Raw genomic sequence first — 179,891 nt, 5'->3', positions numbered from 1 at the left:
CGGACACCTTCACCTACACGATGAGGGACACGGTTGGTGCCACGAGCACGGCCAACCTCGTGATCACCATCCAGGGCGGCAACGACGGCCCGGTGGCCGTCGCCGATACGGGCACGGCAGTTGAAGCTGGAACGGCCGCGGGAAGCAACGCCACGGGCAACGTGCTCACGAACGATACTGACGTGGATAGCGGCGACACCAAGACGGTGTCGGCGATCACGGGTGGCACGGTGGGCAGCGCCCTGGTGGGCACCTACGGCAGCGTCACGCTCAACGCCGACGGCACGTACACCTACGTCGTCAACAACGCCAATGCGGCGGTCAACGCACTGAGGACCAGCGCCAACACCCTGACGGACACCTTCACCTACACGATGAGGGACACGGTTGGTCGGACACCTTCACCTACACGATGAGGGACACGGTTGGTGCCACGAGCACGGCCAACCTCGTGATCACCATCCAGGGCGGCAACGACGGCCCGGTGGCCGCGGGCGCTGTTGCCGGCACGGTGACGGACACGGCGGCGAGCGATAGCTTCACCAGCCTGACGGGCAGCTTCAGCGCCACCGATGTGGACACGGGTGACAGCAAGACCTGGAGCGTGGGAGGCGGTACCGCTCAGGTCGGCACCTACGGCACGCTGACGCTCAACGCATCAACAGGCGGTTACACCTACGTGGTCAACGCGGCGGCAGTAAACGCCCTGCCGGCGGGCAGCACGCCGACGGACGTGTTTACGGCGACGGTGACGGACACGGCGGGGGCAACTTCGACACAGACCCTGACGGTGACGGTCAACGGCGCCAATGATCGCCCCATTGGTACGGTGAGTGGCGGAACGACGACCTTTACCGAAGGCAACAACGTCGTTTCTACCCCGGTCGTGATCGACAGTGGTATCACGGTCAGCGATGTGGACAATACCAACCTGACGGGTGCGACAGTCTCCATTGGAAGTGGCTTTGCCACCGGCCAGGATGTACTGGGCTTCACAACCATGGGAAGCATTACGGGCAGCTACAACGCGACAACCGGCGTGTTGACCCTCAGTGGTACCGCGACAGTTGCGCAATACGAGGCCGCCCTGCGCAGCGTGACTTACACCAATACCAGCGACACCCCGTCCACGACAGCCAGGACGATCAACTACGTTGTCAACGATGGGCAGGCGCTGAACAACCTGAGCACCGTAGCCAGCAAAATGGTCAGTGTCGTAGCAGTCAACGATGCGCCGATCAACACGGTGCCCGGAGGGCAGACCATGACCGAGGACGCCAGCAAGGTGTTCAGCACGGCCAACGGCAACGCCATCACGGTGTCCGACGTCGACAGCGGTACCCTGACGACGACCGTCAGCGTGACCAATGGGACATTGACGGCGCTTGCCTTTGCAGGAGCCACCATCACCAACAATGGCAGCGGCAGCGTGACCATCAGCGGAACAGCTGCGGCGATCAACGGGGCCCTGAATGGCCTGAGCTATACCAGCACAGCCGACTACCATGGCGCTGCGACCTTGACGGTGCTGACCAGCGACGGGACATTGACCGACAGCGATACGATTGCTCTCACGGTGACACCTGTGGTCGATATCACGGCGGATGCGGTGACAACGCTCGAAGACGCCGCGGTGACGATCAATGTACTGGGCAACGATACGTTCGAGAATGCCGGAAGAACCGTCACGGCCGTTAACGGGAGCGCGATCACTGACGGCGGTTCTTCTGTCGCGGTGACCAATGGCAGCGTAGCCCTGGTTGGTGGCCAATTGGTGTTCACGCCGACCGCCAACTTCAATGGTGTGGTACCGACGTTCACGTATACGGTGACATCCGGTGGGGCCACCGAGACTGCGAATGTGAATGTGACGGTCACACCGGTCAATGACGCCCCTACCATGACCGTTTCGGCGGTCAGTCCAAACTTCACAGAAGGCTCTGGCCTGACTCAGGCTGCGCCTGTTTCAGTGTTCAGTGGTGCGACGGTGAGTGCCGTAGAGGCCGGCCAGAACATCACCGGGTTGACCTTCACCGTCAGCGGCCTGGTCGATGGCGCCAATGAATCTATTGTTGTTGATGGACAGACCATCACTCTGGCAGCCAGCAGTTCGGGAACCACTGCCACCAACGGGCTGGGTTATATCGTCACTGTCAGTGGGGGCGTCGCGACAGTGGTGCTGGTGGGTGGCTCGATGTCAGCTGCGGCCGCGCAGACCCTGGTTAACGGCATTTCCTACCAGAACACCAATGCGAACGAGCCTACTGCCGGCAATCGCACGTTCACCCTGACCCAGATCAAGGACAGCGGTGGCACCACCGACGGTGGCGTGGATACCACAGCGTTGTCGGTTTCTTCCACGGTCAATGTGGTATCGCTCAACGATGCTCCCACCCTGACGGCGACGGCACGCAACCTGACGGTGACGGAGACAGCTACGGCGGGTGACCAGGCGCCGTCGGCCCTGGTATTTAGCGGCGCGACGGTGAGTACCGTTGAAAGCGGACAGAGCATCACCAGCCTGACCTTCACCGTCAGCGGCTTGCAGGACGGCGCCAGTGAAACCATCGTGGTTGATGGACGCACTATCAATTTGGGAGCTGATGTCGCAGGCTGGACAACGACAAACGGCCTGGTCTTTACCTCAACGGTGAGCGGTGGTACCGCGACGGTGACCTTGAGCGGCGCCTCACTGAGCGCGGCACAGGCGCAGACGCTGGTCAATGCCATCAGTTATCAAAATACGGCTGTCGATAATCCGACCGCCGGCGTGCGGACGTTCACCCTGACCCAGATTCGGGACAGTGGCGGCACCTTGAATGGCGGCGTGGATACCTCTGCGCCGGCTGTGGCATCGACGGTTACTGTTGTGGCCAACAATGATGCGCCGACCCTGGATCTGGATGCCAGCGCCGCAGGGACCGGGTACTCAACCACTTTCATTTATGCCGGAGGCGAAGCTGCAGTAAAAATTGTGGACTCAGATGTGCTCATCACTGACGTTGACAGCCAGAATATTGCCAGCGTAACGATCGATATCAGCACCAACTTCAATGACAGGGGAACAGATACCCTCGCATTCAATAACATCAATCCAGCCAAGTTCACCAGTACCTACGACACTGGTACGGGCACACTGGTCATCAGCACCATTGGCGGTCAGACAGCCACCTTGGCGGAATACCAGGCAGCACTGCGGGAGGTGACCTTCGACAACGTGGGCGCAAATCGAGCACGTACACGGAACATCAATATCACCGTTACAGATGCAGAAGGCAATACAAGCAACACCGCGGCGGCGTCCATTACCTTTTCAACAACGACCACCCCTGGCGTGTTTGCCGCTACGGCGACAGGCAATGAGGATGCAGCATCCATTCCCATCACGTTGAATGGCCGGGACGACACTTCGATCGTGCGTTTTCAGTTGAGCAGCCTTCCTGCCAATGGGACCTTGTACACCGACGCGACATTGACAACGCCAGCATTGATCACCACCGACTACACCGCTACGGGTGATAGCCTCACGCTGTATTTTGTGCCGAATGCCAACTACAACGGCAGCACGAGTTTCAACTTCAGAGCAGATGATGCTGCGACCGGGACCATGAGCAGCGCTGCGGCCGCTGCAACCATCACGATCACTCCGGTGAACGACGCGCCGGTACTGACCGACACCGTCCTCACCCTGGGTGCAGTCAATCAGAATGCAGCGGCTCCGACGGGCGCCGTGGGCAGCCTGGTTTCGACGTTGGTGGGTGGCGTGACCGATGTGGACGCGGGCGCGGTCGATGGCATCGCCATTACGGGCACCAACGCCACCAATGGCACCTGGTATTTCACGACCGACGGCGGTACAACCTGGCGAGTCATGGGCTCGGTGAGCGACACGAGTGCACTGTTGCTGGCCTCCAACGGCAACACGCGGGTGTATTTCCAGCCTGCGACGGGCTTTTCGGGCACGGTTGCCGATGGCCTCACCATCCGGGCCTGGGACACCACGTCCGGCGAAGCCGCCACCAAAGTGGATACCAGCAGCAACGGTGGAACCACCGCTTTTTCCAGCGCGACAGACACGGTGTCCATCAGCGCGATTGATATCAACGATGCACCGACCCTGACCGCGACGGCGGTGAGCCCGACTTTCACCGAAGGGGTCGGCGCTGTTCAGGCTGCAGCAGTGGCTGTGTTCGGCAGTGCGGCCGTCAGCACGATTGAAGCGGGGCAAAGCATCACGGGCCTGACATTCCAGATAACCGGTCTGGTCGATGGCGCCAGTGAATCGATTGTTGTTGACGGCAGAACCATCACGCTGGGCGCGGACAGCTCCGGCACCACCGTCACCAATGGCCTGGGCTATGCAGTGACGGTGACAGGCGGCACCGCTACAGTGGTGCTGACGGGCGGCACGCTGTCAACTGCTGCCACGCAGGCGCTGGTCAATGGCATCACCTACCAGAACACCAATGTCAGCGACCCGGGTGCTGGTGATCGGGTCTTCACGCTCACCCAGGTCACGGACAGCGGTGGAACGGCCAGCGGTGGCGTGGACACCTCGACACTGTCGATTTCATCGACGGTCACCGTGGTAGCTGTCAATGACGTTGCACCTACCCTGGATCTTGATGGCGGCACGGGAGGGACCGGCTATGTCACTTCCTACACCGAAAACGGTGCGGGCGTGCCGATCACTGCGGCCAGCCAGGTTCTGGCCGACGACAACACGAGCCTTTCGAGCGCTGTCATCACGCTGACCAACTGGCAGGCCGGTGACAGCCTCTCGATCGGTTCGATTGCGGCCGGAATCACCTACACCTTCTCCGGCCCGAACAACAACATCCTGACCCTGTCCGGATCGGCGCCTGTCGCCAGCTATGCCGCGGCCTTGCGGGCAATCACTTACGTCAATACATCGGAGAATCCGAGCACGACCCCTCGCAGCATCACGGTGTCGGTGAGTGACGGGACCTTCAGCAGCGCTGTGGCGACAACGACGGTGAATGTGGTTTCCGTCAACGATGCGCCGGTCCTTGACCTGGACGCCAGTGTCGCCGGCACCGGCTTCTCGACCTACTTCATCCGGAGCACAGGTCCCGCGCCCACACCGGTCAAGATCACCGATGCTGATGTCCTGGTTACCGATGTGGACAATGCCAACCTGACAGGCGCCACCATCACGTTGACCAACTGGCAGGCCGGTGATGTGCTTTCAACAGCCGGCATTCCCGGCGGTCTTGGCATCACTGCCGTCATCAGCGGCACGAACAGCAACATCGTGACCTTGTCCGGGGCGTCGAGCCTGGCGAACTACCAGACCGCACTCAATGCCATCACCTTTACCAACCCCAACACCGGCGCCAGCCTGACGGCACGCAACTTCACGGTCAGTGTGACGGATGGCGCATTGACAAGCAACGTTGCGAACACGACGATCAACATGGCGACCTCGGGCAATCCAATTGCGACCGTCGCCAGCGCGACGGGTAATGAGGACGCGGCCGGCGGGATCGCCGTGGCGCTGACTGCTGTCGACCCCAACGGGACGGTGGCCAGCTTCACGCTGAGCAGCACGCCCTCCAACGGTGTGTTGTATACCGACCCGGCGATGACGCTGGCGGTGTCGACCGGGGTGGCTTACGCCGCCAGTTCGGGAGGCTTGACGCTTTATTTCAAGCCGGCTGCCAACTGGGCTGGCAGCACCAACTTCAACTTCTTTGCGACCGACAATTCGAGCGCGACCAGCGCCAGCACCGTGGCCACCATCAATGTCACGGCGGTTGCCGATGCGCCCAACCTCAGTGTGGTCAACTCGTTCACGGAGGTATTCAACTCCACATGGGAATCGGTCGGGCCGCTCACGGGTTCCGCTGACGACACCAACAATGCAACGCATGCCCTGGGCACGGCGGCGATCGAAGGTTGGTCGTTGCTCACGGCATTGACCGGGGATACGGCGGGCGCTTCTGCCGGTCGCCAGGTGAACCAGTTCTACTTCAATGCCGATGGTGATGCGCTCACGACCTCTGGCGGCACGCCATACATCGCGAGTGGCATGCTGGGTAGCGCCGCCGGTGGTGACTCGCAAAAAGTGTTCTTGCATCTGGACAATGCTGCCAACGGTGCTTCTGCACTCGACCCGAACTACCAGACACTGGGCATCACGCGAACCATCAGCGTCACCGACACCGCGAATGTCTACCAGCTGAGCATGAACTACGCGCCGGATGCGGCGCCTGTGGCGGGCACCGGCTTCCAGGTGGTGCTGGACGCGGGGACGGCTGGTGAAGTGGTTTACACCTACGCCGCTGGCTCCGTCAACTCGGCACTCGAGTGGGAGGCCGTCCGCGCGGGATTCAACTTCTCGACAACCGGCAATCACACGATCACCATCCGTACCAATTCGGCCGAAAGTGGGGAGGGTGTGGGCGCCTACTTCGACGACATCCGCCTGGTGCAGGCCCAGGGCGCGATGCAGGACAATGCGACCAACCTGAACTCGGTGACAGGGACAACCACGCAGATATCACTGGCCGGCAAGATCACGACCAGCCTGGTGGATGCCGATGGCTCGGAAACCCTGTCGCTGCGCATTTCCAACATGCCGGGTGGTTCGCGCATCGTCTCAGGTGGCATCACCTACAACCCGGTCAGTGGTTCCGTCACTATTCCGACGGCAGCGCTTGCCGCCGCTTATCTGGTGTTCCCGGAAGACTATTCCGGGCGGGTTGATCTGGGTGTGACGGCAACGGGCACGGAAGGCTCCAACAGTGCCACGGCGAGTTCGTCGCAAACGCTGACCTTCCATATTTTCACAGGCGGCCTCTCGGCGAGCCCGCCGCCCTCATTGGCCGTGGTCAGCAACACAACGATTGTCGAGGGCGACTACGCAGTGTTCGACATCCGGCTTGGCGCGCAAACGGGCAACGATGTCACCGTGACCCTGACCACCGGAAATGGGACTGCCACCGCCGCTGACTACGGTCCTGGCCTGGAGTATTCCGTCAACGGCGGTACCTCCTGGACCGCGTATTCGGGCAGCCTGGTGATTGCTGCCGGCAAGACCAGTGTGCTCGTTCGAACGCCCACCACGGTCGATGAAAGTATTGAGAGCTCGGAAACCTTCACGCTGACAGCCAACCTGTCGACCGGTCCGATCTCCAACTCCGTTGCAGTGGGCACGGCGACCATTCTGGACCTGGACAGCGCGCCTATCCTGTCTGTCCGTCCTGTCGGCCAGTGGACCTTCGACGAAGCTTTTGGCGTGCCGGCGGTCAACGAACTCAGGAACATCAAGGGCACGCTGTCGGACGCCAACACCACGAATGGCAGCGATCTGCCGACCTGGGTCACCGGGCATGCCGGAACCTCGGGAACGGCGCTGCAGTTCGATGGCAAGGGAGCGTCTCTGGCTGTTGACCCGATCGAGTTGACACCCATCACCGGATCGGCCACGGTGTCCTTCTGGATCAAGACCACGCAGAACGCGACGACCGATGCGGCGCAATTTGGCGGAACGGATGTCGGCTGGAACCGCCCCAGCGTGATTGGTTCGGAGCAGAACGGCGCTGTCAACGACGCGCAGTGGGGTTGGATAGACAACAGTGGCCGTATCGGTCTGAACGTGGGGGATACAGCGGGCGCCAAGAGCACCACGGTCATCGCCAACGACGTCTGGCATTTTGTCGCCATGACCCGGAACTCCGCCACCGGGCAGACCCAGATATGGGTGGATGGTGTGTTGGAGAGTACCGTGACGGCCGGGGGTCTGGCGGGCACCATTACCAATGTCTTCGGGATCGGTTTCACCAACGGCGTCAATGGCGATTTCTCGCGGAATATCACCAACGACAAGTACCTGAACGCTGCCGTGGATGACTTGCGCATTTACAGCAGCGTGTTGAGTAACGAGCAGGTGCGTTCGGTCTGGCAGGTTGAGGCGGGTCATCACGACGTGGCGATTGCCAATGACGGCACCAGCTTCCAGCTTGACGTGACAGCGCGGGCATTCGATACGCTAACGGTCAATGGCTTGCTCACCGGCTGGACCATCAGTGACGGCGCCGGCCATAGCGCGACGGTCACGACCGGCACGACGCAGTCGATCGACATCTCGGCCTGGGATCTGTCAACCCGCCTGACGGTCAGCGGAGTGGGCACCACCCAGTCGGCATTGATTGGTGTCAGTGCGACGACCGGTGTGCACACGGTGGACCAGATGATCAGTCTTGTGTCTGCCACCAATGCGTATGAGGGCACGGCTGCGAACAACACGCCGACGCTGACGGCTTCTTCGGACTTCGTCTACGGCGGTGATGGAAATGACGCGCTCACCGGCGCTGCGGGTGACGATCGGCTGGTGGGCGGCACTGGTACAGACACGATCAGCGGTGGCGACGGACGCGATCTGATCATCGGAGGCCAGGGTGCCGATAACCTGACCGGTGGTCTGGGTGCAGACATCTTCCGCTGGGAGCTGAACGATGGCGGCACGGCAGGAGCACCCGTGACCGACACGATCACCGACTTCAATCTCAGCGCACGCTCGGCGGGAGGGGATGTTCTGGACCTGCGTGATCTTCTGGTCGGCGAAACCGCAGGAACCCTGCTCGGGCAGGACAATCTGGCGAACTTCCTGCACTTCGAAAAGTCGGGTGCTGACACGATCGTCCACATCAGCAGCACAGGCGGTTTCTCCAGCGATCCACACGCCGTGGGCGCGCCTTCGGCAGCCGTTCTGGGCGCCGTCGATCAGAGGATTGTGCTGTCCGGTGTCGACATGATTGGCGTGTACACCACCGACCAGCAAGTGATTCAGGACTTGCTGACCAGAGGAAAACTCAATACAGACTGACGCGTCCGGTCGCGGAAAAAAAGAAGCCGCCGGATCTTTTGGATCCGGCGGCTTCTTTTCAGAGCGGTGGTTCGGTGCTTGTCAGGTGGGTTCTTTGACAGCGGGACCGGATACTCCGTCGAAGCCCGCTTCTTCCAGGGCCGCCAGTTCCGCGCGGTCGATCACGCCGTCGGCATAGACCTGCATGCCCATCTTGTGGGCCGCGCTTGCCACGCTCTTGAGGAAAAGCTGGTTGGCCGCGCTGTGTTGCAGGCCCCGGACAAAGCTGGCGTCGACCTTCAGGAAGTCGAGCCCGAGGTCGTGCAACGCGTCGACCTGGCTGAAATGCCGGCCAAATTGGCCCAGTCCCGCCCGGCTGCCGGTTTTCCGGATGTCGGCGACGAATTCGCGAAAACTTTCGAGCTGCTGGACAGCCGCGGCTTCCGGCACCTCCAGCCACAGGCGGCGAGCCGCCTCCTGGTTGCCCCTGAGCAGGTCCAGCAATTGCGAGCGAAAGTCTTTTTCGCTGACAGAGCGTGGCGACAGGCTGACCGCCAAGCCGGCCAGGCCCGGCTCGTTGCTCAGTTTTCCAAGTGCCAGCCGGATGGCCGCCAGATCCATCAGCGGCATCAGTTGAAAAGCCTCGCCTACTTGCCGGAAATGCCGCCTGGGCTGCCAGGTTTGTGTGTTGCCCAGCATCAGTTCCGTGCTGCAGTCCCGGTAGACAAGATGGCCCTTCAGGTCAAGGACGGGGAAGGAAAGCTGCCGGACCTGGCCGTTGGCGAGGGCGTGCCTGATCAGGTCTGCCGTTTGATGGTCATCTTCGGTGGGAGTTTCAACGCCAGCCTCGCGGATGGTGTTGTCGCCTGTCGCCTCGGCCGCCACCATGGCACCCGAGACCTGGGCCATCAAACCCGCCATGTCCTGTCCGCGCTGCAACTTGCCCATGCCGATGTAGGCGGCAGGCCCACTTCCGGTCAGGGGAGCACTCGCCTTCACCAGCGCCTCCAGCAGTTTGCTGGCCACATCGTGGGCACCGGTCGGATCTGGCACCAGCAGCGCAAAATCGGATTCACCGATGCGTGCTGCCACGGCGTGGGCCTGTGTGGCGTGCTGGGCAAGCACCGCTGCGAAGGCTTTCAGGAGCTCATTGGCAGCCGGCGTCCCCAGGCGCTGGTGATGCCGGGAATAATTGGCCAGACGCACCAGCAGCAGCGTGCCGCCCGCCGTATCTTCGGTGTCGAGCGAGTCCAGCAACTGGGTCAGAAAAAAGGTCCGGTTGGCCAGGCCCGTGAGCGGGTCGTAATTGGCGCTGATGCGAAGAACCTCCAGGCGTTGCGCTTCTTCGGCAAACATGGTCTTGAGGCGAGTGACCGTGCTGTTCATTGCCAGGGCAAGTTGTCGGAGTTCTGGCACTTCCGGCACAGCAATCAGCACAAAGCGGCGTTCGCTGATGTCGTTGGCTTGCTTGATGACCCGCTGCAGCGGCTCGTGAAGGCGTCGCAGGATCATGGCTCCCAGGAAGCCGCCTAGCAGTCCTGACAGGCCGAGGGCGGCCACCAGTTGCACGACGCTTTTCCACAGCGCCAGGTAGGCGAAATGGCTGTTGCTGACAAGGGTCAGGGTGCCAACCTGGGTCCAGCCGCTGCTGATCTGCGCCTGTCCGGGTGTTGCGTTTAGCGGCAGCGCCTGGACAAACCAGGTTGGTACGGTACGTGCCGTGGCCGGTGCGACCCGCTCGACAATGGTTTTCCCAAGAGGGTCTACAACGCGTATCAGGGCATAGTGGCCGCTGTCGAACAGGGCTGAAACCGTCAGTTCCACCATGACCGCATCAGCACGCTGCTGGCTCAGTGCCAGTGCCAGCGCGGTGGCGTTGTCGGTGTTTTTGGCGCTGAGCTGCTCCGTCAGATAGCTTCGGGCGTTCAGCGTGGACGCCAGCAGGCCACCCAGCAGTGCCAGCAGCGTGCTGAGAATGATTGCGAGCCACATTTGGCGGTACATCGACATGGAAGATTCCCCTCGGAGCAGTTCGTTATAGCGGTTTCTAAGTGAATTCAATCAAAACCTTCGGCGCGCGCGCGTCTGAGCAATTCCTGCCACCGGGTCAGGTTGGCGGGGCCTCCGGCGCCTCGTGCGCCCGACGTCCCTTGCCAGAGTCCCTGGCTGTTGAAGCTGAATACCGGCTGCAGGTCCGGGCGACGCGAGGCCGGCAGCAAGTCATCAATCAGGTTGTCGAGAATCAGGGGTTCGGCCTCTGGGGACGGGTAATAGGCCAGCACCATATGGGCCTGGGTGATGCTGCTGTTGACGCCGCCCAGTCGGGCCTGCACATAGATCAGGCGCAATTTCTCGTCAGGAATGTTGAGCAGCAGCAGCGTGAAATACTTGGCAATGGCAAAGTCTTCGCAGTCGCCAGCGCCTTTGCCCAAGGTTTCCATCGGGGTGGCCCAATAGTCGCTTTGCCCCCAGATGGGCTGGTCATCCCCGAACCTGATCCGGCGGTTGTAAAAGTCGTTGACCCGTCTGAGCTGTGCGGGTGCCGTCTGGTCCGCGCTGCCTTGCAGGAGCTTTTGCCAATCCAGGAACGATTCGCGGGCGGCTGGGCCAAAGCGCTGGGTCAGGACGCTTTGCATACGGTCAAAATCAACCGCAGCAACCTTCATTGCCCCGAGAACGAGCAGCACGACAATCAGGGCGGCTTTGGGAAGGTGCTTCAAGTGTTTCGTTTTCGCCGCAGTGGTGAAATTCGCCCGGATATTAATTGCTCTTCGGAAAATCCTGCGTTAACATGAAAATATCTATATAAAACAGTAACTAACGGTGATTTGTTAACCTGATTTCGAATGATTTTCCATCGCTCAGGTTCATGGCCGAATCATTTCGCAGTCTGCACAGTGCGCGTCCCTTTGTAGCAAAGAGTAAGAAGATGCCAGAAAAGCAACCCAAAAGCTTTGCCATGCTGACCCCGGCGGCCATTGCCTGCACGTCGGTTTCTGTCAGTGTAACGGCGAAGCCATGGATCGCATGAACTTGCGAGCGTCCATGCTGGCCCCTCTTGTGGCCGGCACCTTTTCGCATGGCCAGCGCGTTGCTGTGCCCTGCCGCCTGAACAACACCCTGATCGCGCTGATGCTTGCCGGTGTTGGGTTCGGCGCCCTGCCGCTTGTGTTTCCGGCTCCGGCGTTTGCCCAGGCAACAGGCAAACCGCTGACGCTCAAGGAAGCCGCACAGAATGCGGTACTGAACAATCCTGAAGTTCTCGCGCGCTGGCACACCATCAAGGCTGCCGATGGCGAGCGTGATGCTGGCGCCGGAGCCTTGTTGCCCAAGGTCGATCTTGCAGCCGGCAGCGGCGCGGAGCGGCGTAGCACTCCGACCACGGTGGGCACCCGCTTCGACCGCAATTCGGCCTCCCTGACCATCACCCAGTTGCTTTACGACGGCTTTGCCACGCGCAACGACGTCAAGCGGCTTGACCATGCCCGTCTGGTTCGTCTGTTCGAGTTTTTCGATACGTCGGAGAGTGTGGCACTCGAAGCGGTGAAGGCCTATTACGATGTCTTGCGTTATCGGGAGCTTTTGCGCCTGGCCGAGGATAATTTTGTCCAGCACCGCTCGGTTTTTGACCAGACAGAGCGCCGTGTCAAGGCCAAAGTGGCGCGGGCCGTCGATCTGGAGCAGATCGCCGCGCGTCTGGCCATGGCCGAGTCCAACCTGCTGACCGAAACCTCCAACTTGCACGACACCACGGCGCGTTTCCAGCGCATTGTGGGCCTGATGCCAACGCGGGACATGCCCGTGCCTGCGCCGTTGATGCGGGATATTCCGGAGGATGCGTCCGGTGCCATACGCAGCGCGCAGCAGCGCAATGGTGCCTTGCGCGCATCGATCGAAAACGTGCGTGCTTCCAATGCCGCACTGGCTTCCCGCAGCGGCGCGTACCAGCCGCGTTTCGATCTGCGTTTGCGCCGCGAGCAGGGCGCCAACCTGAACGGTGTCTCGGGCAATACCGACGCCACCGTGGCTGAAGTCATCATGAGCTGGAACCTGTTCAACGGCTTCGGCGACCGGGCAAAGGAGCGCCAGTTTGCCGAGCAGCTCAATGTGGCCAAGGATTTGCGTGACAAGACCTGCCGCGACATCCGGCAGACGCTGCTGATCGCTTACAACGATCAGCGCAAGCTCAAGGAGCAGCTGGGCTATCTTGACCAGAACAAGGTGTCTGTCGAGAAAGCGCGCAATGCCTACCGCCAGCAATTTGACATCGGTCAGCGCACGCTGCTGGATTTGCTGGATACGGAAAACGAACTTTTCCAGGCCAAGCGTGCGGTGGCCAACGCCGAGCAGGACCTCAACATCGCTTACGCCAGAACGCAGGCAGGTCTGGGCACCTTGCTGCCAGCCCTTGAACTGTCCAAAATCGAGACCGGTGGTTTCCCCGGACTGGATCAATGGAACGACGGCGAAGACGCTTCGCAGCACTGCCCGGCCGAGCCTGTCAGCGTGTATGTGGTGGACAAGGGCGCCTTGATCCAGCGGGCCGCCGATCAGGTGAAGGAGACCGCACTGTTCAACGCGCGCGAGCGTGCGGTCCAGGAGGTTTTTGCACCGGCTGCGACGCCTTTGCCCCCTGCGGGCGGCCGTCTGGCGCCAGTCCCTGCACCGGTGGCGACACCGGTCAAACCGGCCACTCCGGTCGCGCCGCCCCCTGCACCCGTGGCACCGCCCGCTGATTCCGGGAGTAGCGAACTCCGGCGGACGCTGGAACAGCAGACCGCCCTGGCCAATGCACGCGAGCGTGCCGCGCAGCAGGCCTTGGCGCCTGCGCCGGCCGTCAGGCCCGCGATGCAGCCGAGACCACCCTCGGTAGTGCCCAAACCGGCGCCCGTTGCGGAGCCCGTGCCGTCCGCGATGCCAGAGGCCGGCAGCAGCAGCGAGATCAGCAATGCCGTGGAAGGCTGGCGCACGGCCTGGTCCAGGCGGGATGTGGATGCTTACCTTGGCTTTTATGCGCCCGGGTTTGTGCCATCCAACGAGGGTGGCCGGGACGCCTGGAAAGAAAAGCGCAAGGCGGTTTTGGGGCGCGCCGTTGATATTTCTGTGGAAGTGAGTGAACTGTCGGTCGCCACGCCCGACGCCACCCATGCAACGGCGACCTTCCGGCAGACCTACCGCTCGGCCAACTACCGTGACGTGGTGACCAAAACCCTGCAATGGGAGCGGGTGGGCGACCGCTGGCTGATTGTGCGCGAGAGCTCCGTGACGCCGGTGCAGGGCATCCAGTAATTCCCGGAGCCGCCCGCTGACGGGTGGCTTTTCAGCTGGGTGGATGCGCAGGCGCCGGTTGGGGCACGCGCAAAAAAGGTCTTATTCCGTTTCTAAATCATTCGTGAACGCGAAGGCGAAGCGACGACAGTACAAACGTACGGCTAGCGAAGCCGACAAAGTGCACGGATGATTTAGAAATGGAATTAGCCCAGATCGGTATCGGCTGCCACCCGGTCGAGCTCGTCGAACACCTTGTCAAAGTCTACCGGCTTGGTCCAGTAACCGGCAAATCCTGCCTGCTCGGCAAGAATCTTGTGCTCAGGCTGGGTGTCGGCCGAACACATGAAGGCCGGCGTTGCCCGCAGGCCCGGGATCTCCCGGATGCGCTTGAGCAGGTCAATCCCATGGGTGTCCGGCAGGCGGCCATCGAGCACCAGCACATCAGGCAGCCAGTTGCCGGCCACCTCAAAGCCCTGGGCACCGTTTTGGGCCATGCGGACCTCGACGTCTTCGCGTGTTCGCATCACGTCGTCGAACAGCATGAGGTTGTACATGTTGTCCTCCACATACAGCACCCGCATTTTTCGCTGCAGGCCCTGGCTGGCGGCCTTGGTCGTCTGCAGGGGTGCCGACAAGGTGTCCGCCGGTTCGACGCCTTTTGCAGAGGCGGGCTGTTCCCAGTACCCATCGGTGGCAACCTGGTCCAGTGCCCGACACAGGCGCGCAGACTGAAGCAGGGCGTTTTCCACCCGTTTGCGCTCGGTGACGTCCAGGCTCATTTCGATATAGGCGAGCGGTCGGCCCTGGGCATCGGACTCCAGATAAAGCAGGGCATGCACGTCCACCAAGCCACCATCGGGGCGGATGACGCGGTAGTCCAGCTCGATGGCCCCCGGGGTCTTGCGCAGCTGGTCGCGTGCCCGGACCAGCAGGTCCAGGTCGTCCGGATAAACCAGGCCCATCGCTGCTTCCAGCGTCATGGGGGTGCCCGCAGGCACGCCAAACAGCTGATAGGCGCGGGGGTTCCAGCTGAGCTGCTGGCTTTCCAGGTGGAAGACGGACTGGGCCACCCCGGTCATTTCCATCAGCTGCTGCTGCATCCTCCGCTGGGCTTCGGCCAGGCCGAATTCGGGCTCGGGCGTGATCTGCTTGAAACCGGATGTCTGATCAGCCATGAAATGCAAGCCTGGTGGGTGTGGGAAGGAGGGGGTTCACGTAGATCTCCAAAGACGTCGGCATCGATGCCGCCAGTTCGGCTCCATCTTATGCCAGAAAAGCCCTGGAACGCCGTCGCCAGGCCTGCCTCCTTGTCTGCTGTGGGAGGCAGGAGTCACCTGCTCAGTCTGGCAGGACGGCCGTCACTTCAATTTCGATGCGGGCGCGCTCTTCCACCAGGGCGGAGACTTCCACGCAGGTCATGGCCGGAAAGTTTTTGCCCATCACCTCGCGGTACACCGTACCCAGCTCCTTGAGCCGCGCGATGTATTCCACACGGTCCACCACGTACCAGGTCATGCGTGCCATGTGCTGGGGCCCCGCACCGCCGGCCTGCAGCACGGCCAGGATGTTTTGCAGGGCCTGGCGGGTCTGGGCGATGAAGTCATCGCTCTCGAACTGCTGCTGTGCATTCCAGCCGATCTGCCCGCCGACAAAAATCAGGGCCCCTCTGGCCATCACGCCATTGGCATACCCTCTGGGTGCCGCCCAGCCGTCCGGCTGCAATAGTTTCATCATGACTTGTCTTCCAGTGGGGTTTGCAGATAAGGCAGCATCGCTTCGCGCCATCCGTCAGGAATGCGCAAAGCCTTGCCGTTGGGGATTTCGGCGCAGACGACCACCGAGTCTGCACGCAATTTTAGGCCCTGGCCCGCTTCCTGATTGCGTAAACTGCTATGAATTTCATAGTGCATGCCGATGCTGGTGTGGCCCAGCCGGGTCAGGCTGAGCTCGATGTTGACCTCGTCGCCATAGCGGCACATGCCGAGAAACTCGGTCTTCATGTCCACAATGGGCACGCCCAGGCCGCCGGCAATCATCTCGTGCTCGGGAAAACCGATGTGGGCCAGAAAATCTTCCTGCGCCTCATGCAGCAGGTAAAAGTACTGCGGGTAAAAAACAATGCCGGCCGGGTCGCAGTGGTGAAAACGGATCAGCTTGTGGGTGGTGAATTTCATGTCTGTCTCAGGGCTGGCGCAGCTTGAAGCGCTGGAGTTTTCCGGTCTCCGTGCGCGGCAGGCTGCTCACGAATTCAATCCGGCGCGGGTATTTGAACGGCGCCAGCGTGGCTTTCACGTGGTCCTGCAGCAGCCGGGTCATGGCCTCGCCGGCTTCCTGGCCAGGCTTGAGCACGACAAAGGCCTTGACGACCATGCCGCGCTCCTCGTCGGGCTCGCCGATCACACCGCATTCGGCCACCGCCGGGTGTTTGAGCAGGGCGTCTTCCACTTCAGGGCCCCCGACGTTATAGCCCGAGGTGATGATCATGTCGTCGGCCCGCGACTGGAAGAAGAAGTAACCGTCGGCGTCCTGCAAAAAGGCGTCGCCCGGGTAATTCCAGCCTTCCTTCACATACTTGGCCTGGCGTTCGTCGTCGAGGTAGCGGCAGCCGGTGGGCCCGATGACGGCCAGCTTGCCGATGGTGCCGCGCGGCACTTCCCGGCCTTCATCATCCACCACCTTCGCGATGTAACCGGGCACCACCTTGCCGATGGCGCCGCGGCGCACGTCTGCCGCCGCGGTGGAGATGAAGATGTGGAACATTTCGGTGGCGCCTATGCCGTCGGTCATCTCGATGCCGGTCGCGTCCTTCCAGAGCTGGCGCGTGGCGTCGGGCAGGCCTTCACCCGCGCTGACGCAGATGCGCAGCGTCGGCACGCCGTGCTGCTTCGCAAAGGCGGCCATCTGGCGGTAGAAGGTGGGCGCGGTGTAGCAGAGGGTGGCGCCCACTTCGTTGATGAGCTTGACCATGGCTTCCGGGGTGTAGGGGATGCCGGGGTAATACACCGAGGCGCCCGCCCACATCGGGAAGACCAGCATGCCGCCCAGGCCGAAGGTGAAGGCCAGCGGCGGCGAGCCCATCACGATGTCGTCCGGCGTGGCCTGGAGCACATGGCGCGGCCAGGCCTCGCAGGCGGCGAGCACGTCGCGGTGCGTGTGCACGGCCGCTTTCGGCGTGCCGGTGGTGCCGGAGGTGAAGGCCATCATCGCGATGTCGTCGGCCGAGGTCCGGCAGGGCGCGAAGTTGCCGTCCTTGCCGGCTGCACGCACGGCGAGCGAGCCGGGCTCGTTCAGGTTGAAAGGGACGATGGTCGTGAGTGTCGGGTCCAGGTCGCGGGCGGCCTGCAGTTCGGCCAGTAGGCCGGCATCACACAGCGCCACCGTGGCTTGGGACTTGGCGATGATTTCACCGAGCTCCTTGGCGCGCAGCAGCGGCATGGTGGCCACGGCCACCAGCCCGGCCTTGACCACCCCCAGCCAGGCCAGCGCCATGCCGATGGTGTTGCCGCCGCGCAGCAGCACACGGTTGCCGGGCACCAGCTGTAGGTCTTCAGTCAGCACCTGGGCGATGCGCTTGACGCGTTCATGGGCATCGGCATAACTCAGGATGATCTTGTCGGAGCGCAGGAAAGGCCGGTCCGACAGGCCGCGCTTGTCAGCACGCTCGAACAGCACGTCCACCAGGTTGGCCTGCGCGGGAATCTGCAGCTCGGGCAAGTCGTAACGCATCTGCGGCCACTGGTCCGGCGGCGGCAGGCGATCGTGCACGAAGCGGTCGGTCTGGACGGAGGGGTGAGAGGGGGTGCTCATGATTGCAATACCGCCTTGCCAATGATCAGTTGCTGGACTTCGGTCGCACCTTCGTAGATGCGCAGCGAGCGGATGTCGCGGTACAGGCTTTCCACCTTGGTGCCGACCTTCACGCCCAGGCCGCCGTGCATCTGCAGCGCCATGTCGATCACGCGCTGGGCGTTTTCCGTCGCCGTCATCTTGGCCATGGCGGCCTCGGCGGTGATGCGTTTGCCGGCACCGCTGGCTTCGCTGTCATCGCGCAGCCAGGCGGCGCGGTAAGTGAGCAGGGCGGCGGCATCGATCAGGGCCGCCATCTCGCCGATCTTGGCCTGCGTCAGCTGGAAGTCTGCCAGGGTCTGGCCGAACATCTTGCGTTCGCGTGAAAAACGCACCGCCTCGAACAGCGCGCGGCGTGCCATGCCCAGCGCCGCGGCCGCCACCGAAGCGCGGAAGATGTCCAGCGTCTGCATCGCCAGCTTGAAGCCGCCGTTGAGGACGCCCAGTTGGGCCTCGCCGGGGAGCTTGCAATGGGCAAACTTCAGCGTCGCCAGCGGATGCGGTGCCATCACTGCGATGTGTTCGCTGCTGTCCAGGCCGGGGTTGCCGGCGTCCACGATGAAGGCGGTGATGCCGCGTGTGCCGGCTTCGCGGTCGGTCTTGGCGAAGGTCACGTAAAAGTCGGCGATGTCGCCATTGCTGATCCAGGTCTTGCTGCCGTTGAGGGCCCAGCCGCCGTCGGAAGCATCGGCGCTGGTGGTCATGGCGCCCGCGTCCGAGCCCGCGTCGGGTTCGCTCAGTGCAAAGGCCGCGATCTTGTCGCCACGCGCCACCGCGGTCAGGTAGGCCGCCTGCTGGGCCGGTGTGCCGGCCAGCGTGATGGCGCCGCTGCCCAGGCCCTGCATCGCAAACGCAAAGTCGGCCAGCGGGGAGTGAAAGGCCAGGGTTTCGCGCAGGATCACCAGCGCGCGCGAATCGAGCTTGTCCATCGCCCCGCCGGCGCTGGCGGGCACGCAGTAGCGCAGCCAGCCGGCGTCGCCGAGCAGGCGCACCCACTGCCTGCAGGCGCGCCTGTCGTCGCTTTCGTCCACCTGCTGCACCGGCGCCCAGGCCGCGAGTTGTTCGCCCAGTGCGCGGTGCGCATCGCCAAAAAAAGGCAGGGCCAGATGTCGGGTATCGGCTTTCACATCAGTCTCCCTGGAACACCGGTTTCTGTTTGCTGGAAAAGGCTTCGTAGGCGCGCGTGAAGTCTTTGGTCTGCATGCAGATCGCCTGCGCCTGGGCTTCGGCTTCAATCGCCTGGTCCAGGGTCATGGCCCATTCCTGGTGCAGCATGGTTTTGGTCATGCCGTGGGCAAAGGTCGGGCCGGCGGCCAGGTCGGCGGCCAGTGCCTGCGCCTTGCCCAGCAGCTCGGCTGGCTCGTGCAGGGCATTGAAAAAGCCCCACTGAAGGCCTTCTTGCGCTGTCATGGCGCGGCCGGTGAACAGCAGCTCGGATGCGCGGCCCTGGCCGATCATGCGCGGCAGCAGCGCGCAGGCGCCCATGTCGGCGCCGGCCAGGCCCACGCGCGTGAACAGGAAAGCGGTTTTGGCTTGTGCCGTGCCCAGGCGCATGTCGGCGGCCAGGGCCATCATGGCGCCTGCGCCGGCGCAGATGCCGTCGATCGCGGCGACGATGGGCTGCGGGCACAGGCGCATGGCCTTGACCAGGTCGCCGGTCATGCGGGTGAACTCCAGCAGCTCGGGCATGGCCATTTTGGTGAGCGGGCCGATGATTTCATGCACGTCGCCGCCCGAGCAGAAGTTGCCGCCGGCGCCGGTCAGCACGATGACCTTGACGTCGGTGGCGCTGTTCAGTGCGCGAAACAGGTCGCGCAGCTCGGCGTAGGAGTCGAAGGTCAGCGGGTTCTTGCGCTCCGGCCGGTTCAGGCTCAGGGTGGCCACACCGTTGTCGAAGGCATAGGCAAAGTGGCGTGCCTGGTAGCCGGCCAGCGCATTGAACTGCGCGTGCATGGGGTTGCTGGGGCCAATGTAGTGTTTCATGCGTTTTCCATTTCCTGGTTCAGATCGGTCTGGTGCTGTTTGACTTTGCCCAGCAGCTTGTGCAGGGTGTCGATTTCGCGCGGCGACAGGCCGCCAAAGGCCTGGACAATCCAGCCTTCATGCTGGCGCGCCATCTCGTCAAAGGTCTTGCGGCCGCGCGGGGTCAGGCGCACGCGGTAGGCGCGGCGGTCGCCTTCGACGTCCATGCGTTCGACCAGGCCTTCGGCCACCAGCTGGTCGGTGATGCCGGTGACGTTGCCGCCGGTGACCATCATGCGGCGCGACAGCTCGTTCATCTTCAGCCCGTCAGGGTTGCGCTCGAGCTGCGCCATCAGATCGAAGCGCGGCAGGGTGGTGTCGAACTGTTCGCGCAGTTGGCCGCGCACCTGCTTTTCAATCAACTGCGTGCAGGTCAGCATGCGCAGCCACAGGCGCAGCGCTTCCGGGTGTTCGCGGTGGCCTCGTGCTTCCATGTCCATGGCATCTCTCCTGATTGACTATTGATTTGATAGCTGCTGGCGCTTGCCAGACAAGGGCTCAGGCCTGTTTTTGCTTTGAAAGTTCACGGTACATCTGGTCCCGGCCGCTGAGGTAGGGTTTCGGCCAGCTCACCGCCCGGCTTTGCAGCTTGGCCGCTTCGTGCAGGGTCCAGGCCGGGTCGGCCAGGTGCGGGCGCGCAATTGCGCACAGGTCGGCGCGCCCGGCGGCGATGATGCTGTTGACGTGGTCCACTTCCGAAATTGCGCCGACGGCAATCGTCTGGATGCCGACCTCGTTGCGGATGCGGTCGGCAAACGGTGTCTGGTACATGCGGCCGTACACCGGCTTGGCGGCGCGGGTGGTCTGACCTGACGACACGTCGATGAAGTCGCAGCCGGCGGCCTTGAACAGGCGCGCGATGGCCACTGCGTCGTCGGCGGTGTTGCCGCCCGGCGCCCAGTCGTGGGCCGAGATGCGCACACTCATGGGCCGGTCCGCGGGCCAGACCGCACGCATGGCCGCAAACACTTCCAGCGGGTAGCGGCAACGGTTTTCAAGCGAACCGCCGTACTCGTCGCTGCGCTGGTTGGTCAGCGGCGTGATGAAACTCGACAGCAGGTAGCCGTGCGCGCAATGCAGCTCCAGCCAGTCGAAACCGGCCTGGTCCGCATAACGGGTGGACTGGACAAACTGCGCCTTGATGCGGTCCATGTCCTCGCGTGTCATCGCCTTCGGAACGGCATTGGTCGGTCCGTACGGGACCGCGCTGGCCGCCAGCAGCGGCCAGTTGCCCGCGGGTAGCGGCTCGTCGGGCGTTTCCCAACCGAGCTGCGTCGAGCCTTTGGGGCCGCTGTGGCCCAGCTGCATGCCCATGGCCACACCTTCGCCCGAGCGGTGCGCGAAATCGACAATGCGTTTCCAGGCCAGCATCTGCGCTTCGTTCCACAAGCCCGGGCAGCCCGGTGTGATGCGGCCCTCGGGGCAGGGTGTGGTCATTTCGGCAAACACCATGGCCGCGCCGCCCAGTGCGCGCGCGCCCAGGTGCACCAGATGGAAGTCCTGGGGCAGGCCGTCGACGGCGCTGTAGGTCGCCATGGGTGAAACCACGATGCGGTTTTTGAGTTTGAGCTCACGCACCTTCAGCGGCAACAGCATGGGCGGCGGCGCCGGCTTGTCGCCGCTTTTTGCCAGCCACTGCTCGTAACCCTGCAGCCAGGAGGCGTCGCGCACACGCAGGTTCTCGTGGCTGATGCGTTGCGAACGCGTGAGCAGCGAGTAAAAGAACTGTTCGGCGTCCAGGCCGCTGTAGCGGTCCACATTTTCAAACCACTCGGTCGAGTTGCGCGCCGCGTTCTGGATCTTCAGGACCTCGACCGAGCGGACGGCTTCATACGCCTGCAGCGCGTCGTCCGCGACCGGGTGTTGCGCAAAGCAGCGGCTCAACTCGATCGCGTCTTCCAGCGCCAGCTTGGTGCCGCTGCCTATCGAAAAGTGCGCGGTGTGTGCGGCGTCACCCATCAGCACGATAGGCACGTCCTTGCCCCCGATGTTTTCATGGTGCACCCAGCGTTCGCAGACCACACGCGGGAAGCGGATCCAGATCGCCGAGCCGCGCACGTGCGTCGCATTGTTCATCAGGGCGTTGCCGTCCAGGTACTTGGCGAACAGCTGTTCGCAGAAAGCGATGCCTTCTTCCTGGCTCATCTGGTCCAGGCCATGGGCCTTCCAGACGGCCTCGGGCGTCTCGACGATGAAGGTGGAGGTGTTGTCGTCGAACTTGTAGGCGTGCGCCGCGAACCAGCCGTGTTCGGTCTGCTCGAACGCAAAGGTGAAGGCGTCAAAGGTCTTGTGGGTGCCCAGCCAGACAAAACGGCAGGCGCGCAGGTCGATGTCGGGCTTGAAGGTGTCGGCGTAGCGGTTGCGGATGCGGCTGTTCAGGCCGTCGCTGGCAATCACCAGGTCGGCCTGGTACTTTTCCGTGATGGCCTGGTCATCCTGCACGTCGGTTTCGAACACCAGATCGACGCCGAGGGCTATGCAGCGGTCCTGCAGGATGTTGAGCAGGCGCTTGCGGCCTATGCCGCAAAAACCGTGGCCGCCCGAGCGCACCGAGCGGCCCTTGAAAAACACCTCGATGTCATCCCAGTGGTTGAAGGCGTCGCCAATCAGCTGCGCGCTGACGGGGTCGGCCACCTGCAGGTTGCCCAAGGTCTGGTCCGACAGCACCACGCCCCAGCCGAAAGTGTCAAACGGGCGGTTGCGTTCCACCACCGTGATCTGGTTGGCCGGATTCTGCACCTTCATCAGCACCGCAAAGTACAAACCGGCGGGCCCGCCGCCCAGGCAAAGAATGCGCATGGAAAGACCGTTCAAGTTGATTGATCGAGTCTTAATTGTTTAGGTTTAAACTATTTTCGTCAAGCAGTTTTCTATGGGAGTGCGTCATGGTTAACGCTGACCCGGCGGAGTCCGAACTGCAACGGCCGAGTCATCTCTTTTCAAGCAGGGGCCGCGGGTCCGGCTTTGCCGGCCCGCAGGCGCAGCGCCCCCTCGGGGGGGGGCAGAGAGCGACACGCAGTGCGCGAACGTGGGGGCTCTATTTCTAGGGGGACTGAAAGTCACCAGCCCGGTAAGTCAGCACCAGGGTGTCGCGGTAGCCGTCCCGCGCCGCACCGTCGAGTGGCAGGATGGGTGTGGTTTCATGGATCACCCGGGCGTCGTCCAGCAACAGCGTGGTCAGCGGCTCCTGCATGAGAAAACGCAGGCCGTGCGGACCGTTGGCGTCGAACACCCGGCTCTCGCCGCCTTTGACGCCGCGGCGTGCCACCAGCATCACCACCACAAAGTCAACGCCGTCGCGGTGCGCGCCCTCCGGCGTCGGGCGGCCCACACCGCCTGCGGTGTCTATGCGGAACTGGTGGGCCTCGATGTACCAGCGCGCCACCGGACGGACCTGGGCAAACAGCTGGCCCAGAGCGCACAGCAGGGTCGTCCAGGCCGGCGCGGCGGCGACGGCCGGCTCGACCGGTTCGAACCAGCGTTCAAAGCCGCCATGCAGGGCGTTGTAGTCGGTGGGCTGCCAGTGGGCGCGGTGCGGCGTCTGTTGCAACTGCCCACCCGGCAGCTCCTGGACAAAGCAGCTGTGCCGGCGCCGGCGGTAGTGGCCGCCATCCTTGAGATGGGCATCGGGCGGCAGCTTGTCCCAGGAGGCGGCCAGACCAGACCATTGCCCGGCCCAGCCAGGCGGCAGGGACAGGGTGACCGGCAGGTCGGCGGGTGACAGCAGGCTCAGGCCGTCCTGGCTCAGTCCCTGGGCGGCGGGCTTTTGAACAGTGGGGATAGTAAACATAGCCGTCTATTTTGCTTCACCGGGCCCGCGCATGAACGGGCAAGCTGCCTACAGGCGCCCGTCGAAGACGCGCTCATAATCATCCTTGTTCATGCAAAAAAAGGAGCTGCCATGCTGTACAAATTCAAATCCAAAGCGTCCGGTGACCTGATCATGCTGGAGGCCAACGGCCGGCGGGTGCTGGAAATCATCGGCAAGGAGGCCGGTCCCAAGGGCATCATCCTGCCCGAGCAGATGCCGGCAGCCATCGCGGCGCTGGAAGCCGCGATCGTCCTTGAGGAAACCCACGACGAGGAGGCGCCTGAGCCCGTGCCCGGCGAAGGCCTGGGGCTGCGCCAGCGCGCCGTGCCCTTCATCGAGATGCTGCAGCGCAACCACAAGGCCGGGCATGAGGTGGTCTGGGGAGTCTAGTAGAGCCCCCACGGTCGCTCACTGCGTGTAGCTCCCTGCCCCCCGAGGGGGCCGCTGCGCCTGCGGGCCGGCAAAGCAGGACCCGCGGCCCCTGCTTGAAAAGAAACCCGCTCGCGGCGCCCGTGAGCCCGCAGGTTCGTTAATCGACCTTCGCGCCGGAGGCCTTGACCACCAGGGCCCACTTGGTGATTTCGGCGTCGATCAGTTTGGCGAATTCCTGCGGAGTGTTGCCGCTCGGGATGGCGCCTTGGGCCAGCATTTTTTCCTTGATGGCGGGTGCGGCCAATGCCTTGGCTACTTCCTGCTGGATGCGGCTGACCACGTCGGGCGGCGTGCCGGCCGGTGCCAGCAGGCCAAACCAGCTGCTGGCCTCAAAACCCTTGAGCTTGCCGGCTTCCTCCACCGTGGGCAACTCGGGCATGGCCGTCGAGCGCTGGGCGCTGGTGACTGCAAAGGCCTTGAGCTTGCCGCCCTTGATCTGCGGCATGGCCGACGGCAGGTTGTCGAACATGACGTCCACGTTGCCGCCTATCAGGTCCAGCAGGGCCGGGCCGGAACCGCGGTAGGGGATATGCGTCATGAAAATCCCGGTTTGCGACTTGAACAGTTCGCCGGCCAGGTGAATCGAGGTGCCGTTACCACTGGACGCCATGCTGAACTGGCCGGGATGGGCCTTGGCATATTTGACAAAATCAGCCACGGAGTTGATGCCCAGTTTGGTGGCTTTTTCGGCGTTCATGACCATCACGTTGGGCACCCCGGCCACCAGCGTGATCGGGGCAAAGTCTTTTTGCGGGTCAAAAGGCATCTTGCTGTACAGCGACTTGTTGATGCCGTGGGTGCCCACCGTGCCCATCAGCAGGGTGTAGCCGTCGCCAGGTGATTTGGCCACGAGGTCGGCGCCCACATTGCCGCCGGCACCGGCCCGGTTGTCCACGATGAAAGGCTGGCCGAAAGCCTTGGTGAGCTCGGGCGCCACAGCGCGGGCCAGGATGTCGGTGGTGCCGCCGGGCGCAAACGGCACGACGATGCGTACCGGCTTGGTCGGCCAGGCGGTTTGCGCTGTCACCGGCAAAGCTATAAAAAAAGTAGCTGCCAGCGTAATGCTGGAAAGGGCCAGGCGGCGATTTGTCTTGAAGATGGGCATGGTGCGGGGTTCCTGTTGGAGTGTGTCAAAGCGATGGATCTATCTTGGCGTTTCGGGGTGGCCGCTTCAATCGGGGCAATCCCGGCCTGTAACAAAAAAGCCGCCTGGCTTGCACCCGGCGGCTTTTTCTTCAGGCGGTGCTGCGGAAATCAGTCGGCGAACTTGCCGGCCGCTTCGATCACCGGCTTGAGCTTGGCAATTTCCGAGGCCACAAAAGCTTTGTGGGCCGCAGGTTCCACGCGTTTGTCGGTCACGACGATCGCGCCCAGGCCTTCCTGCTTCTTGATGAAGTCGGCATCTTTCAACGCGGCCTGGAGTGTCTTGTTCAGCTGGGCCAGGACGGCCGGTGGCGTGCCTTTGGGCGCATACAGGCCGTGCCAGATGGTCAGGTCAAAGCCCTTGAGGCCCATGTCCTGCAGCGACGGGTAGTCCTTGAGCAGTTTGTGCTTGCTCAATGGCTTGGCCGTGGTCACCGCAAAAGCCTTGACGCGGCCGGCTTCAATCTGGCCGGTGGTGTTGGTGGTCTGGTCGCACATCAGGTCCACCTGGCCGCCGACCAGCGCATTCATCGCCGGGCCGGTGCCGCCGAACGGAATGGTGGTCATGGCTTCCTTGGCGTTGACCGCCGCTTGCCACATCAAACCGCACAGGTGCGAAGCCGAACCCAGGCCGGCATGCGCAATATTGAGCTTGCCGGAGTTGGCCTTGATGTAATTCTCGAAGTCACGGTAGGTGTTGGCCGGCAACTGGGGCTTGCCAATCAGCGTCATCGGCACTTCGTTCACCATGCCCAGATACTCGAAGTCTTCCAGTGGCTTGTATTGCAGCTTGCGGTACAGGGCTGGCGTGGCCGCCATGCCGATATGAAACAGCAGCAGGGTGTGGCCATCCGGATTGGCTTTGGCCACCTTGGTGGCGCCAATCGTGCCGCCGGCACCGTTGACGTTTTCCACGACGAAGTTGGAACCAGGCATGTTTTTGCGCATGGCTTCGGCCAGGTCGCGTGCCACGCGGTCGGTCGGGCCGCCCGCTGCAAACGGCACCACGATGGCAACCGGTTTGGAGCCGGGATAGGTCTGGGCATTGGCGAACAGCGCCGTTGCAGCAGCGGCGAGGACTAACAGGCGTTTCATAAAGTCTCCTTGGAAATGGACTTCTCCAGTGTAGGAGCCGGCAGGGCCCCGTCCATCGCGGGAACTACGTAAGGGCAAGTCCTCACGCTGCGCCGGCCCGCAGGCGCAGCGCCCTCTCGGGGGGGGGGGGCAGACAGCGGCACACAGTGCGCGAACGTGGGTGGTTTTTTTTATAGCTCCGGGCGTCCTCGATGACTTTGCCGTCGTTGGGCAGGCTGCCCGGCGCCATCAGCTCGACATCGCCGCGCAGCTTGGTCACATCGCGGATCGCCTCGCTGATCCGGCTTTCCAGTTCCTGCGGCATGGCGGCGGCTTCCACCTTGAGCGTCATGCTGTCGCTGGCCATCTCGCCGGTGACGACCAGGCGCGCCTTGAGCACCTCGGGAAAACGCCGGGTGATGTCGGCCACCTGGCCGGGGTGGACAAACATGCCCCGGATTTTCGTGGTCTGGTCGGCCCGGCCCATCCAGCCCTTGATCCGGGTGTTGGTTCGCCCGGTGGGACAGGCGCCAGGCAATATCGCCGAGAGGTCGCCCGTGCCAAAGCGGATCAGCGGGTAGTCGGGGTTCAGGGTGGTCACCACCAGTTCGCCGACCTCGCCCTCAGGCACGGGGTCGCCGGTGCCGGGACGGACAATTTCCACAATCACGCCTTCGTCCAGCACCAGGCCTTCGCGCGCGGAGGTTTCGTAGGCGATCAGCCCAAGGTCGGCGGTGGCGTAGCTCTGGTAGACCGCCAGGCCGTGCCCGGCAAACCAGTCGCGCAGACTGGGCGGAAGGGCCTCGCCGCCCGTCAGGCCCTTGCGGATGCTGGAGATGTCGCTGCCGGTCTCCAGCGCTTTTTCGACCAGGATGCGCAGGAAACTGGGCGTTCCCATGTAGGCCTCGGGCCGCAGTTCGGCGATCGCCTGAAGCTGCTGCTCGGTCTGTCCCACCCCAGCCGGAAAAACGCTGCAGCCGATCGCGTGCGCACCGGACTCCATGATGAAGGCACCCGGTGTCATGTGGTAGCTGAACGCGTTGTGGGCCAGGTCGCCGGCGCGAAAACCTGCGGCGAACAGGGCGCGGGCGGCGCGCCAGTAGTCGCGGGCGGTGCCTTCGGGCTCATAGATCGGGCCGGGGGATGAAAAAATGCGCGGCATCTTCGGGCCGCGCAGCAGCGTGGAAAAACCGCCAAACGCGTCGGTGCCGCGGGCTGCCTGCTGTCGCGCCAGCAGTTCGTGCTTGCGTGTGACCGGCAGCCGTGCCAGCGCCTGGCGCGACGTGACAGCCGTGGCTTCCAGCCCCGCCAGAATGGCGCTGAATGCCGGCGCCGTTTTTTGCGCATGCGCCACCTGCGTCGGGAGCGCCGCCATCAGCTGGGTCTCGCGGGTGGCCGGGTCCCGTGTTTCCAGCGCGTCGTAATACTCAGTCATAAGATCTCCGAGGGAGCGTTGGGCTCCCCTCTTTACCAGCAGGGGCCGCGGGACCGGCTTTGCCGGACCGCAGGCGCAGCGCCCCCGAGGGGCTGGAGCCTGCGGCTCCAAAGCTGCTTGAGCAGCTTTGGGCAGGCGACAGAGGCGAAGCGTCTCGCAAACCGCGGCCTGCAAGGCCTCGGGCGCTACACGCAGTGAGCAACCGTGGGGGCTTCATGCCAGCCAGCGCTTGCGGCGCTTGTAGCTCTTGACGTCCTTGAAGCTCTTGCGTTCGCCGCCGCCAACGCCCAGGTAAAACTCCTTGACGTCTTCGTTGTTCGCCAGGTCGCTGGCCTGGCCGTCCATCACGATACGGCCGCTTTCCATGATGTAGCCGTAGTCGGCGTATTTCAGGGCCATGTTGGTGTTTTGCTCGGCCAGCAGAAAGGTCACCTTTTCCTTCTGGTTGAGGTCTTTCACGATATTGAAGACCTCCTCGACGATCTGCGGCGCCAGGCCCATCGAGGGCTCGTCGAGCAGCACCATGGTGGGGCTGGCCATCAGCGCGCGGCCGATGGCGCACATCTGCTGCTCGCCGCCCGAGGTGTAGGCTGCCTGCGAGGTGCGCCGTGTTTTCAGGCGCGGAAAATAGTTGTAGACCTTCTCGAGGTTGGCCGCCACTTCGGCCTTGCTTTTGCGCGTGTAGGCGCCGGTCAGCAGGTTTTCCTCAATCGTCAGGTGGGCGAAGCAGTGCCGGCCCTCCATGACCTGCACCACACCGCGTTGCACCAGGTCGGCGGGAGACAGGTTCTCGATGCGTTCGCCGCGCAACTCGATCGAGCCCTTGGTGACCGCACCGCGTTCACCCTGCAGCAGGTTGGAGATGGCCCGCAGGGTCGTGGTCTTGCCGGCGCCATTTCCGCCCAGAATGGCCACGATGCGACCCTGCGGCACTTGCAGGGACACGCCCTTGAGCACCAGGATCACGTGGTTGTAAATGACCTCGATGCCATTGACGTTCAGGACGATGTCGCTGGCGATGTCAGGTTTTTCCATAAGAATGTTTCTGCTTGTTGCTGTTCAAACGGCAGCGCTGCAACAGGGGCTTGAAGCGCTGGCGTTTGGCGGCTCGCTGGAGCCGCGCCCCCTCCCGACGGGCGGGAGGGGTGTTTAGCTGAAGATCAGGACTGGCAGTCCGCCGGGGTGCGCGGCGTGAGTTTCTTCTCGGCGGCATACTTGGCGGCGGTGGCTTTGACCATCGGTTTGATGATCTGCTCATCGGCCTGCAACCAGTCAGACGTGAACTTCCAGGCCTTGCCGTCCCAGGTGTGGATACGGGCCCATGCCGCACCCATGTGGTCCATGCAAGAGGTGCTGATTGGCCGCATGACGCCGGCAAAACCGAGTGCGTCCAGCTTGGCCTGGGTCAGATTCAGGTTTTCCAGACCCCAGCGGACCTGCTCACCACTCATGACCTTGCCCTTGCCGAAACGCTCCTGGGCGGAGCGAATGCCCTCGAGGCCCAGCATGGCACTCATGGCACCACGCATGTAAAGCACCTGGCCGACTTCGTCTTTCGGACCCGTTCCCTGGCCCTTGGCATGCACCATGGACAGGATGTCCTTGACGACCTTGGAGTTGGGTTCCGCACCGTGCTGCATGGTCACCGCGTTGTAGCCCTTGGCGCCGTCGGCCACGTCCTTCACATCGGGTTCAGCGCCGGACCACCAGACGCCGTACATCTTCTCGCGCGGGTAGCCGGTGGCCTGGGCTTCCTTGATGGCGGTGGAGTTCATCACGCCCCAGCCCCACAGTGCCACATAGTCAGGGCGGGCCTGGCGGATCTGCAACCAGGTGGCTTTCTGCTCGACGCCGGGGTGCGTCACCGGCAGCAGCTGCAGGTCAAAACCATGCATCCTGGAGCGTTCCTGCAATAGGGGAATCGGCTCCTTGCCATAGGGGCTGTCGTGGTAGACCAGCGCTATTTTTTTGCCTTTTAGTTTGTCAAAGCCACCTTCCTTCTTGGCAATGGCCTGCAGGATGGCGTCGGCGGCAACCCAGTAGGTGCCGGCAATCGGGAAGTTCCACTTGAACACCGATCCGTCCGCGCTTTCGCTGCGGCCATAGCCGATGGTGACCACCGGGATTTTGTCAATGGGCGCTTTTTCCGTGATGGCAAAGGTGGCGCCGGTGGACAGCGGCTGCACCAGCGAGGCCCCCTTGCTCTTGAGCCGTTCATAACACTCCACGCTGCGAGCGGTGTCATAGCCGGTTTCACATTCTTCGAAAGTGATCTTCACGCCATTGAGACCGCCGCGCGCATTGACCAGCTTGATGTAGTCAACGTAGCCGTTGGCCCAGGGGGCACCGTTCGGACCGTAAGGGCCGGTGCGGTAGGACAGCACCGGAATGAACTGCTCCTTGGCCTGAGCGAATGCGCTGGTCGCCACGATGGACGATGCGCCGGTGGCAAGGACTGCCGCCGCCAATATCAAGTTGCGAACCTTCATTGTTGTCTCCTAGAAATTAAAAATACACCCGAAAAAAACTGGCACCCCAGTAAACGTTCAAACGGCACAAAATACATCGGTGCTTCCCAGTAATCCTTAACCCTGATGGAAGCTCAATGCGGGAACGGCCAGAGCCGCATCTTCTGTTTGCCGACCGACCAGAGTTTGGCCAGGCCGTGCGGCTCCACAATCAGGAACCAGACGATCAGGCCGCCGAAAATCATCAGTTCCGCATGTGACACGCCTGCGGTGGAAATCTCGATGCCGAACAGGCCGGCAAACACCGGCAGGAACTGGTTCAGCGCGATCGGCAGCACCACGATGAAGGCGGCGCCGAAGAAGCTGCCCATGATGGAGCCGAGGCCACCGATGATGACCATGAACAGCAGCCGGAAGGACTGATCGACGGAGAAGGCCGCCGGTTCCCAGGCACCGAGGTAAATAAAGGCCCACAGACCGCCGGCTACGCCGATGATGAAGGAGCTGACGGCGAAGGCGCTGAGCTTGGCGTACATGGGCCGGATGCCGATGACTGCGGCCGCCACATCCATGTCGCGGATCGCCATCCATTCGCGGCCAATGGCGCTGCGCACCAGGTTCTTGGCCAGCAGGGCCACGATGGCCAGCACACTCAGGCAAAGCAGGTAGCGGCTCACCGAACTCTCAATGGGTAAACCAAACACCTGCAGGTTGGAAACCGCCACTGACCCCGAAGGCGTGTCCAGGGTGAACCACTTGATGCGCAAAAACATCCAGTCGGAAAAAAATTGCGCGGCCAGTGTGGCCACCGCCAGGTACAGGCCCTTGACACGCAGGCTGGGCAGGCCGAACAGGATGCCGAAGAAGGTGGCACACAGGCCCCCCAGGATCAGTGCCGGAATCAGCGGCATGCCGGGGATGCGCACAAAGAAGTTGTAGGCACCGTAGGCGCCGACCGCCATGAAGGCGCCGGAGCCCAGCGAAATCTGACCGCAGTAGCCGACCAGGATGTTCACGCCGAGCGCGGCCAGCGACATGATCACGAATGGAATCAGGATGGCGCGAAACAGGTAGTCGCTGGCCATCATGGGGACGGCCACGAAAGCAATGGCCAGCAGCAGCGCGATGGCAATGCGGTCCTGCAGGATGGGGAAGATCTGCTGATCTGCCCGGTAGCTGGTTTTGAATTGGCCGTTTTCTCTGTAGAACATATTTCTCTTCTGTGCTTTTTAGCTACGACACGCTACGCTTAACTTTGCTGCGCAAAGTGAGTCTTCGCTGAAAGATCCTCGCTGCCCTTGCGGGCAGGGAATCAACAAGTTGATTCTTCGCGTATTTCATACGCGATCGATGATCTTTTCACCGAACAGGCCTTGGGGCCGGAACAGCAGGAAGCCGAGGGCCAGCACGTAGGCAAACCAGATCTCGATGCCACCGCCCACAAACGGGCCGAGGTAGACCTCGGAGAGTTTTTCGCCGACGCCGATGATCAGGCCGCCAATGATGGCGCCGGGCACCGAGGTCAGGCCGCCCAGGATCACCACGGGCAGGGCGCGCAAGGCCACGGTGGCCAGTGAAAACTGCACGCCGAGCTTGCTGCCCCAGATCATGCCGGCCACCAGCGCCACCACACCAGCGACACACCAGACGATGACCCAGATGCGGTTCAGTGGAATGCCAATGGACTGCGCCGCCTGGTGGTCGTCGGCCACGGCGCGCAGGGCCCGGCCAGTGGCGGTTTTCTGGAAAAAGAGGCTCAGCGCGGCGACCAGCACGGCGGCGATCAGCGCGGCGTACAGGTCTTCCTTGTTGATCAGGATGCCACCCGGGAAGACCGAGTCGAGCACGAAGACCGGGTCTTTCGGCATGCCGATGTCGATCTTGTAGATGTTGCTGCCGAAAATCGTCTGGCCCAGGCCTTCCATGAAGTAGGCAATGCCCAGGGTGGCCATCAGCAAGGTGGCGCCTTCCTGGTTGACCAGGTGCCGCAGCACCAGGCGCTCGATGAACCAGGCCACAGCGAACATGATGACGGCGGCAATCACGAAGGCGGCGATGTTGGCCACGATGGGGCTTTCGATGCCGGTCCAATCGGGGATCCATTGCGAGAAGCGGGCCATCGCCAGCGCGGCGAACAACACCATGGAACCTTGTGCGAAATTGAACACGCCGGAGGCTTTGAAGATCAGCACAAACCCCAGCGCGACCAGTGAATACAACATGCCGGCCATCAGGCCGCCAAGAAGTGTTTCCAGAAAGAATGCCATCAGATGCTCCAATTTCCAGCAGCGGCCGCAGAACCGGCTTCGCCGGGCCGCAGGCGGCGTCCCCTGCAAGGGGAGAGGCGGCTACGCGAAGGAAGTCCGCAACAGGGGTGTGCCAAGTTATTCATTTCAGTGACTCGTTCCGAGGTAAGCCTTGATCACGTCCGGGTTGTTGCGGACTTCGTCGGGGGTGCCGTCGCCGATCTTCTTGCCATAGTCGAGCACCACGACGCGGTCGGAGATGTCCATCACCACGCCCATGTCGTGTTCGATCAGGACCACGGTGGTGCCGAACTCGTCGTTGACGTCGAGCACGAAACGGCACATGTCCTGCTTTTCTTCCACGTTCATGCCGGCCATCGGTTCGTCGAGCAGCAGCACCTGCGGCTCCATCGCCAGGGCGCGGCCCAGGTCCACACGTTTTTGCAGGCCGTAGGGCAGCTGGCCAACGGGTGTCTTGCGGTAGGCCTGGATTTCCAGGAAGTCGATGATTTTTTCAACTGCTTCCCGGTGCCTGAACTCTTCCCGTTCCGCCGGTCCGATGCGCAACGCCTGCATCAACAGGTTGCTTTTGATCTTCAGGTTGCGCCCGGCCATGATGTTGTCGAGCACACTCATGCCCTTGAACAGCGCCAGGTTCTGGAAGGTGCGCGCCACACCCATGACCGCCACCTGATGGCTGTTCATGTGTTTGAAGGTCTGGCCACGGAAAGTGATGGAGCCCTGCTGCGGCGAATACACGCCGTTGATGCAGTTGAGCATGGAGCTTTTGCCAGCGCCGTTGGGGCCGATGATGGCGCGAATCTCGTGTTCCTTCACATTGAAGGAAATGTCCGCCAGCGCTTTCACACCGCCGAAGCTCAGGGAGATGTTGTGGACGTCGAGGATGACGTCGCCTATCTTTTTCATGCTGCAGCCTTCACTGGTGCAAAGGTTTGGGTGTCACTGATCTTGAGCGTGGCGCTGACACTGCCGCTGCGGCCGTCTTCAAACTTGACCACGGTTTCGATGAACTGCTCGGTTTTCCCGCTGTACAGCGCATCGACCAGGGGCTGGTACTTGTCGGCGATGAAGCCGCGGCGGACCTTGTTGGTACGGGTCAGTTCGCCGTCGTCGGCGTCGAGCTCCTTGTGCAGCACCAGGAAGCGGCTGATCTGCGAGCCCGCCAGCAGGACGTCGGCGCTCAGGTCGGCGTTGACCTTCTCGACACATTCCTTGATCAGCTGGTAGACCTCGGGCTTTTGCGCCAGGTCGGTGTAGCCGGCATAAGGCAGGTTGCGCCGCTCGGCCCAGTTGCCGACCGCGTCGAAGTCGATGTTGATCATGACGCAGACTTTTTCGCGGCCGTCGCCATAAGCCACAACTTCCTTGATGTGCGGAAAAAACTTCAGCTTGTTCTCGACATACTTGGGCGCAAACATGGCACCGTCGTTGGTGCCGCCCTGGATGCGGCCCACGTCTTTCACGCGGTCGATGATCTTGAGGTGGCCGCTGGCATCGAGAAAGCCCGCATCGCTGGTGTGGTACCAGCCGTCGGCCGTCAGCACCTCTGCCGTCGCCGCCGGGTTTTTGTAATACCCCTTGAGCAGGCCGGCGGACTTGACGAGGATTTCGCCGTTGTCGGCCACCCTGATTTCCACGCCCTTGATCGGTACGCCCACCGTGTCGGCGCGCGCCTGATTGTCCGGCTGAAGGCAGACAAACACGGCTGTTTCGGTCGAGCCGTAAAGCTGCTTGAGGTTGACCCCAATCGAGCGGTAAAAGGTGAACAGGTCCGGGCCTATGGCTTCGCCAGCGGTGTAGGCCACGCGCACGCGCGAAAAGCCCAGGTTGTTGCGCAGCGGGCCGTAAGCCATGACCTGGCCCAGCGCGTAGAGCAGCCGGTCGCCGGTGCCCACCGGCTGGCCATCCATCAAGGCCGGGCCAACACGTTTGGCCACACCCATGAAAAAGTGAAACATCTTGCGCTTGAGCAGGCCCGCGTCTTCCATGCGGATCATCACGCTGGTGAGCAGCCCTTCAAACACGCGCGGCGGCGCGAAGTAGTAGGTCGGGCCGACTTCCTTCAGGTCGATGGTGACGGTGCTCGCGTTTTCGGGGCAGTTCACCACATAACCACAGCACAGCCACTGGGCGTAGCTGAAAATGTTCTGGCCGATCCAGGCCGGCGGCAGGTAGGCCAGCACTTCCTCGCGGCTGGTCAGCTTGTCGAATTCGGCGCCGGCATCGGCGCGGTCGAGCAGGGTGTTGTGCGTGTGCACCACGCCCTTGGGGTTGCCGGTGGTGCCCGAGGTGAAGAACATGGCCGCCACCTCGTCAGGGTGCGCCTGTTCGACCTGGTCCCTGAAAAACGCCGGCTGGCTGGCGGCCAAAGCCTGGCCCGAAGTGATCAGCGCATCAAGGGCGACCAGGCCTGGCTCGCTGTAGTTGCGCAGTCCGCGCGGGTCGTCATAAATGATGTGGGCCAGCTGCGGGCACTGCTCGCGGATGTCCATGAGTTTGTCGACCTGCTCCTGGTCTTCGACCATCGCAAAGCGGACTTCCGCATTGTTGATGGGGAACACACATTCGGCGCCCACGGCGTCCTGGTAGAGGGGCACGGCAATGGCCCCCAGCGACTGCGCTGCCAGCATGGTGGCGTACAGCCGCGGGCGGTTCGCGCCAACCACAACCATGTGTTCGCCGCGCTGCAAGCCGGCCTTATGCAGGCCGCAGGCGATGTGTTCAACCAGCGCGGCCATGTCGGCCCAGCTGTGCGCCTGCCAGATGCCGTATTCCTTCTCGCGCATGGCAGGCGCCGTGGGACGCTCTGCGGCGTGTTTCAGCAGCAATCGGGGGAAGGTGGTCTGCATTCGGTACCTTGTCTCCAGTGTTCAGTGCGGCTTCCCGTTCAGGAGAAGAGAGAAGCGCTTGCGTGGAATGAATAGTAGGACTGCCTTTGACGTTACGGTGTCATTGCGACGACAATTTCCGGGTAAGTCCTAGTGGGGTGTCCCCGGGGTTTGGCCCTGTTATCGGATAAAGCGGCCATCGCGCGCAACCATGGTGAGTTCGACGAAGCGCGACGCGTTCGTCGCCGAATCGCTGAAGCTCACTTCGAAACCGCCCAGGTCGTAGCGTTTGAGGTTCCAGGTGCTGTCTATAAAGCCGCTGCGTGTCGGGTTGCGTCCCGCAAGCCGGAGCGCTTCGGCAAAAACCCGGGCATTGATATACCCCTCCAGCGCCAGATGCGACGGCGCCAGTGTCACGCCGGCAGCCTTCCAGGCCTGCTGGAATTCGCGAACGACGGGCACCACGGTGGCGTTCGGCAGGGGCACGACCTGGGAAATGGCGATGCCGGTCGCATCGTCGCCCATGGCCTTGAGGGTGGCGGCGGCGCCCATGATGGAGAGGGCATACAGCGGCAGCCCCTTGCGGTGCATGCGCATCGCCTTGACAAAGTCGATGGTGGGTTTGCCCGCCAGGCCGACCAGCACCGCCTCCGGGTTCGAGGTCGCGACCTTGGCCGCTGCTGCGCCGGCGTCCGAGGAATTGTTTTCCACAGTCACGATGGCCGTGGCATTGAGCTTGTGCCGGGTCATGGAGCGCTGGGTGGCGTCGAACACTTCCTTGCCGAAGGAGTTGTTCTGGTAGGCGATCGCGATGCGCTTGATGCCGATGGTCGCGAGGTGCTGCACCAGCTGCTCCGCTTCGTCCGCATAACTGGCGCGGATGTTGAACACATTGCGGGCATTTTTGGGGCGCACGGACAGGGCGCCGGAAAAGGGCGCAAAAAACGGGATGCCCGACTCCATCACCTGCGGCAGCATGGCCTCGATCATGGGTGTGCCCATGCAATTGAAGAGCGCGAAGTTGTTGCGGTCTTCAATGAATCCCTTCACATTGGCAAGCGAGCGCTTGACGTCGTAGCCGTCATCGACGGCGACGAGTTCGATGGGCCGGCCGTTCACCCCGCCTTTGGCATTGATGGCCGCAAAACACGCCTTGGCACCTTGGTGCATGGCCTGGCCCAGTTCGCCCAGCGGGCCGCTGAGTGCCGTGGACTGCGCAATTTTCAGGGGGCCGGTGTTGTCGGCGCGCAGGGGGGCATGAAAGGCCACGGGCAGTGCCGCGAGCGCGCCCAGCACGCTGCGGCGTGTCGGTTGGTCGGCCCGTGTGTCGCATGCAGCGGCATGCCCGGGATGGGGTGTGGAGACGGGAGTGGTGGTCATGGGGTCCTGGCTGGAGGTTGAGATTTGAGTGGCCAGATGCTAGGGGGTGGATTGACAATAAAATGTCTATCCAGCGACAATCCAAGGGTGTGCCCTCTCGGGAGTTTCCCGAGGGGGATTCCTTCACCTGACCTTTGTGATCCGTGTCTACTGACCTGACCCTCCACCAGCGCCGCAGGACGCCCACCCCTGAAGAGCAGCAAGGCATTCCCTGGCTGTGGCAACTGCTGCCGGATGAGCGCGCGCGTGCGGTGGCGCAGCTGCAGGTGGGTGACGCCGCACCGGGCGACTATGTCTGCCGTGTCGGCAAGCCGGTGACCTACTGGTTTGGCGTGGTCGAAGGCCTGCTCAAGATGAGCAGCGACAACGCCCAGGGCACCACCATGACGTTTGCCGGGTTGCCGCCAGGCGGCTGGTTCGGTGAGGGGACGGCGCTCAAACGCGAGCCCTACCGCTACAACATCCAGGCGCTGCGTAAAAGCGTGGTGGCCGGCCTGCCGGTGGATACTTTTCACTGGCTGCTGGACCACTCGATCGGCTTCAACCGCTTCGTGATGAACCAGCTCAACGAGCGCCTGGGGCAGTTCATCGCCGCGCGCGAGATCGACCGCATGGCCAACCCCGATCTGCGCGTGGCCCGCAGCCTGGCGGCGCTGTTCAACCCGGTGCTGTACCCGGGCGTCGGCGAAATCCTGCGCATCACCCAGCAGGAGATGGCCTACCTCGTGGGGCTGTCGCGCCAGCGTGTGAACGAGGCGCTGTCCAACCTGCAGGCTCAGGGCACGATCCGCATTGAATACGGCGGTTTGCGGGTGCTGGACCTGGAGGCGCTGCGCAGCAGCATTATTCAGTAAATAAGGGCTCCGGCCCTTGTCCTGATTGTGCAAATAGCTATCAAATGCATAGCAAATAGGCGCCTCGCCGCAAGCGGCGCTCACCGGCTGGTGGCGCCGGCCTGAGCGATACCACTCTAAAATGGGTCCTTCATGGCTGAACCCACTTCCCCCAAACCTCCTGTCTCCGGCGCGGCGATGCGCATTCCCAAGGCGGTGGCCGCCCCGGGCGCCCCGGCGCTGACGGTCCGTCTGAACAAACGCATGGCCGAACTCGGCCTGTGTTCACGCCGCGAGGCCGATGACTGGATTTCGCGCGGCTGGGTCCGGGTGGACGGCCAGCCGGCGGTCATGGGCCAGCCGGTGGCGGCCAATGCGCGCATCGACGTGGCGCGCGAAGCCGAGCAGTACCAGCGCCAGCAGGTCACCATCCTGATCAACAAGCCGGTCGGTTATGTCAGCGGCCAGGCCGAAGACGGGCACGAGCCTGCGGTGGTGCTGGTGCAGCCGCAAAACCGCTGGCGCGAGTGCAACAGCCGCATGCGCTGGGGCCATGAGCAATTGCGCGGTCTGGCGCCGGCGGGGCGGCTCGACATCGATTCGATCGGGCTGCTGGTGCTCACGCAGGACGGCCGCGTCGCGCGGCAGCTGATCGGCGAGGACTCCGAGATCGAAAAAGAATACCTGGTGCGCGTCAGCTACGGTGCCGAAACCGTCAACGTCCAGGCCGTGTTTCCGCCGGAAAAACTCGCCTTGTTGCGCCACGGCCTGAGCCTGGACGGTGAGCCCCTGAAGCCGGCGCGCGTCGAGTGGCAAAACCCGGAGCAACTGCGCTTCGTGCTCAAGGAAGGCAAGAAGCGCCAGATCCGCCGCATGTGCGAGCAGGTCGGGCTGTTTGTGACGGGCCTCAAACGGGTGCGCATTGGCATGGTCAACCTCGGCCATCTGCCGGTCGGCCAGTGGCGCTACCTGGCGCCGCACGAGCGGTTTTAATCCTGGATTGCTCCTGTTTCAGGAGCTGCTTGCTCCCGTCCCTCTTGGGCTAAAGCCCGTTTTCATTCATCAACTCACGCGGAAACGCTGCGGGTGGACGCCGCCACCGGCGACCGCGACAATGGCCGCATGACCACCCCATCGTCGCGCCGCCCCGGTCGGGCCCCCCTGGCTGACTGGCGCCGCCACCTGCACCTGTCCGACATCCGGGGTCTCGCCCAACTCGCCACCCAGGGCACGCTGGGCATCACCGAGCTGGTCGAGAAAGTGCAGGGCAATGTCTACAAGGTGGTCGCCGCACCGTTTGGCGCGGCCGGGCAGAAATTTGTGGACCGCACGGCGGGCGCCTCGGGTGTTCGCAAAAGCGGCATCACCGGCCTGGTTTACGGCAGCGTCAAGGGCGTGACGCGACTGGCCGGCGGCACCGTCGATGCCCTGTTGTCGCGCGTGGCGCCCAGGGCGGAGCCGCTAGCCTCGTCGCCGCAGCGCGAAGCCCTGCTGGCGGCGCTCAATGGCGTACTCGGCGACCAACTGCTGGACACCGCCAACCCGCTGGCCATCCGCATGAGCCTGCGCCATGACGGCCAGTCCCTGCCCCTGGACAAAGTCGCCCTGGCGCAGCACCTGCCGCGCGCGACAGGCAAGATCCTGCTGCTGGTGCACGGCCTGTGCATGAACGACCTGCAGTGGCGCGCTGACAGTCCGGCCGAGGCGCTGCCGGGCCACGGCCGGGACTACGGGGAGGGGCTGGCGCAGGAGCTTGGTTACACCCCGGTTTACCTGCACTACAACACCGGCCTGCACACCTCGGTCAATGGCGGGCAGTTCGCTGCCTTGCTCGAGCAGCTGTTGCAGGCCTGGCCGCAGGAGGTCGAGGCCCTGAGCTTGCTGACCCACAGCATGGGTGGCCTGGTGGCACGCGGTGCCTGCCACAGTGCGGTAGCCCAGGGCATGCACTGGCCCAGCCGGCTGCGGCACCTGGTTTTTCTGGGCACACCGCACCATGGCGCGCCGCTGGAGAAAGTCGGGAACTGGGTGGACACCGTGCTCGGCAGCAACCCGCTCACCCGGCCGTTTGCAAAAATCGGCCAGATCCGCAGCGCGGGCATCACCGACCTGCGGCACGGCAATGTGCTGCCGGCCGACTGGCAGGGCGCCGACCGGTTTGCCGGCGGTCTGGACACGCGGCAGCCTTTGCCGCTGCCGGCTGGCGTCGCCTGTTTTGCGGTGGCCGCCGCGCTGGGCGTGGTTCCGGCGGCTGCAACGGCCGGCCGCAAGCTCGATGATGGCCTCGGCGACGGCCTGGTATCCCTGTCCAGTGCGCTGGGCCAACATGCCGACGTCGCGCGCTGCCTGGCTTTCCCGGCGGACCGGCAATGGGTGGCGGCCGGGACCGGCCACATTGCCCTGATACACAGCCTGCCGGTCTACCAGCAGCTCAGGCGATGGCTGGGGTGAGCACTCAGGTCGCCAACCGCAGCCGCATCAGCATCAGCTCCTAATTCAAGGCTAATTCAGTCCGGCGAAGATACAGCCTCCACCACCACACCCCGCCCGCCATGGACACCTTTGCCGAACGTGTTGCCCGCGCCATCCTGCTTGCCGCGGGTGTGAGCGCCGTGTTTGTCCTGCTGGCCCTGCCGCCAGCGGACGGTGCGGCGCTGCCGCTGCTCTTGCACCACCAGTTCCTGATCGGCTTGCTGGCCGCCGCGCTGCTGGGCGCCGTGCTGGTGCGAGCCCTCCGGCCGGCCGTTGTAGCGGCGGGGTTGCTCAGCCAGGCTGGTTTTGTCGGCATTGCGCTGGCCACGCCGGGCTTCAGCGCAACCACCGCCTTCTACCTGAATGTCGCCGGCATGGCCGCCCTGCTGTGCGTGGGCGCGCTGTTGCTGCAGGCCGCCAGGCAGCAGGCGCGCTGGGAAGGCCTGTCGCCGCGGCACGGGGAGGCATGATGCGGGTCCTGCTGGTGGAAGACGACGACATGATTGGCCGCAGCCTGCAACAGGCGCTGGAGACCAACGGCTGGTCGGTGGACTGGGTGCGTGACGGTCTGCTGGCGCAAAGCGCGCTGGCCGACGGCGCTTATGCCTGCGTGCTGCTGGACCTGGGCCTGCCCAAGCGCGACGGTGTCGAGGTGTTGCGCCAGGCGCGTGCCCGCGGGGATGCCACGCCGGTGCTGGTTCTCACCGCGCGCGACGGCCTGGACGACCGCATCGCCGGACTGGACCTCGGGGCCGACGACTACCTCATCAAGCCCTACGAGTTTCGCGAGCTGCTGGCCCGCATGCGTGCGGTCATCCGGCGGCGCGACGGCAGCGCGCATTCGGTGATCGGCAACGCCGCGGTGCAGCTGGACCTGACCACGCGCGAGGTGCTGGTCAACGGCGAGCCCTCGGCGCTGTCGGCGCGCGAGTACGCGCTGCTTCACGCGCTGCTGGAAAGGCCGGGCGCCATCCTGTCGCGCGACCAGCTTGAAAACCGCATCTACGGCTGGGGAGAAGAAGTCATGAGCAATGCGGTAGACGTGCTGATCCACGGCATGCGCAAGAAACTGGGTGCCGATGTCATTCGCAACGTGCGTGGCCTGGGCTGGCGCATCACCAGCGCGCCGGCAGCGTCTCCCGCCTCCGGAGACTCGGCATGATGATCCACGTTTTTCCCTCGGGCCGGCTGTGTTCGCTGCGCCGCGCGCTGCTGCTGTGGCTGCTGCCGGTGTTTTTGCTGGTGGGGGCGGCGTCAGCCGGTTTCGCCTATTGGACCTACAACCGCATGGTGGCCACCTTCATGGACAGCCAGATGGAGCTGCTGGCTGAATCCATGGTGGCGCAGGAGCAGGACATGGTGTGGCCCGCGTTGACGGGTGAGCAGATCCACAAATGGGGCAGTTATGTGGTGCAGGTGTTCGACGCGGACGGCCGAGTCCGCTCCAACTCCTGGCCGGAATTGGCGCCCAGCCTGCAGCCGGCAGGCGGGTTTCATGACATCAAGGCAAACGGCGCACGCTGGCGCAGCTACACCACGCCGGTGAACGAGGCTTCGGGTTCACGCCGCGTGCGGGTGTTGCAAAGCGGCGAGTTTCGCCGCCACCTGGCCGCCGAACGGGCCGGTAGCGCGATTTTGCCGGTGATCATCTTGCTGCCGCTGTCGGCCTTTGTCCTCTGGTGCGTGGCCGCCATGATGTCGCGTGCCATCGGAGACATCGCACGCCAAGCCGCGGCGCAGGACGAAAACAGCATCGCCGAGCTGCCGCTGGACCGCGTGCCACAGGAAATTGCGCCATTGGTTGTTTCCTTCAACAGCCTTCTCACGCGGTTGCGCGATGCGTTTGCCACGCAGCGGCGTTTTGTACAGGACGCCGCGCACGAGCTGCGCACGCCCATCACGGCGGTGAGCCTGCAGCTGGAGAACCTGCGCGGCGATTTTCCGGCCGGTGCGCCGGCGCAGCGTTTTGCCCAGCTGGAAGCCGGCGTGCAGCGCGCCCAGCGGCTGGTTGACCAACTGCTCAGGCTGTCGCGCCAGCAGTCCGTGGGCGCGGAATCTCCGTCCATTCCGGTCAATGTGCACGAGGTGCTGCGCGAAAGCATCAACACGCTGATTGCACTGGCCGACCAGCGCAACATTGATCTCGGCCTGGAGGAATCCGGCTTGCCTTCGGAGGCCACCATGCTGACCTGCTCCAGCGGTGACCTGCGCAGCGTGGTTGACAACATGATAGAAAACGCCCTGCGTTATTCCCCGGAAGGCGGGGTGGTGGATGTGCGTGTCACGAAGAGCCAGGGGAAACTGGCCATCGAGGTGGCAGACACCGGCCCCGGCATTCCGCCGGAGCTGCTGGACCGCGTGTTCGACCGGTTCTATCGCGTGCCGGGAAGCGATGTGCGCGGCAGCGGGCTGGGCCTGTCCATTGCCCAGTCGGCCGCACAACGTTGCAGCATGCGCATCAGCCTGCGCAATCGGGACGACCGCAGTGGGCTGGTGGCGCGCGTCGAGACGGTTTGAGCACCTGCTCATTTCCAGCTAAGACTTCGCTCATGGTCGCCTAATTTGCCCCAAATACAGTGAGGTCACGGTTGAAGTTGGAGCCCGAAAGGGCCGGCACAACCGACAACCCGGTTCTCAACCACTCACTGAAAGGTCATCATCATGAACAAGTCTTACGCCCTCATCGCCATCGCTACCTTTGCTGCCATCGCTTCCACCGGTGTGCGCGCAGAAACGCCCGATCCGTCCTCCCAGTTTGCGCTGCAGACGGAAGGCAACCGCACCCGCGCCGAAGTCATGGCCGAAGCCAGCGCCAAAGTGAAAACCCACAGCCAGGAGCCCGCAGGTTCACGTGTGGCTGCCACCGTGCAGTCCGCCGTGCCCACCGCCATCGTGCGTGGTGAGGCTGCGCAGGCCCTGCGCCTGGGCAAGATCCGCAGCGGCGAGCTGACTGGCCTGGAAGGCTGAGCCGGCCATCAGTCGCGGGCCCCGGGGCGCATCCCGGACCCGCGATAATCAGGTCTTGAAATATGCGACGACGCCCCTAACTCCAGGGGCGTTTGTTTTATTCCCCCTGATTTTCAAGAACCCACAACATGAGCAAGCAAACCCTCTCCTTCCAGGCCGAAGTGGCCCAGCTGCTGAAACTGGTCACCCATTCGCTGTACTCCAACCCCGACATTTTTCTTCGTGAGCTGGTCTCCAACGCCTCGGACGCCTGCGACAAGCTGCGTTTCGAAGGCCTGAACAAGGCCGAGCTGTACGAGGACGCGCCGAATCTCGAAGTGCGTGTCAGCTTCGACAAGGCGGCCAAAACCCTGACCATCACCGACAACGGCATCGGCCTGTCGCAGATCGAAGCCGTGGAGCACCTGGGCACCATTGCCAAAAGCGGCACGCGCGACTTCATGGCCAAACTCTCGGGCGACCAGAAAAACGACGCGCAGCTGATCGGCCAGTTCGGCGTCGGTTTTTATTCGGGCTTCATCGTGGCCGACAAGATCACCGTCGAGAGTCGCCGCGCTGGCCTGCCGGCGGCCGAAGGCGTGCGCTGGACCAGCGCCGGCACCGGCGACTTTGAGGTCGAGACGATAGAGCGTGCAGAGCGCGGCACCAGCGTCATCCTGCACCTCAAGGACGACGCCAGCGAGTACCTCAACACCTGGAAACTTAAAAGCATCATCAGCAAGTACTCCGACCATATCTCCCTGCCCATCCTGATGCGGAAGGAAGAATGGAAGGAAGGCGAGAACGACCAGCCCGGCGAAATGGTGACCAGCGACGAGTGGGAAACCGTGAACCAGGCTGCGGCCCTGTGGACGCGCGCCAAGAAAGACATCACGCCCGAGCAGTACGACGAGTTCTACAAACAGATCAGCTACGACAGCCAGGCCCCGCTGGCCAGCACGCACAACCGCGTCGAAGGCGCGACCGAATACACGCAGCTGCTCTTCATCCCCGCCAAGGCGCCGATGGATTTGTTCAACCGCGACAAGGCCGCCGGCGTCAAGCTCTACGTCAAGCGCGTCTTCATCATGGACGACGCCCAGGCACTGCTGCCGACCTACCTGCGTTTTGTCAAAGGGGTGGTCGATTCGTCGGACCTGCCGCTCAACGTCTCGCGCGAGCTGCTGCAGGAAAGCCGCGCCGTCAAGGCCATCCGCGAAGGCTGCACCAAACGTGTGTTGTCCATGATCGAGGACCTGGCCACCAACGAGCCGGATAAGTTTGCAAGCTTTTACGCCGAGTTCGGCGCGGTGCTCAAGGAAGGCCTGGGCGAAGACTTCGCCAACCGCGAGCGCCTGGCCAAGCTGCTGCGTTTTGCCAGCTCCACCACCGACACCGTCAGTGTCGGTTTTGCCGACTACAAGGCGCGCATGAAGGAAGGCCAGGACGCGATCTACTACATCACGGCCGACACCCAGGCCGCCGGCAAGAACAGCCCGCAGCTCGAGATATTCCGCAAGAAGGGCATCGAGGTTCTGCTCATGACCGACCGCGTCGACGAATGGGCGCTGAACTACCTCAACGAGTTCGACGGCACGCCGCTGCAGTCGGTGGCCAAGGGCGCGGTCGATCTGGGCAAGCTGCAGGACGAGGACGAGAAAAAGGCCGCCGAGGAAGCGCAGACCCAGTTCAAGCCCATGCTCGACAGACTCAAGGAAGCCTTGAAGGACAAGGCCTCAGACGTGCGCGCTACCACACGGCTGGTTGATTCACCGGCCTGTCTGGTGGTGCAGGAAGGCGACATGTCCACGCAGCTCGCCCGCATGCTCAAACAGGCCGGCCAGGCCGCGCCCGAGGTCAAGCCGATTCTGGAAATCAATGCACAGCACCCGCTGGTCAAAAAGCTGGAGGGCAGCGACCACTTCGACGATCTCGCCCATATCCTGTTCGACCAGGCCTTGCTGGCCGAAGGCGGGTTGCCGGATGATCCTTCGGCCTACGTGAAGCGGGTGAACGCCTTGCTGGTGTGAGTTTTTATCGGCGCCGGCAACAAAAAAAGGGCCCCGCGGGGCCCTTTTTTATTGGGGCGTTCAAACCGGGCGACGGAAAGACCTAGGGCCTGTTCACACTCGCAACGCATCTTGCATAAATAGGGTGATCAGGCCCTAATCCAGCTTGCCGATGCGCTTGACGACATCGGCCATGCGTTTGGCGTCGGCCTGCACGTAGTTCTCGAAATCGGCAGCGTCCTGGTACAGCACCGGGCTGCCGGCGTTGAGGATGACGTCCTTGACCTTGCTGTCCTGCGCGGCAGCGTTGGCGGCGGCGCGCAGGCGCTGGGCAATGGGTTCGGGTGTGTCTTTGGGAATGAACAGGCCGGACCACTGCGCGTATTCGGCGTTGTAACCCGCGTCTTTCAGGCTGGGCGCCTCCGGCAGGGCAGCGAGCTTGCCATTGCCCCAATGGGCCAGTACCCGCAACTTGCCGGCCTTGACGTGCTGCAGCACGGTTGCGGGCCCGGAGGACACCGCGTCGATTTGCCCGCCGAGCAGGGCCACCACCGCGGGGCCTGCTCCGGTGAAGGGGATGTGCGTCATTTTCACGCCGGCGTTCTGCGAGAGGATTTCCATGGGCACATGCATGGTGCCGTAGTTGCCCGATGAGCCGTAGTTGATCGCGCCCGGGCGCTTCCTGGCATCCTCGACAAAATCCTTCACGGTTTTCCACGGCGATTCGGCGCGCACCGCGAGCACGGTCGGGTCGGCGGTAAACCGTGCGATGGGACGCAGGTCGCTCAGCGCAAACATCGGCGGGCGCCCCCGCAGGGTGTCCGCCTCGGGAATGACGGTCAGCGAGGACAGGGCCAGAAGCACGGTGTAGCCATCGGGTTTTGCTTTGGCAGCCACGCCCATGCCGATGCCGCCACCGGCGCCGGCCTTGTTTTCAATCACCACCGGTTGACCCAGGTTGCGCGACATGGCTTCGGCCACAGGGCGCGCGACGAGGTCGGCCAGGCCGCCGGGCGGGAAGGGCACGATCATCGTGATGGGGCGCGCAGGCCACGCGTTTTGTGCGGCCACCCAGGTGGTCGCTGAAATGAGCAAGGCACCCAGCAATACGGATCTGCGTTTCATGTTTGTCTCCTGAGGGTTGGTCGGCGGCAGTCGAAAAACCGGCGCACTTTTTATGGTTTGCATGCTAACATTCGCCTGAAATTTTGGGGTTATCGCAATCCCTAGGAGTCTGTCTCCAGGCTCCTGCTTCCACAACCGCCCCGGCGCTTTCCTGCCGGGCAAAAACAAAGAGAGACAGCGCCATGAAAATTGTTGCCTACCGCCTGAAGGGCCGCTCCGGTGTGGGCCTGGTGTCCGCCGACCTCCAGCAGGTCCAGCCCTTTGATCTGCCCGAAGCGCAGAGCGACCTGGGGGCGCAGGCGCTGATCGAGATGCAGGCGCGCGGCGACACCTTGCCGGCCCTGCTGCCGGCCATCGCCCTCAGTGAAGTGCAGATCATCGCCCCGCTGCCCAAGCCGCGCCGCAACATTTTCTGCGTCGGAAAAAACTACTTTGCGCACGCGAAGGAGTTTGCCGGCAGCGGCTTTGACAGCAGCGCCAAATCGGGCGGCGACATTCCTGCGGACCCCATCATCTTCACCAAGGTGCCCGAGTCCGTGGTCGGTCCCGGCGCCGCCATTGAGATGCCGGCGGTTTCCACCGCGATTGATTACGAGGCCGAACTGGCCGTCATCATCGGACGTGGCGGCAAGGGCATTGCAGCGAAAGACGCGATGGCCCATGTCTGGGGCTACACCATCGTCAACGACATCACTGCGCGTGACTGGCAAAGCCGTCACCAGCAATGGCACATGGGTAAATCGTTCGACACCTTCTGTCCCATGGGCCCGTGGCTGGTGAGCGCCGACGAACTCGACGGCACCAAGACCAGGGTGCGTTGTTACGTCAATGGCGAGGAACGTCAGAACGCCTCGACCGTGGACCTGATTTTCGACATTCCCAAACTGATCGAAACCCTCTCGGCCGGCATCACGCTCTATCCCGGTGACGTGATCGCCACCGGCACGCCGGTCGGTGTCGGGATTGGTTTCAAACCGCCGAAGTACCTGCAGGCCGGTGATGTGGTGCGGGTGGAGATCGACGGGATCGGCAGCCTGGAAAACCCGGTGCGCTGAAACACGCCCGGAGAACCATTGTCAGCTGGCGGCGTGCTGCTGCGCGCCGCCCCCATGCAGGTCATTGGCGAAGCCGTGGTTCACATCGCGGTGCCCCGCTTCGTCTTCCCGCACGGCCAGCACCACATCCCGCAGGGTTGCGTCGGCGGGCAGCTTCCAGTAGTCCTTCGCAATCTGAGGGGCGGCCACATTGGCATGGGCGCCCGAGTCGATGAGTTCGAGGTAGTGGGTGTAGCTGGTGTAGGCCTCCTCCTCAAAGTAGCCCACCACCCGGTGCGCCACGCCCGGGGCGATCAGGTACAGCAGGAAGTAGGCGTTGTAGAAAAAGCCCTGCACAAGGATGACCAGTGCGCGCTCGAACCCGTTGGGCTGTGCGATTTTGATGAACGTCATCAGGTGCATGCGCTCGTTCTCGGCCTCATCCATCAGCTTGCGTATCCAGCCCTTGTCGTCTTCAATGCGGCGCAGGCAGCGCAGGTGTGTCAGCGTGGCCCCCACCATGCCGGGAACCGCGGCGACGGTTTCCAGCACGATCGCCCGGTGGCCGTAGCGCTTGGCAAAAAACAGGTCGGCAAAAAAGCGCAGGAAGCGGACAAAGGCGTAGGCAAAGCGGTCGCCAAAGGTGCGGGGTGTGTAGTGGGGATTGTTCATCGGAGCCTTCGCATGCACGGGATGTGCAGCCTTCCGGACCACCGTACACGAAAGAAGTGCGTCTGTCTGTCGGGCACCAGGCCGCGTGTCCCTACAGGGTCTGCATGCGCAGGCGGCGCGCCGCTTCTTCGGCCCGCGCATCATCGATTTCGCCCATCACGGCGCCCATGTCCACCGGCCCGCGTTTGTGCGCGAAACGACCGGTGAGCACCGTATCGGGCCGCAACACGCCGCGCTGGTACAGGTCCCAGATCTCATGGCCGTAGTCGGTGGTCAGCAGGTCAGGCGCGAAACGGCCGAAAAAGCCGCGCAGGTTGGCGACATCGCGCAGCAGCATGCGGCTGGCGTGGTTGTTGCCTGCGGCATCGACCGCCTGCGGCAGGTCGATGATGACCGGGCCGTCCGCGGCCAGCAGCACATTGAACTCGGACAGGTCGCCGTGCACGACGCCGGCGCACAACATGCGCACCACTTCCGTGAGCAGTGTGGCATGGTGCAGGCGCGCTTCTTCGGGCGTGAATTCCACATCATTCAGGCGCGGCGCCGCATCGCCATGTTCGTCGGTCACCAGTTCCATCAGCAGTACCCCGTCGCAGAAGTTGTGCGGCTTGGGAACGCGAACACCGGCGGCGGCCAGGCGGTAAAGTGCATCGACTTCGGCGCTTTGCCAGGCCGCCTCGGCTGCCTGCCGGCCAAAGCGGGTCCCCTTGGCCATTGCACGCGCCTGGCGCGTGTTCTTGACCTTGCGGTTTTCGGTATAGTCCACCGCCTGGCGGAAGCTGCGCTGGTCGGCTTCCTTGTAAATCTTGGCGCAGCGCGTATCGTCGCCGCAGCGCACGACATAGACCATGGCCTCCTTGCCGCTCATCAACTGCCGCACCACGGTGTCGATCAGGCCTTCTTCGATCAATGACTGCAGGCGCTTGGGTGGTTTCATGACCCCATTTTGCGCCCCGCGGGTAAAGCGCCTGCAGTCAGCCTGCCTGCCCGTCAATACGCGGTCGCGTCAGCACCGGCCAGTAGCGCACGGCATAGAGCGCAAAGCCGGCCGACCACAGTGCGGCCGACAACAGCGTGGCCTCGATGATCCAGGCCGGGACAGCGAGCGGCATGAACACGCGGACCAGCGCCGCGAACAGGACAAGGACATAACAGGCCACATCGCTGCGGTCGGCCCGTAACGGCCGGCCGGTGTGGCCGCGAGCGGTACGCGTCATCATGCCGATAATGAGGCCGCCGATGGCGCCCACCGTCAGCGCGTGTGTGGCCAGCGAAGGGGTTACCCATCCCGCTGCAGCCAGGGCGCGCAGCACGAGATGCACCGGGATCCAGAAGTAGGCGACCTGCAACACCCAGACCAGTGGCGCACGCCCGGTCTTCCAGGGGCGCCACAGGCTCCAGCGGGCAAGGTGGGCCATCGCGCATGCGCCCGCCACGGCGGCCAGCCACGCGCCCTGCAGTTGCACGGCGTCGGCCAGCAGCAGCACCAGCACGCTGCCCAGCGCGGCTTTCTCCAGCAGGGGCTGACGTGTGGCATGGGCGCCCGGGACGCCGTTGTTGGTGAACATGGGAATCACACGGCCGCCCATCACGGCCATGATGAACAGCATGACGTCGAGGGCGAGCTGGATGCCGACCCAGCCCGGAAGCTGCACGACGCCGAGTTGTGCCAGGTGAATGCCGAGCACGGCTGCCGACATCAGCAGCAGCAAGCCGACAAAAAAGTAGTTGCGGCGATTGCGCGCGGCGATGAAGGGAATCGCCAGCGCGATGGCGGCTGCAAGCGGGAAAGCGACATTGGCAAGTAGCGCCGCCCAGCCGAATGGCGTGAGGACCAACACCCGGCCCGCCACCCACAGGGCCGCCAGCGCGGCCAGCGGCCAGCCGGTGGGCGTCGGCCGGTTCGACCAGTTGCGACCGGCCGTGAACAGGAAACCAACGACCACGGCCAGGGCGAAGCCGAACAGCATCTCGTGGGCATGCCACATCGGCCCCTGCAGGTAGGGCAGGCCCAGCCAGCCGGTGAATTGCAGCGCCCACAGGCCGATGGACAAGGCGGCGAAGGTGCTGGCCAGCAGGTAAAACGGACGAAAGCCGAGGTCCCAGAGGGCCCAGCCGGCAGGTGCTGGTGAAGGGCGGGGAGGTTCTGCGATTTTGCTCAATGGTGTCATGAGGATGTCTTTCGGGTGGGCGGGGCGTCGGGCCCGCCGTGCTGGATGCGCCAGGCGACGGCAGCGCCGGCGATGGTGGCCGCAAACAGCGCGATTGCGGCAGCATTGAGGAGGGCACCGGTGCTGTGCAGCGGGTCACCTGCCATTCCAGCGACCAGGCGCAGCAGAAGCGAGAGGTGCAACACGGCCAGCGGCACGTAGAAAAAGGCGCCGAACTGCAGCTTGACGCGTGCAATGGCCGGCAGGATGACCGGTGCATGGCCCATCATCATGCTGACGATGAAGCCCAGGCCGAGGGCGTGCAGTGCGGCGTCGCGCAGGGGCAGGCCCAGGGCGGTGGCAGCCCACGCAACGCCCGCCACGGCCAGCCAGGCGTAGCCGCCTAGCAGGCAAACCGCCATGTAACGGCTCAGTCCGTGCGCCCTTACGGTGTGACGGGCAATGTCGAAGACCGCCAGCCACAGCGCCAGCAGGGTCAGCGCTGTGCCGTACAACAGCCCGCCGGCGACCGGTGCCAGGGCGGACCAGGCCGCGCCCGCGAGCAGCGCCGCCAGCACGGCCTGCAGCGACAGTTCTGCGGCGGGTCGCCGGCGCATCAGCCGCGTCATTTCCAGGCGCTCGGCGGCGATGGTCATCACGAGAAAGGCGAACCACCAGGGCAGCGTCGCAACGCTGCCTTGGCCCGTGGCGAACAGCAGGTTGCCGGCCAGCCACGCGCCTGCAGCGACCAGCAGCAGCCAGGTGTGGGCGGCGCGCTGGCGCCGCACGATCACGATGTTGACCGCGGTGAAGATGGCGGCTGCGGCCACGATCAGCCACGCGCCCGGCCCGGGTTGACCCAGCAGCAGGAGCGCGCCACCTGCACCCGAGGCCAGCGGCGCAAGGAAAGCGGCGCGCAGCTTGACGGCCACGGCCCGTTCGATGCCGATGACGGTGCCGAGAAAACCGCAGATCATCAAAGCCGCATGGGCCAGCGCCGCCTGGCCGGGCCAGGTGGCATCCGGCAGGGCGGGAAGGGCCACACCAGCGCGCAGCAGGCCGCCTGTGATGCCGGCCAGCAGCGACAGAGCGACCCCTGCCAGCAGCAGTGGCCGCACGGCCAGGGTGATCCACCGCGGTGCCGTCTGGCGTTGCGGGGGCCTGGGTCGGTGCGATGTTTTCACCACTGCATGAAGCGCCTGGCGCGCTCGCTCATCCGGTCGGCGGACCAGGGCGGTTCCCACACCAGTTCCACTTCAATCAGCAATTCCGGCGGTGCCACGCGGTCCAGCTCGGTTTCGACCTCGTCGATGATGAGATCGGCGACCGGGCACGCGGCGGATGTCATGGTCAGCCGGACATGCAGTTTCTCGGCGCTCACGGTGACGCCATAGATGAGCCCGACATCGACGATGCTCATGGCAACCTCCGGATCGACCACCCGCGTCAGTGCCGCCACCAGGGGCTGGCGCAGCGCCTCAGGGCCTTCATAGGGGAATGGCGCTCTGGGCTCAGTCATGGCAGCTCCGGCATCAGCACTCATGCGGCGTGTTTTGCCGCCGGCGTGGGCGGAGTTCTGTCGAGAAACAGCACCTTGGCCAGCGCCTGGCGGTTCTGGACCAGGTCGGCCAGGGTGTAGCGGTCCAGCACGGTGTAGAAGGCCTCGACCGCCTCACCGAGTACACCGCGCAGCCGGCAGATGCGTGTGATCGCGCAATGGTTGGCCTCATCAGAAAAACATTCGGCTACCACCGCCGCGCCCTCGGTCTGGCGCACCACCGCGCCGACGCCGACCAGTTCGGGCGGCATGGCCAGTTCGAGCCCGCCGCCCTTGCCGCGTACATTGGCCAGCCAGCCGTTTTTGCCGAGCAGGTGCACCACCTTGGTCAAGTGATTTTCCGACACGGCGAATGAGGTCGCGATTTCGGCAATCGTGGCGCGTTTTTGGGGCTGCGCGGCCAGGTAGATCAGCACACGCAAGCTGTAGTCGGTAAAGGCGGTGAGTTTCATGGGGTGAATGTAAGGCCTCAGCCGCGTACCTGGAAGTCGATCACGATTTCCCCCGGTTCGCGCCGCACATAGGTGATGCCCAGCTTTTCGCCGAAGGCCTGCTGCAGTTGGCCCAGCAGCGGCAGGGGGTTGTGGTCGTTGACGAAACGCATGGTTTCCCCGGGGTTCAGGCTTTCCAGGGCGCCGAAGATGGCCGCGTGGCGGAAGCGTTTGGCAACACCGCGGGCGTCGAAGGGGTGGACGTTGTGGAGGGGCTGGATCTCGCTCATGATGAAAACTCCAATAAAAAATCGGGGAAAGGGACGCAAGGCCGACGCGGCCGGCCTTGCGAGGGAGGTCAGAGGCCGGCCACCGCCTTGGCGGTGAGGGCGCTCGCGGGTTGAACCGCGGGGCGCCGCAACAGGCGCAGGGCATACCAGGCCAGCAGGGCCGCCCCGATGGCGAACAGGATGTCGCCGGGTACCCGCATCCAGACCAGCGTTTCCATCACGGGCGAGTGGATGATTTCCGGCGAGCGGGCGTACCACAGGCCTTTGCTCACGCTGGCCCAAGCCTGGTAAATGCCGGCTGGCAGCAGGGACAGGAAGACCATCATCGCCAAGCCGATGTTCAGGCTCCAGAAGGCAGGCTTCAGGATGTTGTCGGCATGGAGGTGGCGCGCATACAGGCCGCGCAGGCAGAACAGCATCAGGCCGATGCCGAGCATGCCGTAGACACCGAACAGGGCGGCGTGACCATGGGCTGCGGTCATGTTCAGGCCCTGCACATAGTAGAGCGAGGCCGGCGGGTTGATGGCAAAGCCGAGCAGGCCGGCACCGACGGTGTTCCAGAAACCGACCGCGACAAAACACATGACAGGCCATTTGTAGGCAGCCAGCCAGGGCAGGGCTTTGGAACGCCGGTAGGTCTGCAGGGCTTCCAGGCCGATCAGCGTCAGGGGCACGACTTCCAGCGCAGAGAACACCGCACCGACGGCGATCACCGAGGTGGGTGTACCGGTGAAATAGAGGTGATGCAGCGTGCCCAGGATGCCGCCGAACAGGAACACGATGGTCTCGGCGATGATGGCGCGGTTGGCACTTTCAGTGCGAACCAGTCCCAGCTTGGTGAAGATCAGCGCGACCACGGCGGTGGCGAACACCTCGAAGAAACCTTCCACCCACAGGTGGACCAGCCACCAGCGCCAGTACTCGACCATCGAGTAGTGCGTGTTCTGGCCCCAGGTCAGCGATGTCGCGTAGAAGCCGCCGATGCAGGTGGCCGACAGGAAGACCATGGCGATCAGGCCGCGGGTTTCCGAAGGTTTCTTCAGCGCCGGCCAGAGGGCGCGGCCGAGCAGAAACACCCAGAACAGCAGACCCACGAACAGCAGGATTTGCCAGACACGGCCCATGCTGGTGAATTCCAGCCCCTGGTTTCCGACCCAGAAGCTGAAGTCCACACCGCGGTGCTGCAGCGTGCCCAGCCAGCCGGTCACGGTGGAGCCGACCACGATGGCAATCAGCGCCCAGAACAGAACGTCCACGCCGAGCTTTTGCAGCTGGGGTTCGCGGCCCGACAGCAGGGGGGCGATGTACAGGCCGGTGGCCAGCCAGGCGGTGGCGATCCAGAAGATGCCGACTTGGGTATGCACCGTCCGGCTCACCACATAAGGCAACACCTGGGCCAGCGGCAGGCCGAAGAAGGACTGGCCTTCGACGGCGTAGTGCGCCGTGACCACGCCCATGGCGATCTGCAGCAGCATGAGACCGACCACGGCGAAGAAGTACTTGCGCGTGGCCTTCATCGAGGGGGTGGCGACCGCGCCCAGCAAAGGGTCGGCCTTGGGCGGCAGGGCCTCCGGCTCATGCCGCTGGCTGCCGTGCAGCCACAACATGGCGGCGATGGCACCGAGCAGCAAGACGATGCTGACCATCGACCAGATCGCGGCCGAGTCGGTCATCTTGTTGCCCACCAGGGGCTCATGCGGCCAGTTGCTGGTGTAAGACAGGTTTTCCTCGCCGGGCCGGTCGGTGGTCGCGGCCCAGGACGTCCAGAAGAAGAAGGCTGCGAGGGCCTGGCGATCCGCCGCATCCGGCAGCAGGTTGCCTGTCATCGCGTACTGGTCACGCAGTTTGTCCAGCTGCACGTCACTGCCGAACAGGGCGTTGTAGTGACTCGCCACTTCGCGGATCGCCTGTGCACGGTCGCGTGACACGGTGACGGTTTCGCTGGTGGGGTCATAGGTGTTGCGCCGCATTTCCTCCTTCAGCGCAGCATCGACCGCGCCGCGGTCGGATGCTGTGATGGCCGAGGGATCCTTGCGCAAGGCCTGCGTATGGATGGTCTGGAGCGCCGTTGCTTCCCGGTGCAGCCAGTCGGCCGACCAGTCCGGCGCCAGATAGGCGCCGTGGCCCCAGACACTGCCTTGCTGCTGGCCGCCGCTGGCCAGCCAGACCTGCTGGCCATTCTGGACCTGCTCGCCGGTGAAAAGAACCTCGCCCGACGTGGTGACGACGGCCTTGGGGATGGGCGGGGCTGTCAGGTAGATCTGCACGCCGAGGTAACCCAGTGCTCCGAACGACAGGACAAAGATGAAGCCGAGCCAGCGCCACAGCATGTTGTTGTTTTTCATCGCGAATTCCTTCTGGTTTCTTTAAAGGGGGGTCAGGCGCCGCCGCAGGAGCCGCAGCATTGGCCGTCGCTGTGAGCGGATGACAGTCGGGTGATGGCCACGCGCCAGGTCGCCGGTCCCTGTTCCAGGTAAGCCCAGCTGAACTTGCCCGGCCATTCGGCCTGGAACTGGTGATGCAGCGGCTGCGGGTCATGGTCGTTGATCAATTCCATGGCCTGGCCAGCGCGGAGTTGGCTGAAGGTCGAGAAGATCAGGGGATGTCGCTCGCGGGGCGCAAGGGCGCGGATATCGAGCGCGGCGGGGGCAGAGGCATGGCTCATGACGACAATGCCCCTATTGATCCAGGTCAATTGCCTTGATGACGCCCCCCATGCCTTGCTCTGGCAGTCGACTCTGCTTCACGCCGGAAGGTCAGGCGTTGGAGAGCCCACTTGCAACGATCGGCCCCGAGGTCCTTGAGCCCATTTCTTGACGGGGATCAGAAAGTATCCGGATGGATCGGCGTATGGTCGTGCGCTGTGACGGCTCCGTTCGGGGCCCGACGTCCGATCGCCACCCGCATGACCACCTCTACACCTCTTGCCGAACCTGCCCTGTCCCCTTCAGCCCCTCCGGAACTGGTCTGCCCGGCCGGCAGCCTGCCGGCCCTGAAGGCCGCGGTGGACAACGGCGCCAGCTGTGTCTACCTGGGCCTGCGCGACGCAACCAACGCACGCAACTTTGCCGGCCTCAATTTCGACGAGGCCGCCATTGCCGCGGGCATCCGTTATGCCCACGAGCGCGGCTGCAAGGTCTTCATGGCGCTCAACACCTATCCGCAGGCCGCCAACCCCGGTCCCTGGCGCGCGGCGCTCGACCAGGCTGTGGACTTGGGGGTGGATGCCGTGATCCTCGCCGACCCCGGGCTCATGCAGTACGCCGCTTCCCGTTATCCGGCGCTGCGCCTGCACCTGTCGGTACAGGGTTCGGCCACCAATTACGAGGCGATCAACTTCTACCGCGAGCAGTTCGGCGTCGTTCGCGCGGTGCTGCCGCGTGTGTTGTCGCTGGAACAGGTGCGGCAGGTCATCGACAAGACGCCGGTGGAAATCGAGGTGTTCGGTTTCGGCAGCCTGTGTGTGATGGTGGAGGGGCGCTGCGCGCTGTCGTCCTATGTGACGGGCGAGTCGCCCAATACACACGGCGTGTGTTCGCCGGCCAAGTCCGTGCGTTGGCAGGAAACACCGCAGGGTCTGGAATCGCGTCTGGGCGGTGTGTTGATCGACCGTTATGCCAGCGGGGAAAATGCCGGCTACCCCACGCTTTGCAAGGGGCGCTTCGATGTGGGTGATGACGAGAGTTATTACGCCATCGAGGAGCCCGCCAGCCTGAACACGCTCGAACTTCTGCCCCAGCTCATGAAGATGGGTGTGCGCGCCATCAAGATCGAGGGGCGCCAGCGCAGCCTCGCTTATGTAGCGCAGGTGACGCGGGTCTGGCGCGAGGCGATCGACCATTGCGTCGCCAACCCGCATCGCTATGCACCGAAAACCAGCTGGATGGCCAGCCTCGACCAGGTGGCCGAGGGCCAGCAGCACACGCTGGGCGCCTATCACCGGCCCTGGAAATGACGGAAACCCGCACCATGAAAATCGCCTTGGGCCCGCTGCTGTATTACTGGCAGCGGGAAACTGTCTTCAATTTCTACGACGCGGTCGCCGGGACACCGGTGGATGTTGTCTATCTCGGCGAGACCGTCTGTTCGCGGCGCCATGAGTTGCGCCTGGCCGACTGGCTGGACATCGCGGCCCGCCTGCGCGCTTCCGGCAAGGAGGTGGTGCTCTCGACCCAGGTGCTGCTGGAGTCGGGCAGCGATGTGGGCACTATGCACAGGATCACGGCCAATGGCGATTTCCGCGTCGAGGCCAACGACATGGGCGCCGTCCACCGCCTGGCCGGCAAGCTGCCGTTTGTGGCCGGCCCGCATCTCAACCTGTACAACCCGGCGTCGTTGCAGTGGATGGCCTCGCTGGGCGCGAGCCGCTGGGTCATGCCGCTGGAGATGAAGCAGGGTGATCTTGCGCTGCTGCAGCAGGACCGCCCGCCCGGTCTGGAAACCGAGGTGTTTGCCTACGGCCGCATGCCGCTGGCCTACTCGGCGCGCTGCTTTACCGCGCGGCAGCGCAACCTGCCCAAGGACGACTGCCGCTTCAGTTGCCTCGATCACCCGGACGGCCTGATGCTCAGGACCCGCGAGAGCGAGGAGTTCCTGGTGCTCAACGGCACGCAGACCCAGTCGGCCCGGGTCTACAACCTGGTCGATGCGCTGGAGGACATGCGTTTCGCGGGCGTGGATGTGGTGCGCCTGAGTCCGCAGGCGCAGCACATGGCCGAGGTGATCGCCCTGTTCGATGCAGCACGCAAGCAGGTACTGACGCCTCAGGAGGCGCTGGCGCGCATGCAGCCCCTCATGCCGGAGAAGGGCTGCAATGGCTACTGGCACGGCCGCCCCGGGCTGGAGCAGGTGGCCTCCGCGGTAGCTGGCTGAGGGCTGACAACGATGTACCACGGTGAACGTTTCAACAGCATCAGCCACCTCGTCGGCGCCGGGCTGGCGGTGGCGGGTTCGGTCGCACTGATCGTGCCCGCCAGCTTCGTTGGTGATCCCTGGAAAATTGTGAGCTTCAGCATCTACGGCGCCATGCTGGTGGCGCTGTACGTCTTTTCCACGCTGTATCACAGCATACGCGGCCGCGCCAAAAACGTGCTGCGCAAGTTCGACCATTGTTCGATCTACCTGCTGATCGCAGGCAGCTACACGCCATTCGCGCTGGTGTCTCTGCGCGGCGCCTGGGGCTGGTCCTTGCTGGGCGTGGTGTGGAGCCTGGCGCTGCTGGGCATCGTGCAGGAAATCTGGCTGGCCAAGGGCGCGCGTGTGCTGTCACTGGTCATTTATGTGCTGATGGGCTGGTTGGCGCTGGTGGCGGCGTCGCCCTTGTGGACCGCCCTGACGCCCCCGGGCTTTGCCTGGCTGGCCGCGGGCGGTGCCTGCTACACCCTGGGCATTGGTTTTTACGCCACCGACCACAAGCTGCGCCATGGCCACGGTCTGTGGCACCTGTTTGTGCTCGGCGGCAGCATCTGCCACTTCATCACCGTGCTGCTGTATGTGGCCTGACTTTGCGGACCCCCATGAAACCCCTTTCCTCATCTCCTCCCCTGGCATTGCCGCCGGCCCTCGGGTCGCTGCTGGAGCGCCTGCCGGCTTATCCCGGCTCGGTGCTACTGGTGAGCGCGCTCAACCTGGGCCTGGCGCACCAGCTGCCGGCCGACGTGGGCCGCCTGTTACTGCACAGAAAGCTGCGCATTCATGTGCGTGACGCGCGCCTGACCTTTGACTTTTCCTGGACCGGGCAGCGCTTCGTCGCCTGCCCCCGCCAGCAGGCCACCGACCTGGCCATCAGTGCCAGCGCCCACGATTTCATGCGCCTGGCGCAGCGCCAGGAAGATCCGGACACGCTTTTTTTCAGCCGTCGCCTCGCCATGGAGGGCGACACCGAACTGGGCCTGGTCGTCAAGAACGCGCTTGATGCCCTGGAGTTGCCGGTGCTCGACCTGCAGCAGTGGACGCCGCTCCAGTTGCTGGCGCGCCTGGGTCCACGGCAGCGGTCGGCCGGTGTCGGCCCGCGTCAGCATGCAGGTAACCGCCATGACTGAGGATAGGCACGGTTTGCCGCTGGTGTATTCCTGTTCGGGATGCTCCAGCGCCGCGCAGCTGGCCAACCAGGTGGCGCTGCAGCTGGACCGGCGCGGCGTGGCCGAGATGTCCTGCATTGCCGGGGTGGGTGGCGACGTGCCCCATCTGATGAAAATCGTGCGATCCGGGCGGCCCGTCATCGCGCTCGACGGCTGCCCGCTGGCGTGCGTCAAAAGCGTGCTGGCGCGCCATGGCATCACGGCCGACCGGCATTACCCACTCCAGCAATACGGCGTCAAAAAGCGGACGCATGAGGATTTCGATCCCGCGCAGGCGGCGCTGGTGCTCGAGCGTGTGGCGGCCGACCTGCTGGCGGTGCCGCTGCGTGCGTCCACTTCCGGTGGCGGGGTTGCCGCCAGAGGAGCGGACGAACATGCTCACCGGTGACAGCGCGCGCCCACCCCGGCGCATCATTGTTGCGATCTCCGGGGCCAGCGGCGCGGTGTACGGCACACGCCTGTTGCAGGTGCTTCATGCCCTGGCCGGGATCGAAACCCACTTGGTGGTGTCCGACGCGGGCTGGCGCAACCTCGACCAGGAGCAGGGCATGAGCCGCGTCGCCGTCGAAGCCCTGGCCGATCAGGTGCACGACGCGCGCGATGTGGGCGCCTGCATTGCGAGCGGCTCCTTTTTATGCAGTGCCATGGTGGTGGCGCCCTGTTCGATGCGCACGCTGGCTGCCGTGGCGCACGGGCTGGCGGACAACCTCATCACGCGCGCCGCCGACGTGGTGCTCAAGGAGCGCCGGCGACTGGTGCTGATGGTGCGCGAGTCGCCGCTGCACCTGGGCCACCTGCGCAACATGGTCAGCGTGACCGAAATGGGCGCCATCATCTGCCCGCCCATGCCGGCTTTCTACCAGCGCCCGCAGTCGGTGGCCGAGTTGGTGGACGGCAGCGTGGCGCGTGTGCTGGACTTGTTGGACCTACCCCACCAGTTGGCGGTGCGCTGGGACGGTCAGACACCACCCGCCAGCGACGGGTCCTGAGCCATGCGTTACCGCGACCTGCGCGATTTCATGGCCCAGCTCGAGCTGACCGGCGACCTGCGCCGCGTGGCCGAGCCCGTCTCGCCGTATCTGGAAATGACGGCGCTGTGCGACCGCGTCCTGCGTGCCGGTGGCCCGGCCCTGCTGTTCGAGCGCCCCACCGGACACACCATGCCGGTGCTGGCCAACCTGTTCGGCACACCGGCACGTGTGGCGCGCGCCATGGGTGTGAGCGACCTGCGCGCGCTGCGTTCCTTTGGCGAGGTGCTCGCCGCCCTCAAGGAACCCGAAGCACCCAAGGGCCTGAAAGACATGCTCGGTCTGGGCGGGCTGCTCAAGACCTTGTGGCACATGGCACCGCGTGAATTGCGTTCGGCGCCCTGCCAGGAGGTGGTCTGGGAAGGTGCTGATGTCGATCTGGCGCGCCTGCCGGTGCAACACTGCTGGCCCGGCGACGTCGCGCCCCTAGTCACCTGGGGCCTGGTCATCACCCAGGGGCCGCACAAGCCGCGGCAAAACCTGGGCATTTACCGCCAGCAGGTGCTCTCACGCAACCAGCTCATCATGCGCTGGCTGGCGCATCGCGGTGGAGCGCTCGATTTTCGCGACCATGGCGCGGCGAATCCGGGCCAACCCTATCCCGTGGCCGTGGCGCTGGGCGCCGATCCGGCTACCATCCTCGGCGCGGTGACGCCGGTGCCCGACAGCCTGTCCGAGTACCAGTTCGCCGGCCTGCTCCGTGGCGCGCGTACCGACGTCGTGCGCGCGCTGGGCAGCGGCCTGCGCGTGCCGGCCACCTCCGAGATCGTGCTCGAGGGCCACATCTATCCGGATGCCGGCCACCCCAGCGGCTACCAGCACGCGCTTGAAGGGCCGTTCGGCGACCACACCGGGTACTACAACGAGCAGGCCTCGTTTCCGGTGTTCACCGTGGACCGCATCACCTTGCGGCGCGATCCGATTTACCACTCCACCTACACCGGCAAACCACCGGACGAGCCTGCTGTGCTAGGCATGGCCCTGAACGAGCTGTTCATTCCCCTGCTGCAAAGGCAGTTTCCCGAGATCACCGACTTCTACCTGCCGCCCGAAGGGTGCAGCTACCGCATGGCCCTGGTGCGCATCAAGAAGGCCTACCCTGGCCACGCACGGCGCGTGATGATGGGCGTGTGGAGCCACCTGCGCCAGTTCATGTACACCAAGTTCGTGGTTGTGGTGGATGACGATGTGGACGTGCGCGACTGGCGCGAGGTGATCTGGGCCCTGACCACCCGCATGGACCCGGCGCGCGACACGATGTTGATGGAAAACACCCCCATCGACTACCTGGACTTCGCCTCGCCAGTGAGTGGCCTGGGCAGCAAGATGGGACTGGACGCGACCAACAAATGGCCGGGCGAAACCCAGCGCGAATGGGGCCATCCCATCGTCATGGATGCGGCGGTGCAGGCACGCATGGACGGCATCTTCCAGTCCCTCGGGCTGTAAAGGGCGCGGTGTCGCCTGCGTTCTGACAGCGCCTGGCCCGAATCGCACAATGCCTCATGGACTTCAATCACTCTCCCAGGGCACTGGCTCTGCGCCAGCAGCTCGAAGCCTTCATGCAGCAGTACCTGCTGCCCTACAACGCGGCCTGGCATCGCTCGGTGCAGGAGGGGATTTATCCACCGCCTTTTCTCGAAGACCTCAAGGCGCTGGCGCGCGAGGCGGGCTTGTGGAACCTGTTTCTGCCCGGCCTGCAGGAGGACGAACCCGGCACGCGCCTGGGTCACCTCGACTACGCGCCGCTGGCTGAAACCATGGGCCGGCTGCCCTGGGCTGCGGAAGTGTTCAACTGCAGCGCCCCCGACACCGGCAACATGGAACTGCTGCACCGCTTTGCCACGCCCGAGCAGCGCGTGCAGTGGCTGATGCCCTTGCTGGAAGGCCGCATCCGGTCTGCCTTTGCGATGTCCGAGCCGGACGTGGCCTCGTCCGACCCGACCAACCTGCAGACCACCGTGCGGCGCGAGAGCGGGCAACTGGTGATCAACGGTCGCAAGTGGTTCATCACGGGTGCGGCGCACCCGAACTGCCGGCTGCTGGTGGTGATGTGCCGCAACGACGAGGCGCCAGGCGAGGGTGACCTGGCCGGGGCGCACCACCGGCACAGCATGGTGCTGGTGCCCCTGGACACGCCGGGGCTGCAGGTGTTGCGTAATATTTCCGTGGTGCACCACCATGCGCCCGAAGGGCATTGTGAAATCCTGCTCCGCGACGTACGCGTGCCGCTGGATCACCTGCTGGGCGGCTGGGGCGAGGGTTTTGCCATGGCACAGGCACGGCTCGGGCCGGGCCGGGTGCACCACTGCATGCGCACCATCGGCCAGTGCGAGCTGGCACTGGAATTGGCCACGGAACGCACGCTGGAGCGCCAGGCCTTTGGCAAATACCTTTCGGATTTTTCCAACGTGCAGGAATGGATCGCCGAATCGCGCATCGAGATCGACCAGGCGCGTCTGCTGATTCTTCATGCGGCCTGGGCGCTGGACGAAGGCAAGGACGACGCGGCACAACTGCGCGCGCGCGTGGCCGCCATCAAGGTGGTGGCTGCGCGGTTGCAGACGCGGGTGGTGGACCGGGCCATGCAGGCCTTCGGTGCCATGGGCCTGTCACCGGATACCCCGCTGGCTTATTTCTGGACCTGGGGCCGGGCCCTGCACCTGATGGACGGGCCCGACGAAGTACATTTGCGCACCGTGGCACGGCACGAACTGGCGCAAGCGAAGGCGCGTGCGGGCAGCACCGCCGCCTACTTCACCACGCCCGAGCAGTTGCAGGCGCCGCCGCGCATTCGTTAGCGTTCGGGGCGCGATCCACTCACACCATTTTGAGGATGGGTTTTTTCTTCCAGACCACGAAGAAGTAGGCCGTCTGCAGCAGCAGTGCCACCGCGTAGGTGGCCGGGTAACTCATCCAGATGCCGCGCAGCCCGAAGGTCTGGCTGAACGCCCAGCCCAGCGGGAACAGCAACAGGCTCAGGCAGCCCAGCGAGATGAGCGTGGGCACCAGCACCGTTCCGCTGGCGCGCATGACGGACGTGAACACACTGGCCAGGCCGAAAATCAGGCTGGCCCACACGGTGATGTGCAGCAGTCCGGCCGCCAGCGTGACGACCGCCGGGTCGGTGATGAACAGCCCGACGATGGTCCGCGCAAACACCAGCACGCCCACTGCCAGACCGCCGGTGATGGCGATGTTCATGCCCAGCCCGACGCGTGTCACGCTGTCGATCTGGTGCAGACGCCCTGCGCCTATGGCCTGCGCCGCCAGCACCGACGCCGCAATCGCAATCGAGATGGCCGGAAACTGGACATAGGCCATGACCTGGCTGACGGCTCCCCAGGCGGCCGTGGCATGGGAGCCGTAGCCATTGACCAGGCGCAGCAGGGCGAGGTCCGCCACCGAGCCGGTGATGAAGAACAGCCCGGTGGGAAAGCCCAGCCGCACGACGGCCTTCAGGAATTTTTTCTCCAGGCGTACATGCCGCCAGAAATCCCTGTCGGGTGCGAGCGTGCGACCGCGCCGTCGCAGGTGCCGGGCCACCCAGAGCAGGGCAATGGCCGCAGACACCAGCGTCGCCCAGGCGCCGCCGGTCACGCCCAGTGCCGGCAGGCCGAGCCAGCCCTGGATCAGTGCCGGGGTCAGCATGAGAATGATGGTCGAAGACACCACCAGTGACAACAGGGGGGTGACGGTATCGCCCACGCCACGCAGCACGGCCGCCGTCAGCATGGAGACAAACATCAGCGGCAAGGCAGCCATCATGACCCGGGCATAGGCGATGGCCTGGGGCAGTACATCCGCCGGCGTACCCAGCAGGCGCATGATGGGTTCGGCCAGCAACATGCCGCACAGCCCGACCACCACGCCAAGCAAAAAGCCTGCGCAAAGCACGGTGCCGGCAATGGCACGCACCTTTTCAGTATCTCTGGCGCCCCAGGCCTGGCCGATGAGAACGGACGCACCTGCCCCCAGGCCGATCACGAAGGAAATGAAAAACAGCAGCAGGGGAAAAAAGCTGGCCACGGCAGCCAGTGCAGCGACACCCAGCATCTGCCCCACATAGATGTTGTTGAGCGTGCCCGACAGGGCCTGCAACATGTTGGTCAGGACCAGCGGGCTGAGGAAGACCAGAAAGGTCTTCCAGAGTGGTCGGTCTGGAGCGGATTCCGTTTTGCTTTCTGGCATGGGCAGCGCTCGGCCAAATTCAGTGGTTGAGCGAGCGGTAGAAGTAAGTCGTATCGCACGGCTCACCATTCGGGAAAAGCGCGTAACCCGGAATCACTCCGCAGCGTTGCCAGCCCAGCCGCGCATAAAGCCGCTCGGCATCGTCGCTGGCAGTGTCCAGCACCAGCAGGGTTTTGCCGTATTCGCGCGCGACCTGCTCGGCAGCCTGCATCAGCGCTTCACCCAAGCCCTGGCGCCGCGCCCGGCGATGCACCAGCATTTTTGCCACGTCGGCGCGGTGCGGCTGATTCTCGGGCTGGTCCAGAATCACCTGCACGGTACCCACGATGCCTGCGGCATCTTCGGCCACCAGCAGCGCCCGTTCTCCCCGGGCTGAGCTGTCCGCCACACCGCGCCAGAACGCCAGCGCCTTGTCCATGGACAGGGGATGCATGAAACTTACTGAGGCGCCACCGTCCACACAATCGATCAGCAGGTCGGACAGCGACTGTAGCTGGCCTTCGGTCACGGTTTCGAGGCGGTAGGTGCGGGGGTGGTCAACAGAGTTTTTTGTGGGCATGTCATCTCCGGGAGGTGGGAGTGGTGGTGATCACCACGGCGTAACGCGCGGTCTTGCGAGTCGGGTTGTGATAAGTCACAGGCCGGTCCAGCACCAACGCCAGGCAGTCGCCGGTGCCGAGCTGGTGCAGTGCGTCGCCGACGGTGACATCGATGGCGCCCTCCAGTACCCACACCTGTTGGTGGATTTGCACTTCCCGCGCGCCGGTTTCATAAGCCACGCGCGCTTTGGGTGGAAACGACACCTCCACGATCTGGATAGGTGACTCGCTAGTGCTGGGCGATACGTTTCGGCGTACATAACCGGAATGCGGGTCGCTCCAGGAGGGTTGGTCGGCCCAGCGCGCCACCGGGTTATCCGATGGCTGGGGGACTTCAAAAAGCGATGCAAGAGGCACATTCAGTCCGGTCGCCAGTTTCTCCAGCACAACCGCCGTGGGGCTGCTTTCTCCTCGCTCGATCAGCGAAAGCATGGAGCGGCTGACGCCACAGCGCGTCGCCAGCTCGTCCAGCGAGAGGCCGCGCGCAGCGCGCAGGTCACGCACGCGCTGTGCAATGCGTGTATTTAGGCTGTCCGAAGACTTTTCTTTCATGGTGGAAAAAGTTTCCAATATATTGGAACCAATGTCAACCAAAAATTACGCCACTAGCGGCGCTTCCTGCATGGCTTCCGTCTGTTCTTCCAGCATGTCGACCTGGCCTTTCCAGTAGTCGCTGGAGCCGAACCAGGGGAAGTTGATCGGAAAAATCGGGTCGTGCCAGCGCTGGGCCAGCCAGGCACTGTAATGCACCAGCCGCAGGGTGCGCAGCGGTTCGATCAGCGCCAGCTCGCGGCGATCGAACTCGCGGAACTCCTCGTACCCGTCCACCAGGGCGCCGAGCTGTTGCAGGCACTGCGCGCGTTCGCCGGACAGCAGCATCCAGAGGTCTTGCACGGCCGGGCCGCTGCGTGCGTCGTCGAGGTCGACAAAGTGCGGGCCAGCGCCTTCCAGGCCCTCGGGCGTCCACAGGATGTTGCCGGGGTGGCAGTCGCCGTGCAAGCGCAGCGTGCGGACATCGCCGACGCTTTCAAACACGGCCTGCGCCACGTTCATCGCTTCTTCGAACGCCTTGAGCCAGCGCGACGCCATGTCCAGCGGCAGGTGGTTGCCCGCCAGCAGCAGGTCGCGGCTGGCGTAGGCAAAGGTCTGCAGGTTCAGCGCCGGCCGGTGTTTGAAGGGCTTGGCGCTGCCGACCGTGTGGATGCGCGCGAGGAAGCGGCCAATCCATTCGAGCACGCTGAGGTCCTCCAGCTCGGGCCGGCGGCCGCCGCGGCGCGGCGACACGCTGAAGCTGAAACCGTTGAAGTGGTGCAGGGTGCTGCCACCCAGCGCCAGGGCGCCAACGACAGGAATTTCCGCAGCCATCAGTTCGGCGGCAAATTCATGTTCTTCGAGGATCTGCACATCGCTCCAGCGGCCGGGCCGGTAGAACTTGACGACCACGATGTCACCCGCCGCAGAGCCCGCGCCCGCCGGCGCCTCCAGGTGGACCTGGTAGACGCGGTTTTCATAACTGGAGAGCGCCATCAGGCGTCCGTCGCCATACAGGCCCACGCTGGCCAGTGCGTCCAGTACCACGTCGGGCGTGAGTTTTTCGTAGGCGTGGACGGCGTCGGGAGTCGGTGCAGCCAGGGGTTGTTCGGTCATGCCCTCATTGTCGTTGTAATCCGGATCTGCCCCGAAATTTCAAGTAAAAAGTGGCTCTAGCCCTTGATGGATGTGCGAAAGCAGCTATTGAAATAATAGCAAACCGCCATTGCCCCCAGCCGCGTCACAGTGTCAGGATATGCCCAACGCGCGGATCGCCCTTGCCGGCCAGCACCTGCTGGTAGGCCGCGGTGACGGCGTCGGCACCCCGGTGGTGCTGCGTGATCAGCCAGGGCGAAGGCGCTTGTGTCGCACGCTGGCTGAACGTCTGCCAGGCCTGCACCAAGCGCTGGCCCAGGCCTTCTGCGCCCCAGTCGGCGCTGCGCTTCTTGATTTGCGCCGGTGCAAAAAACAAGGTGGCGCGCGGACCCGGCAGATCCCGGGCGCCGCCCAGCTCGGCCACATGGGTACCACCTATGGAGCAGCTGTATTTCAGATTCGCAAAGCGGGTGTGGATGGCAAGGCGCAGCCCGGCGTTGCCGGCAAAGTCCACATAGATGCAGGCTGCATCCGCTGCGATCTGGTCGAGCTGGTCATAAGTCAGCACCCGGCTGTAACAACCCAGGCTTTCGCAAAAAGCCACATTCGCCGGCGACGTCAGCCCGATGACTTCGATGCCCGGGCGCTGGGCCAGCTGGAAGGCTGTGCCATAGGCGGTCTTGCTGGATGCACTTGAAAGCAGCATCACGTTGGCGCCGAAAAAGTCATTGTCGGCCAGGAAGTCGTCGATCAGGAAGGAGGTGATGAACAGCGGCCGCAACAGGGCCTGGATGTCTTCGGTGGCAGGTGTGTAAAACGGGTCGGCGCTGCAGCGCAGGTACTGGTTGTAGACAGGGTGCAGTTCGCGCCGGTGCGGCGCGCCGTCGTGAAAGCCGGCGGTGGCCAGGCGCGCCGGCGTGAGCACGGTGGCCGACGCCATGGGGTAGTAGCCGTAGAGCCGCTCGCCCACAGCCACTCCGGGATGCAGCGACTGCACCACACTGCCAAAGCCCCACACCGGAATGGTGCCCCAGCCTTCTTCACCCGTTGGGAAGAACTGCCAGTAATTCATGGCGTCGCCAAAGGCGGCATAGGTGATGTTGTTGGAGGTCAGCGCAAAGGCTTCGACACGCATGCGCACCTGGCCAACGGCCAGCGGGGCGTCTTCGGCCGTTTCCAGCCGCGTGCTGGCCAGATCGTTTTTTCGGACAAGAAGGGTGGTGGTGCTCATGTCGGCAACTTAAACGAAAAAGCCCGCTGGCTCAAGACCAGCGGGCCGCTTTGGCGACAGGGACGTCTAACTTCTGGCCGCAGGCTTGTCCAGCCACAACACCAGTGCCAGCGCGATGATCGCGGGCAGGGCCTGGGTGAAGAAGATCTTCGGCGCGGCCGTGGCTGCACCAAAGACGCCGGCCACGATCACGCATGCCAGGAAGAAGAGCTTGAACGTGCGGTTGCCCGTGAACAGCCCGAAGAAAAGACCCGCCGCGAGAAAGCCGTTGTACAGCCCCTGGTTGGCGGCCAGAGCCTGGCTCGCATCGGCAAACTCCCGCGTGAGATTGAAGGTTTTCAATCCGGGCGGCTTGTTCCAGAGGAACATTTCCAGAATCAGGATGTAGACATGCTCAATCGCCACCAGAGCAAGGGCGACGTTGGGAATCAGGCGCCTGTTCATCGTCCGGCTCAGACCAGGGTGAGGGTCACGTCGATGTTGCCGCGGGTGGCGTTCGAGTAGGGGCACACCTGGTGGGCGGCATCGACCAGCGCCTGTGCGGCGGTGCGGTCCATGCCGGGAAGGCTGATGTCCAGGCGGACAGCGATGCCGTAACCGGCGGGGATCTTGCCCAGGTCCACGCTGGCGTCAATGCTCAGGTCGTCCGGCAGCGCAATCTTTTTCATGCCGGCCACGGCCTTCATGGCGCCGATGAAGCAGGCGGAGTAACCAGCCGCAAACAGCTGCTCGGGGTTGGTGCCGGTGCCGGCGGTGCCAGGCGAGCTCAGCGTGACGTCCAGGCGGCCATCGTCGGTTTTGGACTTGCCGTCACGCCCGCCAGTGGTGTGGGCGTGGGCGGTGTAGAGGACTTTTTCGAGTTGGGTTGTCATGGTGATTTCCTTGAAAAGATGCTTCGGGAGTGAAGCGGGTTGAAAACGGGAAAGGGTTTACGCGACCAGCCGCTGGCGCAGGGCCCGCATTTGCTGGGTCAGCGCTGTCAGTTCGGGAATGGAACACTGGCTGGCCTCCAGGATGCAGCCGGGAATTTTTGCGGCCCGGCTTTTGAGCTTGCGGCCTGCCGCGGTCAGTGTGATGTGGACACGGCGCTCGTCTTCCACGGCGCGTATGCGGGAAATCAGCCCCGACACTTCCAGGCGCTTGAGCAGGGGGGTGAGGGTGCCCGAATCAAGGTAAAGGCGTTCCCCGAGTTCGGAGACCATCAGCCCGTCTTTTTCCCACAGCACCAGCATGGCCAGGTACTGCGGATAGGTCAACCCGAGTTCGTCGAGCAGGGGCTTGTACAGCTTGGTCATGGCCAGCGAGGTGGAATACAGCGCGAAGCAGAGCTGGTTGTCCAGCAGCAGCATGGCGTCGGTAGAGGTGGTGGTTTTTCCTGACATGGGTCAAATTATTGCACACAATTTAATTGTGTGCAAGTTGATTTGGGATCGAGGTGTTGCAGGGGCTTTGCAGCGGTTTCGTCAATGCCGAGCGCGGGCTACTAAACTGTGGGACCATGCAACACCCCCGTTCCCCCAGCACCGGCAAGCCTGCCCGCCATGCGCCTCCCGCCAAAGCCGACCAGGTCATTGAAGAACTCCGGCCCGGCCAGTCCATCGAGTTGCTCCAGGAGCTGCACATCCTCACGCGCGAGGGCAAGCTCAACCAGGACACGCGGCGCAAGCTCAAGCAGGTCTACCACCTGTACCAGTTCATCGCACCGCTGCTGGAGGAGGTCTCCGCCAAGGGCCGGCCGTTCACCCTGGCCGACCACGGCGCCGGCAAGTCCTACCTGGGCTTCATTCTTTACGACCTGTTTTTCAATGTCGCGCATCCTGGCGAGAAGACCGGTGGCCATATCTATGGCATCGAGACGCGTGCCGAGCTGGTGGAAAAGTCGCGCACGCTGGCGCAGAAGCTGGGCTTTGCGCGCATGACGTTTCTGAATCTCCTGGTGGCGGAAGCCACGGTGTCGGACCAATTGCCGGCGCAGGTGGATATCGTCACCGCCCTGCATGCCTGCGATACCGCCACCGACGACGCCATTGCCTTTGGCCTGCACAAGCAGGCGCGCCACATGGTGCTGGTGCCCTGCTGCCAGGCCGAGGTGGCCGGCGTGCTGCGCAAAAACAAGGCCCTCAGTTTGTCGAAGACGCCGCTCGCGGAACTCTGGCGCCACCCGCTGCACACGCGCGAATTCGGCAGCCAGATCACCAACGTGCTGCGCTGCCTGCAGCTCGAAGCCCATGGCTACGATGTCACGGTGACCGAACTGGTGGGCTGGGAGCATTCGATGAAAAACGAGCTCATCATTGCAAGCCGGCCGTCAGCGCCGAATGCTGCAAAGACGCGGCAGGCACAGGCGCGGCTACAGGAGGTGCTGGCAGAACTGAACCTGGGTGAACTCACGGCGCGTTTTGCTTCACCCGCCTGAGCCTGGTCGCCGGAAGTGGGGATGCTCTGGTGACGGCCCGACGCCGGGAAGCCCTGTTTTCCCTATTCGGGAGCGGTAAATAGTGTTTTTTTAAGGTTCTCGTAGGCATTAATTAGCGATGTCCTCAGGCGTCCCTTTCTAGACTTCCTGCCTGGCTTTCTGATGGCTGGCGCGTGGTGCGTCATGCCGGTCAAGCCGCAAGCAGGCCTTGCCTGGGAAAAAAAGACACCATGAATATCCACCCACATGAGATGACGCAGCTCGCCGCTGCACAACCGACCTCCCGCCTGGATCTGTATGCCGGCATCCACAAGGCGCTGCGTGCGCTGATGGCCGATACGCTATTGGCCGTGGGGCGAATGGACACCGATGACGACCTGGAACTGGCCACAACCACGCAGCGCGTGTGTGAGTTGCTGGATCTTTGCGCCTCGCATCTGGCGCACGAAAACCAGTTCATTCATGCGGCCATGGAAGCGCGTGCGCCCGGTGCCAGCGACGTGATCGCCCATGAACACGAAGAGCATGAGCAGCATATTGCCGGCCTGGGCGCGCTGGCTGGCGCCTTGCTGAAGTCGCCGCTGGCGGGACGCGCAGGCCTGGCGCTGGAGCTGTATCGGCAACTTGCGCTTTTTATCGCAGGCAATTTCCAGCACATGCATGTGGAGGAAACGGCGCACAACGCGGTGCTGTGGTCGCGTTATACCGACGCAGAGCTGGCGGACATTCACGGCGCACTGGTCGCTTCGATTCCACCGGAAGAGATGATGTACACCCTGCGCTGGCTGGTGCCCTTCATGAACCCGGCAGAGCGCCGGGCCATGATGGGCGAGATGCAGGCCCATGCGCCGGCTCCGGCGTTTGCCGCGGCCATGGACACGGTGCGCCCGCATCTGAGCGACGCGGAGTGGGCGAAGCTTACACGCGGCCTGGGGCTGGCGGCTGCGCCTGGCCTGGTCGAGGCTTGACCCGGCAGGCTCAGCCCTGGACTTCCAGCAGGATGAGCGGGCGCATCACCTGTAGCCGGAAGCGGCCGCGCCCGGTTTTCTCGATACGAATGTGCGGGCCATGGTCAATGAGCCGACGCTGCAGCAGCAGCAGCCGGGCTTCCAGGTTGTCGGTCACATCGGGCAGCTGAATGGCCGGGTCCAGCCGCAACTCCCGATTGGAAAATTCCGTGCGTCCATGCCGGGCATGGTCGCTGGCCAGTTTCCAGAAAATGGCGCCGGCCACGCCCTTGATCAGGTAACTGTCATTCACAAAGACGCTGTCGTTGGCGCTGAACCGTCGCAGCCTCAGGGCCGTGCCGGTTGCGGGTGGAACGGGGGGTGTTGCAGGCAGGGGGAAGGCCGTATCCAGTGTGTCGGGCCGGGCCTGCATCAGGTCGATGGCGGCGCCCAGATGCCCGCCCAAGGTGACCAGTGCATCCTCGTCCTCAAAGCCGAAACGCAGGTCCTCCGGGCTCTCCGCGAACAGCACGCCCAGCAGCCTGCCGGCCGATTCAATGGGTACGGCCAGCTGGCTGTGCGGCTCGGCCAGTCCGGGATAAGGAATGTCGGTGTCCAGCAGCAGCCCGGGCGCATGATCGCGCAGGCTGCTGCGAATGGCGTGGCTGTAGAGGTGGGCACTGGTCATGTGCGTGATACGTACAGGCGTGCGTTCCCGCGCTGCCACGCCAATCACGCCATTGCCCATCTCGATTTCAGAGCCCACGCCCGACACGGCATAACCGCAGCTGGCGACGGTGTAGAGCCGCTGGGTGCCGGCGTCCAGCATCAGGACCATGGCGTGGCGGATGTCCAGAAAGTCGACCAGGGTGGCGAGGGTTGTATTGAGCAACTCATCCAGCCCGGTGCAGCGCGCCAGGCGCTCGCTGCCGCGGCGCAGCGCCGTGAGTACATTGGCGCGCGGTGGCAAGGCCGCCAGTGGCTCGCCAGCAATAGGCTCGATCTCATGCACCTCATAGATGTCCGAACCCCGCAGCTTGAAGACAGTCGCCATGCCACTGTGTGAGGCGATGCCGGCCAGTTGTGCTTTCATGCCTTCAAACACCGGGCCCTGCGTCTCCGTGCGCAGGTAGCGGATATGCAGGCGAAAGAATGCCGCCGTCACGGGATGCAATACCAGCACGGTGGCATGCGGGTTGGCCAGGATGTTCTGCCGGGTCTTGTTGAAAAACTGGAAAGACAGGGCGACCTGTCGCTCGCCCGCGTAGAACACCTGTGAGATGTACGCGACGTTGGGGGTTCCATCGAGAGCGCAGGTTGCCATGACGGCCGGGATCGCGCCTTCCAGGCAGGGACGGATATCGGCAAGGGTAGGCGTGATCATGCTGCGCTTGCCGGCCTGGGGTTCAGGGCCGTTCCTGCCCTGGGGCCAGGCGTCTGGTCAAAAGCCTGCTGGGGTTCGAAACTGATGGCCACCACGTCCTCCAGCCGATGGGCCAGCATGGCCTGGGTGAATGCAGGGCCGTACCCCACCCGTCCGACTTCCTGCTCCATCGACGCCAGGTAGCGCGCCAGCGCGGCTTCGTCGGAGGGCTCTGCACAGCGGATGCGGGCGCCGCTGGCCTTGAGCTGGACCGTGCGGTGGGTTGCCGGCTCTGAAAACACGACGGCGATGAGGCCGGTGGTTGCAATGTCCTGAATCAGCTGGCGGGACTGGGGTCGCGACACGTAGACTGTGACCGTCTGGCAGCCGGCTGTGATGGCGCTGCCCACCGCCCGCATGATGCTCGGTCGCAGCTCGAGGCTGCAGGAGCTCACGTTGACAGACACGCCCTTGTCCATCATGGCGATCAGCTCGGGCGACAGCAGCGAGGCGGGCGTGGAGGCGTTCATGCCGCCAAAGTATAAAAGCGTCAGGCGGGGCGTGCAGCTATTTTCAGCTCCGGAAGCGCCTGCGCGTCAAGGACACCAATACCACGATTCAGCATCTCTCAAACCGGCAACAATTCACAATGCGCAGGGCGGGACGGGCGGTTAAACTTCGTCCGCACTTCAAACCCGGGAGGAATGAGGGCGTTCATAAATCAGGGGATTATCTTGAAAAAACTGCTTGTTCTGCTTTGTGCGTGGGCGCTGGTTGGATGTGCGTCGATTGTCAACGACTCGACGCATCCTCTCAAAATTGAAACGAAGACAGCTTCTGGAACAGCCATCGCGGGTGCTGACTGCTCAATCAGCAACGATTACGGTTCCACCAGCGTGAAGTCTGGTACCACGACGTCGGTCCGGCGCTCCTCCAAGGACATGGATATCACCTGTGTCCAGCAAGGCCAGCCGGACGCCACGGGTCGGGCGATATCGCGCGCAAATGCCGGCATGGCCGGGAATATTATTTTCGGTGGGGGTATCGGGGCAATCATCGATCACAACAAGGGCACAGCCTATACCTACCCGACCTGGGTTCAGCTGGTCTTTGGTCAGACGCTTGTGTTTGACCGCAGGGATGAAAAAGACGGTGCACCTGTTGGGGGTAAAACCCCTGAAATGGCCGCCCAACAACAGCCTGCAGCCACTGCTTCAATGACGGGCTCGACTTCAACGGCCTGTTCCCAGGGCGCCGGACCCTGCAGGTAAGTTATCTCCAGATCAGGCCCTGAACCGCCGGCGCGTCAGCGCCAGCGCCACCCAGAAGCCCGCCACGGTGTAGCCCACCAGCACCAGCCCATGCCGCCACGGCGAAGCCGGCCACTGGTCCATGAACATGGGGCGGATGATCTCCACCGCGTTGGTCAGCGGCAACCAGTCGGAGATGAGGCGCACCAGCGGCGGCAACTGCTCGCGCGGAAAGAAGATGCCGCTCAGGAACATCATGGGCGTCAACACCAGCGTGAAGTAGTAGGTGAAGAAGTCGTAGCCCTTGGCCAGTGCGTTGAAGATCAGCGCTATGCAGGAAAACATCATGCCGACCAGCAGCAGAATCGGCCAGGCCAGCAGCAGCCTGGGGCTGTGGCTGATGCCCAGGGCCAGCATCACGCCGAGGATGGCCGTCACGGTGAACAGCGCCTTGAAGGCGGCCCAGAGCATTTCGGCCAGCAGCACGCTGTCCAGGCTGATCGGGGCATTCATGATCCCGTCCCAGGTTTTCTGTACATGCATGCGCGAAAACGCCGAATACAGCGCCTCGAAGCTGGCGGCGTTCATGGCGCTCATGCAGATCGAGCCGCTGGCCAGGAACAGGATGTAGGGGACTTTGGCTGCGCTGTCGCCGCCCACGCTGACTTCGCCGACCAGCGCGCCCATGCCGTAGCCAAAAGCCACCAGCCACATCAGCGGCTCGGCAATGTTGCCGACCAGGCTGGGAATGGCCAGCTTGCGCCAGACCAGCAGGTTGCGCATGAAGACAGGCCACCAGCGTGCTGACAGGTCCGGCGCGCGCCATATGGACGGGTTGTTTGAACTGTCGCTGCTCATCACGCGTCCTCCCTGATCTGGCGGCCGGTCAGTTTGAGGAACAGGTCTTCCAGGTTGGCGGGCCGGTGCAGGGTGCGCAAACTGCCGTGGGCCGCCAGGCGGTCCAGCAGCGGACGGGCGTCCTGGGTGTAGAAAAACACGGTTTCGCCGCTGACCTCCACTCGCGCAGCCAGTGCCCGCAGCGCGGCATGTTCACCCGATCGGGCCAGTTCCAGTGCGCCGACGCCATACACTTCCACCACGTCGGGCTCCAGGTGCAGCGCAATCAGCTCGCGCGGTTTGCCTTCGGCGATCTTCTTGCCGTGGTCCAGCACCAGCAGGCGCGAGCACAGGCGTTCGGCCTCGTCCATGAAGTGGGTGGTCAGCAGGATCGACTTGCCCTGTTGCAGCAGCAGTTGCAGCCGCTCCCACATCAGGTGCCGCGCCTGCGGGTCCAGCCCGGTCGTGGGTTCGTCGAGCAGCAGCAGGCTCGGGTCGTTGACGAGGGCGCGCGCCAGACTCAGGCGCCGCTTCATGCCGCCCGACAGTTCACCGGGCTTGCTGCCGGCCTTGTGCGAGAGCGAGGCAAATTCCAGCAGCGCCGGCACGCGGGCGCGCACCTGCGCCGCCTTCATGCCGAAATAGCGGCCATAGACCTGCAGGTTTTCCGCGCAGCTGAAGTCCGGGTCCAGCGTGTCGAACTGGCTGACCACGCCCAGCCTGGCCTTGATCGCCAGCGCATCGTCGGGCATGCGCAAACCGCGGTTCTGGCCGTCCGCAAAATAAGTGATGTCGCCGGTGTCCGGTGCGGTCAGGCCCAGGCACATGCGGATGGTGGTGGTTTTTCCGGCGCCGTTAGGGCCGATCACGCCCAGGCATTCGCCGGGCGCAATCTCGAAGGACAGGTCGTCCACGACCACAGCGCTGCCGTAGTGTTTGGTCAGGCCCCGGATCTGGAGAAGGGGATGGTTCATGCGGCTATTGTTGCCGACCTGCGCTGGGCTGCTGCCGCGGTACGGGACAGCGGCTGAACGGACACGGGTTTCAGGCGTCCTCACCATAGTCGTGATCCGGGTGGTTGACCACGTCCAGCTTCCAGTAACCCCGGCCCACGATCTGGCTGCGGCTCACGCCCAGCGCCGTGATCAGCAACTGGCGGATGCGACGCATCGCCGCGGCCTCACAGGCCAGGTAAATACGGGTGTCGGGGCCTATCGGCGCAGCAGCATGCAGCGCCTTTTCCAGGGCCTGTCCCGCCGCCCGGTGGTCCGTGCCGCGCGCCAGCCAGACCACGTCAAGCTGCGCCGCGCTGTGCAGCGGCCGCTGCTCGGTATCGCTGATGACTTCCAGCAGCACCTGCGCATGGGCGCCGGCGGGCAGGGCGGCCAGAATGGTTTCGACCGCTGGCAGCGCGCTGGCATCGGCGATCAGCAGGTGCTGCGTGGCGGCGCTGTCCAAGGCATAGCCGGGACCGGGGCCCATCAGGAACAGCACCTGGCCGACGGTGGCCTGGGCCGCCCAGGTCGACGCCGGGCCTTCACCGTGCAGCACAAAATCGACATCGACTTCCTGCGCCTCGGGCCGCACCGCCAGCGGGGTGTAGGTGCGCATGGACACGGCGCGCGGGCCGTCCGGCAAAGAGCGGGTCGGCTCGGTTTGCCCCGGCTCAGGGAAGATCAGCTTGATATAGCTGGCGGGCCCGGCCGGCGCGAAGCCCTCGAGTTCGGCACCCTGGAGCGTGATGCGGCGCATGGCCGGGCTCAGGACCTCGATGCGGCTGACTTCCACGCGGCGCGGCGGACGGCGCTGGCGGACGGGCGCCGGGCTGGACGCTGGTTGCGGGCGTGCGGGAGGGGGAAGGGGCTGGGTCAAGAAGGGCTTTCTGAAGCAGGCGGGCGCCAATGAGAACCATTGTCATCCAGAATCCGCGCGACCGTGTTCCGTAGGGCCATCCGCTGAAGGGGACCGGGCCCCGGGCCCAGGTGTTTTCCCCGGTGAAGTAAAGTGTTGGTCACGGCGCCTCGCTTACGGCTCGTTTGCATGGCGACCTGTCCTCCGACCCCTCCACCTCCTGCACATCCCATGACCACCTTCGGCACCCCCCTGTCCCCCCACGCAACCAAAGTCATGCTGCTCGGCTCCGGCGAGCTTGGCAAGGAAGTGCTGATTGCGCTGCAGCGTCTGGGCGTGGAAACCATCGCCACTGATCGCTACGACAACGCTCCGGGCCAGCAGGTCGCGCACCATGCACGCACCATCACCATGAGCGACCCGGCCCAGCTCAAGGCGCTGATTGAAAAGGAAAGGCCGCACTTGGTGGTGCCCGAGATCGAGGCAATCGCCACTCCGATGCTGGAAGAACTCGAAGCGGCGGGCGTGGTCCGTGTGGTGCCGACCGCGCGGGCTGCCCGGCTGACCATGGACCGCGAAGGCATTCGCCGCCTGGCCGCCGAAACCCTGGGCCTGCCGACCAGCCCCTATGTATTTTGCGATTCGCTGGCGGAACTTCAGGCCGCGATCGACGCCAAAATCGGCTACCCCTGCGTCGTGAAGCCGGTCATGAGTTCCTCGGGCAAGGGCCAGAGCAAGATTTCCGGTCCCGCCGACGTCAAGGCCGCCTGGGACCATGCCATGGCCGGCGGCCGCGTCAGCCACGGCCGGGTCATCGTCGAGGGCTTCATCGACTTTGACTACGAGATCACCCAGCTTACGGTGCGTGCCATGGGCGCGAATGGGCAGATCGAAACCCATTTCTGCGAGCCGATCGGCCATGTGCAGGTCAGCGGGGACTATGTGGAAAGCTGGCAGCCGCAGCCCATGGCCTCCAGAGCGCTGCAGAAAAGCCGCGACATCTGCAAGGCGGTGACCGACAACCTGGGGTTGGGCCATGACGGCAAGCCGGGCGGTCTGGGCCTGTTTGGCGTCGAACTGTTCGTCAAGGGCGACGAGGTCTGGTTCAGCGAGGTCAGCCCCCGGCCGCACGACACCGGCATGGTGACGATGTGTACACAGTGGCAAAACGAGTTCGAGCTGCATGCGCGAGCCATTCTTGGCCTGCCGGTCAATACGGCGCTCAAAACCCCGGGCGCCAGTGCCGTGATCTACGGCGGTGTGGATGCGCAGGGCATCGTGTTTGACGGCGTGGCCGAGGCACTGCGCGTACCCAACACCGACATCCGGCTGTTCGGCAAGCCGGAGAGTTTTGTCAAGCGCCGCATGGGCGTCGCGCTGGCCTTCGATGACGATGTGGAGACTGCGCGGGCCCAGGCCAAGCTGGCTGCCTCGCGGGTCAAACCGCGCGTGGCCTGAAGGCGTCTTTCATGAAATACCCGGAACTGATGGAAATGCTGGCCTGGGCAGAAGATTCGTCGCTGCGGCTTCTGTTGGTGGCGGGTATTGCTGTGGCGCTGGCCCTGCTGGTGCATCGTGTGGGCCTGGCCGTGCTGCTGCGGCTGACACGTTCCATGCCGGTCGCTGCGACGGTGGTCCGGCATTGCAGGGCGCCGGCCCAACTGCTGCTGCCGCTGATTGCCCTGCAGGCCGTTTGGCAGGGCGCACCCGACGACCTGGCGCTGATAGGCGGCGTGCGCCACGCCAATGCTCTGTTGCTGTTCACGGCATTGACCTGGCTGGGGCTGCGCGCCGTTCGCGGTGTGGCGCACGGCGTCACCGACCTGCACCCGGTTGATGTCGAAGACAACCTGCACGCGCGCCGCATTCACACCCAGACCCGCCTTCTGGCGCGAACCGCGATGTTCACCGTCGTGCTGACCGGGCTGGCCCTGATGCTGATGACCTTCCCGGGGGCGCGGCAGTTTGGTACCAGTCTGCTGGCGTCGGCCGGCGTGGTGGGCCTGGTGGTGGGGATTGCCGCCCGGCCGATTTTCAGCAACCTGATTGCCGGGCTGCAGATTGCGCTGGCGCAACCCATCCGGCTTGACGACGTCCTGATCGTGGAAGGCGAGTGGGGCCGGGTGGAGGAAATCACCGGGACCTATGTGGTGCTCAAGATCTGGGACGAGCGCCGGCTCATCATTCCGCTGCAATGGTTTATTGAGCACCCCTTCCAGAACTGGACCCGCAAAAGCGCCAGCATCATCGGCACGGTGTTCCTGTGGGTGGACTACCGCATGCCGATGGAGCCCCTGCGCGCCGAAGCGCAGCGTCTGTGCGAAGCGTCACCCGATTGGGACCGGCGCCTGTGCAAGCTGCAGGTCACGGAAGCGGGCGAGGGTGCCCTGCAGCTGCGCCTGCTCGTGACCTCGGCCAGCTCCGGCCGGAACTGGGACCTGCGCTGCCATGTGCGCGAGGGGCTGGTCGATTTCATGCAGCGCGAGTATCCGCAGCACCTGCCGTTGATGCGCGCCGAATTGGCGGATTCCCGGCAGGGGGACCAGGCGGTCAGCGCCAAGGGGCTGCAGCCGGGTTGAAGCATGCTCCGCCGGACCCGGCGGAGTTCATGCCTGCCAAGTCGGCACTGTCTGCCAGCCTTCGGCGGGTTTACTTCAGGTAGCCACGCGCCTTCATGTTGTCGCAGCCGAATCCGCCCGCCCGCATGGCCGGGAGGGGGGTGCCTTTTTCCCTGGCGCGTGCTTCCATCTGCTTGTGGTTTTCTTCCTGGTAGGCCTTGCACTCTTCGTAGCTCTTGAAGCTGCGCATCCTGGCTTGGTGCTCGGTCCGCTCTTGCGGGGTCATGAGTTGGTAACCCCAGGTGTTCCCCGGGTTGGCGGCCCATGGACCTTTGGCCAGCACGGGTCCTGCAACCGAAGCGGCCATCAGCAGTACCGCCATTGAGCATGAAAGTGGTTTCATGGAGATCTCCATCTGTCAAAAAAATGCCGCAACCCCTGCGGCAGGGATGCCGTAGATGCGTCTGGCTGAAAGTTCTTCTTTCTTGCACCTGCGGCGCCGGATCCTGCCGGGGCTGATGGTTGGACCCAACAGACCGGCTGAAGCCAGGCTCCCATTCGGCACCTTTTCGGGCAAAGTGCACTTGACCCTTGTCAAGACCAGGCGGTCGTTGCCCGGGGTTTTCAGGCTTTCCGGGTCCCTGCAGAAAGGCCGTCCAGATGGCAGGACGGTTCCTGTGGCATGAGCGGGTCTGGCCGTCACCCGTGCGCTTCAGCGCAGGCTCCAGGGGGTGATGCCCACCGACGCCTGGCTGGCCTTTTGGCTTATTGCTGCGTTGTGCAGAGCAGGCGGGCATGGGGAACAGCATGCTCGCCAAACGCAACCAGAGTTTTTTGACCACGGCATGAGGGCCACCGGGTTTTATTCGTGCCGCAACGCGTCGATGGGGTCCATGCGCGCCGCGCGCCGGGCCGGAAAATAGCCGAACAGCACCCCTATGCCGGCCGAGAACAGGAAGGACAGCAGGTTCACAGCCGGGTTGAAGAGGTAGGGCACATCCATCACGGCCGCCAGCGCCAAGGAGGCGCCGGTGGCCAGCACGATGCCGATCAGGCCGCCCAGCGCTGCCAGCACCACCGCCTCTATCAAAAACTGCAGCAGCACCTCGCGCTCCAGCGCGCCGATCGCCAGCCGCAGGCCAATCTCGCGGGTGCGCTCGGTCACGCTGACCAGCATGATGTTCATGATGCCGATGCCGCCCACCAGCAGGCTCACGGCCGCCACCGCGCCCAGCAGCATGGTCATGACCTTGGTCGTGCCCGACAGCGTGTCGGCCAGTTGCTTGGTGTCCAGCACGTTGAAGTTGTCCTCGTCGGTATCGGCCAGCTTGCGGCGTTCGCGCAGCAACTGGGCCAGGCTGGCCTTCAGGCGGTCGGCGTCGCTGCCTTCCTTCATCGACACCAGCAGGGTGTTGACGCGGGTGTTGCCGGTGATGCGGCGCTGCAGCGTCTTGATCGGCACCAGCACCAGGTCGTCCTGGTCATTGCCGAAGGCGCCCTGACCCTTGGAGGCCAGCAGGCCCACCACCTCGCAGGAAATCTGTTTGACGCGCAGCTGTTCTCCGATGGCCGGGCGGGTGCCAAAGAGCTCGCGTCGCACGGTTTCGCCGATTAGGCAGACCGCCGCGCCGGCCCGCAGTTCGTCGTCGGAAAACATGCGCCCATCTCCCAGCTTCCAGTTGCCGGTGTCCAGCCAGGCATTGGTGCTGCCGATGACGCTGCTGGTCCAGTTGCGGCCATTGGCCACCAGGGTGGAACTGCTGCGCGCCTCGGGCGCGACCGCTGCGATCCCGCCAATCTGGGTGGCGATGGCATCGGCATCGAGCTCGCTGAAGGAGGGCGCGGTGCCGCCGCCCGTGCCCGGCCCCATGCGCTGGCCGGGGCGAACCTGCAGCAGGTTGGTGCCCAGGCCGGAAATCTGGTTTTGCACCGCCAGCGTCGCACCATTACCCAGCGTCACCATGGTGATGACGGCGCTCACGCCGATCACAATGCCCAGAATGGTCAAAAACGAGCGCATCAGGTTGCGCCGGATCGAACGCAGTGCCAGCAGCAGCGTGTTGAGCAGCATCAGCGGGTCTCCGTCATGGGCGCAGCGACAGGGGTGGCCGTTTCCGTCGCCTGCAGGCCGGCCGGGTGCTCATTGCGGATGTCGCTGGCCACCAGGCCATCGACAAAACGCACGATGCGCCTGGCATAGGCAGCCATGTCGGCTTCATGCGTGACCATCAGCACCGTGATGCCCTGGTCCACGTTGAGATGCCACAGCAACTCCATGATCTCGCGGCTGCGCTGGGTGTCCAGGTTGCCGGTGGGCTCGTCGGCCAGCAGCACGGCGGGCTCGGTGACGATGGCGCGCGCAATCGCCACGCGCTGCTGTTGACCGCCCGACAGCTCGGCAGGCGTGTGGTGTTCCCAGCCCGCCAGCCCGACGGAGGCCAGCGCCCTGGCCGCCGCCGCATGCCGGGCAGCCGCTGATTCGCCCCGGTACAGCAGCGGCAGCTCCACATTTTCCTGGGCGGTGGTACGCGCCAGCAGGTTGAAGCCCTGGAACACAAAGCCGAAAAAGCGCCGTCGCAGCAAGGCGCGCTGGTCGCGCGTGAGCGATTCCACATGCACGCCCTGGAACAGGTACTGGCCCGCTGTCGGCGTGTCCAGACAGCCCATGGTGTTCATGGCAGTGGACTTGCCCGACCCACTGGGGCCCATGATGGCGACAAAATCGCCGGCTTCGATGTCCAGATCAACGCCCTTGAGGGCCTGCAGCGCCGTCGCGCCTTCGCCATACACCTTGGTGATGTTGCGCAGACGGATCAGCGGCAGGCTGCGGGCGGGCTCGCTCATGGCGTTGCGCCGGCGGTCTGCTGGTCGGTGATGACGGCCATGCCTTCCTGCAGGCCATCGCCCGTGACTTCGGTCATGCGGCCGTCGCTGATGCCGGTTTTGACGGAAACGGCCGCCGCCTGGTTGTCTTTGAGCACCCAGACCTGGCGGGTTCCCGCGCCGCCCGTGGTGTCGGCGGGCTTGCGCGCGCTTGTGCGTGGCATGCGTGGCATGAGCTTGGACACAAAGCTGCCGCTGGAAGCTGCGGCGGCGGGGCTGTCGACCTGCGTGGGTGTGAAGCGCAGCGCGGTATTGGGCACCAGCAACACGCCGACGCGCTCGGTGGCGACGATGGTGGCTGCCGCGGTCATGCCGGGGCGCAGGCTCAGATCGGTGTTGTTCACCTCCAGATAGGTCACGTAAGTCACCACGTTGTCGGTCTTGGTGGAGCCGAACGCCACGCGGGTGATGGTGGCCGGGTAACGGCGTGACGGATAGGCGCTGACGGTAAAGCTGGCCTTCTGGCCGACCTTGACCGAACCCACGTCAGCTTCGTCGACGTTCACTTCCAGGCGCAATTGAGCCAGATCTTCGGCCACGGTAAACAGCGTCACCGCCTGCAGCGAGGCGGCCACGGCGTTGCCCGGATCGACCGTGCGCGTCAGAACCACGCCGTCAATCGGTGAACGGATCGAGGCCTTGGCGAGGTTGGTTTCGTCGGTGGAGGCAGCGGCGCGCGCCTCGGCCACATTGGCGCGGGCGCTGGCCTCGGCGGCCACGGCGCGGTCCACGCTGGCGCGGGCACTGTCGAGTTCGGTCGCCGACGGCACCTTGCCGCCGGACAGACGCGCCACTTCCTCAAAACGCGTCAGACCGGCCCGGGTTTCCTTCACGGTGGCTGCGCTCTGGGCCAGTTGGGCCTGCATGGCCGCCAGCGAAGCGCGCGAGCGCAGCACCTGGTCGGACAGTTTGGCCGTGTCCAGCTCGACCAGCACCTGGCCTTTCCTGATGCGATCGTTCACGTCCACCAGCACGCGCTTGACCGTGCCCGAGAGTTCGCTGCCGATGTTCACCGAGCGTGTCGGTTGCAGCGTGCCGTTGGCCAGTACGTTGAGTGTGAGATTGCCCTTGCGGACGGTTTCGGTCACATAGTGCGGCGCGGCGCCGGTCTTTTTTTGCGCCAGCCAGTAGGTCAGGCCCGCTGCAAGCACGAGGAGGGCTAGCGCGATGAGCCATGGCGTGGGGCGCTGCCACCAGGGGCGGGCGCGGTCCTCGTTCAGCAGGGTCTGCAGATCAGCGGCAGATGGCGTGGATGCAGGTGGGGTGGGGCTGTTCATGGTCGGTGTTTGTGATGGGAGGCAGGTTCTTCGGGCCGTCTCTGCATATCTGTCAACGCGTGGCGGTTCCCGGCTCGGGCGTCCAGCCGCCGCCCAGGGCCTTGTAAAGGCGCACATGGTCAGCGCTCAGGCTGGCGCGGGTGCTTTCCACGCTGTCCTGGGTCGACAGCAGGGTACGCTGCGTCTCCAGCACCGAGCGAAAATCGATCAGCCCACTGGCGTAACGCTGGCGGGCCAGCAAGTCAGCATTGGTCGCCGCGTCCGCCGCCGCCTGCAGCCGGACCAGCCGCTCCCGGTTGCCTTGCAGCGACACCAGCGCGTTCTCCACGTCTTTCAGCGCAGTCAGTACCGTCGCCTGGTAACTCACGCGCGTTTGTTCCAGCGCGGCTTCCTGCGCGCGCACCTGGGCGCGGGCCGCGCCGCCGTCAAACAGCGGCACCGAAATACTGGCCAGCAAGGCATTCACCACGGTGCCGGCGGTGGTGAGTGAGGCCAGGCTCAAGGCGCTCAGGCCGAGAGAGCCGCTGATCTGAAAACCCGGATAACGCGCGGCGTCAGCCTGCGATACGCGCGCCAGGGCGGCGCTGATGCGATGTTCGGCCGCGCGCACGTCCGGGCGCTGGCGCAGGGTTTCCGCGGGAATGCTGAGTGCGAGTTCGCCGGGGGCCTGCGGCACGGGGCCGGTGGTGGTCAACAGGGCCTGCAACGCGCCGGGCGCCCGGCCGGTCAGCACCGCCAGGCTGTATTGCGCCTGCGCAGCACTGGTTTGCAGCGCCGGAATTTGCGCACTGGTTTGTGCGCTGGCGGCACGTGCCTGCTCCAGGTCGAGCGAGGACGCCAGTCCCGCCTGGACCCGCCAGTCGGTGATCTGCTGCGTTTCGTTCTGGCTGGCCAGGTTGTTGCGCGCAATGGCCAGACGCGCCTGCAGCCCGCGCAGTTCGATATAGGTCACCGCCACCTCGGCGGCAATGGACACCTGTGTGTCGGCCAGGCTGGCCTGTGCGGCCTGGGCATCGGCTTCGGTGGCGCTCAGGGCGCTGCGCCTGCCGCCAAACACATCCGGCTCCCAGCTTGCATCAAAACCCGCCTTGAACAGATTGCCGGCCGCGTTGTCGCCTGACTTGCTGCGCTGGGCAGAGCCCGCGGCGTTGAGTTTGGGCAACAGATTGGCCGAACTGACATCACGCAGTGCTCTGGCCTGCTGCAGCGCCGCCTGCGCGGAGCGCACCGTGGTATTGGCTTGCAGGGACTGGGTCACCAGACTGCCGAGCAAGGGGTCGTCGAAGCGTTGCCACCAATGCGCCAGCGAGGTCGCGGCGGCCGGCGCGGTGGCGCTGCCAGACCAGGCCGCAGGAATCGGCGTCTGCGGCAGCGCGCCGCCCTGCGGCGACAGGGATGCGCAGCCGGACAGCAGCACGGCCAGTGCCAAGAGCAACGGGGCGCGCATCGGGCGGAGTCTGGAGGGGGAGGGGGTCATGGGGCGACAAAACCAGACATATGCATAAAGCACATTATTTGCTCTTCGCATGACGCATTCGCTTGCGCCCCGTCAAGTTGTGTAAAGCTGTGGCTACCTGATGACCCATCGCGGGCTCAGAACTTCCATGCACCGGCCAGACGGCACGGAAATGGTGCGTTTCCGGATTACTGGAAGGCCACTTCCGAAAAACTGCGCAGCTTCCGACTGTGCAGCTGGCTGCTGCCCTGGGCGCGCAGCAGTTCGATCGCCCGCATGCCGATGCGCAGGTGCTGGTCGACCCGCTCGCGGTAGAAGTGGTTGGCCATGCCGGGCAGCTTGATCTCGCCGTGCAGCGGCTTGTCGCTGACACACAGCAACGTGCCGTAGGGAACGCGGAACCTGAACCCGTTGGCGGCGATGGTGGCGCTTTCCATGTCCAGCGCGACGGCGCGGCTCTGGCTGAAGCGGCGCTGGGGCTGGTTGCCTGGCAGCAATTCCCAGTTGCGGTTGTCGGTGGACGCCACGGTGCCGGTGCGCATGATGCGCTTGAGATCCGGCCCCTCCAGATGGGTCACGTCTTTCACAGCGCGTTCCAGTGCCACCTGAATTTCGGCCAGCGCCGGAATCGGCACCCACAGCGGCAGCTCTTCGTCCAGCACGTGGTCTTCGCGCACATAGCCGTGCGCCAGTACATAGTCGCCGAGCTGCTGGCTGTTGCGCAGCCCTGCACAGTGGCCCAGCATGATCCAGGCATGGGGCCGCAGCACGGCAATGTGGTCGGTGATGTTCTTGGCATTGGCCGGCCCGACGCCGATGTTGACCATGGTGATGCCGGTGCGGTCGGCGCGCATCAGGTGGTAGGCCGGCATCTGCGGCAGGCGCGGCGGCGCCATGCCCAGCTCGTCGCCGATGCTGGCCGGCAGGCCCGCGCGGCGGGTGACCACATTGCCGGGCTCGACAAAGGCGATGTAGTCGCTGTCCGGGCGTGCCATTTCTTCATGGCCCAGCCGTACAAATTCGTCAATGTAGAACTGGTAGTTGGTGAACAGTACAAAGTTCTGGAACCAGTCGGGCGAGGTCCCGGTGTAGTGACGCAGGCGCTGGAGGGAGTAGTCCACCCGGGCGGCGGTGAACAGCGACAGCGGCTGCGGCTCGCCCGGCCGGGGCTCGTAAGTGCCGTTGGCAATGCCGTCGTCCATGGCCGCCAGGTCGGGCAGGTCGAACACGTCGCGCATCAGCATGCGCCTGTCTGCGCTCAGGTTGCCTTCGATGTGGTCGTGCTCGGCAAACGAGAAATGCACGGGAATGGGCTGGGTGCTGGTGCCCACCTCCAGCTCGACCGAATGGTTTTGCATCAGCAGACGGAACTGTTCCAGGTAGTAGTTGCCGTAGAGGTCGGGCCGCGTCAGCGTGGTTTCAAAACGGCCTGGCCCGGCCACAAACCCATAGCTGAGCTGGGAAATGTCGGGCGTTTCCAGGATCGCGCGTGCCACGGTTTCCGTGTGCACCCGCACAAAGGGGTAACAGGCCCGCACATGGCCGGGCAGGGTTTCGCCAGCTACATAACGGTGCATGGCATCGCGCAGGTGCGCAATCTGCTGGTCATAAATCAAGCGAACCTGGGCCAGTGCGGCGGCCGGGTCGGCGTAGCGGGTGGGGGCGATAAAGGCGGGCAGGTAAGGCATGGGCTTATTGTGCTCCGCTCCCCGAAACGCGGCTTTTTAGCCGCCACTGACACGAAACCGACACATTGCGACCCTAGATTCAACGGCAACACCACTTGGAGAGACCATGGACGCTGCCATCCGGATCAACACCCTGAGCAAGACATTTGGCAATGGCCGCAAGGCCTTGCAACAAATCGACCTGAGCATTGCGCCCGGCGAAATGGTCGCGCTGATCGGGGCTTCCGGCTCCGGCAAGTCCACCTTGCTGCGGCACATGGCGGGGCTGATGGCCGGCGATGCATCGGAGCAGGGGTCCATCGTGATCCACGGCAGGACCGTGCAGCGCAACGGGAAAATCGCGTCCAACATCCGTTCGGTGCGTTCGGGCATCGGTTTTGTTTTCCAGCAGTTCAATCTGGTGGGCCGTCTGCCGGTGATTGTCAATGTGCTGGCCGGCACCTTGCACCAGGTACCGATGTGGCGCAGTCTGATCCGCTGGTTCACGCCCGAGGAAAAGGCCAGAGGTATCGAGGCGCTGCGCCGGGTGGGCATCGCCGAATGCAGTGCACAACGGGCATCGACGCTGTCGGGCGGCCAGCAGCAGCGAGCGGCGATTGCACGGGCCATGGTGCAGGGCGCCAAGGTGGTGCTGGCCGACGAGCCGATTGCCTCGCTGGACCCGGAATCCTCGCGCAAGGTCATGGACATCCTGGCCCGCGTGAACCGCGAAGACCAGTGTACGGTGGTGGTGTCGCTGCACCAGGTCAACGTGGCGATGAAGTATTGCGCCCGCACCATCGCCCTGCACCAGGGCAAGGTGGTGTACGACGGCCCGTCGGTCGGACTGACGCCCGCCGTGCTGCGCGACCTCTATGGCGCCGAGGCCGACGACATCCTGTCCCTGGGCGACGCCATTTCCAGCCTCGAAGACAAGGCCAAACCCGTTCCCCACCTCGCGTGGCCGACGCCGATGGCGCAGGCCGCCTGAGCCGGGTTCCGTCGTTCCCCCTGTATTCGCAAGGAAAAACCATGATTAAAAACATGTTGACAGGACTGGTTCTGACGGCGCTCGCCATTCTGGCGCCGGTGCAGGCCCAGGGCATGAAGGAGTTCAGTTTCGGCATCCTGTCCACCGAGTCGAGCCAGAACCTGAAGCAGGACTGGCAGCCCCTACTGGCCGACATGGAAAAGCGCACGGGCATCAAGGTCAACGCCTTTTTTGCCCCCGATTACGCCGGTGTGATCGAAGCCATGCGTTTCAACAAGGTCCAGGTTGCCTGGCTTGGGAACAAGGCGGGCATCGAAGCGGTGGACCGCGCCGGGGCCGAGGTGTTTGCTCAGGTGGTCAACAGCGACGGGTCCATCGGTTATCACTCCATGGTGTCCGTTCACAGGGACAGTCCGTACCAGTCGATCGAGGAAGTTCTCAGGAATGGAAAGTCCCTGAACTTCGGCATGGGCGATCCCAATTCCACCTCCGGCTTTCTGGTGCCGAGTTATTACATCTTTGCGCTGAACAAGGTGGATCCCAAAACGGCCTTCAAGAACATCCGCGGCGCCAACCACGAGGCCAACATCATGGCGGTGGCCAACCGGCAGGTCGATGCCGCTGTGCACAGCTCCGATGTGCTTGAGCGCATGCAGGCGCGCGTTCCCGAGGTCGCGGCCAAGCTGCGCGTGATCTGGAAGTCACCGCTGATCGCCGGCGACCCGCTCATGTGGCGCAAGGACCTGGACGGGGAGACCAAGCAGCGTGTCAAACAGTTTCTGCTCAGCTACGGCAAGGGGCCGGACGCGGCGCGCGAGACCGCGATCCTGAACAAGCTGACGCTCAGCGGTTTCCGCGAATCAGGCGATGCCCAACTGATGCCCACGCGTCAGCTGGAGCTGTTTCGCGAGAAGACGAAGCTGGAGGCCGACGCGGCGATGAATGCGCAGGACAAGGCCGCAAGGCTCGAGCTGATCAACAGGAAGCTGGCCGAATTGCAGCGCACCTCGTGATGCCAGACCCCGCGTCACCGACAGCGGACATTGCGCCGCCGGCAAGCACAAACCCTTTTCTCTTCACTTCACTTCACTTCACATAAGGAATCATCATGCTCAGGAAATTCATAGGCGGCCTGGCCGCCGCCATTCTGGTGGCCGCTCCGGCCCTTGCCCAGGACATCAAGGAAGTCAATTTCGGCATCATTTCGACCGAGTCGTCGCAGAACCTGAAGTCGGACTGGCAGCCGTTGCTGGAAGACATGGCGAAAAAGACCGGCTACAAGGTCAATGCCTTCTTCGCGCCTGACTATGCCGGCATCATCGAAGGCATGCGCTTTGGCAAGGTGCATGTGGCGTGGTTCGGCAACAAGTCGGCCATGGAAGCGGTGGACCGCGCCGGCGGCGAGGTGTTTGCCCAGATGGTCAACGCCGACGGAACCCAGGGCTATTACTCGCACCTGATCGTCCATAAGGACAGCACGCTCAAGTCGCTGGACGACGTGATCAAGAATGCCAAGAACCTGTCGTTCGGCAATGGTGATCCCAATTCGACCTCCGGCTTTCTGGTGCCCAGCTACTACGTTTTTGCGCAGAACAAGATCGATGCCAAAACCGCTTTCAAGGTGTCCCGGGGTGCCAACCATGAGAGCAACGCGCTGGCAGTGGCCAACAAACAGGTCGATGTGGCCACCAACAACAGCGAGAACCTGGACAAGATCAAGGACCGCCTGCCCGAGAAGTTCAAGGACATCCGTGTCGTCTGGACCTCCCCCCTGATCCCGCTGGACCCGCTCGTCATGCGCAAGGACCTGCCTGATGCGGCCAAGCAGAAGCTCAAGGACTTTTTCTATGGTTACGGCAAAGGTGGCCAGCAGGAAAAGGATGTCCTGATGAAAATCTCCAAGCTGTCGGCCTTCAAAGCCTCCACCAATGCCCAACTGATCCCCATCCGCCAGCTGGAGCTGTTCAAGGAGCGCAACAAATTCGAGGCCGATGCAAGCTTGCCCGCCGCCGACAAGCAGGCCAAGGTGGCCGAGATTGACCGCAAGCTCGCCGAGCTGAGCCGGAACTGAGGTCGCCCGTGAACACCCCTGTCCATCTTTCCGTGCAGGCGCCTCCTGCGCCGCTGCAAGTGCCGCGCGCCAGCCTGCTGGGCCTGATGGCCTGGGGCGTATTGCTGGCCTTGCTGGCCCTGTCCTGGAAGGGCGCGGACATGCGCCCCCTGGACCTGCTGCGCGATTCCGGCAACATGGCCGAGTACGCCGCCAGCTTCTTCCCGCCCAACTTCAGCCAGTGGTCTTATTACCTGGAGGAGATGGTGGTCACGGTGCAGATCGCGCTGTGGGGCACGGCCCTGGCCGTGGTCTGTGCTGTGCCGCTGGCCCTGCTGTCCTCGGCCAATATTGCACCGGTCTGGGTTCGCCAGCCCATTCGTCGCCTGATGGATGCGGCACGCGCCATCAACGAGATGGTGTTTGCCATGCTGTTCATCGTGGCCGTGGGCCTGGGCCCGTTTGCCGGCGTGCTGGCGCTGTGGATTCACACCACCGGCATCCTGGCCAAGCTGTTTTCGGAAGCGGTGGAATCGATTGACCCGCAGCCCGTCGAGGGCATACGCGCCACGGGTGCCCATGCGCTGGAGGAAATCCTCTACGGCGTGATCCCGCAGGTGCTGCCGCTCTGGATTTCCTACACGCTGTACCGCTTCGAGTCCAACGTGCGTTCCGCTTCGGTGGTGGGCATGGTGGGTGCCGGCGGCATCGGCGTCGTGTTGTGGGAGATCATTCGCGGCTTTCAATATGCCGAAACCTGCGCCGTGATGATCATCATCGTGGTCACGGTCAGCGTCATCGACCTGATTTCAGCACGCATACGCAAGGCACTGGTCTAGGAACAGCCATGGCATTGAAAATTGAAGAGATCACCGCAGTTTTCCAGACACGCGGGGCCGCGCAGTACGGCGGCGAGGCGATCAACCAGCTGCAGCACGCGCTGCAGTGCGCCCACATGGCCGAGCGTTCGGGCGCCTCGCCTGAACTGGTTGCTGCCGCGCTGCTGCACGACCTCGGCCATTTGCTAGTACAGCGGGAACCGGCGAAGGAAGCAGGTGTTGATGACCTGCACCAGTTTCTGGCGCTGCCGTTTTTACGCGGTGTATTTCCAGACGCCGTGCTCGAACCCATTCGCATGCATGTGGACGCCAAGCGCTATCTCTGCCGGGTGGACAGCCAGTACCAGGCCAGCCTGTCACCGGCGTCGCAGCGCAGTCTGGCGCTGCAGGGCGGGCCGTTTTCCGGAGAGGAGGCCGCCGTTTTCATGGCGCAGGCTTTTGCCGCCGATGCGGTGGCGCTGCGGCGCTGGGACGACCACGCCAAAGACCCTGCGGCGACACCGCCCGATTGGGCCCACTACCGCGTGATTCTGGAACAGGCCGCCTCTGCCGTCCCGGCTGAACCGGTCAGGTAGTCAGCCAAACGCTGGCCGGCGACTTGCAGCGCTCCATCGTTGACGATCACGCAATCGGCTGGCATGCCGGAGAAAGTAGCGTTGCGTGCCAGCCTCTCGACAATGGCCGCGTCGCTATCGCGCCCCCGTTGCGCCAGGCGGATGGCCAGGCGCTCCGGATCGGTGCTGATCTGCACCACCCGAAGATCGGATGAAGGTGGCAGGCTGTTGACATGGGCGCGCGAGCCGTTGACAACCACGAGACATCCGGCCCTGACGGCGTCGGCGTAATGGCTGGCAATACCGTAACTAAATCCGTGCGCCTGCCAGTGCCAGCTAAGGCTGCCCGACTGCAGCAGTTCGGCAAAGACCGGTGCGGTGACCGGATCGTGGTCGGAGCCCGGCTGCACGGGGCGCGTCACCATGCGGCGCGCAAACACGATGTTGGACCGCCCGCTGAGCGCCTGTCGCGCAGCGTCGATCACGCTGTCCTTGCCGGAACCGGACGGTCCGCAGACAAACACCCAGAGGCCGCTCATGCCCCCAGCCTGACATCCATGACACGCTGAAACGGTGCGCCCGGGCTACGTTCGACAAACAGGCAGAGCCGGTCCAGGGCCAGGGGGGCCTGGGTGTTGAGGCGGTCCACGTCCGCAGCGACCGCCTGGCTGACCTGCCGGGCAAGGGCCGCATCGACGGGGCCGGTCAATGTCAGATGCAGGCGAAATCTCTCCATCACATAGGGGTAGCCATACAGATTCAGCAACTCGGTCTCGCGGGCGTCCAGAGGGGTCGCGCGGCGGCGGGCAAGCTCTGCCGCCTCGGGAGGGGCGCGCAAGTCGTCGAGCCCGGCCACACAGGCTGCCGCCAGCGCCTGCAGGCCCTCGGGGGGGGCCTCGGGAACCAGCGCCACGAAGTTGCCCAGTGCGGCGGCACGCAGCGGTCCCAGCGGCACCGGTGCCAGCGTCTGCGCCAGGCGGCCCAGGCGTGCCACCAGATCGGATTCGTCGTGTGCAGCTGACAGCCTGAAGGGCGCTTTCAACGTGGCGTGGAAGCCGTAACGCCGCGGTTCCGCAGTGATGGCGGCAAACTCCGCTGGTGGCAAGCCTTCCTGCAAGGGCTGGGGCAGTGCCGTGTTGTCGTGTTCGTTGCGGCCCAGCCAGTGCGCGCCAAAGGCCCACCATGGCGAGTGCCGGTCCGGCGCAAAATAAATGGCGTAACGTGCGCTCATGCGAACGTTCCCGTTTCATTTCCTGCATTGATCACCAGCTGGACCCGGTCGCCGGAAAACACGGTTTCCCCGTACTTGATCGGCAGGCCGGCCATGTCGACGTCCAGGCACTCGACGCACAGCACCGGCCGCGTCAGCGGCTGCTTCAGCAGCCGTGCGGTTTCAGCGGAGGGCATCTGGGTGGTGACGCGGCTTTCGGCGCGCACATAGTCCTCGACACCAAAGTGCCGCAGGATGTCCGTGGTGCAGGTGCCGCGGCCAAGCATGTCGAGCAGGCCGGCAAACCGCCCGGCGGGGTAGTAGGCCGTGGCCAGCGCGATAGGCTGCTCGTTGGCCTCGTCCAGCATTTCCACCATCAGCACCTTGCCACCCTTGCCCAGCCGGAGTTCATGCGCCGCTCGTTCAGGTGCGGCCATTTCCCGGGCGGTGAGCAGCTGTTTGCTCGGCAACAGCCCCTGGCGCTGGAGGTTTTCGCTGAAACGCGTACGGCGCGACAGCACGTAGTCGAGCAGTTCGTGCTGGACGAAGGTGCCACGGCCCGGTTCGATCCGCACCAGACCATCACCCTGCAGGGCGGCGACCGCCTGGCGCAGCGTGTGGCGGTTCACGCCAAAACGTGTGGAGAGCTCGTTTTCACTTGGCAGACGCCCGGTCGCCGTGAAGGCGCGGTCACGGATTTCGGTGCCCAGTGTGTCGGCAATCTGCTTCCACACAGCCACACCGCTGCGCCGGCCGGGCGCGCTGGAAAGAGGGCGTTCGCTTGTCATCATTTGGTCATGTTGTCCGGTTGAACTAGGGTCTTCCTGCAGCCCCTGTGGTTGTTTGCAGTGACAAACCCAACTCTAGTGACTGATTTAGACATCTGTATGACAAACGAGTCGATAAACCCAAACCATGAACCCCGCAGGCGCTGGCTGGCCGTGCTGGCACGCGCCACCCGGCCCGAACTTGAAAAGGCGTGGGCTCTCTTGGGCGCCCTGCCGCCGCTGGAGCATGTCCGGCCTGCCGAATCGGGCATGGTCATGCTGCGCGGCCGGGTCGGGGGGACCGGCGACGCCTTCAATCTCGGGGAGGCCAGCGTGACGCGTTGTGCCCTGCGCGTCGGCCCGGGCGCGCTGGGCGTGGGTTACGCCCTGGGGCGCGACCGCCGCAAGGCCGAGCTGATTGCCGTGGCCGATGCGCTGCTGCAGGACCCCACACGCCACGCGGACATCATGCATGCGGTGGTTGAGCCGCTGGCCAGGCAACAGGCCGCGCAGCGGGACGCGACCAGTCGCGCGGCGGCCGCGTCGAAAGTTGAATTTTTCACGTTTGTGCGGGGCCAGGCATGAATCAGAACCAGCCACTGAGTGCCGGCTTCGCCGATCCGGTGCATGACGCACAGACTGCTTTTCGCCGTGTGCTCGATGCGCTGTCGCGGCCGGGCCGGCGCTTCGTTCTCGGCGGCGCGGTTCCGGGTCTGGCCCTGGGCCCGGCCATGGCGCATCTGCTGCTCGCACTGACGGACGACGACACGCCGGTATGGTGGCAGCGCGAGGAGGGCGGTGCCCCGGACTGGCTGCGTTTTCACACCGGGGCGGGCCGGGCGGCCGCGCCGCAAGAGGCGGCTTTTGCCGTGCTCGTCGATGCGGGGGCCATGCCGCCGCTGGACAGCTTTGCGCCAGGCTCGGCGGAAGCGCCCGAACGCTCGGCCACCTTGCTGGTGGAAGTGCCCTCGCTGGATGACGGCCCGGCCGTCGAGTGGCGTGGTCCCGGCATCCAGGACATGCAGACGGTGCGGATTGCGGGCTTGCCCGACCACTTCTGGACGCAGTGGCAAGTCAACCACGCCGCGTTTCCACAAGGGGTGGACATTGTTTTTACCTGCGCGGACCTGGCGTTGGGGCTGCCGCGCACGACCCGCGTGCGACGTCTGGAAGGAATTTGATATGTATGTAGCCGTCAAGGGCGGAACCGCCGCCATCGAGAACTCCTGGCACCTGCTCGCCGCGCAGCGCCGCGGTGATACCGCGCTGCCGGAACTGTCGGTTGCCCAGATCCGCACGCAGCTGTCGCTGGCGGTCGATCGTGTCATGTCCGAGGGCTCCCTGTACGACCCCGAACTGGCCGCCCTGGCGATCAAGCAGGCCAGTGGCGACCTGATCGAGGCGATTTTCCTGCTGCGTGCCTACCGCACCACGCTGCCGCGTTTTGGCTACAGCCTGCCGCTGGACACCGCACAGATGAACCTGACACGCCGCGTCTCGGCCACGTTCAAGGATGTGCCCGGTGGCCAGGTGCTCGGCGCCACGTATGACTACACCCAGCGTCTGCTGGACTTTGCCTTGTTGGCCGAAGGGGACAGCGACGAGGCGGAGCCGGCGCCCCAGGGCGTGGCGCAGCCCTTGCCGGCCAGCATGCCGCGTGTCAATGAATTGATGGCGCGTGAAGGCCTGATGGAGACACCGCGTCCCGTCGCAGACAGCGAGCCGGGCGACCTGACGCGTGAGCCACTGATGTTTCCGGCCGACCGGCCGCTGCGCCTGCAGGCCCTGGCGCGTGGCGACGAAGGCTGGTTGCTGGGCCTGGGCTATTCCACGCAGCGCGGTTATGCCAATGCCCATCCGTTTGCCGGTGAAATCCGGCGCGGCGCCGTGTCGGTGGAAATTCTGGCAGACGAGCTGGGCTTCGCGATTGATATCGGCGAGGTGGAAGTCACCGAGTGCCAGATGATCAACCAGTTTGCCGGCAACCGCGAGGTGCCGCCGCAGTTCACCCAGGGCTACGGCCTGGCGTTTGGCGGGGCCGAGCGCAAGAGCATGGCGATGGCGCTGGTCGATCGCGCGCTGCGTGCGCGCGAACTGGGCGAGCTGGCCGTGGCGCCGGCACAGGACGAGGAGTTCGTGCTGTCCCATGCCGACAGCCTGGAGGCCTCCGGCTTTGTGCAGCACCTGAAGCTGCCGCATTACGTGGACTTCCAGTCCGAGCTGGAACTGGTGCGCCGGCTGCGTGCCGTCCATGCGCAGGAAGGGCAGGATGAAAAACGCGCGGACCCCGGCCGTGGAGCGCCCACCCCCCACACCGAACCGGCGATACAGAAAGCAGCATGATGGACGAGCATTACAACTTCGGATTTCTTGACGAGCGGACCAAAAAGATGATCCGCCGCGCCATGCTCAAGGCGGTCGCCATTCCCGGCTACCAGGTGCCTTTCGGCTCGCGTGAAATGCCGTTCGCCTACGGCTGGGGCACGGGCGGCGTGCAGGTCACGGCCAGCATCATCGGCCGCGATGATGTGCTCAAGGTCATTGACCAGGGTGCGGACGACACGACCAATGCGGTCAACATCCGCCGATTTTTTGCGCGCACCACCGGCGTGCCGACCACGGAGAAAACCGCCGAGGCCACCATCATCCAGACGCGGCACCGCATTCCGGAAGCCGCCCTGACCGAAGCGCAAACCATTGTCTACCAGGTGCCCATGCCGGAGCCGCTGTTCCGGCTGGAGCCACGCCGCCTCGAAACCATCACCATGCACGCGCTGGGGGAATACGGCCTGATGAACGTCAAGCTCTACGAGGACATTGCCCAGCTCGGCGCCATTTCCAAGACCTACGACTACCCGGTGCTGGTCAACGAACGCTACCTGACCTCGCCTTCGCCGATACCGAAGTTCGACAACCCCAAGATGCACATGAATCCGGCGCTGCAGCTGTTCGGGGCAGGCCGGGAAAAACGCATTTACGCCATCCCGCCCTACACATCTGTACGCAGCCTGGATTTTGAGGACCACCCGTTTGAAGTGCAGCGCTGGGAACATGCCTGCGCCCTGTGTGGCGCGGCGGAAAGTTTTCTCGACGAAATGATTGTGGACGATGAAGGCAGCCGCCTGTTTGTCTGTTCGGACAGTGACTTCTGCAGTGGGCGCCGCGAGGGCGGGCATGTGGGCACGCAGCAGGCCGTGCAGATGCCGGACGCGCTGGCGCGCGCAGCGGTGGGGGGCGCGCGATGAGCAGCGATCTTCTCCTGTCCGTACGCGATGCCGGCAAGCAGTTCATGCAGGGCCAGCGTCTGCGCTGGGCTTGCCGCGGTGTGAGTTTTGACCTCTACCCCGGCGAGGTGCTGGCCGTCGTCGGTGAATCCGGCTCCGGCAAGTCCACGCTGCTGCGCCTGCTGGCGGCGCGTCTGGCCTGCGACGAAGGGTCGGTCCATTACGACCTGCGGGAGGAGGCCGGCAACGGCGTCGCCGCATCACGCGGCGCGTCCGGGCTGGTGGATCTGGCCGGGTTGTCCGAAGCGCGGCTGCGCTGGCTGGCCCGCACCGACTGGGGTTTTGTCGAGCAGCATGCACGCGACGGCCTGCGCATGAATGTGTCGGGCGGCGCCAACATCGGCGAACGCATGATGGCTCTGGGCGCGCGCCACTACGGCAAGCTGCGCGGCGAGGCCCTGAGCTGGATGGAACGTGTCGAACTCGATGTGGACCGCATCGACGACCTGCCCGGCACCTACTCGGGCGGCATGCAGCAGCGCCTGCAGATTGCCCGCAACCTGGTGACCCATCCGCGCCTGGTCTTCATGGACGAGCCGACCACCGGGCTGGATGTCTCGGTGCAGGCGCGGCTGCTCGATCTGCTGCGCGAGCTGGTCGACCAGCTCCATCTGGCGGCCGTGATTGTCACGCACGACCTCGCAGTGGCGCGCCTGCTGGCGCACCGCATGCTGGTCATGAAAGACGGCTGCGTGGTCGAGCAGGGCCTGACCGACCGCGTGCTCGACGACCCGCAGCATCCCTACACCCAGCTGCTGGTGTCTTCCGTTCTCACCCCCTGATTCGCCACTTGATTCGCCACCTGAGCATCACCATGACTTCTGTCCTTGAAACCAGCGAGCTCTCCAAGACTTTCACCCTGCACGCGCGAGGCGGCCTGGCGCTGCCTGTTTTTTCCGGCATCAGCCTGAGCGTCGGCCCCGGCGAGTGCCTGGCCTTGACCGGCCATTCCGGCAGCGGAAAAAGTTCGCTGCTGCGCTGCCTGTACGGCAATTACAGCGCCAGCAGCGGAGAGGTGCGCATCCGCCACCAGGACCAGTGGCTCAGCCTGTCCGCGGCAGCGCCGCGCGAGGTGCTGGATGTGCGGCGCCGCACGCTCGGTTATGTCTCGCAGTTTCTGCGCGTGATTCCGCGGGTCTCGACGCTGGACATCGTGGCCGAACCGCTGCGCCGCCTCGGTGTGGCCGCCGACGAGGCGCGCGCCCAGGCCGCGCAGTGGCTGGCGCGCCTGAACCTGCACGAGCGCCTGTGGCACTTGCCGCCCGCGACGTTTTCCGGCGGTGAGCAGCAGCGCGTGAACATCGCGCATGGCCTGATTGCCAACCACCCCGTGCTGCTGCTCGACGAGCCGACCGCCTCGCTCGATGCCGACAACCGCCGCGTCGTGGTGGAGCTGATTCATGCGGCACGTGCGCGCGGGGCCGCCGTCGTCGGCATTTTTCACGACGACGAAGTGCGCGAAGCGGTAGCGAGCCGCTGCCTGGATGTCGAACACTATCGAAAATCAAACTGAACCGGAAGATCCCCATGAAGCAGAAAATCATCAGGAACGCAAGAATTGTCACGGCGGACGAAGAGTTCATCGGCTGTCTGGTGGTCGAGGGCGGCCTCATCCGCTCCATTGAGCGCGGCGACACCTCGGTGACCGGCGCGGAAGACTGGGCCGGCGACTGGCTGTTGCCCGGCCTGGTTGAGCTGCACACCGACAACCTCGAAAAACACCTGGTGCCGCGGCCCGGCGTGTTGTGGAACGCCCATTCCGCCACGGTCATGCACGACGCGCTCTGCGCGGCTGCCGGCATCATCACGGTGCTCGATTCGGTCGTCATCGGCGACATGGACCAGGGCGGCACGCGCAGCCAGACCCAGCATGTGTCGATCGAGGCCCTGCACGAGTGCCGCGCCGAAGGGCTGCTGCGGGTCGAGCACCTGCTGCACCTGCGTTGTGAGGTCTCGGCCCCCGATATCGTGGAGGTGTTCGAGCACTATGCCGACGACTCTCTGCTCGAACTGGTCAGCGTGATGGACCACACGCCGGGCCAGCGCCAGTGGCGCGACCTGGGCAAGTACCGGCGTTATGCCGAGCGTTACGGCAGCTTCAACGACGCGGAATACGACGCCCTGGTCCAGGAGCGCCGGGAACACCAGGAACGTTTTGCCATTCCCAACCGCGCGGCCGTCATCGCCGGAAGCCGCGCCCGGGCCTTGCCGGTGGCGAGCCACGATGACACGGAAGTGGCGCATGTCGAGCAGGCCAGCCAGGAAGGTATTGCCATCTCGGAATTCCCGACCACCGTGGCCGCCGCCCGGGCGGCCCGCGAGGCGGGCATGGGCATCGTCATGGGCGGCCCGAATCTGGTCAAGGGCGGTTCGCATTCGGGCAATGTGTCGGCGGCCGAACTGGCGCAGCTCGACCTGCTCGACATTTTTTCGTCGGACTACGTGCCCGCCAGCCTGCTGCAGTCGGCCTTCTTGCTGCGCGATACGGCCGGCTGGAGCCTGCCCAAGGCGGTCAACACCGTCACGCGCAACCCGGCCCGTGCGATTGGCCTGACGGACCGCGGTGAGCTGGCCCCCGGCCTGCGCGCCGATCTGATCCGGGTCCGGATGAGCGGTGACATGCCCATCGTGCGAGCGGCCTGGCACCAGGGCGTGCGCGCATTCTGAGCGTGCCGGTACGCCGGGGGGCGTGTCAGCCGGTCACCTACAAGTGATCGGGCTGCCGGCCGACTTTCCTGAATTTTCGGCGTCTCCTAAAGTGCAGCCATCTGTTTTGTCGTTCACGTGCCACCCATGTGTACAAGGAGCTGCTGCCATGCAAGTCGACGCCCCCAGCGCCAATCCTTTCATGTTGATGATGACGCCCCAAAAGGTGCTGGAGGCGGTGAAGAAGTCTGACGCCCTGCGGCGGCTGCAACACCAGGTGTTTCACCCGTTGGACAGCCTCCCCGCTTTTCAGGGGGATGCGGAACTTGCCGCCTTTGATGCGGCGATTGAAAACGCCAGCCTGGTCCTTCCCGATGAGGAGAACGCGCCACCGGCGTGAGGGCCAGGCTGCTCAGGGCGCACGCGACGGCTCTTTCACCGGCTCGCGCATCGTGACAAACTCCTCTGCCGCCGTCGGGTGGATGCCGATGGTGCTGTCGAAAATGGCCTTGGTTGCACCGGCCTTCATCGCCACGGCAAACCCCTGAACCACCTCGCCCGCGTCGGCGCCCACCATGTGCAAGCCGACCACGCGGTCCGAAGCGTCATCAACCACCAGTTTCATCAGCGTGCGTTCGGTGCTGCCGCTCAGGGTGTGTTTGAGCGCCTTGAACTCGCTGCGGTAGATGCTGACCTTGCCGAATTCCTTGCGTGCATCGGCTTCCGAATAACCCACGGTGCCAATGTTCGGGTGGGTGAACACCGCGGTCGGGATGAAGTCGTAACTCATGTGGCGCGGCTTCTTGCCGGCCGCGGCGCCAAACAGGTGGTCGACCACCACCATGGCCTCGCCCAGCGCCACCGGCGTCAGCTGGATGCGTGCGGTCACGTCGCCCAGCGCATAGATCGACGGCACCGAGGTCTGGTAGTGGGCATTGACCTCGATCGCCCCCTGGTGGTTGAGCGGGACGCCCGCGTTTTCCAGACCCAGGCCGGCCACATTGGGCAGACGGCCCGTCGCGTACAACACGGCGTCCACCGTGGTGCTGCTGCCGTCCTGCAGTTGCACGTGCAACCCGTCCACCGCCTGGCTGATGGCTGCCACATCGGCGTGCAGCCGCAAGTCCACCCCGGTCTTGATCATCTCTGCGGCCACGAAGGCCCGCACTTCCGCGTCGAAGCCGCGCAACACCTGGGCGCCGCGGTAAAGCTGGGTGACCTTGGACCCCAGGCCGTTGAAGATGGAGGCAAATTCGCAGGCGATGTAGCCGCCACCCACCACCAGCAGTCGCGCCGGGAAAGGAGCGATGTCGAAAATCTGATCCGAGGTGATGACCAGCTCGCGGCCCTTCACCTCGGGCAGGCTGGGCCGGCCGCCGGTGGCGATCAGGATGTGTTTGGCCGTGTAGCGGCTGCCTTCCACCTCTACCGTGTGGGCGTCGGCCAGGGTGGCCCAGCCCTCGATGATCTGCACGCCCGAGCCTTGCAGCAGCTGGATGTACACGCCGTTCAGGCGCGAGATTTCAAGCGCCCGGTTGGTCTTGAGCTGCTCCCAGTTGAACACCGGCGCTTCGCCGGTCCAGCCGAAGCCGCGCGATTCTTCAAAGGCTTCGGCGTAGTGCGCCGCGTAGCTGTAGAGTTTTTTCGGTATGCAGCCGACGTTGACGCAGGTGCCGCCCATGGCTGCTACCTCGGCCAGCGCCACACGTGCGCCGCGCTGCGCGGCCATGCGCGCGGCGCGCACGCCGCCGCTGCCACCGCCTATGACGAACAGATCAAAGTCGAAATTTTTCATGGGTTGCCATCATTGGAAAGGGTTGGCACTGACCTTACCACCGGTCCGCAGCCAATGCCCGGAGGGGGTCATCGTTCCGGATGCAGCTGAGGCGGGGCAGCGTGATTGAGCTTCAACAGTTCGGCCTTGATCCACTCAATGAAAATCCGCGTGCGCGCTGGCAGAAGGCGTGAATGGGGATAAACCACGCTGACCGGACGCAGCGGCGGCTCAAAACCGTCGAGCACCACGGTGAGCCTTTTCTGCTGCACATAAGGGGCGACCTGGTACGAGATAAACATGCCAAAACCCATCCCTGCAACACAGGCCTCGACCGCAGGCGCAGCGTTGTTGAATTCGAGATTGCCGGTGACAGGTACCGTGAAGGTTTTACCCTTTTCGTGGAAAGTCCACCACGGGCCCGTCGGCGCGGTAAACCGAACGCAATTGGCAGACCGCAGGTCGCGCGGATGTGCCGGCACACCGTGTTTGCGCAGGTAGTCCGGGCTGGCGACAACCAGGCGGCGTATCCCGAAGACTTTCTGCGCTACCAGTGAAGAGTCTTCCAGCTCGCCAATGCGGATGCCCACGTCGATTCCCTCTTCCAGGAGATTGAGCACCCGGTCGTGCAGCATCACCCGGCAGCTCACCTCGCTGTAGCGTTGTACAAATCGGGTGACCGCCGGCGCCACATACATCTGTCCAAACAACACCGGCGCGGTGATGACGAGCTGGCCGCGTGGCTCCCCCATCTGGGGGCTTACCGATGCTTCGGCTTCCTGCACCGTTGCGAGTACCTGCGTACAAAAAATCAGGTAGCGGCGTCCCTCGTCTGTGAGCGCGATGCGCCGGGTCGTGCGGTTGAAAAGTCGCACACCCAGGTGGCTCTCGAGACTGGCAAGAGTGCGCACCATGGCTGGTAAAGACGATTCCATGACCCGTGCCGCGGCGGTCAGGCTGCCTTCTTCCGCGATGTGGATAAAAGCCTGCATGGCCTTGAATTTGTCCATGGGTCCATGCTAAATGAATTACTCCGAATTTTGGATGAGTGAAATCCTGTTTCGAATATTTATTCAAATTAATGGATCAAACACAATACCAGCACCTGAACTCATTTTCGAAGGACATGCATGAGCACAAGCAACACCACCTCCCCCGCGCAGCCCATCAAACTCTACCGCGTCGCCATTTCCGGGCACTCTCACCGGGTAGAACTTTTCCTGTCCCTGCTCAAGCTGCCTTTTGAGTTGATCGAGATCGACCTGATGGCCAAGGGGCATAAAGCGCCGGCGTTTCTGGCCATGAATGCGTTTGGTCAGGTGCCGGTGATTCAGGACGGAGACGTCACCCTGGCGGACTCCAATGCCATCTTGGTGTACCTTGCGGGTCGATATGCCGCTGGGGCCGATCACCAGTGGTTGCCGCGTGACCCGCTGGGTGCCGCCAGGGTTCAGCGCTGGTTGTCGGTCGCCGCTGGGCAACTCGCTTTTGGCCCGGCGGCGGCACGCGTCAGCCAGTTGTTCAAACGGCCGGAAAATGTCGAAGCAGTGGCACGTGCCCATGCCCTGTTCGAGGTGATGGAGCAGGGCTTGGCCCACGCCCCCTTTCTGGTCGGCAGCGCGCCGACGCTGGCCGACATCGCCAATTACAGCTATGTGGCGCGTGCGCCTGAAGGCAATGTGTCGCTGGAACCCTATCCAGCGCTCCGCGCCTGGCTGGCCCGTATTGAGGCCTTGCCGGGTTTTGTGCCGATGGTGAAGACCCCCATTGGGCTGGAAGCATGAAACGCAGGATTGTTTCCGGGGTGAATACCGCAGAGGTGATTTCATGACCCGGCCCGCGTTTCACGAAGGCGAACGTGAGGTGCAGGCGCGTGTGGGCGTGCAGGAGCGGCTCGCCGAGCTCGGCCCGCGTGTCATCCGCGACTTCATGCCGGACCAGCACCGCGCATTTTTCGGGCAGCTGCCTTTTGTGATCGCCGGCACCGTGGATGCGCGCGGCCAGCCCTGGGCTTCGGTGCTGGCGCAGCCGCCGGGCTTCATGCACTCACCCCACCCGCGTCAGCTGGACTTCAGCGCGCGGCCGCTGCCCGGTGATCCGCTGGTCGCCAACCTGGCAGAAGGCGCGGCCATCGGCCTGCTGGGGCTGGAGCCGCACACACGGCGGCGCAACCGCATGAACGGCGTGGTGCGCCATGCAGGCGCTTCAGGGTTTTCGGTGGACGTCGGCCAGAGTTTCGGCAACTGCCCCAAGTACATCCAGGCACGTGAACCGGTGTATGTCGAAGACAGCGCCGGCGCCGTGCCGGTGGTGCACGAATTGTTGCAACTCGACGACGCGGCGCGCCGCATCATCACCAGCGCCGACACGTTTTTTATCGCCACCGCCTACGCCGGTGACAGCATGCAGGCGGGTCGCGCCGCGGGCGTGGACGTGTCGCACCGCGGTGGCAAGCCTGGCTTTGTGCGCCTCAGTGAGGGCGGCGTGCTGACGGTGCCCGACTTCACTGGCAACTTTTTCTTCAACACGCTGGGCAATATCGCGGTGAACCCGCGCGCCGGGCTGCTGTTCATTGATTTCGACAAGGGCGACCTGCTTTACCTGACCGTCACGGCCGGCATTCTCTGGGACGGCCCCGAGTTGTCATCCTTCGCCGGTGCGCAGCGCTTGATGCGTTTCGAGGTACAGTCGATACGCCTGGTGGAATCGTCCTTGCCCCTGCGCTGGAGCAAGGCGGAGTTGTCTCCCGTGCTCGAGGGTACGGGCGCTTGGGACCGACCCGCTCGTTGAACAGCCTCAGCCGATGGCTTCCAGCGCGAGTTCGCGCTCCAGCCAGGCGCGGAATTTTTGCACCGCTGGCCGTTCCGCACTGTGGGCCGACGTGACGATGTGGTAGCCCAGGCCGGCCACCGTCTGGCCGGGCAGGATCACGTTCAATTGGCCGCTGCCCAGCAGTGGCAGCACCAGCGGCGTGCGCCCGATGGCGACCCCGGCGCCCTGCACGGCGGCTGTCAACACATGTTCGTACTGCGAAAAATACAGGCAAGGCTGCCGGGCCGATTGAGGCAGGCCCAGGCGCTCGTACCAGGCCGTCCAGGACATCCACGAAAAGCGCATGGCCGGGTCGTGGTACACCAGCAGCGGCGTGTGCAGGATATCGGTGGCCGAGTGGATGCGCGCCGCAACGGCCGGCGCCGCGACCAGCAGCGCTTGTTCCTGCAACAGGGGCGGCGGGCCTTCGCCAGTGGGCAACACAGGCCTCAGCCGCACGGCCAGGTCCATGCCTTCGCGCTCCAGGTTCACCCGGGCTTCAGAAGCGTCGACGCGCACGTCAATGGCGGGCTCCTGCTGCTGGAATTTTGCGAGTTTGGGCGCCAGCCACAGCGCAGCGAATGAGGGCGTGGTGGTGACCGCCACCGACGCCCGGTCGACCGCCAGCAGGCGATCCACGGCCGAGGCCAGTTGCGCCAGCGCCGCGCGGGCCGCCTCATAAAGCTCGCGGCCCTGCGGCGTGAGGCTCAGTCCCTTGCCGCCGCGCAGGAACAGCGCTTTGCCCAGCGCGTCTTCCAGGGTTTTGATCTGCTTGCTCACCGCCGACTGCGTGATGCACAGCTCCTCGGCCGCTGCCGTGAAGCTCAGGTGGCGTGCCGCCGATTCAAAGCCGCGTATCGCGTCCAGCGACATGGCGCGCAGCGCATGGGAAGAAGAAGGACTCAGCATGGCATGAATGACAGGAATACCCCGGATGACAAACCATCCGGCCGCGCGGGCCGGGACGAGGGAAGAATCAAACCACACTTTTCAAGGAGGCTGCCATGCTTATTTCGCAAACCCCGTTGACGCTCGGGTCCATCCCGAAACCCCTGCGCCTGCGGCGCGGCCAGGTCCTGACCTGCACCGGGGGTTGCCTCTGGATCACCAGCGATGCCTTGGCCGGACGCCGCGACAGCGACATCGTGCTCGAGAGCGGCCAGTCCTTTGTCACGCCGCAAGCCGCAACCTACTTTGTGGGGGCGCCGCGCGGTTGGGGCGTCCTGTCATTTTTATCCCTCCCCACCCCTGCCCGAAACCCACTGGAGACAACATGCTGATAGAAACCGGACGCCATGGCCAACAGGTGGTGCTCACCCTCAACCGCCCCGACAAACTCAATGCGCTGAGTTATGAACTGATCGACGAACTCATGGACAGACTCAACGCTTTGGAGCGCGACGACAGCGTGCGCTGTCTTGTGCTGACAGGGCAGGGTGACAAGGCCTTCAGCGCAGGGGCTGACATCGCGGGCTTTGCGCCCGATGTCGCCGCATCGCCCGAGGCGGCCTGGCGCAACTTCGTCATGCGCGGCCAGGCCCTGACGCGGCGCATCGAGAACTACCCCAAGCCCATCATCGCGGGCATCAACGGCATCGCCTTCGGTGGCGGTTGCGAGATCATGGAGGCCTGCAGCCTTGCGATCGCGGCCGGCCATGCGCGCTTTGCCAAACCCGAAATCCGGCTTGGCTTTCCGCCACCCTTTGGCGGCACGCAGCGCCTGCCACGCCACATCGGCCGCAAGCGCGCCAACGAGATGATCCTGACCGGCGACGCCATCAGCGCCGAGGAAGCCCTGTTGCTCGGCCTCGTCAACCACGTGGTGCCGGCGCATGAACTGCTGCCGGCCTGCCTGCAGATGGCAGACCGCATCGCCGAGAACTCCGCCGTGGCCGTGACGGCCTCGCTGCGCGCCGTGACGCGCGGGCTCAATGTGTCCATCGACGAGGGCCTGGCCATCGAGGCGGCGCAGTTCATGATTGCGGCGGCTTCGCAGGATGCGCGGGAGGGCACGGCCGCCTTCGTTGAAAAGCGCCGGCCGGTGTTCTGCCACCACTGAAGCGCTGTTTCAGATGCCGGGCCGGTGACCGGCGATGACTTCCTCCGGGCTTGCGCTCTACCGCAGGGCGGTGGCGCGGGTGCGGCCATAGTGACGCGTCAGCTCGATGCTGGCCACACAGACGGCCAGCCACGCCGTCCCCGAGGCAAACCCGGCGAGCACATCGGTGGCGAAATGCACCTGCAGAAAAACCCGGCTGCAACCGACCGAAAACGCCAGGGTGGCGGCCAGCAGCACCAGCGGCAGGCTGGCGCGCCGCGCCATGGCCGGCGGCAGGCTGTGGATCAGCACATAGGCCAGCATGCCGTAGACCACCACCGAGCCGGAGCTGTGCCCGCTCGGGAAACTCCAGCCGTCCGCGTGCACCAGGGCGCTGTCGTGTACGGGCCGGGTTCTTTCAAACAGCGCCTTGAGCGTGGTGTTGAGCAAGGCGTTGCCGCTGATGGCCAGCACCCAGCCCAGGGCCAGCCAGCGCCGGCCGCGCAGCAGCAGCACCGTCGCCACCCCCACACCCCATGCCGCCAGGGTGGCGGTGTCGCCGAGCCGGGTGATCCACGCGAAGAGCTGCTGGGCCCACCCGGCGGTGCTGGCGTGAAGCGCGTCTGAAAACAGCTGGTCGAGCTGGCCGGCGCGTGGGCCATCACCCAGGGCTTCGGCAATTTCAGCAAAGATGGCCGCTGCGCCCACCAGCACGGCAAACCCTGATGCCAGCCGGATCAGCAGGAAGGCACCGGCCGGCAGCGTGCTGGTCTTGCCTGGCACCGCGTAGCGCTGCGCCAGCCACCACAGCAGGGTGGCGGTGGGCAGCAGCAAGGCCAGCAGCGCAAAAAAGAGCGTCAGGCCCTGGTGGCCCAGGGCCTGGACCACGGCGGCGGAAGTATCAGCAAAAGGCATGGCGGGTGGGAGGGTGACAGCGGACAAAAAAGAACAGGTGTTCCGGCAAGCTTACGCTGTGCGGGCGTCTGCGGCCCCTGTCGGCGGCACCGACGCTGGCAGACCTGGAAACGCTATCAATAAAGTAGCTAATGGCGCACGTTCAATAAGGGCTGGACCCTGTTTTCATTCATCTTTTTATCGCCTGAGCTGCTGGCGCTGCCTGCGTCTGCCAAGGGCTCTCAAGGTGCGCCATCGGGCTTGAAAAGCCCTAGGAGTCTGCGCGGCAGAAGGATCGTCGGCTGCAAAGCGACCGCAGCGGTCCATTTTTCACCGGCTTATTGCCCCATAGCGACGGCTATGGGGCTGCAAATCAGGCAAAAACTGTCCTCCCTGGGGCCGCTTTTCGCTTCGACGCCTTCTACCGCGCAGACTCCTAGCGCCGATAATCGGGGAATGACTTCTTCCCTCCCGACTTCCGGTGCAGCAAGTACTGACTTCAGCACGCTGCCGCTGAACCCTGCGATGCAGGCCAATCTGAAAACCCTCGGCTACCTGGCCATGACGCCCATCCAGGCGGCCAGCCTGCCGCTGGCTCTGGCGGGCAAGGACCTGATTGCGCAGGCGAAAACCGGCAGCGGCAAGACCGCCGCTTTTGCCATTCCCCTGCTGGCCAACCTCAATGCGCGACGTTTTGCGGTGCAGGCCATGGTGCTGTGCCCGACGCGCGAGCTGGCCGACCAGGTCGCCACCGAAATCCGCCGTCTGGCGCGGGCGGAGGAAAACGTCAAGGTGGTGGTGCTCTGCGGCGGTGTGCCGCTGCGCAACCAGACCGCCAGCCTGGAAAACGGCGCCCACATCGTCGTCGGCACGCCGGGCCGCATCATGGACCACCTGGCACGCGGCAACCTGAACCTGGAAGCCATGAACACGTTGGTGCTCGACGAAGCCGACCGCATGCTGGACATGGGCTTTTTCGACGACATCGCGACCGTCGCCAAACAATGCCCGAAAGAGCGCCAGACCCTGTTGTTCTCGGCCACCTACCCGGAAGGCATTGCGAAAATCAGCCAGCAGTTCATGAAGACGCCGCAAACCATCACGGTGCAGGCGCAGCATGAAAAAACCAAGATCCAGCAGCGCTGGTACCAGGTGCCCGACAGCGACCATGACGAAGCCCGCCTTGGCGCCGTCGCGCAGGTGTTGCGCCACTTCCGTCCGGCCAGCACGCTGGCCTTCTGCAACACCAAGTCACAGTGCCGCGCGCTCGTGGCCTATTTGAAAGACCAGGGCTTCAGCGCGCTGGCGTTGTTTGGCGAGCTTGAGCAGCGCGAGCGCGATCAGGTGCTGGTGCAGTTTGCCAACCGCAGCTGCTCGGTGCTGGTGGCCACCGACGTGGCGGCGCGCGGCCTGGACATCGCGCAGCTCGAAATGGTCATCAACGTCGACGTGACGCCGGATGCCGAGGTGCACATCCACCGCATCGGCCGCACCGGCCGCGCCGACGAAGAGGGCTGGGCCATCAGCCTGGCCAGCATGGACGAGATGGGTCACGTCGGAAAAATCGAGGTGCTGCAGAAGGCCGAGTCCGAATGGCACAAGCTCAGCGAGCTGACCCCGGCCAGCAACGAGCCGTTGCTGCCGCCCATGGTGACCCTGCAGATCGTCGGTGGCCGCAAGGAAAAAATCCGTGCCGGTGACGTGCTGGGCGCGCTGACCGGCGATGCCGGCAATGTGCCGCCGTTTACGCGCGAGCAGGTCGGCAAGATCAACGTCAATGAGTTCTCCACCTATGTCGCCGTGGACCGCGCGATTGCCAGCCAGGCCCAGCAAAAGCTGGCCAACGGCGGCGTCAAGGGCAAGAGCGTCAAGGTGCGCTTCATGGACGAGGCTTGAGTCCGGTTGCCTGTGAAATGTGCTGCCAGCCCAATATGGGCGGGCGTCACCAGCTATCAAAAATGAAGTGAATGGTCGGGTGCTCAGAAGCAGTGCCTCTGACCACCGCAAGCCCGCGCCGCGCGGGATATCACGCTAGGGCAAGCGCCGCCTGGTTCGACACCAGGATATTGCCTTTCTTCAGTGCCTGGCCGACCTGCACGGCGCTGATCCATTCGTCGGTGGAGGCTACGGCTGCAAAGCGCGTGTGAAACACCACGCTGAACACGCGGTGGATTTCTTCCGCCGTCGCGCTGCCGGCCGTGTTGGCATAGGGCAAGGCACCGGTGGCGTCCTGCAAACACTCCACCTGCAGACCGCGATGCGTGGCTTCAAAAATGGTGGAGGCATCGCAGTTGTGCGTCATGTAGCCGATCACGGTCAAGGTGTCGATGCGGTTCTGCTTCAGCCAGTCCGCAAAATCGGTGCCGGTGAAAACGCTGGGCCAGGCTTTTTCGATGTAGTGGTCGCGCGGTCGGCTGCCCACCACCTCGTGGAGTTCCCAGGTGGAGGAGCCCTTGGCGAACAGCGGTGCGCCGGCGGCCTCGCTGTGTTGCACCACGACCACCGGAATGCCGGCCGCGCGGGCGGCATCCATGGCGCGGGCGATGTTGGGTAGCGATTGCTGCACCGGTGGATGCTTGATCAACAGGTTGCCGGTGAAGTACTCGTTTTGTACGTCGATCACAACGAGTGCGCGGCGTGAGGTGGCGATGGTCATGGAAGCTCTCCTTGATGCAGTTGATAGATGAGATGGATTGTTCGCTTCATGCGCTTGGCGCGAAAGTGGCCCAATTGACATAAATCGATAGAATCGGGCCATGCGTGCTTCTTCCCCCAAAACCGGCCGGGTGCAAACCGTGGCGGTTGTTGCTTTCGACGGCATCAGTCCGTTTCATCTCTCGGTGCCCTGTCTGGTGTTTGGGCAGGAAATGGGGGGCGCCCATATGCCGCGCTTCAAGTTGCTGGTATGTGCGACCGAGGCCGGCCCACTGCACACACCGGCCGGTTTTTCGGTCCAAGGTGTGCACAAGCTCTCAGTCATGGCGCGGGCCGACATTGTCATCGTGCCCTCATGGCACAGCCCGAACGAGAAGAACTACCGGGCGCCGCCCGAGGCCTTGCTGAAGGCCTTGCGCGCAGCCCACCGGCGCGGCGCGCGCATCGTGGGCCTGTGTGTGGGAGCTTTTGTGCTGGCCGAAGCGGGTCTGCTCGACGGTCGGCCTGCCACCACGCACTGGGCGCTGGCGCCCACTTTTGCCAAGCGTTATCCGCAGGTTGAGCTGCGGCCCGATGTACTTTACGTGGACGACGGCGATGTCCTCACTTCGGCGGGCACGGCCGCGGGCATTGACTGCTGCCTGCACCTGCTGCGCACCGATCACGGTGCCGAGGTGGCCAACCACATGGCGCGGCGCATGGTGGTGGCGCCCCACCGCCAGGGCGGGCAGGCGCAGTATGTGGAGCAGCTGCTGCCCGCTTCCGGCGCCGACCACCGCCTGGCCGATGTGCTGGCCTGGGTGCAAAAACACCTGAACCGGCCGCACAGCCTGGATGAGCTCGCGCAACGCGCGCTGCTTTCACGGCGTACTTTCACGCGGCATTTCCGGCAGGTCACCGGGACCACGGTGGGCCAGTGGCTGTTGAATCAGCGGTTGGCGCTTGCGCAGCGGCAACTGGAGTCGACCAGCCGCAGCATTGAGCAGATCGCGGTGGATGCAGGCTTTGGCACGGCCGGGTCACTGCGTCAACACTTTGCCGCCTCGCTGAACACATCGCCTTCGACCTACCGGCGTGAATTTCGTGGCTGATTTCGAGTTCTTGAGGAAAAAGTGGTCGCAGCCCTTCCTGTTCGGGCGCAATAAGCTATCAAAATAATAGCGAAAAAGATGCTGGCCAGACCCTGTGCAGATTGGCCCAGGCGTTTTGCGTGCCGTCTGTAGGAAAACGCCCGTTCCCTGGGTCAGGTCTGACCCTGGCGGGAGATGCGCCACTGGCGCCGGTGCGGTGGCCGCTTGGCTCGAGTTGCCCGTAGGGTGGTTTTTCAGGTTCACAATCGTTCTCAGTTGCGCCACAACGCGCCTGTTGCCGTGTCGGCAACCCGTCCGCTTCAGCTTCAGCTGCGTCTTGTCGCAGCACACGCAACAGGCTTCAACTGGCTGCGTTCCCACTTCAGGAAGACAACATATGGTCAGGCTTAAATTTTCCATTGAACTGGGTTACCAGGTCGCCGATGCCGGCTGCGATTTCATCTTCAACATCCATGCGGCCCACACGCGCGAGCAGGCGGTGGTCAGCGAAACCCTGGGCATCAGCCAGGTCCTGCAGCCCGAGTTTTATACCGACGCGGTCAGCCGCAACCGCTACCTCAAGTTCAGGGCCATGCCCGGTCCGCTGACGGTCAGCTACGGCGCGACGGTCGACATCCGCCACCATGTGGCGCAACCCGACCAGGTGCCCGAGGTCGGCGTGTTGCAACTGCCAGGCGCGGTGCTGCCTTACCTCTACCCCAGCCGTTATTGCCAGTCCGACAGGCTGCACCGGCTGGCCGTCAAGGAGTTTGGCCAGCTGCGCCAGGGTTACGGCCGGGTCCAGGCGATTCGCGACTGGGTCAACCAGCGCGTGAGTTTCATGTCCAACAGCTCGACCGGCAACACCACGGCCATCGACACGCTGATCGACGAGGCCGGTGTCTGCCGCGATTTTGCGCACCTGATGATTGCGCTGTGCCGCGCGGTCAACATTCCGGCGCGGTTTGTCAGCGGCATCGACTACGGCGCCGACCCGGCGCTCGGGTCGACCGATTTCCACGCCTATGTCGAGGTTTATGTGGGCCACCGCTGGTACATGTTCGACCCCTCGGGCACGGCGATTCCCATGGGTTTTGTGCGCCTGGCCACCGGCCGCGATGCGGCAGACGCCGCGTTTGCAACGATGTTTGGCGGTGTGAGCTCGTCGGCGCCGGTGATAAGCATCGAGGCCTTGCCCGATGATCAGGGCCAGCTGGTGGTGCCCCAGCATGTGGCCGAGGCGCTGTCTACCGACGGAGCGGCAGACAACTAGGCGAGGGCTACCGGACTTGCCGGAGCCTTCAGTTGCTCACGCGTCGGGCGCGGCCGCAGCGCGCCGGCGCCGCTCCATATAAGCCTGCAACTCGCCGACCACACCCTTGCGGAAGGCCAGCACGCACAGCACAAAAATCACGCCGATGATCACGGTGACCCACGAGCCCACCTTGTCGGCCAGCAGGTTCTGCAGCGAGATCACGATGCCGGCGCCGAACACCGGGCCGAAGAAGGTGCCGACACCGCCGAGCAGCGTCATCAGGATCACTTCGCCCGACATCGACCAGTGTGCGTCGGACAGGGTGGCAAAACCCATGACCAGGGTTTTCAGCGAACCGGCCAGGCCGGCCAGCGCAGCCGACAGCACAAAGGCCAGCAGCTTGTAGCGGTCCACCTGGTAGCCCAGCGAAATCGCGCGGGGTTCGTTTTCACGGATCATCTTGAGCACCTGGCCGAACGGCGAACGCACGATGCGCGAAATGGCCAGGAAACAGCCGACAAACACCGCCACCACCAGGTAATACATGGCGGTGTCCGACTCCAGCGAAAACAGGCCGAACAGCGCACCGCGCGGCACGCCCTGCAGGCCGTCCTCGCCACCGGTGAACGGTGCCTGCAGGCAGACGAAATACACCATTTGCGCAATCGCCAGCGTGATCATGGCGAAATAGATGCCCTGGCGCCGGATGGCGACCATGCCGACCACCAGGCCGATCAGGCCCGAGGCCACCACACCGGCCATGATGCCGAGTTCAGGCGTCCAGCCCTGCGACTTGACGATCCAGCCGGTGACGTAGGCGGCCGAGCCGAAAAACGCCGCATGGCCGAAAGACAGCAGGCCGGTGAAACCCAGCAGCAGGTTGAAGGCGCAGGCAAAAATGGCGAAGCACAGCAGCTTCATGACAAACACCGGATAGAGCCCAAGCAGGGGCGCCACCAGCGCCAGGATCAACAGCCCGATGTAGGTGATGCGGATCAATTTTTTTGCGTTATTCATTCAAATATCCACCGAGCCGCCAAGGGAGAAAAAGTTGTAGTCCAAGCAGGGGCCGCGGAACCGGCTTCGCCGGGCCGCAGGCGCAGCGCCCCCTCGGGGGGCAGCGCATTACGCGAAGCGAAAAGCGTGGGGGCCAACATCCTAGGCCTCCTTGCCGAAGAGACCCGCGGGCCGGAACATCAGCACGATGACCATGATGACAAACACCACAATGTTGGACGCTTCGGGGTAGAACACGCGTGTCAGCCCCTCGACGATGCCCAGTCCGAGGCCGGTCAGGATGGAACCCATGATGGAGCCCATGCCGCCGATCACGACCACGGCAAACACCACGATGATCAGGTTGGAGCCCATCAGCGGGTTGACCTGGATGATGGGCGCGGCCAGCACACCGGCCAGCGCGGCCAGTGCGGCGCCGGCGCCGTAGGTCAGCATCACCATCATGGGCACGTTGATGCCGAAGGCCTGCACCAGCGCGGCGTTTTCGGTGCCGGCGCGCAGGTAGGCGCCGAGCCGGGTGCGTTCAATCAGGTACCAGGTGCCCAGGCAGACCACCAGCGACACCAGTACCACCCAGGCGCGGTAATTCGGCAGGACCATGAAGCCCAGGTTGGTCGCGCCCGAGAGCAGCTCGGGCACGTTGTAGGACTGGCCCGAAGCACCGTACAGCTCGCGGAACACACCCTCGAGAATCAGCGCCAGACCGAAGGTCAGCAGCAGACCGTACAGCGGGTCGAGCTTGTACAGGTGTTTGAGAAAAAGACGTTCGATGAGCACGCCGAGCGCGCCCACCAGCAGCGGCGCCAGGATCAGCGCCCCCCAGTAATTGATGCCGAACTTGTCGAGCATGATCCAGGCGGCAAAGGCGCCCAGCATGTACAGTGCGCCGTGCGCAAAATTGACCACACCCAACAGGCCGAAGATCACCGCCAGCCCGAGGCTGAGCATGGCGTAAAACGCGCCATTGACCAGGCCCAGCAGCAGCTGGCCCAGAAAGGCTTGATGGGGAATACCGAAAATTTCCATGGAGACCCGTCAGTTCACGCTGTGAGAGTACAAACAATAGCCAAGTAAAAAGTGGCCGGCCGCGCTGCGGCCGGCCACTTCGGAATCAGCTTACTTCTTGAGCAGGGCGCACTTGGACTCGGCGACCGTGGTGAAGGCCTGGTCACCAGGGATCCTGGCCACGGTTTTGTAGTAGTCCCATGGCGTGGTCGATTCCTTGGCCGTCTTGACCTGGAACAGGAACATGTCGTGGATCATGCGGCCGTCGGCGCGGATCTGGCCCTTGTTGTAGAAGTCGTCGATCTTCATGCCCTTGAGCGTGGCCATGACCTTGTCGCCGTCCGTCGTGCCGGCGGTCTGCACGGCCTTCAGGTAGTTGGTCGCGGCAGAGTAGTCGGCGGCCTGCAGGCTCGAAGGCATGCGCTTGTACTTGTCGAAGAAGCGCTTGGCAAACTTGCGCGACGCATCGTCCTGGTTCCAGTACCAGCTGTCAGCCAGTTGCAGACCTTCGGTGTTGGCCAGGCCCAGGCTGTGCACGTCGTTGATGAACACCAGCAGGCCGGCAACCTTCATGGTCTTGTTGATGCCGAATTCCTTGGCGGCCTTCATGGCGTTGGTGAAGTCGCCGCCCGCGTTGGCCAGTGCCAGCACCTGGGCCTTGGACGATTGCGCCTGCAGCAGGAAGGACGAGAAGTCGGAGGCATTGAGTGGATGGCGCACTGCGCCGGCCACGGTGCCGCTGTTGGCCTTGACCACGGTGGAGGCATCGGCTTCGAGCGAGTGGCCGAACGCATAGTCAGCCGTCAGGAAAAACCAGTTCTTGGCACCGGATTTGACCAGGGCGCCGCCGGCCACTTTGGCCAGTGCCACGGTGTCGTAGGCGTAATGCACAGTGTAAGGCGAGCAGGCTTCATTGGTCAGGCGGGCCGAGCCGGGGCCGATGGCGATGAAGGGTTTCTTTCTTTCCTCGGCGATCTTGGCCATGGCCAGTGCCGTGCCCGAATTGGTGCCGCCGATCAGCATGGACAGGCCGTCCTTGTCCATCCACTCGCGGGCCTTGGAGCTGGCCACGTCAGCCTTGTTCTGGTGGTCGGCGGTCAGCACTTCGATCGGACGGTTCAGCACCTTGCCGCCGAAGTCCTGCGCCGCCCACTTGATCATTTCACCGCCGGCCGGGCCGTCGATGTCGGCGTACAGGCTGGACATGTCGGTGATGAAACCGATCTTGACGGGGCCGGTGTTCTGCGCGGAGGCGGCGGCGGCAAAGCCGATGGCCAGTGCGGCGACGAGGGTCTTGAGTTTCATGGGGTCTCCTTGGGTTGTGGTCGAAAGCGGAAAAAGGGAAAAAAGAGGGGAAGGGCTGGCCGGATGACGGTCAGACGCCGAGGTATTCCTGCAGCATGCCCATGTTCTGGGTCAGCTCGTTCTGCGCAAACTGTTTCACGATGGTGCCGTGTTCCATCACGTAAAAGCGGTCGGCCAGCGGCGCGGCAAAACGGAAGTTCTGCTCGACCAGCACGATGGTGTAACCCTTGGCCTTGAGCGTCAGAATCATTTCGGCGAGCTTTTGCACGATGACGGGCGCCAGGCCTTCGGAGATTTCGTCGAGCAGCAGCAGGCGCGCGCCGGTGCGCAGGATGCGTGCCACCGCCAGCATCTGCTGCTCGCCGCCCGACAGGCGTGTGCCGGGGCTGGACGCGCGTTCCTTCAGATTGGGAAACATGCCGTAGATTTCGTCGATGCTCATGCCGCCCGGTGCCAGCGTGGGCGGCAGCATCAGGTTTTCCTCGGCGGTTAGGCTGGCGAAGATGCCGCGTTCTTCAGGGCAGTAACCCACGCCCAGGTGCGCCACCTTGTGCGGCGCCAGCTTGATGGTTTCTTCACCGTTGATGCGGATCGAGCCCTTGCGCGAACCGGTCAGGCCGACGATGGCACGCATGGTCGTGGTGCGACCAGCGCCGTTGCGGCCCAGCAGCGTGACCACCTCGCCCTCGTGTACGGTCAGGTTCACGCCATGCAGGATGTGCGACTCGCCATACCAGGCGTGCAGGTTCTCGATTTTCAGGAGTTCCTTGGACATCAGTGGGCTCCCTGCAGTTCGGTGTTGGTCGTGCCCATGTAGGCCTCGATCACCAGCGGGTTTTTCGACACGTCGGCGTAGGGACCGTCGGCAATGATGGCGCCGCGCTGCAGCACCGTGATGCGGTCGGCAATCGACGAGACCACGTTCATGTTGTGCTCCACCATCAGGATGGTGCGCCCGGCGGAGACCTTCTTGATCAGCTGGGTCACGCGGTCCACGTCTTCGTGGCCCATGCCCTGGGTGGGTTCGTCCAGCAGCATCAGCTCCGGCTCGAGCGCCAGCGTGGTGGCCAGTTCCAGCGCGCGCTTGCGGCCGTAGGGCAGGTTGACGGTCAGTTCGTCGGCGAAGTCCTGCAGGTCCACCTCGGCCAGCAGCTGGCGGGCGCGTTCATGCAGGGGGAACAGCGTGCTTTCGGCCTTCCAGAAATGAAACGAGGTGCCGAGGTTGCGCTGCAGCGCCGCGCGCACGTTTTCCAGCACGGTCATGTGCGGAAACACCGCCGAGATCTGGAAGGAACGGACAATGCCGCGCCTGGCCGTCTGCGCCGGCTTTTCGGTCGTGATGTCCTTGCCGTTGAACAGGATGGTGCCGGTGGTCGGGTGCAGGAATTTGGTCAGCAGGTTGAAGAAAGTGGTTTTACCCGCGCCGTTGGGGCCGATCAACGCGTGGATATGGCCGCGCTGGACCTTCAGGTCCACCTGGTTGACGGCCACGAATCCCTTGAATTCCTTGGTCAACCCACGCGTTTCAAGAATGAACTCCGCTGACAAATTGCTCTCCGGCTGCAGACATTGACGTGGCGGGCGCACAGGCCCTTCACAGAGAACTGGATGCTAACGAGTCGCGTTGTAGCGCGTGAGCGGGTTAGGACTTAGGTAGTTTTACGTGCCGGGCTATCGGAGGAAAAACACGCAGGCGAAGCCGTTCTTTGCCGGGGGGTGAGGATGGTGATCGCGTCAGGTTTTTGTCAGAAAAAAAGCCGGTGGGTGCCGGCCGGTTTTCTGCTGAAAGGCCAGCCGTTCAGTCGGCCTTTCAGCGTGCGTGGGTCACGCCGCCGTCGACCACCAGCGTGGAGCCGACCACATAGTCGCCGGCGCGTGAGGCCAGGTAGATGGCGGCGCCGGCCATGTCGGCGTCCTGCCCCACGCGGCCGGCCGGGATGCGTGCGGCGACCGCCTCGCCGTGGTCGCGGGCGTCCTTGTTCATGTCCGAGGCAAAGGCGCCGGGCGCAATCGCGCTGACCACGATGTTGTCCTGGATCAGGCGCAAGGCCATGCGCCGGGTCAGTTGGATCAGGCCGGCCTTGCTCGCCGCATAGGAATAGGTTTCCATGGGGTTGACGGAAATGCCGTCGATGGAGGCAATGTTGATGACCTTGGCGGGGCGCTGCTCGCCGGACTTGCGCAGGGCGGGGATCAGCGCCTGCGTCAGAAAAAAGGGTGTCTTGAGGTTCAGGTCCATCACCTTGTCCCAGCCGCTTTCCGGAAACTCGTCAAACGGTGCGCCCCAGGCGGCGCCGGCGTTGTTGACCAGGATGTCGAGCTGCGGCTCGTGCGCGCCGTACGCCGCGGCCAGGCCCCTAGCCCCTTCGAGCGTCGAGACATCGGCGGGCAGCGACACGCAGTGGCCCAGGCTGGCCAGTTCTTTGGCGGTCTGGTCGCAGGCCGCGGCCTTGCGCGCCGAGATGTAGACCCGCGCACCCTGCGCCAGGAAGCCGGTGGCAATCATGCGGCCGATGCCGCGCGAACCGCCGGTGATCAGCGCCGTGCGGCCCTGGAGGGAAAAAAGATCGTTCATGGAGGGCTCCTGTCTGTGGGGGGAGGGAAAGGCTTGCGTGGCAGCTTATCGCCAGCGCGGCGGCGAAGGCGTCACCTGCGTGTCTACGCTGCATGGGGTTGGTATTTTTGGCACACAATTTGACGATAAAAAGTGGCTCCAGCCCTTGATGTACAAGCGCAGTCAGCTATCAAAAAAGGAGTTCCTGAGGTTCTCGCTTCGGGGCCTGGCGTCGTGTCCGAATCGGCCCGGCCGGGGGAGTCCGGGTACCAAGCAGGGACTTTCCTGCAGGCAGGCACTTGCCGGGGGTAAGGTGGAGGACTCAGCCACCTGCCAAGGAGACCTCATGCGTGTCGACATTTACCGCCGGGCCGAAGCCAATCGCCAGTTTTCCTACCTCGCTGTGCCCGAGGGGCGGCTGATTCCCGAGGAGGCCACGAACAGCGATTGGGAGTCCGAAGCCCGCGCCGTGGAAATGGGTGCCAGCGCCGAGAAGATCAGCCAGTACGCGATTCCCCGTCCCGAGCAGCAAATTGCCGAAAAAGGATATGCCATCACCAGCGTCAACGGCGCCGGTCACTGAAAACGCCTAGTCTCCGCGCGCTGCGGCGGCCCGGAGTTTGTCTTTCTTGCTGGGGCGTTTGCCCTTGATGCCGCCCGTCGAGGGCGGGCTGGCGGCTTCGTCAGTTGACGGGTCCGTCGGCAGCGGTTCAAAACCTTCGATCTGCTCGAGCGGCAGCGCCAGCTGCTGGCGTTTTTCAATCAGGCGCCAATGCGCCAGCGTGTCCGCGCTGACAAAACTCAGGGCGACGCCGCTTTCTCCGGCGCGGCCGGTGCGGCCGATGCGATGGGTGTACTCCACCGCCGAACGCGGCAGGTCGTAGTTCACCACCACCGGCAACTGCGCAATGTCCAGGCCGCGGGCCGCCACATCGGTGGCGATCACCACCTTGAGCCGGGAGGCCTTGAAGTCGGCCAGCACCTGCGTGCGTTTTCCCTGGCTCAGTTCGCCATGGAAAGGCTCGGCGTTGATCCGCACCTTGCGCAGCTTGTCGGCCACGATTTCGGCCGCATGTTTGGTGGCCACGAAGACCAGCACCCGGCGCCAGCCGTTTGTCTGGATCAGGTGGCGCAGGAGCTGGGTGCGCCGTCCGGTGTCCACGGCAATGGCGCGCTGCACGATGTCGGGCGCCTGCTCCGGTCCGGCCAGCACGTCGATGCGGACCGGCTCGCGCAGCAGCGTCTGCGCCAGGGCCTGCACGGCGGGCGGCAGGGTGGCCGAAAAAAACAGGTTCTGGCGCTGTGGCGCAAGCAGGGCGAGAATGCGTCCGAGTTCGTCGGCAAAACCGAGCTCGAAGAGCCGGTCGGCCTCGTCAAGCACCAGTGCCGTGATGCCGGACAGGGCCAGTGCGTTGTGGTCCACCAGGTCCAGCAGGCGGCCCGGCGTGGCGACCACGATGTCGGCCCCGCCGCGCAGGTTCATCATCTGCGGGTTGATGGACACGCCGCCAAACACAGTCGCCACCTTCAGGGCCTGCGGCAGTTGCTGCGTCAGGCTGCGGACGGTCTCGCCGACTTGCGCCGCGAGTTCACGTGTGGGAACCAGGACCAGCGCGCGTACTCTGCGCGGCTTCTCGTGCGGGCCCGCCAGCAGTTGTTGCAGCAACGGCAGCACAAAGGCTGCCGTCTTGCCCGAGCCGGTTTGCGCCGAACCCAGAACATCACGGCCCTGCAGGATGGCGGGAATCGCAGCGGTCTGGATCGGTGTGGGCGCCAGATAACCCTTGGTGCTGACGGCGTGCAGCAGGGCGGGGGACAGGCCCAGGGAAGAAAATGGCATGAAGTAGGGCTTTGTGAGGGGGCGGCGGCAAAGGCCCAGTTTAAGCTGTTGCGCCACAAGGGGCCGCCGCCGGGGCCGCATAATCGAAGGCTTGCGAATCACGTCCGTCCGGGCTGATACCAGACCCCCTCGAAAGGCAAGCGTGAAAAAGACATTCCAGCTCAACATCGAAGGCAAAAACCGGGATCGCGTGCTCGACGCCGTCAAGCACGAAATCCGCAAATACGTCAAAAGGCAACGCCGGGTGCCGCTGCCCGAGAGCGTGGACTACTGGGATTTCGACTGCCGTTTCGGCACCAGCCCGGACAACGCCGCCGTGGTGCATTTTGCGACCATCATGGGCTTGATCGACGCGGTTGCCGCGGAAGGCGGCGCTGCGTTTTACATCGAACTGCTCGCCAAAGAGGGGCACCGCACGGCCAGACCCGCCGCGGCCCCCGCGGAAAGTACGGACGGGCAGGAGGCGTCGTCCTGAAGCTCCCTTTGCATTTTCTCGAGTTCGACTACAGCGAAGACGCGCAGGGCGTGGGGACTTTCGACGCGATGGCGTCTGTCCGGCCCGACCAGGTGGCCGCCGTCCGCACGGAAATCGTACAGGTGCTGGAGTGGGCGCACTCGGCCTTTCCGGGCCTGCAGGCGCCGCTGGACGATGGCGGGGAGTGGGACTTCAACCTGCAGGAGCAGGAAGAGGAGGCGGGCGACCGCTGGTACACGCTGACCCTGTCGATGGGCGGCAGCCCACAGTTCTGCGCCGCCTTCAGACAGCAATTCATTTACGCTTGAGTCTCTCAGGCCTGCGGCGGTGGCAGGCCCAGTGCGTGAAAGACCTGGATCGCCGCCCAGGCGTCGTTGGCTGAATACACGATCTGGCTCTCGGTGAGCTGCCGGTTGGCCCAGTTCGAGGTGGTGGCTTTTCTCGACTTGATGAAACGCCGGTTGAACACCACGGCGACCGCGCCGCGGACACCGAGCTCCTTCGCGTAGCCGCGACTCCTGAACACCGCGTTGAGATCCAGCACATTGCGCGGAGAAACACCCAGCGTGCGCCGGATCTGCTGATGATCGCCCGCCAACCCGAAGCCCACCTTGGCTGCCGTTTCCAGCTCGAGAAGGGCCGACACGGTGTCGCGGCATCCGGCGTCATACAGCTGGAACACCCAGGCCTTGTGCAGGGTGGAAAACTGCACGACATGCGGGCCCTCGGACACCTGGTCCCGGAAGAAGGTGGGTTTGGATTCGGTGTCGAAGCCCAGCACGGCGCTGCTCGCCAGTGACTGGAAGGCTTCATCGGCCTGCTGGCGCGTGGAGACCACAGAAATATCGGCCAAGCCGAGCTGCGCCAGGGGCTCGAGCCGGGCAAGCTCCTCCTTGGTCGGAGACGGCAGGTGCGACATGCGGGGTGCCGGCGCTCAGGCCGGGGTGACGACGCTGGGGATTTCCGTGGCCGGCGGCGTGTTACGGCTGCGGCCGCTGCGCACGATGCCGTCGATCATCACCATGCCCACACCGGGAATGTCGCCGCGCTGCACGCTGTCGAGCAGGTTCAGGCCGGCCGAATGTTGGGCCTTGTCCATGAACACGAAGTCGGCGTCGCGGCCGACCTCGATCAGGCCGCAGTTGAGCTGGCGGATACGCGCCGTGTTGCCGGTGGCAAAACAGAAGGCCAGTTCGGCCGGAATGTTGCCCAGGCTGGACAGCAGGGCGATGAGCCGCAACATGCCCAGCGGCTGCACGCCGGAGCCGGCAGGCCCGTCGGTGCCGAGGATTACCCGGTGCGGGCATTTGAGCTGCAGCGCGGCCTGGGCCGCCGCGATGGCGACCTTCTCGTTGCCGTTGTGCACGATCTCGATGGCCCGCGAGGACTTTTCACAGAGTTCGCAGACATGCTGCTCGGACAGGGCGGTGTGGCCGCCGTTGATGTGGCCGATCACGTCGGCGTCGGCTTCGAGCACCACGTCCTTGTCGATCAGGCCGGAGCCGGGAATCGATGGGCCACCGGTGTGGATGGTGCTCTGGATGCCGTACTTGCGGGCCCAGGCCACCATTTCCTTGGCTTCGTAGCCGGCCTTGACCGAGCCCAGGCCGACTTCACCGAGCAGCGTGACGCCGGCCTCGGCCAGCTCCTTGAAGTCCTGCTCGACCATGCCTTTTTCGATGATGGGGGCGCCGGCCAGCACCTTGACGCCGCCGGGGCGGAAGTTGTCGAAAGCCCGCTGTGCGGTGATGGCCAGGGCCTTGAGCCCGACGATGTCCTTGGGGCGGCCGGGCAGGTGCACTTCGCCGGCTGAGATCATGGTGGTGACGCCGCCGTGCATCGTGGAGTCAATCCAGCCGATCTGGTTTTGCCGCGGCGTCCAGTCTCCGAATACCGGATGCACATGGCTGTCGATCAACCCAGGGCAGACGCAGGTCTGGTGCGCATCGATGATGGTCTGCGCGCCCTCGGTGTTGCAGTCCTTGGCCTTGCCGACGGCGACGATCAGCCCATCGTTCACGACAATCGTGTCGGCATCCAGGATGGGTTTGTCGATGTCCCCGGACAGCAGCAGGCCGATGTTTTTGATCACCACTTTTCCGGATTTTCCGGTCGATACAGCTTCTGCCATGTTGTTTGCCCTCTCAAAGGTCGTGGGTGGGAATGTCCGCCGCCGGCGCGGGCGCGTCAGGGGTTGAGCATCACGGTGCGCAGCACGGTGCTGGTGATGAAAGCCTGCCAGGCGGCCAGGGCCTCGGGAGTCTGCAGGTCTTCCCCGAGGAAGGCCGACAGCGTGTGGCGGTTGGAAATGTAGAAGTAGCCGGTCGCCGCGATCAGCAGGTACACATTTCGTGCGGAGATGTCAGCGCGAAACACCTTTTTCTTCACGCCGCTTTCCAGTAACTTCTGGATGATCGCAATCGCGGGTGACGAGTACTCCCGGGCGCGCATGGACTTGGCGATGTGTTTGCCGCGGTGCAGGTTTTCCGTGTTGAGCAGCGTGATGAACTCGGGGTTCTTGCTGTAATAGGTCACGACAAAACGGATGACGTCCTTGAGCGACTCCACCGGCTGCTCCAGGTCAAGGTCAAGCTCCAGCTCGGCATCGTTCATCCGGCGGTACATGTCTTCCAGCACTTCGATGAACAGGCCTTCCTTGCTCCCGAAGTAGTAGTAAATCATCCGGTCGAAGGACTTGGCCGACTGCGAGATTTTTTCCACGCTGCCGCCCTCGTAGCCATACCGCGCAAAGACCTTGGTGGCGGCACGCAGGATGTTGTCGCGCGTGGTTTGCGCGGCCTGCTCCCGCACGCCCGGCCGCTTTGCTGAGGCGAGCCGGGCAGTCGCCGAACGTGGGGGTGTGGTTTTGGTGGCCATGGCGTCAGTTAGCAGGCGATAAGCGTGGGGGTCTTCTCTTCGCCAGCCGGGGCCACGGAGCCGGCTTTGCCGGGCCGCAGGCGCAGCGCCCCCTCGGGGGGCAGCGTACTACGCGAAGCGAGAAGCGTGGGGGTGTTCTCTTCACCAGCCGGGGCCGCGGAACCGGCTTTGCCGGGCCGCAGGCGCAGCGCCCCCTCGGGGGGCAGCGTACTACGCGAAGCGAGAAGCGTGGGGGTGTTCTCTTCACCAGTCGGGGCCGCGGAGCCGGCTTTGCCGGGCCGCAGGCGCAGCGCCCCCTCGGGGGGCAGCGTACTACGCGAAGCGAGAAGCGTGGGGGCCATATTATTGCTCGGCAAACGCACGCTCGATCACAAAGTCGCCGGGTCTGGAGGTGTTGCCCTCCACAAAGCCGCGTTTCTCGAGCATGTGTTTCAGGTCCTTGAGCATGCCCGGGCTGCCGCAGATCATGACGCGGTCCTGCGCGGGGTCCAGCGGGGGCAACTTCAGGTCTTCAAACATCTTGCCGGTTTCCATCAGGTCGGTGACGCGGCCCATGTTGCGGTAGCTCTCGCGCGTCACGGTCGGGTAATACAGCAGCTGCCTGGACACCATCTCGCCGAGAAATTCGTGCTGCGGCAGATGGTCCACGACCAGGTCGTGGTAGGCCAGCTCGTCGGCCTGCCGCACGCCATGCACCAGAACAATCTGCTCGAACTGTTCGTAAGTTGCCGGGTCGCGGATGATGCTCATGAAGGGCGCCAAACCGGTTCCGGTGGACAGCAGGTACAGCCGTTTGCCGGGAAGCAGGTAGTCGATCACCAGGGTGCCGGTCGGTTTGCGCCCGACGATGATGGTGTCGCCCACCTTGATGTGCTGAAGCCGCGACGTCAGGGGGCCGTCGGGCACCTTGATGCTCAGAAACTCCAGATGTTCCTCGTGGTTGGGGCTCACGATGCTGTAGGCCCGCAGCAGCGGCTTGTCGTTGACCCGCAGGCCTATCATCGTGAAATGGCCGTTGCTGAAGCGCAGCGACTGGTCGCGGGTGGTGGTGAAGGTAAACAGGCGGTCGGTCCAGTGGTGGACGGACAGGACTCGTTCTTCGTTGAAGGCGCTCATTGTGGTGAATGTAGGGGCTGGAGGTTCGGGGTGAGTGGTTCAGCCGTCGAGATGGATGCTCGCCAGCTTACCGGTTTTGTCTTTCCATTGCTCCGCCGTCGCCAGGGGCGCAATGCGCCTGGAAATGGTGGGCCATTGTCTGGCGAGGCGCTGGTTGAGCTCGAAAAAGGGTTCGAACTGCGGGGGCGTGTCCGCGTCGGCGTAAATGGCGTTGACCGGACACTCGGGAATACACACGGCGCAGTCAATACACTCGTCGGGATCGATCACCAGAAAGTCGGGCCCCTCCTTGAAACAGTCGACCGGACAGACGTCCACACAATCCGTGTATTTGCATTTGATGCAGGCATCGGTGACGACGTGGGTCATGAGGTCCTTGAGGGGGTCTGCCGGGAAGGCCGCCGGCGGTCGATGGCATCAATGTGCCATACAAATGTAGTGAACGCAACATTTAAATGTAGCGCCCATAACATTTTTTTGAGAAATTCCGGATTTGACGTGTAAACACTATTGCACCGGCCATGCGTATGCGCTACATTGATTTCAAATGTAGCAAGTGCAACATTAAAGTTGAGCAAGCGCTACATCTGGAGTGGCGCGCGGGATGACCGGCAGGACGAAGGCAAACACGATGACCGAGCATACAAAAACGGACGGATTACCAGGCATGGATTCCCCGGGGCTTCCCCAGGTCCTGGAAAAGGCCCGGCCGCGCAGCGAGCGGATGAACAGCGAGAAGATTGAATGCAACGCCTGTCCGGTGTTGTGCCAGATTTCCGACGGCCGCAGCGGCGCCTGCGACCGGTATGCCAACCAGGGCGGTACGCTGGTTCGTGTTGATCCCGTGCTGTTGCTGCGCCGCACCCTGGACGGTGGCGAGCCTGTGCTCGTGCCGTTCACTGCCCGTACCGCCGTCGCGGGCATGCCTGATCCGGCCGCATTGCCGGAGGCCTCCCCGGACGAAACATCCTGGAGCGGTGACCTGCTGCTGGCCGACGAGGTGTTCGTCACCGGCGTGGGCTCCTCGACGACCTACCCCGACTACAAACCGGCGCCTTTCATCGTGTCGTCCAGGGCGGCTGGCGTTGACATGGTGACGGTGGTCACCGAAGGCATCTTCAGCTACTGCAGCCTCAAGGTGAAGATAGATACCGACCGCTTCCTCGGCGCAGAGCAGGCCAATGTGCGCTGCAAGGGCGAAGTCGTGGGCCATGTGACCACGGCGGAGTATGGCTCCCAGATGTTGTCGCTCGGTGGCGTGCATCACCTGACCGGAGGCAGCAAGAAAGAGGGTCGCGTGACGGTCGAGATGATGATGGCGCTGGGCAACAAGCAGCCGGCCGAACTCACGATTGACGGCGGTTCCCAGATCCTGATCCAGGCCGGCCGCGCACCCATCGTCAACGGGGTGGAAGAAAAGCGCATGCGTGTGGGCTGTGGCTCGGCCACCATCGGCATTTTTGCGAAGCAGTTTTTCGGCAAGCTTGACGAGGTGGTGGTGGTCGACGATCACATCACCGGTGTGCTGACCGAGCACCAGGCCGGCCGCTGCCTGGACATGCGTCCCTCGGGAATCAGGATGCGGGGCCGCAAATCCACGCCGGGACGTTATTTCCAGGTGGCCAACCCCGGAACAGGGTGGGGCGGCACGGACATCGCCGATCCGCTGGCCATCATTGAAAGCTGGGATGCCGAGGCGGCCTGGCCCGGCCTGCGACTGCTCATGACATCGACCACCGGCGAGCACGCGAGCTGGTATGTCCTTGACGACAAACTCCAGCCGGTGGAGCAGGACATGCCCGAAGAGGTGCGCCGCATTGTCGAGCGCATCGGCGAAAACTGCGAGCCTTCGCTGACGACTGTGCTTTTCCTGGGTGGCGCCGGCGGCAGCCTGCGTGCCGGGGTCACGGAAAACCCGGTTTTGCTGACGCGTGCCATCAAGGACGCGCTGGTCAATGTCACCTGCGGCGGGGCGCCCGCCTATATCTGGCCGGGCGGCGGGATCACTGTGATGGCCGACGTCATGCGCATGCCGGACAACAGCTTCGGCACCGTGCCCACACCGGCCATCGTCGCACCCATTGAATTCAGCATGAAGCTCGACGATTACCGTGCGCTGGGCGGTCACATGGACCATGTGCGCACGCTGGAGGATGCACTGCGCCGGGGTGCTTGGCACAACGAAGGTGCGCCCACGTCCCGTAAGTGGGTGCCCTTGCCCGCCGCCAATCCATGGCCGCTCGCGCGGCCGCCATTGCTGGGTTGAGGCAGGCGACGCATGGATGCCCAGCGCACGCTACTGCCCGACGGCCGCTGGCATTTCCAGCACGGTCCGATGGACATCGTCATTGGGGCAAGCGGCAGTGCTGAGGCGCTGGAGCTGGCGCACACCGATGCCTGGCTGCGTTTTCGCGGCATCCTGGATGAACTGGTGCAGGAGCTGGTCTTCCTGCGGCTTCCCGTGCGCGGCGAATGCCCGGTGCGGGGCCCGGTTGCCAGGCGCATGTGGCATGCCTGTCAGCCATATAAAAGCAGTTTCATCACCCCGATGGCCGCGGTGGCCGGCGCCGTGGCGCAGGAGCTGGTGGCCTGTTACGCCGTCAGCGGCGTGACGCGTGCCTGGGTCAACAATGGCGGCGACATCGCCCTGCATCTCACGCCTTCCCAGTCGGTGCGCATAGGTCTTTACGCCGACCTTTCGCGGCTGAGCATGGACGAAATTCTTGAGGGGGTGCAGACCGATGGCCAGTTCGAGGTGGCCAGTGTGCTGCCCGTGCGCGGCGTGGCCACCAGCGGCTGGCGCGGCCGCAGTTTTTCACTCGGCATCGCCGACAGCGTCACGGTTCTCGCACGCACCGCGTCCGAGGCCGATGCGGCGGCCACCGTGATTGCCAATGCGGTCGATCTGCGCGATACCCGCATCCGGCGCAGGCCGGCCTGCGAATTGAAGGATGATTGCGACCTCGGCGCCATTCCCGTCACAGTCGATGTGCCGCCGCTGGAGCCGGCGCTGGTGCAGCAGGCCTTGCGGGCGGGCCTCAAGCGCGCGCAGGCCTTGCGCGCTGCGGGCCTGATCTGGTCGGCCGCGCTGGTTTGCCAGAATCAGGTGATGACCACCGGTGCGGTGGACACGCTTGCCCTGGAAAACCGGCATGCTGACAGCCGGGGCGTGCAAGTTGGTTCAGTATTTGCTTAATGAAATGGATGGACGCAAACCGATGATTGAAATACGACGCATCTTCACGCACGTGGAGCAGATCTGGCACGAGTTCGGCCCGGTCGCCCCGGTGCCGCTGATGCGCGGCGCCATTGCTGCCGTGCTGACCAATCCGTTTGCAGGGCGCTACGAGCCCGACATCCTGCCCATGATGGAGGCGCTTCAACCCGTCGGTATCGACATGGCCGAACGCCTGCGCGCGGCGATGGACGTGCCGGCGGACCGTATCGAGGGTTATGGCAAGGGGGCGATCGTCGGTGCGGCGGGCGAGCTCGAGCACGGTGCGCTCTGGCATGTCCCTGGCGGTTACGCAATGCGGGAACTGCTGGGCTGGAAGGGTGATGCTGCGGCTTATGCCAAAGGGCAGGGCGAGGAAAAATCCGGACGCCCTGGCAATGCCCTCTCCATCGTGCCTTCCACCAAGAAAGTGGGTGCACCCGGTACCGCGCTGGACGTTCCCATGACACACATCAATGCCGCCTACGTGCGCAGTCATTTCGATGCCATTGAAGTTCGCGTTCCCGGCGCCCCCCTGCCGGACGAAATTGTCTTTATTCTTGCCATGAGTACCGGTCCCCGTGTCCATGCGCGGGTAGGTGGGCTGGCAGCCCAGGCCATCAGCAAGTGGGACGGCCTGCGCTGAGGCGCCATCGACACAACGACAACACGCAAGGACCACAACATGACAGCCACAATCAGAAAAATCATTGTCCAGGTCGACGAGACCCGGATGGAAATGGGACAAGCAGTCAATCCGCCGACACGGCGGGCGCTGGCCATGGCGGTGATCGCCAATCCGTTTGCCGGCAAGTACGTCGAGAACCTCGACGAGTTGATCGCCATCGGGGAAGAGCTGGGCGGCCTGCTGGGCGCCAAATGTGTGCAGGCGCTGGGCATTTCGCCTGGCCAGGCGCAAAGTTACGGCAAGGCGGCGATTGTCGGCGAGGCCGGAGAACTGGAGCATGCCGCAGCCATCCTGCATCCCAAACTGGGTGCGCCCTTGCGTCTGGCAGTCGAAAAGGGCGCGGCCCTTGTGCCGTCCAGCAAGAAGCGGGGCGGCCTCGGTACCGCGATCGACGTTCCGCTCGGACACAAGGACGCGGCTTTTGTGCGCAGCCATTTTGACGCCATGGAGGCGCGTGTCGCCGATGCACCGCGTGCCAATGAAATTGTGGTTGCAGTCGTCGTCACAGACAGCGGCCGACCACTACCGCGCGTGGGCGGCTTGCAAGTCCACGACATCAAGGGCGAGGATGGGCTCCGGTAAGCGGCGCTCCTCACCAACCATTCCGATCCACGACAAGCAGGAGTTTTTTTATGAAGATGCAATACAAGATGCTGGGCACCATGACTTTTCTGGGTCTGATGGCCTCGCTGGGGGCCGCCCACGCGCAGGGGGTCATCAAGATCGGCGAGATCAACAGCTACAAGGCCCAGCCCGCCTTTCTCGAGCCCTACAAGAAGGGGATGGAACTGGCTGTCGAGGAAATCAATGCCGGCGGCGGCATCAATGGCAAAAAGGTCGAGTTGATTGTCCGTGACGACAACGCCAACCCCGGTGACGCGGTCCGTGCTGCCGAGGAACTGGTTTCGCGCGAGAAGGTGGACGTGCTGACCGGCTCCTTTCTCTCGCACATCGGCCTGGCACTGACGGACTTCGCGAAACAGAAGAAATTTTTCTTTCTTGCCGCAGAGCCGCTGACCGACAAGATCGTCTGGCAAAACGGCAACCGCTACACCTACCGCCTGCGCGCTTCCACCTACATGCAGGTGGCCATGCTGGTGCCCGATGCGGCCGCGATGAAGAAAAAGCGCTGGGCTGTGGTTTATCCCAACTATGAATACGGCCAGTCCGCGGCCGCCAGCTTCAAGAAGCTGCTGAAAGCGGCACAGCCCGATGTGGAGTTCGTCGCCGAACAGGCGCCGCCTCTGGGCAAGGTGGACTCCGGCAGCGTGGTGCAGGCCCTGGCCGATGCCAAGCCGGACGCCATCTTCAATGTGCTTTTCGGTGCCGACCTGTCCAAGTTTGTGCGCGAGGGCAACACCCGCGGCCTGTTCCAGGGCCGCGAAGTTGTCAGCATGCTGACCGGTGAACCCGAGTACCTTGATCCGCTCAAGGACGAGACGCCCAACGGCTGGCTGGTCACCGGTTACCCGTGGTACGGCATCCAGACGCCCGAGCACAAGGCCTTCTTTCTGGCTTACCACGGCAAGTACAAGGACTACCCGCGTCTCGGTTCCGTAGTGGGTTACAGCGCCATCAAGTCGCTGGCCGAAGGTATGAAGAAAGCCAAGTCCACGGATACCGAAAAAATGATCGCAGCCTTCAGCGGCCTGAAGGTCAGCACGCCTTTTGGTCCCGTGGTCTACCGTCCTGAAGATCACCAGTCCACCATGGGCGCCTACGTCGGGCGCACCAAGAACGAGGGCGGCAAGGGTGTGATGGTGGACTACCGCTACATGGACGGCGCGAAATTCCAGCCGTCAGCTGCAGAAATCAAGAAGCTGCGCCCCGCCGACTGAGCAGGCTGGCGCACGGCGACACCAGGTTCGGTCCCGCGCCATTGGCGCGGGTGCCGGCCGAAGGTTTCGCCGGCGATGGACTCCTGCACGGAGGCCCAGGCCTGTCGTGCCGCCTGCAAGGGGCTGTCTCCCGTAAAACAAAGGTAATTCATGAGCTTTTCAGGCTTTGTCGTCCAGTTGCTCAATGGTCTGGCCGGTGCGTCGTCGCTGTTTCTGGTGGCGGCCGGGCTGTCGCTGATCTTTGGCGTGACGCGCATCGTCAATTTCGCGCACGGCTCATTTTTCATGGTCGGCATTTATGTGGCCTATTCGCTGGTGGCCACCCTGGGCGGCACGGTCGGCTTCTGGCCGGCCCTGCTGCTGGCTGCGTTGGCCGTCGGTGTGCTTGGTGCGCTGGTCGAAGTCCTGCTGCTGCGCCGCATCTACCGGGCGCCCGAACTGTTTCAGCTGCTGGCCACCTTTGCGCTGGGCCTGGTGATCAAGGACGGGGTGCTGTGGTTCTGGGGGCCTGAAGAATTGCTCGGCCCGCGGGCGCCCGGCCTGACAGGTTCGGTGTCCATCCTTGGCCGGCAATTTCCTTCCTATGACCTGTTCCTGATTGTTGCCGGTCCGGTGGTTCTCGGCCTGCTCTGGCTGCTGCTGACCAAAACCCGCTGGGGCACGCTGGTGCGTGCCGCCACGCAGGACCGGGAGATGGTCAGCGCGCTCGGGGTCAACCAGGCCTGGCTGTTCACCGCGGTGTTTGCGCTGGGTGCACTGCTGGCGGGCCTGGGCGGTGCACTGCAGCTGCCGCGCGAACCGGCCAACCTCGAGATGGACCTCAACATCATCGGCGCCGCCTTTGTGGTGGTGGTGGTCGGCGGCATGGGCTCCATCCCCGGCGCCTATGTGGCGGCATTGCTGATTGCGGAGCTGAAGGCCATTTGCATCTGGCTCGGTCTGGTGGAAATCTGGGGCGTCAGCATTTCGTTTTCCAAACTCACCCTGGTGGTGGAGTTTCTCGTGATGGCCGTCGTGCTGGTGGCCCGTCCCTGGGGCCTGTTCGGCCGGCCCCAGGCGACCAGCCGCCATGCCGGCACCGCCGAGGCGCCGCTGCGCCCGCCCGATCGCCTCTACAAGTTCGGCGGCGCCGCCCTGCTGGCCCTGCTGGTCCTGATGCCTGCGCTGACCGCCCAGTCGCCGTATGTGACGGTCCTGCTGATTGACCTGCTGGTGGCCGTGCTGTTTGCGGCCAGCCTGCACTTCATCATGGGGCCGGCCGGCATGCATTCCTTTGGCCATGCGGCCTACTTCGGCCTGGGGGCCTACGGCGCGGCCCTGCTGGTGCGCAGCCTGAACCTGCCGATGGAGGTGGCGCTGGTTGTCGCGCCTGCGCTGGCGGCGCTGGGCGCTTTCATCTACGGCTGGTTCTGCGTGCGGCTGTCGGGCGTCTACCTGGCCATGCTGACGCTGGCGTTTGCCCAGATCACCTGGGCAATCTGCTACCAGTGGGATGCCTTCACCGGCGGCAGCAACGGGCTGACCGGCGTCTGGCCGTCCGAATGGCTGGCCGACAAGAAGATGTACTACTACCTGACCCTGGCGCTGGTGGCCGGGGCGGTGCTGATGATGCACCGCATGCTGTATTCACCCTTTGGTTACGCCATGCGTGCTGCACGCGATTCGGTGCTTCGCTCCGACGCGATCGGCATCGACGTCAAACGCATGCAATGGGTGGCTTTTGTCATTGCCGGCACCTTCGCGGGCCTGGCCGGTGCGCTGTATGCGTTCTCCAAAGGCAGCATTTCCCCGGAAAGCCTGCATGTGAGCAAATCCATTGACGGTCTGGTCATGGTGCTGCTGGGTGGTGTGCAGACGCTGGTGGGGCCCATCGTCGGTGCCGTCACCTTCACCTGGCTGCACGACACGGTAGCGCGCAACACCGACTACTGGCGCGCCATGCTGGGCGCCATCATCCTGATTCTGGTGCTGCTGTTTCCGCAAGGGATTGCCGGCTTTGTCCAGCAACTGCTGTCGCGCCTGCGCGGCGCGAAGGAGGGGCAGTCATGAGCTTGCTCAAAGTAGCCGGCCTCGGCAAATCATTCGGTGGCGTCAAGGCGGTTGACGGCATCAGCTTCGAGCTGGCCGCCGGCGAGTTGCTGGCGCTGATCGGGCCCAACGGCGCCGGCAAGTCGACCACCTTCAACATGGTCAACGGCCAGCTGCGCGCCGATGCCGGTTCGATCCAGCTGGGCGGCCAGGAACTGATTGGCCTGGCTCCGCGCGACATCTGGCGGCTTGGCGTGAGCCGGACCTTCCAGATTGCAGAGACCTTTTCCTCGCTGACGGTGGTGGAAAACGTCCAGATGGCGCTGCTGTCATCGGACCGCAAGCTGTTTTCGATGTGGCGCCGCGCCGCCGACCACAAGCGCGAGGAGGCGCTGGTGCTGCTCGACCAGGTCAATATGAAGCCCCAGGCCGACCGGCCCTGCAGCGTGCTGGCCTATGGCGACGTCAAGCGTGTGGAGCTCGCCATGGCCATGGCCAACAATCCCAAGCTGCTGCTGATGGACGAACCTACGGCCGGCATGGCGCCCAAGGAGCGCAACGACCTGATGGCCCTGACCAAACAACTGGTTGTCGATCGGGGCATGGCGGTGCTGTTCACGGAGCACAGCATGGATGTGGTGTTTGCCTACGCCGACCGCATGATCGTGCTGGCGCGGGGGCGGCTGATCGCCGAAGGCAAGCCGCTGGAAATCCGCGACCATCCCAAGGTCCAGGAGGTCTATTTCGGCAGCGGCAAGACCTTCGAGAAAAAGACACTGGAAAAGGATGCCGCCTCATGAGCGCTGCGAACGAAGTCCTGCTGCAGGCCCAGGGCCTGTGCGCCTGGTATGGCGCTGCCCAGATCCTCTACGACGTGGGCATCGAGGTGCGGCGCGGTGAAGTGGTGGCCCTGATGGGGCGCAACGGCGCCGGAAAATCAACGACGCTCAAAACGCTGATCGGCATGCTGGACAAGCGGCGCGGCAGTGTTTCCTTCCTGGGGACCGACATTTCAAAAAGCGAACCCCACCACGCGGCGCGTATGGGCCTGGGCTTTGTGCCGGAAGACAGGCGCATCTTCACCGACCTGACGGTGATGGAGAACCTGGAAGTGGGGCGGCAGCCGCCGCGCCGCTGGCCCGACGGCAGCGAGGCGCCGGTCTGGACGCCCGAGCGGCTGTTCAAGTTGTTTCCCAACCTCGGCGAGATGCCGGACCGCCAGGGGGGCCGCATGAGTGGCGGCGAACAGCAGATGCTGACCGTCGCCCGGACCCTGATGGGCAACCCCTACCTGGTCCTGCTCGACGAGCCCTCGGAAGGTGTGGCACCGGTGATTGTCGAGCAGATGGCACACATGATCCTGGAACTCAAGTCGCAGGGCGTCAGCATTTTGCTGTCCGAACAGAACATGCATTTTGCGGAACTGGTGTCGGACCGGGCCTATGTGCTCGAAAAGGGCCAGATCCGTTACGAGGGCTCCATGGCCGAGCTGTCGGCCAACGAAGAGGTGCGGCGCGCCTACCTCAGCGTTTAGTGCGCCAGTTGTTGTCAACGTCATTCAACCCGTTTAAGGAGATTTCATCATGCATCCCGCTACCCGCAGAACCCTGTTGAAAACCCTGTCCGGCGCCGGCCTCGTCGCTGCTGCCGGCCTGGCTGGCCGCGTGGCCTTTGCCGCCGGCATCAAGCCCGACGCCAAAAGCGCGCTGATTGTTGTCGATGTGCAGAACTGTTTTGTGACCGGGGGCACGCTGCCGGTCAAGGGCGGCGAAGAGGTGGTGCCGGTCATCAACAAACTCGCCGGCGCTTTCGAGAACATCGTGATCACGCAGGACTGGCACACCAAGGGCCATGCGTCCTTTGCCAGCACCCATGCGGGCAAGAAACCCTTCGAAGTCAAAAAACTGGCTTATGGCAACCAGGTGCTGTGGCCTGACCACTGCGTGCAGGGGACGGACGACGCGGCCCTGCACAAGGACCTGGCGCTGCCCACGGCCCAGGTCATTGTGCGCAAGGGCTACCACCAGGAAGTGGACAGTTATTCGGCTTTCACCGAGGCCGACGGCAAGACGCCGACCGGCCTGGGCGGCTACCTCAAGCAGCGCGGCATCAAGCGCGTGTTTGTGACCGGGCTGGCGACCGACTTCTGCGTCGCCTGGACCGCGATGGACGCGCGCAAGGCGGGCTTCGAGGTCTATGTGATCGAGGATGCCACGCGCGCCATTGACCTGAACGGCTCGCTGGCGGCGGCCTGGAAGCAGATGGCGGCCAAGGGCGTCAAACGCATCCAGTCCAAAGACCTGGCCTGAAGCGCGACCTGACTTGCCCACGATGAGCTCGCAGGTCGTGACCTTCAGCGTCAACCGCTTGACGCGGACGCTGACGGTCTCGCCGCAGGCCTCCCTGTTGGGAGTGCTGCGCAACGACCTCGAACTCAACAGCCCCAAATACGGCTGTGGTCTGGGCGAATGCGGGGCCTGCACGGTGCTGGTCGATGGCGTGGCCGCACGCGCCTGCGTGATCCCGGCCGGCGGCGTGGCCGGCCGCGAGATCACCACGCTGGAAGGTCTCGGGTCCCTGGCGGCGCTGCATCCGGTGCAGCGGGCTTTCATCGAAGAGCAGGCGGCCCAGTGCGGTTACTGCCTGAGCGGCATGATCATGATGACCACCGCCTTGCTGGCGCGCAAGCCGGATCCGACGCAGGACGAGATACGCCGCGAGTTGTCCGGCAACTTGTGTCGCTGCGGCACGCATCTCGAGATCGTGAATGCGGTGCTGCGTGCGGCAGAACTCACGCGGCAAGCCTGTCCCAAAGACCCCCGGCCATGACGCGCCGCGCCGACACCCCCCTCACACGTGCCGACTTTCATGCGGCCGGCGGTGTGCTGCTGGTCACGCGCGAACCGCCACCTGCGCCGCCGCCCGCCCCGGGCCAGCCCGCGCTGGTCAGCGGCAATCCACTCGAAGGGGTGGAGATATTGCTGGCGGTCTGGGATGACGGCAGTGTGACGGCCCTGAACGGCCATGTGGACCTGGGCACCGGCATCCGCACGGCGCTGGGACAGATTGTGGCGGAAGAGCTCGATGTTGCGCTGGCCAGCGTCAACATGGTGCTGGGCGATACCACCCGCGCGCCGAATCAGGGCGCGACCATTGCCAGCGCATCGATACAGATTCATGCCGTCCCGCTACGGGCGGCGGCGGCCCAGGCGCGCGCCTGGCTGGTGGACCGGGCCGCGGGCGTGCTGCAGGTGGACAGGGCGCTGCTGACGGTGCGTGATGGCCTGGTGTCGGTGATCGGCAGCGACGCCCGGTCGGTGGGCTACGGTGCCCTGGTGGCACAACAGCATGTTGAACTTTCGCTGGCGCTGGATTCGCCGCTGAAATCCCCGGAGGACTACCGCATCGTCGGCACCAGCGCGGCGCGCGTCGACATTCCTGCCAAGGCCACCGGCGCACTGACCTTTGTGCACGACATGCGCGTGCCGGGCATGCTGCACGGCCGCGTTGTGCGCCCGCCTTATGCCGGCGCCGACCATGGCGATTTCATCGGCAACACGCTGGAATCGGTCGATGAGTCCTCGATTGCGCATATCCCGGGCATTCGTGCGGTGGTGGTCATCCGCGATTTCATCGGCATCGTCGCCGAGCGCGAGGAGCATGCCGAGCAGGCGCTGCGTGAGCTGCGTGTCCAGTGGAAGCCCTGGCCGGGGCTGACCAATCTTGACGATCTGGAAAACGCCATTCGCGCCAACCCGGCCACGCAGCGCAAGCTGATAAACGAGGGCGACGTGGATGCCGCGATGGCGGGCGCGGCCCAGCGTTTGCCGCGCAACTATGTCTGGCCTTACCAGATGCACGGCTCCATCGGTCCATCTTGCGCACTGGCGGACTGGCAGGAACAGCGCATGACGGTGTGGGCCGGTAGCCAGAACCCGCATGTGCTGCGTGCCGACCTGTCACGCCTCATGGGGCTGGCGGACACGGCCATCGACGTGATCCGCATGGAGGCGGCCGGCTGTTACGGCCGCAACTGCGCCGACGATGTGGCGGCCGATGCGGCTTTGCTCTCGCGCGCTGTCGGTGCGCCGGTGCGGGTGCAGCTCACGCGCGAGCAGGAACACGCCTGGGAGCCCAAGGGCGCGGCCCAGCTCATGCAGGTCAACGGCGGGCTCAATGCCGACGGCTCGGTCGCCGCCTACGATTTTCAAACCTCCTACCCGTCCAACGGTGCACCGACACTGGCGCTGCTGCTCACGCGCACCGTCGAGCCGGTGGCACGCGCCTATGAAATGGGCGACCGCAGTGCTCGCCCGCCTTACGACTACGAGAACCTTCGCGTGTCGGTCAACGACATGCCGCCCATGTTGCGCGCTTCGTGGCTGCGCGGTGTGTCGGCGCTGCCCAATTCCTTTGCCCACGAGTCCTACATCGACGAGCTGGCCACCGCGGCCGGCGTGGACCCGGTCGAATTCCGCCTGCGTTACCTGAGCGAGCCACGTGCGGCGGAACTGCTGCGCGCCACGGCCGACCGTGCCGGCTGGAAAGTCCACACACAGCCGCAGCAGGCTGAAGGGGAAAGCGGGGCATCCGACATCGTGCGCGGACAGGGCGTGGCTTATGCGCGTTATGTCCACAGCAAGTGGCCGGGTTATGGCGCGGCCTGGGCCGCCTGGGTGGCCGACGTCGAGGTCAACCGCAAGACCGGCGAAGTGCAGGTCCGGCGTGTGGTGGTGGGCCATGACGCCGGCACGCTGATCAACCCCGCCGGTGTGCAGCACCAGATCCACGGCAACGTGGTGCAGACCACCAGCCGGGCGTTGACCGAGCAGGTCAGCCTGAACCCGACAACCAACACCGTGGCCAGCCTGGAGTGGGGCAGTTACCCCATCCTGAGTTTCAGGGATGTGCCGGTGATCGAGGTGGTAACCATGGCGCGCCCGGGCGAGCCGCCGCTGGGCGCGGGCGAGTCGGCCTCGGTGCCCGGGACGGCCGCCATTGCCAATGCCATTTTTGATGCCACCGGCGTGCGGTTTCGCCAGCCGCCTTTCACCGCGGAGGTGGTGCGTGCAGCGCTGCAACCGGCGCCCGATCAGGTGCCGGCCGTGTCGCCTGCCCTGGCCGCGCCGCCCCCGTTGGCCCGCCCGCCCGTCAACGCGCCCTGGCCCCAGGGCCTGGGCCGCTGGTCCCGCACCGGTGCCATGCTGGCCGGCGTGTTTGGTCTGGCGGCTGCCCTGCTGGGCTGGCGGCCCGCAATTGCACCGGTGTTGTCCAGCAGTTCTTCGATCTACACCGCGGCGACGATTGAGCGCGGCCGGCAGCTCGCTGCGGCCGGTGACTGTGTGGTGTGCCACACCGCGCCCGGCGGCACGCCGAATGCCGGCGGCCGCGCGATGGAGACGCCCTTCGGCAAGATATTCACCACCAACCTCACGCCCGATGCGCAGACCGGCATCGGCCTGTGGTCCTTCAGCGCTTTCCAGCGCGCCATGCGTGAAGGTATCTCGCGTGACGGGCACCATTTGTACCCGGCCTTCCCTTACACGGCCTTTGCCAAAACGAGTGATGAAGATTTAACCGCGCTGTACGCTTACCTGATGGCGCAGCCTGCCGTGCGCTCGGAGACACCCGCCACGCAGCTCGCTTTTCCCTTCAATGTGCGTCCCCTGATGGCGGCCTGGAATGCGATGTTTCATGACCCGGCGCCTTACCGCACGGACCCGACACAAACCGTGGAATGGAACCGCGGCGCCTACCTGGTCAACGGCCTGGGCCATTGCGGTGCCTGCCACACGCCGCGCAACGCACTGGGCGCCGAACGCGGCGGCCAGGCCTTCCTGTCCGGTGCGGTGGTCGACGGCTGGGAAGCGCCCGCGCTGACGGCCCTGTCGCGCGCGCCCGTGCCCTGGTCTTCCGCCGAGTTGTACCGCTACCTGCGCAACGGCTACAGCCTGCAGCATGGTGCTGCCGCCGGACCCATGGGTCCGGTGGTCAAGGAGCTCGGCGCCTTGCCCGACGATGACATCCGGGCCATGGCCAGCTACCTGACCTCGTTCAACCAGCCCCTGGCCGAGCCCGAGAGTGCCGAACGCGCCAGGCAGGTGGTGCTGGCGGCGCAGCAGAGCGGCGCGGCGCTGCCCGGCCCCGGTCAGCGCCTGTTCAACGGCGCCTGTGCCTCCTGCCACCACGACGGGGACGGGCCCAAGCTGCTGGGTGTCAACACGCCGCTGGCCCTGAACAGCAAGCTGCAGAGCGAGCGACCCGACAACCTGATTCGTGTGATTCTGGAGGGCATTCGCGCACCGGCAACGGCAGCGATTGGCTTCATGCCGGCTTTCCAGCACAGCCTGGACGACGACCAGATTGCCACGCTGGCTAGCTACATGCGCAGCCGGTATGCGCCGGGGCAGCCTGCATGGAAAGACCTGCCGGCCGCCGTATCGCGCCTGCGCGCCACGGCGGGAAGCCGCGAAGGTGTGGCTGAACTGCTATCAAATAAATAGCTTTTTCCGCCCGATAGTATTGGGCTGGAGGCCTATTTCATTGACAAGACGATGCAAGGCGAGTGCTACGCCGGCTCTTGAGCACCCAGCCACTGAGCCAGCACCTCGGCCGTGTGTTCGCCGAGCATGGGCGGCGGTCGCTGGTAAGCCACGGGCGAACCGGACAGGCGGATCGGATTGGCCACCAGCGGCACGCTCCCGGCCAGCGCATGCGGCATGTTGATGTGCAGGCCGCGCGATTGCACCTGCGGGTCGGCAAACACTTCATCGATGCGGTTGATGGGGCCGCAAGGCACACCGGCGGCTTCCAGCGCGGCTATCCAGTCTGCCGAAGTCCGCATCACCGTGGCCTGGCGCAGCAAGGGCACGAGCGCCGCGCGGTTCGCCACACGCTGCGCGTTGGTGGAAAAGCGCGCATCGGCCGACCATTCGGGATGGCCCGCGACCTTGCAGAATCTGGCGAACTGCTCGTCGTTCCCGACAGCGAGGATGATGTCGCCGTCGGCCGTGGGGAAGGCCTGGTAGGGCACGATGTTCGGGTGTGCATTGCCCATGCGGCGCGGCACCAGTCCACCCGCCAGGTAGTTGGAGGCCTGGTTGGCCAGGCAGGCAATCTGCACGTCCAGCAGCGCGAGGTCGATGTGTTGTCCCAGGCCCGACTTTTCGCGCTCGGCCAGGGCGGCCTGCACGGCAATCGTGGCATACAGGCCGGTCATGATGTCGGTCAGCGCCACGCCGACTTTCTGTGCCCCGGCACCAGGCTCGCCGTCCGGCTGGCCGGTCACGCTCATCAGCCCGCCCATGCCCTGGATCAAAAAGTCGTAACCCGCGCGCGCCGCGTAAGGACCGGTCTGGCCGAAGCCGGTGATGGAGCAATAGACGAGGCGCGGGTTGGCGGCGCTCAGGCTGGCGTAATCCAGTCCATAACGCTTGAGCCCGCCGACCTTGAAGTTCTCCAGCACCACGTCGGCCTGTTGCGCCAGCGCGCGCACCTGCGCCTGGCCTGCAGGTGTGGCGATGTCGATGGCGACGGAGCGCTTGTTGCGGTTGGCGCAGAGAAAGTAGGCGGCCTCGGTGGTGTCGCGGCCCGAGCCGTCCTTCAGGTAGGGCGGGCCCCAGGCGCGCGTGTCGTCACCGCCCTGCGGTTTTTCAACCTTCACCACGTCGGCACCCAGGTCAGCGAGCAGCTGCCCGGCCCAGGGGCCGGCGAGCACACGCGACAGATCCAGCACCCGGACGCCGGTCAGCGGCGGCGGGCGAACAGCGGAGCCTGTCATGGCTTCAGGAAAACGCGGCGATGCCGGTGATCGCGCGGCCCAGGATCAGCGCATGCACGTCGTGCGTGCCTTCGTAGGTATTGACCACTTCGAGGTTGACCAGGTGCCGCGCCACGCCGAATTCGTCGCTGATGCCGTTGCCACCCAGCATGTCGCGCGCCATGCGGGCAATGTCGAGCGCCTTGCCGCAGGAGTTGCGTTTCATGATCGAGGTGACTTCAACGGCGGCCGTGCCTTCATCCTTCATGCGGCCCAGGCGCAGGCAACCTTGCAGGCCGAGGGCGATTTCGGTTTCCATGTCGGCGAGTTTTTTCTGGATCAGCTGGTTGGCGGCCAGCGGGCGGCCGAACTGCTTGCGGTCCAGCGTGTACTGGCGCGCCTTGTGGAAGCAGTCCTCGGCCGCGCCCAGCGCGCCCCAGGCGATGCCGTAACGCGCGGAGTTGAGGCAGGTGAACGGACCCTTGAGACCGCGCACGTCGGGGAAGGCGTTTTCCTCGGGGCAGAATACTTCGTCCATGACGATTTCGCCGGTGATGGAGGCGCGCAGGCCGACCTTGCCGTGTACGGCGGGCGCGCTCAGGCCTTTCCAGCCTTTTTCCAGCACAAAGCCGCGGATGGCGCCTTCATCGTCTTTGGCCCAGACCACAAACACGTCGGCGATCGGGCTGTTGGTGATCCACATCTTGGCGCCCGAGAGCTTGTAGCCGCCGTCCACCTTTTTGGCGCGTGTGATCATGCTGCCGGGGTCGGAGCCGTGGTTGGGTTCGGTCAGGCCGAAGCAGCCAATCCATTCGCCGGTCGCGAGTTTCGGCAGGTACTTCTGTTTCGTGGCTTCGTTGCCGAACTCGTTGATCGGCACCATCACCAGCGAGGACTGCACGCTCATCATGGAGCGGTAGCCGGAATCGACGCGTTCGACCTCGCGCGCGGCCAGACCGTAACAGACGTAGTTCAGGCCGGCGCCGCCGTAGGCTTCGGGAATCGTGCTGCCGAGCAGGCCCAGCGAGCCCATCTCGCGAAAGATCGCGACATCGGTTTTTTCATGGCGGAAGGCTTCCAGCACGCGCGGTGCCAGTTGCTCCTGGCAGTAGGCGGCGGCGGTGTCACGCACCATGCGTTCGTCGTCGCTCAGCTGCTGGTCGAGCAGCAGGGGGTCGGCCCAGTGGAAGCTGGCTTTGTGGGGGCTGGGGCTCATGGGGAATCTCCAAAGGGGGTGGGTGAGGCCTCTGTGTGCAGAAATCGCAACTCAGGCGGCCGAGGCAAGGATGACGATGGCGCAAGCATACGCTTGCTTCACCGCCGGGCGCAACCGATGATTTGGCACGGGTTTGTGCAAAAATGGAACTCCAACCAAGCCGCCCAGGCAGGAGCCCGCCATGCGTCGAAAAATCCCTTCCACCACGGCGCTGGCGCTGTTTGAATCGGCCGCGCGGCACCAGAGTTTTACCCAGGCGGCGCAGGAACACGCGGTCACCCAGAGCGCGGTGTGCCGCCAGATTGCCGGTCTGGAAGACTTCCTGAGTGTGAAGCTGTTCCGGCGCACCAAACGCGGCGTGCTGCTCACCGAAGCGGGCACCAACTACGCGCGCAACGTGCGCGCACGCCTCGACGACGTGGAGCGCGACACGCTGGCCTTGATGGCCAAGGGCGGCGCCGGCGGGGCGCTGGAGCTCGGCGTGGTGCCGACTTTTGCCGCCAAGTGGCTGGTGCCGCGGCTCGGCGATTTTCAGCGCCTGCATCCCGATATCACGGTGCACCTGTCGTCGCGCACGCGGCCCTTCCTGTTTGCCGATACCGCGCTGGACGCGGCCATTTTCGCGGGCGACGCCGGCTGGCCGGGCACGGAGTCCTGTTTCCTGATGGACGAACGCCTGGTGGCGGTGGGCAGCCCGGCGCTGGTCAGGACGCGACGCACGCTGAAGGCCGCCGACCTGGCGCACCTGCCGCTGCTGCAGATGAGCACGCGGCCTTACGCCTGGCGGCAGTGGTTTGAATCGCTGGGCCTGCACATCGACAACGACCTGGCCGGTGCGCGCATGGAGCTGTTTTCCATCACCACCGAGGCGGCCATTCACGGGCAGGGTCTGGCGCTGATCCCGCGCTTCCTGATTGAAGAAGATCTGAAGCAGGGCCGCCTGGTGCCGCTGATCGAGCACGAGTTCGTCAGCGACCGGCGTTATTACTTCATTTACCCCGAGCAGAAGTCAGAGAACCCGGTGCTGAGGCTTTTTGGGGCCTGGCTCGACGACCAGGCCACCCGTTATCGCGGTGTGGCAACGCCTGCCCCGCAAGCGGCCTAGGTTTCTAGCGCTGGGGGCTGCTGGAGATGCGGCCTTGCTCGCGCCGGTTCTGCGCCTGCTCGCGCAGGGCGCGCTGACCCACCGACTCCTCGCTTTGCCGCTGCCGCTGGTCATCCTGGCGTGTCAGCTCGCGCTGCTGCCGCCACTGGTCACGCTGCAACTGCTGCTGTTCGCGCCTGGCCTGCTCCTGGTCGCTCGGGCCGGGGTGCTGGGGCACCCAGGTGCCGTTGCGCTGCGCCTGCTCCCGCAACGCCCGTTCGCCGAGGCTCTCCTGGCTCTGCCGGATCTGGGCATCCTGCTGGCGCGTCAGCTCACGTTGCCGCCGTTCCTGTTCACGCTGCAGCTGCCATTGTTCCCACTGCGCCCGCTCGATGGCGCTGTAGTCGGGCGGCGGGCCGGTTCCTGTCCAGGTTTCGATCCGGGTGGTGACGGTCGGCAACTGGGCCCAGGCGGGCGTCAGTGCCAGCACCAGCAGGCCGGTGCCCAGCAAGACATGCGATTTCAGAAGGGTGGTCATCAGTGTCTCCATCGGCTGCGCCGCGCGCATTTCAACACCCTACTGTACGCAAAGCGAAAAACAGCGTCGGCGACCCGGCTTGTGGGCACTTTTTACATGAAAAATACCATTCCAGCCCTTGTTCCACGGGCGCAGGCAGCTATTTAATTCATAGCGAATGACCTGACGGCGCAATGTGCGACGATTGCCCCCATGCAAAATTTCTGGCCTTCCAGCGGCTTCCATCAGCTCCAGATCACCTCACGCGGCTGGCTGGCACCCACCGACGATTACCTGCGCCTGTTCCTGAACCGACCCGAACTGGCCCTGGTGCCCGAGTCCTGCGCGGCTGAACAAACGCTGCATGCGGCCTTGCTGGCCGCGCCGTCGCGGCCGGTGACCGAGGCCGAACTGCAGGCCCTGCAGGACGCCGACGCCCGCGAGAGTTACGGCCTGTTTTTGCGCTTTCGTGATGGGCTGCTGGCGGCCGGCACGCTGGAGGCGTATTACCTGGGCCTGTTCCGCAGCGGCAGCATCAGCATCCCGCCGCTGTTCATCGACCTGCTGGCCCAGGCCATCCTGCGCCAGGTGCTGGATGAGGCCACCGATGCCTACGAGGTGCGTGCCGCCGAAATGCTGTTTCGCGCCCAGCGCATCACCACGCAGGACGGCCAGGTGCTGGCCGGCGACCGGGATGTGCTGGACATGCTCAACGAAACCGGCGGGCTGGGCGACTTCGGGCGCTTCCTGGCAGAAGCCAAGGCACCCTTGCGGGCCATCGACATGCAGGTGCTGACGGATGCCAACGCGCCGGATTACTGGCCCGCCAGTGACCGTCACCACTTCCTGCTCGACCTGACGCATGAAATCAGCAACGACCTGAGCCACGGCCTGGTGTTCACCATGACGCGCGCCCGCTCGGGCCTGACGGCGCTGGCCCGCGTGCTGGAGAAATGGGTCGCCCATTTCCTGGGCGTTGTTGTCAGCATCAAGCCCCTGCAAAAGATTGAAGATGACGCCTGGCGCTGGCATGTGGGGCTGGACGTGGAGGCCACGGCGCTGCTCAACGATTTGTACGAAGGCAGGGAGGTGGAGGCCGGACGTTTGCAGCGCCTGGTCAGCCTGTTCCGGCTGGATTTTGCGGATCCGCAGGAGATGCGCGCCGATGTGGCCGCCAAGCCGGTCTACCTGGGCCTGATGATGAATGCCGGCCAGTCGGTCAAGCTCAAACCGCAGAATCTGCTGCTGAACCTGCCGCTGAAGGGGGCCATGTAAATCGCGTCCGGACGGCCGGCTGGCCCTGCATTGCCCCGACTGGGGCGCGGTAGCTTAAAATGCCGGGTTCTGCCAATTTTTTAATCCGGAGTCTTCCATGTCCAAAAAAATCCGCGTCGAAGCCGACATCTGCGCACCCAAGCCCGTTCCCGCCCCTGGCATGACCCGCACGGCCGGCCGTGGTCAAAAGATCAGCCTGGAGCGCGGCACCTGGACCCGCAGCAAAAAGAACCCCGGCAAGCGCCCACACAAAGGCGGCTAAGCCCTGGGCCCGCCTGGGCGGCTTGAGCGCAAGCTGCCCACCCCCGGGCCACTGACATCGCGTCAGGGCCGGGTTCTGTCTCCTGTTTTGCCTCATGCGTCCATGGCGACATGACGGTCATACATTCCACCCCCGCCATTGCCGGACGGTCCGGGTCTGGTTTTGAAGCCAAACTGGCCTCCAACCCTTGGTGGACGGGCGCCAGCAGCTCCTGAATTCATAGTGAACGCGTCCGATCGGGCGCAGGCGGATGGCCGTGAGGCCGAAGCCTACATATTCCGCCGGTACTGCCCACCGACCTCAAAAAGCGCGTGGGTGATCTGGCCGAGTGAGCAGACGCGTACTGCGTCCATCAGCACCTCGAACACGTTGTCATTGGCAATCACCGCCTGCTGCAGGCGCTTGAGCATGGCCGGGGCTTCCTTGGCATGGCGCCGGTGGAAGTCTTGCAGGCGTGCCAGCTGGCTCTGCTTTTCCTCGTCGGTGGAGCGCGCCAGCTCCAGCTTGTCCTGCACGGCGTCGCCATGCGGGTTGCGGAAGGTGTTGACGCCGATGATGGGCAGCTCACCGGTGTGTTTGAGCATCTCGTAATGCATGGACTCGTCCTGGATGCGGCCGCGCTGGTAGCCGGTTTCCATGGCGCCCAGCACGCCGCCGCGCTCCGCGATGCGCTCGAACTCGCTGAGCACCGCTTCTTCCAGCAGCTCGGTGAGTTCCTCGATGATGAAGGCGCCCTGTGACGGGTTTTCGTTTTTCGCCAGGCCCCACTCACGGTTGATGATGAGCTGGATCGCCATCGCGCGGCGCACTGACTCTTCGGTGGGCGTGGTGATGGCTTCGTCAAACGCATTGGTGTGCAGGGAGTTGCAGTTGTCGTAAATCGCAATCAGCGCCTGCAAGGTGGTGCGTATGTCGTTGAACTGGATCTCCTGCGCGTGCAGGCTGCGGCCCGAGGTCTGGATGTGGTACTTGAGCTTCTGGCTGCGCTCGTTGGCGCCGTATTTTTCCTTCATCGCCACGGCCCAGATGCGGCGGGCCACGCGGCCCATCACCGTGTACTCCGGGTCCATGCCGTTGCTGAAGAAAAAGCTCAGATTCGGCGCGAAGTCGTCGATGTGCATGCCGCGCGCGAGGTAGGCTTCGACAAAGGTGAAACCGTTGGACAGGGTGAAGGCCAGCTGGCTGATGGGGTTGGCGCCGGCCTCGGCGATGTGGTAACCACTGATGGAGACACTGTAGAAATTGCGCACGCGGTTGTGCACAAAATACTCGGCGATGTCGCCCATCACCTTGAGGCTGAACTCGGTCGAGAAGATGCAGGTGTTCTGGCCCTGGTCTTCTTTCAGGATGTCGGCCTGCACCGTGCCACGCACGTTTTCCTGCACCCATTCGCGGATTTTTTCGGTTTCGGTGTCCGTCGGTTCCCGGCCATTGTCGGCCCTGAATTTTTCGAGATTCTGGTCGATGGCGGTGTTCATGAACATCGCCAGAATCGTGGGCGCCGGTCCGTTGATGGTCATGCTGACGGAGGTGCTGGGGCTGCACAGGTCAAAGCCGTCGTAAAGCACCTTCATGTCGTCGAGCGTGGCAATCGACACGCCGCTGTTGCCGACCTTGCCGTAAATGTCGGGCCGCAGGTCGGGGTCGTTGCCGTACAACGTGACCGAGTCGAAGGCCGTGCTCAGGCGCTTGGCGGCCATGCCCTGGCTCAGCAGCTTGAAACGCGTGTTGGTGCGGAACGCATCACCTTCACCGGCAAACATGCGTGTCGGGTCTTCGCCCTCGCGCTTGAAGGCAAAGGTGCCGGCGGTGTAGGGGTAGCTGCCCGGCACGTTGTCCAGCATCAGCCACTTGAGGATTTCGCCGTGGTCTTCGTACTGCGGCAGTGCCACCTTGCGGATGGTCGTGCCCGAGAGCGACTTGCTGGTCAGCGCGGTGCGGATTTCCCTGTCGCGGATTTTCACCACATACTCTTCGCCGGCGTAAGCCTGCTGCATCGCGGGCCACTGGATCAACAGCTTGCGTGCGGCCGGGTCCTGGACCTGCTCGCGCTGCACCGCCAGGTCGATGGCGGCTTCCGCGGCCCTGGCCTTGTCGGGCTTGCCGACGGTCAGCATGTCGGCGGCGGCACGCAGTTGCTGGATTTCGCGCGCCAGCGTCGCCTGCTCCCTGCCGCGTTTTTTGTAGCTGCGCACCGTGTCGGCAATTTCAGCCAGGTAACGCGTGCGGGCGGCGGGCACCACCGGCGTCTGGTTGGTGCTGTGGCGCACATCGACGGCGGGCAGGGCGCCTTCGGACAACTGCAGCCCGAGTCCGGCCAGGCGCGGCTTGAGGGCCTGGTACAGCGCGGTGACGCCGTCGTCATTGAAACGTGCGGCCATGGTGCCGAACACCGGCATTTTGTCCGGCGCGGTGCCCCAGGCTTCCTTGTTGCGCTGCACCTGCTTGGCCACGTCGCGCAGGGCGTCGAGCGAGCCCTTGCGGTCGAACTTGTTGATGGCAACAAACTCGGCGAAGTCCAGCATGTCGATTTTTTCGAGCTGACTGGCGGCGCCGAACTCGGGCGTCATCACATACATGGGCACGTCCACCAGCGGCACGATGGCGGCATCACCCTGGCCGATGCCCGAGGTTTCGACCACGATCAGGTCAAAACCGGCCACCTTGCAGGCGGCAATCACTTCGGGCAGCGCCTTGCTGATCTCGCTGCCGAACTCGCGCGTCGCCAGGCTGCGCATGAAAACGCGCGGACCCTGCTGCCAGGGGCTGATGGCGTTCATGCGGATGCGGTCGCCGAGCAGGGCGCCGCCGCTCTTGCGCCGTGAGGGGTCGATGCTGATGACGGCTACACGCAACTGGTCGTTCTGGTCCAGCCGCAGGCGGCGTATCAGTTCGTCGGTCAGCGAGGACTTGCCGGCGCCGCCGGTGCCGGTGATGCCCAGCACCGGTATCTTTTTGATAGCAGCTTGCGCACGCAGCGTCTCGACCAACGCGGGATTTGCCTTGTCGTTTTCAAGCGCGGTGATGAGCTGGGCCAAGGCGCGCCAGGCCATTTCGCCATGGCCTTCGATGGCCTTCAGGTCCGCGGGGGCAAAGCCGGTCAGGTCCTTGTCGCAGCGCATGACCATCTCGCCAATCATGCCGGCCAGGCCCATTTTCTGGCCGTCTTCGGGACTGTAGATGCGCGAGACGCCATAGGCATGGAGCTCGCGGATCTCCGGCGGCACAATCACGCCGCCGCCGCCGCCGAACACCTGGATGTGCTCGCCGCCGCGGCTCTTGAGCAGGTCGACCATGTACTTGAAGTACTCGACGTGGCCGCCCTGGTAGGAACTGATGGCAATGCCCTGCGCGTCTTCCTGCAGCGCCGCCGTGACGACTTCGTCCACGCTGCGGTTGTGGCCCAGGTGGATCACCTCGGCACCCATGCCCTGCAGGATGCGCCGCATGATGTTGATGGCGGCGTCGTGGCCGTCAAACAACGAGGCGGCGGTGACAAAACGCACCTTGTGCGTGGGGCGGTAGCTGGCAAGGGCCTGGTATTCGGCGGACAGGTCGGTCATGGCGGTGCTCTCTGGAGGAGTTGTCTCGTGGCTTGGATATGGGAAAAATTATTCAATCTTCAATCCGGCCAGTGCCGGATCGTCAGGTGGGTAACACAGGTCCAGCGACTTCAGCTTGTCGCGCACCAGCGTGGCCACCATCAGGTTGCGGTGGGTCTTGGAGTCGGCGGGCACCACGGTCCAGGGTGCCCAAGGGGTGCTGGTTGCACCCAGCAACGCCTCGTAGGCCTTCTGGTAGTCGGCCCACTGTTTGCGTACCTCCAGGTCGCCCATGCTGAACTTCCAGCGCTTGGTCGGGTCGTCCACCCGTTCCTGCAGGCGCTGGCCCTGTTCCTCGAAGCTGATGTGCAGCATGAACTTGAGGATCACCGTGCCGGTTTCGGCCAGCAGGCGTTCGAACTCGTTGATGTGGGCAAAACGCTGCGCGGTCTGCTCGGGCGTGATCCAGCCTTTGACCACCGGGACCAGCACGTCTTCGTAGTGGCTGCGGTTGAAAATCATGGTTTCGCCTGCCCCGGGCATCTGGCGATGGATGCGCCACAGGTAGTCGTGCGCCCGCTCTTCCTCGCTCGGCGCCTTCCAGCCTACGGTGTGCACGCCCAGCGGGCTGGTCCGGCTGAACACGGCGCGAATCGTGCCGTCCTTGCCGGACGTGTCGGTGCCTTGCAGCAGGACCAGCAGCTTGTAGCGCTTGTCGGCGTAAAACAGGTTCTGCAGGCCGTCCAGCTCGCTCGCCAGGGCTTCCACGTCGGCCTTGTCTGCGTCCTTGTCCCCGCTCGACAGGGGCTTGGCCGAGGCCTTGAGTCCGGACAGCCCAAACGGCCGGCCCCGCCCGGTGGTGGGCGGTTGCCAGGGGGCCAGCAGGGCCGCGCGCTTGCTGTTGCCGTTGGACATGGCTGTCTCCGTGTGGATGATTGACGTTTACGTAAACGTCAATCTTACCGTTTTTCCAAAACAAAGGGGCGCCTGCGCGCCCCTTTGTTTCCCGACAGGTGGGCGGCGCCCGCTTATTTGTACAGCAACTGCGGCAACCACAGGCCGATGGCAGGGAACTGGTACAGCAGGACGATGGCCAGGATCTGGATGCCCATGAAGGGCAACATGCCGGCGAAGATCTGGTTCAGGGTCACATGTTTCGGTGCTACGCCCTTGAGGTAGAACGCGGCCATGGCCACCGGCGGGCTCAGGAAAGCCGTCTGCAGGTTCAGGGCGACCAGCAGGCCGAAGAACAGCGGATCGACGCCGAAGTTGTCCAGCAGCGGGATGAAGATGGGCATGAAGATCACGATGATCTCGGTCCACTCCAGCGGCCAGCCGAGAATGAAAATGATCGCCTGGCTCATCACGAGGAATTGCGTCTTGCTCAGGTTCATGCTGAGCACCCAGGTCTCCACCAGCTCCTGGCCGCCCAGCAGGGCAAAAGCCGCCGAGAAGATGGCCGAGCCGACAAACAGCCAGCACACCATGGCCGAGGTCTTGGCCGTCAGGAACACCGACTCCTGCAGCACCGACAGCGTGAGCCGCTTGTAGGCCACTGCCAGCAGAAAACCGCCCAAGGCACCCATCGCGGCCGCTTCGGTCGGGGTGGCCAGCCCCATCACGATGGACCCGAGCACCGAGATGATGAGAATCATCAGCGGGAAAAACGAGGTCAGGAGCATCTTGAAGATTTCCAGCCGCGCAAAACTCAGGAAAAGGTAGAAGAGGGCAACCAGCGCGCCAAAGATGGCAAAGCAGACCCACCACCAGGTGGGCGCATCGCGTGTGGTTGCGCCAGCAGGTGCCTTGTCGGCGCTGACTGTGGCTGCGGCGGGAGGTTCGGCTACGCTCGCGGCCGCCGGCGCGGCGGCGGGAGCTTCTGCGCCTGGCGGCTCCTTGACATCGCCTGACGGGGGGTCCTGCAAGCCGCCCTCGGCAACCGGCTCTTTCAGGCCGTCTTCCTGGGGAGGTTCCTGCAAGCCGCCGGCATCGGCGTCTGGGGCGGCTGACGAGCTGGACGCGCCTATCTGCTGGATGTCGTACACCGCTTCGGCTTCGATGGTGGTGACCGCCCGGTAACTGGTCACCAGCACCAGCAGAAAAAGCAGGCCCGGCAGCACAACAATCGTCAGTTGCCGCAGGATATGGCCGAGCGGAACGTCGGTGTTGCGTTTTCCCTTGAGCGCGCTGAACAAGGTTGTCAGTGCGTGGGTGGCCGTGCTGCTGGTCAGGCGTTGCGTCAGGGGCGGCAGCGTGACCACGCGATCGGCGGCGGACAGCGGAGGGGCCCACTGCGGCTTGAGCTTGGCGATCAGGATCACGTACAGGATGTACAGGCCGGTCAGCATCAGGCCCGGGAAAAACGCACCGGCGTAAAGCTGAACCACGGAGACGCCCGCGGTGGCGCCGTACACGATCAGCAGCACGGAAGGCGGAATCAGGATGCCCAGGCAACCGCCCGCTGTGATGGCGCCGGCCGCCAGCTGAACGCTGTAACCGGCACGCAGCATGGCCGGCAATGCCAACAGGCCCATCAGCGTGACCACGGCACCCACGATGCCGGTGGCGGTGGCAAAAATCGCGCAAGTGACAAGGGTGGCCACGGCCAGCGAGCCCGGAATCCGGGCCATGGCCAGATGCAGGCTCTTGAAAAGTTTTTCAATCAGGTTGGCCCGTTCGACCAGGTAACCCATGAAGACGAACAGCGGTATCGCGATCAGCACGTCGCTGGCCATGGTCTTGAAGGCCGCCTGCACCATCAGGTCCAGCGTCTTCGTTGTGTCCCGGTTGTAGGCCAGCCAGGTGAAAATCATGCCCATGCCCATCAGCGTGAAGGCCGTCGGAAAACCCAGCATGATGGCGGTCACCACCAGGGACAGCATCAGCAGCCCCAGGTGCCCGTTGGTGATTTTTTCGACGCTCAGAAGCAGCGTGGCGGCGCCGATGATGACCAGCGCCATGAAGCTCAGGCCGAACCAGAGTTCCTTGCGGATCTTCATTTGTGATTCTCCTTGAGGGCCAGATCGCGCTCGAGCGCGGCCATGTCTTCGTCTTTCACGTGCACCATCTCCTTGAGTTTTTCCACGTCCACTTCCTCCACGTCGCCTTCGCGCACCGGCCAGGCGCCGGTCTGTATGCACTGGATGCAGCGGATGATTTCCACGATGCCCTGCAGCAGCAGCACAAAACCCGACACCGGGATCACGAACTTGAACGGATAGACCGGAAGCGGGTCGGCGTTGAAGGTCTGCTCGCGGATCGCCAGCGACTCATTGGCGTAGGTCCAGCCGGCCCAGGTCAGCGCGACGACGCCCGGCAGGAAGAAGATGATGTACAGCGTCAGGTCGACGATCGCCTGCGTGCGCGGCCTGAGAAAGCCGTAAAGCACGTCGCCGCGCACATGGCCGTTTTTACTCAGGGTGTAGGCGCCCGCCATCATGAACAGCAGGCCGTAAAGCATGATCTGGGCGTCGAGCACCCAGGCGTGGGGCCGGTTGAGCACATAACGGCTGAACACCTCCCAGCTGATCAGCACGGTCAGCAGGACCACGCTCCAGGCGCAGGCCTTGCCGATCCAGGTGGAAAAGCGGTCCACCGCCAGTAAAAACGATTGCATTCCAACTCCTTGCGCCGCCCAGGCGGTCCCAGAAAAAACAAAAAGGGCACCCTCAGGTGCCCCTCAGAGGCTGTGGCCCCGCTCAGGCTTTTTTGCCGCGGCCGAAGTAGTGGTTATAGGCCATCTTGAAGTCCACGGTGTAGTCGTTCTGCCACTGGCCTGCGCGCTGTGCAAAGGCTTTCTGCGAGTCGAGCACCTTCTTGAACAGCGCGTTCTCGCCCCCCTTCTTGACCATGATCTTGTCCCAGGAAGCAAGCTGGGCGCGCAGGATGGCGTCGGGCGTCTTGTAGAACTTGACACCGGCCTTCTTGAGGTCAATGTAGTCCTTGGAGTTGCGCTCGATGGCCTTCCAGCTCATGTCGGCGCTGGCAGCCTGAACGGCGTAGTCGATGATGGCCTTGAGTTCGGCAGGCAGGGCGTTGAGCTTGCCTTTGTTGAACAGGATTTCGAACTGCTCGCCGGACTGGTGGAAGCTCTGCAGCATGCAGTTCTTGACCACGTCGGGGAAGCCCAGCAGCTTGTCCGAGGAGGCGTTGTTGAACTCGGCGCCATCAATCAGGCCGCGATCCAGCGCCGGCACGATCTCGCCGCCGGGCAGCGGATTCACCGCCGCGCCCATGTCGGTGTACATGTCGACGGCCAGCCCCACGGTACGGAACTTCGTGCCCTGGATGTCAGCGACCTTGGAGATGGGCTTCTTGAACCAGCCGAAGGGCTGGGTCGGCATGGGGCCATAGAGGTAGGACACCACGTCCATGTTGATGGACTTGTAGATCTCTTCCAGCAGGGCCTTGCCGCCGCCGTAGTTGTGCCAGGCCAGCAGCATGTTGGGGTCCATGCCGAAGGACGGGCCGGAACCCCACAGCGCGAGCGCCGAATTCTTGCCGTAGTGGTAAGCAACCACGCCGTGACCGCCGTCCAGCGTGCCCTTGTTGACGGCTTCCAGCAGCTGGAAGGGTGGAACGACAGCGCCCGCGGGCAACACTTCGATCTTGAGCTTGCCGCTCGCCATGTCATTGACTTTTTTGGCGAAGTCGGAGGCGTACTCGTGGAAGATGTCTTTCGACGGCCAGGTGCTCTGGAAGCGCAGCGTGGTGGCGGTTTGCGCGGTTGCCAGCATCGGTGCGGACATGGCTCCGGCGCCAGCGGCGACGGCTGCACCCTTGAGCAGGCTGCGGCGGCGAGGGGTCTTGATATCGGTCATGGCTTGTCTCCTGTTGTGAAAGAACGTTAGCGCACTATCTTTTGTCATCGACGCTTTACGCGTAAGAGGGTTTTTACCAACGGCCCGGCGCAGATTGCGCCTAATTGGGGTGAAACTGTTTATCAGGGCTTTGTTAAAGCGTGCCCTGTCAGCTTTCCGTCAAGCTTCGGGGCTGGTGCGTGGTGCTTGGCCCGGCGATCGGGGGCGTGGAAATTTTATGAGCTGTTTTTGGCTGTAGCCATTATCCGACGGGCGCAAGCAGCTACTGAAAAAGGAGCAGCCTGGAGTCGGGCCAAACTTTGCAGCAGGGAGGCGCGAGGTTTTAAACTTGCCGTGTATGCCGGTCGGCCTGTTGCCTGCCCCTGCCCTGGAAACCTGTCATGACACCCATTCAGCTTTTTGACCCTGCCTCCAGCACCTATACCTATCTGCTGTTTGATCCGTCCACGCGTGAGGCCCTGATCATCGATCCGGTGGACCAGCAGGTCGAGCGCGACCTCGCGGTGCTGCGGGAGCACAAACTCAAGCTGTTGTGGACGGTGGAGACGCATGCCCATGCTGACCACATCACCAGCGCCGGGCAACTGGCGGAACACACCGGCGCCCGCACGGCGGCGCCGCAAGGCTGCGGCATTGCAACGGCCGCCCGACAGCTCGGCGACGGTGATGTGCTTCAGGTCGGTGGTGAACAGGTCCGCGTCCTGCACACCCCGGGGCACACGGCCGGCAGCGTGAGTTACCTCTGGCGCGGCCACCTCTTCACCGGCGATACGCTGCTGATCAATGGCTGTGGCCGCACCGATTTCCAGTCCGGTAGCGCCGAAGCCCTCTACCAAAGCATCACCGGGCGGCTGTTCACACTGCCGGACGACACGGTGGTCTGGCCGGGACACGACTACCAGGGCCGGACCCATTCGACGATTGCGGCCGAGAAGGCCGGCAATGCCCGCATCGCCGGCAAAAGCCTGGCCGGGTTTGTGGCGACCATGGCGCAGCTCCAGCTGCCCCGACCCGCGCGCATGGACGAAGCGCTTCCTGCCAACCAGAGTTCCGGCATGGGGGGCGGCCGCCATGATGCCGGTGGGGCCGACGTGTTCCATGTCCTGCCGGCCGATGGATATGCCGGCAATGTGTCGCCCGAGCTGGCCTGCCAGTGGTGGCAGGCCGGCCAGGCGGTGCTGATTGATGTACGCACCGATGCGGAGCGTGAATGGGTGGGTTTTGTGCCTGGTGCGGTGCCGCTGGCCTGGAAACAGTGGCCGGGCATGGCCATGAACCCGCAGTTCGACGAGGGCCTGCAGACCGCCGTGCCGGCCGGCCAGAAGGCCGTGCTGCTTTGCCGTAGCGGTGTACGCTCGATCGCCGCCGCCAGACGTGCCACCGAACTGGGGCTGGAGGCCTACAACATCCTGGAGGGTTTTGAAGGTGACCCCGATGCGCAGGCCCATCGTGGTGCACGCGGCGGTTGGCGCTACCGCGGCCTGCCGTGGCGGCAGAACTAGAGCCCCCACGTTCGCTCACTTCGTGTAGCTCTCTGCCCCCCGAGGGGGCGCTGCGCCTGCGGGCCGGCGTAGCCGGACCCGCGACCCCGGTTGGAAAATGCGGTCCCCGAGCCGTGTATGGAACCGCCGCGAGACAGTGGGGCTTGGTTCACATAAACTGGCTGCATGAACAATGACAGCCTGCTCAAACGCATTGAATCGAAACGCGACGAGGTGATTGCGCTCACCCAGGACCTGGTTCGCATTCCCACCATCAACCCGCCGGGGGACGCTTACGAAGCCTGCGCCCGCCTGCTTGGGGAGCGGCTGAAAAAACGGGGCTTTGCCGTCGAATACATCCGGGCCGACGGTGCACCGGGCGATCGCAACTCCCATCCACGCATCAATGTGGTGGCCCGCTACGAAGGCGCACCGGGGGGTGAGTGTGTGCACTTCAACAGCCACATCGACGTGGTGGAAGCCGGTTCCGGCTGGACCACCGATCCCTTCGGCGGCGAGGTCAGGGACGGCAAGATCTACGGCCGCGGCACCTGCGACATGAAAGGCGGACTGGCTTCCAGCGTGATTGCCTGCGAGGCGATTCTCGAAGAAGGCCTGCCGTTTGCCGGCGCGCTCGAAATTTCCGGCACGGTCGATGAGGAGTCGGGCGGCTTTGCCGGTGTGGGTTATCTGGCCGAGCGCGGTTATTTCACGAAACCGCGCGTGCACCATGTGATCATTCCCGAGCCACTGGGCGTGGACCGCATCTGCCTGGGTCACCGCGGCGTCTGGTGGGGCGAGGTCGAGACCCAGGGGCGGATTGCACATGGCTCCATGCCTTTTCTGGGCGACAGTGCCATCAACCACATGAGCGCCTTCATCCATCTGCTGGAGACGCAGCTGCAGCCGCGGCTGTCCGGGCGCCATACGGCCGAACCGGTGGAGCCGCCCGGCGCCAGGGTCAGCACGCTCAACATCAACAGCCTGCACGGAGGACAGGTCGAGCAGCTGTTTTCCCTGGACGCGCGCGGCCGCCCCACGGGCGACCTGCCGGCACCGGTGGTGGCGCATTCATGCCGCGCCGTGCTGGACCGCCGCTTCATCGCTGAAGAAAACCTGGAGGCCGTGAAGGCCGAGATTGTGGCCATGCTCGACGAGCTCAAGCGCAGCCGCCCCGGCTTTGACTACGGTATCCGGGACATCATGAGTTTTGTGCCGACGGCCACGCCCAAGGACGCGCCGGTGGTGCTGGCCACCGCGCGTGCCATTGCCCGGGTGCTGGGCCGCGAAGCCAGCTACATCTCCAGTCCTGGCACTTACGACCAGAAACACATCGTGCGCACCGGCAAGCTCGACGCTTGTATTGCTTACGGTCCAGGGATTCTCGATCTGGCGCACCAGCCTGACGAATATGTGGGCATTCAGGAGCTGGTGGACAGCGCAAAAATCATGGCATTGGCAGCTTTAAGCCTGACCAGTGGTCGCCAAGCAACACCAGAGTAATACCAAGGTAGTGATTTAGGGCAATCGCTACACCGAAATCCGACTTTCGGGCACCGACCCCTGTCAATGTTGACAGGGGGGGCAACCCTGAATTTGTTAAATTCATCTTCAATGGTGGTACTTTTTCACAAGGTAACCACCATGCACGCTCAAGTTCTCGAAAAATCCCCTGCACAACTCGTAACAAAAACTGTTACCAACCCGGGCCTCTCCCCGCATCTGCAGCAGCGCATTGCGCGCGAATTCACGCCCCGCTGGCAGCAGCAATGGGGTGGCAAGTTTGTCCTTCACGGCAGAACGGCCGGTCCGGATGCCGTTCGGCTCGACGGCAACGATTACCTCAGTGTGACCGGCCACCCTGACATCGTCAGCGCCCAGGTGGCGGCCCTGCGCAACGACCAGGAGTTCGTGATCCAGTCCGGCGTGTTTGTGCATGGCGAACATCCCGCCCGGACACTGGAAAAAAACCTGGCCCAGTGGGTCGGAAAGGAAGACGGGTTTGTCTGCCAGTCCGGTTATGCGGCCAATGTGGGTTTGCTGCAGGCGATTGCCGACCCGCAAACCCCGGTGTACCTCGATACCCTGGCGCACACATCGCTGTGGGAAGGTGCGCATGCGGCGCGCGCACCGGCACATCCGTTTCGCCACAACGACCCGGACCACCTGGACCGGGTGTTGTCGCGGGATGGTCCGGGTGTGGTGGTGGTGGACTCGGTGTACAGCACCACCGGCGCCTTGTGTCCCCTGCGCGAGATGGTGGAAGTGGCCGAGCGCCACGGCTGCATGATCCTGGTGGACGAGTCGCATTCGCTCGGCACCCATGGACCCGGAGGCGCCGGCCTGTGCGCCGAACTCGGTCTGACGGACCGGGTGCATTTCATCACGGCCAGCCTGGCCAAGGCCTTTGCCGGGCGCGGTGGTTTTTTCACGGCGCCCGCCGAGTTGCGTTACTACATCCTCAGTTCCAGCTACCCCAATATCTTCAGCTCCTGCCTGCTGCCGCACGAGATCGCCGGCCTCGGCGCCACACTCGCCGTGATCGGCAAACGCGATGAACAACGCCAGCGTCTGCGGGCCCACACGTTGCGGCTGCGCGGCAGTCTGTCTGACATGGGTTACCCGATCCACCAGGGGACGGAGCAGATCATTTCCCTGGAGGCCGGCACCGAGCCTGACACCATGGTGCTGCGCGACCACCTGGAGGAACGTGGTGTTTTTGGTGCTGTGTTCTGTGCCCCGGCGACCAGCCGCAACCGGGCCATGGTGCGCCTGACCCTGCACGCGGGGCTGACCGATGCGGAGCTCAGCCACGTGGAAGCGGTCGCTTGCGAGATCGCGCCACTGGTCAAGCCCTGGGACTGGCCGATTGCCAGGCGGGCGCGGACGGCTGAAACGAGTTAAGGCCTGTGCTGACGGGCTCCAGAAGCCTAGTCCCGCACGGTGCGTCGGCCGTGCTTCTTGAGCCAGTGTTTGTAGCCGGTCAATCCCGGTGGGCTGGCGGCCAGCTCGACCGGAAACAGGGCCCCCAGCACGGTGCCTTCATGGCCAATGGAAAACGCCGGAATCAGCCGCGCCGGCCCGGGTTGCCCGAGGGCTTGCTGAAGCTCGAGGTCCACCAGGTGGCGGCCCGCCCGGATGTCGTCAGCAGCCGCCGCCTTCAGGCCCTGGGACTCTGCCAGCTCCGCCAGATCGGCCAGGCCCGCGGCAGACTCCAGCTGCAGCCAGCTGGCGCGCCCGTCGGCATCCATGCCCAGGATGCCGAAGGGCTGGCCAATGACCACGTGTTCGACCCAGTGGCTGCTGGCCAGACTGGCGAGCTGGCGAGCCACCGAAGGCACCTGGAGCAGGGCATGCTGGGGCTGGGTCAGCGCGGCGCGCCAGATCTGCGAATGGCGCATTTGTGGCTGGGCCAGCATGCGCTGGATGACGGTGATCAGGTGCTGGGAGATATCGACGGTCTGCTTGGCAATGAACTGGTCGATCAGCCCCCGGTTGAAGGCGCTCACCGCTACATGTTCATCGGCCTGGCCGGTCAGCAGCACCCGGCCGCCCGGCCAGTCCATCAACTCGCCCAGTGCCTGCAGGCCGTCCATGCCGGGCATGGCGTAGTCGAACACGCAGACCCTGGCCAGTCCGAAACGTTCGGTATGGCTGGCCCAGTAGTTCAGGACTTGCGGAATCAGCGGACTGCCAGCACGCCAGCGCTCGATCATCTCCTGCTGCGTCCATGCGTCGGCTTCCCACAACGGCGGCTCCTGTTGCAGCTGGTTGATGCACGTCTGCGGCCGCAGATACAGCTTGACGTGCCACTGGCGCGGCAACACCATCGCCAGCATCTCCAGATAAGCCGGGTCATCGTCAAGAAAAACGATGGCGCCCGGTCGATGGAACAAGGGAAAACTCATGGCTGCGCGTTTGGTTGTGTTACCTGAGAATCGGAAGCTCGATGATGAAGATGGCGCCGCGCCCGGGTTCCGACTTCACCCGGATGGTGCCGCCGGCGCCCTCCACGACCTGCTGGCAAAAAGCCAGCCCCAGGCCATGACCGGTACCCCGATCGGTCGAGAAAAACGGCTCGAAGATGCGTGCCTGCAATTCCGGCGCGATGCCGGTGCCCTGGTCGGTGACGATGATGCGTCCGTAACCATTGAGCACCCCGACTTCGATGCGCAGGTCGCCGGGTTTGGCAGCCGAACTGGTTGCCGCCAGCGCGCGAAAGGCGTTTTTGAGCAGGTTGTTGATGACCTGCGCGAACAGCCGATAGGACGACTCGAAGGAAAAATCCTTGCGTAGCACCAGCACCACGCTTTCGCGTTCCCGCGAATTGCGATAGGGGTAGTCCTTGACCACATTGCGCAGCAGTGCAGCGGCAGCCACGGATTCCCGGTGTGTCGGCAGGCGCAGCAGGCGTGCGTTGGCAATCTGCGTGTCGATCTGCTGGTTCATGTTGCGCACCAGGGTGTGCAGCCTGACGACCAGTTGGTCCAGCCGCTGGCCGCCGCCGGGCTCCTTGACCTGCCGGCTTTCATTGCGGACAGCGTCGCCTATCAGCGACATCGTGGCCAGCGGCGTGCGCAGCTCGTGTGCCATGATGCCCATGGTGGTCAGCGTGTGCTGCAGGTGCTCTCGCCGCAGGTTTGCCGACGACAGTCCCAGCAGCAGGGCGCTGGCCCAGCTGAACGAGATGACGACGGCGTTGATGGAAAACTGCTGCTCACTCATGGCAGGAACGGCCGGTCCGAACGCCTTGAACAGCGTCCAGGCCAGCAGGGCGCCGCTGATCGTCCCCAGGGTGGCCGCACGCCAGTCGGTCACATGGTAATAAATCAGCACCATGGCGCAAAAGCTGGCCAGCCAGACCGTGTTGCCGTTGTTGCAAAGATACATCCAGCTGAAAAAAACCGGCAGCTGGATCCAGAAAACGACGGAAAAAATCCGCGCCGAAAGTTTGCTGGAAGGATCGTTGGTGATGCTCTCCGAGATCAGCAGCAAGCCCAGCGTTCCCATGACAGCGCGAAGCGCGGGGCTTTCGTAAGGCTGCGGCAACCACTGTCCCCAGATCCACCCAAACAGGGGGTGTCCCACCAGCGTGAACAGCCCGAGCCAGCGCAGGCGCCAGCGCGACGGGTGCAAAATGAGAACCAGCTGCTCCTGGAGCAGTTCAGCCCTGATTCGCGCACACCACATCCGCACCCACGCGCCGGGACTGCTCCACAGCGTGCGAATCACTTGTTTGATCCTGGCGGGTACTCCGGAAGTCATGCGTAAATTTTCAAACATATCACAATACATTGTCACAGTTCCGGAGCAAAAATGACGATGCGCCCCCCTGTCAACTTTGACAGTATTGCGCTGGACAGCATGTTGAGCGACTGGATCTCTGCATTGCGCGAATTTTCCGTCGAGGCGGTGGTGGTCCTGAGCCCGGACCCGTTTGGCCAGCGGCAGGACCGGCTGGTGGCAGCGGTCCATCCGCCCCGTTTTATCGACGCTGCACTCGCGCTGGCAGAAAGCCAGGATTTCGGCGCACCGTGGCGCGAATCTGATGCATCCCTCGTGGCCTGGCAGCACATTGGCAAGGCAGAGGCCGGCAACACCAGCCGCTGGCGCCTCTTGTGGCTGGCCTACGGTTTCCAGAGTGTGGTTCGCATCGAGTTTCCCCTGCCATCGGGGCGGGCCTTCGAGTGTTTCATTTTCAGTCCACGCCAGTTTCACGACCGCGCCGAGGCTGCGGCGCTGGTCTGGTCAGCCCTCAATATCTGGCCCTTGTTCAAGCGCACGATGGCCCAGGCCAGCAGCCCGCTGAGCCCGCGCGAGGGCGAATGCCTGGCGCTGGCCTTTGAAGGCCTGACGGCGCGTCAGACCGCCGAGCGCCTGCATTGCGCCGAACGTACGGTGAACTACCACCTGTCCAACGCCATGACCAAACTCAAGGTGGACAACAAGATGTCGGCGATTCAGCGCGCCTGCTGGCTCGGCGTGATCTGAAGGATGTCCTGCGCCGCACCTTCGTAAGCCTGCGCCAGTTGCAGCACGGCCCGGTCGCCACGTGGTCTGCCGATCAGCTGCAGGCCCATCGGCAAGCCTTGCGGGCCGAAGCCCGCGGGCACGCTGATGCAGGGCAGGCCGGCGAAGGTGGCGTAAATCACCACTTCCATCCAGCGGTGGTAAGTGTCCATGGCGTGACCGTTGATCTGGGTGGGCCAGCGCTCGCCCGCATCGAAGGGCCACACCTGCGCCGCCGGCAGGGCCAGAAAGTCATACCGCTCGAACAGCGTGAGCATGTGCTGGTAAAACGCGGTGCGCTGTGCACTTGCCGCTGAAAAACCGCTGGCGCTCAGGCCCTGGGCCTGGTCGTATTCCCACAGCGCTTCCGGCTTGATCTTTTCGCGGTTGCTGCCCTGAACCAGAAACGGCGCAATGCGTGAGGCGACGAGGGCACGCCGCCACACCAGCCAGGCCTGCCAGACCCGGTCGGCGGGTGTGCCCAGCGCCGTCGCCTCCACCACACAGCCGAGCTGCTCAAAACGCCGCAGGGCCTGCTCGCAGGTGGTCAGGATGCCGTCTTCCATCGGCAGGTAGGCCCCGAGGTCGCCCAGCCAGCCAATCCGGAGCTGGGTGGTGTCCAGTGCAGGCAAGCTCAGGAACTGGGCACCATCTTCCGCAATCGACAGTGGCGAACGCGCATCCCAGCCGGCCTGGATGCTGAGCAGCCTGGCGACGTCCTCGACGGTTCGGCCCATGGGCCCTTCGGTCCCCAACTGGCTCAGGTAGACATCCTGCACCGGCCACATCGGCACACGGCCCTGGCTGGGCCGCAGGCCAAACACGTTGTTCCAGGCGGCCGGGTTGCGCAGGCTGCCCATGAAGTCGCTGCCGTCGGCCACCGGCAACATGCGTGTGGCCAGCGCCACCGCCGCACCGCCGCTGCTGCCACCTGCGCTTTTTGACGGGTCATAGGCGTTGCGCGTGACGCCGAACACCTCATTGAAGGTGTGGGAGCCCAGCCCGAACTCCGGGGTGTTGCTCTTGCCAATCACGATGCAGCCCGCGGCCTTCATGCGCGACGCCATGAGGCCGTCCTCCCGGGCGACAGAATCCCGCATCAGCGGCGAACCCAGTGTGGTGGGCAGACCCTGCACAGCGGCCATGTCCTTGATGGCCTGCGGCATGCCGTGCATCCAGCCCATGCTTCCCGTGCGCGACTTGCCGGGCGCCAGCTGGGCATCGCGTTCGTCGGCCTGCGCCAGCAGCGTGCCCGGCTCCTGCAGGCTGACCAGTGCGTTGTGACGCGGGTTGACCTGGGCGATGCGCTCCAGGTAAGCCTGCATCACTTCGCGGCAGGAAACCCGGCGTGTATGGATGGCGCGCGACAGTTCGGTGGCGGTCCAGGCGGTGACGGGGTTGCCGGGTGGTGTGGTGTTTTTCATATGGCTTGAATATTGCATCAGAAGTGTGGTTACATTACAAAGCAGCTGTGTGATTGCTGTCTGACTGTCCCCAACTCTTGTTGCCAAGGAAAAATTGTCATGAAACGTCGCTCCCTTTTCACCCTGGCCGCTTCGGTGGCCCTGGTTTCCGGCCTGTTGTTGCCGCCTGCGGCTCAGGCCCAGGCAAAAACGCTCAAGGTCGTGCCGCATTCGAATATCACCATTCTGGACCCGGTCTGGACCACCGCGTTTGTGACCCGCAATCACGGGTACATGATTTATGACACTCTGTTCGGGACCGACCTGGCAGGCAAGGTCAAGCCGCAGATGGTGGACACCTGGAGCGCTTCCAAGGACAACAAGGTCTGGACCTTCACGCTGCGTGACGGCCTGGAGTTCCACGACGGCAAACCCGTCACCAGTGAGGACGTGGTGGCATCGCTCAAGCGCTGGGCCAGCCGCGACAGTTTCGGCGGTGTCATGGCCAAGAGCCTGGCGAGCTACGAAACCCCCAATGCCAAGACCTTTGTCGTGAAGTTCAACCAGCCTTTCGGCGTGATGCTCGAGGCGCTGGGCAAACCCTCGTCGAACGTGCCCTTCATCATGCCCGCCCGCATCGCGGCCACCCCCGGCAGCGAGCAGATCAAGGAAAACATCGGCTCCGGCCCCTACAAGTTCGTCACGGCCGAGTACAAGCCGGGTGAGAAGCTGGTGTACGTCAAGAACGACAAGTACAAGCCCCGTGCCGAAGCGCCGGACGGCACCACCGGCGGCAAGGTGGTGTACCTCGATCGGGTCGAGTGGATCATCATCCGTGATCCGCAGACGCAGTTCAATGCCCTGATTGCCGGCGAGGTCGACCTCATTGAGCAGCCCGCCTTCGAACAGTACGCCTCGCTGAAGGCTGCCAAGGATGTGCAGATTGTGGACGCCCAGCCGGCCGGCCTGCAGTACATCTTCCGCTTCAACCACCTGCATGCACCGTTCGACAACGTGAAGATCCGCCAGGCAGCCATGGTGGCGATGGGCCAGGAGGCTTTCCTGAGAACACAGGTGGGCGCGCCCGGTATGTACAAATTCTGCAAGAGCATGTTCCCCTGCGGCACGCCGTATGCCAGCGACAACACCGGCATCTACACCGGCATGGCCAACCCCGCCAAGGCCAAGCAGATGCTGGCCGAGGCTGGTTACAAGGGTGAGCCCATCGTGCTGATGCGGCCGACCGACCTGGCCTCGATTGCCAAGTTGCCGCTGGTGGCCAAGCAGCAGCTCGAAGCCGCCGGCTTCAAGGTGGACATGCAGCAGTCCGACTGGGCCACGCTGCTGGCCCGTCGGGCCAAGAAAGATGCACCAGACAAGGGCGGCTGGAATGCCTTCATGACGGCCTGGACCGCCGGCGACATTCAGAACCCGCTGACCATGGCCATGCTTAACGCCACCGGCGACAAGGGCTGGTTTGGCTGGCAGGATGACAAGGTCATTGAAGAGCTGAAGGTCAAGTTTGCCCAGGCCGGCACCGAGGCCGAGAAGAAAAAGCTCGCCGAGCAGCTGCAATTGCGTGCCATCGAGACGGCCTCGCATGTGCATCTGGGGCAGTACAACAATCCGGCGGCGCTGCGCAAAAACATCAGCGGGCTCGTGCCGGGCGGTGCGCAGGTGTACTGGAACATCAAAAAGAACTAGAGCCCCCACGCTCTGCACTGGCGTGTCGTCGCTGCCCCCCCGAGGGGGCGCTGCGCCTGCGGCCCGGCTAAGCCGGTTCCGCGGCCCCGGCTGGTGAAGAGAGTGCTCCAACGCTTGTCATGCTGAGATTCCTGCTGCAACGCCTGCTGGCGACCATTCCGGTACTGCTGGTGGTGGCCGTCGTGGTGTTCCTGATCCTGCGGCTGACGCCCGGTGATCCGGCCGCCGTGATTGCGGGCAACAATTCGACCAACGAGGACATCGAGAAGATCCGCGAGACCCTGGGCTTGAGCAAACCCCTGCTGACCCAGTTCTGGATCTGGTTCAGCGGTGTCTTGCAGGGTGATCTGGGCTACTCGTTTTACCTGAACAAACCGGTCACCGAACTGATCACCCAGCGGCTGGAGCCAACGCTCAGCCTGGCGGCGGGCACGCTTGTGCTGGCGGTGCTGGTGGCCGTGCCGCTGGGCACCATTGCCGCCTGGCGCATGGGGGGCTGGCTGGACCGGGTGCTGTCGGGCTTTTCGGTGGCCGGGTTTTCGATTCCGGTGTTCGTCACCGGCTACCTGCTGATCTATGTGTTTGCCGTGCAGCTTGAATGGTTCCCCGTGCAGGGTTACCGCCGGCTGTTTGGCGCCGACGGGCAGGGCGTCTGGGCCTGGGCGCGCCAGCTGGCCTTGCCCTGGCTCACGCTGGCCATGATTTACGTGGCGCTGATCGCCCGCGTCACACGCGCCAGCGTGTCCGAGGCGCTGACCGAAGACTACATCCGCACGGCACGGGCCAAGGGCTTGGCGGAATCGGCCGTGCTGATGCGTCATGCGCTGGCCAATGCAGCGGTGCCCATCGTCACCGTGATCGGCATCGGCGTCGCGCTGCTCATCGGCGGCGTGGTGGTGACTGAAACGGTTTACTCGATTCCCGGCCTCGGTTCGCTCACGGTGGACGCCGTGCTGAACCGCGACTTTCCGGTGATCCAGGGGCTGGTGCTGTTTTTCAGCCTGCTTTATGTGGGGGTCAACCTGCTGGTTGATGTGAGTTATCTGTTTCTGGACCCGAGGATCCGTTACTGATGCAGGTCTGGCAACTTCTTTTCCAACGGCTCTGGCGCAACAGCGCTTTCCGCTTCGGCGTGCTGGTGCTGGGCGTGCTGCTGGCGCTGGCCGCGCTGGCGCCCTTTCTCGGCACGGTGGACCCGGCGGCCATGGACTCGGCCCATATCAACACCGCCGCGGGCGTGCGCGGCGAGTTTGTGCAGCTCGACGGCACGTCGGTGGCGCACACCTTCTGGATGGGCGCCGACAACTTCGGCCGCGACATTTTCAGCCGCGTGTTGTACGGCACGCGCACCTCGCTGCTGGTGGCGGCCTTTACCGCGGCGGTGGCAATTGGCGTGGGTGCGCTGCTCGGCATGCTGGCCGGCTACTTTCGCGCCGTGGATGCCGTGCTGATGCGTTTCATGGACGGGCTGATGGCGATTCCGGCGATCCTGCTGGCGATCGCACTGGTGGCGGCGCTGGACGCGCAGCTGTGGACGGTGGTGGTGGCGATTGCCATCCCGGAAATTCCGCGCGTGACGCGCCTGGTGCGGGCCATGGTGCTGACCCTGCGCGAGGAGCCGTTTGTGGAAGCCGCGCGGGCGCTGGCCACACCGACGCCGGTGATTTTGTGGCGGCACATTTTGCCCAACGCCATGGCGCCGCTGATCGTGCAGGGCACCTTTGTGGCGGCGTCGGCCGTATTGACCGAAGCCATTTTGAGTTTCCTGGGCCTGGGCCTGCCGGCCGACATTCCGACCTGGGGCAACATCATGGCCGAAGGCCGCGTGCAGTTCACCCAGTACCCGGGCAATGTGTTATTTCCGGCGCTGTTCCTGGTGCCCACGGTGCTGGCCATCAACCTGCTGGGTGATGGGCTGCGCGATGTGCTGGACCCGAAATTTTCAAAGCGTACGTCATGAGCGAGAACGCCGCGCCGGTTCTGCTCATCGACAAGCTGCACGTCGCCCTGCCGCCCGGCAGTGACCGGCCCTATGCGGTGGAAGACATCAGCCTGAGCATCCATCCCGGCAAAACCCTGTGTGTGGTCGGCGAATCGGGTTCCGGCAAGTCGGTCATGGCCACGGCGGTGATGGGCCTTCTGGCCCGCGAACTCCGGCCCGGCCCCGGCCGCATCGTGTTGCAGGGCGAGTCGCTGCTGGAAGCTTCAGACCCGCGTCTGCGCGCGTTGCGCGGCCAGGCCATGGGCATGGTGTTCCAGGAACCGATGACCGCGCTGAACCCGGTCATGACCTGCGGCGACCAGATCGACGAGCTGCTCAGGCAGCACACCGACTGGGGCGCGAAGCGGCGCAGCGAAGCGGTGCTGGGCATCTTGCGGCGTGTCAAACTGCCCGAGCCTGAACGCATGATGCGCAGCTACCCGCACCAGCTCTCTGGCGGGCAGCGCCAGCGCATCGTGATTGCCATGGCCGTCATTTTGCAGCCGGCCCTGCTGATCTGCGATGAACCGACCACGGCACTCGACGTCACCACGCAAAAGGAAATCCTCCGGCTGATTGAGGAGCTGCAGGCCGACCTGTCGGGTGGCCATCGCTGCGCCGTGCTGTTCATCACGCACGACATGGGCGTGGTGGCCGAGATTGCCGACGAGGTGCTGGTGATGCACCAGGGCCGGGCGGTCGAGTACGGCACGCGGGATGCAGTGCTGCTGGCGCCGCAGGCCGACTACACCAAGATGCTGCTGGCGGCCGTGCCCAGCATGACGCCGCCGCCGGCCCGGCCGGCGCCGCAGGGCGCGCCGCTGCTGCGCGGCCAGGACGTCAGCAAAACCTACAGCGCCCGCGACTGGCTGGGCCGTAGCCGGCTGACGCATGCGCTGAAGGCCGCGTCGGTGGCCGTGTCGGCCGGGGAAACCGTCGGCATTGTCGGCGAGTCCGGGTCGGGCAAGTCCACGCTGGCGCGCTGCCTGATCCGGCTGATCGACCCTACCGGTGGCCAGGTCCTGTGGCGCCAGAACGCAGGGGGCGGGGACGATGCCCTGCTCGACGTGGCCCGGTTCAGTGAAGGCCGGCTCCGGCCCTTGCGCAGCCAGGTGCAGGTGGTGTTCCAGGACCCCAACCGTTCACTCAACCCGCGCCGCAAGGTCGGTGATTCCATCATCGAAGGTGCCATGAATTTCGGAGCTAGCCGCGCAGAAGCGATGGCGCTCGCGGCCAGTTTGATGGACAAGGTCCGGTTGCCCGCCGAAGGCCTGCAGCGTTACCCCAGCCAGTTCTCGGGCGGGCAGCGCCAGCGCATCGCGATTGCGCGCGCGCTGGCCTGCCGGCCGCGTGTGCTGGTGGCCGACGAGGCGGTCAGTGCCCTCGACGTGAGTGTGCAGGCACAAATTTTGAAGCTGCTGCGCGAGATCCAGACCGAGCTGGGCCTGGGCATGTTGTTCATCACACACGACCTGCGCGTGGCGGCGCAGCTGTGCGACCGTGTGATCGTCATGCACCAGGGCGAAATTGTGGAAGAGGGCCTGACCACCGAGCTGTATGCGCAACCGCAACACGACTACACACGCCGGCTGTTCGCGGCGGCGCCCGGAGCGATATTTTGAAAAGTCTGAAAGTCCTCGTTGCTGGTTACCAGCATGAAACCAACACCTTTGCGCCCACCAAGGCCGACTGGGCGGCGTTTAACCGGGGCGATGATTTCCCTGCCTTTATCCATGGCCAGGCGATGCTGGACAGGCTCACCGGCGTCAACCTGCCGGCGGGGGGCTTCATTGATGCCGCAAAAAGCCGGGGCTGGCAACTGGTGCCCAGCAGCTGGTGCGGCGCATCGCCCTCCTCCTATGTGACGCAGGATGCGTTCGAGCGCATCAGCGCGGCCGTGCTGTCCGACGTGGGCCGGGGCGGCTTCGACGCGGTTTACCTGGACCTGCACGGCGCCGGCGTGGCAGAACATGTGGACGACACCGAAGGCGAGCTGATCACGCGCATCCGCCGGGTGGTGGGCCAGGACATTCCCATCGTCGCCAGCCTGGACCTGCATGCCAATGTGACGCAGCGCATGTTGCAGCAGGCCGATGCGCTGGTCTCCTACCGGACCTACCCCCACATCGACATGGCCGCGACCGGTGAGCTGGCGGCGCAACTGCTGGCCCGCCGCGTCCAGCTGGGCCGCAAGGAGCCGCTGCACTACCGGCGTCTGCCTTTCCTGATTCCGCTGAACACACAGAGCACCTGGATGCAGCCCGCGGCAGACCTCTACAAAGCCTTGGCGGAGCTGGACCGCGATTTCGGCACCTGCCTGAGTTTTTGCATGGCGTTTCCGGCGTCCGACTTTGCTGAGTGTGGACCCATGGTCTGGGCGCATGGCGAACAGGCGGCCCAAGCGGTGGATCGCCTGTTTGCCCTGGTGGCCGAACCGACACAGTGGACACTTGAATTTCTTTCTGCCCGTGATGCCGTGGCGCAATCGCTGGCGCGGGCGGAGCGGGCGGGCAAACCGCTGGTCATTGCCGATACGCAGGACAACCCCGGCGCCGGCGGCGACAGCAACACCACCGGCCTGTTGCATGCGCTGCTGCAACAGGGCGCCGGGAAAAAATTTCCCGGCCAGATTGCGCTGGGGCTGATGTTCGACCCGCAGGCTGCACAGGCCGCCGCCGCCGCCGGGGTGGGGGCGACCATTTCGATCACCCTGGGGACGGCGGTGCCCACCTTCACCGGGCAACACAGCGACCCCCCGGTGCAGAGCCAGTTCAAGGTGCGCGCTGTGAGCGATGGCACGGTCACGCTCAAGGGCCTGATGATGACCGGGCACACGGCGAACCTCGGTCCCTGTGCCTGTCTGGAGCTTGACGGCATCCTGGTGGCGGTGGCCAGCGGGCAGATGCAGATGCTGGACCGCGAGCTGTTCCGCATGGTCGGCATCACGCCCGAGGTCATGAAAATCATCGTCGTCAAAAGCTCCAACCACTTCCGCGCTGATTTCACGCCGCTGGTGGAAAATGCGGCGACCGACATCCTGATTGCAAAAGCCGCGGGGCCGATGGCGGCGGACCCGGCCGATCTGCCCTGGAAAAACCTGCCCGATTCGATCCGGCGCCGTCCTTGAAGGACGGGTCGTCCGGACCAAGCAACGACTGGAGTAGCTGATGACCCCTTCCTCAACCTTGCCCACCTTGCCCGGTCTGGCCGACTGCACGGCGACCGAACTGCTGCAGCTGTACCAAAGCGGCCAGGCCTCGCCGGTCGAGGCCACCCGCGCCGTGCTGGCGCGTATTGACGCGCTCAACCCCGCCCTCAACGCCTTCTGCCTGGTGGCGCAGGAGTCCGCGCTGCAAAGCGCCCGCGACAGCGAGGCGCGCTGGCAGCAATTCCGCCAGGGTGGTGCACCCTGCGCCGAACTCGACGGTGTGCCGGTGTCCATCAAGGACCTGATCCTGACCCGCGGCATGGCGACCCTGCGGGGCAGCCACACGGTGGACGCCAGCCAGTCCTGGGAGGTGGATGCACCGGCCACCGCGCGGCTGCGCGAAGCCGGGGCGGTGATTCTCGGCAAAACCAACACGCCGGAATTCGGCTGCAAGGGTGTAACCAATTCACCGCGCACCGGCATCACGCGCAACCCCTGGGATGTCAGCAAGACCCCGGGCGGCTCTTCCGGTGGCGCGGCGGCGGCGGTGGCGTCCGGCATGGGGCCGCTGGCCATAGGCACCGACGGCGCGGGCTCGGTGCGCATTCCGGCGGCGTTTTGCGGCAACTTCGGCCTCAAGCCCAGCTTTGGCCGCGTGCCGGCCTACCCGCTGTCGCCGTTCGGTTCGGTCGCGCACCTGGGGCCGCACAGCCGCAGCGTGCGTGATGCGGCGCTGATGATGAACGTGCTCAAAAAGCCGGATGCCCGGGACTGGACCTCGCTGCCGCCCGACAGCAGCAACTACCTGCAGGGGCTGGAAGACGGCATCCGCGGCCTGCGCATCGCCTGGTCGCCGGCGCTCGGTTATGCGCGCAACGTGGATCCTGAAGTGGCCCAGTCCGTGGCCCGCGCCGTGGCGCTGCTGGCCGACCTCGGCGCGTTGGTCGAGCAGATCGATCCGGGCTTTGAAGACCCGCTGGAGATCACCACCGGCCTGTGGTTTGCCGGTGCCTGGACGGTGTGGAACACGCTCACCCCCGCGCAGCAGGCGCTGACCGACCCCGACTTTCGCGCCCAGGCGCTGATCGGTGAAAAGTTCAGCCTGCTCGACATCCAGCGCCTGCATCTGCAGCGCGGCGCGCTGGGCTCGCACATGCGCCAGTTCATGCAGCGTTATGACCTGCTGGTCACGCCCAGCGTGGCCGTGCCGGCGTTTGAGGCGCGGCCCGCCGGGCATACGCCCATGGACTCGGCCGCCATGCTGGGCTGGACGCCGTTTTCCTACCCCTTCAACCTGACCCAGCAGCCGGCCAGCACGGTGCCCTGTGGCCTGACCGCCGCGGGCCTGCCCATTGGCCTGCAGTTTGTCGGGCCGATGTTCGGTGACGCGCTGGTGCTGCGCGCCTCGCGCGCCTACGAAGCGGCGCGGCCTGCCGATGTTGATTTCAGGCGACCGGTGACCGTCGCACCCTGATTTACTGGAAAACCTCTAGGCGCGTCCGCGCCCCAAGCCCCAGAAGCTGTTCATAATCGGGTGGCATGACTTTTTTAGCACTCGATGTGGGCAACACCCGGCTGAAGTGGGCCCATTACGCGGCCCCGGTGGCCGGGTCGCCCCTGCTGGCCCATGGCGCGGTGTTTCTGGAAAACATCGACAAGCTGGCGGACGAGGAGTGGCGCGGCCTGCCCACGCCGTCGCACATCCTGGGCTGCGTCGTGGCCGGCGACGCGGTCAAGCGCCGTGTCGAGGAGCAGATGGAGCTCTGGGATGTCCTTCCGCGCTGGGTTGTTTCCAGCGCCGAGGAGGCCGGCGTGACCAACGGCTACGACCACCCGACCCGCCTCGGTGCCGATCGCTGGGTTGCGATGATAGGCGCGCGGCACCGGCTTCTGGGCCGCGGCATCCGCAAACCCTGCGTGGTCGTGATGGTGGGCACGGCGGTCACGGTCGAGGCGATCGACGCCTCCGGCAGGTTCCTGGGCGGCATCATCCTGCCGGGCCACGGCATCATGCTGCGTGCGCTCGAGTCCGGCACCGCCGGGCTGCATGTGCCGACAGGGGAGGTGAAAGACTTTCCCACCAACACCAGCGACGCGCTCACCAGCGGCGGCACCTTTGCGATTGCCGGTGCCGTGCAGCGCATGGTGGAAAACACCACGCGGCATTGCGGCGAGGCGCCCGAATGCATCATGACGGGCGGCGCGGGCTGGAAGATGGCCCCCAGCATGTCGGTCAAGGTGGAGCTGGTGGAAAGCCTGATTTTCGACGGCCTGCTGGAAATCGCTGCGCAGCGCTTTGCCACCTGACGGCAAAGCGGATTGCTATAAATTCAATAGCTGATTGCGCTTGTTCCATAAGGGCTGAGGCCGGCGTTCCTTCTCCCGTTCGGGCTGAGCCTGTCGAAGCCGTCTTCGATTCCAACTTCTCGGGGTGGCCAGCAAGCCGGGTCTCGGCCCGGCAGCCGACTCACTTTCTCTTGTGTCGCCAAGAGAAAGTAAGCAAAGAGAAGGCGACCCTGCTGTCTGCGTCCCTGCGCTTCGCTCCGGGCAGCCTGCGGTGCTCGGTCCAGCCGGGGTCGAGCTCGAACTCGCCTTCGGCTCAGACAATCGCTCGCCCTGATCCGTCTGGCCCTCCGCTCCTCGGCGCAGCCAGAAGGGTGGGGGATAAAACCGGGAGCGGATGCGGGGAGACGATGACGCGCTTTGCGCGTCATCGTCGGAACACGCAGCGGTCATTCATGCACACGAGCGCAGCACACGCGGCCAAATGAAGCTCTCCGCCATCGCCCAGCGGGGGAGGGAGTGGGGAATTACGCCTGCTATTCATGGCAGACCACGGACGCAGCGTGATGCTTTCGATTTGCTATCAATTAAATAGCTGCTCGCGCCCGAATCCAAAGGGCAAACGGCATAAAACGCTTACAGGTCCAGCGTTATTCGCCCCAGGGAAGCATCATTGTCACCATCAACAGCTTGGCGAACTCGGGCACAAACTCGTCGATGATGCGCTGCGGTTCCGGGCACAAGGTGCTGTCGGTAATCACACCGAACTGCACGCCCCCGCCATAACTCAGGATGGACACGCCCAGCCCGACATCGCCCGACTGCGGCACCCAGAACATGCTTTGCTCCAGCGTGGCGCCGCAGAACTTGAGTTTTTCGCGCGGTCCCGGCACGTTGGTCATCACCGCCGTGGTTTTTTTCGAGAACAGGTTGAGCATCGCGTCCTGCGCCGGCTTGATCAGCAGGCCGGCAATCGCCAGCAGGCTGAAGGCCAGCAGCGGCTGGTAGCTGCCCTTGAGGGCTGCCATGCGCCGCCGCACCTCGTAGACCCGCTCCACCGGGTTGTCCACGCCGATGGGCAGCACCAGCGGCACCAGGCCAAAGCGGTTGCCGAGTTTGTAGGCGTGCTCGATGGGGCGCAGGTTCACCGGCACCATGGCGCGTATCTCCTGGCCTTTCACGTCGTCGCCGTGCGACTTGAGGTATTCGCCAATCGCACCGGCCACGCAACTGAGCAACACGTCGTTGATCGAGCAGTTCAGCGCCTTGCCGATGGCCCTGACTTCGTCCAGCGGTATCGGCTGGCACCAGGCCACTTTCTTGGTGGTGCCCGGCTTGCCCTTGAGCCGGGTTTTCGAATCGTCGGGCATCAGCGCCAGCGCCGCGCTGTCCTTGAGCACCTGCAGCATCACCTTGGCCATGTCGAGCGAGCCAGCCATGCCTTTTTGCGGGTCACTCAGCAGGTTCAGCGACCTGGCGGCGCCTTCGCCGGCCGCGCCCAGCGCCTTGACCGTCAGGTCGGTGAAGGGTTTGAGCAGGGTCTCGGCGATCCAGTCTTCGGCGCCGCCACCGGCTTCCTTCTTGCGTCGCTCGGGCGGCGCCGCGCCACCATCCACCAGCGACATGGTCACCGAAATCAGTGCAATGCCGTCGGCAATGCAGTGGTGGATGCGCACAATCATGGCGCTGCCCTTGACGCCGTCGGGACCGGTGTAGTCCTCGACCAGGTGGATTTGCCAAAGCGGACGCTTGCGGTCCAGCGGCTGCATGGCAAGTTCGGCCACACGGTCCTGCAGCGCTTCCTGTTCCTTGCCCTTCGCCACCTTCGGCAGCTTGTCGGCAATCACGTGGTTCTGCAGGTCGAAGTAGCGGTCCTCGACCCAGGTCGCGCCGGCGGCGTCTTCCATCACCCGCTGGCGAAAGCGCGCGTATTTGAGCAGGCTGGACTCCATGCGTTCACAGACCGCCGCGTGGCTGACGCCCGGCGCAAGTTGCCAGACGCCGACAATCATCATCAGGTTGGACGGCGTGTCCATGCGCAGCCAGGCCGTGTCGACCTTGCTCATGCGTTCACCCGACAGGCCCAAGGTGCCCGAGACCGCGCGCTTGACGTTTTTCTGGACGTTCTTCGCAACCTTTTTGCCTGCGGCCTGGGCCGAAACGCGTGTGACCATGAAAACTCCGTGTACCAAGCACCCCGGATGGGGTGAATTCCCTATTTTGCAGTCAAGGCAGTGGCTAAGATACCGGGCAGTTACCCGAATTCATTTCCACTTCCAACCCTCACGGAGCCTCTTCATGTCAGACCTCAAAGCCTCTTTCGACAAGGCCATGGCCGATTCCAAGAACCTCAGCGAGCGGCCTGACAATGCCACGCTGCTGAAGATCTACGCGCTCTACAAGCAGGGCAGCAGCGGTGACAACGCCGACAAGAAGCCCGGCTTTGGCGACATGGTGGCGCGCGCCAAGTGGGACGCCTGGAACAACCTGAAGGGCACCTCGCAGGAAGATGCGATGCAGCAGTATGTGGATTTGATTGAGTCGTTGAGCTGAGTTGCTGCAAGCGGTGGTCGGCCGGCCTTAATCCGTGCCGACTGTTCTGGCTAGCAGTTGCATTCAACGCCCAATCCCGCTGGCTGCAATGAATGTCAGGGGCGAGAACACTGACATTCCGATGGTCCTCTACCTCTCATACCGGCTGTCATTTCTTTTGGATACAGATAGACCATGCGACCGTCCAATCCTTTGGAACGGCAGGTCGATTTGCACCGCTGTTCGGTTGAAGGAATAAAGGTGGATAACGCCATCAACCCCATCAGCAACAGAAAACATAGAGCGACGAGAATATTTCTACGGCCGCTTGTAGATAGTTTCATAACGCCTCACTGAATGTATGACGCACATACTGAGGTAAAACTTGGGCGCTTCGGTGCAGCTCAGTTTTCAGATCTGATGTCAAAGCCCTTACTGCACCTGGCGGTTTCTGCATGAGTTTTCCTGCTGCGTGTTCACGGCAAACGACCACTTGAGACACGCTGAGCTACGCATTAGCGACACCAAGGACCGTGTACATAATGGCGATGAACGCCATGCAACACAGTGACCATCCCAAATTGGACAAGAACGCCTGCCGATGCAGATTGCCTTGCTCGGTAAAGACTTGGGGCATGAACGGCACCAGGAATGGCAAGAGGTTTGCCCCGAGCCGATGTTTTCCGCTGCGGTAGTGTCCAAGCATCAGGACGAATTGGTAACTGGCGCGCAGGAAAAAGAACGTTGCCGGGACAAACGCGATGATCGACAGTGCCACGGCTGCCAGTTCGAGATAGTGTTCCATGAATTGCGTCTTTTGACGTAATTTACACGGCAAAACTTGGAGGCATGTTCAGCATCGTTCCAGGCCTCATCGCGCCGCATACAACGCGGGAAGAATATTCTCGAGCATGCTGACCTCCTCGACGTTGTGCGTGAGCCAGGCTGTGCCCATTACGTCTGAAAAGACCTTTGGCCGGACGAAGAAGTTGAAGGGGCGCCGGGACAGGCCGGACGCCACGCCTACCGTCATGCGGGACCGGTAGCTCGCACCGCCTGCTGCCTGCCCGAAACGGTGCTCCAGCCGGAACACCTCCACGCCGGCGATTCGCCGCACGAGCGCGATCCCCTCTTCATCGAGCTTCTCGACCCACTCGGCCGAGTCCACGTAGTACGCGGGGTTGGCCGCGAAGGCTTCGACGATGCGAAAGTGTGCGCCCTGTCCGCTTCCACCGGTGGGCGACCTGGCGGCCAGCTCCCACTGGATGTGGTCGCGGGGATGCCACAGCAGGTACCGGGGATAGGTCCGTCCTTCCCAGGTCATCGTCTGACCGAGCGTCTCGAACCACCAGCAAAGCATGGTTGGTGTGACGCCTCGGACGGTGTCGTGCGCTATCGTGAGCTCAAGTTGGCCGCTGGGGAGGATGGCCTGCGTTGTCTTCGCAGAAGCCACAGGTTTCATGGGGCCGGCGTGGGGTCGTTCCGGAAGAATGGGCAAGCGCATGTGGGATGGGTGGGGTGGCTGACGTTGGGCCTGACGTAGAAGTCACTGGCGCTGCGCGACTATTTCGCGCAGCGTCCAGCGACTGAAGGGAACGAGCATAAGCGCTGCGTTAGGCAATTGGCTCATTTTCTGAACACGCCCTTCTCACACCAGAATTTCGTTTTTACTCCGGGCTGAGCTTGAAAGAGCAATTGAGCTTGCTCGCAGTTGCCCCGGTTATAAGACTCACCATCCGAAGCGTTAAACGAAGCAACATGGATTCGCATGTTTTCGTCCGTGACGCTGTTGCGATAAAGAGTGAAGGTGTCGCCGTTCGAATCGCAACCGACGATGAGCGCAGCAAACGTAAGAGGCAAAAGAGTTCGGAGAAATACGTTCATGGTGATTTTCCAACGTCGGAGCTAGGCGTCACTTTCACCGCTCCGAGGACGAGGCAACTAACCGGCACGATCAACGACCTCAATTTCTTCGGTGGCCACATCGACACACAAACCCGAGCCACTCGCCGACAAAATCTTTCCGACAACTCGGAGCCTGGAGTTTCGCGGCATGGTTTTAATCTCGGGAAGCCTGTCGGGTGATACGCTAAACCAGATTGAGTATCCAAGGATCTCCGATTCATCAACAGCCAGATTGACTCGGACGCGGGAGACATTGACGGGGTCCTCATCGACTCGCCTGAGGTATCCCTCCCAGCTAATGTGAATCCCGGAGTAGTTCTGGGCCAGCTGCTTGCGCTGAAATGGTGGCGCTGCATTTATCGTGTCAACGATTTCCATAACTGTGATGGACGATACCGCGAATGGTGGGGCAACAGCTGGCGCCGGCTTTGGAGTGAGGATTGCAGGTTCGGCCGCGTTCCTTTTACTCGGACGAGGCTTGACCAGCCGAGTTGTCCGAAGAAACCAGTGGCGGGGCGTTTCAAAGGCAAATGCTAGACCCACTACTGCAAGGGCAATGCCGAGAGCCTCAGTCACCATCATCTGTGATGTCCAACGTAATGTAAACCGCACGGCCTGCCGCATAACTCGGCCAACGGATTTGCTGCCAAGTCCTTGTCGCACCAGGAATTTTTATGCATGGATGCTCCCTGTCATGTAGTTAAACCGAACACCAAACACCGCATGATTCTAGGAGCGGCAGGGTCTTGTAGCCAAATCGAGCTCCAGCCCATACGCCATATGCGCCACCAGCTATCAATAACGTAGCGACCGGCCGTTCACCCCAGGGCAATCGCATCTAAACCGGTACCATTTTGAGCACAGTCTGCATATATGCGGTATCCCATCCAGCGCGTCGGCGCTTGCCCTGAATGCCCAGCTTTTTAGTTGTCTCCTGCTTGAGCTGGGTCAGCGCCATGCGCCTGATGCAGGCAAGGTTGGCAGGCGCATTGTCTTTGCGCACCTGACAGGCATCTTCCCGAAAGCCCACGTCCAGCGACCAGTGCAACTCGTTTTCTACCGCCCAGTGACTTCGCACCGCATGGGCTAACACTTGTGCCCCTGCGCTCATGGGCAAGCTGCTGATGTAGTAGCTGTCCTCACTGCTGGCCTTGTCGCCTATTTTTCGCTGCCTTCGCACCATCGCTATGGTTTGAAGTCCATCCCAAGCCTTGGTGGCCCGCCTAAGGTGCTGGGGCACCGTCGTGACCCAGTGCTCTCGCTTCTCAATGCGCCCATGACCGCTTTGGGCGGGCTCCAGGTAATGACTGCAGGCATGTTTACCAAAGCCGCCAACCAGGCCCTTGTCAAACCAGGCAGCCACGCCAAGGCACAGGTGGGCGTGATTGGTTTTAAGGCTCAGCACATAGTCGGCTCCGCTGGCCATGATGTCCTTGGCAATACTCTTTTGGCACCCCATGGCATCTATGGTGACTATGCAGCCTTCAATGCTCAAGAGCTTGAGTAACTCCGGGATGGCTGTGATTTCATTGGACTTCTCCGCCGTCCTGACCTGCCCGAGCAGCACGCTGTGCTGGCTGGCCCAGGCGCTGACGATATGCAGTGGGTGCTTTTTGCCATCACGCGAGCCGCGCACGCTTTTGCCATCAATGGCAACCACCCCAGCCACGCGCCCGACCAGGCTGGCAAGCCATTGGCGGCAGGCGCTCTCTAGGGCATCGGTGTTGATCAGGCGAAACACTCGAGCAAAGGTGTCATGCGAAGCAATGCCATTGGGCAGCTTCAAGAAGGTGGAGAACCACGCCAGTTTGGATTCACCGAATTCGACCACTTCCGTCCAGTGATCTGCCCCGCCTATGACTGCGCACAGGGCAACGGCCAATATATCGAGCAGTTCATGCCGCTGGCTGCGCTCAATGCGGGGATCTGGCACTTGGCCAAAGCAGTCCATCAGGCTCAGGTGCGCTTTGTCTGTCATGCAGGAGAGTTTCTACAGGCTGTTTTGAAGTCCCGTAGTTTGCCTCTCGCATCAATCACCTCCCTTGTTTGACCTTTTGCTGTCCTTTATTTTGATGCGATTGCCCTGCCGTTCACCCCACAACCCCACGCTGCCTCAGCGCACCGATCTGTGCCTCCGTCAGCCCCACCTCACGCAGCACCGCATCGGTATCCTGACCCAGGGCCGGTGCATTGCGCCGCTGGCTGCCGGGCGTGGTTGAGAGCTTGGGCACGAAGCCGGGCACGGCGATTTCCGAGCCATCGTCCATCTGCACTTTTTGCAGCATGCCGCGCGCGGCGTAGTGCGGGTCGGCGGCGATGTCGGCGACGGTGTAGATTTTCCCCGCGGGCACCTCGGCACTTTCCAGCGCCGTCAGCACTTCTTCCACCGTCAGGCCGGCCGTCCATTGGCCGATCGCGGCGTCGATCTCCTGCACGCGCGCCACGCGGCCGGCGTTGTCGGACAGCGCGGGGTCGTTGCCCAGGTCCTGCCGATTCATCACCGTCATCAGGCGTTTGAAGATGCTGTCGCCGTTGCCGGCGATGAGCGCGTAGCCGCCGTCCTTGCAGGCATAGGCGTTGCTGGGCGCGATGCCGGGCAGGGCGCTGCCGGCCGGGCCGCGCACGGCGCCGAAGGCGCTGTATTCGGGCAGCAGGCTTTCCATGCAGTTGAAGACAGCCTCATACAGTGCCACATCCACGACCTGGCCTTTGCCTGAGACATGGCGGTGTTGCAGCGCCAGCAGGATGCCGATCACGCCGTGTAGCGCGGCCAGTGTGTCGCCTATGCTGACGCCGACGCGCACCGGCACGCGGCCCGGTTCGCCGGTCAGGTGGCGCAGGCCGCTCATGGCTTCGGCCACCACACCGAAACCGGGCCGGTCGCGGTAGGGCCCGGTCTGGCCGTAGCCGCTGATGCGCAGCATGATGAGCCGGGGGTTCAGGGCCAGCAGCTCGTCAGGGCCCAGGCCCCAGCCTTCCATGGCGCCGGGCCGGAAGTTCTCGATCAGCACGTCGGCGTCCAGCGCGAGTTTGCGGACGATCTCCTGCGCTTCCGCCTGTCGCAAATCGAGTGCCACCGAACGTTTGTTGCGCGACTGCACCTGCCACCAGACCGAGGTGCCGTCTTTGAGCAGCCGCCATTTGCGCAGCGGGTCGCCTGCGCGGGGGGCTTCGATCTTGATGACGTCGGCGCCGAAGTCGGCCAGCGTCTTGGCGGCGAAGGGTCCGGCGATGAGCTGGCCCAGTTCCACCACCTTCAGGCCCGCCAGCGGGCCCGGATGGGCCGTTGCCGTCATTTCGGCGCAGGTTTCTTTTTGGCGGCGGGCTTCTTCTGGGCCAGCAGCGTGTCGAGGTTTTTCACGATCTCGCCCTCGATCCTGTCCTTGAAGGCGCCGAGCAGAAAGCCCAGTTTGGCGTCGAGCTCGAACTGGTCCTTGGTCACCTTGAGCGTGCCGCTGACGCCGGAGCGGGTGAAGCTGACTTCGTCACAGCTGTCGCCTTCCTCGTAGGTGCAGCTCATGTCGAACTTTTCCTCGACCTGTTCGGCCCACTGGAAGGCGATCTTGCGGGCCTGGGCCAGGCCCAGGCTGTGCTCGCGTTCGATATGGATGTCAGCCATGGGGTGTTTCCTCGGTTTTTGTGGTGATGGAAGGGCGGAGGGCGTCGTGCCGCTCCTGTTTGGGCAGGGCGGCCAGGCGTCTGACCGCATCATAAAACCGCGGCCAGTTGCTGCCTTCGCGCGCAAACAGCGCCTCGAAGCCCGGCACCAGTTCATCATAGGCGGCCAGCGCGCCCAGCGAGGCGTTGTTGGTGCGGGCCACCCAGGGGTCGTAACCGGCGTAGCCGTCCCAGCCGGCCTTGAGGGCGGCGTAACGCGTGTGGAAGGTCTGAATTGCTATGTTTTTCATAGCTGCTTGCGCACGGCGGTCGGGGGCTGGGGCCGTTTTTGGCTCATAAATCTCGCTGAGCTCACGGCGCAGCCCCAGCGTCAGTGCGCGGAACTGGCGGCGGCGTTCGCTGTACAGCGCGTACTCTTTGCGGACGGCGGCGCTGCCGTGGGTGGCCAGCCAGCGGGCGCTGCCCAGGCGTTCCACGGCGGTGGCAAAGGATTCGTTGAAGTCCATGTCGTCGGCGGCATACACCACCTGATGCGCCAGCTCATGAAAAATCAGCCGCGCCAGTTCGCCCTCGGGGTAGCCGATGAAGGTGCTCAGCAGCGGGTCGCCGCCGGCCCAGTTCATCCAGCCCAGGGTCGAGTAGGCCGGCACGCCGTAAACGCTGACTTCCAGCCCTTGCGCGCTCAGCTTGTCGGCTTCGGTGCGTGCCTGGGCCTCGTCAAAATAACCCTTGTAACCTACACAGCCGGTGACCGGAAAACACCAGGTATGCAGGGTCAGCGAAAACTCCGGCGCGGCCGACACATTCCACACCACGGCCTTGCGCCGCAGGTCGGCGTAGCGTTGGTAGCTGGCGTTGTCGGGCAGATTCAGTTCGCTTACCGCAAAGCGGCGGATCTGCTGGGTCAGGGCCAGCCTGGCCTTGAGTTTGTCGGGGGTGTCGCTGTCCTGCAGCCAGTCATCAATCGGCCGGGCGGCGTTCATCAGCTGCAGATGGCCGCTGACCGACTGCCAGTAATAACCGAGGCTGGCACAACCGGACAGGCCCAGCAGCACGCCCGCAAGCAGGGCCGTTGTTTTGGGGGAGCACCGGAAGGAGGGCATCCAGATCAGAGTGCTGGCGCGGCGTCAAGTTGCACCTCGACCAGGCAGTCGTAAAACACCGGGCCGCGCCCCAGGTCGGTCAGGTGCTGGCTGGTCAGTTCGTTGACATTGGTGCCATCCAGGCCGAACTTGCGCCACCAGATGCCCAGGCCGTGGACCACGCCGGCGCGCGCCCTGTCAGACACCCTGGCCTTGCAGCGGTAGGTGCCGCGCTGGTTGAACACCTTCACCACGCTGCCGGTGCTGATACCGCGCGCGGCGGCGTCCTGCGCGTTGATTTCCAGCAGCGGTTCGCCCTCGATGTCGCGCAGGCTTTTGACGTTGACGAAGGTGGAGTTCAGGAAGTTGCGCGCCGGCGGCGAGATCATCGCCAGCGGGTAGCTGGCCGAGCTGCCTGCCAGCTCGTGATTGGGCACATGGTCGGGCAGGCCGTCCAGTCCCTGTGCGGCGAGCCGTTCGCTGAAAAATTCGCATTTGCCCGACGGGGTCAAAAAGCGGCCCTCGGCAAACGGCGCGTCGGGGCCGGGCAGCGTGGCAAAACCCTTGTCCAGCAGTTCGTTGAAATCGATTTTGTCGCCGTCCGCGTGGCTGAAGGCCGCGCGGCACAGGGTTTCGTCGTCATCCGCAAAGCAGGGCTCGGTGAAGCCCATGCGTGCCGCCAGGCCGCGGAAGATCTCGGTGTTGGGCCGGGCCTGGCCCACGGGGGCAATTGCCGGCCGGTTCAGCAGCACATCGGTGTGGCCATAGGCGCTGTGCACGTCCCAGTGTTCGAGCTGGGTGGTGGCCGGCAGGATGAAATCGGCGTAGTCGGCGCTGTCGGTCTGGAAATGCTCCAGCACCACGGTGAACAGGTCCTCGCGTGCAAAACCCTGCACCACCTTGCCAGACTCCGGCGCCACCGCCACCGGGTTGCTGTTGTAGACGATCAGCGCCTCGATCTTCGGGCCGAAGGCGGCCGAACTGCTTCTGAGCAGGTCGTCGCCGATGGTGATCATGTTGAGGGTGCGCGGCTGCCGGCCGGCGCGCAGCTCGGGCCGCTGCAGCGCGGCCTGGTTGACCGGGAACATGCCCGAACTCGACAGCAGCAAACCACCGCCGCGGTGCCGCCAGGCCCCGGTCAGCGCGGGCAGGCAGGCCACCGCGCGTGTGGCGTTGCCGCCGCCGCGCACGCGCTGCATGCCGTAGTTCAGGCGGATTGCCGCCGGCTGCCCGTTCACAAAGCACTCGCCGTAGTCGCGCGCCAGAGAGCGCACCTGCTCCACGGGTACACCGCAGAGGTAGGCGTGGTCCAGCCAGTTGTGGACGATCAGCTCATGCATGATGCCCAGCGCCAGCGCGGCGTCGGTGCCGGGCTGCAGGGCGATGTGTTCGTGGCACTTTTCAGCAGTTTCGGTCTTGCGAGGATCGATGCAGATGATCTTTGCACCCTGGCGCTTGGCCTCCTGCACGTAACGCCAGAAGTGCAGGTTGCTGGCGATCGAGTTGCTGCCCCAGATGAGGATCAGTTTGGCTTCGGCAAAAAACTGAACCTTCATGCCGGCCTTGCGGCCCAGCGTTTGCGTCAGGCCCTCGCCGCCGGCGGCCGAACAGATGGTGCGGTCCAGCAGCGAGGCGCCCAGCTTGTTGAAAAAGCGCGCCGCCATGCTTTCACTCTGCACCAGCCCCATGGTGCCGGCGTAGCTGTAGGGTGCGATGGCCTGCGGGTCGCGCTGAGCAATGCCTTGTAGCCGCGCGGCAATCTCGCCGAGCGCGGTGTCCCAGCTGACAGGCTCGAACTGTCCCGAACCCTTGGGCCCCACCCGCTTGAGCGGCTGCAGGATGCGTTCCGGGTGGTAGCTGCGCTCGGTGTAACGCGAGACCTTGGTGC

The 179,891-nt window shown here is 64.1% G+C and carries 166 protein-coding genes and 1 pseudogene (1 of these 167 only partly in view); 76 read left to right on the top strand and 91 right to left on the bottom strand.

Going from position 1 to position 179,891, the window contains the following annotated elements:
- The first annotated feature begins 20 nt into the window (after window positions 1–20).
- Together B7X65_RS09740 and B7X65_RS09735 are read left to right on the top strand one after the other, a co-directional pair.
- Window positions 21–416, top strand: a complete 396-nt coding sequence (locus B7X65_RS09740; RefSeq protein ID WP_293594088.1) for an Ig-like domain-containing protein — start codon at window positions 21–23, stop codon at window positions 414–416.
- Window positions 417–451: 35 nt separating this feature from the next.
- Window positions 452–8,851, top strand: a complete 8,400-nt coding sequence (locus tag B7X65_RS09735) for a tandem-95 repeat protein (protein ID WP_293594087.1) — start codon at window positions 452–454, stop codon at window positions 8,849–8,851.
- Between the two features lie 81 nt (window positions 8,852–8,932).
- On the opposite strand, the gene B7X65_RS09730 is transcribed toward B7X65_RS09735, so the two are convergent.
- Window positions 8,933–10,840: a LapD/MoxY N-terminal periplasmic domain-containing protein gene (locus B7X65_RS09730; RefSeq protein ID WP_293594086.1), complete on the bottom strand. Its 1,908-nt coding sequence runs from the start codon at window positions 10,838–10,840 to the stop codon at window positions 8,933–8,935.
- Between the two features lie 47 nt (window positions 10,841–10,887).
- Window positions 10,888–11,550: a transglutaminase-like cysteine peptidase gene (locus B7X65_RS09725; protein ID WP_293594085.1), complete on the bottom strand. Its 663-nt coding sequence runs from the start codon at window positions 11,548–11,550 to the stop codon at window positions 10,888–10,890.
- Window positions 11,551–11,875: 325 nt separating this feature from the next.
- Between B7X65_RS09725 and B7X65_RS09720 the strand changes: the two genes are divergently transcribed.
- A complete protein-coding gene (locus tag B7X65_RS09720; protein ID WP_293594084.1) occupies window positions 11,876–14,119 on the top strand; it encodes a TolC family outer membrane protein in 2,244 nt (747 codons plus the stop codon).
- A 185-nt stretch (window positions 14,120–14,304) separates the two neighbouring features.
- On the opposite strand, the gene B7X65_RS09715 is transcribed toward B7X65_RS09720, so the two are convergent.
- The 9 genes from B7X65_RS09715 to B7X65_RS09675 form a co-directional block, all read right to left on the bottom strand.
- On the bottom strand, window positions 14,305–15,276 hold the full coding sequence (locus B7X65_RS09715) for a response regulator (protein ID WP_293594083.1): 972 nt from the start codon (window positions 15,274–15,276) through the stop codon (window positions 14,305–14,307).
- Window positions 15,277–15,439: 163 nt separating this feature from the next.
- Window positions 15,440–15,835: a RidA family protein gene (locus tag B7X65_RS09710; RefSeq protein ID WP_293594082.1), complete on the bottom strand. Its 396-nt coding sequence runs from the start codon at window positions 15,833–15,835 to the stop codon at window positions 15,440–15,442.
- On the bottom strand, window positions 15,832–16,275 hold the full coding sequence (locus B7X65_RS09705; protein ID WP_293594081.1) for a thioesterase family protein: 444 nt from the start codon (window positions 16,273–16,275) through the stop codon (window positions 15,832–15,834). Before B7X65_RS09705 ends, B7X65_RS09710 begins: the two co-directional genes overlap by 4 nt.
- Window positions 16,276–16,282: 7 nt before the next feature.
- Window positions 16,283–17,908, bottom strand: a complete 1,626-nt coding sequence (locus B7X65_RS09700; protein ID WP_293594080.1) for an AMP-binding protein — start codon at window positions 17,906–17,908, stop codon at window positions 16,283–16,285.
- Window positions 17,905–19,074 carry an acyl-CoA dehydrogenase family protein gene (locus tag B7X65_RS09695; protein ID WP_293594079.1) on the bottom strand — a complete coding sequence of 390 codons (1,170 nt, stop codon included), beginning with the start codon at window positions 19,072–19,074 and terminating at the stop codon, window positions 17,905–17,907. The genes B7X65_RS09700 and B7X65_RS09695 overlap by 4 nt, the downstream gene beginning before the upstream one ends.
- A gap of 1 nt (window position 19,075) precedes the next feature.
- Window positions 19,076–19,930, bottom strand: coding sequence for an enoyl-CoA hydratase family protein (locus B7X65_RS09690; protein ID WP_293594078.1), 855 nt, complete (start codon window positions 19,928–19,930; stop codon window positions 19,076–19,078).
- On the bottom strand, window positions 19,927–20,409 hold the full coding sequence (locus tag B7X65_RS09685; RefSeq protein ID WP_293594077.1) for a MarR family transcriptional regulator: 483 nt from the start codon (window positions 20,407–20,409) through the stop codon (window positions 19,927–19,929). Before B7X65_RS09685 ends, B7X65_RS09690 begins: the two co-directional genes overlap by 4 nt.
- Before the next feature lie 58 nt (window positions 20,410–20,467).
- Window positions 20,468–22,768 carry a bifunctional salicylyl-CoA 5-hydroxylase/oxidoreductase gene (locus tag B7X65_RS09680; RefSeq protein ID WP_293594113.1) on the bottom strand — a complete coding sequence of 767 codons (2,301 nt, stop codon included), beginning with the start codon at window positions 22,766–22,768 and terminating at the stop codon, window positions 20,468–20,470.
- A gap of 244 nt (window positions 22,769–23,012) precedes the next feature.
- A complete protein-coding gene (locus tag B7X65_RS09675) occupies window positions 23,013–23,759 on the bottom strand; it encodes a 2OG-Fe dioxygenase family protein (RefSeq protein ID WP_293594076.1) in 747 nt (248 codons plus the stop codon).
- Window positions 23,760–23,870: 111 nt separating this feature from the next.
- Between B7X65_RS09675 and B7X65_RS09670 the strand changes: the two genes are divergently transcribed.
- Window positions 23,871–24,170 carry a DUF1840 domain-containing protein gene (locus B7X65_RS09670; protein ID WP_293594075.1) on the top strand — a complete coding sequence of 100 codons (300 nt, stop codon included), beginning with the start codon at window positions 23,871–23,873 and terminating at the stop codon, window positions 24,168–24,170.
- A gap of 139 nt (window positions 24,171–24,309) precedes the next feature.
- Here B7X65_RS09670 and B7X65_RS09665 read toward each other — a convergent pair whose 3' ends face one another.
- The 10 genes from B7X65_RS09665 to B7X65_RS09620 form a co-directional block, all read right to left on the bottom strand.
- Window positions 24,310–25,317: a tripartite tricarboxylate transporter substrate binding protein gene (locus B7X65_RS09665; RefSeq protein WP_293594074.1), complete on the bottom strand. Its 1,008-nt coding sequence runs from the start codon at window positions 25,315–25,317 to the stop codon at window positions 24,310–24,312.
- A 149-nt stretch (window positions 25,318–25,466) separates the two neighbouring features.
- The gene (locus B7X65_RS09660; RefSeq protein WP_293594073.1) at window positions 25,467–26,450 is read right to left on the bottom strand and encodes a tripartite tricarboxylate transporter substrate-binding protein; all 984 of its coding nucleotides are present in this window, start codon (window positions 26,448–26,450) and stop codon (window positions 25,467–25,469) included.
- 82 nt (window positions 26,451–26,532) lie between these two features.
- The gene (locus B7X65_RS09655) at window positions 26,533–27,864 is read right to left on the bottom strand and encodes an AMP-binding protein (protein ID WP_293594072.1); all 1,332 of its coding nucleotides are present in this window, start codon (window positions 27,862–27,864) and stop codon (window positions 26,533–26,535) included.
- Window positions 27,865–28,077: 213 nt separating this feature from the next.
- On the bottom strand, window positions 28,078–28,899 hold the full coding sequence (locus B7X65_RS09650) for an ABC transporter ATP-binding protein (RefSeq protein WP_293594071.1): 822 nt from the start codon (window positions 28,897–28,899) through the stop codon (window positions 28,078–28,080).
- A 125-nt stretch (window positions 28,900–29,024) separates the two neighbouring features.
- Window positions 29,025–30,353, bottom strand: a complete 1,329-nt coding sequence (locus B7X65_RS09645; RefSeq protein WP_293594070.1) for an ABC transporter substrate-binding protein — start codon at window positions 30,351–30,353, stop codon at window positions 29,025–29,027.
- Between the two features lie 113 nt (window positions 30,354–30,466).
- Entirely contained in the window at window positions 30,467–31,543 is a 1,077-nt protein-coding gene (locus tag B7X65_RS09640; RefSeq protein ID WP_293594069.1) for a branched-chain amino acid ABC transporter permease, read from the bottom strand.
- Between the two features lie 126 nt (window positions 31,544–31,669).
- Window positions 31,670–32,599 carry a branched-chain amino acid ABC transporter permease gene (locus B7X65_RS09635; RefSeq protein ID WP_293594068.1) on the bottom strand — a complete coding sequence of 310 codons (930 nt, stop codon included), beginning with the start codon at window positions 32,597–32,599 and terminating at the stop codon, window positions 31,670–31,672.
- Window positions 32,600–32,725: 126 nt separating this feature from the next.
- Window positions 32,726–33,505, bottom strand: coding sequence for an ABC transporter ATP-binding protein (locus B7X65_RS09630; RefSeq protein ID WP_293594067.1), 780 nt, complete (start codon window positions 33,503–33,505; stop codon window positions 32,726–32,728).
- Complete coding sequence (locus B7X65_RS09625) at window positions 33,502–35,448, bottom strand: AMP-binding protein (RefSeq protein ID WP_293594066.1); 1,947 nt, start codon at window positions 35,446–35,448, stop codon at window positions 33,502–33,504. Before B7X65_RS09625 ends, B7X65_RS09630 begins: the two co-directional genes overlap by 4 nt.
- A gap of 159 nt (window positions 35,449–35,607) precedes the next feature.
- Window positions 35,608–36,807: an ABC transporter substrate-binding protein gene (locus B7X65_RS09620; RefSeq protein WP_293594065.1), complete on the bottom strand. Its 1,200-nt coding sequence runs from the start codon at window positions 36,805–36,807 to the stop codon at window positions 35,608–35,610.
- Between the two features lie 143 nt (window positions 36,808–36,950).
- Here B7X65_RS09620 and B7X65_RS09615 point away from each other — a divergent pair, with 143 nt between their 5' ends.
- The 8 genes from B7X65_RS09615 (at window position 36,951) to htpG (ending at window position 45,088) form a co-directional block, all read left to right on the top strand.
- The gene (locus B7X65_RS09615) at window positions 36,951–37,661 is read left to right on the top strand and encodes a Crp/Fnr family transcriptional regulator (protein WP_293594064.1); all 711 of its coding nucleotides are present in this window, start codon (window positions 36,951–36,953) and stop codon (window positions 37,659–37,661) included.
- 132 nt (window positions 37,662–37,793) lie between these two features.
- The gene (locus tag B7X65_RS09610) at window positions 37,794–38,633 is read left to right on the top strand and encodes a pseudouridine synthase (protein ID WP_293594063.1); all 840 of its coding nucleotides are present in this window, start codon (window positions 37,794–37,796) and stop codon (window positions 38,631–38,633) included.
- A gap of 93 nt (window positions 38,634–38,726) precedes the next feature.
- Window positions 38,727–40,091 carry an alpha/beta hydrolase gene (locus B7X65_RS09605; protein ID WP_293594062.1) on the top strand — a complete coding sequence of 455 codons (1,365 nt, stop codon included), beginning with the start codon at window positions 38,727–38,729 and terminating at the stop codon, window positions 40,089–40,091.
- 101 nt (window positions 40,092–40,192) lie between these two features.
- On the top strand, window positions 40,193–40,582 hold the full coding sequence (locus B7X65_RS09600) for a hypothetical protein (RefSeq protein ID WP_293594061.1): 390 nt from the start codon (window positions 40,193–40,195) through the stop codon (window positions 40,580–40,582).
- The gene (locus tag B7X65_RS09595; RefSeq protein ID WP_293594060.1) at window positions 40,582–41,274 is read left to right on the top strand and encodes a response regulator transcription factor; all 693 of its coding nucleotides are present in this window, start codon (window positions 40,582–40,584) and stop codon (window positions 41,272–41,274) included. Before B7X65_RS09600 ends, B7X65_RS09595 begins: the two co-directional genes overlap by 1 nt.
- On the top strand, window positions 41,271–42,629 hold the full coding sequence (locus tag B7X65_RS09590) for an ATP-binding protein (RefSeq protein WP_293594059.1): 1,359 nt from the start codon (window positions 41,271–41,273) through the stop codon (window positions 42,627–42,629). The genes B7X65_RS09595 and B7X65_RS09590 overlap by 4 nt, the downstream gene beginning before the upstream one ends.
- A gap of 144 nt (window positions 42,630–42,773) precedes the next feature.
- The gene (locus B7X65_RS09585; RefSeq protein ID WP_293594058.1) at window positions 42,774–43,079 is read left to right on the top strand and encodes a DUF4148 domain-containing protein; all 306 of its coding nucleotides are present in this window, start codon (window positions 42,774–42,776) and stop codon (window positions 43,077–43,079) included.
- A gap of 128 nt (window positions 43,080–43,207) precedes the next feature.
- Entirely contained in the window at window positions 43,208–45,088 is a 1,881-nt protein-coding gene (gene htpG, locus B7X65_RS09580; RefSeq protein ID WP_293594057.1) for a molecular chaperone HtpG, read from the top strand.
- Between the two features lie 135 nt (window positions 45,089–45,223).
- On the opposite strand, the gene B7X65_RS09575 is transcribed toward htpG, so the two are convergent.
- Entirely contained in the window at window positions 45,224–46,192 is a 969-nt protein-coding gene (locus tag B7X65_RS09575) for a tripartite tricarboxylate transporter substrate binding protein (RefSeq protein WP_293594056.1), read from the bottom strand.
- Between the two features lie 182 nt (window positions 46,193–46,374).
- Between B7X65_RS09575 and B7X65_RS09570 the strand changes: the two genes are divergently transcribed.
- The gene (locus tag B7X65_RS09570) at window positions 46,375–47,247 is read left to right on the top strand and encodes a fumarylacetoacetate hydrolase family protein (protein WP_293594055.1); all 873 of its coding nucleotides are present in this window, start codon (window positions 46,375–46,377) and stop codon (window positions 47,245–47,247) included.
- Between the two features lie 21 nt (window positions 47,248–47,268).
- Here B7X65_RS09570 and B7X65_RS09565 read toward each other — a convergent pair whose 3' ends face one another.
- From B7X65_RS09565 to B7X65_RS09525, 9 genes are all read right to left on the bottom strand, one after another.
- A complete protein-coding gene (locus B7X65_RS09565; RefSeq protein WP_293594054.1) occupies window positions 47,269–47,898 on the bottom strand; it encodes an alternative oxidase in 630 nt (209 codons plus the stop codon).
- Window positions 47,899–47,989: 91 nt separating this feature from the next.
- Complete coding sequence (locus B7X65_RS09560) at window positions 47,990–48,835, bottom strand: PA4780 family RIO1-like protein kinase (RefSeq protein WP_293594053.1); 846 nt, start codon at window positions 48,833–48,835, stop codon at window positions 47,990–47,992.
- A gap of 37 nt (window positions 48,836–48,872) precedes the next feature.
- Window positions 48,873–50,069 carry an NnrS family protein gene (locus B7X65_RS09555; protein WP_293594052.1) on the bottom strand — a complete coding sequence of 399 codons (1,197 nt, stop codon included), beginning with the start codon at window positions 50,067–50,069 and terminating at the stop codon, window positions 48,873–48,875.
- The gene (locus B7X65_RS09550; RefSeq protein ID WP_293594051.1) at window positions 50,066–51,232 is read right to left on the bottom strand and encodes a hypothetical protein; all 1,167 of its coding nucleotides are present in this window, start codon (window positions 51,230–51,232) and stop codon (window positions 50,066–50,068) included. Before B7X65_RS09550 ends, B7X65_RS09555 begins: the two co-directional genes overlap by 4 nt.
- Window positions 51,229–51,567, bottom strand: a complete 339-nt coding sequence (locus B7X65_RS09545; protein WP_293594050.1) for a metal-sulfur cluster assembly factor — start codon at window positions 51,565–51,567, stop codon at window positions 51,229–51,231. Before B7X65_RS09545 ends, B7X65_RS09550 begins: the two co-directional genes overlap by 4 nt.
- A gap of 20 nt (window positions 51,568–51,587) precedes the next feature.
- Window positions 51,588–52,058 (bottom strand): Rrf2 family transcriptional regulator, encoded by a 471-nt coding sequence (locus tag B7X65_RS09540; RefSeq protein ID WP_293594049.1) that lies wholly within the window; start codon window positions 52,056–52,058, stop codon window positions 51,588–51,590.
- A 17-nt stretch (window positions 52,059–52,075) separates the two neighbouring features.
- Window positions 52,076–52,327, bottom strand: coding sequence for a DUF2249 domain-containing protein (locus B7X65_RS09535; protein ID WP_293594048.1), 252 nt, complete (start codon window positions 52,325–52,327; stop codon window positions 52,076–52,078).
- Window positions 52,328–52,395: 68 nt separating this feature from the next.
- Window positions 52,396–54,672, bottom strand: a complete 2,277-nt coding sequence (locus tag B7X65_RS09530) for a nitric-oxide reductase large subunit (protein ID WP_293594047.1) — start codon at window positions 54,670–54,672, stop codon at window positions 52,396–52,398.
- A 32-nt stretch (window positions 54,673–54,704) separates the two neighbouring features.
- Entirely contained in the window at window positions 54,705–54,992 is a 288-nt protein-coding gene (locus tag B7X65_RS09525; protein WP_293594046.1) for a DUF2249 domain-containing protein, read from the bottom strand.
- A gap of 240 nt (window positions 54,993–55,232) precedes the next feature.
- Here B7X65_RS09525 and B7X65_RS09520 point away from each other — a divergent pair, with 240 nt between their 5' ends.
- Genes B7X65_RS09520 through B7X65_RS09485 form a run of 8 tightly spaced genes read left to right on the top strand, consistent with a single transcriptional unit; the run spans window position 55,233 to window position 62,236 of the window.
- A complete protein-coding gene (locus tag B7X65_RS09520) occupies window positions 55,233–56,282 on the top strand; it encodes a peptidase U32 family protein (protein ID WP_293594045.1) in 1,050 nt (349 codons plus the stop codon).
- A 14-nt stretch (window positions 56,283–56,296) separates the two neighbouring features.
- Window positions 56,297–57,199: a U32 family peptidase gene (locus B7X65_RS09515; RefSeq protein WP_293594044.1), complete on the top strand. Its 903-nt coding sequence runs from the start codon at window positions 56,297–56,299 to the stop codon at window positions 57,197–57,199.
- 12 nt (window positions 57,200–57,211) lie between these two features.
- Window positions 57,212–57,829, top strand: a complete 618-nt coding sequence (locus B7X65_RS09510; RefSeq protein WP_293594043.1) for a hemolysin III family protein — start codon at window positions 57,212–57,214, stop codon at window positions 57,827–57,829.
- 14 nt (window positions 57,830–57,843) lie between these two features.
- A complete protein-coding gene (locus B7X65_RS09505; RefSeq protein WP_293594042.1) occupies window positions 57,844–58,368 on the top strand; it encodes an SCP2 sterol-binding domain-containing protein in 525 nt (174 codons plus the stop codon).
- The gene (locus tag B7X65_RS09500; protein ID WP_293594041.1) at window positions 58,361–58,795 is read left to right on the top strand and encodes a putative zinc-binding protein; all 435 of its coding nucleotides are present in this window, start codon (window positions 58,361–58,363) and stop codon (window positions 58,793–58,795) included. Before B7X65_RS09505 ends, B7X65_RS09500 begins: the two co-directional genes overlap by 8 nt.
- On the top strand, window positions 58,782–59,396 hold the full coding sequence (locus B7X65_RS09495; protein ID WP_293594040.1) for a UbiX family flavin prenyltransferase: 615 nt from the start codon (window positions 58,782–58,784) through the stop codon (window positions 59,394–59,396). Before B7X65_RS09500 ends, B7X65_RS09495 begins: the two co-directional genes overlap by 14 nt.
- Before the next feature lie 3 nt (window positions 59,397–59,399).
- A complete protein-coding gene (ubiD, locus tag B7X65_RS09490) occupies window positions 59,400–60,884 on the top strand; it encodes a 4-hydroxy-3-polyprenylbenzoate decarboxylase (RefSeq protein ID WP_293594039.1) in 1,485 nt (494 codons plus the stop codon).
- 56 nt (window positions 60,885–60,940) lie between these two features.
- Window positions 60,941–62,236, top strand: coding sequence for an acyl-CoA dehydrogenase family protein (locus B7X65_RS09485; RefSeq protein ID WP_293594038.1), 1,296 nt, complete (start codon window positions 60,941–60,943; stop codon window positions 62,234–62,236).
- Window positions 62,237–62,255: 19 nt separating this feature from the next.
- Here the strand turns inward: B7X65_RS09485 and B7X65_RS09480 are convergent, their stop codons facing one another.
- From B7X65_RS09480 to B7X65_RS09445, 8 genes are all read right to left on the bottom strand, one after another.
- Window positions 62,256–63,626, bottom strand: coding sequence for an MATE family efflux transporter (locus B7X65_RS09480; RefSeq protein ID WP_293594037.1), 1,371 nt, complete (start codon window positions 63,624–63,626; stop codon window positions 62,256–62,258).
- A 19-nt stretch (window positions 63,627–63,645) separates the two neighbouring features.
- On the bottom strand, window positions 63,646–64,185 hold the full coding sequence (locus tag B7X65_RS09475; protein ID WP_293594036.1) for a GNAT family N-acetyltransferase: 540 nt from the start codon (window positions 64,183–64,185) through the stop codon (window positions 63,646–63,648).
- 1 nt (window position 64,186) lies between these two features.
- Window positions 64,187–64,777 carry an XRE family transcriptional regulator gene (locus B7X65_RS09470; protein WP_293594035.1) on the bottom strand — a complete coding sequence of 197 codons (591 nt, stop codon included), beginning with the start codon at window positions 64,775–64,777 and terminating at the stop codon, window positions 64,187–64,189.
- 45 nt (window positions 64,778–64,822) lie between these two features.
- Window positions 64,823–65,872: a serine/threonine protein kinase gene (locus B7X65_RS09465; protein WP_293594034.1), complete on the bottom strand. Its 1,050-nt coding sequence runs from the start codon at window positions 65,870–65,872 to the stop codon at window positions 64,823–64,825.
- 124 nt (window positions 65,873–65,996) lie between these two features.
- Window positions 65,997–67,082 (bottom strand): DUF2855 family protein, encoded by a 1,086-nt coding sequence (locus B7X65_RS09460; protein WP_293594033.1) that lies wholly within the window; start codon window positions 67,080–67,082, stop codon window positions 65,997–65,999.
- 66 nt (window positions 67,083–67,148) lie between these two features.
- Window positions 67,149–67,526, bottom strand: coding sequence for a DUF1304 domain-containing protein (locus B7X65_RS09455; RefSeq protein ID WP_293594032.1), 378 nt, complete (start codon window positions 67,524–67,526; stop codon window positions 67,149–67,151).
- An 8-nt stretch (window positions 67,527–67,534) separates the two neighbouring features.
- Window positions 67,535–67,954 carry an organic hydroperoxide resistance protein gene (locus tag B7X65_RS09450; RefSeq protein WP_293594031.1) on the bottom strand — a complete coding sequence of 140 codons (420 nt, stop codon included), beginning with the start codon at window positions 67,952–67,954 and terminating at the stop codon, window positions 67,535–67,537.
- A gap of 57 nt (window positions 67,955–68,011) precedes the next feature.
- Window positions 68,012–68,464 carry a MarR family transcriptional regulator gene (locus tag B7X65_RS09445; RefSeq protein ID WP_293594030.1) on the bottom strand — a complete coding sequence of 151 codons (453 nt, stop codon included), beginning with the start codon at window positions 68,462–68,464 and terminating at the stop codon, window positions 68,012–68,014.
- Window positions 68,465–68,580: 116 nt separating this feature from the next.
- Here B7X65_RS09445 and B7X65_RS09440 point away from each other — a divergent pair, with 116 nt between their 5' ends.
- Window positions 68,581–69,498, top strand: a complete 918-nt coding sequence (locus tag B7X65_RS09440) for an SAM-dependent methyltransferase (RefSeq protein ID WP_293594029.1) — start codon at window positions 68,581–68,583, stop codon at window positions 69,496–69,498.
- Window positions 69,499–69,728: 230 nt separating this feature from the next.
- Entirely contained in the window at window positions 69,729–70,466 is a 738-nt protein-coding gene (locus tag B7X65_RS09435) for a hemerythrin domain-containing protein (RefSeq protein ID WP_293594028.1), read from the top strand.
- 10 nt (window positions 70,467–70,476) lie between these two features.
- Here the strand turns inward: B7X65_RS09435 and B7X65_RS09430 are convergent, their stop codons facing one another.
- Together B7X65_RS09430 and B7X65_RS09425 are read right to left on the bottom strand one after the other, a co-directional pair.
- Window positions 70,477–71,829, bottom strand: a complete 1,353-nt coding sequence (locus tag B7X65_RS09430; protein WP_293594027.1) for a GAF domain-containing protein — start codon at window positions 71,827–71,829, stop codon at window positions 70,477–70,479.
- Window positions 71,826–72,338: a hypothetical protein gene (locus tag B7X65_RS09425; protein WP_293594026.1), complete on the bottom strand. Its 513-nt coding sequence runs from the start codon at window positions 72,336–72,338 to the stop codon at window positions 71,826–71,828. The genes B7X65_RS09430 and B7X65_RS09425 overlap by 4 nt, the downstream gene beginning before the upstream one ends.
- 204 nt (window positions 72,339–72,542) lie before the next feature.
- On the opposite strand from B7X65_RS09425, the gene B7X65_RS09420 reads away from it, so the two are divergent.
- Window positions 72,543–73,079: a hypothetical protein gene (locus tag B7X65_RS09420; RefSeq protein WP_293594025.1), complete on the top strand. Its 537-nt coding sequence runs from the start codon at window positions 72,543–72,545 to the stop codon at window positions 73,077–73,079.
- A gap of 12 nt (window positions 73,080–73,091) precedes the next feature.
- Here the strand turns inward: B7X65_RS09420 and B7X65_RS09415 are convergent, their stop codons facing one another.
- From B7X65_RS09415 to B7X65_RS09405, 3 genes are all read right to left on the bottom strand, one after another.
- Complete coding sequence (locus B7X65_RS09415) at window positions 73,092–73,916, bottom strand: ABC transporter permease (RefSeq protein ID WP_293594024.1); 825 nt, start codon at window positions 73,914–73,916, stop codon at window positions 73,092–73,094.
- A complete protein-coding gene (locus B7X65_RS09410; protein WP_293594023.1) occupies window positions 73,916–74,869 on the bottom strand; it encodes an ATP-binding cassette domain-containing protein in 954 nt (317 codons plus the stop codon). Before B7X65_RS09410 ends, B7X65_RS09415 begins: the two co-directional genes overlap by 1 nt.
- 70 nt (window positions 74,870–74,939) lie before the next feature.
- Entirely contained in the window at window positions 74,940–75,767 is an 828-nt protein-coding gene (locus B7X65_RS09405) for a siderophore-interacting protein (protein WP_293594022.1), read from the bottom strand.
- Window positions 75,768–75,977: 210 nt separating this feature from the next.
- Between B7X65_RS09405 and purT the strand changes: the two genes are divergently transcribed.
- Entirely contained in the window at window positions 75,978–77,204 is a 1,227-nt protein-coding gene (purT, locus tag B7X65_RS09400; RefSeq protein WP_293594021.1) for a formate-dependent phosphoribosylglycinamide formyltransferase, read from the top strand.
- A 29-nt stretch (window positions 77,205–77,233) separates the two neighbouring features.
- Window positions 77,234–78,325, top strand: a complete 1,092-nt coding sequence (locus tag B7X65_RS09395) for a mechanosensitive ion channel domain-containing protein (RefSeq protein WP_293594112.1) — start codon at window positions 77,234–77,236, stop codon at window positions 78,323–78,325.
- 70 nt (window positions 78,326–78,395) lie between these two features.
- On the opposite strand, the gene B7X65_RS09390 is transcribed toward B7X65_RS09395, so the two are convergent.
- From B7X65_RS09390 to B7X65_RS09365, 6 genes are all read right to left on the bottom strand, one after another.
- Window positions 78,396–78,707, bottom strand: coding sequence for a hypothetical protein (locus B7X65_RS09390; protein ID WP_293594020.1), 312 nt, complete (start codon window positions 78,705–78,707; stop codon window positions 78,396–78,398).
- Window positions 78,708–79,166: 459 nt separating this feature from the next.
- On the bottom strand, window positions 79,167–80,375 hold the full coding sequence (locus B7X65_RS09385) for an ABC transporter permease (RefSeq protein WP_293594019.1): 1,209 nt from the start codon (window positions 80,373–80,375) through the stop codon (window positions 79,167–79,169).
- Window positions 80,375–81,148 (bottom strand): ABC transporter ATP-binding protein, encoded by a 774-nt coding sequence (locus B7X65_RS09380; RefSeq protein WP_293594018.1) that lies wholly within the window; start codon window positions 81,146–81,148, stop codon window positions 80,375–80,377. Before B7X65_RS09380 ends, B7X65_RS09385 begins: the two co-directional genes overlap by 1 nt.
- Complete coding sequence (locus B7X65_RS09375) at window positions 81,145–82,464, bottom strand: efflux RND transporter periplasmic adaptor subunit (protein WP_293594017.1); 1,320 nt, start codon at window positions 82,462–82,464, stop codon at window positions 81,145–81,147. The genes B7X65_RS09380 and B7X65_RS09375 overlap by 4 nt, the downstream gene beginning before the upstream one ends.
- Window positions 82,465–82,516: 52 nt before the next feature.
- Window positions 82,517–83,941 carry an efflux transporter outer membrane subunit gene (locus B7X65_RS09370; protein ID WP_293594016.1) on the bottom strand — a complete coding sequence of 475 codons (1,425 nt, stop codon included), beginning with the start codon at window positions 83,939–83,941 and terminating at the stop codon, window positions 82,517–82,519.
- A gap of 167 nt (window positions 83,942–84,108) precedes the next feature.
- Window positions 84,109–85,608 carry an AMP nucleosidase gene (locus B7X65_RS09365; RefSeq protein WP_293594015.1) on the bottom strand — a complete coding sequence of 500 codons (1,500 nt, stop codon included), beginning with the start codon at window positions 85,606–85,608 and terminating at the stop codon, window positions 84,109–84,111.
- A gap of 106 nt (window positions 85,609–85,714) precedes the next feature.
- Here B7X65_RS09365 and phnC point away from each other — a divergent pair, with 106 nt between their 5' ends.
- The 5 genes from phnC to B7X65_RS09340 all read left to right on the top strand — a co-directional run bounded on the left by phnC (window position 85,715) and on the right by B7X65_RS09340 (window position 90,042).
- The gene (gene phnC, locus B7X65_RS09360; protein WP_293594014.1) at window positions 85,715–86,578 is read left to right on the top strand and encodes a phosphonate ABC transporter ATP-binding protein; all 864 of its coding nucleotides are present in this window, start codon (window positions 85,715–85,717) and stop codon (window positions 86,576–86,578) included.
- 41 nt (window positions 86,579–86,619) lie between these two features.
- Window positions 86,620–87,591 carry a phosphonate ABC transporter substrate-binding protein gene (gene phnD, locus B7X65_RS09355; RefSeq protein ID WP_293594013.1) on the top strand — a complete coding sequence of 324 codons (972 nt, stop codon included), beginning with the start codon at window positions 86,620–86,622 and terminating at the stop codon, window positions 87,589–87,591.
- 95 nt (window positions 87,592–87,686) lie between these two features.
- Window positions 87,687–88,649, top strand: coding sequence for a phosphonate ABC transporter substrate-binding protein (phnD, locus tag B7X65_RS09350; RefSeq protein ID WP_293594012.1), 963 nt, complete (start codon window positions 87,687–87,689; stop codon window positions 88,647–88,649).
- A gap of 86 nt (window positions 88,650–88,735) precedes the next feature.
- A complete protein-coding gene (phnE, locus tag B7X65_RS09345; RefSeq protein ID WP_324487701.1) occupies window positions 88,736–89,467 on the top strand; it encodes a phosphonate ABC transporter, permease protein PhnE in 732 nt (243 codons plus the stop codon).
- A gap of 8 nt (window positions 89,468–89,475) precedes the next feature.
- Window positions 89,476–90,042 carry a phosphonate degradation HD-domain oxygenase gene (locus B7X65_RS09340; RefSeq protein WP_293594011.1) on the top strand — a complete coding sequence of 189 codons (567 nt, stop codon included), beginning with the start codon at window positions 89,476–89,478 and terminating at the stop codon, window positions 90,040–90,042.
- Here B7X65_RS09340 and phnN read toward each other — a convergent pair.
- The 3 genes from phnN to phnF are packed head-to-tail and all read right to left on the bottom strand — an operon-like array spanning window position 89,985 to window position 92,022.
- On the bottom strand, window positions 89,985–90,560 hold the full coding sequence (gene phnN, locus B7X65_RS09335; RefSeq protein ID WP_293594010.1) for a phosphonate metabolism protein/1,5-bisphosphokinase (PRPP-forming) PhnN: 576 nt from the start codon (window positions 90,558–90,560) through the stop codon (window positions 89,985–89,987). The genes B7X65_RS09340 and phnN overlap by 58 nt on opposite strands.
- The gene (locus B7X65_RS09330; protein ID WP_293594009.1) at window positions 90,557–91,252 is read right to left on the bottom strand and encodes a DUF1045 domain-containing protein; all 696 of its coding nucleotides are present in this window, start codon (window positions 91,250–91,252) and stop codon (window positions 90,557–90,559) included. The genes phnN and B7X65_RS09330 overlap by 4 nt, the downstream gene beginning before the upstream one ends.
- Window positions 91,249–92,022, bottom strand: a complete 774-nt coding sequence (phnF, locus tag B7X65_RS09325; RefSeq protein WP_293594008.1) for a phosphonate metabolism transcriptional regulator PhnF — start codon at window positions 92,020–92,022, stop codon at window positions 91,249–91,251. The genes B7X65_RS09330 and phnF overlap by 4 nt, the downstream gene beginning before the upstream one ends.
- 96 nt (window positions 92,023–92,118) lie before the next feature.
- On the opposite strand from phnF, the gene phnG reads away from it, so the two are divergent.
- The 8 genes from phnG (at window position 92,119) to B7X65_RS09285 (ending at window position 98,328) form a co-directional block, all read left to right on the top strand.
- Window positions 92,119–92,583, top strand: a complete 465-nt coding sequence (phnG, locus tag B7X65_RS09320; protein ID WP_293594007.1) for a phosphonate C-P lyase system protein PhnG — start codon at window positions 92,119–92,121, stop codon at window positions 92,581–92,583.
- Complete coding sequence (phnH, locus tag B7X65_RS09315; RefSeq protein WP_293594006.1) at window positions 92,580–93,179, top strand: phosphonate C-P lyase system protein PhnH; 600 nt, start codon at window positions 92,580–92,582, stop codon at window positions 93,177–93,179. The genes phnG and phnH overlap by 4 nt, the downstream gene beginning before the upstream one ends.
- Window position 93,180: 1 nt before the next feature.
- Window positions 93,181–94,341 (top strand): carbon-phosphorus lyase complex subunit PhnI, encoded by a 1,161-nt coding sequence (locus B7X65_RS09310; protein ID WP_293594005.1) that lies wholly within the window; start codon window positions 93,181–93,183, stop codon window positions 94,339–94,341.
- A complete protein-coding gene (locus tag B7X65_RS09305) occupies window positions 94,338–95,243 on the top strand; it encodes an alpha-D-ribose 1-methylphosphonate 5-phosphate C-P-lyase PhnJ (RefSeq protein WP_293594004.1) in 906 nt (301 codons plus the stop codon). The genes B7X65_RS09310 and B7X65_RS09305 overlap by 4 nt, the downstream gene beginning before the upstream one ends.
- Window positions 95,240–96,064 carry a phosphonate C-P lyase system protein PhnK gene (gene phnK / locus B7X65_RS09300; RefSeq protein WP_293594003.1) on the top strand — a complete coding sequence of 275 codons (825 nt, stop codon included), beginning with the start codon at window positions 95,240–95,242 and terminating at the stop codon, window positions 96,062–96,064. The genes B7X65_RS09305 and phnK overlap by 4 nt, the downstream gene beginning before the upstream one ends.
- A 32-nt stretch (window positions 96,065–96,096) precedes the next feature.
- Window positions 96,097–96,795 carry a phosphonate C-P lyase system protein PhnL gene (gene phnL / locus B7X65_RS09295; RefSeq protein WP_293594002.1) on the top strand — a complete coding sequence of 233 codons (699 nt, stop codon included), beginning with the start codon at window positions 96,097–96,099 and terminating at the stop codon, window positions 96,793–96,795.
- 14 nt (window positions 96,796–96,809) lie between these two features.
- The gene (locus B7X65_RS09290; RefSeq protein ID WP_293594001.1) at window positions 96,810–97,949 is read left to right on the top strand and encodes an alpha-D-ribose 1-methylphosphonate 5-triphosphate diphosphatase; all 1,140 of its coding nucleotides are present in this window, start codon (window positions 96,810–96,812) and stop codon (window positions 97,947–97,949) included.
- 148 nt (window positions 97,950–98,097) lie between these two features.
- Complete coding sequence (locus B7X65_RS09285) at window positions 98,098–98,328, top strand: hypothetical protein (RefSeq protein ID WP_293594000.1); 231 nt, start codon at window positions 98,098–98,100, stop codon at window positions 98,326–98,328.
- A 12-nt stretch (window positions 98,329–98,340) separates the two neighbouring features.
- Here B7X65_RS09285 and gorA read toward each other — a convergent pair whose 3' ends face one another.
- Together gorA and B7X65_RS09275 are read right to left on the bottom strand one after the other, a co-directional pair.
- Window positions 98,341–99,723 (bottom strand): glutathione-disulfide reductase, encoded by a 1,383-nt coding sequence (gene gorA, locus B7X65_RS09280; RefSeq protein ID WP_293593999.1) that lies wholly within the window; start codon window positions 99,721–99,723, stop codon window positions 98,341–98,343.
- Between the two features lie 68 nt (window positions 99,724–99,791).
- On the bottom strand, window positions 99,792–100,712 hold the full coding sequence (locus B7X65_RS09275; RefSeq protein ID WP_293593998.1) for a LysR family transcriptional regulator: 921 nt from the start codon (window positions 100,710–100,712) through the stop codon (window positions 99,792–99,794).
- Between the two features lie 120 nt (window positions 100,713–100,832).
- On the opposite strand from B7X65_RS09275, the gene B7X65_RS09270 reads away from it, so the two are divergent.
- Entirely contained in the window at window positions 100,833–101,486 is a 654-nt protein-coding gene (locus B7X65_RS09270; protein ID WP_293593997.1) for a glutathione S-transferase family protein, read from the top strand.
- A 43-nt stretch (window positions 101,487–101,529) separates the two neighbouring features.
- Complete coding sequence (locus tag B7X65_RS09265; RefSeq protein ID WP_293593996.1) at window positions 101,530–102,492, top strand: pyridoxamine 5'-phosphate oxidase family protein; 963 nt, start codon at window positions 101,530–101,532, stop codon at window positions 102,490–102,492.
- A gap of 6 nt (window positions 102,493–102,498) precedes the next feature.
- On the opposite strand, the gene B7X65_RS09260 is transcribed toward B7X65_RS09265, so the two are convergent.
- On the bottom strand, window positions 102,499–103,422 hold the full coding sequence (locus B7X65_RS09260) for a LysR substrate-binding domain-containing protein (protein WP_293593995.1): 924 nt from the start codon (window positions 103,420–103,422) through the stop codon (window positions 102,499–102,501).
- Window positions 103,423–103,517: 95 nt separating this feature from the next.
- On the opposite strand from B7X65_RS09260, the gene B7X65_RS09255 reads away from it, so the two are divergent.
- Both B7X65_RS09255 and B7X65_RS09250 read left to right on the top strand, forming a co-directional pair.
- Window positions 103,518–103,793, top strand: coding sequence for a DUF2917 domain-containing protein (locus B7X65_RS09255; protein ID WP_293593994.1), 276 nt, complete (start codon window positions 103,518–103,520; stop codon window positions 103,791–103,793).
- Window positions 103,787–104,572, top strand: coding sequence for a crotonase/enoyl-CoA hydratase family protein (locus B7X65_RS09250; protein ID WP_293593993.1), 786 nt, complete (start codon window positions 103,787–103,789; stop codon window positions 104,570–104,572). The genes B7X65_RS09255 and B7X65_RS09250 overlap by 7 nt, the downstream gene beginning before the upstream one ends.
- 57 nt (window positions 104,573–104,629) lie before the next feature.
- On the opposite strand, the gene B7X65_RS09245 is transcribed toward B7X65_RS09250, so the two are convergent.
- Window positions 104,630–105,466: a phosphatase PAP2 family protein gene (locus B7X65_RS09245; protein WP_293593992.1), complete on the bottom strand. Its 837-nt coding sequence runs from the start codon at window positions 105,464–105,466 to the stop codon at window positions 104,630–104,632.
- A gap of 435 nt (window positions 105,467–105,901) precedes the next feature.
- Between B7X65_RS09245 and dbpA the strand changes: the two genes are divergently transcribed.
- Complete coding sequence (dbpA, locus tag B7X65_RS09240; RefSeq protein WP_293593991.1) at window positions 105,902–107,341, top strand: ATP-dependent RNA helicase DbpA; 1,440 nt, start codon at window positions 105,902–105,904, stop codon at window positions 107,339–107,341.
- 130 nt (window positions 107,342–107,471) lie between these two features.
- Here dbpA and B7X65_RS09235 read toward each other — a convergent pair whose 3' ends face one another.
- Window positions 107,472–108,101 (bottom strand): isochorismatase family protein, encoded by a 630-nt coding sequence (locus tag B7X65_RS09235; protein ID WP_293593990.1) that lies wholly within the window; start codon window positions 108,099–108,101, stop codon window positions 107,472–107,474.
- A 100-nt stretch (window positions 108,102–108,201) separates the two neighbouring features.
- Here B7X65_RS09235 and B7X65_RS09230 point away from each other — a divergent pair, with 100 nt between their 5' ends.
- Window positions 108,202–109,191 carry a helix-turn-helix domain-containing protein gene (locus B7X65_RS09230; protein WP_293593989.1) on the top strand — a complete coding sequence of 330 codons (990 nt, stop codon included), beginning with the start codon at window positions 108,202–108,204 and terminating at the stop codon, window positions 109,189–109,191.
- Between the two features lie 376 nt (window positions 109,192–109,567).
- A complete protein-coding gene (locus B7X65_RS09225; RefSeq protein WP_293593988.1) occupies window positions 109,568–110,443 on the top strand; it encodes a transglutaminase family protein in 876 nt (291 codons plus the stop codon).
- Between the two features lie 36 nt (window positions 110,444–110,479).
- Here B7X65_RS09225 and B7X65_RS09220 read toward each other — a convergent pair whose 3' ends face one another.
- From B7X65_RS09220 to B7X65_RS09195, 6 genes are all read right to left on the bottom strand, one after another.
- Entirely contained in the window at window positions 110,480–111,442 is a 963-nt protein-coding gene (locus B7X65_RS09220) for a branched-chain amino acid ABC transporter permease (RefSeq protein WP_293593987.1), read from the bottom strand.
- A gap of 141 nt (window positions 111,443–111,583) precedes the next feature.
- Complete coding sequence (locus B7X65_RS09215; protein WP_293593986.1) at window positions 111,584–112,468, bottom strand: branched-chain amino acid ABC transporter permease; 885 nt, start codon at window positions 112,466–112,468, stop codon at window positions 111,584–111,586.
- Between the two features lie 90 nt (window positions 112,469–112,558).
- Entirely contained in the window at window positions 112,559–113,752 is a 1,194-nt protein-coding gene (locus B7X65_RS09210; RefSeq protein WP_293593985.1) for an ABC transporter substrate-binding protein, read from the bottom strand.
- A gap of 70 nt (window positions 113,753–113,822) precedes the next feature.
- Entirely contained in the window at window positions 113,823–114,527 is a 705-nt protein-coding gene (locus B7X65_RS09205; RefSeq protein ID WP_293593984.1) for an ABC transporter ATP-binding protein, read from the bottom strand.
- Entirely contained in the window at window positions 114,527–115,300 is a 774-nt protein-coding gene (locus B7X65_RS09200; RefSeq protein ID WP_293593983.1) for an ABC transporter ATP-binding protein, read from the bottom strand. The genes B7X65_RS09205 and B7X65_RS09200 overlap by 1 nt, the downstream gene beginning before the upstream one ends.
- Before the next feature lie 262 nt (window positions 115,301–115,562).
- Entirely contained in the window at window positions 115,563–116,327 is a 765-nt protein-coding gene (locus B7X65_RS09195; RefSeq protein WP_293593982.1) for an SDR family oxidoreductase, read from the bottom strand.
- A gap of 325 nt (window positions 116,328–116,652) precedes the next feature.
- Between B7X65_RS09195 and B7X65_RS09190 the strand changes: the two genes are divergently transcribed.
- The gene (locus B7X65_RS09190; protein ID WP_293593981.1) at window positions 116,653–116,889 is read left to right on the top strand and encodes a DUF6139 family protein; all 237 of its coding nucleotides are present in this window, start codon (window positions 116,653–116,655) and stop codon (window positions 116,887–116,889) included.
- Window positions 116,890–116,895: 6 nt separating this feature from the next.
- On the opposite strand, the gene B7X65_RS09185 is transcribed toward B7X65_RS09190, so the two are convergent.
- Entirely contained in the window at window positions 116,896–118,146 is a 1,251-nt protein-coding gene (locus B7X65_RS09185) for a DEAD/DEAH box helicase (protein ID WP_293593980.1), read from the bottom strand.
- Between the two features lie 142 nt (window positions 118,147–118,288).
- Between B7X65_RS09185 and B7X65_RS09180 the strand changes: the two genes are divergently transcribed.
- Together B7X65_RS09180 and B7X65_RS09175 are read left to right on the top strand one after the other, a co-directional pair.
- Complete coding sequence (locus B7X65_RS09180) at window positions 118,289–118,621, top strand: DUF6172 family protein (RefSeq protein ID WP_293593979.1); 333 nt, start codon at window positions 118,289–118,291, stop codon at window positions 118,619–118,621.
- 8 nt (window positions 118,622–118,629) lie between these two features.
- Window positions 118,630–118,929 (top strand): hypothetical protein, encoded by a 300-nt coding sequence (locus B7X65_RS09175; protein WP_240523555.1) that lies wholly within the window; start codon window positions 118,630–118,632, stop codon window positions 118,927–118,929.
- Window positions 118,930–118,934: 5 nt separating this feature from the next.
- Here B7X65_RS09175 and B7X65_RS09170 read toward each other — a convergent pair whose 3' ends face one another.
- The 5 genes from B7X65_RS09170 to fdxA all read right to left on the bottom strand — a co-directional run bounded on the left by B7X65_RS09170 (window position 118,935) and on the right by fdxA (window position 122,983).
- On the bottom strand, window positions 118,935–119,540 hold the full coding sequence (locus B7X65_RS09170; protein WP_293593978.1) for a 3'-5' exonuclease: 606 nt from the start codon (window positions 119,538–119,540) through the stop codon (window positions 118,935–118,937).
- Between the two features lie 15 nt (window positions 119,541–119,555).
- Complete coding sequence (locus tag B7X65_RS09165; RefSeq protein WP_293593977.1) at window positions 119,556–120,752, bottom strand: amidohydrolase family protein; 1,197 nt, start codon at window positions 120,750–120,752, stop codon at window positions 119,556–119,558.
- A gap of 56 nt (window positions 120,753–120,808) precedes the next feature.
- On the bottom strand, window positions 120,809–121,498 hold the full coding sequence (locus B7X65_RS09160) for a TetR/AcrR family transcriptional regulator (RefSeq protein WP_293593976.1): 690 nt from the start codon (window positions 121,496–121,498) through the stop codon (window positions 120,809–120,811).
- 342 nt (window positions 121,499–121,840) lie between these two features.
- Window positions 121,841–122,614 carry a ferredoxin--NADP reductase gene (locus tag B7X65_RS09155; RefSeq protein ID WP_293593975.1) on the bottom strand — a complete coding sequence of 258 codons (774 nt, stop codon included), beginning with the start codon at window positions 122,612–122,614 and terminating at the stop codon, window positions 121,841–121,843.
- Window positions 122,615–122,653: 39 nt separating this feature from the next.
- On the bottom strand, window positions 122,654–122,983 hold the full coding sequence (gene fdxA / locus B7X65_RS09150; protein ID WP_293593974.1) for a ferredoxin FdxA: 330 nt from the start codon (window positions 122,981–122,983) through the stop codon (window positions 122,654–122,656).
- Window positions 122,984–123,245: 262 nt separating this feature from the next.
- Between fdxA and B7X65_RS09145 the strand changes: the two genes are divergently transcribed.
- From B7X65_RS09145 to B7X65_RS09095, 11 genes are all read left to right on the top strand, one after another.
- On the top strand, window positions 123,246–124,880 hold the full coding sequence (locus tag B7X65_RS09145; RefSeq protein ID WP_293593973.1) for a 6-hydroxynicotinate reductase: 1,635 nt from the start codon (window positions 123,246–123,248) through the stop codon (window positions 124,878–124,880).
- 12 nt (window positions 124,881–124,892) lie between these two features.
- A complete protein-coding gene (locus B7X65_RS09140; protein WP_293593972.1) occupies window positions 124,893–125,810 on the top strand; it encodes a UPF0280 family protein in 918 nt (305 codons plus the stop codon).
- Window positions 125,811–125,832: 22 nt separating this feature from the next.
- Window positions 125,833–126,474, top strand: coding sequence for an amino acid synthesis family protein (locus B7X65_RS09135; protein WP_293593971.1), 642 nt, complete (start codon window positions 125,833–125,835; stop codon window positions 126,472–126,474).
- A gap of 39 nt (window positions 126,475–126,513) precedes the next feature.
- A complete protein-coding gene (locus tag B7X65_RS09130; RefSeq protein ID WP_293593970.1) occupies window positions 126,514–127,098 on the top strand; it encodes an amino acid synthesis family protein in 585 nt (194 codons plus the stop codon).
- A gap of 80 nt (window positions 127,099–127,178) precedes the next feature.
- Window positions 127,179–128,354, top strand: a complete 1,176-nt coding sequence (locus B7X65_RS09125) for an ABC transporter substrate-binding protein (RefSeq protein WP_293594110.1) — start codon at window positions 127,179–127,181, stop codon at window positions 128,352–128,354.
- A gap of 150 nt (window positions 128,355–128,504) precedes the next feature.
- Window positions 128,505–130,403 (top strand): ABC transporter permease, encoded by a 1,899-nt coding sequence (locus tag B7X65_RS09120; protein ID WP_293593969.1) that lies wholly within the window; start codon window positions 128,505–128,507, stop codon window positions 130,401–130,403.
- A complete protein-coding gene (locus B7X65_RS09115) occupies window positions 130,400–131,182 on the top strand; it encodes an ABC transporter ATP-binding protein (protein WP_293593968.1) in 783 nt (260 codons plus the stop codon). The genes B7X65_RS09120 and B7X65_RS09115 overlap by 4 nt, the downstream gene beginning before the upstream one ends.
- Window positions 131,179–131,916, top strand: coding sequence for an ABC transporter ATP-binding protein (locus tag B7X65_RS09110; protein WP_293593967.1), 738 nt, complete (start codon window positions 131,179–131,181; stop codon window positions 131,914–131,916). The genes B7X65_RS09115 and B7X65_RS09110 overlap by 4 nt, the downstream gene beginning before the upstream one ends.
- Before the next feature lie 49 nt (window positions 131,917–131,965).
- Window positions 131,966–132,691 carry a bifunctional nicotinamidase/pyrazinamidase gene (gene pncA, locus B7X65_RS09105; RefSeq protein ID WP_293593966.1) on the top strand — a complete coding sequence of 242 codons (726 nt, stop codon included), beginning with the start codon at window positions 131,966–131,968 and terminating at the stop codon, window positions 132,689–132,691.
- Window positions 132,692–132,713: 22 nt separating this feature from the next.
- Window positions 132,714–133,211: a (2Fe-2S)-binding protein gene (locus B7X65_RS09100; protein ID WP_293593965.1), complete on the top strand. Its 498-nt coding sequence runs from the start codon at window positions 132,714–132,716 to the stop codon at window positions 133,209–133,211.
- On the top strand, window positions 133,208–136,885 hold the full coding sequence (locus tag B7X65_RS09095) for a molybdopterin cofactor-binding domain-containing protein (RefSeq protein WP_293593964.1): 3,678 nt from the start codon (window positions 133,208–133,210) through the stop codon (window positions 136,883–136,885). Before B7X65_RS09100 ends, B7X65_RS09095 begins: the two co-directional genes overlap by 4 nt.
- Before the next feature lie 65 nt (window positions 136,886–136,950).
- Here the strand turns inward: B7X65_RS09095 and B7X65_RS09090 are convergent, their stop codons facing one another.
- Together B7X65_RS09090 and B7X65_RS09085 are read right to left on the bottom strand one after the other, a co-directional pair.
- Complete coding sequence (locus tag B7X65_RS09090; RefSeq protein ID WP_293593963.1) at window positions 136,951–138,162, bottom strand: CaiB/BaiF CoA-transferase family protein; 1,212 nt, start codon at window positions 138,160–138,162, stop codon at window positions 136,951–136,953.
- A 4-nt stretch (window positions 138,163–138,166) separates the two neighbouring features.
- Window positions 138,167–139,357 carry an acyl-CoA dehydrogenase gene (locus tag B7X65_RS09085; RefSeq protein ID WP_293593962.1) on the bottom strand — a complete coding sequence of 397 codons (1,191 nt, stop codon included), beginning with the start codon at window positions 139,355–139,357 and terminating at the stop codon, window positions 138,167–138,169.
- 181 nt (window positions 139,358–139,538) lie between these two features.
- Here B7X65_RS09085 and B7X65_RS09080 point away from each other — a divergent pair, with 181 nt between their 5' ends.
- Complete coding sequence (locus B7X65_RS09080) at window positions 139,539–140,462, top strand: LysR substrate-binding domain-containing protein (protein WP_293593961.1); 924 nt, start codon at window positions 139,539–139,541, stop codon at window positions 140,460–140,462.
- A 4-nt stretch (window positions 140,463–140,466) separates the two neighbouring features.
- On the opposite strand, the gene B7X65_RS09075 is transcribed toward B7X65_RS09080, so the two are convergent.
- Entirely contained in the window at window positions 140,467–140,979 is a 513-nt protein-coding gene (locus B7X65_RS09075) for a hypothetical protein (RefSeq protein WP_293593960.1), read from the bottom strand.
- A 192-nt stretch (window positions 140,980–141,171) separates the two neighbouring features.
- Between B7X65_RS09075 and B7X65_RS09070 the strand changes: the two genes are divergently transcribed.
- The gene (locus tag B7X65_RS09070) at window positions 141,172–142,233 is read left to right on the top strand and encodes a DUF6352 family protein (protein ID WP_293593959.1); all 1,062 of its coding nucleotides are present in this window, start codon (window positions 141,172–141,174) and stop codon (window positions 142,231–142,233) included.
- A gap of 97 nt (window positions 142,234–142,330) precedes the next feature.
- The gene (locus B7X65_RS09065; protein ID WP_168173476.1) at window positions 142,331–142,495 is read left to right on the top strand and encodes a hypothetical protein; all 165 of its coding nucleotides are present in this window, start codon (window positions 142,331–142,333) and stop codon (window positions 142,493–142,495) included.
- Window positions 142,496–142,764: 269 nt separating this feature from the next.
- Here B7X65_RS09065 and icmF read toward each other — a convergent pair whose 3' ends face one another.
- The 5 genes from icmF to B7X65_RS09040 form a co-directional block, all read right to left on the bottom strand.
- The gene (gene icmF / locus B7X65_RS09060; RefSeq protein ID WP_293593958.1) at window positions 142,765–146,058 is read right to left on the bottom strand and encodes a fused isobutyryl-CoA mutase/GTPase IcmF; all 3,294 of its coding nucleotides are present in this window, start codon (window positions 146,056–146,058) and stop codon (window positions 142,765–142,767) included.
- A 48-nt stretch (window positions 146,059–146,106) separates the two neighbouring features.
- Complete coding sequence (locus B7X65_RS09055; protein ID WP_293593957.1) at window positions 146,107–146,952, bottom strand: PPK2 family polyphosphate kinase; 846 nt, start codon at window positions 146,950–146,952, stop codon at window positions 146,107–146,109.
- Window positions 146,953–147,065: 113 nt separating this feature from the next.
- Window positions 147,066–149,036: a TRAP transporter large permease subunit gene (locus tag B7X65_RS09050; RefSeq protein WP_293593956.1), complete on the bottom strand. Its 1,971-nt coding sequence runs from the start codon at window positions 149,034–149,036 to the stop codon at window positions 147,066–147,068.
- A complete protein-coding gene (locus B7X65_RS09045) occupies window positions 149,033–149,653 on the bottom strand; it encodes a TRAP transporter small permease subunit (RefSeq protein ID WP_293593955.1) in 621 nt (206 codons plus the stop codon). Before B7X65_RS09045 ends, B7X65_RS09050 begins: the two co-directional genes overlap by 4 nt.
- Before the next feature lie 82 nt (window positions 149,654–149,735).
- Window positions 149,736–150,857 carry a TRAP transporter substrate-binding protein gene (locus B7X65_RS09040; protein ID WP_293593954.1) on the bottom strand — a complete coding sequence of 374 codons (1,122 nt, stop codon included), beginning with the start codon at window positions 150,855–150,857 and terminating at the stop codon, window positions 149,736–149,738.
- Window positions 150,858–151,237: 380 nt separating this feature from the next.
- Between B7X65_RS09040 and B7X65_RS09035 the strand changes: the two are divergent.
- The 4 genes and pseudogenes from B7X65_RS09035 to cqsA all read left to right on the top strand — a co-directional run.
- Window positions 151,238–151,915 (top strand): annotated as a pseudogene (locus B7X65_RS09035) (MBL fold metallo-hydrolase); the annotation flags it as partial.
- Entirely contained in the window at window positions 151,913–152,359 is a 447-nt protein-coding gene (locus B7X65_RS09030) for a rhodanese-like domain-containing protein (RefSeq protein WP_293594109.1), read from the top strand. The pseudogene B7X65_RS09035 and the gene B7X65_RS09030, both read left to right, overlap by 3 nt.
- A gap of 165 nt (window positions 152,360–152,524) precedes the next feature.
- Window positions 152,525–153,841: an acetylornithine deacetylase/succinyl-diaminopimelate desuccinylase family protein gene (locus B7X65_RS09025; RefSeq protein WP_293593953.1), complete on the top strand. Its 1,317-nt coding sequence runs from the start codon at window positions 152,525–152,527 to the stop codon at window positions 153,839–153,841.
- Window positions 153,842–153,982: 141 nt separating this feature from the next.
- Complete coding sequence (gene cqsA, locus B7X65_RS09020) at window positions 153,983–155,242, top strand: alpha-hydroxyketone-type quorum-sensing autoinducer synthase (protein ID WP_293593952.1); 1,260 nt, start codon at window positions 153,983–153,985, stop codon at window positions 155,240–155,242.
- A gap of 26 nt (window positions 155,243–155,268) precedes the next feature.
- On the opposite strand, the gene B7X65_RS09015 is transcribed toward cqsA, so the two are convergent.
- Both B7X65_RS09015 and B7X65_RS09010 read right to left on the bottom strand, forming a co-directional pair.
- Window positions 155,269–156,246: a response regulator gene (locus B7X65_RS09015; protein ID WP_293593951.1), complete on the bottom strand. Its 978-nt coding sequence runs from the start codon at window positions 156,244–156,246 to the stop codon at window positions 155,269–155,271.
- Between the two features lie 19 nt (window positions 156,247–156,265).
- Entirely contained in the window at window positions 156,266–157,603 is a 1,338-nt protein-coding gene (locus B7X65_RS09010; RefSeq protein WP_293593950.1) for a HAMP domain-containing sensor histidine kinase, read from the bottom strand.
- Between the two features lie 51 nt (window positions 157,604–157,654).
- Between B7X65_RS09010 and B7X65_RS09005 the strand changes: the two genes are divergently transcribed.
- Complete coding sequence (locus tag B7X65_RS09005) at window positions 157,655–158,329, top strand: helix-turn-helix transcriptional regulator (protein WP_324487558.1); 675 nt, start codon at window positions 157,655–157,657, stop codon at window positions 158,327–158,329.
- Here B7X65_RS09005 and B7X65_RS09000 read toward each other — a convergent pair.
- Window positions 158,299–159,771: an amidase gene (locus tag B7X65_RS09000; RefSeq protein ID WP_293593949.1), complete on the bottom strand. Its 1,473-nt coding sequence runs from the start codon at window positions 159,769–159,771 to the stop codon at window positions 158,299–158,301. The genes B7X65_RS09005 and B7X65_RS09000 overlap by 31 nt on opposite strands.
- 99 nt (window positions 159,772–159,870) lie before the next feature.
- Between B7X65_RS09000 and B7X65_RS08995 the strand changes: the two genes are divergently transcribed.
- From B7X65_RS08995 to B7X65_RS08965, 7 genes are all read left to right on the top strand, one after another.
- Entirely contained in the window at window positions 159,871–161,454 is a 1,584-nt protein-coding gene (locus tag B7X65_RS08995; protein WP_293593948.1) for an ABC transporter substrate-binding protein, read from the top strand.
- Between the two features lie 119 nt (window positions 161,455–161,573).
- Entirely contained in the window at window positions 161,574–162,527 is a 954-nt protein-coding gene (locus B7X65_RS08990; RefSeq protein WP_293593947.1) for an ABC transporter permease, read from the top strand.
- Window positions 162,527–163,414, top strand: coding sequence for an ABC transporter permease (locus tag B7X65_RS08985; RefSeq protein ID WP_293593946.1), 888 nt, complete (start codon window positions 162,527–162,529; stop codon window positions 163,412–163,414). The genes B7X65_RS08990 and B7X65_RS08985 overlap by 1 nt, the downstream gene beginning before the upstream one ends.
- Window positions 163,411–165,057, top strand: coding sequence for an ABC transporter ATP-binding protein (locus B7X65_RS08980; RefSeq protein ID WP_293593945.1), 1,647 nt, complete (start codon window positions 163,411–163,413; stop codon window positions 165,055–165,057). Before B7X65_RS08985 ends, B7X65_RS08980 begins: the two co-directional genes overlap by 4 nt.
- A 5-nt stretch (window positions 165,058–165,062) precedes the next feature.
- Complete coding sequence (locus B7X65_RS08975) at window positions 165,063–166,562, top strand: M81 family metallopeptidase (RefSeq protein ID WP_293594107.1); 1,500 nt, start codon at window positions 165,063–165,065, stop codon at window positions 166,560–166,562.
- A 40-nt stretch (window positions 166,563–166,602) separates the two neighbouring features.
- On the top strand, window positions 166,603–168,057 hold the full coding sequence (locus B7X65_RS08970) for an amidase (RefSeq protein WP_293593944.1): 1,455 nt from the start codon (window positions 166,603–166,605) through the stop codon (window positions 168,055–168,057).
- A gap of 65 nt (window positions 168,058–168,122) precedes the next feature.
- Complete coding sequence (locus tag B7X65_RS08965) at window positions 168,123–168,890, top strand: type III pantothenate kinase (RefSeq protein ID WP_293593943.1); 768 nt, start codon at window positions 168,123–168,125, stop codon at window positions 168,888–168,890.
- A gap of 626 nt (window positions 168,891–169,516) precedes the next feature.
- On the opposite strand, the gene B7X65_RS08960 is transcribed toward B7X65_RS08965, so the two are convergent.
- Window positions 169,517–171,040, bottom strand: a complete 1,524-nt coding sequence (locus B7X65_RS08960; RefSeq protein WP_293593942.1) for a wax ester/triacylglycerol synthase family O-acyltransferase — start codon at window positions 171,038–171,040, stop codon at window positions 169,517–169,519.
- Between the two features lie 124 nt (window positions 171,041–171,164).
- Between B7X65_RS08960 and B7X65_RS08955 the strand changes: the two genes are divergently transcribed.
- A complete protein-coding gene (locus B7X65_RS08955) occupies window positions 171,165–171,419 on the top strand; it encodes an acyl-CoA-binding protein (protein ID WP_293593941.1) in 255 nt (84 codons plus the stop codon).
- 487 nt (window positions 171,420–171,906) lie between these two features.
- On the opposite strand, the gene B7X65_RS08950 is transcribed toward B7X65_RS08955, so the two are convergent.
- From B7X65_RS08950 to B7X65_RS08910, 9 genes are all read right to left on the bottom strand, one after another.
- Window positions 171,907–172,203: a hypothetical protein gene (locus B7X65_RS08950; RefSeq protein ID WP_293593940.1), complete on the bottom strand. Its 297-nt coding sequence runs from the start codon at window positions 172,201–172,203 to the stop codon at window positions 171,907–171,909.
- Between the two features lie 66 nt (window positions 172,204–172,269).
- Entirely contained in the window at window positions 172,270–172,860 is a 591-nt protein-coding gene (locus tag B7X65_RS08945; protein WP_293593939.1) for a hypothetical protein, read from the bottom strand.
- A 164-nt stretch (window positions 172,861–173,024) separates the two neighbouring features.
- A complete protein-coding gene (locus tag B7X65_RS08940; RefSeq protein WP_293593938.1) occupies window positions 173,025–173,282 on the bottom strand; it encodes a hypothetical protein in 258 nt (85 codons plus the stop codon).
- A gap of 57 nt (window positions 173,283–173,339) precedes the next feature.
- Window positions 173,340–173,885 (bottom strand): hypothetical protein, encoded by a 546-nt coding sequence (locus tag B7X65_RS08935; protein ID WP_293593937.1) that lies wholly within the window; start codon window positions 173,883–173,885, stop codon window positions 173,340–173,342.
- 256 nt (window positions 173,886–174,141) lie between these two features.
- Complete coding sequence (locus B7X65_RS08930; RefSeq protein WP_293593936.1) at window positions 174,142–175,281, bottom strand: ISAs1 family transposase; 1,140 nt, start codon at window positions 175,279–175,281, stop codon at window positions 174,142–174,144.
- Between the two features lie 112 nt (window positions 175,282–175,393).
- Entirely contained in the window at window positions 175,394–176,599 is a 1,206-nt protein-coding gene (locus B7X65_RS08925; RefSeq protein WP_293593935.1) for a CaiB/BaiF CoA-transferase family protein, read from the bottom strand.
- Window positions 176,596–176,922 carry a polyhydroxyalkanoic acid system family protein gene (locus tag B7X65_RS08920; protein ID WP_293593934.1) on the bottom strand — a complete coding sequence of 109 codons (327 nt, stop codon included), beginning with the start codon at window positions 176,920–176,922 and terminating at the stop codon, window positions 176,596–176,598. The genes B7X65_RS08925 and B7X65_RS08920 overlap by 4 nt, the downstream gene beginning before the upstream one ends.
- Window positions 176,915–178,024, bottom strand: a complete 1,110-nt coding sequence (locus B7X65_RS08915; RefSeq protein WP_293593933.1) for an aminopeptidase — start codon at window positions 178,022–178,024, stop codon at window positions 176,915–176,917. Before B7X65_RS08915 ends, B7X65_RS08920 begins: the two co-directional genes overlap by 8 nt.
- A gap of 5 nt (window positions 178,025–178,029) precedes the next feature.
- On the bottom strand, window positions 178,030–179,891 hold the 3' portion of the coding sequence (locus B7X65_RS08910) for a molybdopterin oxidoreductase family protein (protein ID WP_293593932.1). It continues 178 nt past the right edge of the window; the window shows 1,862 of its 2,040 coding nt (coding positions 179–2,040); the start codon falls outside the window, past its right edge — the gene reads right to left on this strand; the stop codon is at window positions 178,030–178,032.

This window comes from Polaromonas sp. 39-63-25 (assembly GCF_002278925.1).
Classification (GTDB): Bacteria; Pseudomonadota; Gammaproteobacteria; order Burkholderiales; family Burkholderiaceae_C; genus Polaromonas.
The sequence above is the reverse complement of the archived record's forward strand: the minus strand, read 5'-3'. Positions and strand labels throughout refer to the sequence as shown.

Excerpts from the sequence above, each read along its gene's own strand:
- B7X65_RS09740 (WP_293594088.1), top strand. The coding sequence starts at position 21 with ATGAGGGACACGGTTGGTGCCACGAGCACGGCCAACCTCGTGATCACC.
- B7X65_RS09730 (WP_293594086.1), bottom strand. The coding sequence starts at position 10,840 with ATGTCGATGTACCGCCAAATGTGGCTCGCAATCATTCTCAGCACGCTG.
- B7X65_RS09720 (WP_293594084.1), top strand. The coding sequence starts at position 11,876 with ATGCTGGCCCCTCTTGTGGCCGGCACCTTTTCGCATGGCCAGCGCGTT.
- B7X65_RS09715 (WP_293594083.1), bottom strand. The coding sequence starts at position 15,276 with ATGGCTGATCAGACATCCGGTTTCAAGCAGATCACGCCCGAGCCCGAA.
- B7X65_RS09710 (WP_293594082.1), bottom strand. The coding sequence starts at position 15,835 with ATGATGAAACTATTGCAGCCGGACGGCTGGGCGGCACCCAGAGGGTAT.
- B7X65_RS09705 (WP_293594081.1), bottom strand. The coding sequence starts at position 16,275 with ATGAAATTCACCACCCACAAGCTGATCCGTTTTCACCACTGCGACCCG.
- B7X65_RS09700 (WP_293594080.1), bottom strand. The coding sequence starts at position 17,908 with ATGAGCACCCCCTCTCACCCCTCCGTCCAGACCGACCGCTTCGTGCAC.
- B7X65_RS09690 (WP_293594078.1), bottom strand. The coding sequence starts at position 19,930 with ATGAAACACTACATTGGCCCCAGCAACCCCATGCACGCGCAGTTCAAT.
- B7X65_RS09685 (WP_293594077.1), bottom strand. The coding sequence starts at position 20,409 with ATGGACATGGAAGCACGAGGCCACCGCGAACACCCGGAAGCGCTGCGC.
- B7X65_RS09680 (WP_293594113.1), bottom strand. The coding sequence starts at position 22,768 with ATGCGCATTCTTTGCCTGGGCGGCGGGCCCGCCGGTTTGTACTTTGCG.
- B7X65_RS09675 (WP_293594076.1), bottom strand. The coding sequence starts at position 23,759 with ATGTTTACTATCCCCACTGTTCAAAAGCCCGCCGCCCAGGGACTGAGC.
- B7X65_RS09670 (WP_293594075.1), top strand. The coding sequence starts at position 23,871 with ATGCTGTACAAATTCAAATCCAAAGCGTCCGGTGACCTGATCATGCTG.
- B7X65_RS09665 (WP_293594074.1), bottom strand. The coding sequence starts at position 25,317 with ATGCCCATCTTCAAGACAAATCGCCGCCTGGCCCTTTCCAGCATTACG.
- B7X65_RS09660 (WP_293594073.1), bottom strand. The coding sequence starts at position 26,450 with ATGAAACGCCTGTTAGTCCTCGCCGCTGCTGCAACGGCGCTGTTCGCC.
- B7X65_RS09655 (WP_293594072.1), bottom strand. The coding sequence starts at position 27,864 with ATGACTGAGTATTACGACGCGCTGGAAACACGGGACCCGGCCACCCGC.
- B7X65_RS09650 (WP_293594071.1), bottom strand. The coding sequence starts at position 28,899 with ATGGAAAAACCTGACATCGCCAGCGACATCGTCCTGAACGTCAATGGC.
- B7X65_RS09645 (WP_293594070.1), bottom strand. The coding sequence starts at position 30,353 with ATGAAGGTTCGCAACTTGATATTGGCGGCGGCAGTCCTTGCCACCGGC.
- B7X65_RS09640 (WP_293594069.1), bottom strand. The coding sequence starts at position 31,543 with ATGTTCTACAGAGAAAACGGCCAATTCAAAACCAGCTACCGGGCAGAT.
- B7X65_RS09635 (WP_293594068.1), bottom strand. The coding sequence starts at position 32,599 with ATGGCATTCTTTCTGGAAACACTTCTTGGCGGCCTGATGGCCGGCATG.
- B7X65_RS09630 (WP_293594067.1), bottom strand. The coding sequence starts at position 33,505 with ATGAAAAAGATAGGCGACGTCATCCTCGACGTCCACAACATCTCCCTG.
- B7X65_RS09625 (WP_293594066.1), bottom strand. The coding sequence starts at position 35,448 with ATGCAGACCACCTTCCCCCGATTGCTGCTGAAACACGCCGCAGAGCGT.
- B7X65_RS09620 (WP_293594065.1), bottom strand. The coding sequence starts at position 36,807 with ATGACCACCACTCCCGTCTCCACACCCCATCCCGGGCATGCCGCTGCA.
- B7X65_RS09610 (WP_293594063.1), top strand. The coding sequence starts at position 37,794 with ATGGCTGAACCCACTTCCCCCAAACCTCCTGTCTCCGGCGCGGCGATG.
- B7X65_RS09600 (WP_293594061.1), top strand. The coding sequence starts at position 40,193 with ATGGACACCTTTGCCGAACGTGTTGCCCGCGCCATCCTGCTTGCCGCG.
- B7X65_RS09595 (WP_293594060.1), top strand. The coding sequence starts at position 40,582 with ATGCGGGTCCTGCTGGTGGAAGACGACGACATGATTGGCCGCAGCCTG.
- B7X65_RS09590 (WP_293594059.1), top strand. The coding sequence starts at position 41,271 with ATGATGATCCACGTTTTTCCCTCGGGCCGGCTGTGTTCGCTGCGCCGC.
- B7X65_RS09585 (WP_293594058.1), top strand. The coding sequence starts at position 42,774 with ATGAACAAGTCTTACGCCCTCATCGCCATCGCTACCTTTGCTGCCATC.
- htpG (WP_293594057.1), top strand. The coding sequence starts at position 43,208 with ATGAGCAAGCAAACCCTCTCCTTCCAGGCCGAAGTGGCCCAGCTGCTG.
- B7X65_RS09575 (WP_293594056.1), bottom strand. The coding sequence starts at position 46,192 with ATGAAACGCAGATCCGTATTGCTGGGTGCCTTGCTCATTTCAGCGACC.
- B7X65_RS09570 (WP_293594055.1), top strand. The coding sequence starts at position 46,375 with ATGAAAATTGTTGCCTACCGCCTGAAGGGCCGCTCCGGTGTGGGCCTG.
- B7X65_RS09565 (WP_293594054.1), bottom strand. The coding sequence starts at position 47,898 with ATGAACAATCCCCACTACACACCCCGCACCTTTGGCGACCGCTTTGCC.
- B7X65_RS09560 (WP_293594053.1), bottom strand. The coding sequence starts at position 48,835 with ATGAAACCACCCAAGCGCCTGCAGTCATTGATCGAAGAAGGCCTGATC.
- B7X65_RS09555 (WP_293594052.1), bottom strand. The coding sequence starts at position 50,069 with ATGACACCATTGAGCAAAATCGCAGAACCTCCCCGCCCTTCACCAGCA.
- B7X65_RS09545 (WP_293594050.1), bottom strand. The coding sequence starts at position 51,567 with ATGACTGAGCCCAGAGCGCCATTCCCCTATGAAGGCCCTGAGGCGCTG.
- B7X65_RS09540 (WP_293594049.1), bottom strand. The coding sequence starts at position 52,058 with ATGAAACTCACCGCCTTTACCGACTACAGCTTGCGTGTGCTGATCTAC.
- B7X65_RS09535 (WP_293594048.1), bottom strand. The coding sequence starts at position 52,327 with ATGAGCGAGATCCAGCCCCTCCACAACGTCCACCCCTTCGACGCCCGC.
- B7X65_RS09530 (WP_293594047.1), bottom strand. The coding sequence starts at position 54,672 with ATGAAAAACAACAACATGCTGTGGCGCTGGCTCGGCTTCATCTTTGTC.
- B7X65_RS09525 (WP_293594046.1), bottom strand. The coding sequence starts at position 54,992 with ATGAGCCATGCCTCTGCCCCCGCCGCGCTCGATATCCGCGCCCTTGCG.
- B7X65_RS09520 (WP_293594045.1), top strand. The coding sequence starts at position 55,233 with ATGACCACCTCTACACCTCTTGCCGAACCTGCCCTGTCCCCTTCAGCC.
- B7X65_RS09515 (WP_293594044.1), top strand. The coding sequence starts at position 56,297 with ATGAAAATCGCCTTGGGCCCGCTGCTGTATTACTGGCAGCGGGAAACT.
- B7X65_RS09510 (WP_293594043.1), top strand. The coding sequence starts at position 57,212 with ATGTACCACGGTGAACGTTTCAACAGCATCAGCCACCTCGTCGGCGCC.
- B7X65_RS09505 (WP_293594042.1), top strand. The coding sequence starts at position 57,844 with ATGAAACCCCTTTCCTCATCTCCTCCCCTGGCATTGCCGCCGGCCCTC.
- B7X65_RS09500 (WP_293594041.1), top strand. The coding sequence starts at position 58,361 with ATGACTGAGGATAGGCACGGTTTGCCGCTGGTGTATTCCTGTTCGGGA.
- B7X65_RS09495 (WP_293594040.1), top strand. The coding sequence starts at position 58,782 with ATGCTCACCGGTGACAGCGCGCGCCCACCCCGGCGCATCATTGTTGCG.
- ubiD (WP_293594039.1), top strand. The coding sequence starts at position 59,400 with ATGCGTTACCGCGACCTGCGCGATTTCATGGCCCAGCTCGAGCTGACC.
- B7X65_RS09485 (WP_293594038.1), top strand. The coding sequence starts at position 60,941 with ATGGACTTCAATCACTCTCCCAGGGCACTGGCTCTGCGCCAGCAGCTC.
- B7X65_RS09480 (WP_293594037.1), bottom strand. The coding sequence starts at position 63,626 with ATGCCAGAAAGCAAAACGGAATCCGCTCCAGACCGACCACTCTGGAAG.
- B7X65_RS09475 (WP_293594036.1), bottom strand. The coding sequence starts at position 64,185 with ATGCCCACAAAAAACTCTGTTGACCACCCCCGCACCTACCGCCTCGAA.
- B7X65_RS09470 (WP_293594035.1), bottom strand. The coding sequence starts at position 64,777 with ATGAAAGAAAAGTCTTCGGACAGCCTAAATACACGCATTGCACAGCGC.
- B7X65_RS09465 (WP_293594034.1), bottom strand. The coding sequence starts at position 65,872 with ATGACCGAACAACCCCTGGCTGCACCGACTCCCGACGCCGTCCACGCC.
- B7X65_RS09460 (WP_293594033.1), bottom strand. The coding sequence starts at position 67,082 with ATGAGCACCACCACCCTTCTTGTCCGAAAAAACGATCTGGCCAGCACG.
- B7X65_RS09455 (WP_293594032.1), bottom strand. The coding sequence starts at position 67,526 with ATGAACAGGCGCCTGATTCCCAACGTCGCCCTTGCTCTGGTGGCGATT.
- B7X65_RS09450 (WP_293594031.1), bottom strand. The coding sequence starts at position 67,954 with ATGACAACCCAACTCGAAAAAGTCCTCTACACCGCCCACGCCCACACC.
- B7X65_RS09445 (WP_293594030.1), bottom strand. The coding sequence starts at position 68,464 with ATGTCAGGAAAAACCACCACCTCTACCGACGCCATGCTGCTGCTGGAC.
- B7X65_RS09440 (WP_293594029.1), top strand. The coding sequence starts at position 68,581 with ATGCAACACCCCCGTTCCCCCAGCACCGGCAAGCCTGCCCGCCATGCG.
- B7X65_RS09435 (WP_293594028.1), top strand. The coding sequence starts at position 69,729 with ATGAATATCCACCCACATGAGATGACGCAGCTCGCCGCTGCACAACCG.
- B7X65_RS09430 (WP_293594027.1), bottom strand. The coding sequence starts at position 71,829 with ATGATCACGCCTACCCTTGCCGATATCCGTCCCTGCCTGGAAGGCGCG.
- B7X65_RS09425 (WP_293594026.1), bottom strand. The coding sequence starts at position 72,338 with ATGAACGCCTCCACGCCCGCCTCGCTGCTGTCGCCCGAGCTGATCGCC.
- B7X65_RS09415 (WP_293594024.1), bottom strand. The coding sequence starts at position 73,916 with ATGAGCAGCGACAGTTCAAACAACCCGTCCATATGGCGCGCGCCGGAC.
- B7X65_RS09410 (WP_293594023.1), bottom strand. The coding sequence starts at position 74,869 with ATGAACCATCCCCTTCTCCAGATCCGGGGCCTGACCAAACACTACGGC.
- purT (WP_293594021.1), top strand. The coding sequence starts at position 75,978 with ATGACCACCTTCGGCACCCCCCTGTCCCCCCACGCAACCAAAGTCATG.
- B7X65_RS09395 (WP_293594112.1), top strand. The coding sequence starts at position 77,234 with ATGGAAATGCTGGCCTGGGCAGAAGATTCGTCGCTGCGGCTTCTGTTG.
- B7X65_RS09390 (WP_293594020.1), bottom strand. The coding sequence starts at position 78,707 with ATGAAACCACTTTCATGCTCAATGGCGGTACTGCTGATGGCCGCTTCG.
- B7X65_RS09385 (WP_293594019.1), bottom strand. The coding sequence starts at position 80,375 with ATGCTGCTCAACACGCTGCTGCTGGCACTGCGTTCGATCCGGCGCAAC.
- B7X65_RS09380 (WP_293594018.1), bottom strand. The coding sequence starts at position 81,148 with ATGAGCGAGCCCGCCCGCAGCCTGCCGCTGATCCGTCTGCGCAACATC.
- B7X65_RS09375 (WP_293594017.1), bottom strand. The coding sequence starts at position 82,464 with ATGAACAGCCCCACCCCACCTGCATCCACGCCATCTGCCGCTGATCTG.
- B7X65_RS09370 (WP_293594016.1), bottom strand. The coding sequence starts at position 83,941 with ATGACCCCCTCCCCCTCCAGACTCCGCCCGATGCGCGCCCCGTTGCTC.
- B7X65_RS09365 (WP_293594015.1), bottom strand. The coding sequence starts at position 85,608 with ATGCCTTACCTGCCCGCCTTTATCGCCCCCACCCGCTACGCCGACCCG.
- phnC (WP_293594014.1), top strand. The coding sequence starts at position 85,715 with ATGGACGCTGCCATCCGGATCAACACCCTGAGCAAGACATTTGGCAAT.
- phnD (WP_293594013.1), top strand. The coding sequence starts at position 86,620 with ATGATTAAAAACATGTTGACAGGACTGGTTCTGACGGCGCTCGCCATT.
- phnD (WP_293594012.1), top strand. The coding sequence starts at position 87,687 with ATGCTCAGGAAATTCATAGGCGGCCTGGCCGCCGCCATTCTGGTGGCC.
- phnE (WP_324487701.1), top strand. The coding sequence starts at position 88,736 with ATGGCCTGGGGCGTATTGCTGGCCTTGCTGGCCCTGTCCTGGAAGGGC.
- B7X65_RS09340 (WP_293594011.1), top strand. The coding sequence starts at position 89,476 with ATGGCATTGAAAATTGAAGAGATCACCGCAGTTTTCCAGACACGCGGG.
- phnN (WP_293594010.1), bottom strand. The coding sequence starts at position 90,560 with ATGAGCGGCCTCTGGGTGTTTGTCTGCGGACCGTCCGGTTCCGGCAAG.
- B7X65_RS09330 (WP_293594009.1), bottom strand. The coding sequence starts at position 91,252 with ATGAGCGCACGTTACGCCATTTATTTTGCGCCGGACCGGCACTCGCCA.
- phnF (WP_293594008.1), bottom strand. The coding sequence starts at position 92,022 with ATGATGACAAGCGAACGCCCTCTTTCCAGCGCGCCCGGCCGGCGCAGC.
- phnG (WP_293594007.1), top strand. The coding sequence starts at position 92,119 with ATGACAAACGAGTCGATAAACCCAAACCATGAACCCCGCAGGCGCTGG.
- phnH (WP_293594006.1), top strand. The coding sequence starts at position 92,580 with ATGAATCAGAACCAGCCACTGAGTGCCGGCTTCGCCGATCCGGTGCAT.
- B7X65_RS09310 (WP_293594005.1), top strand. The coding sequence starts at position 93,181 with ATGTATGTAGCCGTCAAGGGCGGAACCGCCGCCATCGAGAACTCCTGG.
- B7X65_RS09305 (WP_293594004.1), top strand. The coding sequence starts at position 94,338 with ATGATGGACGAGCATTACAACTTCGGATTTCTTGACGAGCGGACCAAA.
- phnK (WP_293594003.1), top strand. The coding sequence starts at position 95,240 with ATGAGCAGCGATCTTCTCCTGTCCGTACGCGATGCCGGCAAGCAGTTC.
- phnL (WP_293594002.1), top strand. The coding sequence starts at position 96,097 with ATGACTTCTGTCCTTGAAACCAGCGAGCTCTCCAAGACTTTCACCCTG.
- B7X65_RS09290 (WP_293594001.1), top strand. The coding sequence starts at position 96,810 with ATGAAGCAGAAAATCATCAGGAACGCAAGAATTGTCACGGCGGACGAA.
- B7X65_RS09285 (WP_293594000.1), top strand. The coding sequence starts at position 98,098 with ATGCAAGTCGACGCCCCCAGCGCCAATCCTTTCATGTTGATGATGACG.
- gorA (WP_293593999.1), bottom strand. The coding sequence starts at position 99,723 with ATGAAAAATTTCGACTTTGATCTGTTCGTCATAGGCGGTGGCAGCGGC.
- B7X65_RS09275 (WP_293593998.1), bottom strand. The coding sequence starts at position 100,712 with ATGGACAAATTCAAGGCCATGCAGGCTTTTATCCACATCGCGGAAGAA.
- B7X65_RS09270 (WP_293593997.1), top strand. The coding sequence starts at position 100,833 with ATGAGCACAAGCAACACCACCTCCCCCGCGCAGCCCATCAAACTCTAC.
- B7X65_RS09265 (WP_293593996.1), top strand. The coding sequence starts at position 101,530 with ATGACCCGGCCCGCGTTTCACGAAGGCGAACGTGAGGTGCAGGCGCGT.
- B7X65_RS09260 (WP_293593995.1), bottom strand. The coding sequence starts at position 103,422 with ATGCTGAGTCCTTCTTCTTCCCATGCGCTGCGCGCCATGTCGCTGGAC.
- B7X65_RS09255 (WP_293593994.1), top strand. The coding sequence starts at position 103,518 with ATGCTTATTTCGCAAACCCCGTTGACGCTCGGGTCCATCCCGAAACCC.
- B7X65_RS09250 (WP_293593993.1), top strand. The coding sequence starts at position 103,787 with ATGCTGATAGAAACCGGACGCCATGGCCAACAGGTGGTGCTCACCCTC.
- B7X65_RS09245 (WP_293593992.1), bottom strand. The coding sequence starts at position 105,466 with ATGCCTTTTGCTGATACTTCCGCCGCCGTGGTCCAGGCCCTGGGCCAC.
- dbpA (WP_293593991.1), top strand. The coding sequence starts at position 105,902 with ATGACTTCTTCCCTCCCGACTTCCGGTGCAGCAAGTACTGACTTCAGC.
- B7X65_RS09235 (WP_293593990.1), bottom strand. The coding sequence starts at position 108,101 with ATGACCATCGCCACCTCACGCCGCGCACTCGTTGTGATCGACGTACAA.
- B7X65_RS09230 (WP_293593989.1), top strand. The coding sequence starts at position 108,202 with ATGCGTGCTTCTTCCCCCAAAACCGGCCGGGTGCAAACCGTGGCGGTT.
- B7X65_RS09225 (WP_293593988.1), top strand. The coding sequence starts at position 109,568 with ATGGTCAGGCTTAAATTTTCCATTGAACTGGGTTACCAGGTCGCCGAT.
- B7X65_RS09220 (WP_293593987.1), bottom strand. The coding sequence starts at position 111,442 with ATGAATAACGCAAAAAAATTGATCCGCATCACCTACATCGGGCTGTTG.
- B7X65_RS09215 (WP_293593986.1), bottom strand. The coding sequence starts at position 112,468 with ATGGAAATTTTCGGTATTCCCCATCAAGCCTTTCTGGGCCAGCTGCTG.
- B7X65_RS09210 (WP_293593985.1), bottom strand. The coding sequence starts at position 113,752 with ATGAAACTCAAGACCCTCGTCGCCGCACTGGCCATCGGCTTTGCCGCC.
- B7X65_RS09205 (WP_293593984.1), bottom strand. The coding sequence starts at position 114,527 with ATGTCCAAGGAACTCCTGAAAATCGAGAACCTGCACGCCTGGTATGGC.
- B7X65_RS09195 (WP_293593982.1), bottom strand. The coding sequence starts at position 116,327 with ATGAACGATCTTTTTTCCCTCCAGGGCCGCACGGCGCTGATCACCGGC.
- B7X65_RS09190 (WP_293593981.1), top strand. The coding sequence starts at position 116,653 with ATGCGTGTCGACATTTACCGCCGGGCCGAAGCCAATCGCCAGTTTTCC.
- B7X65_RS09185 (WP_293593980.1), bottom strand. The coding sequence starts at position 118,146 with ATGCCATTTTCTTCCCTGGGCCTGTCCCCCGCCCTGCTGCACGCCGTC.
- B7X65_RS09170 (WP_293593978.1), bottom strand. The coding sequence starts at position 119,540 with ATGTCGCACCTGCCGTCTCCGACCAAGGAGGAGCTTGCCCGGCTCGAG.
- B7X65_RS09165 (WP_293593977.1), bottom strand. The coding sequence starts at position 120,752 with ATGGCAGAAGCTGTATCGACCGGAAAATCCGGAAAAGTGGTGATCAAA.
- B7X65_RS09160 (WP_293593976.1), bottom strand. The coding sequence starts at position 121,498 with ATGGCCACCAAAACCACACCCCCACGTTCGGCGACTGCCCGGCTCGCC.
- B7X65_RS09155 (WP_293593975.1), bottom strand. The coding sequence starts at position 122,614 with ATGAGCGCCTTCAACGAAGAACGAGTCCTGTCCGTCCACCACTGGACC.
- fdxA (WP_293593974.1), bottom strand. The coding sequence starts at position 122,983 with ATGACCCACGTCGTCACCGATGCCTGCATCAAATGCAAATACACGGAT.
- B7X65_RS09145 (WP_293593973.1), top strand. The coding sequence starts at position 123,246 with ATGACCGAGCATACAAAAACGGACGGATTACCAGGCATGGATTCCCCG.
- B7X65_RS09140 (WP_293593972.1), top strand. The coding sequence starts at position 124,893 with ATGGATGCCCAGCGCACGCTACTGCCCGACGGCCGCTGGCATTTCCAG.
- B7X65_RS09135 (WP_293593971.1), top strand. The coding sequence starts at position 125,833 with ATGATTGAAATACGACGCATCTTCACGCACGTGGAGCAGATCTGGCAC.
- B7X65_RS09130 (WP_293593970.1), top strand. The coding sequence starts at position 126,514 with ATGACAGCCACAATCAGAAAAATCATTGTCCAGGTCGACGAGACCCGG.
- B7X65_RS09125 (WP_293594110.1), top strand. The coding sequence starts at position 127,179 with ATGACTTTTCTGGGTCTGATGGCCTCGCTGGGGGCCGCCCACGCGCAG.
- B7X65_RS09120 (WP_293593969.1), top strand. The coding sequence starts at position 128,505 with ATGAGCTTTTCAGGCTTTGTCGTCCAGTTGCTCAATGGTCTGGCCGGT.
- B7X65_RS09115 (WP_293593968.1), top strand. The coding sequence starts at position 130,400 with ATGAGCTTGCTCAAAGTAGCCGGCCTCGGCAAATCATTCGGTGGCGTC.
- B7X65_RS09110 (WP_293593967.1), top strand. The coding sequence starts at position 131,179 with ATGAGCGCTGCGAACGAAGTCCTGCTGCAGGCCCAGGGCCTGTGCGCC.
- pncA (WP_293593966.1), top strand. The coding sequence starts at position 131,966 with ATGCATCCCGCTACCCGCAGAACCCTGTTGAAAACCCTGTCCGGCGCC.
- B7X65_RS09100 (WP_293593965.1), top strand. The coding sequence starts at position 132,714 with ATGAGCTCGCAGGTCGTGACCTTCAGCGTCAACCGCTTGACGCGGACG.
- B7X65_RS09095 (WP_293593964.1), top strand. The coding sequence starts at position 133,208 with ATGACGCGCCGCGCCGACACCCCCCTCACACGTGCCGACTTTCATGCG.
- B7X65_RS09090 (WP_293593963.1), bottom strand. The coding sequence starts at position 138,162 with ATGACAGGCTCCGCTGTTCGCCCGCCGCCGCTGACCGGCGTCCGGGTG.
- B7X65_RS09085 (WP_293593962.1), bottom strand. The coding sequence starts at position 139,357 with ATGAGCCCCAGCCCCCACAAAGCCAGCTTCCACTGGGCCGACCCCCTG.
- B7X65_RS09080 (WP_293593961.1), top strand. The coding sequence starts at position 139,539 with ATGCGTCGAAAAATCCCTTCCACCACGGCGCTGGCGCTGTTTGAATCG.
- B7X65_RS09075 (WP_293593960.1), bottom strand. The coding sequence starts at position 140,979 with ATGACCACCCTTCTGAAATCGCATGTCTTGCTGGGCACCGGCCTGCTG.
- B7X65_RS09070 (WP_293593959.1), top strand. The coding sequence starts at position 141,172 with ATGCAAAATTTCTGGCCTTCCAGCGGCTTCCATCAGCTCCAGATCACC.
- B7X65_RS09065 (WP_168173476.1), top strand. The coding sequence starts at position 142,331 with ATGTCCAAAAAAATCCGCGTCGAAGCCGACATCTGCGCACCCAAGCCC.
- icmF (WP_293593958.1), bottom strand. The coding sequence starts at position 146,058 with ATGACCGACCTGTCCGCCGAATACCAGGCCCTTGCCAGCTACCGCCCC.
- B7X65_RS09055 (WP_293593957.1), bottom strand. The coding sequence starts at position 146,952 with ATGTCCAACGGCAACAGCAAGCGCGCGGCCCTGCTGGCCCCCTGGCAA.
- B7X65_RS09050 (WP_293593956.1), bottom strand. The coding sequence starts at position 149,036 with ATGAAGATCCGCAAGGAACTCTGGTTCGGCCTGAGCTTCATGGCGCTG.
- B7X65_RS09045 (WP_293593955.1), bottom strand. The coding sequence starts at position 149,653 with ATGCAATCGTTTTTACTGGCGGTGGACCGCTTTTCCACCTGGATCGGC.
- B7X65_RS09040 (WP_293593954.1), bottom strand. The coding sequence starts at position 150,857 with ATGACCGATATCAAGACCCCTCGCCGCCGCAGCCTGCTCAAGGGTGCA.
- B7X65_RS09030 (WP_293594109.1), top strand. The coding sequence starts at position 151,913 with ATGGGGGGCGGCCGCCATGATGCCGGTGGGGCCGACGTGTTCCATGTC.
- B7X65_RS09025 (WP_293593953.1), top strand. The coding sequence starts at position 152,525 with ATGAACAATGACAGCCTGCTCAAACGCATTGAATCGAAACGCGACGAG.
- cqsA (WP_293593952.1), top strand. The coding sequence starts at position 153,983 with ATGCACGCTCAAGTTCTCGAAAAATCCCCTGCACAACTCGTAACAAAA.
- B7X65_RS09015 (WP_293593951.1), bottom strand. The coding sequence starts at position 156,246 with ATGAGTTTTCCCTTGTTCCATCGACCGGGCGCCATCGTTTTTCTTGAC.
- B7X65_RS09010 (WP_293593950.1), bottom strand. The coding sequence starts at position 157,603 with ATGACTTCCGGAGTACCCGCCAGGATCAAACAAGTGATTCGCACGCTG.
- B7X65_RS09005 (WP_324487558.1), top strand. The coding sequence starts at position 157,655 with ATGACGATGCGCCCCCCTGTCAACTTTGACAGTATTGCGCTGGACAGC.
- B7X65_RS09000 (WP_293593949.1), bottom strand. The coding sequence starts at position 159,771 with ATGAAAAACACCACACCACCCGGCAACCCCGTCACCGCCTGGACCGCC.
- B7X65_RS08995 (WP_293593948.1), top strand. The coding sequence starts at position 159,871 with ATGAAACGTCGCTCCCTTTTCACCCTGGCCGCTTCGGTGGCCCTGGTT.
- B7X65_RS08990 (WP_293593947.1), top strand. The coding sequence starts at position 161,574 with ATGCTGAGATTCCTGCTGCAACGCCTGCTGGCGACCATTCCGGTACTG.
- B7X65_RS08985 (WP_293593946.1), top strand. The coding sequence starts at position 162,527 with ATGCAGGTCTGGCAACTTCTTTTCCAACGGCTCTGGCGCAACAGCGCT.
- B7X65_RS08980 (WP_293593945.1), top strand. The coding sequence starts at position 163,411 with ATGAGCGAGAACGCCGCGCCGGTTCTGCTCATCGACAAGCTGCACGTC.
- B7X65_RS08970 (WP_293593944.1), top strand. The coding sequence starts at position 166,603 with ATGACCCCTTCCTCAACCTTGCCCACCTTGCCCGGTCTGGCCGACTGC.
- B7X65_RS08965 (WP_293593943.1), top strand. The coding sequence starts at position 168,123 with ATGACTTTTTTAGCACTCGATGTGGGCAACACCCGGCTGAAGTGGGCC.
- B7X65_RS08960 (WP_293593942.1), bottom strand. The coding sequence starts at position 171,040 with ATGGTCACACGCGTTTCGGCCCAGGCCGCAGGCAAAAAGGTTGCGAAG.
- B7X65_RS08955 (WP_293593941.1), top strand. The coding sequence starts at position 171,165 with ATGTCAGACCTCAAAGCCTCTTTCGACAAGGCCATGGCCGATTCCAAG.
- B7X65_RS08950 (WP_293593940.1), bottom strand. The coding sequence starts at position 172,203 with ATGGAACACTATCTCGAACTGGCAGCCGTGGCACTGTCGATCATCGCG.
- B7X65_RS08945 (WP_293593939.1), bottom strand. The coding sequence starts at position 172,860 with ATGAAACCTGTGGCTTCTGCGAAGACAACGCAGGCCATCCTCCCCAGC.
- B7X65_RS08940 (WP_293593938.1), bottom strand. The coding sequence starts at position 173,282 with ATGAACGTATTTCTCCGAACTCTTTTGCCTCTTACGTTTGCTGCGCTC.
- B7X65_RS08935 (WP_293593937.1), bottom strand. The coding sequence starts at position 173,885 with ATGATGGTGACTGAGGCTCTCGGCATTGCCCTTGCAGTAGTGGGTCTA.
- B7X65_RS08930 (WP_293593936.1), bottom strand. The coding sequence starts at position 175,281 with ATGACAGACAAAGCGCACCTGAGCCTGATGGACTGCTTTGGCCAAGTG.
- B7X65_RS08925 (WP_293593935.1), bottom strand. The coding sequence starts at position 176,599 with ATGACGGCAACGGCCCATCCGGGCCCGCTGGCGGGCCTGAAGGTGGTG.
- B7X65_RS08920 (WP_293593934.1), bottom strand. The coding sequence starts at position 176,922 with ATGGCTGACATCCATATCGAACGCGAGCACAGCCTGGGCCTGGCCCAG.
- B7X65_RS08915 (WP_293593933.1), bottom strand. The coding sequence starts at position 178,024 with ATGCCCTCCTTCCGGTGCTCCCCCAAAACAACGGCCCTGCTTGCGGGC.